The organism is Novosphingobium sp. PhB165 (assembly GCF_004341845.1).
Classification (GTDB): Bacteria; Pseudomonadota; Alphaproteobacteria; order Sphingomonadales; family Sphingomonadaceae; genus Novosphingobium.
This window is the reverse complement of record NZ_SLVB01000002.1, coordinates 173,014-403,699: the sequence shown is the minus strand read 5'-3', so window position 1 is coordinate 403,699 and position 230,686 is coordinate 173,014. Positions and strand designations below refer to the sequence as shown.

188 protein-coding genes, 1 pseudogene and 1 riboswitch (2 of these 190 running past the window's edge) are annotated in these 230,686 nt (G+C 64.6%); of the genes and pseudogenes, 67 read left to right on the top strand and 122 right to left on the bottom strand.

What is annotated here, in order from left to right; genetic code table 11:
* Positions 1-85, bottom strand: partial view of a hypothetical protein gene (locus EDF56_RS07350; RefSeq protein ID WP_132386086.1) — the beginning only. The gene continues 368 nt to the left of window position 1, outside the view; the window shows 85 of its 453 coding nt (coding positions 1-85); its start codon is at positions 83-85; its stop codon lies off the left edge, out of view.
* 433 nt (positions 86-518) lie between these two features.
* Between EDF56_RS07350 and poxB the strand changes: the two genes are divergently transcribed.
* From poxB to EDF56_RS07330, 5 genes are all read left to right on the top strand, one after another.
* A complete protein-coding gene (gene poxB, locus EDF56_RS07345) occupies positions 519-2,246 on the top strand; it encodes a ubiquinone-dependent pyruvate dehydrogenase (RefSeq protein ID WP_132386085.1) in 1,728 nt (575 codons plus the stop codon).
* Positions 2,247-2,695: 449 nt separating this feature from the next.
* On the top strand, positions 2,696-2,869 hold the full coding sequence (locus EDF56_RS25870) for a hypothetical protein (protein ID WP_165912089.1): 174 nt from the start codon (positions 2,696-2,698) through the stop codon (positions 2,867-2,869).
* Positions 2,870-3,295: 426 nt separating this feature from the next.
* Positions 3,296-4,342 carry a patatin-like phospholipase family protein gene (locus EDF56_RS07340; protein WP_243652446.1) on the top strand — a complete coding sequence of 349 codons (1,047 nt, stop codon included), beginning with the start codon at positions 3,296-3,298 and terminating at the stop codon, positions 4,340-4,342.
* Positions 4,335-5,789 carry a GntP family permease gene (locus EDF56_RS07335; protein ID WP_207904654.1) on the top strand — a complete coding sequence of 485 codons (1,455 nt, stop codon included), beginning with the start codon at positions 4,335-4,337 and terminating at the stop codon, positions 5,787-5,789. The genes EDF56_RS07340 and EDF56_RS07335 overlap by 8 nt, the downstream gene beginning before the upstream one ends.
* Positions 5,790-5,895: 106 nt before the next feature.
* Positions 5,896-6,576 carry a VIT1/CCC1 transporter family protein gene (locus tag EDF56_RS07330; protein WP_207904653.1) on the top strand — a complete coding sequence of 227 codons (681 nt, stop codon included), beginning with the start codon at positions 5,896-5,898 and terminating at the stop codon, positions 6,574-6,576.
* Here the strand turns inward: EDF56_RS07330 and EDF56_RS07325 are convergent.
* From EDF56_RS07325 to EDF56_RS07310, 4 genes are read right to left on the bottom strand one after another with little or no spacing between them, the layout of a single operon-like run.
* On the bottom strand, positions 6,549-9,605 hold the full coding sequence (locus EDF56_RS07325; RefSeq protein ID WP_132386083.1) for an efflux RND transporter permease subunit: 3,057 nt from the start codon (positions 9,603-9,605) through the stop codon (positions 6,549-6,551). The two genes, EDF56_RS07330 and EDF56_RS07325, sit on opposite strands and share 28 nt — an antisense overlap.
* Entirely contained in the window at positions 9,602-10,633 is a 1,032-nt protein-coding gene (locus EDF56_RS07320) for an efflux RND transporter periplasmic adaptor subunit (protein WP_165912124.1), read from the bottom strand. The genes EDF56_RS07325 and EDF56_RS07320 overlap by 4 nt, the downstream gene beginning before the upstream one ends.
* The gene (locus tag EDF56_RS07315) at positions 10,630-11,937 is read right to left on the bottom strand and encodes a TolC family protein (RefSeq protein WP_132386081.1); all 1,308 of its coding nucleotides are present in this window, start codon (positions 11,935-11,937) and stop codon (positions 10,630-10,632) included. Before EDF56_RS07315 ends, EDF56_RS07320 begins: the two co-directional genes overlap by 4 nt.
* Positions 11,938-11,980: 43 nt before the next feature.
* The gene (locus EDF56_RS07310; protein ID WP_132386080.1) at positions 11,981-12,973 is read right to left on the bottom strand and encodes a gluconolactonase; all 993 of its coding nucleotides are present in this window, start codon (positions 12,971-12,973) and stop codon (positions 11,981-11,983) included.
* Positions 12,974-13,123: 150 nt separating this feature from the next.
* Here EDF56_RS07310 and EDF56_RS07305 point away from each other — a divergent pair, with 150 nt between their 5' ends.
* Entirely contained in the window at positions 13,124-13,798 is a 675-nt protein-coding gene (locus EDF56_RS07305; protein ID WP_132386079.1) for a response regulator transcription factor, read from the top strand.
* Entirely contained in the window at positions 13,791-15,122 is a 1,332-nt protein-coding gene (locus EDF56_RS07300) for a HAMP domain-containing sensor histidine kinase (protein WP_132386078.1), read from the top strand. The genes EDF56_RS07305 and EDF56_RS07300 overlap by 8 nt, the downstream gene beginning before the upstream one ends.
* A gap of 62 nt (positions 15,123-15,184) precedes the next feature.
* On the opposite strand, the gene EDF56_RS07295 is transcribed toward EDF56_RS07300, so the two are convergent.
* Positions 15,185-17,458: a TonB-dependent receptor gene (locus tag EDF56_RS07295; RefSeq protein WP_132386077.1), complete on the bottom strand. Its 2,274-nt coding sequence runs from the start codon at positions 17,456-17,458 to the stop codon at positions 15,185-15,187.
* Between the two features lie 410 nt (positions 17,459-17,868).
* Here EDF56_RS07295 and EDF56_RS07290 point away from each other — a divergent pair, with 410 nt between their 5' ends.
* Entirely contained in the window at positions 17,869-19,392 is a 1,524-nt protein-coding gene (locus EDF56_RS07290; protein WP_132386076.1) for an FAD-dependent monooxygenase, read from the top strand.
* A gap of 80 nt (positions 19,393-19,472) precedes the next feature.
* Here EDF56_RS07290 and EDF56_RS07285 read toward each other — a convergent pair whose 3' ends face one another.
* From EDF56_RS07285 to EDF56_RS07230, 12 genes are all read right to left on the bottom strand, one after another.
* A complete protein-coding gene (locus EDF56_RS07285) occupies positions 19,473-20,300 on the bottom strand; it encodes an alpha/beta hydrolase (RefSeq protein ID WP_132386075.1) in 828 nt (275 codons plus the stop codon).
* Positions 20,301-20,591: 291 nt separating this feature from the next.
* Positions 20,592-21,611, bottom strand: a complete 1,020-nt coding sequence (gene egtD, locus EDF56_RS07280; RefSeq protein WP_132386074.1) for an L-histidine N(alpha)-methyltransferase — start codon at positions 21,609-21,611, stop codon at positions 20,592-20,594.
* A 1-nt stretch (position 21,612) separates the two neighbouring features.
* Complete coding sequence (gene egtB, locus EDF56_RS07275; protein ID WP_132386073.1) at positions 21,613-22,902, bottom strand: ergothioneine biosynthesis protein EgtB; 1,290 nt, start codon at positions 22,900-22,902, stop codon at positions 21,613-21,615.
* Between the two features lie 209 nt (positions 22,903-23,111).
* Complete coding sequence (locus EDF56_RS07270; protein ID WP_132386072.1) at positions 23,112-25,109, bottom strand: hybrid sensor histidine kinase/response regulator; 1,998 nt, start codon at positions 25,107-25,109, stop codon at positions 23,112-23,114.
* Positions 25,102-25,740, bottom strand: a complete 639-nt coding sequence (locus tag EDF56_RS07265) for a chemotaxis protein CheX (RefSeq protein WP_132386071.1) — start codon at positions 25,738-25,740, stop codon at positions 25,102-25,104. The genes EDF56_RS07270 and EDF56_RS07265 overlap by 8 nt, the downstream gene beginning before the upstream one ends.
* Positions 25,737-26,105 (bottom strand): response regulator, encoded by a 369-nt coding sequence (locus tag EDF56_RS07260; protein ID WP_347812974.1) that lies wholly within the window; start codon positions 26,103-26,105, stop codon positions 25,737-25,739. Before EDF56_RS07260 ends, EDF56_RS07265 begins: the two co-directional genes overlap by 4 nt.
* A gap of 71 nt (positions 26,106-26,176) precedes the next feature.
* Entirely contained in the window at positions 26,177-26,443 is a 267-nt protein-coding gene (locus EDF56_RS07255; RefSeq protein WP_132386069.1) for a hypothetical protein, read from the bottom strand.
* Positions 26,440-28,413, bottom strand: a complete 1,974-nt coding sequence (locus EDF56_RS07250; protein WP_132386346.1) for a chemotaxis protein CheA — start codon at positions 28,411-28,413, stop codon at positions 26,440-26,442. Before EDF56_RS07250 ends, EDF56_RS07255 begins: the two co-directional genes overlap by 4 nt.
* Positions 28,413-29,231, bottom strand: a complete 819-nt coding sequence (locus tag EDF56_RS07245; protein WP_132386068.1) for a protein-glutamate O-methyltransferase CheR — start codon at positions 29,229-29,231, stop codon at positions 28,413-28,415. Before EDF56_RS07245 ends, EDF56_RS07250 begins: the two co-directional genes overlap by 1 nt.
* A 29-nt stretch (positions 29,232-29,260) precedes the next feature.
* Positions 29,261-30,349, bottom strand: a complete 1,089-nt coding sequence (gene cheB / locus EDF56_RS07240) for a chemotaxis-specific protein-glutamate methyltransferase CheB (protein WP_279389701.1) — start codon at positions 30,347-30,349, stop codon at positions 29,261-29,263.
* Positions 30,346-31,800, bottom strand: coding sequence for a chemotaxis protein CheW (locus EDF56_RS07235; RefSeq protein ID WP_132386067.1), 1,455 nt, complete (start codon positions 31,798-31,800; stop codon positions 30,346-30,348). The genes cheB and EDF56_RS07235 overlap by 4 nt, the downstream gene beginning before the upstream one ends.
* A 4-nt stretch (positions 31,801-31,804) precedes the next feature.
* Positions 31,805-33,739, bottom strand: a complete 1,935-nt coding sequence (locus EDF56_RS07230; protein WP_132386066.1) for a methyl-accepting chemotaxis protein — start codon at positions 33,737-33,739, stop codon at positions 31,805-31,807.
* 205 nt (positions 33,740-33,944) lie between these two features.
* Here EDF56_RS07230 and EDF56_RS07225 point away from each other — a divergent pair, with 205 nt between their 5' ends.
* The 3 genes from EDF56_RS07225 to EDF56_RS07215 all read left to right on the top strand — a co-directional run bounded on the left by EDF56_RS07225 (position 33,945) and on the right by EDF56_RS07215 (position 39,198).
* Positions 33,945-37,589 carry a PAS domain S-box protein gene (locus EDF56_RS07225; protein WP_132386065.1) on the top strand — a complete coding sequence of 1,215 codons (3,645 nt, stop codon included), beginning with the start codon at positions 33,945-33,947 and terminating at the stop codon, positions 37,587-37,589.
* Between the two features lie 51 nt (positions 37,590-37,640).
* Positions 37,641-38,051: a response regulator gene (locus EDF56_RS07220; protein WP_165912123.1), complete on the top strand. Its 411-nt coding sequence runs from the start codon at positions 37,641-37,643 to the stop codon at positions 38,049-38,051.
* A gap of 172 nt (positions 38,052-38,223) precedes the next feature.
* Entirely contained in the window at positions 38,224-39,198 is a 975-nt protein-coding gene (locus EDF56_RS07215) for a DUF3011 domain-containing protein (protein ID WP_132386064.1), read from the top strand.
* 85 nt (positions 39,199-39,283) lie between these two features.
* Here EDF56_RS07215 and EDF56_RS25865 read toward each other — a convergent pair whose 3' ends face one another.
* Positions 39,284-39,436 carry a hypothetical protein gene (locus EDF56_RS25865; RefSeq protein ID WP_165912088.1) on the bottom strand — a complete coding sequence of 51 codons (153 nt, stop codon included), beginning with the start codon at positions 39,434-39,436 and terminating at the stop codon, positions 39,284-39,286.
* A 315-nt stretch (positions 39,437-39,751) separates the two neighbouring features.
* Here EDF56_RS25865 and EDF56_RS07210 point away from each other — a divergent pair, with 315 nt between their 5' ends.
* Together EDF56_RS07210 and EDF56_RS07205 are read left to right on the top strand one after the other, a co-directional pair.
* The gene (locus tag EDF56_RS07210) at positions 39,752-40,687 is read left to right on the top strand and encodes a glycosyltransferase family 2 protein (protein ID WP_132386063.1); all 936 of its coding nucleotides are present in this window, start codon (positions 39,752-39,754) and stop codon (positions 40,685-40,687) included.
* A gap of 111 nt (positions 40,688-40,798) precedes the next feature.
* On the top strand, positions 40,799-41,965 hold the full coding sequence (locus EDF56_RS07205; protein WP_165912122.1) for an acyltransferase family protein: 1,167 nt from the start codon (positions 40,799-40,801) through the stop codon (positions 41,963-41,965).
* Here the strand turns inward: EDF56_RS07205 and EDF56_RS07200 are convergent.
* On the bottom strand, positions 41,962-43,437 hold the full coding sequence (locus tag EDF56_RS07200; protein ID WP_132386061.1) for a lipopolysaccharide biosynthesis protein: 1,476 nt from the start codon (positions 43,435-43,437) through the stop codon (positions 41,962-41,964). The genes EDF56_RS07205 and EDF56_RS07200 overlap by 4 nt on opposite strands.
* A 514-nt stretch (positions 43,438-43,951) precedes the next feature.
* A complete protein-coding gene (locus EDF56_RS07195; protein ID WP_132386060.1) occupies positions 43,952-44,836 on the bottom strand; it encodes a BON domain-containing protein in 885 nt (294 codons plus the stop codon).
* 311 nt (positions 44,837-45,147) lie between these two features.
* On the opposite strand from EDF56_RS07195, the gene EDF56_RS07190 reads away from it, so the two are divergent.
* The 4 genes from EDF56_RS07190 to pnuC all read left to right on the top strand — a co-directional run bounded on the left by EDF56_RS07190 (position 45,148) and on the right by pnuC (position 49,646).
* A complete protein-coding gene (locus EDF56_RS07190) occupies positions 45,148-45,366 on the top strand; it encodes a hypothetical protein (RefSeq protein ID WP_132386059.1) in 219 nt (72 codons plus the stop codon).
* A gap of 147 nt (positions 45,367-45,513) precedes the next feature.
* Positions 45,514-45,623: riboswitch (TPP riboswitch) on the top strand.
* Between the two features lie 32 nt (positions 45,624-45,655).
* Positions 45,656-47,947: a TonB-dependent receptor gene (locus EDF56_RS07185; RefSeq protein ID WP_132386058.1), complete on the top strand. Its 2,292-nt coding sequence runs from the start codon at positions 45,656-45,658 to the stop codon at positions 47,945-47,947.
* 2 nt (positions 47,948-47,949) lie between these two features.
* The gene (locus tag EDF56_RS07180) at positions 47,950-49,080 is read left to right on the top strand and encodes a phosphotransferase (protein WP_132386057.1); all 1,131 of its coding nucleotides are present in this window, start codon (positions 47,950-47,952) and stop codon (positions 49,078-49,080) included.
* Positions 49,080-49,646 (top strand): nicotinamide riboside transporter PnuC, encoded by a 567-nt coding sequence (gene pnuC / locus EDF56_RS07175; RefSeq protein ID WP_132386056.1) that lies wholly within the window; start codon positions 49,080-49,082, stop codon positions 49,644-49,646. Before EDF56_RS07180 ends, pnuC begins: the two co-directional genes overlap by 1 nt.
* Here pnuC and EDF56_RS07170 read toward each other — a convergent pair.
* The 9 genes from EDF56_RS07170 to EDF56_RS07130 form a co-directional block, all read right to left on the bottom strand.
* Entirely contained in the window at positions 49,643-50,956 is a 1,314-nt protein-coding gene (locus EDF56_RS07170) for a hypothetical protein (protein ID WP_132386055.1), read from the bottom strand. The two genes, pnuC and EDF56_RS07170, sit on opposite strands and share 4 nt — an antisense overlap.
* A gap of 71 nt (positions 50,957-51,027) precedes the next feature.
* Positions 51,028-52,653: an MFS transporter gene (locus tag EDF56_RS07165; RefSeq protein WP_207904652.1), complete on the bottom strand. Its 1,626-nt coding sequence runs from the start codon at positions 52,651-52,653 to the stop codon at positions 51,028-51,030.
* 34 nt (positions 52,654-52,687) lie between these two features.
* Positions 52,688-53,677, bottom strand: a complete 990-nt coding sequence (glsA, locus tag EDF56_RS07160; protein WP_132386054.1) for a glutaminase A — start codon at positions 53,675-53,677, stop codon at positions 52,688-52,690.
* 177 nt (positions 53,678-53,854) lie between these two features.
* The gene (locus EDF56_RS07155) at positions 53,855-54,961 is read right to left on the bottom strand and encodes an NAD(P)/FAD-dependent oxidoreductase (protein WP_132386053.1); all 1,107 of its coding nucleotides are present in this window, start codon (positions 54,959-54,961) and stop codon (positions 53,855-53,857) included.
* A 68-nt stretch (positions 54,962-55,029) separates the two neighbouring features.
* On the bottom strand, positions 55,030-55,437 hold the full coding sequence (locus EDF56_RS07150) for a VOC family protein (RefSeq protein ID WP_132386052.1): 408 nt from the start codon (positions 55,435-55,437) through the stop codon (positions 55,030-55,032).
* Entirely contained in the window at positions 55,434-55,952 is a 519-nt protein-coding gene (locus EDF56_RS07145) for a helix-turn-helix transcriptional regulator (protein ID WP_132386051.1), read from the bottom strand. The genes EDF56_RS07150 and EDF56_RS07145 overlap by 4 nt, the downstream gene beginning before the upstream one ends.
* 67 nt (positions 55,953-56,019) lie before the next feature.
* Complete coding sequence (locus EDF56_RS07140; protein WP_132386050.1) at positions 56,020-56,436, bottom strand: thioesterase family protein; 417 nt, start codon at positions 56,434-56,436, stop codon at positions 56,020-56,022.
* Positions 56,437-56,540: 104 nt separating this feature from the next.
* Positions 56,541-56,948: a heme-binding protein gene (locus EDF56_RS07135; RefSeq protein ID WP_132386049.1), complete on the bottom strand. Its 408-nt coding sequence runs from the start codon at positions 56,946-56,948 to the stop codon at positions 56,541-56,543.
* 151 nt (positions 56,949-57,099) lie between these two features.
* Positions 57,100-57,750 carry a TetR/AcrR family transcriptional regulator gene (locus EDF56_RS07130; protein ID WP_132386048.1) on the bottom strand — a complete coding sequence of 217 codons (651 nt, stop codon included), beginning with the start codon at positions 57,748-57,750 and terminating at the stop codon, positions 57,100-57,102.
* A gap of 149 nt (positions 57,751-57,899) precedes the next feature.
* Between EDF56_RS07130 and car the strand changes: the two genes are divergently transcribed.
* The 7 genes from car (at position 57,900) to EDF56_RS07095 (ending at position 68,925) form a co-directional block, all read left to right on the top strand.
* Positions 57,900-61,448 carry a carboxylic acid reductase gene (gene car, locus EDF56_RS07125; RefSeq protein ID WP_132386047.1) on the top strand — a complete coding sequence of 1,183 codons (3,549 nt, stop codon included), beginning with the start codon at positions 57,900-57,902 and terminating at the stop codon, positions 61,446-61,448.
* The gene (locus EDF56_RS07120; RefSeq protein ID WP_207904651.1) at positions 61,445-62,176 is read left to right on the top strand and encodes an enoyl-CoA hydratase/isomerase family protein; all 732 of its coding nucleotides are present in this window, start codon (positions 61,445-61,447) and stop codon (positions 62,174-62,176) included. Before car ends, EDF56_RS07120 begins: the two co-directional genes overlap by 4 nt.
* 210 nt (positions 62,177-62,386) lie before the next feature.
* Complete coding sequence (locus tag EDF56_RS07115; RefSeq protein WP_243652445.1) at positions 62,387-63,433, top strand: alpha/beta hydrolase; 1,047 nt, start codon at positions 62,387-62,389, stop codon at positions 63,431-63,433.
* Positions 63,433-63,939, top strand: a complete 507-nt coding sequence (locus EDF56_RS07110; protein ID WP_132386046.1) for a cytochrome P460 family protein — start codon at positions 63,433-63,435, stop codon at positions 63,937-63,939. Before EDF56_RS07115 ends, EDF56_RS07110 begins: the two co-directional genes overlap by 1 nt.
* Before the next feature lie 414 nt (positions 63,940-64,353).
* Positions 64,354-65,205 carry a TauD/TfdA family dioxygenase gene (locus tag EDF56_RS07105; RefSeq protein ID WP_132386045.1) on the top strand — a complete coding sequence of 284 codons (852 nt, stop codon included), beginning with the start codon at positions 64,354-64,356 and terminating at the stop codon, positions 65,203-65,205.
* Between the two features lie 5 nt (positions 65,206-65,210).
* On the top strand, positions 65,211-66,197 hold the full coding sequence (gene epsC, locus EDF56_RS07100) for a serine O-acetyltransferase EpsC (protein WP_132386044.1): 987 nt from the start codon (positions 65,211-65,213) through the stop codon (positions 66,195-66,197).
* A 346-nt stretch (positions 66,198-66,543) separates the two neighbouring features.
* Positions 66,544-68,925 carry an arylsulfatase gene (locus EDF56_RS07095; RefSeq protein ID WP_132386043.1) on the top strand — a complete coding sequence of 794 codons (2,382 nt, stop codon included), beginning with the start codon at positions 66,544-66,546 and terminating at the stop codon, positions 68,923-68,925.
* 61 nt (positions 68,926-68,986) lie between these two features.
* On the opposite strand, the gene EDF56_RS07090 is transcribed toward EDF56_RS07095, so the two are convergent.
* From EDF56_RS07090 to EDF56_RS07075, 4 genes are all read right to left on the bottom strand, one after another.
* Positions 68,987-70,138, bottom strand: a complete 1,152-nt coding sequence (locus tag EDF56_RS07090; protein WP_132386042.1) for a sulfotransferase — start codon at positions 70,136-70,138, stop codon at positions 68,987-68,989.
* Positions 70,139-70,286: 148 nt separating this feature from the next.
* Positions 70,287-71,054 (bottom strand): glucose 1-dehydrogenase, encoded by a 768-nt coding sequence (locus EDF56_RS07085; protein ID WP_132386041.1) that lies wholly within the window; start codon positions 71,052-71,054, stop codon positions 70,287-70,289.
* Positions 71,055-71,057: 3 nt separating this feature from the next.
* On the bottom strand, positions 71,058-72,362 hold the full coding sequence (locus EDF56_RS07080; RefSeq protein ID WP_132386040.1) for an acyl-CoA dehydrogenase family protein: 1,305 nt from the start codon (positions 72,360-72,362) through the stop codon (positions 71,058-71,060).
* A 42-nt stretch (positions 72,363-72,404) separates the two neighbouring features.
* Positions 72,405-73,469 (bottom strand): phosphotransferase family protein, encoded by a 1,065-nt coding sequence (locus EDF56_RS07075; protein WP_207904650.1) that lies wholly within the window; start codon positions 73,467-73,469, stop codon positions 72,405-72,407.
* Between the two features lie 135 nt (positions 73,470-73,604).
* Here EDF56_RS07075 and EDF56_RS07070 point away from each other — a divergent pair, with 135 nt between their 5' ends.
* Positions 73,605-74,501: an AraC family transcriptional regulator gene (locus EDF56_RS07070; RefSeq protein ID WP_165912121.1), complete on the top strand. Its 897-nt coding sequence runs from the start codon at positions 73,605-73,607 to the stop codon at positions 74,499-74,501.
* Here the strand turns inward: EDF56_RS07070 and EDF56_RS07065 are convergent.
* The 8 genes from EDF56_RS07065 to EDF56_RS07030 all read right to left on the bottom strand — a co-directional run bounded on the left by EDF56_RS07065 (position 74,468) and on the right by EDF56_RS07030 (position 81,217).
* A complete protein-coding gene (locus tag EDF56_RS07065) occupies positions 74,468-75,292 on the bottom strand; it encodes an SDR family oxidoreductase (RefSeq protein WP_132386038.1) in 825 nt (274 codons plus the stop codon). The two genes, EDF56_RS07070 and EDF56_RS07065, sit on opposite strands and share 34 nt — an antisense overlap.
* Positions 75,289-75,639: a hypothetical protein gene (locus EDF56_RS07060; RefSeq protein ID WP_132386037.1), complete on the bottom strand. Its 351-nt coding sequence runs from the start codon at positions 75,637-75,639 to the stop codon at positions 75,289-75,291. The genes EDF56_RS07065 and EDF56_RS07060 overlap by 4 nt, the downstream gene beginning before the upstream one ends.
* The gene (locus EDF56_RS07055; protein ID WP_243652444.1) at positions 75,636-76,823 is read right to left on the bottom strand and encodes an aromatic ring-hydroxylating dioxygenase subunit alpha; all 1,188 of its coding nucleotides are present in this window, start codon (positions 76,821-76,823) and stop codon (positions 75,636-75,638) included. Before EDF56_RS07055 ends, EDF56_RS07060 begins: the two co-directional genes overlap by 4 nt.
* Positions 76,824-76,909: 86 nt before the next feature.
* Positions 76,910-77,503, bottom strand: coding sequence for a TetR/AcrR family transcriptional regulator (locus EDF56_RS07050; RefSeq protein ID WP_132386035.1), 594 nt, complete (start codon positions 77,501-77,503; stop codon positions 76,910-76,912).
* Between the two features lie 59 nt (positions 77,504-77,562).
* Positions 77,563-77,829: a metal-sensing transcriptional repressor gene (locus EDF56_RS07045; RefSeq protein WP_132386034.1), complete on the bottom strand. Its 267-nt coding sequence runs from the start codon at positions 77,827-77,829 to the stop codon at positions 77,563-77,565.
* A gap of 25 nt (positions 77,830-77,854) precedes the next feature.
* A complete protein-coding gene (locus tag EDF56_RS07040) occupies positions 77,855-78,703 on the bottom strand; it encodes a nickel/cobalt efflux transporter (protein ID WP_132386033.1) in 849 nt (282 codons plus the stop codon).
* Positions 78,704-78,770: 67 nt separating this feature from the next.
* On the bottom strand, positions 78,771-79,958 hold the full coding sequence (locus EDF56_RS07035) for an amidohydrolase family protein (RefSeq protein WP_132386032.1): 1,188 nt from the start codon (positions 79,956-79,958) through the stop codon (positions 78,771-78,773).
* A 44-nt stretch (positions 79,959-80,002) separates the two neighbouring features.
* Positions 80,003-81,217, bottom strand: coding sequence for a CoA transferase (locus tag EDF56_RS07030; protein WP_132386031.1), 1,215 nt, complete (start codon positions 81,215-81,217; stop codon positions 80,003-80,005).
* Positions 81,218-81,434: 217 nt separating this feature from the next.
* On the opposite strand from EDF56_RS07030, the gene EDF56_RS07025 reads away from it, so the two are divergent.
* A complete protein-coding gene (locus tag EDF56_RS07025) occupies positions 81,435-82,142 on the top strand; it encodes a TetR/AcrR family transcriptional regulator (RefSeq protein ID WP_165912120.1) in 708 nt (235 codons plus the stop codon).
* 54 nt (positions 82,143-82,196) lie between these two features.
* Here EDF56_RS07025 and EDF56_RS07020 read toward each other — a convergent pair whose 3' ends face one another.
* Positions 82,197-83,195, bottom strand: coding sequence for a sensor domain-containing diguanylate cyclase (locus EDF56_RS07020; protein ID WP_165912119.1), 999 nt, complete (start codon positions 83,193-83,195; stop codon positions 82,197-82,199).
* Positions 83,196-83,391: 196 nt separating this feature from the next.
* Between EDF56_RS07020 and EDF56_RS07015 the strand changes: the two genes are divergently transcribed.
* The 3 genes from EDF56_RS07015 (at position 83,392) to EDF56_RS07005 (ending at position 87,595) form a co-directional block, all read left to right on the top strand.
* Positions 83,392-84,075, top strand: a complete 684-nt coding sequence (locus tag EDF56_RS07015) for a response regulator transcription factor (protein ID WP_132386028.1) — start codon at positions 83,392-83,394, stop codon at positions 84,073-84,075.
* Between the two features lie 95 nt (positions 84,076-84,170).
* Complete coding sequence (locus EDF56_RS07010; protein WP_243652443.1) at positions 84,171-85,373, top strand: FecR domain-containing protein; 1,203 nt, start codon at positions 84,171-84,173, stop codon at positions 85,371-85,373.
* The gene (locus EDF56_RS07005) at positions 85,370-87,595 is read left to right on the top strand and encodes a CHASE2 domain-containing protein (protein ID WP_243652442.1); all 2,226 of its coding nucleotides are present in this window, start codon (positions 85,370-85,372) and stop codon (positions 87,593-87,595) included. Before EDF56_RS07010 ends, EDF56_RS07005 begins: the two co-directional genes overlap by 4 nt.
* A 25-nt stretch (positions 87,596-87,620) precedes the next feature.
* On the opposite strand, the gene EDF56_RS07000 is transcribed toward EDF56_RS07005, so the two are convergent.
* On the bottom strand, positions 87,621-87,992 hold the full coding sequence (locus EDF56_RS07000) for a hypothetical protein (RefSeq protein ID WP_132386026.1): 372 nt from the start codon (positions 87,990-87,992) through the stop codon (positions 87,621-87,623).
* Between the two features lie 708 nt (positions 87,993-88,700).
* On the opposite strand from EDF56_RS07000, the gene EDF56_RS06995 reads away from it, so the two are divergent.
* Entirely contained in the window at positions 88,701-89,720 is a 1,020-nt protein-coding gene (locus tag EDF56_RS06995; RefSeq protein ID WP_132386025.1) for a MucR family transcriptional regulator, read from the top strand.
* A gap of 149 nt (positions 89,721-89,869) precedes the next feature.
* Here the strand turns inward: EDF56_RS06995 and EDF56_RS06990 are convergent, their stop codons facing one another.
* Positions 89,870-91,153, bottom strand: a complete 1,284-nt coding sequence (locus EDF56_RS06990) for a cystathionine gamma-synthase family protein (RefSeq protein ID WP_132386024.1) — start codon at positions 91,151-91,153, stop codon at positions 89,870-89,872.
* A 221-nt stretch (positions 91,154-91,374) separates the two neighbouring features.
* Positions 91,375-91,830, bottom strand: coding sequence for a tRNA (cytidine(34)-2'-O)-methyltransferase (locus EDF56_RS06985; RefSeq protein WP_132386023.1), 456 nt, complete (start codon positions 91,828-91,830; stop codon positions 91,375-91,377).
* Between the two features lie 180 nt (positions 91,831-92,010).
* Between EDF56_RS06985 and EDF56_RS06980 the strand changes: the two genes are divergently transcribed.
* Together EDF56_RS06980 and EDF56_RS06975 are read left to right on the top strand one after the other, a co-directional pair.
* On the top strand, positions 92,011-92,901 hold the full coding sequence (locus EDF56_RS06980) for an alpha/beta fold hydrolase (RefSeq protein WP_243652441.1): 891 nt from the start codon (positions 92,011-92,013) through the stop codon (positions 92,899-92,901).
* Between the two features lie 191 nt (positions 92,902-93,092).
* On the top strand, positions 93,093-94,166 hold the full coding sequence (locus tag EDF56_RS06975; protein WP_132386022.1) for an acyltransferase: 1,074 nt from the start codon (positions 93,093-93,095) through the stop codon (positions 94,164-94,166).
* Positions 94,167-94,251: 85 nt separating this feature from the next.
* Here EDF56_RS06975 and EDF56_RS06970 read toward each other — a convergent pair whose 3' ends face one another.
* The 18 genes from EDF56_RS06970 to EDF56_RS06880 all read right to left on the bottom strand — a co-directional run bounded on the left by EDF56_RS06970 (position 94,252) and on the right by EDF56_RS06880 (position 116,726).
* Positions 94,252-94,509 carry a hypothetical protein gene (locus tag EDF56_RS06970; protein WP_132386021.1) on the bottom strand — a complete coding sequence of 86 codons (258 nt, stop codon included), beginning with the start codon at positions 94,507-94,509 and terminating at the stop codon, positions 94,252-94,254.
* A 101-nt stretch (positions 94,510-94,610) separates the two neighbouring features.
* Positions 94,611-95,816 carry a DUF2252 family protein gene (locus EDF56_RS06965; RefSeq protein WP_132386020.1) on the bottom strand — a complete coding sequence of 402 codons (1,206 nt, stop codon included), beginning with the start codon at positions 95,814-95,816 and terminating at the stop codon, positions 94,611-94,613.
* 119 nt (positions 95,817-95,935) lie between these two features.
* On the bottom strand, positions 95,936-97,312 hold the full coding sequence (locus tag EDF56_RS06960) for an efflux transporter outer membrane subunit (protein WP_243652439.1): 1,377 nt from the start codon (positions 97,310-97,312) through the stop codon (positions 95,936-95,938).
* A gap of 2 nt (positions 97,313-97,314) precedes the next feature.
* Positions 97,315-100,476, bottom strand: coding sequence for a multidrug efflux RND transporter permease subunit (locus EDF56_RS06955; RefSeq protein ID WP_132386019.1), 3,162 nt, complete (start codon positions 100,474-100,476; stop codon positions 97,315-97,317).
* Positions 100,473-101,600, bottom strand: a complete 1,128-nt coding sequence (locus EDF56_RS06950; RefSeq protein ID WP_165912117.1) for an efflux RND transporter periplasmic adaptor subunit — start codon at positions 101,598-101,600, stop codon at positions 100,473-100,475. The genes EDF56_RS06955 and EDF56_RS06950 overlap by 4 nt, the downstream gene beginning before the upstream one ends.
* 657 nt (positions 101,601-102,257) lie before the next feature.
* On the bottom strand, positions 102,258-102,590 hold the full coding sequence (locus EDF56_RS06945; RefSeq protein WP_132386017.1) for a UrcA family protein: 333 nt from the start codon (positions 102,588-102,590) through the stop codon (positions 102,258-102,260).
* Positions 102,591-103,371: 781 nt separating this feature from the next.
* Positions 103,372-104,310: a LysR family transcriptional regulator gene (locus tag EDF56_RS06935; RefSeq protein WP_132386015.1), complete on the bottom strand. Its 939-nt coding sequence runs from the start codon at positions 104,308-104,310 to the stop codon at positions 103,372-103,374.
* 200 nt (positions 104,311-104,510) lie between these two features.
* On the bottom strand, positions 104,511-105,455 hold the full coding sequence (locus EDF56_RS06930; protein WP_132386014.1) for a YncE family protein: 945 nt from the start codon (positions 105,453-105,455) through the stop codon (positions 104,511-104,513).
* A 29-nt stretch (positions 105,456-105,484) separates the two neighbouring features.
* On the bottom strand, positions 105,485-107,254 hold the full coding sequence (atzF, locus tag EDF56_RS06925; protein WP_132386013.1) for an allophanate hydrolase: 1,770 nt from the start codon (positions 107,252-107,254) through the stop codon (positions 105,485-105,487).
* Complete coding sequence (gene uca, locus EDF56_RS06920) at positions 107,251-110,847, bottom strand: urea carboxylase (RefSeq protein WP_132386012.1); 3,597 nt, start codon at positions 110,845-110,847, stop codon at positions 107,251-107,253. The genes atzF and uca overlap by 4 nt, the downstream gene beginning before the upstream one ends.
* Positions 110,844-111,479 (bottom strand): urea amidolyase associated protein UAAP2, encoded by a 636-nt coding sequence (locus tag EDF56_RS06915; protein ID WP_132386011.1) that lies wholly within the window; start codon positions 111,477-111,479, stop codon positions 110,844-110,846. Before EDF56_RS06915 ends, uca begins: the two co-directional genes overlap by 4 nt.
* Positions 111,480-111,493: 14 nt before the next feature.
* On the bottom strand, positions 111,494-112,318 hold the full coding sequence (locus tag EDF56_RS06910; RefSeq protein WP_132386010.1) for an urea amidolyase associated protein UAAP1: 825 nt from the start codon (positions 112,316-112,318) through the stop codon (positions 111,494-111,496).
* Positions 112,315-112,794: a CopG family ribbon-helix-helix protein gene (locus EDF56_RS06905; RefSeq protein ID WP_132386009.1), complete on the bottom strand. Its 480-nt coding sequence runs from the start codon at positions 112,792-112,794 to the stop codon at positions 112,315-112,317. Before EDF56_RS06905 ends, EDF56_RS06910 begins: the two co-directional genes overlap by 4 nt.
* A 27-nt stretch (positions 112,795-112,821) precedes the next feature.
* Positions 112,822-113,589, bottom strand: coding sequence for an ATP-binding cassette domain-containing protein (locus tag EDF56_RS06900; RefSeq protein ID WP_132386008.1), 768 nt, complete (start codon positions 113,587-113,589; stop codon positions 112,822-112,824).
* Complete coding sequence (locus EDF56_RS06895) at positions 113,586-114,401, bottom strand: ABC transporter permease (protein WP_132386007.1); 816 nt, start codon at positions 114,399-114,401, stop codon at positions 113,586-113,588. The genes EDF56_RS06900 and EDF56_RS06895 overlap by 4 nt, the downstream gene beginning before the upstream one ends.
* A gap of 48 nt (positions 114,402-114,449) precedes the next feature.
* Entirely contained in the window at positions 114,450-115,529 is a 1,080-nt protein-coding gene (locus EDF56_RS06890; RefSeq protein ID WP_132386006.1) for a putative urea ABC transporter substrate-binding protein, read from the bottom strand.
* 261 nt (positions 115,530-115,790) lie between these two features.
* Complete coding sequence (locus tag EDF56_RS06885; RefSeq protein WP_207904649.1) at positions 115,791-116,300, bottom strand: CopG family ribbon-helix-helix protein; 510 nt, start codon at positions 116,298-116,300, stop codon at positions 115,791-115,793.
* 159 nt (positions 116,301-116,459) lie between these two features.
* Positions 116,460-116,726, bottom strand: a complete 267-nt coding sequence (locus EDF56_RS06880; protein WP_165912116.1) for a hypothetical protein — start codon at positions 116,724-116,726, stop codon at positions 116,460-116,462.
* 37 nt (positions 116,727-116,763) lie between these two features.
* Here EDF56_RS06880 and EDF56_RS06875 point away from each other — a divergent pair, with 37 nt between their 5' ends.
* Together EDF56_RS06875 and EDF56_RS06870 are read left to right on the top strand one after the other, a co-directional pair.
* Positions 116,764-117,759, top strand: coding sequence for a sterol desaturase family protein (locus EDF56_RS06875; protein ID WP_132386004.1), 996 nt, complete (start codon positions 116,764-116,766; stop codon positions 117,757-117,759).
* Between the two features lie 203 nt (positions 117,760-117,962).
* Positions 117,963-120,368, top strand: a complete 2,406-nt coding sequence (locus EDF56_RS06870; protein ID WP_132386003.1) for a TonB-dependent receptor — start codon at positions 117,963-117,965, stop codon at positions 120,366-120,368.
* 107 nt (positions 120,369-120,475) lie between these two features.
* On the opposite strand, the gene EDF56_RS06865 is transcribed toward EDF56_RS06870, so the two are convergent.
* Both EDF56_RS06865 and EDF56_RS26675 read right to left on the bottom strand, forming a co-directional pair.
* On the bottom strand, positions 120,476-121,681 hold the full coding sequence (locus EDF56_RS06865; protein ID WP_347812973.1) for a sulfotransferase: 1,206 nt from the start codon (positions 121,679-121,681) through the stop codon (positions 120,476-120,478).
* 219 nt (positions 121,682-121,900) lie between these two features.
* Positions 121,901-122,038, bottom strand: a pseudogene (locus EDF56_RS26675) (hypothetical protein); the annotation flags it as partial.
* Positions 122,039-122,383: 345 nt separating this feature from the next.
* On the opposite strand from EDF56_RS26675, the gene EDF56_RS06860 reads away from it, so the two are divergent.
* A complete protein-coding gene (locus EDF56_RS06860; protein ID WP_132386001.1) occupies positions 122,384-123,364 on the top strand; it encodes a sterol desaturase family protein in 981 nt (326 codons plus the stop codon).
* A 124-nt stretch (positions 123,365-123,488) separates the two neighbouring features.
* Complete coding sequence (locus EDF56_RS06855; RefSeq protein WP_132386000.1) at positions 123,489-124,100, top strand: hypothetical protein; 612 nt, start codon at positions 123,489-123,491, stop codon at positions 124,098-124,100.
* A gap of 91 nt (positions 124,101-124,191) precedes the next feature.
* Here the strand turns inward: EDF56_RS06855 and EDF56_RS06850 are convergent, their stop codons facing one another.
* Both EDF56_RS06850 and EDF56_RS25860 read right to left on the bottom strand, forming a co-directional pair.
* Positions 124,192-127,296 carry a TonB-dependent receptor gene (locus EDF56_RS06850; protein ID WP_243652437.1) on the bottom strand — a complete coding sequence of 1,035 codons (3,105 nt, stop codon included), beginning with the start codon at positions 127,294-127,296 and terminating at the stop codon, positions 124,192-124,194.
* Between the two features lie 223 nt (positions 127,297-127,519).
* Positions 127,520-127,852 carry a hypothetical protein gene (locus EDF56_RS25860; RefSeq protein WP_165912115.1) on the bottom strand — a complete coding sequence of 111 codons (333 nt, stop codon included), beginning with the start codon at positions 127,850-127,852 and terminating at the stop codon, positions 127,520-127,522.
* On the opposite strand from EDF56_RS25860, the gene EDF56_RS06845 reads away from it, so the two are divergent.
* Positions 127,839-130,481: a glycosyl hydrolase 115 family protein gene (locus EDF56_RS06845; RefSeq protein ID WP_132385999.1), complete on the top strand. Its 2,643-nt coding sequence runs from the start codon at positions 127,839-127,841 to the stop codon at positions 130,479-130,481. The genes EDF56_RS25860 and EDF56_RS06845 overlap by 14 nt on opposite strands.
* 78 nt (positions 130,482-130,559) lie before the next feature.
* Positions 130,560-131,366 carry a hypothetical protein gene (locus EDF56_RS06840; RefSeq protein ID WP_207904648.1) on the top strand — a complete coding sequence of 269 codons (807 nt, stop codon included), beginning with the start codon at positions 130,560-130,562 and terminating at the stop codon, positions 131,364-131,366.
* Positions 131,367-131,390: 24 nt separating this feature from the next.
* Here EDF56_RS06840 and EDF56_RS06835 read toward each other — a convergent pair whose 3' ends face one another.
* Positions 131,391-132,776, bottom strand: a complete 1,386-nt coding sequence (locus EDF56_RS06835; protein WP_207904647.1) for a PLP-dependent aminotransferase family protein — start codon at positions 132,774-132,776, stop codon at positions 131,391-131,393.
* A 113-nt stretch (positions 132,777-132,889) separates the two neighbouring features.
* Here EDF56_RS06835 and EDF56_RS06830 point away from each other — a divergent pair, with 113 nt between their 5' ends.
* A complete protein-coding gene (locus tag EDF56_RS06830; protein WP_132385998.1) occupies positions 132,890-133,753 on the top strand; it encodes a DMT family transporter in 864 nt (287 codons plus the stop codon).
* Between the two features lie 19 nt (positions 133,754-133,772).
* Here the strand turns inward: EDF56_RS06830 and EDF56_RS06825 are convergent, their stop codons facing one another.
* Both EDF56_RS06825 and EDF56_RS06820 read right to left on the bottom strand, forming a co-directional pair.
* A complete protein-coding gene (locus EDF56_RS06825; RefSeq protein ID WP_132385997.1) occupies positions 133,773-134,675 on the bottom strand; it encodes a glycosidase in 903 nt (300 codons plus the stop codon).
* Positions 134,676-134,679: 4 nt separating this feature from the next.
* Complete coding sequence (locus tag EDF56_RS06820; RefSeq protein WP_132385996.1) at positions 134,680-135,471, bottom strand: SDR family oxidoreductase; 792 nt, start codon at positions 135,469-135,471, stop codon at positions 134,680-134,682.
* 91 nt (positions 135,472-135,562) lie between these two features.
* Here EDF56_RS06820 and EDF56_RS06815 point away from each other — a divergent pair, with 91 nt between their 5' ends.
* A complete protein-coding gene (locus EDF56_RS06815) occupies positions 135,563-135,964 on the top strand; it encodes a hypothetical protein (RefSeq protein WP_132386333.1) in 402 nt (133 codons plus the stop codon).
* 14 nt (positions 135,965-135,978) lie between these two features.
* Here the strand turns inward: EDF56_RS06815 and EDF56_RS06810 are convergent, their stop codons facing one another.
* Positions 135,979-137,835: an aspartyl protease family protein gene (locus EDF56_RS06810; RefSeq protein ID WP_165912114.1), complete on the bottom strand. Its 1,857-nt coding sequence runs from the start codon at positions 137,833-137,835 to the stop codon at positions 135,979-135,981.
* Here EDF56_RS06810 and EDF56_RS06805 point away from each other — a divergent pair.
* From EDF56_RS06805 to EDF56_RS06780, 6 genes are all read left to right on the top strand, one after another.
* Positions 137,789-138,616, top strand: coding sequence for an AraC family transcriptional regulator (locus EDF56_RS06805; RefSeq protein WP_165912113.1), 828 nt, complete (start codon positions 137,789-137,791; stop codon positions 138,614-138,616). The genes EDF56_RS06810 and EDF56_RS06805 overlap by 47 nt on opposite strands.
* 84 nt (positions 138,617-138,700) lie before the next feature.
* A complete protein-coding gene (locus tag EDF56_RS06800) occupies positions 138,701-138,970 on the top strand; it encodes a hypothetical protein (RefSeq protein ID WP_132385994.1) in 270 nt (89 codons plus the stop codon).
* On the top strand, positions 138,970-139,410 hold the full coding sequence (locus tag EDF56_RS06795; protein ID WP_132385993.1) for a periplasmic heavy metal sensor: 441 nt from the start codon (positions 138,970-138,972) through the stop codon (positions 139,408-139,410). Before EDF56_RS06800 ends, EDF56_RS06795 begins: the two co-directional genes overlap by 1 nt.
* Positions 139,410-139,988 (top strand): RNA polymerase sigma factor, encoded by a 579-nt coding sequence (locus tag EDF56_RS06790; protein WP_132385992.1) that lies wholly within the window; start codon positions 139,410-139,412, stop codon positions 139,986-139,988. Before EDF56_RS06795 ends, EDF56_RS06790 begins: the two co-directional genes overlap by 1 nt.
* Before the next feature lie 60 nt (positions 139,989-140,048).
* Complete coding sequence (locus tag EDF56_RS06785) at positions 140,049-141,731, top strand: copper resistance system multicopper oxidase (protein WP_132385991.1); 1,683 nt, start codon at positions 140,049-140,051, stop codon at positions 141,729-141,731.
* Positions 141,728-142,645 (top strand): copper resistance protein B, encoded by a 918-nt coding sequence (locus EDF56_RS06780; protein ID WP_243652436.1) that lies wholly within the window; start codon positions 141,728-141,730, stop codon positions 142,643-142,645. The genes EDF56_RS06785 and EDF56_RS06780 overlap by 4 nt, the downstream gene beginning before the upstream one ends.
* A gap of 42 nt (positions 142,646-142,687) precedes the next feature.
* On the opposite strand, the gene EDF56_RS06775 is transcribed toward EDF56_RS06780, so the two are convergent.
* The 4 genes from EDF56_RS06775 to EDF56_RS06760 all read right to left on the bottom strand — a co-directional run bounded on the left by EDF56_RS06775 (position 142,688) and on the right by EDF56_RS06760 (position 149,061).
* Positions 142,688-144,187 (bottom strand): tryptophan halogenase family protein, encoded by a 1,500-nt coding sequence (locus EDF56_RS06775; RefSeq protein WP_132385990.1) that lies wholly within the window; start codon positions 144,185-144,187, stop codon positions 142,688-142,690.
* Complete coding sequence (locus tag EDF56_RS06770; RefSeq protein WP_132386330.1) at positions 144,184-145,203, bottom strand: cupin-like domain-containing protein; 1,020 nt, start codon at positions 145,201-145,203, stop codon at positions 144,184-144,186. Before EDF56_RS06770 ends, EDF56_RS06775 begins: the two co-directional genes overlap by 4 nt.
* A 31-nt stretch (positions 145,204-145,234) precedes the next feature.
* Positions 145,235-145,960: a SapC family protein gene (locus EDF56_RS06765; RefSeq protein WP_132385989.1), complete on the bottom strand. Its 726-nt coding sequence runs from the start codon at positions 145,958-145,960 to the stop codon at positions 145,235-145,237.
* Between the two features lie 89 nt (positions 145,961-146,049).
* On the bottom strand, positions 146,050-149,061 hold the full coding sequence (locus EDF56_RS06760; RefSeq protein ID WP_243652435.1) for a TonB-dependent receptor: 3,012 nt from the start codon (positions 149,059-149,061) through the stop codon (positions 146,050-146,052).
* On the opposite strand from EDF56_RS06760, the gene EDF56_RS26325 reads away from it, so the two are divergent.
* Positions 149,012-149,356 carry a hypothetical protein gene (locus EDF56_RS26325; RefSeq protein ID WP_243652434.1) on the top strand — a complete coding sequence of 115 codons (345 nt, stop codon included), beginning with the start codon at positions 149,012-149,014 and terminating at the stop codon, positions 149,354-149,356. The two genes, EDF56_RS06760 and EDF56_RS26325, sit on opposite strands and share 50 nt — an antisense overlap.
* Here the strand turns inward: EDF56_RS26325 and EDF56_RS06755 are convergent.
* Positions 149,340-151,661, bottom strand: coding sequence for a beta-glucosidase (locus EDF56_RS06755; RefSeq protein WP_243652433.1), 2,322 nt, complete (start codon positions 151,659-151,661; stop codon positions 149,340-149,342). The two genes, EDF56_RS26325 and EDF56_RS06755, sit on opposite strands and share 17 nt — an antisense overlap.
* Before the next feature lie 255 nt (positions 151,662-151,916).
* Between EDF56_RS06755 and EDF56_RS06750 the strand changes: the two genes are divergently transcribed.
* Together EDF56_RS06750 and EDF56_RS06745 are read left to right on the top strand one after the other, a co-directional pair.
* Positions 151,917-153,215: an MFS transporter gene (locus EDF56_RS06750; protein ID WP_132385986.1), complete on the top strand. Its 1,299-nt coding sequence runs from the start codon at positions 151,917-151,919 to the stop codon at positions 153,213-153,215.
* The gene (locus EDF56_RS06745; RefSeq protein ID WP_132385985.1) at positions 153,212-154,240 is read left to right on the top strand and encodes a LacI family DNA-binding transcriptional regulator; all 1,029 of its coding nucleotides are present in this window, start codon (positions 153,212-153,214) and stop codon (positions 154,238-154,240) included. The genes EDF56_RS06750 and EDF56_RS06745 overlap by 4 nt, the downstream gene beginning before the upstream one ends.
* Positions 154,241-154,254: 14 nt before the next feature.
* On the opposite strand, the gene EDF56_RS06740 is transcribed toward EDF56_RS06745, so the two are convergent.
* Entirely contained in the window at positions 154,255-154,440 is a 186-nt protein-coding gene (locus EDF56_RS06740; RefSeq protein WP_132385984.1) for a YbdD/YjiX family protein, read from the bottom strand.
* On the bottom strand, positions 154,437-156,455 hold the full coding sequence (locus tag EDF56_RS06735) for a carbon starvation CstA family protein (RefSeq protein ID WP_279389700.1): 2,019 nt from the start codon (positions 156,453-156,455) through the stop codon (positions 154,437-154,439). The genes EDF56_RS06740 and EDF56_RS06735 overlap by 4 nt, the downstream gene beginning before the upstream one ends.
* A gap of 326 nt (positions 156,456-156,781) precedes the next feature.
* Between EDF56_RS06735 and EDF56_RS06730 the strand changes: the two genes are divergently transcribed.
* The 4 genes from EDF56_RS06730 to EDF56_RS06715 all read left to right on the top strand — a co-directional run bounded on the left by EDF56_RS06730 (position 156,782) and on the right by EDF56_RS06715 (position 161,564).
* Positions 156,782-157,909: a glycosyltransferase gene (locus EDF56_RS06730; RefSeq protein ID WP_165912112.1), complete on the top strand. Its 1,128-nt coding sequence runs from the start codon at positions 156,782-156,784 to the stop codon at positions 157,907-157,909.
* Complete coding sequence (locus tag EDF56_RS06725) at positions 157,906-159,039, top strand: glycosyltransferase family 4 protein (RefSeq protein WP_132385981.1); 1,134 nt, start codon at positions 157,906-157,908, stop codon at positions 159,037-159,039. The genes EDF56_RS06730 and EDF56_RS06725 overlap by 4 nt, the downstream gene beginning before the upstream one ends.
* A gap of 78 nt (positions 159,040-159,117) precedes the next feature.
* Complete coding sequence (locus tag EDF56_RS06720) at positions 159,118-160,461, top strand: O-antigen ligase family protein (protein ID WP_165912111.1); 1,344 nt, start codon at positions 159,118-159,120, stop codon at positions 160,459-160,461.
* A 68-nt stretch (positions 160,462-160,529) separates the two neighbouring features.
* A complete protein-coding gene (locus EDF56_RS06715) occupies positions 160,530-161,564 on the top strand; it encodes a hypothetical protein (RefSeq protein ID WP_132385979.1) in 1,035 nt (344 codons plus the stop codon).
* Positions 161,565-161,766: 202 nt separating this feature from the next.
* Here EDF56_RS06715 and EDF56_RS06710 read toward each other — a convergent pair whose 3' ends face one another.
* Positions 161,767-162,879, bottom strand: a complete 1,113-nt coding sequence (locus EDF56_RS06710) for a glycosyltransferase family 4 protein (protein WP_132385978.1) — start codon at positions 162,877-162,879, stop codon at positions 161,767-161,769.
* 110 nt (positions 162,880-162,989) lie between these two features.
* On the opposite strand from EDF56_RS06710, the gene EDF56_RS06705 reads away from it, so the two are divergent.
* Together EDF56_RS06705 and EDF56_RS06700 are read left to right on the top strand one after the other, a co-directional pair.
* Positions 162,990-164,036, top strand: a complete 1,047-nt coding sequence (locus EDF56_RS06705) for a hypothetical protein (protein WP_132385977.1) — start codon at positions 162,990-162,992, stop codon at positions 164,034-164,036.
* 34 nt (positions 164,037-164,070) lie between these two features.
* Positions 164,071-166,236 carry an AAA family ATPase gene (locus EDF56_RS06700; protein ID WP_132385976.1) on the top strand — a complete coding sequence of 722 codons (2,166 nt, stop codon included), beginning with the start codon at positions 164,071-164,073 and terminating at the stop codon, positions 166,234-166,236.
* Between the two features lie 6 nt (positions 166,237-166,242).
* On the opposite strand, the gene EDF56_RS06695 is transcribed toward EDF56_RS06700, so the two are convergent.
* From EDF56_RS06695 to EDF56_RS06670, 6 genes are all read right to left on the bottom strand, one after another.
* Entirely contained in the window at positions 166,243-167,067 is an 825-nt protein-coding gene (locus EDF56_RS06695; protein WP_132385975.1) for a hypothetical protein, read from the bottom strand.
* A 209-nt stretch (positions 167,068-167,276) separates the two neighbouring features.
* The gene (locus tag EDF56_RS06690) at positions 167,277-168,350 is read right to left on the bottom strand and encodes a trypsin-like peptidase domain-containing protein (protein ID WP_165912110.1); all 1,074 of its coding nucleotides are present in this window, start codon (positions 168,348-168,350) and stop codon (positions 167,277-167,279) included.
* Positions 168,351-168,583: 233 nt separating this feature from the next.
* On the bottom strand, positions 168,584-168,994 hold the full coding sequence (locus tag EDF56_RS06685) for a GFA family protein (RefSeq protein WP_207904645.1): 411 nt from the start codon (positions 168,992-168,994) through the stop codon (positions 168,584-168,586).
* Between the two features lie 115 nt (positions 168,995-169,109).
* Complete coding sequence (locus tag EDF56_RS06680; RefSeq protein WP_132385972.1) at positions 169,110-169,442, bottom strand: hypothetical protein; 333 nt, start codon at positions 169,440-169,442, stop codon at positions 169,110-169,112.
* Positions 169,443-169,664: 222 nt separating this feature from the next.
* Positions 169,665-170,096 carry a hypothetical protein gene (locus tag EDF56_RS06675; protein ID WP_132385971.1) on the bottom strand — a complete coding sequence of 144 codons (432 nt, stop codon included), beginning with the start codon at positions 170,094-170,096 and terminating at the stop codon, positions 169,665-169,667.
* An 88-nt stretch (positions 170,097-170,184) separates the two neighbouring features.
* Positions 170,185-171,381, bottom strand: a complete 1,197-nt coding sequence (locus tag EDF56_RS06670; protein WP_132385970.1) for a BamA/TamA family outer membrane protein — start codon at positions 171,379-171,381, stop codon at positions 170,185-170,187.
* 126 nt (positions 171,382-171,507) lie between these two features.
* Here EDF56_RS06670 and EDF56_RS06665 point away from each other — a divergent pair, with 126 nt between their 5' ends.
* From EDF56_RS06665 to EDF56_RS06655, 3 genes are all read left to right on the top strand, one after another.
* The gene (locus tag EDF56_RS06665) at positions 171,508-172,968 is read left to right on the top strand and encodes a replication-associated recombination protein A (protein WP_207904644.1); all 1,461 of its coding nucleotides are present in this window, start codon (positions 171,508-171,510) and stop codon (positions 172,966-172,968) included.
* A 140-nt stretch (positions 172,969-173,108) separates the two neighbouring features.
* Positions 173,109-174,176 (top strand): glycoside hydrolase family 43 protein, encoded by a 1,068-nt coding sequence (locus EDF56_RS06660; RefSeq protein ID WP_132386328.1) that lies wholly within the window; start codon positions 173,109-173,111, stop codon positions 174,174-174,176.
* Positions 174,177-174,197: 21 nt separating this feature from the next.
* A complete protein-coding gene (locus EDF56_RS06655; RefSeq protein WP_243652432.1) occupies positions 174,198-175,073 on the top strand; it encodes a polysaccharide deacetylase family protein in 876 nt (291 codons plus the stop codon).
* Between the two features lie 57 nt (positions 175,074-175,130).
* Here EDF56_RS06655 and EDF56_RS06650 read toward each other — a convergent pair whose 3' ends face one another.
* The 8 genes from EDF56_RS06650 to EDF56_RS06615 form a co-directional block, all read right to left on the bottom strand.
* Entirely contained in the window at positions 175,131-176,363 is a 1,233-nt protein-coding gene (locus EDF56_RS06650) for an SGNH/GDSL hydrolase family protein (RefSeq protein WP_132385969.1), read from the bottom strand.
* A 96-nt stretch (positions 176,364-176,459) separates the two neighbouring features.
* On the bottom strand, positions 176,460-179,381 hold the full coding sequence (locus tag EDF56_RS06645; protein ID WP_132385968.1) for a TonB-dependent receptor: 2,922 nt from the start codon (positions 179,379-179,381) through the stop codon (positions 176,460-176,462).
* 133 nt (positions 179,382-179,514) lie between these two features.
* A complete protein-coding gene (locus tag EDF56_RS06640; RefSeq protein WP_132385967.1) occupies positions 179,515-181,194 on the bottom strand; it encodes a DUF5597 domain-containing protein in 1,680 nt (559 codons plus the stop codon).
* A gap of 1 nt (position 181,195) precedes the next feature.
* Entirely contained in the window at positions 181,196-182,653 is a 1,458-nt protein-coding gene (locus tag EDF56_RS06635; protein ID WP_132385966.1) for a mannitol dehydrogenase family protein, read from the bottom strand.
* Positions 182,650-184,062 carry a glucuronate isomerase gene (uxaC, locus tag EDF56_RS06630; RefSeq protein WP_132385965.1) on the bottom strand — a complete coding sequence of 471 codons (1,413 nt, stop codon included), beginning with the start codon at positions 184,060-184,062 and terminating at the stop codon, positions 182,650-182,652. Before uxaC ends, EDF56_RS06635 begins: the two co-directional genes overlap by 4 nt.
* A complete protein-coding gene (locus EDF56_RS06625; RefSeq protein WP_243652485.1) occupies positions 184,059-185,372 on the bottom strand; it encodes an MFS transporter in 1,314 nt (437 codons plus the stop codon). Before EDF56_RS06625 ends, uxaC begins: the two co-directional genes overlap by 4 nt.
* A gap of 5 nt (positions 185,373-185,377) precedes the next feature.
* Positions 185,378-186,589, bottom strand: a complete 1,212-nt coding sequence (gene manD / locus EDF56_RS06620) for a D-mannonate dehydratase ManD (RefSeq protein ID WP_132385964.1) — start codon at positions 186,587-186,589, stop codon at positions 185,378-185,380.
* 11 nt (positions 186,590-186,600) lie between these two features.
* The gene (locus EDF56_RS06615) at positions 186,601-188,970 is read right to left on the bottom strand and encodes a glycoside hydrolase family 3 N-terminal domain-containing protein (protein WP_132385963.1); all 2,370 of its coding nucleotides are present in this window, start codon (positions 188,968-188,970) and stop codon (positions 186,601-186,603) included.
* A gap of 234 nt (positions 188,971-189,204) precedes the next feature.
* On the opposite strand from EDF56_RS06615, the gene EDF56_RS06610 reads away from it, so the two are divergent.
* Both EDF56_RS06610 and EDF56_RS06605 read left to right on the top strand, forming a co-directional pair.
* Positions 189,205-191,301, top strand: coding sequence for an alpha-glucuronidase family glycosyl hydrolase (locus tag EDF56_RS06610; protein ID WP_132385962.1), 2,097 nt, complete (start codon positions 189,205-189,207; stop codon positions 191,299-191,301).
* 96 nt (positions 191,302-191,397) lie between these two features.
* A complete protein-coding gene (locus EDF56_RS06605; RefSeq protein ID WP_132385961.1) occupies positions 191,398-192,456 on the top strand; it encodes a LacI family DNA-binding transcriptional regulator in 1,059 nt (352 codons plus the stop codon).
* 145 nt (positions 192,457-192,601) lie between these two features.
* On the opposite strand, the gene EDF56_RS06600 is transcribed toward EDF56_RS06605, so the two are convergent.
* From EDF56_RS06600 to EDF56_RS06580, 5 genes are all read right to left on the bottom strand, one after another.
* A complete protein-coding gene (locus tag EDF56_RS06600) occupies positions 192,602-193,462 on the bottom strand; it encodes an SMP-30/gluconolactonase/LRE family protein (RefSeq protein ID WP_132385960.1) in 861 nt (286 codons plus the stop codon).
* Between the two features lies 1 nt (position 193,463).
* Positions 193,464-194,216 (bottom strand): SDR family oxidoreductase, encoded by a 753-nt coding sequence (locus EDF56_RS06595; protein ID WP_132385959.1) that lies wholly within the window; start codon positions 194,214-194,216, stop codon positions 193,464-193,466.
* An 11-nt stretch (positions 194,217-194,227) separates the two neighbouring features.
* Complete coding sequence (locus EDF56_RS06590) at positions 194,228-195,337, bottom strand: fumarylacetoacetate hydrolase family protein (RefSeq protein WP_132385958.1); 1,110 nt, start codon at positions 195,335-195,337, stop codon at positions 194,228-194,230.
* Between the two features lie 317 nt (positions 195,338-195,654).
* A complete protein-coding gene (locus EDF56_RS06585) occupies positions 195,655-196,602 on the bottom strand; it encodes a glycosyltransferase (RefSeq protein WP_243652431.1) in 948 nt (315 codons plus the stop codon).
* Between the two features lie 45 nt (positions 196,603-196,647).
* Positions 196,648-197,613, bottom strand: coding sequence for a hypothetical protein (locus EDF56_RS06580; protein ID WP_243652430.1), 966 nt, complete (start codon positions 197,611-197,613; stop codon positions 196,648-196,650).
* Positions 197,614-197,876: 263 nt separating this feature from the next.
* Here EDF56_RS06580 and EDF56_RS06575 point away from each other — a divergent pair, with 263 nt between their 5' ends.
* Positions 197,877-198,908: an NAD-dependent epimerase/dehydratase family protein gene (locus EDF56_RS06575; protein WP_165912109.1), complete on the top strand. Its 1,032-nt coding sequence runs from the start codon at positions 197,877-197,879 to the stop codon at positions 198,906-198,908.
* Between the two features lie 16 nt (positions 198,909-198,924).
* Here EDF56_RS06575 and EDF56_RS06570 read toward each other — a convergent pair whose 3' ends face one another.
* Complete coding sequence (locus EDF56_RS06570) at positions 198,925-199,842, bottom strand: alpha/beta hydrolase (protein WP_132385956.1); 918 nt, start codon at positions 199,840-199,842, stop codon at positions 198,925-198,927.
* Between the two features lie 495 nt (positions 199,843-200,337).
* Between EDF56_RS06570 and EDF56_RS06565 the strand changes: the two genes are divergently transcribed.
* A complete protein-coding gene (locus EDF56_RS06565; RefSeq protein ID WP_132385955.1) occupies positions 200,338-201,171 on the top strand; it encodes an alpha/beta hydrolase in 834 nt (277 codons plus the stop codon).
* A gap of 41 nt (positions 201,172-201,212) precedes the next feature.
* On the opposite strand, the gene EDF56_RS06560 is transcribed toward EDF56_RS06565, so the two are convergent.
* Positions 201,213-201,797 carry an isochorismatase family protein gene (locus EDF56_RS06560; protein ID WP_132386323.1) on the bottom strand — a complete coding sequence of 195 codons (585 nt, stop codon included), beginning with the start codon at positions 201,795-201,797 and terminating at the stop codon, positions 201,213-201,215.
* Positions 201,798-201,880: 83 nt separating this feature from the next.
* Here EDF56_RS06560 and EDF56_RS06555 point away from each other — a divergent pair, with 83 nt between their 5' ends.
* Both EDF56_RS06555 and pncB read left to right on the top strand, forming a co-directional pair.
* Positions 201,881-202,615 carry an NUDIX domain-containing protein gene (locus tag EDF56_RS06555; protein WP_207904642.1) on the top strand — a complete coding sequence of 245 codons (735 nt, stop codon included), beginning with the start codon at positions 201,881-201,883 and terminating at the stop codon, positions 202,613-202,615.
* Between the two features lie 11 nt (positions 202,616-202,626).
* Positions 202,627-203,931, top strand: a complete 1,305-nt coding sequence (gene pncB / locus EDF56_RS06550) for a nicotinate phosphoribosyltransferase (protein ID WP_132385954.1) — start codon at positions 202,627-202,629, stop codon at positions 203,929-203,931.
* A gap of 15 nt (positions 203,932-203,946) precedes the next feature.
* Here pncB and EDF56_RS06545 read toward each other — a convergent pair whose 3' ends face one another.
* The 5 genes from EDF56_RS06545 to EDF56_RS06525 form a co-directional block, all read right to left on the bottom strand.
* Positions 203,947-204,816, bottom strand: a complete 870-nt coding sequence (locus EDF56_RS06545) for an aldo/keto reductase family oxidoreductase (protein ID WP_132385953.1) — start codon at positions 204,814-204,816, stop codon at positions 203,947-203,949.
* Between the two features lie 110 nt (positions 204,817-204,926).
* Positions 204,927-206,165: an MFS transporter gene (locus tag EDF56_RS06540; RefSeq protein ID WP_132385952.1), complete on the bottom strand. Its 1,239-nt coding sequence runs from the start codon at positions 206,163-206,165 to the stop codon at positions 204,927-204,929.
* 17 nt (positions 206,166-206,182) lie between these two features.
* The gene (locus EDF56_RS06535; protein WP_132385951.1) at positions 206,183-207,040 is read right to left on the bottom strand and encodes a TIGR03620 family F420-dependent LLM class oxidoreductase; all 858 of its coding nucleotides are present in this window, start codon (positions 207,038-207,040) and stop codon (positions 206,183-206,185) included.
* Between the two features lie 193 nt (positions 207,041-207,233).
* Positions 207,234-207,617: a DUF202 domain-containing protein gene (locus tag EDF56_RS06530; protein WP_132385950.1), complete on the bottom strand. Its 384-nt coding sequence runs from the start codon at positions 207,615-207,617 to the stop codon at positions 207,234-207,236.
* 130 nt (positions 207,618-207,747) lie between these two features.
* A complete protein-coding gene (locus tag EDF56_RS06525; RefSeq protein WP_165912087.1) occupies positions 207,748-209,778 on the bottom strand; it encodes a molybdopterin-dependent oxidoreductase in 2,031 nt (676 codons plus the stop codon).
* Positions 209,779-209,900: 122 nt separating this feature from the next.
* Between EDF56_RS06525 and EDF56_RS06520 the strand changes: the two genes are divergently transcribed.
* Positions 209,901-210,458: a TetR family transcriptional regulator gene (locus EDF56_RS06520; RefSeq protein ID WP_165912108.1), complete on the top strand. Its 558-nt coding sequence runs from the start codon at positions 209,901-209,903 to the stop codon at positions 210,456-210,458.
* Positions 210,459-210,597: 139 nt separating this feature from the next.
* Complete coding sequence (locus EDF56_RS06515) at positions 210,598-212,172, top strand: transporter substrate-binding domain-containing protein (protein ID WP_165912107.1); 1,575 nt, start codon at positions 210,598-210,600, stop codon at positions 212,170-212,172.
* Between the two features lie 48 nt (positions 212,173-212,220).
* On the opposite strand, the gene EDF56_RS06510 is transcribed toward EDF56_RS06515, so the two are convergent.
* Both EDF56_RS06510 and EDF56_RS06505 read right to left on the bottom strand, forming a co-directional pair.
* A complete protein-coding gene (locus tag EDF56_RS06510; protein WP_132385946.1) occupies positions 212,221-213,189 on the bottom strand; it encodes a quinone oxidoreductase in 969 nt (322 codons plus the stop codon).
* A gap of 56 nt (positions 213,190-213,245) precedes the next feature.
* Positions 213,246-213,812, bottom strand: coding sequence for a TetR/AcrR family transcriptional regulator (locus EDF56_RS06505; protein WP_132385945.1), 567 nt, complete (start codon positions 213,810-213,812; stop codon positions 213,246-213,248).
* 116 nt (positions 213,813-213,928) lie between these two features.
* Here EDF56_RS06505 and EDF56_RS06500 point away from each other — a divergent pair, with 116 nt between their 5' ends.
* Positions 213,929-215,527: an ABC-F family ATP-binding cassette domain-containing protein gene (locus EDF56_RS06500; protein ID WP_243652429.1), complete on the top strand. Its 1,599-nt coding sequence runs from the start codon at positions 213,929-213,931 to the stop codon at positions 215,525-215,527.
* Between the two features lie 179 nt (positions 215,528-215,706).
* Here the strand turns inward: EDF56_RS06500 and EDF56_RS06495 are convergent, their stop codons facing one another.
* From EDF56_RS06495 to EDF56_RS06430, 14 genes are all read right to left on the bottom strand, one after another.
* Positions 215,707-217,185 (bottom strand): aldehyde dehydrogenase, encoded by a 1,479-nt coding sequence (locus tag EDF56_RS06495; protein ID WP_132385944.1) that lies wholly within the window; start codon positions 217,183-217,185, stop codon positions 215,707-215,709.
* Positions 217,182-218,027 carry a MaoC family dehydratase N-terminal domain-containing protein gene (locus EDF56_RS06490; protein WP_207904641.1) on the bottom strand — a complete coding sequence of 282 codons (846 nt, stop codon included), beginning with the start codon at positions 218,025-218,027 and terminating at the stop codon, positions 217,182-217,184. Before EDF56_RS06490 ends, EDF56_RS06495 begins: the two co-directional genes overlap by 4 nt.
* Before the next feature lie 2 nt (positions 218,028-218,029).
* Positions 218,030-218,995: an SMP-30/gluconolactonase/LRE family protein gene (locus EDF56_RS06485; RefSeq protein WP_132385943.1), complete on the bottom strand. Its 966-nt coding sequence runs from the start codon at positions 218,993-218,995 to the stop codon at positions 218,030-218,032.
* Positions 218,996-218,998: 3 nt separating this feature from the next.
* Positions 218,999-219,904, bottom strand: a complete 906-nt coding sequence (locus tag EDF56_RS06480) for an NAD(P)-dependent oxidoreductase (RefSeq protein WP_132385942.1) — start codon at positions 219,902-219,904, stop codon at positions 218,999-219,001.
* 49 nt (positions 219,905-219,953) lie between these two features.
* A complete protein-coding gene (locus tag EDF56_RS06475) occupies positions 219,954-221,141 on the bottom strand; it encodes a CoA transferase (RefSeq protein ID WP_132385941.1) in 1,188 nt (395 codons plus the stop codon).
* Positions 221,138-222,298, bottom strand: coding sequence for a CoA transferase (locus tag EDF56_RS06470; protein WP_132385940.1), 1,161 nt, complete (start codon positions 222,296-222,298; stop codon positions 221,138-221,140). Before EDF56_RS06470 ends, EDF56_RS06475 begins: the two co-directional genes overlap by 4 nt.
* 142 nt (positions 222,299-222,440) lie before the next feature.
* The gene (locus EDF56_RS06465) at positions 222,441-223,649 is read right to left on the bottom strand and encodes a MaoC family dehydratase N-terminal domain-containing protein (protein WP_132385939.1); all 1,209 of its coding nucleotides are present in this window, start codon (positions 223,647-223,649) and stop codon (positions 222,441-222,443) included.
* Between the two features lie 252 nt (positions 223,650-223,901).
* Entirely contained in the window at positions 223,902-224,483 is a 582-nt protein-coding gene (locus EDF56_RS06460) for an isochorismatase family cysteine hydrolase (protein ID WP_132385938.1), read from the bottom strand.
* Between the two features lie 139 nt (positions 224,484-224,622).
* Positions 224,623-225,822: a thiolase family protein gene (locus EDF56_RS06455; RefSeq protein WP_132385937.1), complete on the bottom strand. Its 1,200-nt coding sequence runs from the start codon at positions 225,820-225,822 to the stop codon at positions 224,623-224,625.
* Between the two features lie 9 nt (positions 225,823-225,831).
* The gene (locus EDF56_RS06450; RefSeq protein ID WP_132385936.1) at positions 225,832-226,266 is read right to left on the bottom strand and encodes an OB-fold domain-containing protein; all 435 of its coding nucleotides are present in this window, start codon (positions 226,264-226,266) and stop codon (positions 225,832-225,834) included.
* Positions 226,263-226,694 carry an OB-fold domain-containing protein gene (locus EDF56_RS06445; protein WP_132385935.1) on the bottom strand — a complete coding sequence of 144 codons (432 nt, stop codon included), beginning with the start codon at positions 226,692-226,694 and terminating at the stop codon, positions 226,263-226,265. Before EDF56_RS06445 ends, EDF56_RS06450 begins: the two co-directional genes overlap by 4 nt.
* Positions 226,691-227,869 (bottom strand): thiolase, encoded by a 1,179-nt coding sequence (locus EDF56_RS06440; RefSeq protein ID WP_132385934.1) that lies wholly within the window; start codon positions 227,867-227,869, stop codon positions 226,691-226,693. Before EDF56_RS06440 ends, EDF56_RS06445 begins: the two co-directional genes overlap by 4 nt.
* Complete coding sequence (locus EDF56_RS06435) at positions 227,869-229,140, bottom strand: MFS transporter (RefSeq protein ID WP_165912106.1); 1,272 nt, start codon at positions 229,138-229,140, stop codon at positions 227,869-227,871. Before EDF56_RS06435 ends, EDF56_RS06440 begins: the two co-directional genes overlap by 1 nt.
* Before the next feature lie 61 nt (positions 229,141-229,201).
* Positions 229,202-230,686: the 3' portion of a TonB-dependent receptor gene (locus tag EDF56_RS06430; protein ID WP_165912105.1), read on the bottom strand. It continues 879 nt past the right edge of the window; only the last 1,485 of its 2,364 coding nucleotides appear in the window; its start codon lies off the right edge, out of view; the stop codon is at positions 229,202-229,204.

Genomic DNA, 230,686 nt, shown 5'->3' with positions numbered 1-230,686 from the left:
GCGTCGCTTCGATCAGAAAATCCAGTTTTCTAATAATTTCCTCCAAGCCGTCTTTCATGTTTTCCGGCTCTGTTTCCCGATACATGTTGGATTTCCTTTCCAATCATGGCGAGCAGGCGCCATGAAGGATTCGCCTGCACACGACAAACGCCTGAAACGCGATTTAGCCCAAGTTTGCAGAAAGTTAACAGTGGTTTGCCCCTAAGCTTCAGGCGACGCGGTTGGCCGGCAGGCGACCATTTTACGGATGACCGCCGTGCTCGATGGTTAACTTTGAATTACTTCACTCCAGCACATTTTCACGCAGTGTTCGACGCAAGGACGGAACCGATCCCGTCTGTCGCAATTGTCACGGTGTGGAACGGCGCCCCTGCATTCGGGCCAAAGCCGGTTGGCAGCGTCTTGATCGGACATCCTGTCGGGGTTTCATGCGCCGATTGCATGAAACCTGGAGGCGGCGGCGCCGTTGACACTCCTGCGCGCATTCCCTGTTTCGACGTTCCCGCAAGGAGAGCTTCATGCCCGACCGCACAATCGCCGATCTCATCGCCCGTACCCTTGCCAACGCCGGGGTCGAACGGATCTGGGGCGTCACCGGCGACAGTCTCAACGGGTTGAACGAAAGCCTGCGCAAATTGGGCAGAATTCGATGGATGATGACTCGGCACGAGGAAGTGGCAGCCTTTGCGGCGGGCGCAGATGCCGCGCTGACAGGCAAACTGGGCGTCTGCGCCGGGTCCTGCGGCCCCGGCAATCTCCACCTCATCAATGGCCTGTTCGATTGCCACCGCAATCGCACCCCGGTCCTTGCGATCGCCGCACACATTCCGTCGTCCGAGATCGGGCTCGGCTACTTCCAGGAAACGCACCCGCAGGAACTGTTCCGCGAGTGCAGCCACTTCGTCGAACTGGTCACCAATCCTCGCCAGATGCCGGAAGTGCTTCACCGCGCCATGCGCACGGCAATCGGGCAACAGGGGGTCGCCGTCATCGTCGTACCGGGCGATGTTGCGCTTGCGGATGCGCCTGCAGGAGCGAACTTTCACTTTCCCGCCCTCACCCCACCGCGCCTCATCCCCCGCGATGAAGAGATCGAAAAGTTGGTGGGCGAACTGGAGCGATCCAAAGCCGTCACTCTGCTTTGCGGCGCCGGTTGCGCCGATGCCCATGACGAGGTGATCGCGCTGGCCGACCGGCTCGGTGCCCCGATCGTCCACGCGCTGCGCGGCAAGGAATATGTCGAGTGGGACAATCCTTACGATGTCGGCATGACGGGCCTGATCGGCTTCTCGTCGGGCTATCATGCGATGGAGAACTGCGACACCTTGCTCATGCTGGGGACCGACTTCCCCTATCGCAACTTCTACCCCGCCGACGCCCAGATCATTCAGATCGACCGGGACCCCACCCAGCTTGGCAAGCGGACGCCGATTGCGCTGGGGGTCGTCGGCGATGTGCAGGAGACATTGACGGCGGTGCTGCCCCGTATTGCGCGCAAGAAAGACCGCCGTTTTCTCGATGCCGCCCGCGCGCACTATATCGACACGCGCAAGAGCCTCGACGAACTCGCCGTGCCCGACAAGCCGGGGCGGCCGGTCCATCCGCAATATCTCGCACACCTGATCAGCGAACTTGCCGATGACGACGCGATTTTCTCCGCCGATGTCGGCACGCCGACGGTATGGGCGGCGCGCTATCTGACGATGACCGGCAAGCGGCGGCTGTTGTTTTCCGCCAATCACGGCTCGATGGCCAACGCCTTGCCGCAGGCACTTGGCGCACAGGCGGCCTGCCCCGGGCGGCAGGTGATCTCGATGTCCGGCGATGGTGGTTTCGCCATGTCCATGGGAGATCTGCTGAGCGTCGGGCAACTGGACCTGCCGGTCAAGATCGTGATCTTCGACAATGGCTTGCTGGGCTTCGTTGCGATGGAGCAGAAGGCAGGCGGCTATCTCGACGTCAACGTTCAGCTCAAGAACCCCAATTTTGCCGCCATCGCCGAAGCGTCGGGAATACGGGGGTTTGATGTCCAAAGCTCCGAAACGCTGCGGGATGCGCTAAGCGAGGCTTTCGCCCATCCGGGCCCCGCGCTGGTCAATGTCAGAACGGCGCCGCAAGAACTGGTGATGCCGCCCACGATCAAGTCCGAACAGGCGAAGGGCTTCAGCCTCTATATGCTCAAGGCCGTACTCAACGGACGCGGGAGCGAGATCGTCGAATTGGCGAGGACGAATTTGCGCCGATAGCCACTTTTGTGACTGTTCGAAGTGGGTTGCACCGCCCGAGCGATGCTGCAACTGCACATGCATCTTTCTCCATTGCGCTGCGTCGCAGCACGCCGCATAACGATCAGGCCTTTCAGGCATCCTCTCCCAAACTTCACAAGCCGGCCCCTGTGGCCGGCTTTTCTTTTTCGCGGCATCGATGCAGCGACTGGGTGCGAGTGCTCCTCCGCAATATCCGCTGGTAGATCGTCAACCCGGCGATAATATCGAAAAATCCGAGATTTAACGCCGAAAACGGCGGCTATGTGTGAGATCGCTTCTCGGTGAGTTGTCTCCGTCCGGTGGACAATTCGTTAGACCGATCGACACAATTGCAAATTACGCAATAGCGGTGGATCAGCTTGCATTTGCGTCAACCGGGGGGGAGGGCCAAATGGTCATCGACGCTGCAACGCAGCATATTTGTCGAGGTGTCCATGTTTTCGCTGCTCTCGCTCTATTTCGCTTCACGTCGTGATGTCGTTGTTGCCGAACGCCACATGTCCGGCCTGACCAAGCAGTCCGCTCCTGCCGCAACTGCAACGCCCGCTGCGGTCGAAGTCGAAACCGCTGCCGTTTCGGAAAACCTGCCGCTGGCTGCCTAAGCAGCCTCCGGCCGGCAGCATTCCTGTTCCGATATTTTGAACCGTCGCCCGGCGACGTGTTCCGGGACTGCTGGCTAATGGGGGATCGCAGCCAACAGCGCGGCCCCGACAGATGGTTTGGTCTGCTGCGCCATACAAGGCGCGCCTTCCCAGACCTTGCGCTTTGATGTCATCGGCGCTTGTCGTCGGCCCCGCCGATATCGATTGACATCCGCCGCGCGAACAACTCTTATTGCATCGCAACAATTTCACACATCCACGCCTGTCTCTTCACGAAGATAAGGATGGAATGCCGATGCTGATTGTAGTGCAATTTCTGCCGCAAGTCCTGGCACCACTCACACCTCAACTGCGGCTTGAGGAATCACACCTATCCATCTCATTTTTCACGAAGGTATCGCCGCGCGATGCCGGACGTGATCCGGCGTGAGTATCCCTCCGCGCAGCAGAGAACCCAAACTCGTTGACCTCGCGCTTCAGGGCGGCGGAGCCCATGGCGCGTTTACATGGGGTGTACTGGACCGGTTGCTGGAAGAGCCATGGCTCCGGATCGACGGGATTTCCGGCACGTCGGCAGGCGCCATGAATGCCGCCGTACTCGCTCACGGATATATCACGAAAGGTGCCGAGGGTGCCCGTGAAGCGCTGGAGAAGTTCTGGCGTCAGGTTTCCGAGGCAGCCCGGCTCAGCCCGCTCAAGCGCAGTCTCCTGGATATGCTGCTGGGCCGATGGTCACTCGATTACTCGCCGATTTTCCAGTCGATGGACATCATGGCGCGCGTGGTTTCGCCCTACTACCTCAATCCGCAGGGCTACAATCCGCTGCGGGACATTCTCGCAGACAGCATTTGCTTCGACACTCTGAACGAGAGTCCGATCAAGCTGTTCATCACCGCAACCAATGTCCAGACCGGGCGGGGGCGCGTGTTCCGCAATAGCGAACTGACCCCCGAGGTTCTGCTCGCCTCGGCCTGCCTGCCGACGATGTTTCACGCGGTGGAAATCGATGGCGAACCCTATTGGGATGGCGGCTATTCCGGCAATCCCACACTGACCCCGCTCGTGCGGGACTGCGATTCCGAAGACACGATCATTGTTCAGGTAAATCCGGTGAAGCGGCCCGGAACCCCCTGCACGGCCAGCGAAATCGCGAACCGCCTCAACGAGGTTTCCTTCAACGCGGTCCTTCTCAAGGAATTGCGGATGATGGCCCTGCTGCATCAGGTCTCCGCCGCAAACGTGGAAGGGGCGACTGGCGAAGGCGCTAAATGGGCGCATATGCGCATCCACCGGATCGCCAGCGATGCCATGCTCGATCTGGGATATTCCTCCAAGCTCAATGCCGAATGGGCCTTTCTCCTGCATTTGCGAGACATTGGCCGGGCCGAGGCAAACACGTTCCTGGCCGAACACGGCAATGCCATCGGCAAGCGATCCTCGTTCGACATCAGCGAGTTGCTCGACAGTGTCTGAAGCGCTGAGTTTTGTCGGCATCGTCGTGGGCCTGGGCACCTTGATGCTGTTCGCCTTCCGCGGTTGGAGCGTCCTGTTCCTCGCGCCTGCCTGCGCCCTTCTGGCTGCGGCATTTTCCGGGTTCCCCCTGCTGGCAAGCTGGACGCAAGTCTTCATGGGCAGCGCCGCCGGCTTTCTGGGCCAGTTCCTGCCGCTCTTCCTGCTGGGCGCGACTTTCGCAAAGCTCATGAACGACAGTGGCTCGGTCAATGCGATTGCCGAATTCATGTCGGCCCGACTGGGGCCCGACCGGGCCATTCTGGCTGTGGTCCTTGCCGGCGCGCTGCTGACCTACGGGGGAGTCAGCCTGTTCGTCGCCTTCTTCGTGCTGGTGCCGATGGCGCAAGCCATGTTCAAGGCGGCGGATATTCCGCGCCGACTGGTTCCAGCAACGATCATCCTTGGCACCTCCACTTTCACGATGACGGCTCTTCCGGGAACACCCGCCATCCAGAACGCGATCCCCATGCCGTTTTTCGGCACGACGGCATTCGCCGCGCCTGGGCTTGGCATCATCGCCTCGGCATTGATGCTGGGAATAGGGCTGACATGGCTTCAGCGTGCCAAGTCCGTCGCGGTAGGCGGCGGCGAAGGCTACGGGCAGGCGCGCTTGTCCACGCCCGATACCGCACAGATGCGCGAACATACGATTACGGCCTCCAGCTTCGACCCTTCCGAGGCCCAACAACCCGCTGCCGCCGCCAGCCAACCGTCTTTCGCCATTGCCCTTATCCCTTTCGCGGTGATGGTCTGCACCAACCTCATCCTGTCGCTTGTCGTGTTCCGGGGCCGCGAAGCCACGTTTCTGGCTCGGCACGAGTGGGGACAGACGACGCTCGGCGCGGTGGCGGGCCTGTGGTCCGTACTGGCAGCGCTGATATTGGCGACGGTGACCGTGGTGGCGCTGAACCGGAAGCGGCTCACCAATCTGCGCGGCGCGATCGACAGCGGCATGAATGCCGCCGTGCTGCCCGCCATGAGCGTAGCCAGCCTTGTGGGTTTCGGCGCGGTGATTGCGACGCTCCCCGCCTTCATCGTTGTCCGCGAATGGGTGCTGGGCCTCAACGGCGGCCCTCTGGTGACGCTGGCAGTGGCGACCAACCTGCTCGCTGCCCTGACCGGATCGGCGTCCGGCGGACTGACGATCGCGCTCGAGGCCCTTGGCTCGACGTACATGGACATCGCCCGGCAGAGCGGCATCGATCCGGCCCTGATGCACCGCGTCGCCACGATCGGCGCGGGCACGCTTGACATTCTGCCCCATAACGGCGCCGTCATCACGCTGCTTTCCCTGTGCGGAACCAACCACCGCGAAAGCTACCGGCTCATCGCCGAAGTGGGCATCATCGGCTCGCTGATCGCACTGGTGGTGGTCATTGCTCTAGGCGGATTTTTCGGCTCCTTCTGAGCGATTAGCCCCCTGCGTTTACTCGACAATCGGCCCGCCACTGTGCGATGCTCCCGCAACGGAGAGTTTCACCGCACAGGAGCGGATCGTGAAGCGAAAGGTTCTGGTGTCCGAGCTGCGCCAGTATCTCCAGGATCGTAAATCCCGGCGCACGTGGAGCCTTGCCGCGCGGGACGGCATCATCGCAACCGCCGGTATCCTGCTCGGCTTCACCGGCGCGGGAGCGGGCGACAGGACCTTGATGTTGGCCGCCACTGCGGCAACTGTCGCCGGCGTGCTCGCCGCCGGAGGCGCGGAATGGTCAGAGGCCGCATCCGAACGGGAAGCGCAGCTCAATGCGCTGGAAGTGGAAATAGCCGAACTCCAGAAGCAGAAGAGCGTCCAGGAAGCCGAAATCGTCGAATATTACCGCAAAAAAGGCCTAAGCCAGGATCTCGCGGTCAGGGTTGCCAGCGAGCTGATCGTGCGCTCGCCCTTGAAAACGGCGATGGAAAGCGAGCACGGCATCCTCAAGCTGACCTCTCAGGCCGAAGTCGTGCTGACCGGGGTATCGGCTGCCATTGCCTACTTTCTGGGCGCCGCCATCCCGCTCGTCATGACGTTCTTCCTGCCGGTCGACATCGAAGCCGAAGTGATTTTCGTGGCGGCCCTCGTATCGCTCACGTTTATTTCATTCATCGGCGCGCGGGTGGGAGACATGGATGTTTCCCGCAACGTCATCCGTACGCTTGTGGTTGGCGTTGGGACTATCGCCATCAGCTACGCCGTGGGAGAAATCGCCTTCTGAAGCTTTCCGCCGAATAGCAGTAGCAGAGTGGGCAGCAGCGTCAGCACCAGCGGTGCTCCGATCCCAAGCCCTGCGATGATGGCCGTCGCCAGCGGACGTTGCAGGCCAGATCCGCGCCCCAGCCCCGAAGCCAGCGGCAGCAAGGTCAGTATCGCGATCAGCGCCGACATCACGATCGGCCGCAGCCGCGCCCGGCCCGCTTCCAGCAAGGCAGCGGCATCGACCGGCGCACCCGGAACCAGTTCGGCCAGGTAGAAGATCGCCAGCTCCGTAATCATGCCGATCACCATCGTCAGCCCCATCAGCGCCGAGATGTCGAGTTCTGTGCCCGTCAGCCACAGCCCCACGAACACGGCCGCGGTCGATAGCAGCACCGTTCCGATCACGGCGGCGGTGAAGGCCCAGCGCTCGAACAGCAAAGTCAGCAAGAGGGCCGAGAGCAGCAAAGCGGCAACGAAGACCGTGGTCAGATCCGAAAAGCTCTGCTGCTGCTGGGCGTAGAGCCCGCCGTAATCGACGCGCACGCCGGCGGGCAGGTGCAACGCGGCCACCGCTGTCTGCACTTCGCTCATGCCCGTGCCGAGATCCTTGCCCTCAAGCCGCGCGGTAACCGGAATGAACGGCGCCAGATCCTCGCGCGTGATCTGCCGCTGTCCGGCGGCGATGCTGATCGCGGCGATGGAGCGAAGCGGCACTGTACGGCCATCTGGCGCACGCAGCGTGAGTGCACCGAGGGCGTCCGCACGCTGGCGCAATTCCTGCGGCAGCCGAACGCGCACATCGATCACTTGTTCGCCCGCCAGTATTCGGGTGGCGATAGTGCCGCCCACTTGCGCTTCCACTTGCCCGGCCACCACTGCGGGATCGAGGCCCGCCATGGCCGCAGCCGCGCGGTCGACCTTGATGATGATCGCATCGCCCGCGACCCGCAGCCCGCTTGCCACCTCGACCACGCCGTCGATCTTGCCAAGCGCGGTGACCACTTTTCCGGCACTCGCCTCCAATTGTGCCGGGTCGTCGCCGAACAGCTTGACCTCGATGGGCTGCGGGACCGCTGTCAGGTCTCCGATCAGGTCTTCCATCAATTGCGCCGTCTCGATTTCGAGACCCGGAACGCGCGTTTCCACTTTCTCGCGGATATCGGCCATCACCGCTTCGATGTCGCGGCGCGATCCGCCCTTGAGGCGAATGAAGAAATCGCCCTCGTCCGCCTCGGTGAGGCCGCCGCCCAGTTGGACGCCAGTGCGGCGCGAATAGCTCGACACTTCCGGCGTCTCGCGGATGATCGTCTCAACCTGACGCAACAGCCGATCGGTATCGTGCAGCGCCGCGCCCGGTTTCGCCCGGTAGTCGAGGATGAAGCCGCCTTCGTCCATCACCGGCATGAAGCCGGATTCGAGGTGGCTCCAGGCCAGGAATCCCGCCGCCGCAAGGATCGCCGCGCCCACGCCGGCAACCAGCAAGGGCCGCTGGAAGGCTCGCCCGGCAAGCTGGTGATACCGCCGCCCGATCACTTCGGTGAAGCGATCCGCCTTGTCGGCAGCCTCGGCATCCTTGCGGGTCAGCCAGCGTTCGGCAACGAGCGGAAGCACGAAGCGTGCGTAGAGCAACGACACGACCAATGCAGAGGTCATCGTCACTGCCAGCGCCTTGAAAAAGCCCCCGGTCACGCCGGAAATGAAGGCGAGCGGCAGGAACACGACGATCGTTGCCATCGTCGATCCGAACAGCGGCCGTGCCATTTCACGCGCGGCGGCAAGCATCGAGGGACGCTCGTGCTCCTCGCCGGCTTCCTGCAACCGGCGCATCAGATGCTCAAGCATCACAACCGCGTCGTCGACCACCAGCCCGACCGCCGCCGCCATGCCGCCCAGAGTCATCATGTTGAAGCTCATGCCCAGCGCCAGCAACGCCAGGCAGGTCGCGGCCAGCACGGCGGGGAGCAGCGAGGCGGTTATCACCATCAGTCGCCAGCTGCGCAGGAACAGGAACAGCACCAGCCCGGCAAGGATCGCGCCGAGCAGGATCGCATCGCGCACCGCATTCGCGGCGCCGGTCACCAGTTCGGACTGGTCGTAGAAGAAGCTGATCTTCACGTCCGCAGGCAGCGCGGCGCCATTGAGGCGCGTCTCGACTTCGCGGACGAGCTTCACGGCATCGGCGGTCGGGGTCTGGCGGATGTTGACCAGCACGGCATCGGTGCCGTTCGAGGTGACCCGCGTCCAGGCGGGCGCGGGTGCGCGGCGGATCGTCGCGACCTGACCGAGCGTGGCAACGCCTGCACCGGCCGTATCGCCGGCCTTGATCGGGATCGCGGCCAGATCGCCCTCGCCCGTCAGCCGATTGTCGACGAGCGCGAGGTAGAGCCGGTGGCGGTCCTCGATCCGGCCCACGGCGGCGACGCTGTTGGCGCTGCCCAGCGCCGTCGCCACGTCCGAAACCGTCAGTCCCAGCGCCCGAAGCCGCGCGGGATCGACATCGACCGCGATCTCGGGCGAGGATCCGCCGACAACGTCCACGCCCGCGACGCCGGGCACCGTCGACAGCAGCGGCCGCAACTTGAGCTGCGCCAATTGCGCCAGCGCGACACCGTCGCGCTTGGTCGACGTCAGCGACAGGCCGAGGACGGGAAAGATCGTCGGGTCCGAACGGCGCACGCTGAAGCGCGTGCCCGCCGGCAAATCGGGCAGGATCGTCGCCAATGCGCCCTGCGCCGCGAGCGTGGCTGCCGCCATGTCATCGCCCCATCCAAAGCCGAGCGCGATCTCGGCCGAGCCGCGACTGGTCGTCGAACGGATCTGGGTGACGCCGGGAATCTCGCGCAGCGCGATTTCGGCGGGGCGCGTGATATCGGCTGCCATCTGCCCGGCATCGCGCTCGCCCGCGTCGATGGCAACGACGACGCGCGGATAGTCGATGTGCGGGAACAGCGTCACCGGCAGCCGCGTCGCCGCGACCAGTCCGGCAAGGGTCACCAGAAATACGCTCAGCCAGATCGATCGCCGGTGGCGGGAGAGAATGCCGCTCACTTGGGGCTGCCCTCGCGCACCTTCATGTCATCCTCAAGTGCGGTTCCGCCTTCGGTCACGACCCGTTCGCCCGCTTGCAGGCCCTTGAGGATGCGAATGCGGTCTCCGGCGGAGCTGCCGGGAAGAACGTCCCGTGCCTTGGCGATCCCACCCTGCACGACGAAGACATAGCTGCGGCCGCCATCGTCGAGCAAAGCGGCATAAGGAATGGTGATGCCAGTGGTCGCGGCTCCGGCCGACAGGGTCGCGCGCAGCGGCACGCCGGCGGCCGGCGCCAGTCCCTTGGGCAGGCGGACGAACAGCCCCGCAAGCCGCGTAGCGGGATCAACCTGCATATCGACACCGACGACGCTCGCAGCGACCGAAGCCCCGCCGCCAACGGGCTCTATGCGGATCTCCTGACCCGGCCGGATACGCTGGGCCAGCGCCGGATCGACGCCGAAACGCGCGCGCAGGTCGCCGGGCGCGGCAATAGTCGCAAGGACGGTGCCTGCGGCAAGTTGGTCCCCCGGTCTGGCCGTGAGCGCCTGCACAGTACCCGTAATCGGTGCGCGCAAGGCAAGGCCGTTACCGGCAAGGCCGAGATTGGCCCGGGTCGCGCTCGCGGTCTGGGCGGCGGCGCGGGCCGTCTCGACGTCGGCATCGCTGGCAAGGCCATCGGCGCGCAGGCGCACCGCGCGCTGGTAGGCGGCTTGCGCCGCTGCGACATCGCTGGCCGCCTTGGCGATCTCAAGCCGCGTGGCCGGGCTTGCCTTGAGCGTGGCGATTTCCTGACCGCTGGAAACGGCGGTTCCGGTCGGCGAAACGACCCGCGCCACGATTGCCTCTGCGGGCACGACCAGTGCCTGAATGCTGCCGGGGCTCGCCTCGGTCGCGCCAAAGATGGTGACCTCATCGCTCGACGTACCGCTCTCGGCGGGTGCCGTACGCACCAGCGCGACTGGCTCGGGCGTGGCTCCATCGGCTCCATTGTCGCTTCCGCAACCGGCGAGCAGCAGGCATGAAAGGAGCGGAATACATGCCTTCATCGGGTCCATCCTTCGCTGAGACCACCGGAAAGCAATTCAAGAGCGATGGTCTGCTCTGCGATCTGTTGATCGAGTTGGAGAAGCGCGAGGCGGCGGTCTCGCAGCGCCTGCCCAGTCGTTTCGGCCGTAGCGAGCGCAAGGTCACCGCGTTTCATGGCGCGCTCCGATGCTGCGGCATGGCGCTCGAAGGCGGGCATCTCGGCCACGAGCGCTTCGCGTTGACGGCGCAGCAATGCCAGCCCCTGAACCGCCGCATCGATTTCGGCACGCGTCTGGAACAGCCGCGCATCATATTCCGCGCGAAGCTGCTCGCGCGTCGCCTTGGCAATCGCGATATTGCCGCGATTGCGGTTCCACAGCGGCAACGTGAAGCCGATCGCGGGCCCGGCGGTGTAATTGTTGGCCGTGTCGCGCGCGCCGGCCAGCGTCAGCGACAGGTTGGGAAACTGTTCGAGCACGGCCTTGTGCAGATCGGCTTCGGCAACGCCGTAACCGGCCCGCAAGGCCTGAAGATCGAGCCGGCGGTCGAGCGCTTGCGCGACCAGAGTCTCCGAAGACGGCGGCACCGGCGTCGAAGCCGGCGGCGCGAGCTGGAGCACGGTTCCGGGCGGCAGGCCCAGCAACTGATTGAGATCGGACTGGGCCGAGGCAAGGTCGCGTTCGGCGGAACGGGCCTTGTCGGTAGCGTCGACAAGCGCCTGTCGGCGAGCGTCGAGATCGCCGCCCGAAACATCGCCGCGCCCGGCGGCCCGCTGGGTCGAGGCGAACAGGCGCTCGGCCGCCGCGGCACTTTCCTGCGCGATGGCGAGTTGCCGGGTCAGGGCCTGAACCCGCACCCCCAGCAGCCGCGCCTGCCCGGCCGTGTTCCATTCAGCCCAGGCCAGATCGAGGCGCACCTGCTGCTTGCTTTGCTCACCCGCTTCGCGCGTGACGCGGGCTGTGCGCAACTGGTTGAGATCGAGCCCCAGTTGCGCGCCGAAGCCGTTGAAGATGTCCGGCCCCGACAGGAGCTTGTCGAAATTAGCTTGAAAACTCGGATCGGGGAGCAGCCGGGCGGCAAAGGCCTGTGCATCCGTCACACCGGTTCCGGCGCGCTGGGCCTTGAGGTCGGGATTCTCAAGCACGGCGATCACTGCGAGCGCATTGGGCGTCAGCGGCGCGCCGAGATCGATGGCTTGCGGTGCCAGAAACGGCCGGTCGATCGTCTGCGCGTCCCGTGACAATACCGCCGTGTCCGGCGGCGCCAGCACCTGCCCGGCCGGTGATAACGGCGCAGGTTGGTAGCTGGCGCAACCGGCAAGCATTCCGATCGCAAGCAAGGGGAGCAGACGAGTCACGAGCGCGCGGTCAGGCCGGTCGAACGACGAGGATATGGAACGACCCCGGCACCGCCGCCGGACGGCCGCCAGCCTGCGTGGGCGCGGCAAACCGCGCGGTCGGCAGGTAGATATTGCCCGTTTCCGGATCGAGCGCACCGGTCCGCGCGCCGACTTCGGTCTTCACGCGGCCGACACGGGTGAAGCTCTGGAGCGAGACGATATCGAGCACCCCGTCCTTCCCGCAGGGTACGAAGGCAAGCCCGCGCGCCGCATCGAGGATCACCGCATCGGGACCCTGCCCGATATCGACCAGCGCCACCAGCTTGCGCGCCTTGGCGTCGACAATCGCCGCCTTGCCATTGGCACAGGCCGAAATCAGCCGCCCGTGCTTGCTATCGAGTGCAAGGCCGGTCGGCCCCTCGCAGCCCGGCAGCGCGATCGGCTTTCCGGCCACGCCGCGCGCGAGATCGACGGTCTCGACCTCGCCCAGATCCTCGTCGTTGATGAACAGTGTCGCCCCGTCGGTGGCTGCATATTCGAGCCCCGGCTTGACCGGGATCGTTCGCAACACGCGCATCGCTGCGGTGTCGAGGACCGAGACCGAGCCACTGTCGGAATTCATTACGAAGGCATGCGAGCCGTCCGCATCCAGAATGGCGGCATCGGGCTTCTTTCCGACAGGTACTTTGGCCAGTTCATGACCATCGGCGGCATTAAGAAAGCGAACCGTACCGTCCGTGCCGCTCGTGACCAGCAACCGACCGCCCGCCAGCGGCAGAACAGCATGTCCGCGCTGCACTTCGCCAATGGAACTTGCATTGCCGCCCGATGCCAGATCGGCAACCGTCACCGCCCCGCCGCGTGCCACATAGAGCCGGTGCGCGGTGGAATCGACCCGTGCGTAGTCCCACGGGCCGTCGGGTCCGGCAATCGCACCGTCCAGTCGATATTGGGGCGCGGGCGCAGCAGGCGCGGCGGCGGTGGTCAGCAAAGCGGCAAGTAAAGCGATAGTCAGGCGCATTGCACTTCTCCTCGTTGAGGTGCATCTGCTCTGTTCGTGCCGTCAGCGCCAGTCACCGAACCATACATTGGGAAAATACAATGCGGTATAGCGCGGATACAGCATTAACGATTTGCGCGGCAAGCCAATCTCAGGGAACCGACCGGCCGGATGCATATCCTCCTCGCAGAAGACGACGACGAAACCGCCGGTTTCATTGAACGCGGCCTTGATGAACTGGGCCATGCGACAACGCGCGTATCGACCGGCGATGGCGCTGTTCGCGCGGCCACGACCACGGCGTTCGACCTGGTCATTCTCGATCGCATGTTGCCCGGACTGGAAGGGCTCGAAGTCCTGCGACGGCTGCGCGCGGCATCGGTGCGCGTGCCGGTGCTGGTCCTGACCGCGCTGGGCGGCATCGCCGACCGCGTTGCCGGGCTGGACGCGGGTGCCGACGACTATCTCGTGAAACCCTTCGCACTTGCCGAACTGGCCGCACGGATCAACGCGCTGATGCGCCGCGTACCGGTGGACGTGGTGACGCGGTACGAGGTGGGCGACATGACGCTCGACATATTGCGCCGCGAAGTGACACGCAGCGGCCGGACGATCCACCTTCAGCCGCGCGAATTCGCCTTGCTCGAACAGTTGATGCGCCATGCCGGACGCATCGTCACGCGCACCATGTTCCTCGAACTGGTGTGGGGTTTTCACTTCGATCCGCAGACCAACATCGTTGAAAGCCATCTCAGCCGACTGCGCACCAAACTGCGCGAGGGTTTTGCCGACGATCCTATCGAAACCGTGCGCGGGGCAGGATACCGGATGCGCCCCGATGGCTGAGCAGCCCCGTCGCAGCGCCGCTTATCGCATCGCCTTCGTCTATTCGGCCGCGTTCGCACTGGCGATCCTGCTACTGGGCATCGCGGTCTATTTCGCCGCCGACGCCGAATTCCGCCGCGCGCGCGACCGCGCGATTTCCGATGAAGTGACCGCACTGCTCCACGAAGCCGCCGGCGGCAGCCTTATTGCCGAAGTCCGCGAACGCGAGACGGCGAAGGCCACCGATTCCTTCGGCTATGCGCTGTTCGACCCACAGGGGCGGCGTATCGCGGGCTCGCTCGACACCGTGCGGCCCGAGCCCGGCTTCGGCATGATCGTCTTCCGCGATCCGGAAGAGGGGCGCGACACCGCGCGCGCCAAGACGGTCGAACTGCCCGACGGCAATCGTCTGGTCGTCGCCATCGATTCCGAGACGGTCGAGGATATAAACGCGACGATCCTGATGCTGTTCGGCGCCGCTTTCCTTGTGGTTCTGGTCATCGGGGTCGCGGGCGCGCTGGTGCTCGGCAGCTATCTGCGCCGCCGGCTTGGCGCCATCAGCAGCACCGCGCGGGGAATCGTTGGCGGCAATCTTGACCAGCGCGTCCCAGTGGGCACGCACCGCGACGAGTTCGACGAGGTGGCCCTCGCACTCAACACGATGCTCGACCGCATCGCCGGGTTGATGGACAATCTGCGGCAAGTTTCGAGCGACGTTGCGCATGACTTGCGCACGCCCTTGCTGCGCTTGCGGAACCAGCTCGAACAGGTCGGCACCGTCGAAGGCGCGGCGGCGAAAGCGGTCGAACAGGGAGACGAACTGCTCAAACTGTTCTCCGCGATCCTCCGCATCACTGAAGTGGAGGGCGGCGGGCTGGCCCACGGCTTCGCCCCGGTCGACCTGTCCGCGCTTGCCGAGGATGTCGGTGAGAGCTTCCTGCCCGCCGTGATCGACAGCGGCCGCAGCCTGAGCACCCGCTCGGTACCGGGCGTCTCGGTTCTCGGCGATCGCGAACTGCTGGCGCAGGCACTCGCCAATCTGCTCGACAATGCGATCGTCCATACCCCGCCGGGCACACAGATCACGCTGACACTGGAGACGAGCGACGGGCAAGCCCGGCTCATCGTCGCGGACGACGGACCGGGCGTATCGCCCGCCGACCGAACCCGGCTTACCCAACGCTTCTTCCGCAGCGAGGCGAGCCGAACGACGCCGGGCAACGGCCTTGGGCTCAGTCTTGTCGCGGCGGTTGCGGCGGCGCATGGCGGAGACATCGCCATCGGCAGCGAACCCGGAGGCCTGCGGGTTACACTCACACTGCCTCGAGTAACCCGCAACTCCTGAGGAGCCGTGCATTCGGGAACGCCGCGCAAGCAAGCCCACGGCAGCGCCCCCGAACGCAATTGTCAGAACGTCAGCGTGACGTCGCCAGTGAAGGCCCGTCCGGTCTGGTAGTAATACTGGTCGAACAGTGCCGTCTTGCCCGGGCTGATGTTGGTGACAGGCCGCGCGTTGAACAGGTTGTTGACCTCCAGACCAATCCGGACCGGCCCGATATCGTAGCGAGCCGAGAGGATCGCGGTGTTATAGCCATTGCTCTTGTAGGCATCCGGCTCGCCCTCGGCGAACCACTGGCGTCCGATATACTTGTCGATCAGCGAGAAGCGGATCGGACCCTGTTTGTAGAGCACGCCTACCGCCGCCGTATATTCGGGCGCATTGGCAACTTGCGTGCGTGGTTCGTCAGGATTGTTGGTCTTGGCATAGTTGCGCGAAGCGTTGGCAAAGACCGCGATGCCATGGTCGAACGCGTAAGTGATCTGACCTTCCACGCCCTTGTACTGTACGGCGCCCTGGTTGAAGTAGACCACGCCTTCGCTGGCCGGCGCCGTCAGGTCCTGCGCGAACTTGTTGGTGAAATCGATCTTGTAGACGTCGGCGTCGATGCTGAGGCTATGGCCGTGATAGACCGCGCCGGCCTGATAGTTGGTCGAACGCTCGGGCTTGAGCGTCGAGAGGCTGGGATCCGCGACGTAGAGATAGCTCAGCGGCGGCGCAAGGAAACCGCGCGCATATTGGCCGTAGACCGAAAGCTGGGACGTCACCTCATAGTTGACCGTCGCGAACGGCAGATCAACCGTATAGGTGTTGCTGAGCTTCTGCGGATAGCGGGTCGTCTGGTTGTAATCCGCATCGATCCGGCGGTTGAAATTGACGTGCTTGAAGCCGGGCGTAATCTTCAGACCCGCGATCGGCCGCAGTTCGAGTTCGGTGAAGACCTCGGTGTGGTTGGTGTTCGAATTCTGGTCAAACTTGATGTTCGCAGGCGTTGCAATGCCGGTTACTGGGTCCTTGACTGCCTTCTCGACGAAGTTCGGGCCGCCGGTGATCAGGTCAACGTCGCGCTGCTGGCGATAGGTGTCCGACCATTCGAGCCAGGCGCCCGCCGTGATCGCACCGAAGCCGAAATCGACGCGGGTCTTCGCGATATTGCCGTACATCCGGTACTGGTTGGTCTTGGTATAGCCCGGAACGCCGAAGGTTTTCGCACCGCCCGGGGTCAGCGTGACCATGTTGGCCTTGGCGATATCGGCCGCGCTCGCCGTCGCATAGAGCGTCACGTCGTTGCCGCTCAGCGTTTCGTTGTCGTAGCTGTAGGTATAGGCGCGATCGTCGAAGGTCGCGAAGGACGAAAGGTTCGCCTCGAACTTCACGATCTCGAAATCGGTGGTCTTGTGGGTATGGTTGTACCCCCAATAAGTCTGCGAGTTCGGATCGTTGTTGAGGCTGAAATACTTGCCGAACTGCGCGATCTGGGACTGCGTCGCGCCGTCCTTGTCGGGCTGGTTGAAGTCGTTTTCGTTATAGGTGCCAAGGATGGTCAGCTTGGCGTCCGGCCCGATCGGGATCATGATCTTGCCAAACAGGTTGTTGGACTTGAACGGGCTGTAAGTACGCGCGCCATCCGAGCCGATATGCTGGGCGCTCAGTACGACTTCCGCGCCGCCCAACTGCTTGATCGCGCCGCTCTGGACGACGCCGCGCAGCAGCCATGTGTTGTAGCTGCCGTAGCTGCCCTTCATTTCGACGCTCGGGTCCTCTCGCGTGGCGCGTGAGAACATGTTGAGGTTGCCGCCGAACGTTGCCTGGCCAAGCTGGCTGGCATTGCCGGGACCGCGATCGACGACCAGCGTTTCGACGGTGTTCGACGGGAAGAACGTGTTCGAATGGTGCGTCGGATCGTTGGTGTCGCCGAACGGCACGCCGTCATAAGTGATGTTGTATTCGCCATCCTGGAAACCGCGGATCTGCGCCTTGGATTCCGAGAGGCCCACGCCGTTGGCGGCGCCGTAGTTGGAGACGCTGGGCGAGATCAGGGCGATCTGGTTGAAGTCGGCCGTGGCGGGAAGCGAATCCTCGATGAACGAGCGCGAGACGATCGATTGCGGCTGCGTTGTCTGCAAGGACGCCGTGACGGGCGCGATTTCGTTGGCGCGCGTGGAGGTCACGAGAATGTCGGAGCCCTCGGCAAGGTCGCTCTTCGCCGACGTCTGGTCTTCGTCGCTCACGGGAGGTTTGGCCGCCGTCTCCGCCTTGGCGACACCGGAAAGCATCGGAATCGAGAGGGCGAGCAGGCTCGCGCCGAAAAGGCGCAAATGCGCCCCGGTCTTGCTGGTCATCTTGTGTGTTTTCCCCACGCCGCCATGGCGTGCGACCGCCGCTATGGATGACGTGTGACAGTTTCGTTGCGGAGGCCCGCAGATTGGCGTCTTGTAATGTACATTGGGATAAACCCCGATGTTCATACGGAATTGAGGTTGGGCCCAATGCCGCGAAAAACCGCCATTCATACGCTGACATCGATGCGCCGTTGCCAATCGAGCGCGCCAAAGCTAGATGGATCGCGTCGGAAAAGGCAGACTTGGTCTGGTAAGCCCAAGTCCTTTCGGTAACGAAAGCTCTGGTCTTTGGCCTCGTGCTTGAGATCCCCGCGACGAACCTCGGATGCCATCTGGCCGTCCGGTCGTTCGTCCGCGCGGGTTTCGGATTCGGGAAACGCTCCGGTCGAACATCGACACAGGAGTATTTCATGCCCGTATCCCATTCGCAGCTTTACGATGTCATTATTGCCGGTGCCGGTCCCGTCGGCCTGTTTCTTGCCTGTGAACTGCGACTCTTCGGCTGCTCGGTACTGGTGCTGGAACAGGCGCATGACGCGGGCTCACCGCTCAAGCGCCTGCCGTTCGGGCTGCGTGGTCTGTCCGTGCCCAGTATCGAAAGCCTCGATCGCCGGGGGCTTCTCGCCGCGATCGAGGCGCGCATGGTCGATCGCGGTACACCGGCCGCTGCCCACTGGATGCAGCAACCCCGCGCGCCCGGCGGTCACTTCGCAGGGATCCAGTTCTTCAAGGATCGGGTCGACGCAAGCCAATGGCCGTATCGCCTGCCCGGCCCGCTCGGCACTATTGCGGTCGACATCGAGAGCATCGAGGCCGTACTGGCCGAGCGCGCCATCACGCTTGGGGCTGAAATCCGGCGCGGCTGCGGCGTCGAAAGCTTCGATCAGTCGGACGAGAACATTACCGTCCGCGCGGGCACCGAGAGTTTTCATAGCCGCTGGCTCGTCGGGTGCGATGGCGGGCGAAGCACGGTCCGCAAGATCGCGGGCATCGCGTTTACCGGCACGGAGCCGGAATTCACCGGCTATTCCGCACAAGTCGAACTGGCAGATCCCGAGAAGCTTCGTCCCGGCCGCCACTACACGGCGACGGGCATGTATACTTACGCGCCGCTCGGCACGATCGCGATGGTCGATTTCGACGGCGGGGCCTGCCATCGCGCCCAGCCTGTCACCCGGGAGCACGTCGAGGCGGTGCTGCGCCGGATCTCCGGCACGGATGTCATGGTGGCGGCGCTTGAACTCGTCACCACCTGGACGGACCGCGCCTGTCAGGCGACCGACTATCGCAAAGGCCGGGTGCTGCTGGCGGGCGATGCCGCCCATGTGCACTCACCTCTGGGCGGACAGGGCCTCAATCTGGGGCTGGGCGACGCGATGAACCTTGGCTGGAAGCTTGCCGCCACTGTCCGGGGCGAAGCGCCGCCGGACCTGTTGGACACTTATGCGCGCGAGCGGCAGCCGGAGGGCGAACGCATTCTCGACTGGTCGCGCGCGCAAGTCGCGCTCATGCGGCCGAGCCCGAGTTCGCGCGCACTAGAGGCGATCATCCGCGGGTTGATGGAGACCGGCGACGGCGCCACCTTTTTTGCCGAGCGTGTCTGGGGCACCGGGCTGCGCTACGATCTCGGCGGGAAGCATCCGCTCATGGGCCGCAGCGCGCCCGACTTCGATCTGGGTGATGGAACGCGGTTGAACGAACGGCTCCGCCATGGGCGGGGCTTGCTTCTGGATTTCGACGCATGCGCGTCACTTCACGCCATTGCGAGCCGGTGGAGCAAGCGGATCGACTATATCGCCGCCGATCCGCGAGATCGTCTTGGCCTGAGCGCTCTGCTGGTGCGGCCGGACGGGTTCGTCGCGTGGTCGAGCGATCTCTCTGTGGATGGAGAGCAAGTGGCACCCGCCCTTGCGCGCTGGTTTGGAAATCCTTGAATTCGAGCCATGACTGAAGGGGGCGAGCGCGGCATCCCGCTCTCGCCCCATGACACGCGTCGTTGCAATGACGGTTCTCATCAGCTTTGGATGAATTCCAGAAGATCCTGGTTGATCACATCGGCATGCGTGGTCGGCATGCCGTGCGGGAAACCGGGATAGGAAATCAGCTTGCCGTGCTTCAGCAGCTTGACCGAGCGAGCGCCGGTGGTCGTGAACGGGCAGATCTGGTCATCCTCGCCATGCATCACGAGCACCGGCACGTCGATTACCGCAAGATCGTCGTAGAACTCGGTCTCCGACAGGACGCGCACGCATTCCCACTGTGCGATCGCCGCGCCCATCATGCCCTGCCGCCACCAGTTGTCGCGGATACCCTGTGACACCGTCGCGCCTTCGCGGTTGAAGCCGTAGAACGGGATCGTGATGTCCTGATAGAATTGCGAACGATGGTACGCAGTGCCGTCGCGAATGCCGTCGACCACCTCCTTGGGAACGCCATCGGGATTGCGTTCGGACTGCATGAAAGTCGGCGGGATCGCGCTGATGAGAACGGCTTTCGCCACGCGGCCCTTCCCGTATTTCGCGACATAGCGGGTCACCTCACCGCCGCCGGTCGAATGGCCGATGTGGATCGCATTGGTCAGGCCCAGCTTTTCGACCACCGCGAAGGCGTCCGCAGCATACGTATCCATGTCATGGCCATCCGAGGTCTGGCTGGAGCGGCCATGGCCCCGGCGATCGTGGGCGATGACGCGATAGCCCTTCGAGAGGAAGAACATCATCTGGCTGTCCCAATCGTCCGCGCTGAGCGGCCAGCCATGGTGGAAGAACAGGGGCTGAGCATCCTTGCGGCCCCAGTCCTTGTAGAAGATCTCGGTGCCGTCCGCTGTCGTGATCGTCGCCATTTTCGCTTCCTTCCGCTTGACCAGGAGGACCCGCGTCCGTCCCGCAGTTGAATACCTACGTCGTATGGAACTGCATCGGCATCGGCGCTTCCGACATTATCGGAGCCAAAACCGACATTCGGGGAATCGGATCTAAAGTGGAGCCCCGCGTTAGCCTGTAAATTTATATGTTAATACAGGATCTTGCTCAGCCTGATGGCGCGGACGATAGCAACGTTTGATCACGCAGAAGATGGGGAGTTCTGCCCCCTGAGTACTCCGTAGTTGGATGCCGAATGCGGGCCTTACCGGTCAGGGGCCGCATTCATCGGGCACGGCCTCGGCAAGGATCAGCGCGTAGTCTCCGTTGCCGTCCGTCCAGTGCCGCGTTTCGCTCCAACCGCCGGCCTGAAGCAGAAGCCGCATCTGTTGCGGTGTGTACTTGTGGCAGTTCTCGGTGTGGATCGTCTCGCCTTCGTCAAGCCGGAAGGGCTCGCCCGCCACTTCGAAACTGACGGCATCCATCGCCTCAAGGTGCATCTCGATCCGGGTCCAGCCAGCGTTCCAGACGGCACGGTGGCGAAACGCGCCGACCGGTATGGTCCCCTGCAATTCCCGGTTAATGCGGTGCAGAAGGTTGAGATTGAAGCGGGCGGTAATGCCTTCATCGTCGTCATAGGCGCGGAGCAGGCGATCCGTCGATTTCACGGCGTCCATACCGATAAGCAGATTGCTGCCTGCGCCCAGACTGACGCGCATCGTTCGCAGCAGGTCGACGGCGGCAGAGGGCAGGAGATTGCCGATTGTCGAGCCCGGAAAGAACCCGAGCACCGGTCCGCCGTCCCGACTTGGCGGGAGCTGGACCGGATCCATGAAGTTCGCCTCCACGGGCACGATCGCGACTTCGGGATAGTCACGGGCCAATGTCGCGCAGGATTCCGCGAGAAACGCCCCGCAGATCTCGACCGGCACGTACGTTGCCTGCGGCATGGCATCCAGCAGCATCCGCGTCTTGATCGAACTGCCCGAGCCGAACTCCACAATCATCGCCGCCGTCCCAAGCCGGGCCGCCACCAGCGACGCGCACTGCCTGAGCAAGGCGGTCTCGACGCGCGTGGGATAGTAGTCGGCAAGGCCGGTGATCTGCTCGAACAGGCGAGAGCCCTCAAGGTCGTAGAACCAGCGCGCCGGGATCACCTTGCGCGACTGGGAAAGGCCGTCAAGAACGTCCTTCCTGAACGCGGGGTCGCAGTCATCGGCCTTCCTGTCCGGCTGCGGAAGCGGAACGGCGGCGCTGGCCGCAAGGGCGAATTCGAAATCACGGGCATGCATGTCACATGCTCCTTGCAAGGCGCAGGCCCGTGAATTGCCAGCGCTGGTGGGGATGGAAGAAGTTGCGATAGGACGCGCGCAAATGCCCACGCGGCGTTGCACAACTGCCCCCCTTGAGCACGAACTGCCCGGACATGAATTTGCCGTTGTATTCGCCGACAGCGCCCGGTGCCGTCTGGAAGCCGGGCCATGGGCGATAGGCCGATCCGGTCCATTCCCAGACATTGCCAAACAGCGAAGTGAACCGGTCCGCCCCATGCTCGGCGCGCGGCATCACCGGCGCGGCGTGGTCGAGTTGAACGCCTGCCCCGGGATCATGATCGCGGGCAGCCGCTTCCCATTCCTGCTCGGTGGGCAGGCGGCATCCCGCCCACGCCGCAAAAGCCTCCGCCTCGTAGAACGAGATGTGTGTGACGGGGCTTTCAGGATCGACCGGCAACCATCCGGCGAGCGTGAAATGCTCCCATTCCCGCCCCTCCCCGCGCCAATAGAGCGGCGACGCCACCCCCTCGCGCCGAGCCCAATCGAGACCGTCCGACAGCCAGAGCGTGGCCGTTTCGTACCCCTTGTCGAGCATGAATTCGATCCACTCACCGTTGGTTACCGGACGGCTCGCGAGGGCATGCGGGGCGAGCCATGTCGAATGCATCGGCTGTTCGTTGTCGAAGGCAAAGTCCGGTCCGTCGTACCCGGCGTCCACGCGGCCCTGAGCACCTTCGATCCAGTGCATGGGGGCTGCGGTTGCGGGGCCCTCACCCTCCCCCTTCACCCGATAGACTGGCCCTAGCGGATTGAGCGCAAACAGGTGCTTGATATCGGTCAGCAACAGTTCCTGATGCTGCTGCTCATGCTGGATGCCCAGTTCCAGCAGATCACCGTGCCGTTCGACAAGCTGCGGCAGAACCGCGACCATCGCCTCGTCCACGCGGCGGCGATAGTCGATGACTTCCGCAAGCGTCGGGCGGGTGAGCAGCCCCCTATCGGGCCGTGGCAGCCTTGCGCCTTCCGCCTCATAGTAGCTGTTGAAAAGGAAGGGCCAGCGCTCGTCGTAAAGCCGGTAACCCGGCACCTGATCCCGCAGCAGGAACGTTTCGAAAAACCACGTCGTATGCGCAAGATGCCATTTGGCGGGCGAGGCATCGGGCATCGATTGCGCGGCGGCATCGGCCTCGTTCAATGTCTCGACCAGTTCCAGCGTCAGCGCGCGGACTGCCAGGTAACGCTCGCGAAACGCGCTGTGAGGCAATGTACCGGATCGTCCCTGCCCGGTCCGGCTCGGCAAGCTTGTCATGCACGGCTCCAATTGTAGGTGGCCTGAAACATGCCCCTCCGGGGTCATCAAAGACAAACTAAGCGCGGCGCAGTGCGTTCCCAATCACGCGCAAGTCGCGGACACTCGAACAACACCAGGCAGCAGAATCTCTCAAATCGAACGGCGAACATATCGCACCGATAGATCGCGAATATTACGCCTTGTCGGCACCTATCCGCGCGTGTGCGTCAGCGGTCGAGCAGTTCGCGAACCTTCGAAGCAAGGTTCTTCATCGTGAATGGCTTTGGCAGAAGCTCCACTCCTTCGTCGAGACGCCCGCCGTGCATGATCGCGTCGCGGGTATATCCCGAAGTGAACAGCACCGCGAGCCCTGCCTGACGTTCGCGTGCCAGAAACGCCAGCTCACTGCCCGACATGCGCGGCATGACCACGTCGGTCATCAGCAGCCGGATCGGCTGTTCGTGCCGCGCCAGCATGCCAAGCGCCGAGGCGCCGTCATGCGCCTCGATCACGCCGTACCCAAGATCCCGCAACGCGCCCACGGTATAGGCCCGCACGTCGTCGTCGTCTTCCACCACCAGGATCGTTTCGGATGGACTTCCCATCTCGGCCGAGGCGATGAGCTGATCGCTGGACTGCTCCGCTTCGGCAATGCTGCGGGGCAGATAGAGCGAAACGCACGTCCCCGCGCCGGGCCGCGAGGCGATCTGGATGCCGCCGCCCGACTGCTTGGCAAAACCGTAGACCATGGACAGGCCAAGGCCAGTGCCCTTGCCGACTTCCTTGGTCGTGAAGAACGGATCGAACACCTGACCCAATGTCGTCTCGTCCATGCCGGTGCCGGTATCGACGACATCGATCGCCACATAATCACCGGCGGGAATTTCTCCGCCCGGATCCGTCGGCGACGCTGCGGCCGTATCCGACAGGGACCGGTTCCGCGCCGTGATCCGCAGGGCCCCACCCTCGGGCATGGCATCGCGGGCATTCACCGCCAGATTGAGGAGCGCGTTCTCAAGCTGGTGAGGATCGGCCTCGATCGTCCAGATCTCGTCGGATGCATCGACGGTGATTGCGATGGCTTCGGTGATCGTGCGCAGCAGCAAGTCCGACATGCCCGCCAGCAACTCGGGCACGTTGACCGCACGCGGATCGAGCGGCTGCCGGCGCGAAAAGGCTAGTAGCCGATGGGTGAGCGCGGCGGCGCGCTCCGCGCCCTTCATCGCGTTGTCCAGCGCACGCCGAATGCGCGGATCTGCGGAGGACTCGGTCCGCCGTATCGCCATGTCCACGCTGCCCATGATAATCGTGAGCAGGTTATTGAAATCGTGCGCGATACCGCCAGTCAACTGGCCCACCGCTTCCATTTTCTGGGCCTGGCGGAGCGCCTCTTCGGCCTGCCTGCGCTCGGCCACTTCCATGGCGACGCGGTGCTCCAAAGTGTCGTTGAGATCTCTCAGCGCCGCCTCCTGAAGCTTGGCATAGGTGACGTCGTAGATAACTCCGAGCAGACGGTAACCCGAACCATCGGCATCGCGCAGGACTTCGCCGCGCCGCGCGATCCAGCGGCGTTCGCGGTCTTCTCCCCGGCAGACCTGAAACTCACCGCCCAGACTGTCCGGCGGGGCGGCCTGACTGCCCTCTGGAATGAGCAGCGGCTCGCCCTCGCACAGCACTGCATTGATGGTTCGTACGGGCAGGCGGTCGGCCGGGTGCAGGCCCAGCAGCCTGCAAAACTCGCTGGAAACCGAAACCGTGGCGAATCCATCGCTATATTCGAACGTGCCGACCCCGCCCGCGCTCTGGGCGATGCGCAGCCGCTCCTCGGTGCGCTTGCGCTCGGTGACATCCACCAGCAGGCCGGTGAAGCGGACGGGCTGATCGTCCTCATCCAGATGGCTCTGCCCGCGCCCATGCATCCACAGCACCGCGCCCGATGGCGAGATGACACGGAATTCCTTGGAGAACAGCGCGGCCCCCGCCAGCATCCCGGCTACGGCAATGCGGATGCGTGGGCGGTCTTCGGGATGGATGGCGCGAAAGAAGGCCGAAGTCTCGAACCCGGCGGACAAGTCGTCGCCGGGCAACGCGTACAATTCGGCAAAACGATAGTCGACGTAGAGCCGCTCGCCGACGATATCCCAATCCCAGGAACCGCTGGCGCCCGCTGCCGCAAGCACCGCGCGCAGCTGATCCTGATTCAGGGATTCCCTGAGTTCAGGCATCGTCGCCAACGACGCCCGCGATGAATTCGTCAAGCAGTTCCTTCAATGTCGCCAACGAGGGAATGTCCATCAGCATCGCGATATAGCCCCGGATGTCCCGCATCCGCACCGCAAAGTCGATGTAGAGGAACAGCACCAGCCCGCCATTGCCGCCGCGTTCGTCGACCTCAAACAGCATGGCGCCATTGCCGCGCAGCACTTCCGGGATCGTCATCGTCAGCGAGCGGCGCAGCATGTTAGCCATCGTGGCAAGGCAGGAGTTCAGGATGACATTGCCGGTTTCCGCCAGCGCCTCGTGCTCCATCTCCAGCACTTCCTCGGCGCTGAGTTCACCGCCGGTGACGGCACGGACCAGTTCGAGACTGTTGGTTTCGGGGAAGATCAGCAGCGCCCGGCCTGAAAACGGCCCGGAAAAATCCTGCCGGACCGCGACGAGATCGACCACCTCCCGCTCGCTGATGAGCCGTGCCGCCCGGCTCTGGCTCACCACTTCGATCGAAGGGACCGAAAGCAGGACCTGATCCCCGATCATCTTGCGCAGGCTGGACGCCGCCCGGCTGACGCCGATGTTGACGATCTCCGTCAGGGCATCGCGTTCGAGTTCGGAGAGTTCGACCTGCTCGGGTGTCATGCCTTGGCCGTTCTCAGCTTCAGCGCTGCTCCGGACACGAAGCCGGACAACGCCTCACTGGTAACCGGCTTGGCGATAAAGGCAGCACCCACTTCGCGGGCCTGAGAGATGATCTCGTCCTGGATGTTGGCTGTGATGATCGCGATGGGCATGTCAGGCCTCATAGCGCGCAACTCGGCCGCGAGTTCCAGACCGTTCTTCTCGCTCATGTTGAAATCGACCAGAGCGACATCGACTTTTTCCGTTTCGAGCAGTTCCAGCGCCTGTGCCGCGCTGCCCGCCTCCACTTTCTGCCAATCGGGCTGAAGTTGCCCGAGCGCCTTGGCCGCCACGATCCGCGCCAATTTGCTGTCATCGACAATCATCACACTCACCGACACTTGCGACTCCTCCTTTTATGAATTCAGCTGACTATTTCGGTCTATATCCCGCCCGATCAGGGGTCGGCATTGATTTGTTCGGAAGCTGAAGCCCCGAGAATGGGCAGAACGAGGTTCTTCAGAAAAAGATCCTTCGGAAAGCCCTCCAGCGCGGGACAACATAGCAGCAGGATCTGCACTACCGCGAAATGGGCGCCTTCCAATTCACCCAGATGGACCACGCGCCCAGCATCTTCCTGCAAGGCCACCAGCAAGGGCTCCGCATCTTCGACGGGACAGTGCCCAACAAGCCGGATCGCGGGGCCATCGACTACCACGCTCATGCCAGCAGCTCCGGCAAATCGAGCACCAGCAGCACAGTGCCATCCGAGTGAACCGTGGTTCCGCCCACCGCCGGAAGCGCGGAAAGCAGGCCGCTGCGTTCGCGCACAGGCGCATCGAGCCGGTCCCCCAGCGCATCGACCCGAAGCGCCATCGGCTCCCCGCCGGCATCTGTCACCACCAGACGCGCCACCGGCGAAACTGTCTCGTCATGCCCGAGCAGGGCGGCCAGCGCCACGACCGGCACTGTGCGGTCGCGTATGATGCAGGCATTGCCCTGCCCCAGCGTCTGGATCTCGGTGGCATCGAGACGCAGCGTCTCGACGATCTGGTCCATTCGCAGACCATAGCGCTCGCCCGCCACCGACACGGTGAGCAGCCGCGTCACGATAGCGTTGAGTGGAAGTTGGATCGTCAGCCGGGTGCCCTGCCCCGGTTCGCTTTCGATATCGATGGTGCCTTGAAGCCGCTCTACCGCGCGTTGCACGGCATCCATGCCGACGCCCCGCCCCGACACGTCGGTCACCACTTCGCTGGTGGAAAATCCCGGCGCGAAGATCAGCCGAAGCACCTGCCGCTCACCTAGGTTTTCGGCCGTTTCCGCAGCGATTATGCCCTTGGCGACCGCAGCTTTTCGGATCGTGGCCGGATCGATACCCGCCCCGTCATCGACGAGCGTGGCCACCAGCCTATCCCCCCGCCGCGCAAGTTCCAGCGCCACTCTGCCTTGCGCGGGCTTGCCGCTGCGCAGACGTATTTGCGGGGCTTCGATACCATGGTCGATCGCGTTGCGGACAAGGTGTAGCAGGGGTTCGAACAGGCCCTCGGCGATCTGCTTGTCCACCTCGATCCCGTCGCCAGACAGCTCGAAAGCGACATTCTTGTCGAGCGCAGAGGCCAGTTCGCGCGCGAGCCGGGGCAAACGGCGGAGCACCGGCTGCAGCGGCACGAGGCGCACGTCGGCCACCATGGCCGCAAGCGTGCCGACCGCGCGCGCCAGGCCGCTCTGGATCCGCCGCAGTTCGTCGGCCAGCGCCCGGTCGACCCGCTGAGCCTGCCGGGTCACGCCTTCAAGGCCGTGCATGGCGACCGCCAGCTCCCTGACTTCCGCCGCCAGCGTGTCCAGCTTGTCCGCCGGAACCCGCAGCATGGTCGCCCGGTCCGCCGAAGTGCTTGCCAGCGTTTCGGCCAGAGCCTCCGTCAGCGCGGAGCCGGACGGCCGCGCGATCTGGGCGAAAGAGACCTGATCCGGGACCATCCGGAACGCGCCCTGAACGGCCTTGAGCGTGCCCTTGGAGACACCAAGAATGCCCAGAACGCACTTGAAGGGCTCGATGTCAGCGATTTCCGGCGTTTCGGCGCTGCGAACCACATCGATGGCCAGAAGATCGGGGACTCCCGCCACGAGTGCCAGCGGATCCTCTCCTCGAAAGAAACATTCGGAATCGGGAATATAGCGAAACGCGGTTGCGGCGCCGTCCAGATCCCGGAACCTGCTGTCCGCCAGCATCGCCCCGAGCCAATCGGGCGCATCGGCTGTTTCCGACGTCGCAGTTTTGGATTCGGTTTCAGACGGCCGCTCGCCGTCTTCCCCCTCATCGTCCTGCAAGCTCTCCGCCAGTGTGGCGGCGCGCGCTTCGGCGTCCGCAGGGAGGGCGCCGCCGTGCTCCATCTCGTCGATCCAGCGGTCGAGCTGGTCGATCACCGCGACCAGCGTCTCCAGATCGTCCCGGCCCATCGCCGTCCGCCCGCCGCGCTCGCGCTCGAGCCGGGTTTCGGCCGTGTGGAGCAGGTGTTCCGCCGGGCCCATGTCGAACAGGGCCACCGATCCCTTCAGGGTATGGACCGTGCGGAACAGGCTGGACAGCACCTCGGACCTGGCCGGGTCGCGCGCCAGCAAGGCGAGGTCGCCATGCGCCTGGGCGACAAGTTCGCGTCCCTCGATCAGAAATTGTTCGAGCAGCTCGTCCATCACGGCCGACGATATACGATCGCGTCGTCAAGGCGAACGAGATTGAAGCGCGTGTCGATCCGCGCCATCGATTCGCTGTGCCCAAGACACAGGAAACCGCGCGGCAGGAGCGCGTTGTAGAGGTGTCCCGCAGCGCTCGCCCGCGATATTTCGTCGAAATATATCAAAAGGTTGCGGCACAGGATGACATCAAACCGCCCTTGCGACGCCACGGCCGCCGCGTCCACCAGATTGACGTGGGTGAACTGCACGGATTCGCGCAAATCCTTGATGATGCGCCGCTGATAGTGCTTCTCCGGCTCGAAATAGGCCTCGCGCGCAGCTTCGGGCAGCCGCGCCAGCGCGCGCTTGCCGTAGTGCCCGTCCCGCGCCGAGGCGAGCGCGTGGGTATCGATGTCAGATCCCACGATCTCGACATGATAGGCATCGACCATCGCCCAGTTTTCCAGCAGCCAGATCGCGATCGAATAGGCTTCCTCGCCATGGGCGCAGGGCATCGACCAGATGCGGATACGCCCGCCCGGCGCTTTCGTGGCGGCCAGTTCGGGCAGGATCGCATTGGCGAGCGCGGCGAACTGGTTATCCTCGCGGTAGAAATAGGATTCGTTGATGGTCACCGCGTTGATGAGCGCCTGACGCTCCGCCTCGTCGCCCATCAGGCGGCCGAAATAGGTGCGCATGTCACCGCTGCCGGTGCGCCGGATGCGCTCGATCAGCCGCCGCTCGATATAGTAGGCCTTCTTCTCGCTGAAGACCATTCCGGTCCACATGTAGAGCAGCGTACTGACCTGCGCGATGTCCTCATCGGTGGGCGGCATATCCGGCCGGGGCTCCGTCGGCGCGCCGATCACGTCCGCGCCCAATCGCAGAGCTGCCCGGCGATGCTTTCCAGCGGCAGCACCAGATCGGCTCCGTCCATTGCCACCAGCGCGCCCGGCATGCCCCAGACCACCGCCGTTTCCGCATCCTGCGCGATGACATGGCCGCCCTGCTGCCGCATGCGCGCCATCGCCCGCGCGCCGTCGGTTCCCATGCCGGTCATCAACACGCCCACCAGCGCCTCGGCCCCGATGACCTCGCAGGCGCTGTCCACCAGCCGGTCGGCGCTCGGATGCCATGGCAGGTCGGCGCGGGCAGGCGCCGAAAGCGCCACCACATCCCCGAAGCGACGCGACATGATGAGATCGGCGTCGCCCCTCCCGATATAAGCCGTGCCCGGCTCCAGCGACGTGGCCGCCGATACTTCCCGGACCGACAAGGCACATTGACGGTCAAGCCGCCGCGCAAGTGCTCCGGTAAAGCTGGCGGGCATGTGCTGTGCGATCACGATGGGCCAGGGGAAATCCGCAGGCAGCGGCTGAAGCAGCGCATCGAGCGCGGGCGGCCCGCCGGTGGAGACGCCCACGAGCACGGCGGCCACACCCGTCAGCGGATCGCCCGCCAACCGCTGCTTTTTCCCTGCCGACCGCGCGCGGGGCTGGTCCGCCACCCGCGATATCCGCGCCCGCACGCGTTCCGTGAGGCGCCGCGATCGCGGTATCCGCGCGCCTGCCGCCATGCGTACCTTTTCGACAAGGGCCTCGGCGATCCGGTCGATCTCCAGCGAGATCGGGCCGCTGGGCTTGGCGATGAAATCCACCGCGCCGAGCGACAGCGCTTCCAGCGTCTCGTCAGCGCCTTCCGCGGTCAGGGCGGAAACCATGACCACCGGGCAGGGGTGCTCGACCATGATCCGGTCCAGGCAGGCCAGCCCGTCCATGTCCGGCATGTGGACGTCGAGCGTCACGACATCCGGGAGGAAAGTGCCCAGCATCGCCAGCGCCTCGGTCCCGCTGCGCGCCAGGGCCACTTCGAAGCCGTGACCCGAAAATATCTCGACCAGCAATTTGCGCATGAGCGCGGAATCGTCGACGACCAGCAGCCGCGTGTCCGTCACGCCGCACCCGCTTTCCGCGTCGCGGCCGCCAGCAGGTCCCGCGCGGCCGCGTCGATCAGCGCAAAGGGGGATACCAGCAGCGCCATCCCGGCAGTACTATCCTCTGGGCTATCCTCTGGGCTATCCTCTGGGCCATCCCCTGGCGCATCCTCAAGTGCGGCGAAGCCTTCGAACGTCTCATTGGCCCGCCCTCCGGTGGGGACTGCCGTGGCAGCCGCCTGTGCCGAGAGGCGAACCATCCCGTAGATTTCCTCGACCAGAAATGCCGCGCGGCTGCCCCCGTGCGAGGCCACGATCAGCCGCTGCCGGTCACCGGCCTCGGCCGCCCTGTCCAGTCGCTCCGCAAGGTCGATCACCGGCACCGCTTCGCCGCGCAAGTTGGCGACGCCGCGCAGCCATGACGGCGCCTCGGGGATCGCCGAGATCGCGCGCGGGGCTCTGGCAACGGCGTCCACCGCCACGGCGGGAACTGCAAGCCGGTGCGCCCCTGCGCGGAACGACAGGAACGTCTGCCCCTGCGCCTCCGCTTTGTCCGGTACCGTCGCATCCGCCCGTTCCGGTGCAGTCATGACGGCGCGAAGCCGCGCGGTCACGTCCTCCGGCAGCAAGTGTCCGGCATCGAGCACGGAAACCAGACGCCCCCCCTCTGGCGGGCGGCAGATCGCCTGCACCACGGCTTCCGCCTCGCCCCTTACCAGCGCCACAGGCACCGGATCGATCCGCGCCTTTGGCGTGCGCAGCACATGGCGCAGCCGGTCCACCACCAGACCTACCCGCGTGCCGCCGATCCGCGCCACGACCACGCGGGCATTTTCCGCGAGCGGCGCATCCATCGCCAGCAATCCGGCCAGCGAAAGCAACGGCAGCAGGCCGCCGCGATAGGCCATCGTGCCCAGCGCCGCTCCGATGGCTTGCGGAAGCGCGGCCACATCGTCGGCGGGCAGGCATACTTCCTCGATCTGGTCGAGCGGCAGCGCGAAATGCTGGCGGCCGACTTCCAGGACCAGCAGCAAGGCCTCATCGTCACGGAAGTCTGCGGCATTTGGCGCGGCAGCGGGCGTCCCGGCCGCTGCCTTGATTCCGGCGCTGCGTTCGCCGACCGGAAAGGCCTCCGCCAGCAGGGCTTCGAAATCGGGCGCACGGTCTTCGCCGCCCGTTACCAGCCCGATCACTTTGTCGATCGCAAGCGCACAAGGCCGCTCGCCGCCCAGCAGGAGGGCTTGCCGGGCCGGGGCATCGCGGCCGTCCACCAGTCTGGCCGCAGACACCACCGGAAGCACCTGACTGCGAAAGCGGGCGACGCCGACAAGGCAGGCGGCGGCTTGCGGAACCACGGTTATCGGCGGCAGCGCGGCAACTTCGCGCACGCGCGCCGCGTCGATAGCCATGCGGGCGCCGCCCGACGTGAAGACAAGCAGCGCTTGCCCTGTCGCGGCACCGGGGGCCGTCACCGCCTCAGCCCTTCCCTGCAGGCGAAACTGAGCCAGTCAATGAAACGGCGAGCGCGGCAATATCCTCGATGGCAGCCGCAAGATCTTCGGCGCCCTGCGCCTGCTGGCGTGCGGCAACCCCTGCCTCTCGCGCCGCGCCTGCGGACAATTCGGCGGCCTGCGCGATCTGCTCGCTCCCGCTGCGGATTTCGCGCACCGAGCGCAGGATCGCATCGGCGCCGTCGCGGATCGTGGTGTTGTTGCGCGCGGTTTCGGCAAGGCTGCCGGTCATCCCCGCGAACCGTTCTACCGTCGCCTGATTGCGCCCCGCCTCGGTTTCGCCGGAGCTGGCAATCAGATCGAGATCGCGGCGGACTGTCGCCAGTTGATCCTGAATGCTCCGCACCGCGTCCTTGACGTCCTCGGCATTGGTCGTGGCTTCGCGCGCCAGCTTGCGGATATCCGCCGTGACCGTGGCGAACCCGGCGCCCGCCTCACCGGCGCGGGTTGCCTCGACCGCGCCGCTCACAGCCAGCATATTGGTCTGGAGCGCAATCAGCGCCAGCGCGTCTCCGATTTTCTCGATGCGGCGGCCGGTATCGCCCACATCGCCAAGCGCGACCAGAACCGTGCGCATTTCCTCCACCACGCCGGACATCCCGGCCACGAGCGCGGCGATGCGGCGGCTGGCCTCCTCGGTGGTTTCGACAATCCCGGTGATCTTTTCGACTGCGAACTGCGCGCGTTCCTGCGCTGCCATTGCGGACGTCTCGATCTGGCCCATCGCCGCGCTGGCCTGCATCGTTGCCGCGCCCTGGATCTGCGCGCCGCGCGCGATCTGCTCGATGGCGACGAGGATCTGGCCAGAGGCGCCCGAAAGCTCCTGCACCGTTGCCGAGAGTTCCTCGGCCGCCACGCCGACTTGCTCCACGGCCATCCCGCCATTGGTGCTGTCGGTGAGCAGAACGGTGAGCCCCCCCAGCGCTTCCGCCGTCTGCTGGCTCTCCTCAAGCGAGGTGGCCTGCTGTTCGATGGCCTGCCGTGCCTCAGCCGCTGCTGCCGACTGTTCTTCCGCCGCGCTGGCGATCTGCTCGGCGCCCTGCTCCGCCTCGTTCGCGGCCAGATCGGCCTCACCGGCAGCGGCGGCGATGGCCTGCGCGCCTTCGGCAAGGGTGGTCAATTCCTCGCGCGCGGCGTCGAGCGAGGCGATCAGCGACTGGCTTCCTTCCGCTTCGCCGCTGGCATTGGCGGCAGCCGCGCGGACACGGTCGGCAACGGCGCGGATGGCTGCGGCGATATCGCCCGCCAGCGTCTGGATGTCAGACGCGCTGCTTTCGGAACGGTCGGCAAGCTCACGCACTTCGTCGGCGATGATGGCAAAGCCGCGCCCGCCATCACCCGCCCGCGCGGCCTCGATCGAGGCGTTGAGCGCCAGCATGCCGGTCTGCTCGGAAATGTCGCCCACCGCGCGGCCGATGGCAACGATGGTGCCCGCCGCCTGCTCCAGTTTCGCCATCACGCCCACCGAAACCAGTTGGCGGCGTGCATTGAGCGTGATGGCGGCGGCGGAGGTTTCGATCTGCGCCGATGCCTCTCCGAAACCGGCCTGCACGAATTCGGTCTGGCGCTGCGAGGCCGCCGCGCGGTCGCTCGCCTCGCGGAAGTCGGCGCGCAGGGCGGTAATGAGGCCCAGCGATTCCTGTGCGGCACCGGCGGCTTCTTCCGAAGCGCTCGAAATCTGATCGACCGCGCGCTGCAGCTCGGCGGCGGCGGCGGCGGCTTCGGCAAGGCCGCTGGCGAGTTCCTGCGTGGACTGGTCGATCCGCTCCGCCGCGTTCGCGGAACGGCCCCGCCCGCCGCGTACCGGACGTTTCGCGGGCGCCGTCAGCGGCTTTTCCTCGGCAGCGGCCTTGCGGACCGGAGACCGGGCGCCGAGCGCGGATTTCTTTACCAAAGCCATTGCGATTCCCACGTGGTCCTGGACGAGATCGCACGGACATATGCGACCATGCGGGCGAACGCCATCAAACAGTTGCGCCGTTGTCAGCCGATTTAGCTGATGCCCGCTCCCTTGCGGGAACCCGCCCTGTCATGGCGTGTTTTGCAAGGCATCCCCAAGGCATGCAGGCGGATAAATTCGGGGGCCCGCAAAGGAGTAAGGGTCGTTGGCGTTACGGGCAGAGACTGGCGAGGGGTTCCTGTCTCACGACGGCGAACTCGCGCGCCGGATCGCAGCGCATGACTGGGCCTCGACCGCGATCGGACCCATCACCGGGTGGCCGATCAGCCTGAAGCACACGGTCGGTTTCATGCTGCCCTCCCCGGTGCCGCTGGTGCTCCTTTGGGGCGAGCAGGGCGTGATGATCTACAACGACGCCTATTCCCGCTTCGCCGGTGGCCGCGACAGCCGGTTGCTGGGCTCCAATGTCCGCGACGGCTGGGAGGAAGTGGCCGATTTCAACGACAACGTGATGAAAGTCGGCCTTTCCGGCGGCACGCTCAGCTACCGCGACCACGAACTGGTCCTCCACCGCGACGGCGCGCCCGAGCATGTGTGGATGAACCTGGACTACTCCCCCGTGCCGGGTGACGACGGCAAGCCCGGCGGCGTGATCGCCGTGGTCGTGGAAATCACCGAGGCCTATCACGCGCGCCAGGCGCTGGAGGAAAGCGAAACGCGCCTGCGCTTCCTTGACGAACTGGGCCGCGCGGTGTCGGACTGCCGCAGCGCCGACCGCATTCTCGCCATCACCAGCCGCCTTACCGCCGAGCACCTTGGCGTATCCAGCTGCGCCTATGCCGATATGGACGCGGATGCGGACGGCTTCACGATCCGGGGAGACTGGCACGCACCGGGATCGCCCTCCATCGTCGGGCACTATAGCCTTGCCGATTTCGGCGCGCTGGCGGTGCGGGAACTGGGTGCCGGACGCCCGCTGATCGTCAAGGACAATGCCCGCGAACTCCCCTCCGCCGCGGCGCGGACATTCCAGGATATCGGCATTGCCGCCACCATCTGCATGCCGCTGGTCAAGGAAGGCCGGCTGGCCGCACTGATGGCCATTCACGACCGCAAGCCCCGCGACTGGACCGATTACGAGCTGAGCGTGATCCGCGAGGTCACGGACCGGTCCTGGGCCCATGTCCAGCGCGTCGGCGCCGAAGACCTTTTGCGTGAGCGCGAGGCCTACAACCGCCAGATCCTCGACAGCGCGAGCGACTACGGCATCATCGCCGCCGATCTCGACGGGAGGGTCACGCTCTGGAATGCGGGCGCCACGGCGATCCTCGGCTGGAGCGAGGCGGAAATGCTCGGCCAGCCGATGGAGCTGATCTTCACTGCCCATGACCGCGACGCCGGCCTGCCCGCCGCGATGCGCGCGCAGGCGCTGGAAACCGGCCGTGCCCATGAGGCGCGCTGGCATTTGCGCAAGTCCCACGAGCCCTTCTGGGGCCTCAGCGAACTGATGCCCCTGCGCAGCAAGACCGGGGGCGCCATCGGCTTCGTCAAACTGCTGCGCGACCGGACGCAGGAATACCGCGCGCAGGAAGCGCTAAGCCTCAGCGAGGAGCGGCTGGCGCGCGCACAGGCGGCGGGCGGCGTGGGCCTGTTCTCGATCGACATCCAGCGCGACACGATCGACGGAACCGCGGAATTCTGGCGGATCTTCGGCATCGCCCCGGAAATATCCCACTCGACCCGCGCCATCGAGGATCTGGTCATCGGCGAGGACAGCGAACTCGTTTCGAGCAGCAAGCGCCGCCAGAGTGGCGAGGCCGTTCTGGATGTCGAATACCGCATTCGCCGTCCCGACAATGGCGAGGAGCGCGTGATCGCCCGCAAGGCCAGTTTCGAATTCGACGCGGACGGCCGCCCTGCGCAAATGATCGGCGTGGTGCAGGACGTGACCGACCGCCGCCGCATCCAGCGCGCGCTCGAAAAGAGCGAGGCGCAGTTCAGCACGCTTGCCCAGAACATGCCCAATCAGGTCTGGACCGCGCGCGCGGACGGGCGGCTCGACTGGTTCAACGACCGGCTTTACAGCTATACCGGCCTTCCGCACGGCAGTCTGAAGGACAGCCGGTGGTCACGGATCGTCCACCCCGAAGACCGGCTGAGAGCGGCGCGCAAGTGGGCCGCCTCGCTCGCGACCGGGCGGATCTACGAAGCCGAATTGCGCCTGCGCGATTCCCGGGCCCTGTACCGCTGGCACCTCGCCCGCGCGCTGCCGCTGCACGATGCCCACGGCGAGATTACCGCATGGGTGGGCACGAATACCGAGATCGAGGCGCAGAAGCGCGCCGAAGCCGCTTATGCGCAAGACCGCGACCGTTTGTGGACGATCAGCCGCGACCTGATGATGGTGGCCGATTACGCCGGGATCATCAGGGCGGTAAATCCCTCGGCCGAGCGCGTGCTGGGCTGGCGGGAGCAGGAGATGCTGGGGCAGCCGATTTCCCGGTTCGTCCATCCCGACGACATCGAGCCGACCGCCCTGGAAATCGGCAAGCTGGCGGGCGGTTCCAACACGCTGGCCTTCGAGAACCGCTATTGCACCAAGGATGGCGAATACCGGCTGTTGGCCTGGACCGCCGTGCCGGACAATGGGCGCATCCACGCCATCGGCCGCGACATCACCGAGCAACGCGCCATGGAAGACGCCTTGCGCCAGAGCCAGAAAATGGAGGCTGTGGGCCAGCTTACCGGCGGCATCGCGCATGACTTCAACAACCTGCTTCAGGGCATTACCGGCAGTCTGGACGTCATGCACAACCGCCTTGCCAAGGGACGGACGGACGATCTCGACCGCTGGCTTCAGGGCGCGCGGACTTCGGCCGAGCGCGCCGCCGCGCTAACGCATCGCCTGCTGGCCTTCTCCCGCCGCCAGCCGCTCGATCCCCGTCCGGTACGCGCCAATCCGCTGATCGCCTCGATGGAGGACATGCTCCGCCGTTCGCTGGGCGAGCACATCGATCTGGAATTCGTGCTGGCGGGCGGGCTGTGGCAGACGCGGTGCGACCCCAACCAGCTGGAAAGCGCGATCCTGAACCTTGTCATCAATGCCCGCGATGCCATGCCCGATGGCGGTAAGCTGACGATCGAGACCAGCAATGCCGATCTGGACGGCCTGGACCGCGCCCGCCAGCGCGAACTGACGCCGGGGCAATATGTCTGCATCGCCGTCAGCGATACCGGCGTGGGCATGAGCGAGGACACGGCAGCGCGCGCCTTCGAGCCCTTCTTCACCACCAAGCCGATCGGTCAGGGCACCGGGCTTGGCCTATCGATGATCTACGGATTTGCCCGCCAGTCCGAAGGGCAGGCGCGGATCTATTCGCATGAAGGGCGTGGTTCGACGATCAAGCTCTACCTGCCGCGCCATCGCGGACAGGGCGATATCGATGCCGAAAAGGCCGATGGGGCGAACCTGCCCGTCGCCCGCAGCGGCGAGATCGTGCTGGTCGTGGAGGATGAGCCGGTCGTGCGCGGGCTGATCCTCGACGTGCTGGACGAACTGGGATACCGCTCGATAGAGGCCGCCGACGGCCCCGAAGGCCTTGCCATCCTGCAATCGGACGCACGAATCGACCTGCTTGTCACCGATATCGGCCTGCCGGGCCTGAACGGGCGGCAAGTGGCCGATGGCGGGCGCAGCTATCGCCCGGATCTCAAAGTGCTGTTCATGACCGGATACGCGGAAAACGCCGCGCTCGCCTCGGGTTTTCTCGAACCGGGCATGGCCATGATTACCAAGCCCTTCGCCATGGATGTTCTCGCCCGCCGTATTCGCGAGACCATCGAATGCTGACACTGCATCCTGCCCTTTCGAGGCCCCCTGCCCTTTCGAGGTTCCCCAACAATGTCTGAACACGCCGCATCCGCCCACCCTGCCGACTTTCACGGTCTGCGCGTGCTGGTCGCCGAGGATGAACTGCTGGTATCGATGCTGCTCGAAGACATGCTCGATGACCTCGGCTGCCACGTGATAGGGCCCTATGCCGCGCTGTCCCCCGCGCTGGAGGCGGCGCGGGCGGGTGCGTTCGATGTCGCGGTGATCGACATGAATCTTGCCGGCGAGCGATCCGATCCCCTGCTGGCAGAGCTTGCCGAACGCCGCATCCCGGTTGCCATCGCCAGCGGCGCCGGGCCGTCCGATCTTCCGGGGCAGCCTACCACCGTGTTGAGCAAGCCCTATAGCTTCGATCAGTTGGCCGATGCGGTGCGGACCTTGCACGATGCACGGTCTCTGGATCGCCCGGGTAACGCCTGACGCGATTCGAAAACGGGGCGGATATCCGACACTATAGGGACCGCGAAGCGGCTGTTCCCGGCAGGTAGCGTCCGACTATTCACCTAATCAATTCATGTTGTTGTTCTTCCAGTCCAAGAGTATAGTGCGGCATCGATCACGTCCAAATCCACCTCCTGTCTGAGAGATCCGTATGAGGGGCAAGGTTACGATGATCGCGGCGACTGCTGTGCTCGCCGCGCAACCTACGAACACGCTGACCGCGCAGACGAGGCCGGCCGAACCGATCCAGACGCTTCCGGCGCCCGTGGATACGTCGTCCCCGTCGGTTCCCGGAGTGCAGCGACCCGTGCCGCTGCCCGCACCCGTTCCGGGCCGGCCGCAAGTACGGCCACCCTCGGGCGGGGGACAGTCCGGAGGGGGACAGCGCCCCGTACCGCTTCCCGCGCCTGCCCCCGGACGGCCCAACGGTTTCGCGGGGCGCCTCACCTGCGAGTCGCGCAACAACCGGACCGAGCGCTGCAATGCGCGGACCGAGAACCGCGTCGAACTGCTCACGCGCTCATCGCAGTGCGTTCGCGGGCAGAGCTGGGGCTACGATCAGCGCCAGATCTGGGTTTCGCGCAATTGCCGGGGCACTTTCGCTTATGGCTATGGCAACAATCACTGGCAGGATCAGGGGAATAACAACAACAGCGGAGGCGGGTTGAGCACCGGCGCGATCATCGGCGGCGCCGCCGTGGCGGCCGGGCTGGTGGCCCTGCTCAACAATCGCAACAGCCCCAGACCTTCGGGCGCTTCACAGGGCAGCGTTCCCCCGCCGCCCACTGCAACGCCTACACCTGCGCCAACGCAGCCGGAAACCCCGCCGCCGCCCACGGGCCCGTTCCAGCCGGGACCGCCTGCGACCGTCGTGGCGGATCTGTCCTCGCTGCCGCCCGATGCGCGGCCGTCGATGAACACCTGCATGATGGAGGCTGCGCGGCAAGTCGGCATAACGGGCGGAACGCAAGTGCGGTTCGACAGGCTGGTCCATATCGAGCCCGGCAACGGCGGCTGGCGGTTCCGCGCGCAACTCACCGGCACATATCCCGATGGCGAGCGGATGTTGCCGCTGTTCTGCCGCGCAACGCCGACGCGGGTTGTGGAGCTTGATTTCAGGAACTGAGCCGCTGCCAAACAGACAAGCCCGGCCGCCCTGCCGATCCATGATCGACAGTGGCCAGCCGGGCTTTTCGATAAAGGAAGTCCGATCAGTGGTGGAACAGCAGCCAAAGAACCAGAATTACCGGAATCGGCACGCCGATCAGCCACAATAGAATACCCTTGCCCATGCGACTCTCCTTACTTGTTCTCCTCTGAACAACGAGTGCATGAGCCAACTGTTCCCGAATAATGCCGGGCATGATCGCACCTAATTTGCGTTAGTGTTCCCCGGATATTCGACGGAGCCGCTCGCATCTCGAAGCACAGACCGACCTCGGGGCCCGCGAACGAATTCGGCACCAGGCCCCCATCCTCCGTCGCCCCCGCGAAGGCGGGGGCCCCGCTTCCTTGCAGCCTTTCCACTCACATCACGTCCCACGCCTGGGCCTTTCTGCCTCAAGAGTATTCAGTGGTCATTTCCGGCGCGCCCGCGCCGGTTCTCAGCAGCGCGCAACGGCGTTACCCTTTCCCGTCGACCCGGCAGAGCGAATCGACATGACAAAGGGAGCCCGAGCATGCCTCAGGAACGGGTCACGGTTATCGTGCCTGCTTTTCATGCCTCCGGAACGATAGAACGGACGGTTCGCTCGATCTTCGGCCAGCCGCAAGTGCGGCCTCGGGTCATCGTCGTGGTCGATGACGACGAGGGCAAGACCGAGGCGGTGCTATCCGAACTGGCCGATCCCCGGGTCGAAGTCGTGACCAACCCCGGCAACCTTGGCGCGCAGAAGTCCCGCAACCGCGGGCTGGCGATGGTCGAGAGCGAATACGTCATGTTTCTCGACAGCGACGATTTCGTCATGGGCGATTTGCTGCACGGCCTGACCCTCGCGCTGGCGGATGGCGCGGACATCGCGTTCGGCCCCTGGCTGTTCTACGACGAGGGCCGCAATCAGGCGAGCCGCCGCAAGCCGGCCTATGACAATGCCGCCGAATTGCTCGACCGGTGGCTCGTTCGCAGGCAGTGGACCCCGCCCTGCGCGGTCATGTGGCGCACCGAATTCCTGCGGCGGATCGGCGGCTGGGACGAGAAAGTCCGCCGCAATCAGGACGGCGAAGTCGTCTGCCGCGCGGCGCTCGCGGGGGCGCGGCTGGCGCATTCTCCGCAGGGCTGCGGCGTCTATGTCCAGCACGATTCCCCGCTGCGGATCTCCGGCAACCGATCGACGTTCGGCGATCTTGTCGAACTGGCAGAGGCCCTTCTGAAGCAGCCGACCGAGGCGCTGCCCGAACCCGAGCGTCAAAAGATCCTGGGCGACTATTTCTACTGGCTAGCCGACAGCGCCTTTCGCCGGGGAGACCGTGAGCAAGGCCGAGAGGCAGTGAAGCGCGGCGCGGAACTGGGCGGCGAGCTGCGGCTCAATTCGAAGTTCCCCCGGCTCGGCGCGGCAGTCCTCGGGCTCGAAACCTATCGCGGCGTCACCTCCTGGATGCGCGGCGCGAACGACTGACGGCATGCAGCGGTCCTCTCACCGCCTATTCACCCTTTAAAGTTGCGCACGAACTCAGACATGCAAAGCTTGGGCAAGGTCGCCAATCGTTTCCCCCCTCAAGGGTCGCCCATGCCTGTGCCACCTGCCAGAGAACATCACTGGGACGCCGTCCGGGGCAGCCTGATGCTGCTGATCGTCCCCTACCACGTTGCACTTGCCTATCGGCCCGGCCGCGAATGGATGGTGCCGGTGAGGGAGAGCGATCCGCTGATGACGGTCATCGCCGAAGTCATCCATGTCTTCCAGATGCCGGCCTTCTTCCTGCTCGCCGGCTATTTCAGCGCGCTTCTGCTCGCACGCCGGGATGCGCGGAGCTGGCTGCACGGGCGACTGCTGCGGATCGGCGTTCCCCTTGTGGTTTCACTCGTGACCATCGTCCCGGTCCTGAACCTGCTCGCCGCCTCGGTGCGCGGGGGAGAGCACCTCACCGGACTTCAGGCGCTCTATCCCACCAACGGTACAGTGCTTCGCCATCTGTGGTTCATGGTGGTGCTGCTCTATCTGCAATCGCTGACGGCGCTGGCCTGCACGCTCCATCCGCCGCTGCGCACGCTGTCTGTCCCCCAGCGCTGGGATGAACAGGCGGCCAAGCGGTTCACGCTGCTTTTCATTGTCGCGGGGATCGGCATCGCCGCTTACTGCGGGCTCGTGCTCGGACTGGCGCGCACGACGATGAGCGAGACGGGCATTCTGCAAGGCCTGTTCCGGCTGGCCGACTTTGTCGCCGCCCTGCCCTTCTACGTCGTCGGCATGGCGCTCCACCGCGCACCGGCAGTGCGTGCCGCGTTCGACCGCCCGCGCATCGTGGTCATGGTGCTGACCCTGCTGGCGACCGGCGTGGCGGTCTATGCCGATCATTATCAAGTGTGGCCGATGGAGCGGGTATTCGGCGCCTTCGCGGCACTGGGCTGGGCGCAGTCGCTGGTGGGGCTCGCCCGGACGTTCTTCCACCGCGAAAGCGCGGCGATCCGGATCGTGGCCGATTCCTCGCTGGTGATCTATCTGTTCCACCTGCCGATCGCGATCGCTCTCACTATCCTCGGCTACCGCGTGCAGTGGGGGGTCTGGGTCGAATGGTCGCTTATCAGCGCCGCCACGTTTCTCGCTGCTTTCGCGATCTGGTTGGCTATCCGGCGGGTGCCCGTGCTGAATTTCCTGTTCTCGGGCGTGGTGCCCCCTCGCGGCGAGCCGAATGCCCCTCGCTTGGCGGTCGCACAGCCGGAAAAGGCTGCCTAACCGCTGCGCAGCGGGCGGAAACGCTCCGGCAGAATGTTTGCCGCCTGCCGCAGCATGGCGGCCATCGCCTGTCGGCCACCCGGCGTGCAAGCCTGCGCAGCGGCTGCACCGCAATAGCTCGCCACCAGCGCAATCGCGATCACCACAGCGGTCGGCAGGCCCTGCCCGACAAGCGAGACCACGCCCCAGGCGAACACGCCTCCGAGCAGGGAGGGCAACTGCACGAAATACATGAACCGCTGCGTGACCGGCGTGCCCAGCGTGGCATAGCGGTAGAGCAGCGGCGCGGTGGCAAGCTGTCCGATGAAATAGGCCTGCGCCACGCCCGCCGCGCCCCAGCGCACGCCGATGATGAAGCTGACGATGCTGACGGTGCTGGAAAAGATCCCCCAGTACATCATGCGCCGGGTATTCCCGCTACTGATGTAGAGCCATGCGGTGGTGTTCGGCACACATTGCACGATGGCGGTGAGGCTCAGCCAGAAGAAGATCGGACTCGCCGCCGCCCAGCGCGGGCCGAGCAGGAAGGGGATCAGCCGGTCCGAGCAGATTGCCGCCGCGAGTATGCCCGGCATCGATCCCAGAGCCAGCGCGCGCAGCGCCAGTTCGTAGACGCGGCGGTAGCGTTCGGGCTCGTCGCGGACACGGCTGAGCACCGGAAGCATGATGCGGGCAAGCGGCTGGTTGATGTTCTGGAGCGGGAACAGCATCAGTTTATAGCTGCGATCATAGAGACCCACCGCGTCGGCGCCGTGCACTTTGGCGATGATGACGTTGTCGAGGTTGCGCGCGAAGAAGTTGACAAGGTTGAAGCCGGTCAGGTTGGCCCCGAACACCACGAGGTGGCGCACTCCGGCAAACGACGCACCAAGGCGCGGGCGCCAGCGGCAGGCCCGCCACATCATCGCCGTGCTGACCACGGCATTGAGGAAAATGCCCAGCCAGATCGCCCAATAGTTCATCAGGATCAGCGCCGCGATGGTCGTCAGCACGAAGGTCAGTATCGAAACGACGATGTCGTTGATGCTGAGGGCGTGGAAACGCATCTCACGATTGAGCAGCGCCTGATGCTGGAGCTTGAGGCCGGTGACCAGAATGGTGAGGCCCGTCGCCGCCGTGACATATCCGGCGCGCGCATCGCTGTAGAATGCGCCTGCCAGCGGCGCCAGCGCCACCATCGCCAAGGCCGCCACGATCGAGACGAGGACGTTCAGCCAGAACAGCGCGTTGGAATGCTCGTTGTCGAGTTCGCGCGTCTGCACCACCGCCTGCGTGAAGCCGAGGTTCTGGAACGTGAGCACCAGCCCCGTCAGCGGCGCCACCATTGCGGCGACGCCATAGTCGGAAGGCGATAGAATCCGGGCGACGACGATGGTGGTCGCCATCGTCCCCACCACCTTGACGAATTGGGCGACGGCAGTCGATGCCAGCCCCCGGGCGGCGTGTCGGCCGATTTCGTGAGACTGTGCCATCCCCCGCCTATCCGCCTGTGGCCGTTCGCAATCGGTGCTTTGGCAATGGATTCAAGATGGCCACCTTTCGCTGCAACCCCGCAAGGCAGTTTAACGGCAGACAGCGTACCTAGTGCTGCACCGCAGCACCATCACTCCAAAGGCCCAAACCGCCTGCATATCACGGCGCATCCGGATAACGGAGGCTCCGGGTCGAGGCTCAAAGAGACCGGGCGGGTGCTTTTGGGTTATTTTCCAGGGTGCGCCCAGCGCTTGCGTCGGAGGCCAAACCCGTCTGGACGGCGAGATCCGTTTGGCCCCAAAGCTTCGTCGCCCCCGCGAAGGCGGGGGCCCCGCTGCCTTCGCGACCTCTCGTTTTTGCGCAAGGAAGCGGGATCCCCGCCTTCGCGGGGATGACGGGATATTTACCAGCGAATATTGCGGGCCAAGCAGGTGCGTTCCGCGCCTCCACCATGCTCAAAAAAGGGGAGCCATCACGGCTCCCCTTTCCGGCTGCACAAAAGCGCAGCGAAGTTCAGAGCGTCCCATCCGGATCCGAAAAGGCCGAACCCGACCCGATCGTGCCCGGCCCCACGCGCAAGTTGTTCTGCACATGGCGCACGCCCGATACGTCATCCGTGAGGTCCTCCGCCCGGCGCTTTTCGGCACGGCTGTCCACCGTGCCATCCAGCGTCACTTCGCCGTCTGCCACGGTAACCCGCACGCGGCTGGCATCGACGCGCCAGTCATTGGTGAGGCTGTCATGCACATCCTCGCGAATGCGCTCGTCCGAGCGGGTAAAGTCGCTCGGCCCGCGTCCGCGATGATCGACGTGGCGCCGGTGCGCGGCTTCCTCATTGCCGAACCAGCTGGCGATCTCGTCCCCGGCACGCTTCAGGAAGCCGCGCCGTTCGCCATATTCGCGCCAGTCGCCATAATCGTCGCGCGAAAAGCCGAAGGTCGGGCGGTAGCTATTGCTGGGGTGCATGCCGCCGCCAAACCCGCCGCCGACACCGCCATGGCGCACGTAGTTATCGTGTCCGCCATAGTCGCCGCTGGTGAAGCTGGAGAACGTATCGCCGGAAGCGCCGTCGAAATTGTGGATCGGATATTCCACATCCCTCGGCCGCTGATCGCCCCTGCCATAGGCCGCGCGCGGGTCCGACGGGTATGGGTAATCCGGCCCAAGCCGACTGGCAAAGCCGCCGTCATCGATATCGGTGCGCGGATCGGGAATATACCGCCCTTCCGGATCGGGCGGTGCGGGGCGATTGTTGTCGTCCTGATCCCGGAAACCGCCGGCTTGACGGGAAGGCCCGTCCTGCCACTGCCCTGCCTGTCGCGGCACGTCCCAGCGGCCTTCATCTCCTTGGTACCCGCCCGGTTGCTGACCGCGGGTACTCGAATCGCGTCGGTTCATCGGTGCTCTCCTTGATCGCTGCGCTCGGCGCGATGTTCGCGGCGGGAACTCTCGCTCCACGCCGCACACTGCGCTCCATCAAGGAAACGAAACAAACGGCATTCCTATCCACTGCCCGCCGCCCAAACTGACGATTCTGTCGCAGGTCTGTCGCAGGCATTCGGCTTCTCTCGGGGGTTCGATCGGGAGATCGTTCTTTCGAAACAGCCCGCCGCAAGTCGGCGCGGAGTGTCTCGGAAATGACGCGCCGAGGCGCTAAACGCATGCTCCGCGACAAGGAGCGAACGCCCCGCGCGGATGGAGGAGTCTGGATGAAGATCTATACCCTGAAGTTCCTGGACGACGGGAACGGAGGCGCGCGGCGCCTCGATTTTGGCGCCAGCGATCTGGCCGAAGCGCTGATCGTGGCGCACCGCAAAGCCGCCAAGTGCACCGCCGAACTCTGGCAGGGCGCCCGCAAGCTCTGCACCATCCGCCGTGAAGGCGCCGGTGGCCCCATGCAGTCCGCGCGGTTCCTCTCCGCCTACTGAAAACCCCATCCAAGCACTGTAAACTGCACGGCGAAAGGCCGGGCCGGAAGTCCGTCTCCAGCTCGGCCCTTCGTGCGCGCCGCGAAGGCGATGTGCACCGTCTCCCTTCAATAAGACTTCCCTCTTCGCATCCGACCGCCTAGAGGGCCCCTTTCCCCGGGGGGCCGCTGACGTGCGGCTGAGAGGTGGTCAACAGGCCGCGACCCGCTGAACCTGATCCGGTTGATACCGGCGTAGGGAGGGATGGCGGTGCGTCCGTTGTCTCTCCATGTGGAGTGGATACGAGACGATGGCCGGTGGTTTTACGTATTTCGGGGGAGCGGCGCTGGCGTTCCCGGCTTTGCTTCTCGCGACCCCGGCGGCGGCCGAGGCAGACGATGCCAATCCCCGCGACATCCAGGTCGTCGGCCACCCCGATCCCGAGGGCCTGCTGCCGGACCAGACCGCGCCCAAGGCCATCAGCGCGATCTCGGCCGACTTCATCGTCAAGCAGGCGCCGACGCTCAATGCGTTCCAGCTGGTCAATCTGCTGCCCGGCGCCAATGTCTCGTCGAGCGATCCCTATGGACTGTCGACCAGTTCCAGCCTGACCCTGCGCGGCCTGGGGCAGGACGAGATCGGCGTCTTGATGGAAGGCGCGCCGCAGAACGACATCGGCTATTACTACGCCTATCCCTCGCAGTTCGCCGATGCCGAGAACGTGCGACAGATTTCGCTCGCGCAAGGCGCGGTCGATATCGATGCCCCGCTGGTCGGCACGGCGGGCGGCCTGCTCTCGCTGTCGCTGGACGATCCCAAGGCGCAGCGCGGCGGCCTGATCAATCTCTCGCTCGGTTCCTACAACGAACGGCGCGTGTTTGCGCGATTTGATAGCGGCGAGATCGGCAACAGCGGGCTCAAGGCCTTCGTCTCCTATTCGAACAACCGCGCGGATAACTGGCGCGGTGCCGGTTATGACACGCGCCAACACGTCGATGCCAAGCTGCTGGGCGAATGGGGCGACGGCAACCGCGCCAGCATCGCCCTGTCCTTCAACGAGGCCAAGACATCGACCTATCCCAGCCCCACGCTGGCCGAATGGCAGGAATACGGGCGCGGCTTCAATTACGACAAGCGCTATACCGACGGCGATACCAATTACTGGCGCCTCTATCGCAGCCCGTTCCGCAACTTCTATGTCGCCGCGCCGCTGCATCTCAAGCTGAGCGATGCACTGACATTCGACAGCACCGGCTACCTCCAGTTCGGATACGGCAATTCGCCCTACGGCACGCAGCTGACCGAGACCGGCAATTTCCTCGGCACCGAGGAACTGACGCAGCCGATCGCGCTGCCCGGCGCCGTGGACGGCGTCGCCACCGTGCTCGGCAACTATACCGGCAACCAGTTTCGCGGCGGCAACGTCAGCAAGCTGACCCTTGAGACGGGCGCGCACCGGCTCACCGTCGGGCTCTGGTTCGATTACGGCACCGACCGCGTCAGCCAGTCCTACACCTCCATCGATGCGGACGGCCGTCCGACCGACCCGTGGGGCCGACAGGCCAACGCGATCCGGACCGCCGACGGCCGCCTGCTCGCTTACGAGAACATCCGCACCGAAACGGTGACCAAGGGCTTCTTCCTGGCCGACAGCATCACGATCACCCCGCGCCTTGGCGTGGAGATCGGCTTCAAGGGCGTGAACGTACTGCGCAACGGCGACAATTACCTGCCCGGCCCGGAGCAGAAAGTGCGCCTGAACAGCTCTGCCGCGCTGCCCCGCGCCGCCGTGCATTACCGGCTGGACGACCGCCAGCAGATCTTCGCAAACGTCACCACCAATTTCCGCTCGCCGAACGAATTCACGCTCTATGACACCTATTACGGCGATGAACTCGTCAGCCAGGGCACGAACGCGCTCAAGAACGAGTATTCGGTCTCCGAGGAACTGGGCTATCGCTACATCGGCCCCAGCCTGTCGTTCTCGCTGACGGCCTTCCACTATCACTTCCGCAACCGGCAGGTGGCGACCGTGATCGACAACGGCGGGGCACTGGTCAACTCGACGATCAATGCAGGCAGCCAGACATCCTACGGTCTGGACGGCGAGATCGACTATCGCCCGGCCAAGGGCGTCAGCGTCTATGTCTCGGGCGAATATCTCCACGCGCGGCTGGACGACGACCTTCCCGTCGGCGGCGACTATCTCCCGACCAAGGGCAAGCGCGCCGTATCGAGCCCCACGTTCCAGTTCGGCATGGGCAGCACGTACGACGACGGACGCCTGTTCGGCAGCACCGCGCTCAAGTATGTCGGCCGCCAGTATTCGACGTTCATGAACGACGAGAGCATCAAGGGCTATGCCACGCTCGATCTCTCGGTCGGCGTGCATCTGGCCGGCTTGATCGATGCCCAGCGCATGGATCTGCGCCTCAATGCGATCAACGTGACCAACCCGCATGTGCTCTCCGGCGTCCAGACCGTCAGCAGCAATGCGCAGGACACGTTTGGCCGCAACGGCACGCTCATCTCCGGCTTCGCGCCGGCCTATTATATCGGAAGCGGGCGCGCCTTCGTGGTGACGCTCTCGCGCGCCTTCTGACCATGAGCGGCGCGGCGCCCCATCTCGTGCATGGCATGGGCATGGATCTGGAGACACCGGACTGGCCCGCCATCACGGCGGCCGAGGCCGAGGCGATCCTCGCCCATTTCCCGGCCGCCGGGCGGCTTGCCGCGCTGCACTGGCACTCGCCGCGCCCGTTCTCTGCGGCGACACTGGTGCAGGCGAGCCAAGGGGAGTTCCTGCTCAAGCGCCACCATCGGCTGGTGCGGACGCCGCTCGCGCTGGCGGAAGAGCACGAGTTCATGGCCCACTTGCGGTCTGCAGGCGTGATGGTGCCGGAGGTCATGGCGGCGTCGGACGGCTCGGGCGCGGTCATTCAGGGTGACTGGAGCTACGAACTCCACCGCAAGGCGCCCGGCATCGATCTTTATCGCGACCGGCAATCGTGGACGCCGTTCCTCTCGCACGACCACGCCCATGAGGCGGGGGCGGCGCTGGGGCGGCTGCATCTGGCCGCACGCGATTTCGCGGCGCCTGCGCGCGGGCGCCATCCGCTGATCGCGAGCTTCACTATCGTGCCCTCGCGCGATCCTCTGGCCGCAGCCGAGGCCTATGTGGCCACCCGTCCGGCGATCGCCGGGTTCCTTGCGAACATGCCGTGGCGCGAGGAACTGGCCCTCCTGTTCGCGATGCTGGGCAGCGGACTGGCCGAACGGCTGGAGAGCCAGCCGCCGCTCTGGACGCATAACGACTGGCACCCCTCGAACTTGCTCTGGTCGCCCGAGGGCACCGTGACCACTGTGTTCGACTTCGGACTGGCAACGCGAACCTGTGCGCTCCACGATCTGGCCACCGCCATCGAGCGCACCGCAGTTCCGTGGCTGGAACTGGGCCAAAACGCCGCCGATGCAGGAGCCGCCCTCGCGCTTCTTGCGGGCTATCAGACGGTCCTGCCGCTGGCCCGCGCCGAAATCGAGACTCTCGTCCGCCTGCTGCCGCTTGCGCATGTGGAATTCGCGCTGTCGGAGATCGACTATTTCGCCGGTATTCTGGGCGATGGCGATCAGGCGATGCTGGCGTGGCAGGACTATCTTGTCGATCACGCGGAATGGTTCCGCTCCCCGCCGGGCCGGAACTTCCTGATGGCGTTGGAAAACGGAGCACTCGCCTGATGTCGGCACTGGAAATCATCGCCGTCGTCGTCAGCTTCCTCGGGATCTGGCTGACCGCCAAACGCTGGATGCTCTGCTGGCCCGTCAGCCTTCTGGCCTGTGCGCTCTACTTCAAGTTGTTCCTCGACGTGCGGCTCTATGCCGACATGGTGCTGCAAGCGCTGTTCGGGATTGCCCTGCTCTACGGCTGGGCGGTCTGGGCGCGGGGGAAGCACGATGCCGGAGAAGTCGTCGTGGAGCCGCTGCCTCCCTTGCAGGCCTGCGTAGGGTTGGCGGCAGGCGCCGTGGGCGCGGTCGCCATCGGCTGGTTCACCAGCCACTATACCGACGCGGCGCTGCCCTGGATGGATTCGACGCTGAGCAGCTTCAGCCTTGTCGCCCAGTACTGGACTGCGCGGCGGCATTCGGCCAGTTGGCTGCTGTGGATCGTGGCGGACGTGCTCTATGTCGGGATGTTCGTGTTCAAGGGCTTGTGGCTGACGGCGGGGCTCTATGCGGCGATGGTCGCGCTTGCCGTGCTGGGTTACCTGCGTTGGCAGCAGGCCCGGCGCCCCATGCCGGCCTAGGAACCCGCGTTTTCCGGGAGTTTCGGCAAGGCATCCGCGCCAAGACCGAAGCGTTGCCACACGGTCAGCACATTGCCCAGCATGTGAAGCTGATTGCGCGTGCTCTGATCTTGCGTGACCAGCGGGTCTCGATAGCTGTGGGCATTGTGCAAATCGGGCGTCCGCGCCCGGATGCGCGCCGGGCTGTCGAGGAAATAGGATAGCCCCATGAAGCTGATGTAGAGCCGCAGGTTGAGCAGCAGTTCGTCCGCGTCGATCCCGGCACCGCTCGCAGCCGCATAAGTGGCGGCAAAATGGCCGAGCAATTCGTCGAGATGATCGGTCCAGATATCTGAAGGCGCGCCGCTCAGGCAGCCCCAGAGCGCAAAGGCGAGGTTGATCTGACCGGCATTGCCCCAGTCCATCAACCCGCAGTGCAATTGCCCCTCCCGGTCGCGCCAGAACCAGCAATTGTCGATATTGGCGTTCCAGTGGCACAGCGCGATCAAGGGACCGGGCCGCGTCAGGTAGTGGGACAACTCCTCCTGCCGGCGCAGGAATTGCGGTGCCTCGCGAGCGACTTTGCCAATGGTTTCAAGCGCGAGTCCCGGTGGCAGTAAGTGCCCGCAATCGTCCACGAATGCGGCCAGTTCGGCCAGTTTTTCCCGGAGTTCAACCTCGCTTGCAGTGATCCGAAGCCCGGTCGAGGCTGCCAGAGCCTGCGCGTCATAGGCGAACACCGCCTCGATGGCGGATGCCTCCTCCGCCCGGCACTGGATCGCCGCGATCCGGGCCAGAGCCTCCACGATCACGCGATAGTACGCGAGCGGCTCGCCCAGCAGATGATCCATGCATTTCTGGTGCTGCGGCTCGATACCGGCATTGCCGAAGGGGATCGTCTCGGTAATCAGCATGCCCGTGTGGCTCGCCGCGTTATAGTCGGCGAAGTAGGTCCTGGGCGTGGGTACCGGCAGGGGATGCTGCGCGGCATAGCGGGCGAAACGGACTTCGCCGACCATCTCATGCTTGCCGCGATTGTCGCGCCCGGCATCCGAGAAATCGCGCGAGAACTTGACGAAAAGCTCACAGTGGAGCGCGGGATCGGGCCGCTCGTACGTGACTGACAGGAAGCACTTCTCGCCGGTGCTGCCGCCCGCGCAAGGCTCGATCCGGACGATCTCGCGCACGGCATTGTCTGGCCCCAGCGCACCGAAGGCGCGCATGGCCTTTGTCAGGAACTGAGGGCCCGCCGCCGTGAGCGCCGCCGTATGCGCGGGGATCGTCAGCCCGGTCGCGTCGCCTTCGACATGGTCGAGAGGAGGTATCGTCATGCCTTCATCTCACCATGTTCAGGCCCCTGCGCAATCCGGGCGCGCAGATATCGCGGCGGGGAAGCGCACGGTCAGGAATCCGGCGATGGATCGGGAACTTCACCCTCAAGGTAATCGGGCAGGCGGCCCGCCGGCACGATCCCCAGGAACGCGATCCCCGCCATCAGCAGCAGCCCGACCTTGAGCGCCCAGAGCCGCCCCTCGGTATTGATGAGCAGCGCCTTCGCACGTTGCTCGGGCGAGGCGGTGGTATCTGCCAGAACGGTTTCGAGATGGTCGTTGCTCACGAAGTTGATGTTGCCAAGGTCAAGCTCCGAGGCCACCTCCTCCGTCAGAATGGGGCTTCCGGCCAGGCGGGTCATGACAGTCGCACTGAGCAGCGCGACCAGCAACGCCCCGGCGACAGCCGTGCCCACGGCGCTGGCCAGATTGTTCGTCGTGCCGCGCAAGGCGCCCACATCGCCCGCCAGCGACGCGGGAGAAGCCGTGACCAGCACGTTGAACAGCAGCGTCACCAGCGCGCCCTGCCCTATTCCGAAAGCCACAAGCCCGATCAGCACCGGCCCCGAACTCCAGTCGTTACGTACCACGAAGGCCAGCCAAAGCAGCGCAGCGGTGCAGAAGCAAAAGCCCAATCGGCCGATCGTGCGCGGGGTAAGCCGCTTGTAGAAACGCACGACAAGGATCGCGGCGAAGAACACCGTCAGGTTGAACGGCAGCATCGCCACGGTTGTCGCCCAGGCCGAACGGCCCTGCACGATCTGGATGTAGAGCGGAATCGTGAAATTCAGCATCGCCTCCAGTGCGACCACCGCGAACATGGCGTAGACGGCAGCGCGCTCCAGCGGGGAATCGATGACGGCCAGCGCCAGCAAGGGCGTCTGCCCGGCCCGTTCCCGCCTGCGGGTCCAATGGAAGAACGTCTGGCCAAGCACCACACCCACAAGGATCAGGAACGGCGCCGGTGAGAGGCCCAGCACCGCAAACGGGGCATTGGGGGTCGCCATCACCGTGCCCCACCCGTTGAGATTGTTGAGGCCGAACGTGATCGATAGGATCGATGCAGCGGCAAGCACCACGCCGACGCCGTCGATCCGGATATCGGGATCGCCCTTGTCCTTGCGCAGGCGAAAACTCAGCAGGAAGATCACCACGGCAAGGATGACCATGAGCGCGAAAGCCGGGCGCCATCCGAAATTCGTGCCGAGAAAACCGCCGATCAGGAATGCGGAGACGCCCGCTCCCGCCCGTGCCGATCCCAACGTACCCAGCGCGGTTGCCTGTTGCACGCCCCGGTAATTCTCCGCGATCAGCGCCACCAGCGCGGGAACGAGTACCGCTGCCGCCGCCCCGCTGAGCGCCTGCGCGAAGATCATGAAACTGGCCGATGGGCTCAGCGTCATTACCAGTTGTGCCAGCCCGAACAGGATTACCATGGTGCGAAAAATGAGCACCGAGCCGAACCGCTGGTTGAGCTTCGCGCCCAGCATCACGAAACCGGCCACGATCGAGGAATACATGACGATCCCGGTCGCCACCGTGGTCGGTGGCACACCGAAGGATTCGACCATCCCGCCCATCGCGACGGGCAGCGACGCCACATTGTAGGACATCATCGCCTGCGCCAGCGCAATCGCGATCATGGGGACCCATGATCGCTTTTCGTCCCGATCGATCCTCGGCCGCGCGTCGGTCATATGCACTCCTTTGCTGCGAGAAACGAGACGAGCCCTAGTTTTCGGGCCCGGACGAAAGAAACAGGTCCATTCCAAGCTGCCCGGACAGATATTTCGCCGCGAGTTGGCCGCGCACGCTGTTTCCCGCCGGGTCCAGCAGCGGGGAGAATGTCCCGAGCCCGCCTTTGCCCGGCGAAACCGCCACGAGGCCGCCGCCGATGCCGCTCTTTCCCGGCAGGCCGATTTCGTAGAGCCAGTCTCCCGAGGTTTCGTAGAGCCCCGCCGTCGCCATCACGGCCAAAGTGTAATGGCACGTCATCTGGTCAACGACGCGCCTGCGGGTCACCGGATTGACACCCCCGTCGGCAAGCGTGGCGCCCATCACCGCGATGTCCCTCGCCGTAACATCGAGCGCGCACTGCATCGTGTAGATGTCCAGCGCCTCCATCGGATCGCAATAGACGCGCCCGTTGCTGTGCAGGAGCTGCGCGATGCCGCGATTGCGCAGATTGGTTTCGCGCGCGCAGGCCAGCACTTCGGCGTTCAGCGCAAGTTCCCGTCCGGCAAATGCCGAAAGGCCGTCCAGAACGAAGGCCCACTTCGCCTCCGCCGTGGCGCCGGGCACCAGACTGGTGGTGGCGATGGCGCCGGAATTGACCATCGGGTTGGTGCGTCCATCGACGTTCATGTCGAACGGCACTACCGAATTGAAGGGAAAGCCGGTCGCGTTCACGCCGATCCTGTCCCGCGCCGCCGCCGGTCCGATCTGCTGGCACACCAGGGCGAAGACGAACGGCTTGGAGACGCTCATGATCGTGAAGTCATGATCGGCATCGCCCACGGCGTGAACGGAGCCGTCGGTTCCCACCATGCAGAGACCAAACAATTCGCGGGGAACGCGTGCAAGCGCCGGATAAGTCTGCGAGCAGGCGCCATCGTCATTGTGCCGGAACAGGTCGTAAGACCGCTCGATCAGGCGCTGGACCTGCGACGAAGGAGGAAGGTGCCCGGTGGAAACAAACGGCGTGTCTGCCTCTTCCTCCATGGTATCGGATCCTGCCTGTGAACCGGGGACGGGTTCTGTCGGTATTCAGGGAATCGAGAACTTGGATCGTAGCGCCTGTCTGCCCGACGTGTACCTGCGATTTCTCGGCACATTGGCAGTATCTGGAACAGCTTATGCGAAATTGGCAGTCTTCGCACGGCCTAAAAGCAAGATCCGTCAGCCGTACCCGCGCGGCCCGACCATCGCCGCCACCCGCCCGGCAATCGCCAACGATGCGGTGAGCCCCGGCGATTCGATCCCGAACAGATTGATGAGGCCGGAAAGACCGTGAACCTCTTCGCCTTGCAGCACAAAATCCGCAGTTGCCATGCCGGGCCCGGCCAGCTTGGGGCGGATTCCGGCATAAGCGGGCTGCAAGCGTTCCTCCTCGACTTCCGGCCAGATCCGGCGAGCCGCCGCAAGGAATTCCGGTTTCAGCGCTGGGTCGACAGTATAGTCGATCGCATCGACCCAATGGATGTCCGGACCGAACCGCGCCTGTCCGCCAAGGTCCAGCGTGAAATGGGTGCCGAGGCTGGCTGGCCCCGGGACCGGATAAATCAGCCGCGTGAACGGAACCCGTCCGGAATAGGAGAAATAGCAGCCCTTGGCGAGAAACTGTGGCGGGACCAGCGCCGGATCGAGCGCTTCGATCGTCCGCGCCAGCGCCTGCGCGCCCAGCCCGGCGGCATTGACGAGGATCGGCGCCGATAGCCGCGTGTCGCCGATTTCGACGACCCAATGCGAGCCGACCCGGGCCACGTCGCTCACCGGCGCATCGCATACCAGCATCGCCCCGTGCGCTTCGGCCTCGCCCAGCAATGCCAGCATCAGTTCGTGCTGGTCGACGATGCCGCTCGACGGTGAGTGGATCGCCCCCGCGCAGTTCAGTTCCGGCTCGATCGCGCGGGCCTCTGCGGGGCTGAGCCGCACGAGATCGTCCACTCCCGCCGCCGCGCCGCGCGCCATCACGGCGTCGAGCGCGGGGAATTCCTCCTCGCTCGCGGCGATGATGAGCTTGCCGCAGCGCCGGTGCGCGACGCCGCGTTCCTCGCAAAAGTCGTAGAGAAGGCGGCGCCCCTCAACGCAGAGCGCCGCTTTCAAGGAACCATCGGGATAGTAGAGCCCGGCGTGGATCACGCCGCTGTTGCGCGAGGACGTAATCGTGCCGAACTGCCGCTCACGCTCAAGGATCATCACCTCGTGACCTGCAAGCGCAAGTGCCCGCGCGACCGCAAGACCGACCACCCCCGCCCCTACCACAATCGCGCCGACTTCATCCATCCGCCGACTTTAGGCCAAGTAGCGGAACATGAAACGCATTTTGCGAGCCATGCGGGAATTTCCGCCAATCAGGCGCCCGACTGGATGATCTTCCAGCCGTTTCCGGACGGATCACGGAAATTGGCATCGACATTGCCATAGCGCGCGATGGGTTCCTGCGTGAACTCGACGCCGCGCTCGCGCAGCCGCGCATAGGTCGCGCGGCAATCGTCGACCGCCATGACCAGAGGCGGCATCGCCCCCTTGGCCACCAGTTCGCACAGCGCCTGTGCCGTTGCCGGATCATGCATCGGCGCTTGCGGGCGGAAGAGGCCGAGTTGGAAGGACGGCTGCTCCGGATGCTGCACGGTCAGCCAGCGATAGTCGCCGTTGCGCTGATCTGTGTGGACCTGAAAACCCAGCTTGCCGACGTAGAATTCGTGGGCTTCGTCCTGATCGCGGACATATAGGCCGACTACTTGAATTGCATCGCTCATGGGACCTCCATTGCTTGAGACCCGGCTGACTTATCGCTGCATTCCTGCCTGCGCTTCTCCGAAACTGCTATGGTGAGATTCGGCCGGTGCGCCGCGCTGAGATAGCAGGCTGGAATGCGCCCGAAGCCCTCCAGCGCGGCCTGTTCGCGGATCCGGAAGGCGCCCGGGCTCTCCCCCACGACATCGCGGAAAGTGCGCCCGAAAGTGCCGAGACTGTTCCAGCCCGTCTCGAAGGCAATCGCGGTAACGGCCAGATCGGTGTCACGGAGCAAGGCCTTGGCCCGTTCGATCCGCCGGGTCAGCAGGTAGCGGTGCGGCGGCATGCCGAAGGCCTGCCGGAACGAGCGCGCGAAATGGGCCTCCGACACGCCGCTGACGCTGGCGAGCCTCTGGATTGGCCAATCCTCGTGCGACAGGGCATCCATGCCGTCCTTCGCACGCAGGAGTCGGCGCAGCAGCAAGGCGTGGTAGTTGGCGGAGGCAGGGCGCGCGCCTGTGGGGTGGTCGGATGCCATGCACCCAACCTAGCCGTCTAACGGGATCGGGCCAATACTGGCGGAAGCTGCACGCCGCTCAGGCTGATCAGGCCTGTTCGGCTTCCTCGACCGAGAAGAAGCGCTGGATCACGTCGCGGGCAAGGCGCGCGGGACGCTTGGTGTCTGCATCGATGCAGCACCAGCTCGACTTGACTTCGGCCAGCACTTCCTCGCCGCGACGGATCACGGTTTCGTAGAAAGCGCGCGCCCCCTGCACCTTTTCAAGGAGCACAGTGGCAATCACGTCATCTTCGAGGAAGGCGGGCCTGCGGTAGGTGATCTCGTGTTTGATCGCGACCCACAAGTGCTGGGCGATCGCCTCAGCCGGGGCGATGGCGCGCCAATGATCCAGCACCGCCGCCTGCACCCATTTCAGGTAGCTAGCATTGTTGACATGACCCATGAAGTCGATGTCGTCGGGATCGATGCCGATCGGGAAGCGGTAGGGAATCGCGTAGTTCACCTATACGTCAATAGCACCTCGGCGATGCGCGAGATAGCGGCATTTGGAGGTAATCCCTCCGCCCTTCAGGAAGCCGCGCCGACCCGTGCCGGCGCGGCCTGAAATCAGGCAATAATCGCCGCGATACCCGCGCGCGCGATCTGCGCGTCCTGGTGCGACTTGACGCCCGACACGCCCACGGCGCCGACGAAATCCCCGTCGACGACGATCGGCACCGCGCCTTCCAGCAGCGCCTCCAGCGAGGGAGCCGACAGCATCGCCACGCGGCCATCGGCGACCATCTGTTCGTAATTCCCCGAATCGCGGCGGCCCATGATCGAGGTAACGGCCTTGCTGGGCGCCATGTGCGCGGTGCTGGCGGAAGCGCCGTCCATCCGCAGCAGGCCTAGCGGGTGGCCTCCGTCGTCGACCACGGCGATGGTCACGGCCCAGCCATTGGCCTGGGCCTCAGCCTCGGCGGCGGCCAGGATCGCCTTGACGTCGGCGGCTTCAAGACTGTGTTTGGTTTTCATGCTATCCGTTTCCATTCCGGGCGCGGGCCCTGCGGCCCGGCGCATCTGTGATGAGGCAGCCGGCTCTTAGCACTGCGCGCGCGCCATTCCAGAACGATTGCGTTCGCTTCGCCGCGCGCCCGCGATGCAGCATCGCAATTGGCGCGCTCGATCACCGGCTGCCGCTGCGCGCGAAGCCCCCGGTGAGCACGCGGTTGAACTGCTCGGCGACGGGCGCCAGATCGCCCGGCTGTTCACCCAGCCATTGCTGCATGGCCACCGCGAACATCATGCCGAAGCCCGCCAGCCCGACGAATTCCGGGTCCACGCCCTCCTTCACCAGCGGTTCGAGCACGGCCCCGCGCTTGCGGATGAGCGGCTCGATGTGATCGCGGTAGAGCCGCCGCCCGCGCTCCAGATCGGAAAACAGCGCGGTCACGAGCAGCGGCAGCGTTTCCTGCATCGCCGCGAGATGCTGCATGGTGGCAGGCTGTGCCAGTTTGCCCATCTCCTCGGGCGTTTCTGCCGCCTGATAGACCTCGACCCGGCCCTGCACGACACGCAGTGCCTCGATCAACGGTTGCAGCACAGCTTCCTCGAACAGCTTCTCCTTGGTGGGGAAGTGTTTGAACAGGGTGGCCTGATTGACGCCCGCAGCCTCGGCAATGTCGCGCGTGCGGGCGCCGGCAAAGCTTGATCGGACGAAGGCCTCCCGCGCTGCGGCGATGATCTCCTGACGGCGCTCGGTGCCGGGCCGGTAGACCCTGCGTGGCGGCAATGGCGCAGCCTGGGTCTCGGTATCGCCGGGGAAGGAGGGCGGCATCAGGTATCCTGTCAGACAAGCAAATTGACTGGCGCGGCGATAGCAAACGACCTCTGCCAAAACAAGCAACCAGTCACTTGCTTTCGTTCGGATGACGCGTCACCAATCGTGCAAAGCCCCCAACGGGCGGCACGATGATGGAGTGATGCATGACGACGGCCACGATCGATACGCCCGTCAAGGGCGCGCTGTTCACCGGCGGCGCGACCACCGACTGGGGCAAGGCGCGCTTCGAATTGCTCGTGGTCGAGGATGCACAGTTCCGTGACGCTCTGCCTCGCGCTGCGGTCACCGACGCGAAGCGGCAACCGGGTCTGCGGCTCGCCCAGGTCGTGCAGACCGTCATGGAGGGCTATGCCGACCGCCCCGCCATCGGCCAGCGGGCGCGGGAATTCGTAACGGACGCTTCCAGCGGACGCACCTCCGCCCGAATTCTCGGCCATTTCGAAACCTGCACTTTCGGCGAACTATGGTCTCGGGTGAAAGCAACCGCGACGGACTGGCACCATCATGCCGGGCATCCGGTGAAACCGGGCGACTTCGTGGCCATCCTTGGCTTCGCCAGCGCGGACTATGCCACGCTCGCGCTGGCGAACATCCATCTCGGCGCCGTCAACGTGCCCTTGCAGGCGACCGCTCCAGCCAGCCAGCATGCCGACATCATTGCCGAGACGGAGCCGAGCGTGCTTGCCACAGGCATCGAATATATCGACTCCGCCGTTGAGGCGGTGTTGTCCGGCACTGTTCCCCCGCGCCTGATCGTGTTCGACTACGAGCCGCGAGACGACACCCAGCGCGAGCGCTTCGAAGCCGCTCGCGAGCGGCTGAAGGCCGCCGCTTGCCCGATCGCGGTCGATACGCTGCAAGACGTGATCGCACGCGGCCGCTCGCTGCCCGAAGTGCCGCTCCACGTCTCGGAGCAGGACGATCCGCTGACCTGGCTGTTCTATACGTCCGGCACCACCGGCACGCCCAAGGGCGCGATGATCGCCGAGCAGACGATCCGCAACACCTGGCTCTACGCGGCGGAAAAGCCCTCGATCACGCTCAGCTTCATGCCGATGAGCCACATGGTCGGCTATGGCTATCTCTTCCTCGCGCTCGCGAACGGCGGCACGAGCTTCTGTTCGCCCAAGAGCGATCTTTCGACCCTGTTCGAGGATCTCGCCATGGCGCGCCCGACGATGGCCTCGCTGGTCCCGCGCGTGTGCGAAATGCTCTACCAGCACTATCTCGGAGAAGTGGACCGCCGCATCGCCAAGGGCGCTGACGAGGCCGCCGCGCAGCAGGAGGTCAAGCTGGAGATGCGCGAAAAGCTGCTGGGCGGCCGCTTGCTCTCGGTCGGCTGCGGCTCGGCGGTACTGTCGCCCGAAGTGCACCAGTTCATGCTGTCGATGCTCGGCATCCATATGGCCATCGGCTATTCCTCCACCGAAATGGCGACGGCGACCGTGCTGGTGGACGGCAGGATCCAGCGCCCGCCCGTGATCGACTACAAGCTCGCCGATGTGCCGGAACTGGGATATTTCACGACCGACAAGCCCTATCCGCGCGGCGAATTCCTGGTGAAGATCGCCAAGTTCATGGACGGCTATTACAAGCGCCCCGATCTCACGGCGGAAAAGTTCACCGAGGACGGCTTCTACCGTTCGGGCGACGTGATGGCACTGACCGGACCGGACCAGCTGATCTATCTTGACCGCGTGAACAACGTGCAGAAGTTGTCGCAAGGCGAATTCGTGGCCATCGCGCGGCTGGAGGCGCTCTACACGCAGAGCCCGCCGATCCGGCAGATATACGTCTACGGCAGCAGCGACCGTGCTTTCCTGCTGGCGGTCGCAGTGCCGTCGGCGGAACTGATGACCCAATATGTCCAAGGCGGCGAGGCGGCCGATCGGGTCAAGGCCGCAATCCGCCGCGCCCTGCAGGAAGTTGCCGAGGAGCACGGTCTTGCCAGCTACGAAGTCCCGCGCGACTTCCTGATCGAGACTGAGCCGTTCAGCTCCGAAAACGGATTGCTCACCGGCATTGGCAAGTTCAGCCGCCCCAAGTTCAAGGATCGCTACGGCGCGCGCCTTGAAGCTGTCTATGCGCAGATCGCGCAGGATCAGGTCAGCGAGCTGCGGGCACTGCGCAACGGGAGCACGGATCGCCCGGTGATCGAAACGGTCGCCCGCGCCGTGAAGGCCACGCTGGGCGTCGCGGAAACGGATGTGACGCCGCAGTCCCGCTTCACCGACCTAGGCGGGGATTCGCTTTCCGCCCTCTCCTTCTCGATGCTGCTGGAGGAGATCTTCGGCGTCGAGGTGCCGGTGGGCGTCATCATCAATCCCGCCGGCGACTTGCGCCTGATCGCCGACTACGTGGAAGCGTTGCGATCGGGCAGCACGCGCCCGAGCTTCTCGACGGTCCACGCGGCGGACGGCACCACGATCCATGCCGCCGACTTCAAGCTGGAGAAGTTCATCCCGGCCGAGATGCTCGCCGCCGCCCCCCGCCTTCCGGCCCCGGCCGAGACTGTCCGGACCGTGCTGCTGACAGGCTCAACCGGCTTCCTCGGCCGCTTTCAGGCGATTTCCTGGCTGGAGCGCATGGCGAAGACCGGCGGCAGGCTGATCCTTGTCGCGCGCGGCGCCAATCACGCACAGGCCTTGCAGCGGGTAGAGGAAGCGCTGGACAGCGATCCCGCGCTGCTTCGCCATTTCCGGGCGCTGGCTAAGGACCATCTCGAAGTGCTGCCGGGCGATCTGGGACTGCCCGGCCTCGGTCTGGACGAGGCGACATGGAACCGCCTTGCCGAAACCGTGGACCTCATCGCCCACACCGCCGCGCATGTAAACCATGTGCTGCCCTACAACCAGCTGTTCACTGCCAATGTCGGCGGCACGGCGGAACTGATCCGTCTGGCCCTGACGCACCGCCTCAAGCATTTCGACTATGTCTCGACGCTCGGCGTGATGGCGTTGGCCGGGCGGCCGGTGGGCGAGGACGGCGATATTCGCGAGGCGATCCCCACGGCCGAACTCAGTGACGACTATGCCAATGGCTACAACATCAGCAAATGGGCCGGCGAAGTGCTGCTGCGCGAGGCGCATGACCTGTGTTCCTTGCCGGTCAGCGTTTTCCGCCCCGGCATGATCCTCGCGCACAGCCGCTATGTTGGCCAGCTCAATGTGCCCGACATGTTCACGCGCCTGCTCTACAGCCTCGCGATCACCGGCGTCGCGCCCGCGACGTTCTATGCCGAGAACCTCTCGGGCGGGCGTCCCGTCGCGCGGTACGAGGGCATCGCGGTGGACCTGCTGGCGGATGCGATCACGGCCATCGGCCTTGCCAACCGGAAAGGCTTCCACGCCTACAACCTCGCCAATCCGCATGACGACGGGGTGTCGCTCGATACTTTCGTGGACTGGATGATCGAGGCGGGCTGCGAAATCGAGCGGATCGACAGCTATGCCGACTGGCTCTCGCGCTTCGAAACGGCGATGAACGCCTTGCCGGAGGAAGCGCGGCACCAGTCCTTGCTCGCGATCATGGAGCCCTACCGGCGTCCGCAGGCGGCGGTGGCAAAGTCCTTCGTGCCGGTCGAACGCTTCCAGAGCGCGTCCGAAGCGGCGGGTCATGCAATCCCGGGCATTTCGGCCGGGCTCATCCACAAATATGTCGATGATCTCAAGCAGATCGGCTTCCTGAAGTGAGCGGCGCGTCCGTTCTCTGCGCGGTCGTGGACGGCGTTCACACCATCACGCTCAACCGGCCGGAGAAGCTGAACGCGCTGACAAGCGAGATGTTCGCCGCGCTCGACGAGCACCTCCGGCACGGCATCGAAGGCGCAGCATGCGTCCACCTCAAGGCCAATGGCCGCAGCTTTTGCGCGGGGCATGATCTCGACGATCTTGCGGCCACCGAAAGCTACGAGGTGGAGCGCTCTGCCAACGACGTGATCGAACGGCTCGCCGGCCTGCCGGTGCCCGTCGTCGCCTCGGTTCAGGGGCATTGCTTTACGGGCGGGCTGGAACTGGCGCTGGCGGCGGACATCATCATCGCTGCCGAAACGGCCGAGTTTGCAGACACGCACAGCAAGTGGGACCTCGTGCCGATCTGGGGCCTGACCCAGCGGCTCCCTCGCCGCGTCGGTTCACACAAGGCGATGGAACTGATGTTCACCGGACGGCGGTGTCGCGGCCCGGAAGCGGAGGCCATCGGGCTCGCCAACCGCTGCGTTCCCGATGGGGAGTTGGAGCAGCACGCCAGCGCACTGTGCCAATCGATCCTTGCCAACAGCGCGCGTTCGAACCGCGCTATCAAGAAGCTGGTGCTGGAGACCGACGGCATGTCCCTCTCGCAGGGGCTTGCGTGGGAACTGCACCGGACAGAGGGGCACGGCCCCGACTTTCAGGCGAATCTGGCCGCTAGAAGGGCCTGAGGCCGTCTGCGATCATCGCGCCCCACGACGGTAACTCCCACACTTTGCCCGCGTTCGCCCGGTCCTGTGCTTCCTGACACGGTTTCCCCCCGGCAAATCGAAGTGTGCTGACTGACACAATCTCATGACACATAACGGGCGCTCTGCGGCGGCTCGCCGTAATCAATGAGGGCGGGCCGCGCATCGGCGGTCACGGAAGGATGATCGGACATGAATTTCACCCCACCTCCCGGCAAGATTGAAACCGGGCGGCGCCACTTCCTTGGCCTTGCTTCCACGGCCATGGCCGCCGCCGCCTTCCCGGCCATATCTTCGGCCGCCGTCCCGGCAGCGGCGCCTGACGCCGCCAGCATCGGCGGATCGTTCGGCCCCGTCAGGCAGATCGATGCCGGGCCGTTGAATATCGGCTATGTCGAAATGGGCCCGGCCAAGGGTAGCCCGGTGCTGTTGTTCCACGGCTGGCCTTACGACATCCACGCCTTCGCGGACTCCGCGCATATTCTGGCGGCCAAGGGCTACCGCGTGATCGTGCCCCACTTGCGCGGCCATGGCACCACCCGGTTCCTTTCCGCCACGGCCTCGCGCAACGGCCAGCAGGCCGCCATCGCGGCGGACGGCATCGCGCTGATGGACGCGCTGGGCATCAAGCGGGCGCTGGTCGCCGGGTTCGACTGGGGCGCGCGCACCGTCAACATCATGGCCGCGCTCTGGCCAGAGCGCTGCAAGGCGATGGTCTCCGTCAGCGGCTACCTGATCGGCAGCCCCGCCGTGAACGCCAAGCCGCTGCCGCCCAAGGCAGAGCTGCAATGGTGGTACCAGTTCTACTTCGCGACCGAACGCGGCCGTGCCGGCTATGCAGCCAATACCGAAGACTTCGCGCGGCTGATCTGGCAGACGGCCTCGCCCCGCTGGAACTTCGACGACGAGACGTTCCACCGCACGACGGCCTCTTTCGCCAATCCCGACCACGTCGATGTCGTGATCCACAACTACCGCTGGCGCCTCGGGCTCGCGGATGGCGAGCGTCAGTACGACGCCGACGAGGCGAAACTGGCGGCAGGTCCGGTCATCACGATCCCGACGATCACCATGGAAGGCGACGCCAACGGCGCCCCCCACCCCGATCCCGCCGCCTATGCCGCCAAGTTCAAGGGGCCTTACGCCTTCCGCCTCATCAGTGGCGGCATCGGCCACAACCTGCCGCAGGAAGCGCCCGAGGCTTTCGCGCAGGCCGTGATCGACGTGGACAAGATGTAATGCCGCGCATCTCGCGAATGGTGCTTGTCGGCAGCAGCGCGCTGCTCGCTGCCGTTCTTGCGGTTCAGGCCGGTGCGGAAGGTTCCGCGCCGGTCTCCCCGATCTACGGTGTCGCGCTTCCCAAAGGATACCGGAGCTGGGAGCTGATCGCCCCCGCGCAGGAAGCCCCGCCGCTGGACGAACTGCGCACGACGCTTGGAAACCCCACGGCCATGAAAGCCTATCGCGCCGGGACACAGCCCTTCCCCGATGGCACGGTGCTGGTGAAACTGGCGTGGAAGCACGTCCAGTCGCCCGAGTTTGCCCCCGCCTCGATCCCGGGCGCGGCGACGACGGTGCAGGTCATGGTCAAGGATTCGAAGCGCTATGCTGCCACCGGCGGCTGGGGATTCGGCCGCTTCGTGAACGGTCAGCCGGTAGACGCCGCGCAGCATCAGACCTGCTGGTCCTGCCACCAGTCCCGTGCCGCCGGTCACGACTTCGTGTTCACCCGCTACGCGCCCTGATCGTGGAGCGAAAGCCCCGCGACGCGGGTCAAGACCGCCTTCGCCCGGCCATAGAATTGGTTTGCGGCAGGATGCCTCTTGCCAGCGGCGCGGGCGCTTGACGCCGCAATGTCAATTAAATAGGTTGAGAAACAGGACGAGGGGATACTGGCTCGTCTCAATCACGCTCCCATTTCGGCGAGCACATCGTCCAGTCCGCGGCTTTTGATCGGGAAGCAGCTTGCTCCGCGTTACCAACGGCTAAAGCGCGCGACGCCAAGGCGACATCGCCAGGCTTCGTGTTCCCCAGCACATAGGGGTGATGCGATGCGTATCGGCTTTTAGAAATGACGCGTGCCTGCGGGGCCAGATCCCGTTCAGGCCGCAGGCGCTCGATTACCCCCCGTATTCCGTCAGCCCGGAGCAGATCACGGCATGACCATTGAAATTCGCAAGCACGGCCGCGTCGGCGCAGAAGTTCTCGGCATCGACCTCGCTCGTCCCATTCCCGACGAAGACTTCGCGCTCGTCCGCAGCGCATTCGCCGAGCACGGCGTGGTGTTCTTCCGCGACCAGTCGATCACCGAGCCACAGCACATCGCCTTCGCCCGGCGCTGGGGCGCGATCAACATCAACCGCTTCTTTGCCGCGCATCCGGACTACCCGGAAATCGCGCTGGTGGTGAAGGAGCCCGACCAGCAGCACAATATCGGCGGCGGCTGGCATACCGATCATTCCTACGACCTTGAACCCGCGCTCGGATCGATCCTGGCGGCGCGGGAATTGCCGCCAGAGGGCGGCGCGACGGCGTTCGCCTCGATGTATGCCGCCTACGACGGCTTGCCGGAACCGCTCCGGGCCCGGATCGAAGGCCGCCGCGCGGTCCATTCCGCGCGCCATATCTTCGGCAGCAAGGCCGTAGCCTACGAAGCCTTGCAGGACACCCGCAGCGATGGCCGCATCGGCAATTCCTCGGCGGCGGACGTGCTGGACGATCCCGTGCATCCGGTTGTCATCACCCACCCGCTCAGCGGCAAGCGCGCGATCTACGTCAATCCGAGTTTCACGCTCCACATCCTCGGGCTTGCCGAGGAGGAATCGCGCGATCTGCTTCAGGAGATCTACGCGCACTGCCAGAAGCCGGAGTTTCAGGAAGACTTCCACTGGCGCGACGGTTCCATCGCCTTCTGGGACAACCGCGCCACCTGGCACTATGCCTACAACGACTACCACGGTCACCGCCGCGAAATGCACCGCATCACCATCGAAGGCGTAGCGTTGGGATAGCCATCATGAGCGCGCGAGAGGAACCACAAGGCATCATCGATACGGGCGCATCCGGCACGCATGCCGGTAGCGGATCGGAGGACGATTTCTGGCACGTGGGCGATATCGTCCGGGAGCTTGCCGATATCCGGCAGGACTGGCGCTCGGTGAACACCCAGCATGCCGAGCACGGCGTGGAGGGCTTCCCCTCCCGCGTGCGTGTCGCCAAACTGGCGGACGAGCTGTGCGGGGCACTGTTCCCCTTGCGGCTCGGCCCCGATTTCGTGCGGCGCCATAACGAGGAGACTTTCGTCACCCAATCCTTGCAGATCGCGCTGAGCCGTCTGCAGGCGCAGCTTCGGCTCGAACTGGCCTATTCCAGCACGCAGGACCGCCAGGCGGACGAGATCGTGCTGGCCTTTTCCCGCCAGCTTCCGGCGATCCGCCGGATGCTCGATCTCGATCTGGAGGCGGCCTATGCGGGCGATCCTTCGGCGCGCAGTCTGGACGAAGTGCTGATCTGCTATCCGGGCCTGCTGGCGATCATCCATTACCGGCTCGCCCATGCGCTCCACGGGCTGGGCGCGCCTCTGGTCGCGCGCATCCTGACCGAGATCGCGCATGGCACCACCGGGATCGATATCCATCCGGCCGCGCAGATCGGCCGGGGGTTCTTCATCGATCATGGTACCGGGGTGGTGATCGGAGAGACTGCCGTGGTGGGTGACAACGTGCGCATCTACCAAGGCGTGACATTGGGCGCCAAGGCCTACGCGCCGGACGGTTCGGTCGCCGCCGCCAAGGCCAGCCCGCGCCATCCGATCGTCGAGGACGATGTGGTGATCTATGCCGGGGCGACGATCCTTGGCCGCATCACCATCGGCAAGGGCTCGGAGATCGGCGGCAATGTCTGGCTGACGCACGGCGTGCCGCCGCACAGCATGGTCTATCAGGCCCGCGAGCACGTGGTCACCGGCAAGACCCCGGCGCTCAAGGGAGATCCGCTCAACTGATAGCTTGGCAATGCAATTCGCGGGGGAAGTCTGGCCGGCTGCTCCCGCTCTGGTTCGAAGTTACCGGCCCGCGGCATTTGATCGGGATGCAGCTTGCTCCGCGTCACCAACAGCTAAAGCGCACGATGCCCGGGCGACAGCGCCAGCGTCGTGAATTCCCTCCATGGATGAGGTGAACGATGCGCATGATGTCTATCCTTAGCTGACGAGCAGCGCCCGGCCGGAGCCATTCCGCCTGCCGCACTGCACTCCCGCGCCTCCCCTTCTCCATCACCGATTCCGAAACCGGAGCGCCTTTTCGTGCGCGCCGGACACAACCTCACGCGACAAACCCGAAGGATACTCCATGCGAATTTTCACCCGCGCGGCGCTGCTGCTCGCCGCCAGCGCCCTTTCTTCCGGCGGTCTGACTTCCGCCGCCGCGGCGCAGGACGGTGCCGCCCCCGCAGCCTCGATCGGCGGGCCCCAGACGTTCACCGGCCGGATCGGCCTGACCCGCGCCGATTCCGCGCCTGCCTTCCCCGCGCAGCCGCAGGCTCCGAAGGGCGCGCCCAATGTGCTGCTGGTGCTGCTCGACGATGCGGGCTTTGCCGCAACGTCCGCGTTCGGCGGCGTCCCGCGTACTCCGGCGCTGGAAAAGCTGGCGGCGCGGGGCGTTCGCTATAACAGCTTCAACACCACCGCGATCTGCTCGCCCACCCGCGCCGCCCTGCTGACCGGGCGCAACCACCACGAGGTCGGCTTCGGCAACCTTGCGGACATCGCTGCCGGGTTCCCGGCCTACAACTCGATCTGGAACCCCGATACCGCCTCGGTCGCCCGCATCCTGCAAGGCAACGGCTATTCGACCGCCGCTTTCGGCAAGTGGCACAACACGCCCAAGTGGGAGATTTCGGCGGCGGGTCCGTTCAACCACTGGCCCACCGGCCTCGGTTTCGATCACTTCTACGGCTTCATGGCCGGTGACGACAACCAGTGGGAGCCGCACCTCTTCAACGACACCACGCAAGTTCCCGCCGCCACCACGCCCGAGCAGGGCTATCATTTCACCACCGACCTGGTGAACAAGGCCGTCGGCTGGGTGGACGATCACGAGGCGGTCGCCCCGCAGAAGCCCTATTTCCTCTATTTCGCGACCGGCGCGGTACACACGCCGCACCACGTGCCGGAGGAATGGATAGACCGCAACAAGGGCCGCTTCGATCAGGGCTGGGACAAGTACCGCGAGGAAACCTTCGCGCGCCAGAAGAAGCTGGGCATCATTCCCGCCGACGCCAAGCTGACGCCGCGCCCCGAAGGCATTCCCGCGTGGTCTAGCCTGTCGGCAGATCAGAAGAAGGTCTATTCGCGCCAGATGGAGGTCTTTTCGGCCTTCATGGAGCAGACCGACTACGAAGTGGGCCGCCTGATCGACACGCTGCGCGCGCGTCCCGGTGGCGACAACCTGATGGTGATCTACGTCGTGGGCGACAATGGCGGCAGCGCCGAGGGCGGCCTCGACGGCAGCATCGGCAACGAGGCCACCGCCAATGGCGACATTCCCAAGGGCATCGACCCGCAACTGGCGCAGCTCCAGAAGCTGGGCGGGCCGGACTTGTCCAACCACTATTCCGCCGGCTGGGCCTGGGCGACGACCACGCCGTTCCAGTGGATGAAGCAAGTCGCCTCGCACTTCGGCGGCACGCGCAATCCGCTGGTGATCTCGTGGCCGGGCCATACCAGCGATCCGGCGCACATACGCGGCCAGTTCGGCCACGTAAACGACATCGCGCCGACCATCCTCGACGCTGCGCACATCTCGTTCCCCAGTGAAGTGGACGGGGTGAGGCAGATCCCGTTCGAAGGGCACAGTCTGGTCGCGACGTTCACCAACGCCAAGGCGCCGGAAACGCATACCGAGCAGTATTTCGAAATCTTCGGCAACCGGGCGATCTACAAGGATGGCTGGATCGCGGCCGCCAAGCGCAACTACCAGCCGTGGAACCTGCTCCACGACCTTCCCAAGGTGTTCAACGATGATACCGCGAACGACCGCTGGGAACTCTACGACGTTGCGCATGACTACAGCGAAGCCAACGACCTTGCCGCCAAGTACCCGGAAAAGCTGGCCGAACTGAAGGCTGAGTTCGTCAAGGAGGGCCAGCGCAACGGCGTGTTTCCGCTGGTCCCGCTGCCTGTCGGCGCCCCGGCGCTACTCGATCCGACGCGCAAGAGCTTCGTGTTCCAGCCGGACATTTCCGGCCTGCCGCTCAATGCCCTGCCCGACCTCGGCAACCGGGCGCATAGCCTGACGGTAAAGATCGAGGGCGATGCCGGAAGCGCGTCGGGCGTGCTGGTGGCCGAAGGCGGGCGGCTTGGCGGCTTCGTGCTCTATGTGAAGGACGGCCATCTCGCGTTCGAGAACAACGCCTATGGCCAGCGCCGCGATACCGTGGTTTCGACCGCTACTCTGCCACAAGGCCCGGTGACGGTGGGCTACGACTATGTGCCCGTGCCGAGATCGGGCGGCCCCGCGCTGTTCCCGGCGCCCGGTGCGGGCACGATCCGGCTGCTGATCGACGGCAAGCCGGTGGGCGAGGCGAAGATCACCGACTTCCCGACCTCGCCTGCCGCGTTCAGCGAGACGTTCGATATCGGGCAGGACCGCAACTCGCAGGTGAGCCGGGAGGCCGATGCCCGCAAGCCGTTCAGCGCGAAGCTCGGCGAAACGCGGCTGGAGCTGAAGTAAGGAAAACCCTCGCGCGGCTGTTTGTCAGCCGTGCGAGGGTATTTTCAGGCCCGGATCAGTCTCAGGCGGGGTTCATCGCCACGTCGTAATCGGCGCAATAGTCCGCAAAGCGCTCGCGGATGGCTCCGGCGGTCAGGCCGTAATCGGCAAGGTCGTACGTGTGCTTGCCGAAGCGGTCCTTGGGCTTGGCCTCCATGTAATGCTGCATGTTGGCGGCGGCCTCGGCGCTCAGTTCATCGCCGAAGTGCGCATAGAGCTTGCGCATCGTGCCCAGTGGATCGCGGATCTGCTCGGTGTAGAGAATATCATGGATCGCATCGCGGCCATGACGCTGGCGGAAGGCATTCTGCCGGGCGATCATCACTTCGAACGTTTCGACCATGTCGCGGCCCAGCGCTTCACGGTCCACGGTATCGCTGAACATGCGGCGCACGTTCCAGACCAGACTGCACGCGGAGCCCACCACTTCCACCGGATCGCGGTGGGTCATCACCAGACAGGCGTCGGGATAGACCTCATGCAGCGCATCGAGATAAAGCGGATGCCACGGGTTCTTCAGCGTCCAGCGGCCCGGCGCGTTCGACTGGAGCAGTTGCAGCAGGCGCTTCTGATAGCGGAAAGCAGGCAGATAGTCCGCCTTGTCCAGGAACCAGCGGTGATAGCTGGGGATGTTGTACTGCGAATCAAACACTTGCGAAACCAGGCTGGGCGCCATCGAGAACTGGCACTCGCACGGGCTGTCGCCATCCTCGTGATGGATTGCCGAGATGTGCGGCATGACTTTCAGCGAGTGATCGATCTGCGCCTGCGCGGCTTCATAACGCGGGCCTGCGTGGAATTCCTCGGGCTTCGGCGGCGGCACGGAGGCGAAAGCCTCCCAACGCAGGAAGCAGCGGCGCGCGGGGTCCTCGTTGAGCAGGTTGATCGTCAGCGTCGTGCCCGTGCGCGGCAGGCCGAACACGAACGTGGGCCTTGTCACGGGCTGGTCGAGAATCTCGGGATGACGCGCCAGCCAGTCTTCCACCTGCATCCGGTTGGCAAGGTATTCGGTGACGTTGCGCGTGAAGACGGCAAGGCCCATCGGCGTCAGGTCCGCCTCCGTCTCCACCGCTTCGGTCAGGATCCGCAGCGGCTCGCGGATTTCCGCGTCATCCCAGGTGGTGTTTTCGGAACGCTCGCGCGCGCCGGTGATGATCGTATCGGCAAGTGACATCAGGGGCTCCCCCACTTGTTCTGTGAATTTGACGCTCCATTACCACGACAGTCGCCTCCGGCATTCCGACAGGGGCAATTCATCGATAGGGCGATTGAACCGCCGCCGGAGCGAAGACCGCGCTATCCGGCAATCGCGCCCGCGGCATTCATCCGCGCGAAATCAGATGCCCACCGTCAACGGCGAGACAGGCCCCGGTGACGTAAGAGGCCAGATCGCTCACCAGATAGACCACGGCGCCGACGATCTCCGCAGGCTCCCCGCCCCGGCCGAGTGGCTGGTTCTTTCGGGCGTGGTCGGCAAAGCCTTCGGAGCGAGACCATGCCTTGGTGCCGTCGGTATGGAACGGCCCGGGCATCACCGTATTGACGCGCACCGTGGGGCCATATTCCTTGGCAAAGCTTTCGGTCAGCGTGTTGAGCCCGGCCTTGGCGGCGGCATAGGGCGCGAAATAGGGCTCCGGCTTGCGCGATCCACTGGAACTGACGTTGACGATCGCCCCGCCCCCGCGCGCCACCATCTGCGCGCCGAACAGCGCCGAAAGCCGGAACGCCGAGCGCAGGTTGACCGCAAGGATGTGATCGAACGCGGCCTGAGAGGTTTCCAGCGAGGACGGTTCCACCGGCGACTTTCCGGCATTGTTCACCAGAATATCCGCCCCGCCCCAGCGCTCGGTCACTTCGGCGAAGAGGCGGTCACAATCGTCCCACGAGGCCGCATCGAAAGCATGGGCCGAGGCGCGGCCGCCCAGAGCCTCTATTTCCGCGACCAGCGCCTCACAGCTCTCCCGCTTGCGGCTCGCCACCGCAACTGCCGCACCGGCCTCTACCAGCCCGAGCGCGATCGCCCTGCCCAACCCCCGGCTGCCGCCGGTAACGACGGCGACGCGGCCGGTGAGATCCATCGTAATCGCCATGGCTCAAGCCGCCAGTTCACGCTCGATTTCAGCCAGTTCGGCGGCATAGCGGGCCTCTGCGTCGGCCGTGCGGCTGGGGATGTGCTCACTGGGAAACAGGCCTTGCGCCGGGGCGGTCTGCTTCAACAGCGCATTGGCGATCTGCACTTGATGCACTTCGGTCGGCCCGTCCGCCACGGATAGCATCGGCACGCCCATCCACATGCGCGCCAGCGGCGTCTCATGCGTGGTACCAAGCGCGCCGTGAAGGTGGACGGCCCGCCGCACGATGTCGTGGTAGACGCGCGCCATCGCCACTTTGGCCATGGCGATATGCATGCGCGCGGCGCCGTGCGGCTGGGTATCGATGATCCATGCGGCCTTCAGCACCAGGAGGCGGTACATCTCCAGTTCCAGCGCGCTGTCCGCGATCATCGCCTTAACCAGCTGGTGATCGCCAAGCTGGCGGCCCTGCGTGCGGCGGGAGACCGCGCGTTCCTGCATCATCTCCAGCGCGCGCTGGCACTGGCCGACCACGCGCATGGCATGGTGGATGCGCCCGCCGCCCAGCCGGGCCTGCGCCAGCTTGAAGCCCTGCCCCGGCCCGCCCAGCATGGCATCGAGCGGCACGCGCACCTTGTCGAACCGCAGATAGGCGTGATGGCCGTGATCGACCGGATCGTTCATCCCCGCCACGTCCCGGATATCGACCAGCCCCGGCGTGTCCGAGGGGATCAGGAACATCGACATCCGCTCATGCGGCGCGTTTTCGGGATTGGTGACGACCATCGCGATCACGAAGGAGGACACCTTGAAGTTGGAGGCGTACCACTTCTCACCCTCGATCACCCATTCCTCGCCCTCTCGCCAGGCGCGGCAGGTGAATTCCTTGGGATCGGCGCCCGCCTGCGGCTCGGTCATCGCGTAAGTCGAGAAGATTTCGCCATCGAGCAGCGGCTGCAGATAGCGCGCCTTCTGCTCGGGCGTGCCGAACATGGCCAGGATTTCGGCATTGCCGGTATCGGGCGCCGCGCAGCCGAAGATCACCGGACCCCACGATGTGCGGCCAAGGATTTCGTTCATCAGCGCCAGCTTCACCTGCCCATAGCCCTTGCCGCCCAGTTCCGGCGTCAGGTGGCAGGCCCAGAGCCCTTGGGCCTTCACTTGCGCCTGAAGCTTCTTCGCCATGGCGCGGGCCTTGCGGTTGCGGATGTTGAACTGCTCGCTGCCCTGCGGGAACAGCAGGTCCATCGCCTCCACTTCCTCGCGCACGAAGCGGTTCATCCAGTCGAGCTTTTCCTGAAATTCAGGATCGGTCGAGAAGTCCATGTGATCCTCATCCTCAAATGTCGTGACTGTGCTTGGCGGGTCTCAACCCGCGATGATCTGGCGCGCCTTGGTCATCAGCCAGGTGGCATAGCCGTGGACCGATTCCCCCACATTGGCGGGCACCTTTCCAGCCTTGGAAGCGGCGTATGTACCTTCTAGCAGGCAGGCGAGCTTGTAGCAGGCAAGCGCGAAGAACCACGGCATCTCGCTCATGTTCCGCCCGCTGAGCGTGCCGTAAAGTTCCACCAGTTCCCGACGCGACAGGAAGCCGTCCCAGGGCCGCACCATCGGCGCCTTGCCCTCGGGATCGCCGGTTTCCGACCAGCTGGACAGGATCCAGCCCAGATCGAGCAGCGGATCACCGAGCGAAACCAGTTCCCAATCAAGCACGCCGGAAATCTTCGGTGCCTTCAGCGAGAACATGACATTGGGAAACTGCATGTCGCCGTGGACCAGACCGATCCGGCGATCGGTCGGCAGGTTGTCGCCCAGCCAGCGGCCCACCTCATCGACATGCGGCAACTCGCCCGGATCGTAGCCCGGCGTTGCTGCATAGCCTTCAAGCTGGGATCTCCAGCGCTCGACCTGCCGTTCATGCCACAGGTCCGGCTTGCCAAGATCGGCAAGGCCCGCCGCGACATGATCGACCGCGCCCAGCGCCGCCGCCGCCTTGACCAGCTCCTCGCCCATAGCCCGCCGCCAGCCGGCATCGGTGGCATATTGCCCAGGCAACTCGCCCGACTGCGCAAAGCCTTCCAGCGGCTCCATCAGGAAGAAGCAGGCCCCGATCACATCCGGATCGGCGCAGGTCGCCAGCACGCGCGGATGCGGCACCGTGCTGCCTTCCAGCGCGGTCAGCACGCGTGCCTCGCGCAGCATGGTCTCGTTGCTCTTGGGCTTCAGGTGCTTGCCAGGGCGGCGCAGGATCAGGTCTTCGCCGCCCCGCGTAATCAGGAAAACACTGTTCTGAAGGCCGCCCGTAAGCTTGCGAACAGCCGTTACGGGGCCACTTCCCGGCACGTCCTGCGCCGCGATCCATTCGTTCAGGCGCGCCCAATCGATCTGGCCGCCGAAGTCGTCGAGCGCTTCGGCCATTTGCTCTGGCATGGCATCCTCCAGTGTTCTGTCTTGTTCGCCAGTCTGCGGATCGCGATGCCCTTCCGCAATCGGGTCGTGCATCCCGATCTGGACGCAAGGCGGATATTTAGCCAAATTGCGACGCGGTATTGGGACACGAAGAGCATGTACGAAGCAAGCGGAAGACGCGGACGATCAAGGGCGGTCGCCGACCTCAGCTTTTCCTCGGCAGAGGTCACCATCGTCCATGGCAGCCTCTCGAACGACGGAGAGTCGATGCTGGCCAGCGATCATGCGCTGCTCGACTTGTGCGTCACCCCGCGCCCCGCCAACGCGCAGGGCGCATTCGCGCATCACCGGTTCGAGAGGTTGGGCGATATCCTCTTCGTGCCGCCGGGCCATCCGCTCCAGATGCGCTGGGACGGAGCGGAAGTGCAGCATTCTATCCGCTGCGAATTGCGCGGACGGCTGGCGCAGCACCGCTTTGGAGAGCGTATGGAATGGACGGCCCCTCGCCTTTCCGCCGCGCTCGATATCGGCAGCCAGACCGTGCGCCTGCTGCTGCGCCGCCTTGCCGAGGAAGCGCGCACGCCGCGCCGGGATTCCAAGCTGCTGGTCGGCTCCATCGCGGCGCAACTAACGATCGAACTATGCCGCTATTTCGAGGAGATCGCCGAGGAAACCGCGCACGGCGGCCTTGCACCCTGGCGCCTGCGCGTGATCGACGAGCGGCTGGAACGCGAGGCCTTGCCGCCCTCGCTGGAGGAACTGGCCGCACTGTGCAGCGTCTCGGTCCGCCAGCTTACGCGGGGCTTTCTCGGCAGCCGGGGCTGCACGGTGGGGCAATATGTCCATCACCACCGGCTGGAAACGGTAAAGCGCCTGCTCGCGACGCAGGAGAGCATCAAACAAGTGGCCGATGCGGTGGGCTTCGCGTCGACCTCCAGCCTTGCCCATGCCTTCCGCCGCGCCACTGGCCTGACACCCCGTCAGTACCAGCAGCGCATCTGGCGGTCGCAGGAAGCGGCTCAGCCTTTGGTGGCCGTAAGCCCCGTACGGTAATCGGGCTGCGCGGGCTCACCGAAAGCGGCAAGAATCCGCTCCTGCCGCGCGCGCACGCCTTCGCGATAGTCGGGATGGGTGACAATATAGGGTTCGTCGTTCTCCACCGCCCGCACCACGGCGCGGCCGAGCCAGATCGCTTCCATCATGTTCGCCTCGATCGCGGCCCTGCGCGCGGGATCGCCGGCGCTCACCTTGCCAAGATCGGCTTCCGACATGCGGCTGCGCGTCAGCCCCGGGAACAGCGTGGAGACGCCGACGCCCTGAGGCGCAAGTTCGTCCCGCAGAGCGTCGGAAAGCGCCAGAACCGCGAACTTGCTGGCCGAATAGGCCGCAAAGCTGGCGAAAGGGCTCAGCCCGTTCATCGACGAGGTGTTGACGATATGCCCTTCTCCCCGCGCCGCCATGGCCGGGCCGAATGTCTGGATGCCGTTGTAGACGCCGGTCACGTTGATCGCCATGACCCGCTCGAATTCCTCGGGCGATACGTCGAAAAGCGGCTTGAAGCCGGTGGAAATGCCCGCGTTGTTGCAGAGCACGTCAACGGCGCCGAAGCGAGCCTCCGCCTCCACGCGTGCCGCCTCCCAGCCTTCCAGCGACCGCACGTCGAGCGGCAGTGTGAAGACCTCGACATCACTGGGGAGTTTGGCAGCTTCCTCCTGCGCGAAGCCATGGTCGATATCGGCCAGCACGATGCGCGCGCCGCGTTCGGCGAAGGCCTGCGCCATGCCGCCACCGATCCCGCCACCACCGCCGGTGATAAAGACGGTCTTGCCCTGAAGGTTCTTCATGCCGCTGTTCTCCTGTCGGTCGCGGATCGGGTGATGTGCAGCCGATCACGCAAGGGTGCGCTCTTGATTTCGTCCGGCCCCTGGATTTCAACCGCCAATGCGACGTGGGCCAGCGAATACATCAGGTCCATCAACCGGCGCTCCTGCGGTGCGAGGTCCGCCATTGCGCGGCCGTCGAGCGCGGCCAGCGCAGAATCGAGCAGCGGCGCGGCCGCCGCGAAGAACGCCGCGCGCTGCTCGGGACTGGAGGCGGAGCGCATCGCCGCACGCTCGGCGGTGGTGGCAAGCGCCCATGTTGCCACGAAAGGTTCCAGCGCTTCGAAGCCGGAAGGAAGCTGCGCGCTCATATCGTCTCTCCCGTTTCGCGCGCATAGTCGCGGACGCGCTCGTTCACGCTGTTGAACAGGTGGCGGCACAGCGCCTCCATGTGCTGGAAATGGATATGGCTGATCGCGCCGCTTTCCAGCCCGCGCTGGCCGCGTTCGATCATGTCGATATCCTCGGCATGGATGTCGCGGATCTGGCAGAGCGAATATTCGCGCGCAAAGCTCTCGCTGGCATCGGCGTCCTCGCCCGACCAATAGACCCGCACCACCCCGCGCGAGCGGTTGGCCGCAATCGGATAGACCGTGTGCGAGAACGGCTGCGTCGGCGTGCCGATGATGAAGATGTTGGGGAAGAACGCGAGATAATCGCGCCCGTGCGGCAGATCGAGCAGCCCCCGGCGCATCAGCGCGGGAATGCCCTTCATCGAGGCTTGCCGCTGGAACGGCTTGAGATCCGGCGCGGGGTTCGACCAGATCCGCTGTGTGCGATGCGGCCCGCAGAAGCCGACACTCGCGGGATAGCCGAACTGGTTGTCCGCCCCGATCGCCGCACCGCCCGAGCGTGGGTGGATGAAGCGCAAATGATAATTTTCCTGGAAATTGTCGTACGTCAGCTTCCAGTTTGCGTCGATCTCGTACGTGTACTCGCTGAAAGTCGTGGCACGGGCGACGGGCATGGCCTCAAGCCGCTCCGCATAGTCGCCCAGCCATTCGTGCAAGGGCTGCGCCTGCGGATCGAAGTTCACGAACAGCATGCGGCCGCATTCCGCAAGGCTAACCTGCGGCAGCGCGCAGTCTTTCTTTTCGAGATGGAACGCCTCGAAATCGGGTGCGGACAGCAGTGCACCGTCGGTGCCGAACGTCCACATGTGGTAGGGGCAACTGAACTTCGCCTGCCGCCCTGCCGCTTCGGCCACAAGCTGGGTGCCGCGATGGGTGCAGACGTTGTGAAACGCCCGTATCACACCGTCGCGCCCACGCACGATCAGCAGCGAGGCTTTGGCAAATTCAAGTTCCCGGCGCACGAAACTGCCGGATTCCGGCAGCTCGCAAACGTGGCCGACGTGGATCCAGCTCTTGAGGAAAACCGCCTTGCGCTCAAGCTCGAACCACGCGGGGTCATAATAAGGGGCGGCCGGAACGGGATCCGTTCCAAGCCATGCCACGTCATCGGCCGGAATAGGCCGATAGGCTGGTGCTGCCACATTCACAGGTCGATTCCTCTCGGTTCTTGTTTGCCACGTTTCTAACGCGGAACCGATTCGATTCTCAACACTGTTGCTTAAACTTTTTACACGCGCAGCAATCCGTCCCGGCGCAGTGTGCGCTGGTGCTCGGTGCGGAAGCGCTCGATCACGGTCTCGTCATCAAGATCGGGGCGGACGCTGTTGCGGAACACGCGGGGACCGATGATCGCGGAGGTCAGCAGCATCGTGCAGTAGACTTCCACGTCGATTCCGCTGTCCGACAGGGTCGCCTTGTTTGCAGCGATGAACTCATCCCATTTCGGATAGTTTTCGCGGATATCTCCGGGAGCGATGAAGTTCTCGATCCAGAGCTTTACCAGATCCGGATTTTCGAGAACGAAGCGCGCGATAAGGTCGATCCGCTCGGGCTGCGGGCGCGAGGCGGTGAAGCCCTGCACGATCTGCTGGGAAGACCACGTGCTGACCGCCTCCAGCAAGGACTCGCGATCGGCGAAATGGTAATAGACGGTTGCCCGGTTCAACCCCAACGCCCTGGCCAGCGCGGTAATCGACAGCGCCTCGACGCCTTTTTCCGAAATCAACCGCACCGAAGCCTCGATCAGCGCCTGATGCGTGGATTCGTAGCTCTTGTTACGACGGGTCCGGCCGGGCGAAGGAGGCGAAGGGGATCGGGTCATGCCTTTTGCATGCCCCAACTTGCCCCAGCAGGAAAGAGTACTGGGGAAAGACCGCTGCGTCAAAGGTATCGTGCCAATTCCGAGAGTTCGACCAGCACATTGCGCGTTTCGGGGCTCAACTCGCCCACGGCCGCTTCAAGGTGATGTTCGATGTGATGGGACACCAGCGTGGTGCGCGCCTTGTTCAGCGCGGCGATCACGGCCTGCAACTGCTGGGCGATTTCCAGCGCGCTGCGGTTTTCCTCGATCATCGACGTGATCCGGGCAAGGTGGCCGTTCGCCCGCTTCAGCCGATTGACCAGTGCCTTGTCGGTAGCATGACTCATCGATCGCCCTTCTTCGCTCGCTATCTCACGGCAGGTGGTGCCAGGCCGAGAGGGTCACATAAAGCCCGATGCCAAGGATAACGAGACCGGAAATATAGGGCGCCCTGCGCACGGCCTCACCGAAGCCGGACCAGCGTTTCTCGACATGGCGCAGGCTCAGCGCAGCCAGTACGCCCGAGGCGACCATGGTGATGGCAAGGCCCACCGAGAAACTCAGCACCAGAGTAGCGCCCAGCGCCAGTCGCTTGAGCTGGAGGCAGAGCATCAGCACCGTGATCGCACCGGGGCAGGGAACCAACCCCCCGGTCAGGCCGAAGATCACGATCTGCCCGGTGGTCACGCGTGCATTGGCGAAACGCCGCCGGATATCCTCTGCGTGCGCGGCCTCATGCGCATCGACATAGCCGCCGGTCGCCAATTCGAGTTCGTGAACCTCTTCGTCGGACGGCTCGTGGTGATGATGGTCGTGGCCATGGTGGTGATGCCCGTGGCCGTGCGAGTGGTCGGCGTGGAAGTGTGCGGCCGCCATCTGCTCCCGCCGCGCGCGGTGCAGCATCCAGAGCGACATGCCCACGATAATCAGACCCGAGGCAAGCTGGAACCACGGCTCGGTGTCCTCTGCCCGCAATCCGCCGAACAGCCACATCCCGCCGAGCGCCACCGCCCAGACGACCATCGTATGCGACAGCGTGGCAGCCAGCCCAAGCAGCACCGCCTGACGCACGGTGCCCTTCACCGCGATAATGAAGGCCGCCATCATAGTTTTCGAATGACCCGGCTCAAGGCCGTGCAACGCTCCGAGCAGGATAGCGCTGGGGATGAACAGCCAGGCGTCGGAACCGACATGGGCGATGAGTTGGGGAAGATCGAGCATGCCGCCCAATATCCCCCCCGGGGGGATATGGAAAGCCCCTATTCCCGTGGAGACGCGGTGACGGCAGCTAGCCGATCCCGAAAAATTTCTCCGCGCAGCCAGCCACGATCCAGTCGCGCTCGGCCTTGGGTACGCCCCGGAAGTTCTCTTCGATCACCGCATGGCTGTGAGGGAAAGTGGTCTCCGAGTGCGGATAATCCGATGACCACATGATGTTCTTGCAGCCCGACTTGTGCCGCAGTTCGATTCCGATCCGATCGGATATGAACGACGCGTAGACATTCTGATCGAAGTAATGGCTGGGCGGATGCTTGATGGTGCACTCGGTCCAGTGGCGCTGCATCTCCCAGGTGCGGTCCATGTATTCGCAGGCCCACGGGATCCAGCCCACACCGCTCTCGATCAGGCCGATACGCAGCTTGGGAAAGCGATCGAAGACGCCGCCATAGAGCATGATGCTGACCACTTCGAGCATCGCGGTCTTGCCCATCGGGATGTCGGGCAGGAAATTGGTCTTGTCCTTGTACCGCGAAACCCGCGCGCCAAGGTGGAAGGTGATGGCTAGATCGAGTTCCTGAGCGGTCGCCCAGATCGGATCGAACTCGGCGTCGCGATACTGGCGATCGCCGCCGGAATCGCCGGTCATCGCCTGCCAGATCGAACTCATCTTGGTGAAGTTCCTGATCGACTGGGGAAAGGCCGGGATGTTCACCGCAACGTCGCCGCGCTTCCGGGCCTCGTGCATCATCCGTACCGTCGTGGACACATCCACGGTCGGCAGGAAGGCGGCGGAGAAAAGCCTCTTGCGATCATAAGCGCAGAAGTCGGACTGCCAGCGATTGAACGCGTCGAAGCTGTCGAAAAACAGGTCGAGATTGCCCGTTTGCAGCGGACCGCCGCCGAATAGAACGGCCTTGTCCATGCCGTCCCGGTCCATGTCCTCGATGCGTTTTTCGGCCTGCCAACCGCCCAGCCGCATGTCGGAGAACTTGCCGACGTTCTTGTATTCCTCGGTCTTCCGACCGGCCTGGCTCTGCATGAGGTGGACTTGCCTGCGCTGCCCCTCGAACACGACATAATCGACATCGCCCACGGTTTCGACGGTCGGTGCCTGATCGCGGAATTCGGGAGATAGATACTCCTTCCACATGGTTGGCGGCGGTGTGACATGCACGTCCGCATCGACGACGTAGTCTACTACGCGCGGGGCCGCTTCGATCTCGCGATTGGCATTCGCCTCTTCCAGGATAGTCATGGCATCGGCTCCTTATGTAGAAAGGTTGGTGCGAAGAATTCGGGTCAACCGACCACGGAGTTCTGAAGCAGTTCGGCGATCGCCTCGCGGGAATACCCTGCCCCCGCCAGAAGTTCTTCCGTATGCTCGCCAAGCAGCGGTGCCCGCACTGGCTCCTTCGGCGCATAACGACCATCAAACCCGACCGGACCGGCCGCAAGCTTGACGCTGGTTCCATCCCGCACCGCAATCGGGAACAGCAGCCCGTTGGCTTCGACTTGCGGATCCGTCGTGACATCGTGAATAGTGCGCACCAGTTCCCACGGCGCGTCCCAGACATCGAAGATCGGCTTCCAGTCTTCCCAGTTTCGCGAGCCGATCGTTGCCTGAATTTCCGCAATCAGTGCGGCACCATGGTCGGCACGGCCCGCATTCGAAATGAACCGTGCGTCCTGCAACAGATCGGAACGATCGATGTTGTTGCAAAGCGCCGGCCAATAGCGATCTGGGTCGAGGAACATCAGTTGGACAAAGCGACCGTCGGCGGTTCTGTAGGTATAGCGCAGGGGCGCCCGCATGGGATCGCCGACATGGGCGTGCTGCTCGGGCGTTCTGGTCTGGCTGACGACGACATCGGCCGAAAGCGACCACACTGCTGTAGACAGCAGGGACACGTCGACGACGGCGGCCTCGCCGGTCATCGCCCGCTTGAAGAGCGCGCCAGCTATCCCGTAAGCCACCGAAATGGCGCTGACGTGATCGCCCAGCGCCGGGCGCGGCTTGACCGGTTCGCTCATTTCCCTGGGCCGCAGCACGTGGGCGAAGCCGCCACGCGCCCAGAAGGCGGTTGAATCGTAACCGGCCTTGTCGATTTCGTTTCCCTTGAAACCCACGCCGTTGCCGCGAACATAGATGAGCTTCGGATTGCGAGCCTGGAGATCCTCCGGCGTCAGGCGCAGCGACTTGATCGCCTTGGGGCGCAAGCTGGTCAGGAACACGTCCGCCGTGTCGATCAGTCGCAACAGGGCTTCCCGGCCGCTCTCCGTTTTCAGGTCGATCGCGATCGATTTCTTGCCGCGATTGTTCTGCTCCAGCGAAAGATTGGCCGAGCCGGTCTCGCGCCCGTCGCCGATTTTCAGTGTGCGGTAAGGATCGCCACCATCGACCGTCTCGACGTGGATGACCTCGGCGCCATGATCGGCCAGCAGCGCCCCGGCGGCGGGAACGAACACGTATTGGGCCAATTCGATGATGCGAATTCCGGAAAATACCTCGGTCATCCCTCTCCGACTCCAGTTCCTGTTTTTGCGGATTTGCGAATCAATCTAACATTTGTTTGGTTTTTGATATAGTCTGTTTTTAGACCCTGCTTGATGCGGGAAATGCCGGGAATTTGCCCACGCGGCAGCCGGTCTGTAGGAGTGTCGCAATGATCAATCGCCCGGCTATCCCGCCCCGTCGCACCTGCGATTCGATGTCCCGCCGCAGGGCCCGATCGTGAGCACCAGAGCCGGAAAGAGACCGGTTCCGGGCGCATCCACCGAAAAGGGAACCGACCGCCGGGAGCGCATTCTTTTGGCGGCGCGGCATCGCTTTGCCGCGTCAGGCTTCGAATCCACGACGGTGCGCCAGCTTGCCGACGATGCCGGTTTGCTCGCAGGCAGCCTTTACTATCACTTCGCGAACAAGGAGCAGATGCTCCACGAAATCGTGCGCGATGTGGTCAACCGGCTGCGCGATGGTGCGCAGGAGATCCAGCAGCGCCAAACCAATCCGGAGACAAGCCTTGTCGCGCTCATCTATTTCGATGTGAAGGAGAGGACGACCGATCAGGAGGTGCATGCCATCCTCCATCAGGAGCGCGCCTATTACCGGAGCAACCCCGATTTCGATTACGTCGTGGCAGCCCGCCGGGATCACTATCTGGTCTGGCGGGCTATTCTTGAGCAGGGTATCGAACAGGGCTATTTCAGGGCCGATATCAATATCTTCCTGACGCTCACGACGATCATTCGCATGCTCAACACCGCTGCGGATTGGTACATCCACGATGACCGCGCGACGATCAGTGCCGCAGGCATCATTTCTCGCGATGAGCTGAGCGCCTTCTACGTCAACTTCGTGCTGCGCGCGGTGCGCACGTCGGAACGGATCGAAGCGCCCGTTCCATGGCCAGGCAATTACGCCGGTGCAGCCGGCGAATGATCGCGCCGGGACAGAGCTGCATCGCCGCAATGTTCCGGACGCGATAGCGGCAGACTACGGCAAGGCCTGAAATCTCACAGCGTTGCGGCCCTGTTCCTTGGCACGATAGAGCGCGGAATCCGCCGTGCCTATACAGTGGGATACGACGCTGGAGTCGATCTTCCCTCCGCCCTCACCGGACGCCACCGTGACGCCGATGCTGATCGTGACGCGGCCCACCGGACTGTCCGGATGCGCGATAGCGAGGGCCTCGATCGCCGCCCGGCAGCTTTCCGCGAATTCGACAGCCGCATCGCCGTCCGCATCCGGCAGCAGGACCACGAATTCCTCGCCGCCGTAACGGCCGACTGCCCCACCGGCCCGGGCGCCGTGACGGCCGATGATCTGCGCAACCGCCATGAGGCAGGTATCGCCCGTCACATGCCCGAAGCGGTCGTTGTAGGCCTTGAAGCAGTCGATATCGGCCACGAGCAAGCCAACCGGGCGCCGCTCCCTTGCTCCGCACCGCAGGCCCCGGCGGACTGCCGTCTCCAACCCTCTACGGTTCAGCAGGCCAGTGAGATGGTCGGTACGCAGCGAGGCCAGCAACCTGCGCCGGGATCGCCTCAACCCTTGCTCGATCCGGGCTTCGCGCGTGATGTCGATGGCCCCGATCATCATCTCGGCCAGTTCCCCGCCGCGATCGTATGTGGCGTTGAAAGTCAGCATATACTCGCGGCCGCGCCAGGAGATCCTGAGGTCCGGCAAAGGCTGGCGACTTCCGGCCAGCCGATAGCGCTTCTCAAGGATCGGCCGAAGCTCGGGGAGCAGAGCGGTGACGCAGTAGCCGTCCAGATCGACCACGCGATGGCCAGCGATCTGCGCCATTTGCTCGTTGACGAACAGGACATGCCGGGCGCGGTCGAGAATGCAGAGCGCGAAGGGAACCGCGTCAAAGTACCGGCCCACCGTCTGCCCCATACCCGGCGCGCTATCGAAACGGTCATCCGGGCGGCTGGCCAAGGGCGGCGCTCCGAACGGATAGGCACCTTCCTGCGCGCATGCGGCTTTCACCATCATTCCCCAATCTCGCCACGCTTGATCGTGCCGGATTCTTCCATGGTTCTGGAAAGCGCCGATGTCATGTAAAGGAGTGCAAAATCGTCCCGACTTGTAAAACGTTGTAAAAAGTGGCCCGTGGCCTGCTATCCATGAACGGTTCCGCTGGTATGGCACTTCTGGGTCCATGATTGCCTGCGGCGGAGCGTACATGCGGATTGCAATTCTGGAGGACGATCTGGCCCTTGCGGGCTATGTCGAAAAATCGCTGTCGGCGAGCGACCATAGCTGCGTGATGTTCACGGATGGCCAGAAGCTTCTGCACCATCTCTACCGTGAAACTTTCGACATGCTCATTCTGGACTGGAACGTGCCGGGCATGTCCGGGCTTCAGATCCTCGACTGGATGCGCGACAATCTCGATACCCGGCCGCCTTCGCTGATGCTCACGAGCCGGTCGGCTGAGGAAGATATCGTTGCCGGATTGTCCGCCGGAGCGGACGATTACGTCATCAAGCCGGTGTCTGCCGCCGTGCTGCTGGCCCGGGTCAATGCCGTGGCGCGGCGGGTCTATCCCTCGCCGTCCAGCAATATCGAGGTTTTCGGCCCCTACCAGTTCGACAGCCGGGCGGAGACCATCGAATTTCAGGGCGAGCCCATCGCGGTCACGGCTAAAGAGCATGCCCTTGCTACCCTGCTGTTCCGGAACCTGAACCGTGCACTTTCCCGCGCCTATCTGCTGGAAACGATCTGGGGCGTGAAGCCGGACCTGCCGACCCGAACGCTTGACGCGCACATTTCGAATGTCCGCACCAAGCTGAACTTGCGCCCGGCGAACGGCTTCAAGCTGACGCCAATCTATTCCTACGGTTATCGCCTGGAAGTTCTGACTTGACCCCTGCACATGTCTTTCGCGCCTCCCTTGGCGCAATGTTGCTTGCCTGCTGTGCCGGCGTCAGCGCCGAAGCTCCGTCTTACGTCACATATAGCGTGAACAGGAACGACACGCTTTACGATCTGGCACAACGCTATTTCGCAGATCGCGGCGGCTATGTAGTCGTCCAGAAACTTAACCGGGTCTCCAATCCGCGTCGGATGCCGGTGGGCAAAGTCCTGAAGATACCCCGCTCGTTGCTGAGGCGCGAACCTATCGAGGCCGTGGTGCAGAACTACAAAGGCTCCGTTCTGGTAGGCACGAGAAGTGCCGCGATCGGGCTGAAGGTTCATGAAGGCGATCTGGTCGAGACCGGGGACAGGTCATTCGTGTCGCTGCGCCTGCCGGACAACACCACGGTGTCCCTCCCCTCCGGAACACGCGTTCGTGTTCAGATGCTGCGGCGGACCCTGTTGGCGGAATCGGTCGAGCGCCAGTTCGTGATTCAGAAGGGGCAGGCGGCGGGCATAGTAACGCCGATGACCGACCCGCAGAGCACGTTCCAGTTCCTCACGCCCCGAGCCATGACATCCGTACGCGGCACGCAGTTCCGGGTGAGTTACGAACCCGGCGACGAAAGCTCGCATGTCGAAGTGACGGAAGGCAAAGTCGCCTTCCGCGAGGACCGCGAGACGGAGCAGTTCGTGGAAGCCGGTTTTGGCACCAGCGACCAACTCCCTGCACCAGTGCCTCTGCTCGCCGCGCCGGATCTGGTCACGCCGGACAAGGTTCAGGACGAAGAGCGGCTTGCTTTCGCCGTGAAGCCCCTGACCGGTGCTATCCGCTATCGTTTCCAGCTTGCCCGCGACGCGGGCTTTCTGGACGTGATCGACGAAGCCTTTGCCGATACCCCGCAAGCCGAATTGCCGAGCCTGCCGAACGGTACATACTTCGTGCGCATGGCGGGGATCGATGCGAACGGTCTTGAGGGCAAGCCTTCGGTCTATAGCTTCGAGCGGCGGCTCAATCGCCTGCGCACCAGCCTCGAACAGAGCCGCGCGGGCAGATATCGGCAGTTCCTGTTCCGCTGGCAGGCGCCGGACCTGACCGGGGCGCACTTCCGCTTCCAGCTTTCGCACAACGCCGACGGCTCGTCCCCGGTCGTGGACCAGACTGGCCTTGCGGGCTCCTCCTTCGTCATCACCGATCTTCCCGGCGGCACCTATTACTGGCGGGTGATGAGCATCGAGGCGGCCAGCGGCAGGATCTACACGAAATGGTCGCCGACCAGCGAACTGCGGGTCGGGAACACGAAGTGAATCTGGGACGGCACCTCAAGACCGAATGGTGGATCATTGCGATCCTCGTCAGTCTGCTGGCTGCGCTTCTCACGCTGGGCGAAGCATTGTCGCGGATGGACAATGCCGTGTACGATCACCTGCTGCAATTCGACCGCAGCGCACCGGACAGCAATATCGCCCTTGTCGAGATCGACGATGCCAGTCTGGCCGAAGTCGGGCGGTGGCCGTGGAGCCGCGCCGTTCACGCCGATCTGATCGCGCGGATCGGTCGCGCCGGCCCCCGCGCCATCGTCTACGACACGCTGTTTACCGAACCCAGTGCGGCGGCCGACGATATCAAACTGGGGGACGCGATCGCGGGCGCGGGAGACGTCTTCCTGCCCTATTTCGTGAACATGCGTACTTCGCCGCCCGGCATTGTCGCGCCCATAGCGCCCGTTCGCAGAGCGGCCGCCGGGATGGGGTTCACCGACTACCTCGTCGATCCGGACGGCGTCATGCGCTCGGCCCCCACCGGAATAGGATCGCCGCCCACGCAGATGCATCTGATGGACGTTGTCCACCAAGCCGTCGAAGGCCGTTCGGGGCCTCCCGTGCGGGCGCGATTGATCCCCTATACGAAGGACGGGCCTCCGCCTCATATCAGTGCCTCCTCGATCCTCAACGGCGAGGTCCCCGCGCAAGTGCTGGCCGGCAAACTCGTTCTGGTAGGGATAACCGCCGCCGGGATCGGCCCGCGCTATGCGGTGCCCGGCCTTGGCACGATGTCCGGGCTGGAGATCAATGCCCAGTTCCTGCGCGCCCTGCTCGACCGCAGGATGATATCGACGGCCGGGACAGGCCTTCGCATCGCCTTTGCCGTCGTGCCCGTCTGGCTCCTGATGCTGGCGATGGGGCCGTTTCCCCGGCTGACACCCTTGTTCAGCCTCGCGGCGGCGACGGTCCTGATCCTTACCGCCACGAGCGCGCTGCTGCTTTTCCAGCGCCTCTGGCTTCCTCCTGGAAGCGGCATTCTGGCCTTGTGCATCGCCTATCCGATCTGGGGCTGGCGGCAACTCGCCATCACGCAGCAGTTCATGCACGGCGAACTTCTGCGGCTTGAGGCCGATTCCACGATCTTCATGCCTTCTGCTGCAAAGGCGCCGCGACAGCCGCTTCTCTCGACGATTGCCCTGCTCACGGCGGCGATCACCAGCAACCGCGACATGAAACATTTCGTCGCGGACCGGCTCGACCAGTTGCCCGACGCTACGCTGGTGACGAACGGCAAAGGCGATATCCTGCTCGCCAATACATCGGCCGCGGCACTGTTCGGCGAAGAGCACGTTCGCCCCCATGGCTCGGGCAATGCCATCGCGCTGCTCACGCGTTTCCGGAAAATAGGCTCGCGAGAACCGCTGAGCTTTCCGACTTCGGCGGAACACGGCGCCCAGAGCTTCGATGCGATGACGAGCGACGGCCACTTCTTCACGATCCGCTTCGCCCCGCAGCGATCCGTTGGCGGCAATTTCGTCGGCTGGATCGTCCAGTTCATGGACGTGAGCGAAGCCCGGGCCGCACAGCGCCAACGCGACGATATTCTTGAGCTTCTGACCCACGACATGCGCTCGCCGCAAGCCTCGATCCTCGCGGTTCTCGATACCGCGCCGACGGAAAACATCGCCCCTGAGGAAGCGCGAAGAATTCGCCACTATGCCGAGCGCACGCTGGGTCTGGCCGATGGTTTCGTGCAACTCGCCCGCGCCGAAAGCCTTGAGTACGCGCTGGAAGAGGTCGCCCTTGGCGACATGGTGATCGATGCCACCGATGACCTCTGGCCTCAGCTGACGGCCAAATCCATCTCGATCGATACTTGCGACATGGCAGACCGGCTGATCGTGCGCGTGGAGCGATCGCTTATCACCCGCGCCCTCATCAACATTCTTGAGAACGCGATCAAGTATAGCCCTTCAGGAAGCCGGATCCGCTGCACCACCAGCCTGGAACATGGCGCGGACGGTGAGCCGAGGGCGATATGCACCATCTCAGACGAAGGCCCTGGTCTGGACGAAGAGCAGAAGCTCAGGATCTTCGAACGCTTCCATCGCGGGGCGCTTGGCGCCGGCCGGAGAGCCGACGGTGTCGGCCTCGGCCTCAGCTTCGTCCATACGGTTCTGGTTCGTCACGACGGCGAAATCCGCTGCACGAGCGACGCGGGCCAGGGAGCGACGTTTACGCTGATCCTGCCCCTCGCCGACTGACAGGCCGGGGGGCGGATCGAGTGCCTTACCCGCCCTCTCCGGCGGGCCGCGAAGATGCCGTGCCGTCCAGTTCTGTCAGGAAAGCGCGGGAGAGCCTGTCGGTGGCGTCGGGCTTTCCGATCCGCTGTGGCTGCTGTGCGACGATCCTGTAGACCTCGCGCCCGGTGGCGGCGTCCGACATCACCAGAGTAACCACCCGCGCCCCTATCGCGCGGGACCGACTGGGGGCGACAAGCCATTCCGCCTTTGCTTCGCCGCTATCATCCGGCGCGAGAAGTCCGGTCTTTCCGGGAAGGTCCGAGGCGGTCAACTGGACAAGGTAACGCCCGTGATCGGAACGGACGAAGCCATGCGAGGTAAGCCCGGCAAGAACCGCCGTCTGCCACGCGTCGTCCACGTTCCCGTTTCCGACAAGTTCTATCGTACCGCCTTGCGGCATCGTTCCGGCAGAATGCAGTGCCAGGGGCGGAACGCTTGCACATCCGGCCAACAATCCTGCCAGTCCCAACGATATCGTCTGAAGATGTGATTTCATTTTCAATTCCGATGGGGCCCACGATGCCGGTCCAAATGTAATTTCGGGCCATGGCCAGCTAACGGGAATCCTGGAGCAAATGGCAATCTTTGAAGTGCCGATTTTACACTGCTTTACATCGGTTCCGACGATTCTGGCCTATGGTATCCGGACCGCGACATCAGTGGCGGCCACTTCGATTGCAAAGGCGCACTACCCCCGCGCGCATTTACCCCATGTCTTGCCATCGAGGTGAGAGTCGACCCGGATCGAACCGGGCATCCCCTCCGGCCCCGCCCTGCCGCACTGCAGAGCGGGGCCTTCTTTTTTCAAATATTGGACGACTGCGACGGAGCAAAGCATCTGCCGGCTCCGTTTAATCGATACGGCAGCTGTAAATGCCGCCGGAGGGCCCCGCTTTCCTTAAACCGTTCGTGAAAGGATCGACGCTCCTCCCAGCCGGATCCGGCGCGAGTTGCCTGGGACGGTGAGCGCGGACAAACGAGAGCGAATGTTAGATATTGCTTTACTTCATGGCGTCTAAAGCGGATTGGACAATTCAGCCTCAGGCTCCATTCGGGAGAAGAACAGATGTCCGACAACGCCCAGCCAGAACTCGCCCGACTTACAGTAGAACTCCTCAGCGCCTACTTCACCAACAACAGTGTGCCCAGCAGCGATCTGCCGGGGCTGATCGAGGCGACAAGGACCGCGCTGTCGGGCTCTGCAACGCCCGAACCTGAAGCCGCTCCCGATTTCACTCCCGCCGTTTCGGTGGAAGAAAGCCTGGCCTCGCGAGACCACATCATCAGTCTTCTTGATGGCAAACCCTATAGAACCTTGAAGCGTCATCTTTCCAACAACGGACTGACGCCGGAGCAGTACAAGGACCGCTACAAGCTGCCCGCAGACTATCCAATGGTTGCTGCAACTTACTCCGAACAGCGCCGCAGCCTTGCCAAGAAGCTGGGCCTTGGAAGCCGTTCGCCGCAAGTTGCGCCGCCTTCAAGCGCAGCAAAGCCCAGCGCCAAGGCGCCGAAGGCCGCAGCGGCAACGCCTAAAATTGCCGCCGCGAAGGCCGTGACCGCCAAGGCGGCCGAAAAACCGGCTCCGAAGACGCCGAAGGCCCCTGCCAAGAAAGTAACCGCCAAGGTCGCCAGCGCCGGGAAGCCCAAGCTGACTGCCGCGAAGGCCGCCTCCACTCCCGCAGCGTCGGGCAGCCCGGCGAGCGAGCCAACCGTCCGGAAGACGGCCGATGCAGGCGCGAAGAAGGAGCGCCGCATGGCGCGCCCCAAGATTACGGCTGAAAGCGGCGCCCAAACCAGTTCACCCGCTTCGGACGCAAAGGCCAAGTCGCCCACGAAGCCCGCGGCAAAGGCAACCACGACCACGGCCGCCAAGCCGGTGAAAGCGCCTGCTGCCGCTACCAAGTCCGCCGCGAAGCCGAAAGCCGCAGACGCCAAGAAGGCAAAGTCGACGCCTGCCAAAGCATCCGCCCCAAAGGCGGCAAAGAAAACAGCGCCGAAAATCGCGGCCGAGATTGCCGTTCCGGCCGCTAATCCTGAACCGGCAGCCGCAAGCGATGACAAACCGGCGGTCGCCAACACCTGATCCGGCGGCGGGCGACGCTCGAAGTAGCGGTCGCCCGCCTCCCCAGTATAGGTAGGTCTGGCTCGTGGCGGCCAACATCCAGATGAGGGTCGCGTTGACGGCGAAGGCTATTGGGGCGGCCGTGCATTTTCAGGCACGGCCAAGCGAGTTCAACTGGCCTCCAGCGCCTGCGCGAGATCGGCCACGATGTCGTCCGGATGCTCTATGCCGATCGACAGGCGAATGGTGGATTGCAACACACCGATCCGGTCGCGAACTTCGGCCGGAACGCCGGAATGGGTTGTCGTCGCCGGATGGCTGGCGAGCGATTCCGTGCCGCCCAGGCTTACTGCCAGCTTGAATATCTGAAGCGCGTTCAGGAAGCGGAACGCGGCGGGCTGCCCACCCGCAATGTCGAAAGCGAAGGTCGATCCGGCCCCCGTGCACTGCGCGGCAAAGACCTCCGCCTGCCGCGAACCCTCCGGATAGAACGGCGGATAGGCCAACCCCTCGACTTTCGCATGAGCCCGCAGGAAATTCGCGGCCGCTGCCGCGTTCGAATTGGCGCGCTCCATCCTCAGGCCCAGCGTCTCAAGCGAGCGTCCGAGCATCCAGCAGCTGTGCGGATCCAACTGCGTCCCGATAGCACTGCGCAACAGCCGCACCTCGCGCATGAGTTTGGCCGATCCCAGCGCCGCACCGGCAACAAGATCGGAGTGGCCACCGACGTACTTGGTGAGGGAATAGAGCGAAATATCGGCACCCAGCCGCAGCGGATGCTGGAAGACCGGACCTAGCAGCGTATTGTCGCAGACCAGCAGCGGGCGGTGCCCCTGCATGCGCTCGATGTCTTCGCACAGCCGCTTCAGCATCGCGATATCGACAAGACTGTTGGTGGGATTGGCGGGTGTTTCGACCAGTACGAGCGACACCCGGCCCTGTGCGACAGCTTGTTTCGCCGCAATTGCCACCGCGTCTTCATCAAGCCCATCGCTGAAACCGACGGCCTTGATGCCGAAGTTCGCGAAAGTCTTCGCCAGCAGCGTTTCAGTTCCCCCGTACAGGGGCTGCGAATGCAGGATGACATCGCCGGGTCTCGCGAAAGTCAGCACCGTCGTCGTGATGGCGCCCATGCCCGACGAGAAGACCACTCCGGCCTCCGCACCTTCGTAGACCGCCATGCGATCCTCGACGATCTCGCTGTTGGGATGGTTGAAGCGGGAATAGACCAGCCCGCGCCCCTGCCCCGGCGGCGGCTCCTTGCGGCCGGCCACATAGTCGAAAAAGTCGCGCCCGTCTTCAGCGGTTGGAAAAACGAACGTCGAGGTGAGAAAGACCGGTGGCTTGACCGCCCCTTCCGACAGGAGCGGATCGTAACCGTAGTTCAGCATCAGGGTATCCGGGTGAAGCGTGTGCCCACCGATCGCCGTCTTGCTTTCGCGAGGTGCAGTCATTTCCCTCTCCTTGGCCGGACGTGCAATCTGCCACGGTCCCTGGTGGCTAAACAAGCGATACCGGCTCAAGTTGCGGTTTGCCGCGTTCTCCGCACACCGCTCATCCTGAGCGAAGCCCGCGCCCCGCCTCCGGGGGCTTCGACAAGCTCAGCCTGAGCGGATTAGAGAGGTTGCGCGCGGATTTTCATCGGCCCGATCAGAAAGCTGTACGTGCGGCCAACTCATACGCTCGGCAAAGTACCGGTTTGGCGCAAGGCTTCCCCCAGCGCCAAGGCCGCCGAGGTGGCAAGGTTCAACGAACGCACCTGAGGCCGCAGCGGAATGCGGATCCGTGCGTCGCATATGTCCGCAACGGCAGCCGGCACGCCCGCGCTTTCCTTTCCGAAAAGCAGCACATCGTCTGCCGTGAAATCGAACTCGTAGGCCGATTGCGTGCTCTTTGTCGTGAACAGCACGAGCCGCCGCGAACCGATGGCACTTCTGAAAGCATCGAAGTCGGCATGCCGGGTAATGGTGACGTGATCGATATAGTCCATGGCGGCCCGCCGTACCCGGCGGTCATCCCACTCGAAGCCCATCGGCTCGATAAGGTCCACATCCGCGCCCAGACAGGCACCAAGCCGGAGAATGGCGCCGACGTTTCCAGCAATTTCGGGTTCAAAAAGAGCAATGCGCATTGAGGCTGATTGGCGCCGACGGAGCAACCATGCAAGCCTGCGACGCTAACCTGGAGCCATTTACGCCCACTCTTCCCGGCCAATCGCGCGTGGGATGATCCATCCCGCGACGGATCGTCGTTCTGGACAGCGATCTGCGATCTGGCCAGTCTCGCCCGGGATGCGGGAGGGAGATGGACCGTGCAGCAGGAGCAAAGCCGCCTCGTGAATGGAAATATTGCTCTGCAGAATGCAGATCCCGCCAGCTATCTGACGCGGTTGGAGGCGAAGGCCGATCGGAGGGAGACGCCTTGCGGTGACGGGACAATGGTCTGGCGCATCTGGGGAGAGGGCAAGCCCCTCGTGCTTGCTCACGGTGCGCAGGGATCCTGGACTCACTGGGTGCGCAATATCGAGCATCTGGCGCAGCACCGCCGGCTGATCGTTCCGGACCTGCCCGGACACGGCGATTCCGCCATGCCCGCAGAGACCGAGCATGCTGCCTTGTCAGCGGCACTGGCACGGGGGCTTGAGACCATTCTCGCACCCGGCGAACTGCCGGCCGATCTTTGCGGCTTTTCCTTCGGGGGAGTGGTGCTGGCACATCTGGCTGCACTTCACCCGTCTGTTGCGCGGCGGCTGGTGATCGTTGGTTGCGGCGGGCTTGGCACGCCGTTGCGGCACCCTCGCCTCGGCCGGATCAGCGGGCTGACCGGAGAGGATCGACGGGCTGCCCTGAAGGCGAACCTGCTCGGGCTGATGCTCCACCATCCGGACAGCGCGGACGACCTGGCCATTCACATGCTGCTCCCCACCGCCAAGGCTGCGCGCCTGCACGTGCCGCCGCTGGTCCTGCCCGATCGGCTCTTGCGGATATTGCCGCAAGTGCGGGGACAGGTAGACGCCATCTGGGGCGAGTGCGACCTGCCTCACCCCGCGCCTGCCGTGCAGGAAGCGGCGCTGCGATCGGTGCATCCGAACGCCGACTTCCGGGTCATAGCAAACGCGGGTCATTGGGCGATGTATGAACAGCCCGAATCATTCGACGCCGCATTGCTCGACATCCTCGCCAAACCGCCGCGGCCGGGTTGACCGGCAAAATTGCCCCTGTCTCCCGACACGCACACATAGGTCTAGCAAGCCTTTCCGTGCGCGGCAGAAAGCCGCCCCTCGACGAAAGCCCCAGTCCAGACTTGCCCCTACAGGGTTCTGCCAATGCCATGACCGCCTTGCCCGGGTAAAATTAATCCGACCGAGTTACCTACAAAGGGCGACCCTATGTCATGAAGCACTTGAACGTGGTCCAGGGAGCGAGGGCCTTAGCCGCTGTGTTCGTGGTCATCTCACACGGAGCGGCATGGGCCGTCGGTTTCGGCTCGCTCGGGTTTCCGTTGTCAGACTTCGAATTGCTGGGTTCAATGGGCGTGCTGATGTTCTTCACCATCAGCGGCTTCATCATGGTCCACGTCGCGCGCGATGGGTTCGGCGAAACCGGCGCGCCCGGCAATTTCCTGCGCCGCCGCATCGCCCGCGTGGTGCCGCTCTACTGGCTGATGACGCTGGTCGCCGCCGCGATCGTGGTGAAGGACGCGCGGCCACTGGACATGGGCTATTTCGTGCAAACCCTGCTGTTCATCCCTCACGCCGCTGCCGGACGGTTGATGCTGCCAGTGCTGGGCGTGGGCTGGACGCTGAACTACGAGATGTTCTTCTACGTCCTCTTCACCGCCGCCCTGTTCATGCGACGGGGGCTGGCGATCCTGTGCATGGCACTGGCCGTGCTACTGGCCATCGGGCAAATGCTTCACCCCGTCTGGGACCACCGGGATGCGCGCAGCGTCCTTGAGTTCTGGACGGCGCCGCTGCTGCTGCCGTTCCTGCTGGGCATTGGCATCGCCGTAGTGCGTCGGGGCGCGCCTTGGCTGCGGGTCCATCGCCCCCTGCTGCTGATGCTCTGCGGCGTCGCCATCATCGTGGCCATGCAGCAACTCCTTATCGCCCCGGGGAGCGAACTGGTCTGGAAGCGCGTGGGCTTGCCGGTGGATGCGGCCATTATCGCCGCCTTCGCGATCCTGGCCCCGAGTACCATCCCGGTACCGGCCTGGCTGGTTCTGACGGGAGATGCCTCGTTCAGCCTCTACCTTGTCCACCCGCTGCTGTTCGGCGTGGCAAGCAGACTGGGGGGCAGAGCGCTGGGCCTGGAAAGCCCGCCGCTTGCCATTGTGTTCTATGTGACGCTGAGCATCGCCGCAGGCATGGCACTCTACTTCATGGTCGAGCGCCCGCTCACCCGGCGGTGCGCCCGCGTGCTGGCGTCGTGGGGCCCCAAACCGCAAGCGATACCGCTTCCGGGCTAACGGCCTTGTTTGGAAATTCGCTGAAAGCGAATTTTACGGCACCAGCCCTCTCCCCGCCCCGAAAACGTAAGCGGTTGCTCCTCAATCATTCGTCCTCGTAGTCGTCCGGATCGAAATCTTCGGACAATTCGTCCGCATCATACTCGCCCGACAGAAACTTCAGAGGGTCCAGATCGAGATGGGTCACGACCTCCTGACGCGTCGCCACGACAGTGATTTCGTCGCCGTCTTCCATCTCGATCACCGTAATCTGATCGTCGCGCCCTTCCGTCAGATCGACCACGTCGACCGAGTTCACCTGGACTTCATCACCATCCGGCGTTTCGAATGTGAATTTCGGCATGCGTTTGCTCCTGACTCTCAATCCGCCGAACACGGAAACGAAGATCGAGTTCCAAGGGAAATGATTTCCAGGGCCATCGAACCCATGGTTCCAGCACGCGGTCACTGCATCATGGCGTAGATGCGACAATGCTCAAGATAGCCCGCCTCATGCCTTGCCGCGAGCGCGACCACCGATCGCCACAGCCAGGACGGCGCATCAAGGCCGGACGAGTGCCCCTTCTCCATCGCCTCTACCCATGCCCGCCGCGTGGGTGCATCCATTTGCCGGGCATGCGCTTTTCCCACGACGCCGGAAAGATAGCGCGCCGCTTTCAGCGCTTCTCCGTGCGAGAATTGGTCGACTTCGATCTTGAGATCCTGCGGCATCAGTTCCCGTACGAACATCGAGTGGCCCAGAAGTTTCGTCGCCGCGATGCGTTCGCCCAGATAGGGCGAGAGGGCCAAGGCCGCTGTGAGTACCCGCTCGGCAGGGTCGGCGGGCATCGTCACTCCGGCAGCGGCCGGAGCGACAGGCTCGACCGCCTCCTTCATGTCTACGAGGGCATATTCCGTGCCCTCGTCCCCTTTCATGGCGACGATAATGGCGAACCGCATCAGCCCCAGCGAACTGCACCCTTTCATCCAATAGGCTGCATCCGCCATGATCGGTGTGCGATTTTCCCCCTTCCGATCCAGCGAAAGGATCATTCGGCTCACAGGTGGATGGGTTATGACCTCGCGCAGTGCGGCCCGCTCCGCGATATCCACCGGCCAGAAGCGCTTGCCGATCGGGATCGCGGGCTCGACATCTTCCAGTCGCTCTCTCGCAAGATGGCGCCACTTGCGGCCCAGCGCCCGGCGCCGCACCGTGCGCACGGCCTGAGGCTCCGCGCTGTTACCGTCCTCGCCGCCAGCCGGTTCGGCAACAGAAGCGAAGGCTTCTTCATAACCCTGAACCATCTCCTCGATCATCCGGGCGGTAACGACACCGGGCAAATCCGAGCCGCGCGCCGCAGTCGCGAGAGAGAGGCCAAGTCGAATAAGGTCATGGGCCGGATTTCCGATCACGGCCTGATCGAGATCGCGGATCTGGATGGCGACGTTACCGTTGCTATCCGCAATAGGGCCGAGGTTGCCGAGGTGGCAATCGCCGCAGATCCAGATCGGCGGGCCTTCCGGGATGATCCGGGCGACGGGGGAATCGGCCAGCCATTCGTAAAATCGCGCCGTATTGCCTCTGACAAAGGCGTGAGCGGATCGCGCCATCTTCAGATCCCGGCGCGCATGGAGGAACGAGACACGATCTGCCGGGGTCAGAGCTTTCATAAACTGGAAACGAACGGGAAAAGTCCTCGTTCCTGCCGCGCTGGTTTACGTCTTAAACGGATGGGCGCAATCCTGTCCCGCCGATAGAAATTGTGCGAGACCGTCAGGCGCGCACGACGTCAGATGCTGCCGCCGCCCAGCGCCGCGTAGAGTGCCACATCGTTTTGCAACGCCGCCGCACGAAGCAGGATCAATTGCTGCTCGGCCGTGAAGAGATTGCGCTCGGCGTCGAGCACCTCAAGGTAGACCGATACGCCGCTGCTGTAGCGAAGCTCGGCCGTTTCGGCCAAGATCCGCTGATCCTGAACCGCGCGCTGCTGGGCGGCGATCTGTTCCTGGAGGCGCTGGCGGCCCACCAGCCCGTCGGCCACCTCACGGAAGGCCTGCTGCACGGTGCGTTGATAGGTCGCAACGAGTTCGTCCCGGCGCGCCTTGCTTTGTTCGAGCTGGGCGCGGCGGCGTCCGAAGTCGAACAACGGAAGGGCCGCTCCGGCGCCGAAGGTCCAGGTGCCACTGTCTCCGTTGAACAGGTTGCCGAGTTGGGGAGACAGAAATCCGGCCATGCCGGTGAGGGAAATGGTCGGAAAAAATGCCGCGCGCGCCGCGCCGATATTGGCATTGGCGCCGCGTAGCTGTTCCTCCGCCGCCAGAATGTCCGGGCGAAGCGTCAGTAGCGTTGACGGCAGCCCGGCGTCCAGCGACGTCATCTGGTGCGCATCGTTGATGCCATATCCGGTGGGAAGCGGCTGCGCCATGGGCCCCCCGACCAGAAGCAGGAGGAGGTTCCGCTGCTGATCCGTCGTGCGCTGCAAGTCCGCCAGTTGCGTCTGCGCCTGCGTGATCAGGATCATCGCTTGCTGATAATCGACCTTCGACGTGACGCCCGCATCCAGACGCAGCTTGGCGATCTCTCCGGACTTCTGGCGGCTGGCAAGCGTGCGCTGGGCAACGTCGATCCCCGCCTCGCCCGCGCGAATGGCGTAGTATACGGTTGCGACATCGCGGATGAGCGTCAGGCGCAAGGCGCGTTGCACATCGACGGTCGCCAGATAATTCCGCCGCGCCGCTTCCGTGAGATTGGCCACCCGCCCCCACAGATCGAGTTCGAAACTGGAGACAACGAACTGCACCTGAAAGGCGCCGATCGTCTGCGGCCCGATGGCGGTTGGCGTTCGCGACCGTCCGGCACTCGCGCCGCTGTCGACATTGGGCAGCCGTGCAGAAGCCTGAACCCGATATTGCGCCTCGGCCTGCGCGATGCGCGCGGCCGCAGCGGCAAGATCGCGATTTCGATCGAGCGCCGAGCCAATATAAGCCTGAAGCTGGGGATCGCCGAAGAAGCTGTGCCACGAAATCGCACTGGCCTGCTCGCCCGCAACCGGCGTGGTTTCCGGATAGGCCGGCGGAACCGGCGGCTCCGGCTGGACATAGGCCGGCGCCATATTGCATCCAGCCAGAAGGCAAAGTGGCGGCAGGGTAAGGGCGAGCCGGCGCACGTCTAGCTTTCCTCGGCCTGATCGGGCTTGGCACCGGGCTTGGGCTCCTCACGCCGCCCGCCCAGCCATCTGCGCGCCGATACGAAGAACAGCGGCGTGAAGAAGATGCCAAGCACCGTCGCCGTGAGCATGCTTCCCATCACGCCGGTCCCCACGGCACGGCGGCTGGCCGCGCCGGCGCCCACGGCGATAGCCAGCGGCAACATGCCGATCACGAATGTCAGGCTGGTCATCAGGATCGGCCTCAGTCGTTGCCGCGCGGCGAGGCTGACCGCCTCGCTCGCCGTCTTTCCTTGCGACTCTTCGTCGAGCGCAAACTGCACGATCAGGATCGCGTTCTTCGCCGCCAACCCGATAATCGCCACGAGGCCGACGTTGAAATAGACATCCGCCATCATGCCGCGCGCAAGGGTGAAGAGCACCGCCCCCAGGACACCCAGCGGAACGACCATGAGCACCGCCAGCGGAATGGACCAGCTCTCGTACAGCGCCGACAGCAGCAGGAAGACGACGATCAGCGAAAGCCCAAGCAAGGCGCCGATCTGGCCGCTGGCCTGACGTTCCTCGAAGGCAGTGCCGGTCCATTCATAGCCATAGCCGGGCGGCAGCACCTCCCGGGCGATCCGCTCCATCTCGTTCAAAGCGGCACCGCTGGAATGCCCGGGGGCCGGCTGGCCGGAAATCGCCACCGCCGGGAACCCGTTGTAGCGTTCAAGCTGCGCCGGACCGGCAGTCCAGTGCATGGTGCTGAACGCGCTGAACGGCACCATTTCGCCCCGGTCGTTGCGGACCCGCAGGGCGGCGATGTCGCTGGGCTCCATCCGCTGCGAAGCCTCCCCCTGCACGATCACTCGCAGAACCGTGCCGTCATGCATGAAATCGTTCGCATAGGCGGAGCCGAACGTGACACTCAGGGCCTGATTGATCTGGCCGATCTGCAAACCCAGCGCCCGCGCCTTGACGCGATCCAGGTCAAGATAGAGCTGGGGCCGCGAAGGCTGGGTTTCGAACCGGACCCCGGCCAGTATCGGGCTCTTGGCCGCCTCGGCAATGATCGCATGCGCACGGCTAGCAAGATTGTCGCCAGTGCCGATGCGATCCTGAACCCGCATGGAAAAGCCGGTGGCATTACCCAGCGCCGAGATCGGCGGCGGTTCGAAAGCGAACATCGTTGCTTCGGGAATGGTGAAGAATGCCTGGTTCGCGCGCGCCGCAAGGGCGCCGGCGGAATTGTCCGCGCCGGGGCGCTCTTCCCACGGCTTCAGGTCCACGAAGGACATCGCCGCGCCCTCTCCCTGTCCGAACAGGCTGAAACCGTAGATCGAAACGACGTTGCGCACCTGGGGCTGCTTGAGAAGGAAGCCTTCGGCCTGCCGCACGGCACCTTCTGTGCGCGCCATCGTGGCGCCCGGCGCGGCGTTGTAGCCGATCATGATCGAGCCCTGGTCCTCCGTCGGCAGGAAGCCGCCCGGCAACCGCGCGAACAGCAGCCATGTCACAAGGCAGATCCCGAGGAACACGACAAACCAGCGCACCGGCGAGCGGAGCATGGTCTCCACCGCGCCGACATAACGCCCGGTGGTGTTTTCGAGACCGCGGTTGAAGCGATCGAAGAACCGTGCAGGCAGGCTCCGCGGCCTATCGTCCACTTCCGTCTTCTCCGGCGGTGGTCGCAGAATACTGCCGCACAGCGCTGGTGCGAGCGTCAGCGAAAGCACTGTCGAAACGATCATCGAGATGGTGAGGGTGACCGAAAACTGGCGATAGACACCGCCGCTCGCCCCCGGAAAGAACGCCATCGGGATGAACACCGCCACCAGCACCAGTGTAGTCGCGATGATTGCCCCGGTAATCTGCCCCATCGCCTTGGCCGTCGCCTCGCGCGGGTCGAGGCCCTCCTCGCGCATGATGCGTTCGACATTCTCGACGATGACGATGGCGTCGTCATTCAGGATGCCGATCGCCACCACCATCGCGAACAGCGAGAGCAAGTTGAGCGACATCCCGAACAGCAGCAGGCCGAGGCACGTGCCCACCAGCGCAATCGGCACGATCAGCGTGGGCACCACGATCGCACGCCAACGCTGGAGAAACAGGTAGACGAAGGCCGAGACCAGCAGCAGCGTCTCGATCATCGTGCGCATCACGTTGTTCACGGAGCGGACGATGAACGGCGTGGAATCGAACGGCGTCTCCCACACGATATCCGGAGGGAAGCTGCGCTCCAGCTCATCCAGGCGCGCCCGCACGCCGGACGCCGTCGACAGCGCGCTGGCGCCCGAGGCGAGCTGCACGCCGATCCCGACCATTTCCTGCCCGTTCAGCGTGGCATGCATGGCATAGCTGTCCTCGCCCAGTTCCACGCGGGCGACGTCGCCGAGGCGAACGGTCGAACCGTCGGGATTGGACGCGACGATGATTTCCCGGAACTGCTGAGGCGTGGAAAAGCGGCTCTGGGTGATGATCTGGACATTGAGATCCGCCGTCGATGCGGTTGGCCGCGCGCCCAAGGTGCCGGCGGCCGTCTGGCTGTTCTGCTCGCGCACCGCCTGCAGGACTTCCGCCGGGGTCAGCCCGTATCCGGCGAGCTTATCACGGTCGAGCCAGATGCGCATGGCATAGGCCGAACCGAACAACTGCACATCGCCGACGCCGGGAACGCGGCGCAGTTCCTCGACAATGTTGTTGCTTGCATAGTTCCCCAATTGGGCCCGCGACGTTACCCCGGACTTCGACCGCAGCGCGACCATCATCAGAAATCCGGACGAGGACGAAGTGACCCGCACACCAGCGCGGCGAACGTCCTCGGGAAGGCGTGAATCCACCCGCGCCAGACGGTCCTGAACCTGCGAAACTGCCACGTCGAGCGAGGTGCCCGGCTGGAAGGTCACGGTGACCTGCGCGGTGCCGTTGGAGCGGCTGGTCGAGGACATGTAGAGGAAATTGTCGACCGCATTCATCTCGCGCTCGATGACCGAGGTCACTGTCCGGTCAAGCGTGACCGCATCGGCGCCGGGCAAGGCGGTGGAGATGCTGACCGAAGGGGGCGCGATGTTCGGAAACATCTCGATCGGCAGATTGGCGATGGCAATCCCGCCGAACAGCAGGGCGAAAATGGCGATCACCCAGGCGAAGACCGGGTGATAGACGAAGAAGCGGTTCATCCCTCGCTGCTTGCCTGTTGCGCCGGCTGCTGGGCCGGTTTGAAGGGCTGTGGCGCAACCTTCTGGTCCGGCACGACGGTCTGCCACCCTTCCACCACGATCCGTTCGCCGGCCTTCAATCCCGAACGGACGATCCACATTCCGTCATGCGATTCACCGAGCGTGACGAGCCGGCGCTCAGCCACATTGTCTGCGCCGACAACGATCACGCTGGTGTCTCCGGCGCCGATCATGACCGCGCGTTCGGGCACGGAGAGCACATTCACGAACGTTCCCGCCTGCAGGACGCCGCGCACGAACTGGCCGGGCAGAAGGTCCCGGTGCGGGTTGGGAAATACCGCCCGCAACGCCTGGCTTCCGGTGCCCGGCTGTACGACCAGACCCGCGTAATCGAGGTGGCCGACGACGCCGTAGTCCTGCCCATTCTCCGTAGTCAGGCGGACTTCGATGTTGCGCAAGTCGGGGAGACGGACTTCGCCGGAACGCGTCATGCGCGCCAGATCGAGCAGATCGGAACTGGACTTCGTGAATACGACATAGACTTGGGAGAGTTGATCGACCTGCGTCATCAACGTACCCGCTCCGGCACTGACGAGGGCGCCCTCGCTCACTTCCGCGCGACCTACCCGGCCGGCGATCGGGGCGCGCACTGTCGCATAGCTGGCCGCGAGCTTCGAACGGTCAAGCGCTGCGCGCGCGTCTTGAACGCCCGCTTCGGCCTGCCTCAGATTGTTCCGCGCGCTTTCATATTCCAGTTCACTGATTGCCTGCCGTCCGATCAGAGAGGAAAATCGCTTTACGACTTGCGCCGCGTCCGATCGGGCAGCGAGCGCGCGCGTCAATCCCGCGTTGGCCTGTCTCAATTGAGCCTGCACATCGCCGGGATCGATCTGGAACAGCGCGGTGCCGGCCGCGACATCCGAGCCTTCCTGATAGAGCCGCCGCAGGACGATGCCATCGACGCGGGCGCGGACCTGCGCCGATCGAACGGCTTCCACCCGGCCCGGCAATTCGATGGCATTCGCAGCCGACGATCGACCGACCGTCAGAACCTTGACCGGTGTTGGCGGCGGGCTGGGAGCCGTTTCGTTGGAACACGCCTGAGTAAGAATAATACAGGCCATCGCTGCCAGACGGCCGGCATTTTTCAGATTAGAGAACGATGTATACTTCTGGCGCACGAGAGCTTTCCTTAACAAAGCCTCAACACGGTCTAGTATATCGTGCAATTAAATCTCAGGCGGCCCTCTCGCCGTCTCCTTGGACACCCATTCCCGGAATCGGATTGGCCGCCGTGGCAGCAAGCATGGTCAGCGCAATTCTCTGGGGAGATCACCTGCAGACGGAGACGACATAAAAACCTCCCCATGACGTTCGGACTGAGGCTTCGCCGGTATGACGAAGGTCCTTCATCCCTGCCCGAGGCTGTCGTTGAAAAAGCCGCTGCGAGCAGGAAAATTCCCGAAAATCGGATATGTTAGCCGAATCGAACGATAGTCCTTTGTCTCATAGCGCAGAGATCGAGGCAATACGTTGCCGATTTCAGCCCATGCCGGGGCATAAAATTGAAGTTGCTCGACAAACGAGTACAGATTGTTTCATCGCCATTAAAGACCCGGCCTGGCCCGCGTATCCGCGGTAATTAGACGGGCCTATCGGCCGACCGGCGATAGATCCGACCTCCGGTACTTTGTCAGAATTTGGAATCGGCACGCCAAGCACCGGGCAACCGTTTCCGGCTGCCCGCGGCGCTTGTGTCACCTACCCGTTAAAGGCTCTGGTTATCGTGCCGAGGCAAGTTGAACCGGAGCGGCGCCCGAAGCCTCTGCCGTGCGCGATTCGATCTTGGTGCGGATGTCCGCAATCACCGCCGTCCGGCACTCACGCGCCTTCTCCTCGGCAGCGAGATGGATGTTCGCCAGTCGATCACCGCAGACCGCGCGGGCGGCCTGATCCATGCGGATGGCCAGTCGCTGCTGGCCGTCGACCGTGGCAAGGTCGAGCCCCTTGAGCTGCAAGACAGCGCTATCCTGGGCGAAAGGATTTTGCGCGGGGGCCGCAGAAGCGGCCGTGGCGAAAGCGAAAGAGGCCAAGACCATTACACCGATCTTCATCATCTTCTCCTGAACACATATCGACGATCGCTCTCCGGCGACCTCGCTTTCATAGCGTTCAGCAGGGAAACTGACAATGAACCGTTGGATTATCTACTGACGGGCCTCAAATCGGGACTATGGGCTGCCGATAACCAGCGATGCAAGGTCCGTGGAATGACCCAGCAATCCAATCGGGAGATCGACGCGCGCGCTCGCAACTTCGGTTTCGCCGACCGTGACGTCGATCGCCCGGGCCATCGGCAGGGACCATTCCCGAACGGTCTCAACCGGCAGGCGAACTCTCCAGGCTTTTTGCCCTTGGACAGGGACCTCGTGCCCGTTGATGCGAACCGTGGATGCCGGGTCGGCCCGATGGCCGGAAATGAGCAGACAACTTGCTCCGCCGCACGAGACCAGTCGCGTTTCAGCCTGCGGCGCGGCCATAGCGCAAGGCGCGAAGCTCGCGGTCCAGACCGCTGCGCTCAGCGCTATCGCCCGCGTGCCGAGATAGTATCGGCTCTTCAATGTGTTGAAAGGCCATCGAGCTTGCCCGCACCCTGTTCGGCACTGGGCGAAACACGCCGGCTCGGTGCACCGCCAACGGCCTGAGCCCGCGCTTCAACGCTTTCGAGGATCGCCCTGAACAGCTTTACGCCAATGGCCGCCACGCCGGATTTGCGCGCTGGCTGGAAGTTTGTTTTCGGCCCCATTCAAAACCCTCACCTTGCCCGATCTGAAACTGGGCTTGGACAGGTGATGAAGGCAGAGGCAAATTTTCGATGAAAGGCATAGATTGGGACTATGACCTGTGCAGCGCACGGATGCGCCGGAACACCTCATCAATGAAAAGCTGCGTGGCCGTGTCGCGCGCGGGTTCGGACCGGGCCAAAAGGAAGATGTCGTAAGAGGGCTCGAATTCCGCGGGGAGCAGCGGCCACAGCAGGCCTCTCTCCACTTCGGCCTGGACCGCATGCACGGGCAGAAACCCGATGCCGACGCCGTTGACGACGAGACGGCGGGCTTCGCCGGTGTCCTCCACCAGTCCCGTCACTTTGCCGCCCAGCCTATAGCGGCGACGAAGCTGGGTGATGGCTTCGATCTCCTGCTCACCCGTAAGCACGAAGCCTTCGCCAATCAGTTCCTTCAACTGCGTTACGCGATAGCCGAAAAGCGGATGGCTGCGCGCGCAGTAGAGTTGCTGCCGCTCCACGAACAGCGGCTCGTAGACAAGGCTGCCGCGAACGCCGCCGTCGTAGCCGACCCCCACTTCCACTTCGCCGCGCTCCAACGCATCCAGCACCTGACGCCATGGCGAGACGCGGATCTCGATATGAATGTCGGGATTGCGGCGGTGAAAACTGGCGATGGCCTCGTCGAATTCACGGGAAACGACGCCCGGGACCATCTGGATGCGGACGATGCCTTCAACCCGCCGCGTCGCCTGCGCGATCTGGTGCGGCATCAGGCGGGCGGATTCCAGCATGTCCTCGCACAGCGCCATCATCGCCTTGCCGGCGCTCGTCATCTCGACGCCCGTCGCGGAGCGATGCAGCAGCGTTGCGCCGACCTGATCTTCCAGCCGCTTGAGCGCCGCGCTGATGCTCGGTTGCTGTTTGTTGAGCTGCCTTGCCGCCGCCCCGATGCCCCCGGCGCGGACGATATCGACGAATGTCCGGAGCAGGTTCCAATCGACACGCTTCGCGAACTTCTCGTCGATCAACGGCGTTCGTTCGCTCATCTGCTTGCGTGTCCCCATCAAGGCAAAACCCGAGCCCGCAGTAGCCCGACATCGCTCTAAAAGCATAGACGCGATTTATGCGCAAAGCGAAATTACTGGCATTCCCACTATGCCCTTCGCATCATCCCACGCCCGAACGTCCGATCCGTTTCCACGGATCGGACGTTTAAGCTTTTTATATCAGTATATTCCGTAAGCAATCAGCTCCCGGCGTCGCTTTTCCCCTTCAGCGCGGACTTCGGCCACCATGTCAGGGTGTGCTCGTCATGTGCGGTCGTCCAAAGGCCGTGGTGCGTATAGCGTAGCGCACCGCTTCCCGCCGCCTTGCCCATGCGCTTATCGACGCCCATCGTCTTGGGATCGATTACCACAAAGACCTGATCGTCTGTTGTGCGCAGCCAGACTTTGCCGCTGCCGGTGTCGATATCGCCCCATTTCAGGTTCTCGCCCACCTTGATCCGTCCGGAGAGTTCGCCGGTGTGGGGATCGATACGGGCCACGGTGCCGTCCCCCTGTTCCTGCACCCAGACGCCGCCCGACCCGGCGGCAAGGAAGCCCGGCTCCTTCCCCAAAGGCGTCTTGCCGACCACGCTGTTCGTTTTGGGATCGATGCGTTGCAGCGATTGCTGCTCGGCACTGACCGCCCACAACGATCCAAACCCGAACGCCAGATACCACGTGCCCGGATCGACAGTAACCGAAGCCGTCACGCTATTGCTGGCAGGATCGACCCGCGCGATCTTGCCGCCCGCGTCACTCGCCACCCAGATCGACCCGGCGCCCGCAACGACATTGAGTTCGCCTTTGGGATTGGCAATGCCGGTGGCGATGGTTGCCGTGAGTTTCGCGGTGCGGATGTCGATCCGGTTGAGCGTGCCCTCCTTGCAATCGGCAACCCACAGGGAACCATCCGCGATAGCCATGGCGCCGCAAGGGTGGGCCATCGCGACCTCCGCGAGCTTACTTTCGCGAGACCAGCGTTCGACCCGGCCCTTGTTCGTGGCCCAGACGGTCTTCCCGTCAACCGCCAGGAAATCCGCGAAGCCCGGTACCGTGATGACCTGCTCTTGCTGAGCCTGAGCGGCAGTTGAGATGGTAGCCATGGCCCCGGCCGCAGCCAGAACCGTCAGTCCGAACGTGCGCATGTTTCCCCCTTTGATCTTGCCGATGCGAGTCAGGCTGCGCGCGCGATGAAAGCGCGCCATCCGCCGAGGCTGGTGATGTCCTCCGCCCCGGTCATGGCGCGCGGTTCGGCGACGAAGCCCTTCACGCTGCTGCCGTCAGCCAGCGTAACGGTGCCGATCGCCAGCGGTGCAGGCACTTCGACCACGAAGCTACCGAACTCGGCGACGCCCAGTTCGTAAACCTCGACGGCGATGGACGCCCCATCCTCGCTATGCACAAGCGCGGGCTTGGCGGGCACGCTGTCGGCCATGGCATAGAGCCGATACGTCGGCGCGGTTTCGAAGGCGCCGACGAACTTCGCATCGCGCGAGGTGAGCTGCCAGTGAAGCGGCATGTCCTTGAGATGGGCGCCAACGACGGCGAGTTTCACGGTCTGCATCTTTCCCTCCAGATCGAGTGATGGCGGCAGCGGGAGATCCGCAACCGAAAGGTAGGCGTCGGCCACGTCCAGCAGGGCGCGGTCGGTATCGGCGGGGCCGATCAGGGTAATCCCGAAGCCCGTGGCATTGGCGCGTATTCCGGCAGGCACCGCGAGCGCGGCCATGTCGAGCAGGTTCACGAAATTGGTGTAGAGGCCCAGATTGCTGTTGAGCGCCACGGGCGCCGCCAGCAGTTCGGAGACGCGGTAGGTGGTGCCGGTGGTCGGAAAGGCCAGCATGTCGATATCGGACCACAGCAGGTCGGCATGGCGCTTGATCTCGGCAAGGCGGTACATGCCGTTGAACAGTTCCACCGCGCTGACCTCAGCGCCGGGTTCGACGATGGTCCGGACGGTCGGGTCGATGGCGTCCGGGTTGTCCGCGAGCATATCTGCCACCGCCGCAGTGCGCTCCGCGACCCAGGGACCGCCGTAAAGCAGCTGTGCGGCCTCCAGCAGCGGCGCCAGATCGACTTCCACCAGTTCCCCCAACCGCGCCAGATTTTCGAGCGCGCGGTCATAGAGAAATTCGGACTCAGTATCGCCGAACCAGACCCGCTGGTCGCGGCGCGGCACGCCGATGCGCGCGGGCCGGAGCGGCTTGTCTGCCAACTGCTTGGAGTACGGATCGGCCGGATCGAAGCTTGCTACAACCTGATCGACCAGCCGCGCGTCGGCCGTGTCGTCGGTGAAGACGGTGATGCAGTCGAGCGTGCGGCACGCCGGGACGAGGCCATGCGTGCTCCATCGCCCTTTCGTGGGCTTGAACCCGATCAGGTGGTTGAAGGCGGCGGGAACGCGACCCGAGCCGGCAGTATCAGTGCCCAGCGCAAAAGCGACCAACCCGGCCGCCACCGCAACGGAGGAACCCGAGCTGGAACCGCCACTGACATAGGCGAGATTGGAGGCATTGCGGGGGATGCCGTAAGGGCTACGGGTACCGACCAGACCGGTGGCGAACTGGTCGAGATTGGTCTTGCCGATGCAAAGCGCGCCCGCCGCCGTCAGGCGCTCGATTACCGTGGCAGAGCTTTCCGGGCGGTAGGCGAAAGCCGGGCAGGCTGCCGTGGTATCGAAGCCTTCCACATCGATATTGTCCTTCACTGCGAAGGGAACACCTGCGAGCGGCAGCACTTCCCCGGCAGCGATGCGGGCATCGACAGCGCGGGCCTGCTCCAGAAGCTGCTCGCGGCTGGCGCGGCTGATCCATATCTGCGGCTGTACGGCATCATAGGCGGCGGCGCGCGCCAAGGTCTCTTCGGCCACCGCGACGGCGCTAATGCGCCCCGCATTGACGGCATCGGCGATGGCAGCCGCGCTGCGACGATCGGGCGCGGTCATGCGTGCTGCCTCAGGGCCAGCATCGGCGCGCCGGGCTGCAACGACTGCCCCTCGCGCATGTAGAGAGCCTCGATCGTGCCCCGGCCGGGGCTTTCAACAGGACATTCCATCTTCATAGCCTCAATCACCGCGATCTTGTCGCCCGCTTCCACCACGTCCCCTGCCGCCACGAGCAGCATCGAGACCACGCCGCCGTAAGGCGCTTCGACCAGGTTGGAGCCCACCGGGAGGTCGATCACCGCGCCCTCCGGCTCCTCGACCTCGCCGGAATCCGCAGCATGGTCGAACTCGCCAAGCCGCTGCCAATCCGCGCGTTCCTCGTCGAAAGCGGCCTTGCGCTTTTCCTCGAATTCCGAGATCGACTGCGCATTCTCGGCAAGGAAGGCCCGGTAATCCGCCAGCCTGAACTCGGACGGCTCGATCCGGAGCGAGCGGCGCCCGGCGGGGAATTCCCGGCGCCATTCGGTCAGTTCGTCCGCGCTCACCGGATAGAAACGGATCTGGTCGAAGAAGCGCAGCAGCCATGGCTTGCCTTCGGTGAAGGCGTCGGTCTGGCGATAGGTGTTCCAGACCTGAACCGTCCGGCCGAAGAGCTGGTAACCGCCCGGCCCTTCCATGCCGTAGATGCACATGTAGGCGCCGCCGATGCCCACGACATTGGGCGGCGTCCAGGTGCGCGCGGGGTTATACTTGGTCGTCACCAAACGGTGCCTGGGATCGACCGGAGTGGCCACGGGAGCGCCCAGATAGACGTCGCCCAGCCCCATCACGAGGTAGTTCGCCTCGAAGATCAGGTTCTCGACCGCATCACTGTCGGCAAGGCCGTTGATGCGGCGGATGAACTCGATGTTGTCCGGGCACCATGGCGCATCGGCGCGGACCGTGGCCATGTACTTCTCGATCGTCTCGATCGTTGCCGGATCGCGCCAGCTCAAGGGCAAGTGGACGATGCGCGAAGGGATCGTGAAGTCCTCGAGGTCGCCCAGCCGCTCCTCCGCCGCGATGAGCATGGCCAGCGCGGCCTGCTGGTCCAGCGCCTGCCCATCGAAGTGCAGCTGGAGTGAGCGGATGCCGGGAACGATATCGATGACGCCGGGCAGAGCCAGCCGCTCCAGCTCCGTCATCAGCGCATGCACCCGAATGCGCAGTTCGATGTCGAGGACGATCTGGCCGTATTCGACAAGGATGTTCCGGTCGCCCTGCTGGCGATAGACGGTGCGCGGACGCCCGGGGCCTTCTGCCACTTCGGCGAGGATGGGGGACAGCGTCTCCACCGGGCGGACCGGCGACGAGGCAGGCACCACGCCTGTCGCCACGAACGTGCGCTGCGAGGTATCCGCCTCCGTCGCATCGTCGATATTTACCGGCACGAAGCGCAGGCGGTCGCCTGGGGTGAGCTGTCCGATCTTCCAGCGATCGGCCGCGATCACCACGAAAGGACAGACGAAACCGCCCAGCGAGGGGCCATCGGGGCCAAGGATGATCGGCATGTCGCCGGTGAAGTCGACCGCGCCGATGGCATAGGGATTGTCGTGAATGTTGGAGGGGTGCAGACCCGCCTCGCCGCCGTCCGTACGAGCCCAGCGGGGCTTCGGACCGATCAGGCGAACGCCGGTGCGGTTGCTGTTGTGGTGCACCTTCCATTCCGCGCCGAGGAACGACTGGACGTCATCATCGGTGAAGAAATCGGGCGCACCATGCGGGCCGTAGAGCACGCGCAAGGTCCAGTCGGTCGAAATCTCCGGCAGGGCCACCATCGGCAGCGCCGCGTCGGTGCTTTCCCCGGCCAGATGCAAGGTATCGCCCGCCAGCAGCCTGCGCGCAGCATGGCCGCCGAACTGCCCGAGTTCGAACGTGCTGCGGCTGCCCAGATAGGGCGCCATGTCGAGCCCGCCGGCGAAGAGCACGTAACCGCGCATGCCGCCGGTCGAGGCCCGTCCAAGCGCCAGCGTCTGGCCTGCCTTCACATCCGTCGGAACGCCGCGCGGAACCGGCTCGCCGTCAAGCGTCGCGCCGAAGTCCGCACCGGTGATGCAGATCCGCGCCGGGGCTACGAAAGCAAGCGTGGGGCCGGTGACAGTGGCTTCCAGACCCGCCGTCCCTTCGGGATTGCCGAGCAACCGGTTGCCGAGGCGGAAAGACTGGTCGTCCATCGGCCCCGATGGCGGCACGCCGACAGCCCAGAGCTTCTGGCGTCCCGGCCAGTCCTGCACGGTCGTCGCGGTGCCGCCGCTGACCACGCGGATCGAGCGCGGCTCGTAGACGATGCCGTCAAGCACGCGGGTCGAGACTTCGCCGCTGACGAAAGCGGGCGAGCGCACGACATCGCGCAGCCAGCGCAAGTTGGTTTCGATGCCGTCCGCCCGGCTCCGGTCGAGCGCCGCCTGCGCGGCCTCGACTGCCTCGGCACGGGTCGGCGCGTGGACGATCAGCTTCGCCAGCATCGGATCGTACCATGCGCTGACCGTGCTACCCGCCGAACACCATGTCTCGACGCGAATGTCGGAGGGGAATTCCAGAGCGGTCAGCGTGCCCGAAGTGGGGCGGTAGTCGAGCGACGGGTCTTCCGCATAGAGGCGCATCTGCACCGAATGGCCTTGCGGGGTCGGCGGCTCACGGTCGAGGAATGTGTAGTCCCCCGCCCCCCCGCGCACCATCCATTCGACCAGATCGATACCCATCACCATTTCGGTGACGCCGTGCTCGACCTGAAGGCGCGTGTTCATCTCCAGGAAGAAGAACTCCTCCCGGTCAGCGTCGTAGAGATATTCGACCGTCCCGGCCGAACGATACCGCGCGGCCTCGCCCAGTCGCACGGCCGAGGCAATCAGCTCCGCCCGCACCCGTTCGGGCAGCAGCGGCGCGGGGGCTTCCTCGACCACTTTCTGGTTGCGGCGCTGGAGTGAACAATCGCGCTCGCCAAGAGCCATGACGCGGCCCTGGCCATCGCCGAACAACTGGACCTCGACATGGCGCGCGCGCCGGACGTAGCGTTCGAGGAAGACGCTGGCATCGCCGAAATTGCTCAGGCCCTGCCGCGCCACCGATGCGAAAGCATCGCGCAGTTCCGCCTCGTCTTCACAGACGCGCATGCCGATGCCGCCGCCGCCCGCCGTTGCTTTGAGGATCACCGGGAAACCGATTTCGCGTGCAGCGAGTACGGCATCCTTTTCGTCGGCAAGCAGCCCGGTACCGGGCGCCAGCGGCACGTCATGCGCCGCCGCAAGCGCGCGGGCGCTGTGCTTCAAGCCGAACGTGCGGATGTTCTGGACGGTGGGGCCGATGAAGACGATGCCCGCCTCCGCGCAGGCCTCCGCGAACTCGACGTTTTCGGCCAGGAAACCGTAGCCGGGATGGATGGCCCCTGCCCCGGTCTTGCGCGCGGCATCGAGGATCGCGGCGATGTTGAGATAGCTGTCGGAAGCTTTGGCCCCGCCGATGCAGACCGCCTCGTCGGCTTCGGATACGTGGTTGGAGCCTTCGTCTGCCTCGGAATAGACGGCGACGGACTTCAGGCCCATGCGTCGCAGCGTGCGGATGATGCGGGTGGCGATCGCGCCTCGGTTGGCGATCAGGACCGTGTCAAAGTTCATGCGGTGACAATCATCCGAACGGGGGTGGGGTTGAAGCCGTTGCAGGGGTTGTTGACCTGCGGGCAGTTCGAGACGACGACGACGACGTCCATTTCCGCTCGCAGGTCAACGGTCAGGCCCGGCGCGGATATTCCGTCGACGATGCCCAGCGACCCGTCCGGCTCGACCGGTACGTTCATGAAGAAGTTGATGTTGGACACGATGTCCCGCTTGCCCCGGCCCTCGGTGAGATTGGCTTCGAGGAAGTTCTCCACGCAGGCATGCTCGGCCTTGGTGTGATGGCCGTAGCGCAAGGTGTTGGATTCGCAGGAGCAGGCGCCGCCGATGGTATCGTGATATTCGACCGAGGTGGCGGCGATGGTCATCATCGTCCGGCCCTCGTTGGACAGCAGCCGGGTGCCTTCACGCAGGAACAGGTTGCCCTGTGCGGCAACGGTATCCTGCGCGCTGTAGCGTTCGGCATCGTCCTCAGCCGAATAGAGCAGGAAATCCACGGCCTGATTGCCTTCAAGGTCGACGATGCGAAGCGTCTGCCCGGCCGCAACGTGGTGCAGCCAAGGCGCCCGGGCGGGCACGATCACGTCGTGGATCACGGCGCCGGTGAGGCCGGACATGTGGGGATCGGCGTTCATTGTGGCCTGTCCTTTCAGCGACGGAAGTAGTCTTCGACGTTCTGGAAGGCGCGAAGGCCTTCCGGCGTGGCAGTGCGGATCGGGTCAGCCTCAGGCGTGACCGGGCCGCGCCATGCCGAGACGCGCAGCGGCGTCACCGTCCAGTCGTCACGAGGGTCGAGCACGTGCGGGCAATTGGCGATCACCACGATCACGTCCATTTCCGCGCGCAGCACCACGCTGCGACCGGCCTCGAACGGACCGACCTGCGGGGTGATCGTGCCGTCCGTCTCGATCCGCGTGCCCTTGAACAGGGTCACGCAGGGATGCACATCGCGGCGGCCAAGGCCGTGCTTGCCCGCGCCCAAGAGAAAGCGGTCGCGCCCGTTTGGATAGGCGCCGCTATTGCTGCCGTCGCCGTATTTGGCCGCATTGGTGGCGGCGTTGGAGGTGCCGCAGAATGTGTCATGCGTGCCGGCATCGTCTTCCAGAATGCTCATGAGCACGCGGCCCATGTCCGACAGCAGCAGCTTGCCCGCATCGAGGTAGGCGTTCCACTGGACTTTCACGGTGTCCGCGACGTTGAGCCGCTCGGTCGGCATTTCCGCATTGAAGACAAGCAGCGACGCGCAGGCATCGCCCTTGATGTCGATCAGCCGCAGGCGCGTGCCGCGTGCCAGCCGCCGGGTGGCATAGCCGCCCGCCGCAATGGTCTCCTCCCACGTGAGGTCCTGCGCCGCCACGCCTGCGGGCAGATCGCTCGCGACTGGCGGCAGCACCGGCATGCTCTCGATCACGGTGCCTTCCATGCCGCGTGCATGGTCGCGGGCGGCAAGCGGGTTCGCCAGAATCTGGGTCATGAATTCGCTCCGATCGACTGGGAGTTGCCACCATCAGGTTCGTAAAGCGGCGGCAGAAGGGCGGTGGTGGTCACGAGTTCCAGCTGCTGCATCCCGCGCACGCGCCGGATGGCATCGCACAGTTCCTTCAGCCGCACGGCGGGGCCTTGCACGAGCAGGACTTCGAGAGATTGATCCTCCTCCAGCACGACATGCTGAGAGGAAATGATTTCCTTCAGATAGCTGGTCTGGGTCTGGGAAAGCTGGTGCCGAACGCGGCCCTGCTCGCTGCGGTAAACAAGGGTAATCGTGCCGGCGAGCATCTCGTCCGGGTGGTTAAGCGAGCCATGCTCGGCAAGAGCGTGGCGGATCAGTTCGGCGATCAGTTGCGAACGGGAAGGAAGGCCCCGTTCCGCCACCATCGTGTCGAGCTGTCTGAAGAGGTCTGCCGGAAGGCTCATGCTGAGCCGCGCCAGGCTTGCGGATTCGGAGCTCATATGCACCTCCTTCCAATTATTACCTATTCAGTCAATAGTAATACTTACGCGCTCGTCGGAAATCTGTTCGACCCGCTCCTTGAGCGGCAGATCGTAGACCGCAACCGCGCCGAAACGGTGGGGCGCGTGCGGATCGTGACGGCGCTTGTCGAGCGCGATCACGCGCGTTCCAAGACTGAAAGCCTCGCGAATATCGTGGGTGACCATGACGATCGTCAGCGCATAGTCGCTCCACAATTTCCGGATCAGCACGTGCATGTCCGCACGTATTCCGGGATCGAGCGCGCCGAACGGCTCATCCAGCAGGAGGATGCGTGGCCGCTTCACAAGCGCCTGGGCAATCGCCAGTCGCTGTTGCATGCCGCCGGACATCTGCGCGGGATAGAGGTGGAGACTGTCGCCAAGGCCGACGGCCGTCAGCATCTCCACCGCTTCCTCTTTCGCCGCGCGCCGGGCAGCGCCGAACAGGCGGGCCGAAAGCGGCGCCCTTGCACATTCCATCCCGAGGATCGTGTTGCCCAACGCCGAGAGGTGCGGAAACACCGAGTAGCGCTGGAACACGATGCCGCGATCCGGTCCGCACTCTGGCGCGAGCGGTATGCCGTCGAGGAGGATGGAGCCGTGGGTCGGCCCCTCCTGCCCCAGGATCAGGCGCAGAAAACTGCTCTTGCCCGCCCCCGAAGGACCAATGATCGAGACGAAGGAGTGGGCTTCGATATCGAGAGACAGTTTCTCGATGACGATCCTGTCTCCATATTCGACCCAGACGTCGCGAAAGCTGAGAAGTGTGCTCAATGGTTATCTCCGTGTGCCCACGGGAACAGCCGCCTGCTCAGGAAAGTCAGCGTCACGTCCATCGCGATCGCCAGAAGCGCGATCCAGGCGACGTAGGGAATGATGACGTCCATCGAGAGATAGCGGCGAACCAGGAAGATGCGGTATCCAAGGCCGACATCGGATGCGATCGCCTCGGCCGAGATCAGGAAGACCCATGCCGGTCCGAGCGACAGCCGCATCGCCTGCAAGAGCCGGGGCATGGCCTGCGGCAGCGCCACGCGGATCATCACTTGCCAACTGCTGGCGCCCAGCGTCTGCGCCTTAATAATCTGTTCTCTGGGCAAGGCGGCGACATGGGCCGCGATATCGCGGATCATGACCGGCGCTATGCCCACCACGATGAGCGCGACTTTGGCCGTCTCGCCCAATCCCAGCGCGATGAACAGGATCGGCAGCAGGGCAATCGGCGGGATCACCGCGATGCCCGTCACCAGCGGCCCGAACGTGGCACGCACCGGCGGCAGAGCCCCCAGCGCGAGCCCGACGCAGATCGCCATCAATGTCGAGATGCCCAGCCCGATCCCCAGCCGCTGGAGGCTTGCGAGCGTATCCGCCCAGAACACCAGCTGACCCGTCAGCTGGTCGGGCTGGAACATCAGGACGGACATGCTCTGCACCATACTGGAAGGCAGGGGCAGGATCTTGTCCGCCGGATTGGCCGCGTGGCGGCTGGCGGCTACCAGCAGATAGGCCACCGCCAGCAGCAGGATTGGCAGCGCGCCAAGGAGCAGGCGGTCGCTTCGCCGGAGTTGACGATTCACCCAACGCATTGCGTCATGTCACCTTGATGTAGCGGGATTGAAGGGCGCTGAGTGCGCTCAGAGCTTGCCGTCGGCTGCCATCTTCATGAAGCTTTCGTCGAAACGCAGCGTCACGTGCTGGGCATCGCCAAGCGTCTTGCCACCGGGGAAGGCCATTCCCACCGCATCTGCGGAAGTCGCGCCCTTGAACAGGCCCTTGGAGAAGCTGAAGTCCCGAACGCGTGTCATGGTGGTGACCAGCGCCGGAGACGATGCCGCCGCGACCGCCGCCTTCGGATCGGAATAGAGGAACGTGGTGGTGAGCTGGCTGTCGAACGCTTCCGGCGTTGAGCCCGCCAGCTTGGCCATCGCCGCGCGCGCAGCCTTGCCCTCGGCATCCTGACGCTTCATCAGCGCCACCGTTTCGTACCAGATGCCGGCAAGCGCCCTGCCGAGGTTCGGATTGGCCTTCAGCGTGGCGGTATCGACCGCCAGAAGATCGAGAATTTCGCCCGGAATGTCGGCCGAGCTGAACACTTCCTTCGCGCCGGGCTGTTCCTTCATGACCGAAAGCTGCGGGTTCCACGCGACCGCCGCCGTAACGTCCGGGCTGGCGAACGCACCCACGATGTCGGCGTCCGAGGTGTTCACAGTCTTCACGTCGTTCAGCGCCAGCCCGGCCGAGTTCAGGGCGCGTGCGAGCAGGTAGTGCGAAACGGAAAGCTCGACGAGGTTGATCTGCTTGCCCTTGATGGCCTTCAGATCGCTGGCGCCCTTCAGCAGGATGCCGTCGTTGCCGTTGGAATAGTCGCCCACGATGATGGCGCTGGTATCCTTGCCGCCCGCGGCCGGAATCGTAAGGGCATCCATATTGGCGACAGTAACGCCGTCCAGCTTTCCGGCGGTATACTGATTAACCGATTCGACGTAGTCGTTCACCTGAACGATGTTGATCTTGATGTGGTACTTGTCCGCCCACTTCTTCACGATGCCGGCCTGCTGCGCGTAAGGCCAGGGCATCCAGCCCGCATAGATCGACCATCCGATGTTGAATTCCTGGCGCTTCGGCGCGTCGCTCGATGTCTGTGAGCAAGCCGCGGTAAGAAGCACGCCAGCCATCAGTGCGGCCTTGGATATTCTACGGATCGATACGATCATGAGTCGGTCCCCTTTCGCAGTGCAGCATTGCCGCGAATGAAAGGGTTGTCCATCGAAAATTATTACGGTGAACCGATTCTGTAATACTCACCCCTTGAGGGGGAATCGGCACGCGGACCGAGAGGCGCAATTTCCGCCACTGCCCGGGCTATTCCGCCAAGTCCAGACACGGATTGGCTGCGGCGATCGGATCGGAAACCGTCGCTGCGATCTTCAAGGCACGTAGCGCGGCGGGATCGTAATCCTCGCCACAAGCGGCCGTTACACCGCCTCTTCGCTCTTGGCCCGCGGCTTGCGGGTTGGGGCCGCGTCGTCGCTCCTGGCCTTCTCCTGCTCGTGAAGCGGCGGAAGCAAGGCAGTGGTGGTAACAAGCTGGAGCTGGCGAACACCCCGAATCCCGCGCAGCGCGTCGCACAATTCCTTCAATCGCGCGGCAGGCCCCTGCACCAGAAGGACCTCAAGCGACTGATCGTCCTCCAGAAACACGTGCTGCGAGGAGATGACTTCCTTCAGATACTCTGCCTGGCTCTGCGCAAGCTGCTGGCGCACTTTGCCCCTGTCGCCCCGGTAAACAAGGGTGATCGTGCCGGCGAGCATCTCTTCGGGACGCGTCAATGCCTCATGCTCCGCAAGAGCATGGCGGATGAGTTCGGAGATCAGTTGCGATCGCGAAGGCAGGCCGCGTTCTTCCACCATGGCGTCGAGCTGGCGAAACAGCTCGGCGGGGAGGCTCATGCTGAGCCGGGCAAGACTGGCGGGATCGGTGCTCAAACTGCGCCCCTTTCTGCGATCATCACTATCTTCACATGCAAAACCTTACGGCCGTCTCCTATCGCATGCGCCGGCAATAAGACAGTCCGCGATTGCGGTCTCGGCAGGTTCTGCAGGAAGTACAAACAATCGTGCGCATCGAGTGCCCGGCGGGACAGGTCATGTGCCTGCCACGCGCGAATCAGCAACGATGTTTTCCCCTTGGGCGGCGCCCGCCTGAGCAGCGTTCATCACGCTCACCAAACGCACGTGCGGCAAAGCTTCATAAACGCCTCCTCCAAGAATGGCGGTATTCCGCCATTTTTTCCGATTTTCCGGTAAATGCTGCACTTGCAGCATTAATACGCTTGACGAAAAAGGTAATATCCATACCGTGTGCTTAATGTCGCCGAACAGAGCGACGGAGCGGGAGGAAAGAATCTGCAATAGCAAGCCGGGTCGCCGGCTTGGATGGGGGTTTTCGATGGGACAACTGCCGGCCAGCATCACGGTTCTATCAGGCGATGAGCATTCATTCGCCGGTGGCAGCTATCCCGACGTAAATCCGGATTCTTCCGACGCACGGAATGACACTACACTGAAGAACAAGGTCTTCGATCTGCTGCCACCGGCGTTCGTCGCGCTCACCGTTCTGTTCTGGGCTTATGGCCCGAAATCATGGATCGACAATTCCTGGTCCCTCGTCGTCGCCACTTCGCTGACGACACTGGCGGTGTTGGCCCTGGAGTGGATCCACGAACGGCATTCGCGCTGGCGAATGAACACGCGCGAATTCGTCACCGATCTGTTCTACGTGATCCTCGGAGCCACGGTGATAACGTGGGTCTCGACCAAACTGGCCGAAGATCCGCTGACCTCGGTGAAACACTCGCTCGGCATTACCACCCAGTGGGCCATGCACTTGCCGTTCGTCGTGCAGGTTGCGCTGGTGATCTTCGTCATCGAATTCGGCCAGTACTGGATGCACCGGCTGATGCATAACTGGACGCCGTTCTGGCTGACCCACGCCCCGCATCACCACATCACCCAGTTGAACGCAATGAAAGGCGCGGTGGGTAATCCCATCGAACTGTTCCTCATCAGCCTCAGCATCGTGGCCCTGTTCGATATCCCGCAGGCCGCCCAATTCTGCGCTTTCAATGTTCTGGCGGTCGTTTCCACTTTCGCACACGCCAATGTGCGCTCGGATCCACCCCGTTTCTACTCGCTCTTCTTCACGACGATCCGGCATCATAGCCTCCACCATTCGGTCGATTATGAAGCCACCCGCTGCAATTACGCCAATTCGCTGATCCTCATCGACCGCATCTTCGGAACCTATCGCGAAGGCGAATCCGCGATCGTCGGGCAAGATGAACGCAAGCGACTTTCCATCCGGGAGCAGTTCCTGTTCCCCTTCCAGCCGCTGATCGCGCGGATCATCGCGAAACGTAGCGAGGCGGCCTCCGCAACCCGCTGATCCACGGCGCAATACCAAGGATCGCATCGGTAAATACCTCGGCGCGCAGTGAGAGCGCCGAGTGCAGGAAACGCGCCGGCAAGACACCCCTCAAGCGGTGGCAGGGCGCGTCCAAGAGGGACTTCCAAGCAACACCCACAGGGTTCTGGCAGGGGCAAGCCAGGGCACGGGCAACGTAAACCAAAACACAGACAGGGAAGCACATGACATATCGCGCAAAAATGAAAGCGGGGCTGCTGTCCGCAACCGTGTTCACAAGCACCGCACTGGCCGTGCCGGCCATGGCGCAGGACGCCACCGTATCGGATGACGGCAATGCCATCGTCGTGACCGGCACCCGCCGCGCCACGACGATCATGGACACGCCGATCAACATTTCGGCGATCGGCTCCGAGGACCTCGCCCGCCAGCACATCGACGACGTGCGCGATCTTGCCGCTTTCACGCCCGGCCTGACGATTTCCGACACCGGCCCCGGCGGCACCGGGACGATCGTCCTGCGCGGCCTCAATGCTTCCGATGTCGATTCCGGTGGCGCCAACTATGACGATGCGCTCGGCGTCTATCTGGGCGAAGTGCCGCTCTACTACGACTTCAAGCTGCTCGACATTGCGCGCGTGGAAACACTGCTTGGCCCGCAGGGTACACTCTACGGCCTCGGCACACTGGCGGGCGCGATCCGCTACATCCCGAACCGCCCCGATCTCGACAGCTTCGAGGGCGAGGCCCATGGCCGCCTCTACGGCAAGAGCCACGGCAGTCACGCGGGCTATCAGTTCGACGGCATGATCAACATTCCGATCGTCAAGGACCACATCGCGTTCCGCACCGCCACCGGCTACTATTACGACCCCGGCTTTATCGATTATCCGCTACTGCTTCAGGAACCCGGCGTCTCCCTTCCGCAGCCGGGCGGTCCGGACGGTGTAACGCCCGAAGAAGCCTCGGCAAACCTGAAGAAGCGGAAGGATCTGAACTTCGAAAGAACCTTCACAACGCGCAACCAGTTGCTGTTCCAGACCACCGAAGACCTGAAGGTCATTTTCACTTACGCATTCCAGCGCACCAAGACCGACGGCTCCCAGTCCAACAGTGCAGGCGTGATGGGCACCGGCAAGTACGAGAACGCCGCCCGCTACGAAGAGCCGGTAAACCGCCGCGCGCATCTGGCCAGCATGGAGATCAACGCAAACATTGCCGACATCGCCGATCTCGTGTCGACAACGGCCTATACCAATGTTCGCGTGAAGTCGAAGTCCGACAATACTGACTTGCTGCTCGATCTCGACTACGACTACGAGCTGTTCCCGGCGTTTTCGAGCTGGAACGAATCCGACAATACCCGCAAGCAGTTCAACCAGGAAATCCGCCTCGTCTCGCGGCACGGCGGACCGCTCAACTGGGTGCTCGGCGCCTTCTACAACGATCAGAAATACCACAACGATTATGCCGAACACACGCCCGGCCTGTCGGACTTCTACGGCGTTCCCAACAATCCCGACGATCTCGAATATGTAAGCTACATCAAGTCCAAGGTAACCGAGAAGGCGATCTTCGGCGAAGGCACGTTCAAAATCACGCCAAAGTGGCAAGTCACAGGCGGCGCGCGTTACTTCAAGTATACGTCGGAGATCCAGGGCGCACTCGTCCTTCCCCTGCTGGGTGATCCGCTCAGCCCCTATGACCTGACTCCGTCGGGCGGCAAGGCCAAGCAGGATGGCTGGGTGTGGAAGTTCAACACCTCGTACAACTTCACCCCGGACCTGATGGTCTATGCCACGTACAGCAAGGGCTACCGCATCGGCGGACCGAACCGCGTGGCGCCCTGCCCCGATCCCGTTCCGGCAAACCAGCAGAACGCCTGCGCACTGCCGAACGAGATCCAGTACGGTCCGGACAAGACGAAGAACGCCGAAATCGGCATTCGTACGCAGCTGTTCGACCGGAAACTGTCGTTCAACTTCGATGTCTTCCATATCGTCTGGGACGGCATTCAGGTCGACTCGACCACCCTTTACGGCGCAACCGGGATCACCGTTAACGGCGGTTCGGCCAAGTCGCAGGGCTTCGAAGCCTCGTTCCAGCTCAGGCCGATCCCCGAACTGGCGATCCAGGGCATGTATTCGTACACCGATGCGAAGCTCACCGACGACGTACCCGGCATCATCACGATCCGCACGACCCCCGGCGATTATGACGCGCGGCCGAAGTTCACGCAGCTCGACGCGCTGGACGGCGACCGTCTGCCGGGTTCGGCCAAGAATTCGGGCAGCCTGGGCGCCACTTACACCATGCCGTTCATGGACGGCAGCCTCATCGGCAACTGGACCGCAACCTATCGCGGAAACGTGGTGTCCCGACTGGGCTGGGACCGCGCCTATGGCGACAAGATCCCGGGCTACGTCCTCCACCGGGCCTCGATCTCTTACGAAACCGACAAGTACAGCATCGGCCTCTTTGCCAACAACATCTTCGACAAATACGCCGTCGTCTCGGTTGGCAACGATCGCTCGCGCATCGGTGTAAACGATGGCGTTGCCGTGCGCTTCTACCGCCAGACCGTGCTGAACCCGCGCACAGTCGGGATCGAGGCACGCATAAAGTACTGATCTTCATGCGAGGATCGAGGGTTCCCGGAACGACGGAGCACCTCGATCCCGCCCCCTGCGTTACCCACTCCGCCATCGCTTGCCAGACGGCAGGCGATGGCGCTTTGTCAGAGCTTCACGCCCTGCGCCTCAAGCCATGCGCGCGCCGGTTCCAACGCGGCTTCGTGGGCCCGCCATTTCTCCACGGAATCGGCGTTGATCGGCCGACGCACTTGCGCCGCGCTGGGCGTAGCAACGGCGGTACCGTTCTCATGAAACGACAGACACTTCTCGTCCCAATCGAGATCGCAATGTTGCAGCAACCGCCGCGTTTGCCCCTCCTGATCCGCGACCAGCGCCTCATACGACAATTGCAGAGCCCGCCCCGGCCAAATGCTTTCCCAAAGCGCCATCAGCCGGTCAAAGCGCGCATAATAGCGCGCCGTGTCCATGAGGTCGTAAGAGTAGGCGTAATAGGCCGATTGGCTGGCGAAGAGATTCTTGTAGTTGCTCCAGATCGTATCCATCGGATTCCGGCGCAGGCAGACGATCCGGGCGTTGGGCAAGGCATGCGCAATATGCCCGATGTAGAGGAAATTAGCCGGCAACTTGTCGGTAAAGCGTGCTTTCACGCCTGGACGGTGATGATCGGCACGCTTCAGATAAGCGTCGCCAATCGCCGCCGGATCGATGCCCGCGCTGGCAGCAATGGTCTCCGGATCGATCACGCGCCGCGATGACGTGCCCGCAAGTTGCTTGACCGCCAACGGCATCGCCTGAAGCTCACCGGCCGCCTCGACATCGCGGTGCGACGACAGGATGCGGTCGACCAGCGTGGTGCCCGTGCGCGGCATGCCCACGACGAAAATGGGTGCCGGACCGGCCTTGCCCCCGCTTGCTTCGAAACTGTTCGGCGGGCCGCCGAATAGCGCCTCGATCGCGTCGAATATCGCGGCATCCTGCTGGAAATCGTAACCGAGCGCCTGTTTCTGCGCATCGTTGGCAGCGGACAGATGCCGAAACGCTTCGGCGGCATTGCCGATGTCTTCCAGTTCCTTTACCAAGGCATAGCGTATCCGGAGGGCTTTGTCGGGCACATCCGCCCGTGCCAGCGCCGCTTCCAGCCGGGGCACATGGTTGGTCAGCGCGGTCTGACGAGAGAGAATGGCGAGCGCATAATGCGCACGCGCATCACCGGGATCTGCGGCCAAAATCCTTTCGTATTGCGCGCGTGCTTCTTCGACGCGGCCCGTAAAACCGCTCGCCGCCGCCAGATTGTAGCGATAGTCCAGATTGTCCGGCGCGGCCGCCACTGCCTCTGCGAATGGAGCCATCGATGCCTCATGGTCGCCAAGCCGGGCCAATACACATCCGATAGTATCGAACGTCAGGGCGTCTTCGGGCGTCAACGCCATGGCCTCACGCGCGGCATTCGCAGCTTCACCGTCCCGCCGCAGCAAAATGAGCAATCGTGCAAGCTGCGCCAGATGTTCGGCTTTCGGACCTCGCTCCACCGCAGCTTCGATCAGGGGAACGGCATTGGCCAATTGACCCGCCTCTGCCGCTGCGACGCCGAGCAGAAAGAACCCTTCCGGCTGTTGCGGGCTGCCCTCCGCAAGCGCCTTGGCAGCGGCAACAGCGGCCCGCAGGTCGCCGCGTTTCAGCGCCTCTCTCGCCTGCGTTTCCAGCATCAAGCCGCAACCGTCACGGAATTCGAATTATGCCCCGACGTTTGCTGGAAATGCGCCTTGAACAGAGGGCATGGCCAAGACCGCAAGGAAGCGGGATTCCACCTGATTTCCATCATTGCTCCACGTACCCCTTCCGACCGAAGCCTAACCGTCAACAACGATTTTGCCAACCGATCCTGGGCCGTCCAAATCGGCTCCACGCGCTATATCGGCATCGCTCGATTTTTTCCCGGAAGAGAGCCGGAAACGTCCACTTTGTGTCTAGACACGATGGGCCCATTGGTATTACGTTATAACATGTTAGTATTACTGAAATGGGTAGCGAAATAATACGAGGGCAGGCGTATGGACGGAGTTCGCGTAGGTAAAAGATTGATAGGTACACAGGCGCCGGTAACCATAGGCTGGGAGAACATACCCAGGGTGGAGGGCGGCCCGGTCAAGCAGTTCATCTTTACCTGGTTCCAGCCCACGGTGCTCTTCGCACTGCTCGCGTTCTGGTATTATGCCCCCAATTCCATCGCCAAGGCATCCACCGCAGTGGGCATCGGCATCGGCTTCAAGGTGCTGTTGCTGGGGCTTGAATGGGTAAACCCGCGCCACGAGAGCTGGCGGCTCACCTGGAAGGAACTGGTCACAGACCTGTTCTATGTCGGGCTTGGCTATACGGCGCTCCGAATAGTCGACGATTACATCGGCGACAAAGTCATGGTCGAAGCCGTACAGCACTATTTCCACTGGGACAAATTTACCTGGTTCATGGGTCTGCCGCTGCTGGTGCAGGCTTTCCTGATCTCGTTCGTCTTCGATTTCGGGCAATATTGGATGCACCGTGGGATGCATAACTGGTACCCTTTGTGGTTACCCCATTCGGTACATCACTATATCACCCAGTTGAACATCAACAAAGGTGCCGTGGGCAATCCGGTAGAACTGTTCCTGATCGGGCTCGGCATCGGCGGCTTCTTCGACTTTCTGCCGCGCGCCTTCTTGCTCGCAGGCGCCTTCGGCATGGCGATCGGCACTTACCAGCACATCAATGTCCGCTTCAATTCGCCAAGATGGTGGCGCTTCCTGTTCAACACGACCGAACATCATAGCCTGCATCACTCGCAAGACTTTGAGGCCACCCGCAGTAACTATTCGGGCTCTTACATCTTCATCGACCGCATTTTCGGAACTTGCATTGACGGTGAGGCCGAACTGTTGGGCATGGAAGGCGGCCGCCGCATGTCGATCCGCGAACAGATGACCTTCCCTTTCACCGAAGGCTGGAAGTCGCTCAAGGAACGCTTTGGTCAACCGATAGCCACACCTGCCGAGTAATGCCTGCTCCATCCGCATAATCCGCCTGCTCCCATTTGCCATGCCCGGTCTGGGCCGCCTTGAGCGGCCCGGGCTTGAGGCTTGCCGCCAAACGGCATCGAACAGCTCTCCCAAAGGAGGTCACGTGAACTCGCGTTTCATCGACTGGATCTGGCACGTTAGGGGGAGCGTGACACTCGCCCCCGAACAATCGAGCGACGATGTATTTGACAGGCTCGACCCGCTGTTCCGCCAATACGGCACCAGCCACGAGCGGACGAACGACACCCTGATTTTCCGCAAGAAGGATCAGGCTGCTCAGGACAAGATGTCCGTGTTCGATGGCGGTGTCTTGCAGATCGAACAAGGCGTGTCCGGGTCCGTGCTACGCTATCATCTGACCAGCCGGGCATTGCTGTTCTGTTTTCTGGCACCGTTGCTGTTTCTAGGCATGGCTCAGTTGACCATAGCCCTGAGCAAGCACGAAAAACCGTCAGCCGAAGCCGCAGACACGTCTGGGAAAGGCCGTGATGCCAAAAAGAATGCAGACGTCCCGATGAACGCGATAGATAAGGCCCTGGGCGCACCGGCACCCGAAAAGAAAGACGCGGGCAAGGCTGAAGGCCGCAACAAGAAACCCTCGGCCACGTCCGCCTATGTTTTTGCGGCGATCTTCGCCGCGCTCTATCTCGTAGGGCGAATTCTCGAAGACAGGCTGGTCAAGGCATTGTTTAGAAAGAGCTTGCTGGGCGCATAGCCCCGAAGTTTCTTCGGATTTCGCCTACCCGTATAGCAAAAAAATAGAGGGCGTGACCGGCAATACCGGCCACGCCCTCGAGTGGGTAATCTTAGAACGAGCCGCGCACGCCGATCATGAACTGGCGACCAGGCTTGTAGGCCGTGTACGTGGCGTTGGTGAACTGGAAGTACGTGCGCTGCGTTGCATTGCCGAAGTTGGCCACGTCGAACGTGATTTCCGGTGCGTGTTCAATCCCGAACATCTTGTAAAGGTCGAAGCTGGACGAGAAGTCCCAACGCTGCAGGTCATCCGAGAACAGCGCGGCATTGGTGATGCCGTTCTGGTTGGGCCCCGAGATCTGCGAACCCTTCTGGAAGGTCGTCGAAACGCGCAGGCTGACACCGTGGTTCTCGTAATAGCCGGTGATGTTGTAGGTGTACTTGGCCACACCGTATGCCACCGGCGCCGGGGTACCTTCGCCGTGCTGATCGACAATCGTGGCGTTGGCATTGAAGCCAAGACCCCGGATGCCAAACTGTTCGGTCACGAAGTCGAGCGGCTGGACCCACTGGAACTCAAGTCCGTTGACGATCATCTTGCCCGACGCATTGACCTGCTGTTGGACAACGACCGTGGCGTTGTCCGGCCCGCCGCGCGCATTGATCGCGCCTTGCTGCGTCGGGTTCAGGTTGTCGTAGGTGATGCCATAGGGTGCGAGCGACGAGAAATTGACCGTCGCCGTACCAAGCGTGGTGAACCCGCTCATTTCCTTGCGGAACGCAGCCATGCTGACCAACCCGCCCGGCCCGGTGTAATACTCGATGCCAAGATCGATGTTCTTCGAGACATAAGGCTTGAGCGCCGGATTACCGATCGTCGCGACGTCTGCAGAGGGGCTGGAGAAATTGACGCCCGGCAGCTGAGCATTCGGATCCGGCCGTGTCATCGTCTTCGACAGCGAAAGACGTGCGACAGCATGTTCACCCACATCATAGGCGAGGTTCATGGCCGGCAGCCAGTTGTCATAGCTGTTGTGGGTAGTCGCCTGGCTCACGATGTTCGGATACAGCCCGCCATCAAGCGGCGCCGGGGTGCCGGCGGGCGGCGTGTTGCGCGGATCCGGCAGCGAGACGCGACCGCTGATGGTCTGATCCGTATGAACGAAGCGTACGCCGATGTTGTAGCGCAGATCGCTACCGGCAACTTCGGCCTTACCGTTCGCCTCAATGAACCCGGCTGCCGACTTCTCACGAATATAGCCGCCGCTGGCGCCCGTGTTCGCCGAACCCGTATCAGGCGCGTTGTCATGGAAGTAGGCGTAATTGCTGTCCTTGGCGAACCGCTTCCAGTCAAGCGTAACGAAACCGCCCGGACCAGGGACCAGGTAGCTGGCCAGTGCAGACTGCGGAATCAGCGAGCCACCGTAAGTCACCGCGCCACCCGTGTAGCCCGGCCAGGTCGGATAACCTGCCGGCGCCGAGCCGGGTGCGTCGAGACCCTGGCACGCCGGCTGACTGTTCGGCGAGGGGACGAAAACGCTGGGGTCATTGCCGCAGGTAGCGTTCTGCCATGCTTGGCTGTTGTCGTAGGCGGTGATCCGACGCGAGATGTCGTCGTAATTGCCGCCAGCCTTGATGTTGAAGGACTCGTCGCCCCACGTCAGGTCGCCGCGCAGGCCCTTGTTGATATTGGTGCGGCGTTCGTCCTGAACGTTGACGCGCCCGCCGTTCCAGATGAAGTTCGCCGGATCGTTAAGATCGACGTTCGTCGTGATCGAAGGGATCGACCCGTTGTTCACGTAATCGACCGTTACGCCTGAGCTTGCCGCAGTGTTGACAAGGACAGTCGGCGATTCACGATGGAAAGTGCTGTGAAGGTAGTTGACCTGGAAGTTGAACTTCAGGTTATCCATCACCTGCCACGAAAGACCCGGATTGAAGCCGTAGTATTCGGTCGTTTCGATGAAGGGACGATATTCGAGGAAGAACTGCGAATTCGCAAAGGTGCCGCTGGTCACCGTGCAGCCGTTGCTGCAATCGTCCTTGTCCACCGTCATGTTGAGCGGGATGGCCGAACCGTTGCGACCGACCCAGTTCATGTCGATGCGCCGGAGATCGTTCTTCTTACGGCCATACATGCCATCGATGTAGACGTCGATCTTGTCGCTGGGCTTCCACTCGGCGCTCAGGATCGCGTTGATCCGGTCACGCGTGCCGGAAGAAATCGACGGACGGCCAAGACGCGGGATAATCCCGTTGTCGATCTGCTGGATAGTCAGACCCGGGTTGTGTGCCAGCAGGAATGCCTGGTCGATCGTGGTGCCGGTGACCAGACCGTTGCCGGCATTGGCAGGGACGGTCCCAGGAATGGTCCAGTTGCCGCCACCGGTGCTGTTGCAACCCGAGGTCGCGCCGCACTGCGCGGCGGAAAGGTTGGGGTTGGTCCAGCCGATGGTTTCAAAGCCCTTGACCAGTGACTGGTCACGCTGCGCCGATACGCCTGCGAGAATGCCGAAATCGCCGAAAGTCGCGCTGGCCAGCGCCGATCCGCGGCCACCCCACTTGTTTGCCGGGCTATTCTTGATGCCCTGCAAGCTATAGGAGAAGTGGGTCCCTTCGCGGTCGAACGGACGGGCGCTGCGAAGGTTGACGTTACCCGCTGCGCCGCCTTCGATAAGGCTGGCCGAATAGCTCTTGTTGACCGTCAACTGCGTGAACAGTTCCGTCGGGAAGAAGCTGAGGTCGACCGAGCGGTCGGTGCCCTGCGCGTCCGTCGTGCCCGAAGACGCGACTGCGATCGGCGCGCCGTTCAGAGTTACGCTGGTGAAGTTGCTGCCCAGACCGCGGATCGCGACGTTGGTGCCGGAACCATCAATATCGCGGCTGATGGTGACGCCGGGAATGCGGTTAAGCGATTCGGCGATGTTGGTGTCCGGGAACTTGCCGATATCTTCGGCAAAGATCGAATCGCTGAACGATGTCGTGTCGCGCTTGGACGCAATCGCCTCGGCAAGGCTGCGGCGGTAGCCGGTGACGATGATTGCCTGCGCATCGTCGCTGGCATTCTGATCAGGCGCGGCGGTCGTTGCAGCGGGAGCGGCGCTCTGCGCATCCTGCGCCTGCGCGATGATCGGGAACGCCCCGGCAAGGATGGTTGCCCCAAGCAGTGCCCGGCGAATCATCATGGCGCGCGAATCTGTGGTGTATGTGCCCATATTCCCCTCCTAAATATGCGCTCTCTTGAGAAGCGCTTTGAAACTACCCCATGGTAGCGCTCACATTTTTGGATTGATAGGACGATCTTGAGACTTGTCAACGGACTTTACGAAGGTGGCCCTCTTTTTGAAGATTCTATTCGGCGCAACCCGATGTCTATCCGGGAAATTTAGCCAAAAATGGAGATAGATGACCGCTAAGCCAGATCGCTATTCACAATAGTCAATCTATAAGACGATCATCATATTTACTCCGTCTAATATGCATGACGGGCAAAGCCTCCTCCAGTGGGCCGCGCAGGAATGCAGACGTCGCTGGCAAACGATCCGATTGACCGTCCGGTTCGCGTCGACGATATGTGATAGCGATAACATGGTCGTGAGTGGGTGTGTTGAAACAGTTTCCCTGTGAACTGCCGAGCGGTGCGGCCTTGGCCATGCCGTCGCCCCCTTCCGGTACAGTGTCGCCGACCAGGTGCTGACCATCGGATCGAACAACCGAGCCTAACGGCGAGATAAAATCAGAACATAGGAAAATCAGGATGTCCGAAGCCAACACATGCGCCCTGTCGCGTCGCAAGCTGCTGGGTAGCGCTGCGTGGAGCGCGGCGCTTGCTGTCGTGCCCTCGCCCGCCTTTGCCGCGCTTGCCAAGGCCGATGCTGTTGACCGGCGCACAGCGTTCCCGCTGATCGTCAATGGCCAACCGGCGACAGTGCTGGTCGATGCGGGCGCCGATTCCGCCGTTCAGCATGTGGGCGCCAGCTTTGCAGCCGATCTGGAGCGCGTCAGCGGCAAGAAGCCCCAATTCCTTCAGGGCGCTACCGAAACGCTGCGCGGCCCCGTGGTGATGATCGGCGTCCTCGGCCAGAGCTCCATGATTGACCGCCTCGTCGCCGCGGGCAAACTGGACGCGAGCGACATTCGCGGCGAGTGGGAGACCTTTCGCCAGATCGTGGTCGACAACCCCATGCCCGGCGTGCCCCGCGCATTGGTGATCGTCGGTTCGGATCGGCGCGGCGCGGTGTTCGGCACTTACGACATTTCCGAGCGGATGGGCGTGTCGCCGTGGTACTGGTTCGCCGACGTCCCCGTCTCGCGCCGACGCGAAGTGCTGATCCCGGCGGGCTCGCGCCGTGACCAGCCGAAAGTGCGCTATCGCGGCTTCTTCATCAACGACGAGGACCCCTGCCTCAGCGGCTGGGCCCGGAAGAAGTTCGGCGGCGTCAACGCGGCCATGTACGCGCCCGTCTTCGAGCTGCTTCTTCGGATGAAGGGCAATTATCTGTGGCCCGCCATGTGGGGCAAGGCCTTTGCCGACGACGATCCGCAGAGCATGGTGCTCGCGGATGCGATGGGCGTCGTGATGGGCAATTCGCACCATGAGCCCATGCTGCGCGCACAGGCCGAATGGCATCGCCACACCGACAAGGGCGTGACCGGTGGTGCCTGGGATTACACCGACAACCGCGACAATTTGCGCACCTTCTGGCGTGGCGGGATCGAGCGCATGATGTCGCGTGGAGGCGGCCGGGGCTACGAGTCGGTCGTCACCGTGGGCATGCGCGGCGATGGTGATCAGGCCATGGCGGAAGGCACGGCGACCGACCTTCTGGAACGGATCGTCACCGATCAGCGCGCAATCATCGCTGACGTCACCGGCAAGCCGGCCAGCGAGACGCCGCAAGTCTGGGCGCTCTACAAGGAAGTGCAGGACTATTACGACCACGGCATGAAAGTGCCGGACGACGTCACCCTGCTCTTTTCTGACGACAACTGGGGCCAGATCCGGCGCTTGCCCGATCCTGCGGCGGCGCCTCGTCGGGGCGGCTACGGCATCTATTACCACTTCGACTATGTCGGCGGGCCGCGCAATTACAAGTGGATCAACACCAACCAGATCGAGAAGACCTGGCAGCAGATGGACCTCGCCTACCAGCGCGGCGCGCGGGCGATGTGGATCGTGAACGTCGGCGATATCAAGCCAATGGAATATCCGCTCGGCTTCTTCATGGCGCAGGCCTGGAATCCGGAAGCGATGACGCCTGCGGCTCTCGCGGCCTATCCGCGAAATTGGGCGACCGCCACTTTCGGCCCCGAACAGGCCGGGCCGATCGGTGACCTGATCACGGCTTACAGCCAGTATGCGGCGCGCCGGAAACCCGAACTGATCAACGAAGCCAGCTTCGCACTGGGCGGCATTACGCCCGATGGTCTCGATGGCGGTGAATTCGGCGCGATAATGGCCGAATGGGACATGCTGGAGGCGCGCATGCTTGCGGCGCGCGCCAGACTCTCTCCCGACAAGCTCGACGCCTATTATCAGCTCATCGAATTCCCGATCGCGGCCTTGGCGAACTTGTACCGGCTCTATTACGGCACGGCGTGGAACCGCCTGCTCGCGTCCAAAAACGATGCGCGCGCCAACTATTTCGCCGATCAGGTCGAGACCGCCTTTCGCCGCGATTCCGAGCTGGCGCAGCGCTATCACACGATCAACGGCGGCAAGTGGGACGGCATGATGACGCAGGTTCACATGAATTACGTCATCTGGAACGACCCCACGCAGCAGACGATGCCCAGCATCATGCGGGTCGGCGCCGACACGCCCAGCGACCGGCAGCGGCCGCAGCCCAAATTCGTGAACCGCGCGCTGATGCCTGCAGGCGTGATCGCAGTGGAAGCACAGGCATTCAGCCGAGCCCGCAACGGCAGCGGTCTGCGCTGGACGACCATCCCGCATCTCGGCCGCACCGCAGGCGCGGTACTTGCGCTGCCACAAGGGCGGCCCGCCACCCGTCCGGACGACGGCCTATGCCTTGAGTACGACATCACTTTGCCGCAAGCCGGGCCGGCAACGGTAACGCTCTATCTGACCCCGACGCTCGACACGCTCGGCCATGAGGGCACACGGATCGGCGTTTCGCTCGACAATGGGCCGGTCCAGATACTGCAATCGCAGCTCGATGCTTCGGGCGGCGCACCGGATACCGCAGGCAAGCAGCGCTGGGCGGACGCAGTATGCGATAACGTCGTGCGGCTTTCGGCCGAGATGGGGAGCGCCAGCGCCGGGCGGCACACCGTCAAAGTCTGGCGGATCGACGACAACATGGCTCTGCAAAAGCTGGTGATCGGCAGGGTCCCCGTGCCCACAACCTATCTTGGGCCGCAAGCAGTAACCGGCTAACAGCCGGGTCGCTCGCATGCAAAGATTGGGGGGGAAGCGCGGTGCCCCAAATCACCACCGCCGGGGAGAATGGTGACGATGCGTTTCCCATCGGGCAAAGCTTTCGTGCTCACTCTGAGCGCGATGGTGGCGGCGGGGGTGGCGGCGGCGAGTGCCTCCGCTGCCACGCCCAGTCCGCTCATGGCGCCTCTCGACCTCAAGGCGCCGTTTGCCGCACGCTCGGCCTGGCGGCTTACCGCCACGCAGGGCCCACAGGTAGAAGATCCCGCCGATGGCGAGATGGTGCCCGGGGCGATCTCGCTGTGTCTGACGCGGGACAATGGCCGCAACTGCGATCCCGCGCCGAACCGCGCATTGCGCCTGTCCAGCGGCGATGACCTGTTCGTCCAGCCGCACTTCCTGCGCCGTGCTCAGGTGGTCCGGCCTTCCAGCGAACGGCCGTTGCTGCTGATCGAACTCGCCAGCTTCCACTCCGGCAATGGCGATCAGCGGGTATCCTTGCAACTCTACGCCTATGACCGGGCGAATGACGCCTTCCGGCTCGCGTACGAGCGTCGCACCAACCGCAACAACAATCAGGAAATTCGCTACGTCGAAAGCGGCCCGCTTGCCGGAGCGGTGATCGCCGCCGATCCCACCGACGATGCACCGTTCGGATACTGGATCTCGGTCTCGCGCCCGGACACTGCAGGCACATACCGGCAAGTGCTGCGGTTTCGCAGCGCGACGGCCTATGGCGACGGCAACCCGCTCGCGGTCATCGATTCCGAGATGCCGAACATCCAGCGAAGGCTGGGAATCTGGCGGCCCGGCATGGCACTTCCCCTGCCCGCAAAACCGTGCCCGCGACCTCACATGGTGAACGAGGCGCTTTGGTGCGACTGATCGCCCGCGCCGGATCACGAGAGTTCAAGCCGCCATTTCGCCCTGCAAGGCCGAGCCGACCACGCCCAAGGCATAGTCGCTCGTCTGGGCGACATTGAACCGCACATAGCGCGCCGCGCTCTGGCTTGGGCTGAACACGTTGCCCGGAGCCAAGACCACATCCTGAGCGAGGCATGTGCGCGCAAGGATCGCGCTGTCCACGTCTTCGGGCAAACGACACCACAATGTGAAGCCGCCAACGGGCTCGCCCTGCGGTATGATACCCATCGATGCGAGACGCATCCCCACGATCTTGCGCACCTTGGTCAACCTGCTGCGCAGAGCCTCCATGTGACGACGATAGCCACCCCCTGCGAGAATGCGGCTTATGGCGTTCGTGGCGATAGGGTTGGGGCCGCCGAAGCCGGTTGCCAATTGCAGGTCGGTGAGAGCGTCGATCCATTCGGGGCGCGCCGCGATGTAGCCGCAGCGCAGCGCCGCGGACAGGGTTTTCGAGAAGCTGCCCACGCGGATCACCCCCAAAAGACCATCGAGCGCGGCCATCGTCGGCACCCCGGGGGCGAAGTCTGCGAAGATGTCGTCCTCCACGATCACCATGCCATAAGCTGCGGCGATGCCGGGCAGGCGGTGTGCGGTAACCAGACTGAGGCTGGAACCGGTGGGATTGTGGAGGTTCGAATTGGTGATGTAGAGGCGCGGCCGCTCGGCCGAAACGATGGCTTCGAACTCGCCCGCATCGGGCCCGGTCGACGTGTAGGGCACGCTGACGGCGCGCACGTTGTGCGCGGCGATCAGCGCCTGATAGTTGAAGTAGCAGGGGTCATCGAGCAGGACCGTATCGCCCGGCTTCAGCAAGAGCCGGCAAATCAGGTCGATGGCCTGCGATCCCGAATTGGTCAGCAGGATCTGGTCGGGATCGCATTCCAGCCCCTCCGCCGCGAAACGCAGGGCGATCTGCCTGCGCAGCACTGGATCGCCCGCCGTGGTGCCGTAATGGGTCAGCAGATCGACATCACGGCTGAGGTCGCGCAGCGCCTTCTGCAAGGCGCGTTGCGGCATCCAATCGGGCGGCAGCCAGCCGCAGCCCGGCTTGTCATTGGCCAAGGGGGCATCGAGCGACTGGCGCGACACCCAGAAAGGATCGATTTCGTGATCCCGCTGCGGAGCGCGTGCAGAGGGACTTTGCGGCGCACTGGCGAGATGGCTGACGTAAAAGCCCGAACGCGGGATGGCCTCGATCAGGCCTTCGGCAACCAGCCGGTCATAGGCTTCGACCACGGTTGCCGGTGAAACACCGAAGCTGGCCGCACTGCGCCGCACCGACGGCAAGCGATCGCCCGCACAGAGGAGACGCCCCGAAATGCGGCTGCGGATGCCCTCCATCACGCGCCCGGTCTGCGTTTCCTCCATCGTCTGTATCACTCTCTATACCAGCACAGAATAATCAAACTGTACCGCTGTGTAACTGGCCGCGCCAGTCCCCTTCGCTAGATCTGCGCCTGTTGGATTTCGAGGGACCGTTCATGCAAGATACCTATCGGGGCTGGGGCAGCGGCTTGCTGGCAGTGGCTATTTTCAGCGGCTCCATGCCCGCCACGCGCATGGCCGTGCTGGGATTTTCGCCCTTGCTGTTGACGAGTATGCGGGCGCTGATCGCAGGCGGCCTGGCCTTCCTGCTACTGGCCGGACTGCGCCAACCCCGCCCCACGCACCGGCAGTGGCAGCAGGTGGCAGTTGTCGCGGGCTGCTGCGTTATCGGCTTCCCCTTGCTCTCTGCACTGGCATTGCAGCACATGTCTTCCGCGCGTTCCCTTGTCTTCATGGGACTATTGCCGCTCAGCACGGCCATTTTCGGCGTCGTGCGCGGCGGCGAGCGCCCTTCGTCCGCCTTCTGGGCGTTTGCCCTGCTCGGCGCGCTGGCAGTCGCGGGCTTCGCACTGACGAAACAGGCCCATTCGTCCGCGCTGGGCGATAGCCTGATGATCCTGGCGATCATCGTATGCGGCCTTGGCTATGCCGAGGGAGCAGTCCTGACTCGCGAACTCGGCGGATGGCAGGTCATCAGTTGGGCCTTGCTGCTCTGCGTGCCGCTGGCCATCGCGGGTACTATCGCGTTCTGGCCCCGGGACGGCATCGCAAACGTCGGCATGTCGAGTTGGCTGGGCCTTGCCTATGTTTCCGTCTTCTCGATGCTGATCGGGTTCATCTTCTGGTACCGTGGGCTCAGCCTCGGCGGAATTGCCAAGATCGGCCAGTTGCAGTTGCTCCAGCCTTTTCTGGGCCTTGGCCTTGCGGCCTTCCTTCTTCGGGAACACGTCGCCCCCGGCATGCTGGCCGCAACAATGCTGGTTGTCGCCAGCGTGGCCGGGGCGAAGCGCTTCGCATAACCGATCCTGGCGCGCGGGATCAGCCGTAGCGATGAATGCGGGCGCGCCGCAGGATCCTGTCTTCCAGCGAATAGTACAGCCAGATGTCTTCCCCGATCACCAGACAGGACGCGGCGAAGCCTATGTCGGTGGCGGCCCTGTCCTTCGCGGGCGGCGGCATCAGGATCGGCTCCACGCCGCGCCCGGTCACTCGGCTGAAGTCCGGCGCAAAGCTGATCCACCCGATCCGCCATCGCGCATCGGCGGTGGCCCCGTTGTAGAACATCACCGGGTCCTGCCCGTCTATCTGGACGATGGGCCCGGTGGAAAGGTGCCAGTTGTCCCAGCCATCTTCACGCACCGTGAAGGGGTCCTCGGCGACCTTCCAGGGGCCTTCCTCGGTGGGCCCGACAGCCATGCCGATGCGCGAGGCATCGTTCTTCGCGTATTCATAGAACAGCCGGAACCGCCCGTCGGTACCCCGCGCGAGTGTGGCCTCCTTGATGTTCCCCTCTCCGGGCGGCGCCTTTAGCATGACGCGGTTCTCCCGCAAGTCGGTAAGCTTGGCCCCCTTGGCGACCAGCAGCGAACCTTGCGAGCGGGCCGCGTCCACGCCCGTGTAGAAGATCAGATAGCCACCGTCCTTTCCCTGAACGACAGTCGGATCCTCACAGCCTCCGGCATCGTCTGGGTTGGGCCCCGGCACGATCGCGGGCGCATCGGCGATGTGAAAGCAGACGCCGTCCGTGGAACTGCCGGGCCAGATCACGCCGGTTGGATCGTTCGGCCCAAGCGGATTGGGCAAGACCCTGACGAGCAGATGATAGACGCCCTCTTCCGTCCAGACGAAGGGGCTCATGAGGTCGTGGCCCGCCAAGCGGCCATCGGGAGCCGCCGCGTCGAGCGTGACGTCCTGCAAATCCTCCACCACATAGGCCGGCACGCGATCAGGCTCCTTGCGCAACCGTCAGCGACAGGGCGCCGTCGATCGTCACGGTGGTTCCGGTGATATAGTCCGCCGCAGGTGAAAGCAGGAACAGCGCAAGTTCCGCCACTTCCTCCGGCCGCCCGGCACGGCCCCACGGGATGGCCGCCTCCTTGGCGCGCAGCTCCGTCGGATTGTCCAGCGCGCTCTGGTTCATCGGCGTAAGGATCATGCCCGGAGCGATGCCGTTCACCGCGATCCTGGCCGGCGCAAGTTCAAGAGCGAGCGTGGCCGTCAACTGCGCGAGCCCTCCCTTGGCCGCGTCGTAATCGGCGCCGCCCGCGCGCGGGGCCCGCTCGTGTATGGAAGAGATATTGACGATGCGCCCGCCCCGCCCGGCGGCCTCCAGCGCGCGCACCATCCGCCGGCAGGTCAGGAAGGGGCCATAGAGATCCGCGCGGATAACGCCGTCGAACTGCGCCAGCCCCATGTCGCGCAGCATCACTCCCGACATATTGCGCCCGGCAGAATTGACCAGAAAATCGACAGTGCCGAACGTTCTTTCCGCCAGATCGAACAGGGCCTCAACTTGCCGTTCGTCCGCGACGTCGGTTTGTGCCGCCGCGGCGCGGCCACCCCCTGCCTGCACTTCGGCCAGAACCGCGTCAGCGGCGGCCTTGTCGTTGTGATATGTGATGACGACCGGCACACCGGCCTGCGCAAGCCTGACCGCGACCGCCCTGCCGATCCCGGATTCGCCCCCCGTCACGATGGCTACGGAATGTTCGGGCAGCGATATGTTGAGAGTGGTCATACCCGCTAAACTCTCCAACGAGACAGCGGTGCCAGACGATCCTCCACCAAACCGCCTTGCTTTCCTGATCTTCCGGGTGCCAAGTGGGGGCATGTTAGCTCACACTCGCGCGATGGTTGCTGCGGCAGCCTATGCCTTCATCACCGGCAAGAAGGTTGCAGGTATCTACGATCATTCGGCAGGGCGAGATCTGCGCATCGCCGCCGAATGCCGGGGAGATCAGTTGCAAGGCTTCGACGGCGGCCGCATGGCAAAGTTCGGCGGCACGCTGCCCGAACTCTACGATGCCGGCGACAAGACTTTCGTGTCGTTCGAGATCAACGGCACCATGGCGCAAGGCTACGATCGGAGCACATCAAGTGCCTTTACGGCGCATGTGACCGACCGCGTCGTGCAGCTGTACGACCACGGCCAGGGCACGTGGTTCCCGTTCGACATCCAGGACGTTGAGGCCGGCTACGATTTTGATCGCGACGCTCAGGCAAGCCGCTAACGGCGCCCCCGGCGTCAGGATTTAGGGCCGGAAAGAGCGAGCTGCCGATCATCGCAGGTCGCGAGGGGAAGCAGTTCCGCCGGGACAATCGCCACCTTGCGCAGATCGCCGCCCCGCGACACGAGAAGCGCGACGGGCCGACCCGACGGCACCAGCTTGAAGTAACTGCGCCAGTCGGACAGCGAGCGGTCCACGACGCGCACGTTCGCGATGCGCTCTATGACATCGCCGTTCCGGAGCCCGGCCGAGGCGGCAGGTCCGCCCGTCATGATATCCATGACCTGAACGCCTTCTTTGGCGCCATTGATCCACATTCCAGCCCGGTCGGCCAGCGCCGTATCAGGATCGGGATTGCGCAGCGATGCGAGGTACATCGTTCGGTTTCCATAATCGAACGTGACCTTGTAGCGCTTGAGCAAGCCGCTTCCGACATTCCCCTCGTAGTTCGCATCGCTGAAGGCCCCGCGCCGTGCCGAACTCAGGCCTGCGACCGGGCCGCAGACATTTACCGTACCCAGCGTCAGCATCGTGGCGCGCGTTACCGTCGATCGCGAAGGCCCGCCCACGCCCCACCCATCGGTAACGGAGACCGCACCCGGATAGGCTGAGAGAAGCGCCGCTTTCTCGACGAAAGGCGCGGTCAGCGTAACGTCCGAGCGAGAGCCGGTATCGATGTTGAACCGCGCCGCCCTTCCATCGATGCTGCCCAGCACTTGCGGCATGTGCTCGTAAAACGTGAAGGGCACCGGAGCCCCAGCCCCGCGCCGCTCTTGTTCCGCGAAACGGGTCCGGTCGATGATCGTCATGGTCTTGGCACCGTAATCCAGAGTGACCACGAAGCGCTCGAAGAACCCGACCCCCAGCATGCCGCCCAGCCGGATCCCCTCCACATCCAGCGGACTGAAATCGAGCACGACGGCCAAGGGATCGTGCATTACCGCTCCGCCGGCGTCGAGCGTGGCGATGCGCGTGTAACCAGTCGTCACGGTCTTCTCACCGGCACCCGACGATTTGCTCTGACCAACAGCCGTCAGCCCCAATTCCTGCGCGAGCCACGGCGTGATGATCTCATGCCCGCCGGTGTCGATGAGGAATGGAAACGGCCCGCGACCGTTCACCTTGATCTCGGCAATCACATGATTGTTCAACATCCGGAAGGGGACGACCACCCGTCCGGAACCGGGCAAGGACCAGTCGGACGACTGCTTGACGGGCATCGCATAATAGGCAGAGCCCAGCGCGGCGGCGGGCTTCGCCTCCAACAGATCCATAGTCGCGGACGAAGCCTCGTCGCCATCGGTGATCGTCTCGATCCGCTGCGGCACCATCAGGCCGTTCGAGGGGGCATAGGCCGAATAGCGGACCTCTGCCGAATGTCCGAAAGTCGTTTGCTCAAGGACCGAGCGTAGTAGATGCGTCTGCGGATCGAAGCTGGCCTCGAACGGAGTGCCGCCCTTCGGCGTGATGCGCAGCCGGTCGCAGCCCAGCGATTCCACAGTCGCGCCCGCGCGGTCATCGCGCCACCAGAGTCCGGCATTGCGATAGGCCTCGCTCACCGCGAGTGGCCGCTTGTTCCCACCGTCCTGCGGCAAGGCAAACCCGGTAAGATCGCGCGCCCATGCGCCAGTCCCGTCGAACCCCTCGGTTCCGCCGACCGGACCGGACCGGCTTTCCTCGATATACATGCCGGAGGCCCGGTCCACAGTAACGGTCGCCTCGCCGTCCAGCCCGGCATCCCTGGTGCGGTACCGGGAAACCACGGTTTCAGGAGCCGCCGTGCTCAGCAGCGTGGCTTGCCGGTTGGCATCCAGCAGTGCTGCGGGATTGGAAACGCAAGCGATTGCGGAAGCGGCAGCGAGAAGAAATTCCAATATTCGTCTCCAAACGGGCTGCCCAACTGGTAAGGTGGGGACGATGTCCGGTCTTGAACGAAATTCACCTGCACCGTTCACCTGCCTGCGCAACGCGCCGGCAGGACGAATGCGCCACCCCGCGCACCAATCGCTGGCCCGCCACCGGCACGATGCGCCTTTTGCCGCCGTCGTGATAAGCGGCAGATACGTCGAGGCGGGCGATACCGGGCGGCACGAAGTCGGGCCCGGAGAGGTCATCGTCCACCGGGCCTACGAAAATCATCTGGACCGATTTGCCGAGTGCGGCGCGGAAGTGCTGGTCCTTCCCTTGCCACACGGCTGGAATGCACCAGTATTGGGGGCTATCGACGATATCGACGAGATCGTCCGCCTTGCCGAACGCAGCCCCGCCATGGCGGCGGAAAAACTGAAGGCGGAATTCGTCGCCAAGCCCGCAGTCAATCAGGACTGGCCGGCCTTGCTCGCCGCCGCTCTTCGAACCGGCCCGGACCTTTGCCTGCGCGATTGGGCCGAGGGGCACGGCCTGCATCACGGCAGCCTCAGTCGCGGCTTCCGGCAGGAGTTCTCCGTGTCTCCCGCCCGGTTCCGGCTCATCTCGCGCATGCACAGAGCCTTGCAACTCATCGATCGCAGCACCGACAGCCTGGCGAATATTGCATGCGACGCAGGGTTTTCCGATCAGGCCCACCTCACCCGGACGGTCAGAAGTGAGACCGGCATGACGCCGATGCAATTGATGGCACGGTCTGGAGAAACCACAGGCCTCCTCGCGGGGTAGAGCGACTTGCCCAGCCGCCGAAAAATTTCGAGGGATCCGCCAAGCTGCCGCGTAAGCGGATCGCAACTTCGGGAATCGATTGCCATGGACGACATCGACACCATCCTATCCCGCCTCGGCACGCTGCCGCTCGATCCCCGGCTGGGCGACATCGACGACGCCGTGCTGACCGGCCTGGCGGCACGCGCGGCTTCGCGGGTGTCGGCACGAACGATGGCGACGGTGATCGTGCTCTCGCTGGGTGTCGGGATCGTCGGCTCCGTGGTGCCCGCGCCGCCGATCCGCGCCGCCGCCACGTTCCCGCTCGGCGCGCCGGCGGCACTGGCCCCGTCGACACTCCTTGGGGGCGATTGATGAACGAGCGGCTTCGTCTTGTCCTGATGGTTCTGCTGGCCTTCGGTGCGGCGCTGGGCGGCGTACTTGTCGGCCGCGCATGGATCGCGCCGCCCACGCCGGTCGAATCCGAACTGCATACCCTGCTCCATGCGCAGCTCGACCTCGACCCCGAACAGACCCGCAAGATCGACGCGATCGAGCACGAATTCGCCTTGCGCCGTCAGGCACTCGAACTGGAACTCCGTGCAGACAATGCCCGGCTGGCCAGCGCTATCGAGGCCGAACGCGGCTACGGCCCGCGAGTCGCCGCCGCCGTCGATGCCTCGCACAGGGCGATGGGCGAGTTGCAGAAGGCCACGCTGGAGCACATCTTCGCCATGCGCAGCGTGCTGCGCCCGGATCAGGCGGCGCGTTTCGACGCGGCGGTCGTCAAGGCACTCACCGCGAAGCAGCGCTAATGATCGATCTCGCCGCCTGCACGGACGGTGAGCTGGCCGCGCTCGCGCTGGGCGGACGGCAGGCCGCCTATCGCGCGCTGATGGATCGCCATCGCGGCGCGGCGTTCCGCCTTGCCCGGCACCACTGCGGCGACGACGACGCCGCGCTCGACGTGACCCAGCAGAGCTTCATCGCCGCGTTCGCCGCATTGCGGCGCTACGACGGCGCACGGCCGTTCGCGCACTGGCTCGCCCGGATCGTGATCAACAAGAGCCATGACTGGGCGCGGCGGCGCAAAGTGCGGCAATTCTTCACGTTCGCGGTGCCGCTGGATAGCGCGCATGGCGTAGCCGAACCCACGCCCGATGCCGAGCGGCAGACCGCCGACCGGCAGGAACTGGAACGCACGATGCACGCCATTGCCGCGCTACCGGCCAAACTGAAGGAGGCGCTCATCCTGCGCGCCATCGAGGGGCTGAGCCAGACCGAGGCGGCCGCCGTGCTGGGCGTGAGCGAGAAAGCGGTCGAAACACGCCTCTATCGCGCCCGTGCGCGGCTATCCGAAAATTTGAGCGAAAAATCTGCCAGAAAAATCTGAGGGGATAGGCGCCCGGCCGCGTATTGGGTGACGAACCGACTCTCAGGGGCATCTCTCGGCATGGAATTTCCACAAGTGACCCGCCGCAACCTCATCCAGGCGGGCGCGATCGGCAGCGGCGCGCTGGCGCTTCAGCCTTGGCTGCCGGCCTGGGCGCAGCCGGTCTCGGCCGGGCTGACGACGCTCAGCGGCGAGGACATCACCTTGCGGATCGCCCGCGACACGCTCGATATCGACGGCAAAGCGGCGCGCGCGATCAGCATCAACGGAACCGTCCCCGGCCCTCTCCTGCGGCTGAGGCAAGGGCAGAATCTGCGTCTGACGGTCCAGAATACGCTGGACGAGGACACTTCGCTGCACTGGCACGGGCTCATGCTGCCGTTCCAGATGGACGGCGTTCCGGGCGTTTCGTTCCCCGGCATCAAGCCGCGCTCGAACTTCACTTACGAGTTCCCCATCGAGCAGGCGGGCACGTACTGGTACCACAGCCACTCCGGCTTGCAGGAACTGAAAGGGCTATATGGCCCTATCGTGATCGATCCGGCGGGCGCCGAGGCCGCGCCGTTCGACCGCGAGCATGTGATCCTGCTTTCGGACCACAGCTTCGTCGATCCAGCGCGGATCCTGCGGAATCTCAAGGCCGAGCCGGGGTACTACAACTATCAGCGCCAGACGCTGGCCGGGCTGCTGGCCGGCAAGGACCAGACACTCTCCGACCGGCTGGCCTGGGGCCGCATGCGGATGGACCCCACCGACATTTCCGACGTGACCGGCGCTGTCCTGCACTATCTCGTCAATGGGCATGGGCCCAAATCCAACTGGACCGCGCTGTTCAAACCCGGCGAACGCGTGCGCCTGCGCTTCATCAATGCTTCGGGCATGACCGTGTTCAACGTGCGCATTCCCGGCCTTGCGATGTCGGTGGTGAGCGCGGACGGACAAGACGTTCGCCCGATCACGGTTGACGAATTCCAGTTCTCCCCGGGCGAAACGTACGACGTGATCGTATCCCCGACCGAAGACCGGGCCTTCACCATCGTCGGCGAAAGCGTCGATCGTTCGGGCATAGCCCTCGCCACACTGGCCCCGCGACCGGGCATGACGGCACCCGTTCCGCCACTGCGCGAACGCCCCGTGCTGACCATGAAGGATATGGGCATGGAAATGGAAGGCATGGACATGTCCGGCATGTCCATGCGCGACGGTACCCATGCCCCCCAAGTCAAGCTTGGGCCCGGCGTCGAGATGATCAATCCGATGCCGATGGACCGCACCGGCGATCCGGGGCTGGGGCTCGACAATGTGGGCCACAAGGTTCTCGTTTACCGGGACCTTGTAGCGCTCGAACCCAACCCGGATCCGCGCGCCGCCGAACGCGAGATCGAAGTCCATCTTACCGGCGCCATGGACCGCTACATGTGGTCGATGGACGGCAAGACCATGAGCGATGCCCATGAACCTTTGCCGATGCGCACCGGCGAACGGGTGCGCGTGACGCTGATAAACGACACGATGATGGCGCACCCGATCCATCTGCACGGGCACTTCTTCGAATTGGCCACCGGCCACGGCGACCATTCGCCGCGCAAGCACACGGTCAACGTCCTTCCCGGCGGCAAGGTCAGTTGGGATGTCACCGCGGTCACCGGCGACTGGGCATTTCACTGCCACCTCGCCCTGCACATGGCGATGGGAATGATGCGCATCGTCTCCGTCCGGTCCATGGAAGGACATTCGGCATGAGGCGGTTTCTGCCGATCCTGCTGCTGAGCCTGCCCGGCACCGCGCTGGCGCAAATGGCAGACCCTCACGCGGGCCACCACATGGAAGGCGGAAGCATGCCGGGCATGTCCATGCCGGAGATGCCCATGCCCAAGATGTCGATGGCGCAGGATGGTGAATCTGCCGGCACCGACCAGTCTCCCGGCAGTGCGGCGCCGCCTGCAATGGCACATGATCGCCTTGCCGACCGCTATTGGGACCCCGCCGAGATGGCCGCTGCCGAGCGCTCCGCAATGGGGGCACCGGTCACGACTTACGCCAAAGTCCTTTTCGATCTGGCCGAGTACCAGATCCGCGACGGCAAGGACGGCTACCGCTGGGAGGGGGAGGCCTGGCTCGGCGATGTCGATCGCTTCGTTATCAAGAGCAAAGGCGAAGGCACTTTTGGCAGCGGCATCGACCATGCCGAGTTGCAGGCACTCTACGCCAAAGCGCTCGATCCCTGGTGGAACCTCCAGTTCGGCGCGCGGCAGGATCTCGGGCCCGGAGCCCAGCGGTCATGGGCAACAATCGGACTGGAAGGCCGCGCGCGCTATCAGTTCGAGACCCAGGCCGCCGCCTTTCTTTCGGACAAAGGCCAACTGACCGCACGGATCGAAACGGCCTACGATCAGCGGATCACCCAGCGTCTGGTCCTGCAACCACGCGCCGAAGTAAACCTCTCGGCACAGGACATGCGTGCCGAGCGCATCGGCGCAGGGCTGACCATCGCGGAACTGGGCCTCAGGCTCCGTTATGAAGTGAGGCGCGAATTCGCCCCCTATCTGGGCATGAACTGGACATGGCTTTCGGGCCGCACCGCCGATTATGCCCGCGCTGATGGCAGAGACGCGAACGAAGCCAGCGTAGTTGCGGGCATTCGAGCGTGGTTCTGAGCCCGATCCGCGCGGTGCTCCGCACCGCCGGATCGGAAGGCGTCAGAGCACTTCCCGCTCGCGTGTCTCATCGGCAATCTGCGCCAAACGCGCCGCGTGCGAGGGCATGCGCTCCACCGCGCCAACGATGTTGCGCCGCAGATCATTCAGGGCAGCTTGCAATTGCGGCTTCGGCAACATGGCGGGCAACTGGTGATGCCTTTCGGGCCAAACGCCCTGCCCGATCAGGACGGCGACCCAGGAATCCACCCGAAACAGATCGTCCTGGCTTTGATAGGCAATGGCTGCCTCACGGAACAACTGAATGCGCGCGGCAAGGCTGTCCGGGATGGCCGCCGCCGCGCGTTCGCGCCAGAATGCCGTGTCGTCCCGATGCGTCATCGCATAGTGAAGCACGATGAAATCGCGCACATGCTCCCACTCATGGCGTGAGCGGGCATTGAACCAATCGGCCACCGCCGTATTATCCGGCCCGAACGGGAAGTTCTGGATCAACCAGGTGACCGCCACCATGACCAGATGGATGCTCGTCGATTCCAGCGGCTCCACAAAACCGCTGGCAAGGCCGAGCGACAGGCAATTGCGATTCCACACACGCTTGCGCATCCCGGCGGTGAAACGCAGCAGGCGCGGTTCGAACAGCGGCGGCCCGTCCAGCGACTGTAGCAAGCGATCGCGCGCTTCGCCGTCGGACAGGAAATTGCTGTCGTAGACGATCCCGTTGCCGACGCGGTGTTGCAGCGGGATCCGCCAGCGCCAACCCTCGCCGTGCGCAATGGCGCGAGTATAGGGAACCGGATCGCCTGTCGCCTCGCTCTGAACGGCAAAGGCGCTGTCGGTAGGGAGCCAATGGCTCCAGTCCTCGAAACCGGTTTTCAGCGTCTGCTCGATCAGCAGGCCCCGAAAACCGGTGCAATCGATGAACAGATCGCCCTCGATGCGCTCGCCCGACGCCAGCACGAGAGCGGTGATATCGCCGCTTTCGCCATCCTGTTCGACACTGGCGATGCGCCCTTCCACGCGCCGCGCTCCGGCCCCTTCGGCCACGCCGCGAAGAAACCGGGCATAGGCGCTGGCATCCAGATGATAGGCATAGCCGAGCGAATTGTCTCCGGACGCGCCGAACCGGCCAGCCATCGCCGCCTGCTGTTCCAGCGAATAGTCACCGTAATCTCCGCCGAAACCGGCCTTTCTTCCTTCAAGCCAGAAGTGCTGGAAATCGGCCACGAACGTGGAGCGGCCGACCGAACCGAACGGGTGGAAATAGTGGTCGCCAAGCCGGTCCCAGTTCTCGAATCCAATGCCCAGCTTGAACGTGGCATGGGTGGCGCGAACGAAGTCGTTCTCCTGAACGCCGATGAACTCGTGGAACGTGCGTATCGTGGGAATGGTCGACTCGCCGACACCTACAGTGCCGATCTCCTCGGATTCGACCAGCGTAACATCGATCAACCCACTCAACTGGCGCACGAGTGCGGTGGCGGCGAGCCATCCAGCGGTCCCGCCACCGGCGACGACGACACGTTTGCGCGGTGTATTCATCGGTTGATCCTGTTGGCAATCAACGCCCGGAGTCGGCGGGCGATCAAGGGGTCCAGCGGTGCGAGCGGACCGCGCGCCGCTTGGGGCAAATGGGCTGAGGCAGCCTCGGACGGTCCGAACACGTAGTGATCGAACATGCTGCGCCACGCAGCCTTCTCATGTGGGGGGCGCTCGCGCAGGCTGAGCAATCCGTGCAGCAAAGTCGTCATCGGATCGTCGACAAATGCCGGCACAGCGTTCCACCAGTAATTGATCAGCACATTGAAATCGCTCAGGCTTTCAACCTGATGCCACCACAATGCCGGATAGATGAGCACGTCTCCGGGCTCCAGCTCGGCCACTTCGCCGGCTGCGAGTGCATCCGCAAAACGCGGGTAGCGGGCAAAATCCGGAGATGCCGGGTCAACCATGCTGACGATCTGCCCGGCGGGGGTCGGTTCGATCGGTCCCGGATAGAGATTGCTCACTTGATCGGGCGGAAACAGCGTGAACCGCCGCCGGCCGGCAACACACACCGCCATGTTGTTGGACATATCCCAATGCGCGGCAGCGACGGTCCGGTTGCCGATCCAGATGCTGGCAATGGGAGAATGACGCGTGAACGTATCGTCGCCCAGCACGGCATCGTGCGACGCGCGCAGGCCGGGAAGATACGTGTCGAGATCGGTCGAGCCGATGTAGAGCGACGGTGCATTCCCCGCGCCCCGCATGGCCAGAAGTCTGTCGAGAAAAGCCGATACCGTGCCGCGCTCGGTGGTGAAATTCAGCCCCGTCAGGTCGGAATTGTAATGGTATCGTCCGCGAATTGCCGGATCCCCGACATAAGCGACGACGGGATGACCAGCATCATGCTGCTTGAGCAATTCCGCCGCGGCATCGGCGGACGCCAAGCCTGCGCGCACCAGCGGCCAATGCAATGCGGCCCCCCGGACGATCACGGGCCGCCCGGCCTCGATCAACGCAGTCACGCCCAGCGCATCCAGCGGCAGGTCGTCGATCACCTGCGTACGCCGCATCGACGCAGCGCCTGTCACGCGCTGATCGGCGTCAGCTACCACGGGCCAGCTTGCGATCAAGCAGCGCCGAAAGATTGTCCAGCGAAGACATCAACCATACGGCGCAGCGCAGGAAATCGCCCGCGTTGAGCCGTGCCAGTGCCGCGCCGTCCAATGCAGCAAAGCGCTCCTGCGACAGAGTCCAGACATCGGGAACCACGAAGCATCGGCCATCGGGTGCCTCCATCCGCAAAGTCACCGGTTCAAGCAGCCCGGCCTCGTCGAACGCCTCGATCATCGCCGGACCTATCTGCGTTCCGGCGTAAATCGAACGCAGCATGCCTGCGGCATAGTCGAGATAGGGCGTATTGCCCCCATGGTCGAGGAAGATGCGCTGGCCCCGTTCGCGCGAGATGCGGGGGTGATCCGGCGTGATATGGATCATCGCTTCACCCGGTCCGCCGGCGCTGGGCAGGCCGATCGAAAAGGGACCGCGAGTCATCAGGGCCGGGATAGCGCGTGCCTCCCATTTTTGCCCGTCGAGATAGAGATTTTCGTCTGCCTCAAAGCCCAGCAGTGCGACAGCTCGAAAGGCTCCGGCCGCATCGCGCCGAAACACGATCGGGTATTCGCGAGACAGCGCCTCGAATTCGGGGGCGAAGACCGTGGTCTGGTTGACCGCGTCGCCCCATTCCGCGCCAAAATCCGTGATGACCCGCAGATCGTGATGATCGACATTGTTGAGAAGCACGGGGCCGGAAAGCACGGAATCGGACATTTTCAATCGCCAGTATCAGGTTCGGTATGGGCATCCTACACGAAGAAGACCGTGGCAAAACGGCCTTCTTCGCGCGGATGTTCAGGTTTTTAGAACTTGTAGCTGGCGCCCAGCAGGTAGCGGGCCGAACCTTCGGCTTCGTACCAGGTGTCCATCTTGTCGCGACCGTAGGTTCTCACGCCTTCCTCGAAGATATTGATGCCTTCGAAGCTGACACTGATCTTCGGCGTGATGTCGTAGCTGACGCTGAAGTCAACCTGACTGTAGGGTGCCGTGAAGACCGGGTTGTGATAGCTGTCCCGGTTGAGCTGGCTGAGGTACTTGGCACGCCAGTTCCAGGCTGCACGGGCGGAAATCCCGTACTTTTCGAAAATCAGCGTCACGTTGGCCGTATCCGAAAGTCCCACCAGTGCGAACTGGTTCACGCTCGGATCGGCAGCCACGTCGATACCCACGTTGCCGCGTACCAGCGTATAGCTGGCGGCAATGCCAAGGCCGGTCTCGCCAAGGAAGTACTGACCGGCAAGCTCTACGCCGTAGATCTCGGCGTCCTTATTGTTGATCGGCGTGTTGACCGAGAAGTTGAACAGCGGGTCGTTGCCATCGGCCGTGATATCGACCGCGGCGAGCGTGCTGTCCACGAAGCCTTGATCCAGAGCGCGGGTCTGGGTGTTGTAGTGCGCCTGGAACTGGGCATCGGCGGCCGCAACGTTACCATTCGCCTGCTGGAGCAGCGCGGTATAGGTAAACAGGTTCACGTCGGTGATATCTGCACCGAAGCCCTGCAATTGCGTCTTCGCAGTCCCCGAACGCGTTCCCGGCTGACCCGAAGTCGGATCGGCCAGCCCGAACAGCGTACGGTTGACAAGAGTGTTGCCGATGAAATTGTGGACGCGCTTGTCGAAGAAACCGATCGAAAGATAGACATCCTTGCGCGGATACCATTCGAGCGACAGGTCGAAGTTGTCCGAGCTCAAAGGATCGAGATCGGTATCATTGGCATTACCTGTCGCAACGCCACCAATCGCCGTGGGTCGGGGCGGCGAAGAGACAGTGGTCGACGCGAACAGGTTGTTATAAGGCGCACGCGCGATCGACTTGCCGTAAGAGAAACGCCCCTTCAGCTTCGGGGTGATGTCGATCGAGAAGTCAAACGACGGCAGCAGGTTGTTATAGGCGCCCCGATTGCGCAATTCTTGCCGATCAGGCGAAAACTGAACGTTGAAGTCGTTGTCGGCCTGCCAGACGATTGCGGTCGGAACCGACTGCAGCGAAACAGCCTTTACCTTCGTGCTTTCGAAGCGGGCACCCGCGACGAGTTGGGCGGTATGATCGCCGATCTGGCCATTCCAGGTCACCTGGCCATAGACTGACCAGATGTCTTCCTTGACGCGGTTGTCGTTATTGGCGTCGATGTTGTTCTGGTGGCCAACCTTATCATCGGTGATGCCGCTGTAGTAGTCGTAGAGCGTGTTATAGAGCTTGGCCGCGTTCTCGGTCCGCCACGCCACTTGGGTATTGGCGTCCGCGTTCGGATTGTTGTGGTGGAACTGGCAAGCCGTGCAGAACTGGAAGACCTGGCCCGGTGCCACGGCGGCGATTTCAGGCGGAAGCGAGTTGCCCCAGTCGCCCAGAACCTGACGCGTGTTGTACTGCGTCTGGCGGGTGTCCGTGGTGCGGTAGTTGGCACCGAAATCGAAGTGGCTGTTGCCGCCCAGATCGTAAGCACCGTCAAGACGGAGTTCCTTGACCCGCTGGCTCTGCTCGGAGTCGAACTGGCGCTGGACGGCGCCGGACAGGTCGCCCTCGTCCAGCTTACCGTCGCAGTTACCCTTGGTGTAGGGGGTGCCGTTCGGCGTGACGCTGTGCGCGCAATCGTTGAACGTGAATGCCTGCTGCGGGAAGCCGCCCGTCGTCCAGTTGAGCGACTGCGACGTCACGACCGGCATGTTGAACGCCACCGTCGTCGAGGTCTGGCCGTTGGGGTTATCCCCTTGGCTATCGCCCTTGCCGAAGTGACCGTCGAGCGTGAACGCCAGCTTATCGGTGGCCTGCCAGGCCACATTGGCGCCGATGTCGTAGAGGCGGTTCTTCTGGGCGCGATAGGCCTGCTCGAACGCCGTGTCCTTCACACCGTTGATCGTCTCATGCAGGAACTGCGTGGTGGCGATCCCGTTCGATGCGTCGTCGAAGCCCACTTCGTCGAACGGACGGTTGAACCAGTTCGACTGGGTGGAACGACGCTCGGATTCGCGCAGCTGTGCGTAGAGGCCGTCCACCGTCACCGTCAGCGTGTCGGTCGGCTTGTACTGGAGTACAGCCTGACCGTTGATCCGCTCACGGCTGTCTTCGGAGAAGTGGTAACGGCTGTCGTTCGGAACGGCGACCAGCACGTTCGGATCGGTCGGCATGTTGGTATATTTGGTGGCCGCGTTGACGAAGCCGTTGGCCGGATTGAGGAAATCCGACAAAGTGCGGATGTTCCAGTCGTCGTTGGCCTGGCTGGGCACCGTGAAGTTGCGCTTCTGGTAGCTGCCGAACACAGTCACGCCGAACCGCTGGTCCTGATCCGTCCAGCTAGCGATGCCCGAAACTTCGGGGGTTACGTGCGAGCCGCAGCTGATGCAGTCGTCCGCGCTAGTGTCATAGCTTGCCTTGGCGCCGATGGACCCCTGAAAACCGCTGTCAGCGTTGTCGAACGGACGGCGGCTCTGGATGTCGATCGTCGCGCCGATGCCGCCCGAAGGTACCGCGGCGCGCGCCGTCTTGTAGACCAGCAGGGTCTTGACGCCTTCCGATGCCAGGTTCGAAAAGTCGAACGAACGACCAGTGCCCGATGCACCGTCGCCGCCCTGGTCACCGCCCACCGCGACGATATCCGAAGTCGCCAGCTGGCGGCCGTTCAAAGTGACGAGGTTGTACTGCGCGCCGAAGCCGCGAACCGTCACGGTCGAACCTTCGCCGTTCACGCGGTCGATCGAGACGCCCGGAATGCGCTGCAGCGATTCGGCCAGGTTGGTATTCGGGAACTTGCCGATGTCTTCGGCCGAAATGGCATCGACCACACCGTTCGAATTGCGCTTGATCTCTGCTGATCGCATCAGTGAGGCGCGCACACCGGTGACGACGATTTCATTGGCATCGACAGCACTATCCGGCGCAACCGCCGGTGAGGAAGCCGCCGCTTCCTGTGCAACGGCAACGCATGGCGCGACCAATCCCGTCAACAACGCGATTGCTGACGTCGATCGCGCAAGCGTCGACACAAGGCCTGAACCCTTCATGATACTCTCCCCTGTTCTACTGCGTTTTATTCAGCAGCCGTCACGCAGCTTTGCACCGTCTGACGGGCGCATTGCTACAACTACCGACATCGATGTCAATTACTCTTGGTGATAGTCGCGGTTACAATTGATCCACTTTGGCGCCCGGATGGCCAATGGCCGCCGTCGAGATGCACGAGTTTTTCGGCAATCACATGTTCGGCATCGGTCGCGAGCGTCAGCTTGTAATCCCCGGGCGGCATCTGCCAGCCCTGCGCCGTCCAGCGGGCCAGCAGGCGCGGATCGGCATCGATCGTGAGCGATGCGGTCTCACCGGGTTTCAAAACGCGGCGTGACCAGCCGACAAGTCGGGGCGTCGCGGTGCCGGGAACCGTCGCGTAAAGCTGCGGAACGACCGTCGCCGGGCGCTTGCCGTCATTGCGGACATCCACACTCGCGCGGGCAGCGGCGCCGCCGGAGAACCCGGCATTGGCGAAGGCAGGCCGGCCGTAGCTCAGCCCGTATCCGAACGGAAACAGCGGCTTCTGCTTGCTGGCCGCATACCAGCGATAGCCCACATCCGCGCCCTCCTGATACGTCACCGGATAAGTCGGAAGCTTCGCAGCGTCACCCATGGCGGCGTTGGCGCCTGCACCGTTATCGGCAGGGCCGGTAGCGGCAAGCACAGGTTTCGAGCGCGGCAATTGCGCGGCTGCGACCGGGAAACTGATCGGCAGGCGGCCCGACGCGTCGACTTCACCAAACAGCACGCGGGCAATAGCCTGTCCGCCGCGCTGCCCCGGGTACCATGCCTCGACCACGGCCGGGACACGCTGGATCCACGGCATCAGAACCGGGCCGCCGGTCTCCAGAACGACGACGGTCCGCTTATTGGCGGCGGCAACCGCATTGATGAGGGCGTCCTGCCCGTCCGGAAGCGACAGTGACGGCGCGTCCTGCGCCTCTGTCTGCCACTGGGTGGCGAAGACGATCGCGATATCCGCCTCTTTTGCCGCCTGCGCCGCTGCGGCCGGATCGCTGCCGTCAACGAAGCGGACTTGTGCGCCCGGCGCCAATTCCTTGATGGCCTGCAACGGTGACGAGTTGTGATAGGTCACCCGTGCGAACGACGCCGCCGCGCCGCTTGTCAGCGGAATTTCAATCGGCACCCCGCCCACAGAGCGGACCTGCGAGGACCCGCCGCCCGAAAGCACGCCGACATCGGCGTGGCCGCCGATCACCACGATCGACTTCGCTTCACGCGCGAGCGGAAGGATATCGCCTTCATTCCTGAGCAGGACGATGCCTGCCTCCGCCACCTTCTGCGCAACTTGCGCATGCGCGTCGTAATCGATCGGCTGCGCGCTCACCGGCGTGGGGTGGTCGTAAAGGCCCGAGGCGATCACGCCCGTCAGAATGCGGCGAACCATCTCGTCCAGCCGTTCGGCCGGAACCCGGCCTGCGGCAACCGCATCGGCTAGCGGCTTTCCGAAGAAGATGCTGGAATCCAGTTCCTGTCCCGATTCTTGATCGAGTCCGGCGTTGGCGGCCTTCTCGGTCGAATGGACCGCGCCCCAGTCCGACATCACGAAACCGGTGTAGTTCCACTCCCCGCGCAGGACATCGGTCAGCAGGAACTTGTTCTCACAGGCGTAATCGCCATTGATCCGGTTGTATGCGCACATCACCGAGGCCGGCTTGCCGTCGGCGATCGCGATCTCGAACGCGAGCAGATCGCTTTCCCGCAGCGCCACCGGATCGATCCGCGCATCGAGGACCATGCGGCCGGTTTCCTGACTGTTGAGCGCAAAGTGCTTCACGGTCGCGACGATATTGTTCGACTGGACACCGCGAACCGACGCCGCAGCCATCTTTCCGGATAGCAGCGGATCTTCGCCGTAATATTCGAAATTACGCCCGTTCCATGCGTCGCGCGTCAGGTTCATGCCTCCTGCCAGGAGGACATTGAAGGTCTTGGCACGGGCTTCCGCGCCGATCATGGCGCCCCCGGCATAGGCCAGATCAGGATCGAACCCGGCAGCGGTGGACAGGGCGGAAGGCAATGCCGTTGCGACATCGCCCTTTCGCTGTTCCACCTGATTGGCGACCCCCAGCGAGGCATCGCTTTCGCGCAGGATCGGAATGCCGAGGCGCGGCACGCCCGGCACATATCCGGCCGACGGGATCATGTCCGCCGGCGGGTTCTTGGTGTTTGGCGGGAACAGCCCGTGGACCAGCGAGAGTTTTTCTTCGAGCGACATCGCCTTGACCAGCGCGTCGGCGCGCTCGGCCGGCGTACGTGCGGTGTCTCGCCAGATCGGCATGGCAACGGTCCCCTGTGCTGGCGACGACGTAGCAGCGGCCTGGGGAACAATGGTCTTGGCCAATACGGACACCGGCGCAGCCGTGGCGAGCAGCGAGAGCGTGAGCCCTGCCAACTGCTTCGACGTTGCAATAGTGCGCAGACGGCTACGCCGCCCCGGAGCTTTCGCTTGAGCTTTCATGATCCTCCCCGCCGCATCTTGGTCGGCTTGAGGGTCTGATCGCAAAGTCTGACATCGATGTCAACACGTCGTCCGTCACCCGTCGGCCACGGATCCGGTGAAAATGTAGTCATCCGGGAAATGGCGCGCGCGCGTTGCCGCGAACTTGCTTATGATTGACGCTCAAAAATAAAAATGAGGGTGCCCTTCATGACCATACAGTCCGGCGTGGCGGCGCTGGCTACGCACGCCCCGCAAGCGGCCGCGCAATCGTCTGTTAAGGCCGCAGAACAATTGCGCGCTGCGCGGGTGTTCAACCTGTCTATCGGCAACTGCTTTATGGGAGGCTTCGTCGTATCGCTGGTGAGTCTGCTGGTTCCCCGGCTTAAACTGCTGATGGGGCTCGATTATACGCGCGCTTCGCTGGTGCAGTTGGCGTTCCATTCCAGTTATTTGCTGTTTGCCTTGCCGGTCACGGCATGGCTGGTGCGAATCGGCTACATGCGGGTGATGGCGCTGGGCTGTGCGATCATGGCGGCCGGATGCCTCGGGTTCATCGCCGCAGCGGCCCTGCACAACTATCCGCTCGTGCTGCTGGCATTGCTGGCGCTGGCAGGCGGCATTACGTTTTTGCAGATCGCCGGTAACGTCATGGTCACGCTTGTCGAACCCGCCGACCGGGCGGTGCCCCGCATCACGCTGCTGCAAGGCTTCAACTCCATTGGCACCGTTCTGGCCCCACTGCTGGGCGCGTCGTTCCTCCTCAGCGACCGCAGCGTGGGGCACGATGCCGAAGCCTGGCTGATGGTGGCCCTTCCCTTCATCGGCTGCGTCGTCATCCTGCTCGGGATTGCATGGGCCTATGCGCACAATCGCAATCTTCTGGAAGGAACCGAGCCGCCGCAGCGGGTGCCACTGAACGCCTTGCGATGCGTGGTGGCCACGCCCCGTCTTCTTGCAGGTTCCATCGCGATGTTCGGCTATGTCGGCGCGGAAGTGACGATTGGCACGCTCTTGACCAACTATCTCGTGCTGCCGGAAATCATCGGCGCCGAGCCGGTGACGGCAGGCCGTCTGGTCAGCCTTTACTGGGGCGGCGCCATGGTCGGCCGCTTTTTGGGTGCGGCGGCGCTGAGCCACTGGCCTCCTGCCCGCGTGCTCACCGCCACGGCGCTTACGGCAACGGGCCTGGTGGCCGTCGCCGCTCTCGGGAACGGCATGCTGGGGGCGGCGACCCTGATTGCGGTCGGCCTGTGCAACTCGATCATGTACCCCACGCTTTTCGCGCTCTCCCTGCCCGATGAGCAAGGCGCCGCGCCCTATGCCTCGATGGCGCTGTGCATGGCGGTTGTGGGCGGAGCCATCGTCCCGATGATTACCGCAGCGCTTGCGGACAGCATCGGCCTCTTGCCGTCGCTGGTGGTTCCCGGCATCTGCTATGTCGTCATCGCGATGTTCGCGCTCGTCCGGGGCGGCTATCCCGCTGCGCTGGCAAGGAGAATGGCTTGAAGGTTGTTACGATCAAGGACGTTGCGGCGCGTGCGGGCGTGTCGCCCAAGACGGTGTCGCGCGTGATCAATGGCGAGCAGCATGTCCGCGCCGAGATTCGCGAACATGTGATGCGCGTGGTCGATGAACTGGCCTACAAACCCAATGCCTTCGCGCGCGGATTGTCGAGTTCGCGGTCCTTCCTGATCGGCCTTTTCGTCGACGATCCATTCTCTGGCTATGCGGCCGATTTGCAACGCGGCGCCATCGACCAGTGCCGGATGTACAGCCACCACCTTGTCATCGAGGCGGTTGAGCGCGAACGGCCGGACTGGCTTGCGCAGATCGATGCGACGCTGCGCGAACTACGCCTCTCCGGCGCGATCCTGGCCGCGCCGGTCTGCGACTGGAGCGAGGTACTGGAACTGTTCGAGAGCCATGACATCCCGGTCGTAAGGCTTTCTCCCGCCACCGATCCCGGCAGGGCGCAGCAAGTGCAGATCGACGACCGGGCGGCGGCGCGCGAAATGACCGAGCGACTGATCGCGCTGGGCCATCGCGACATCGCCTTCGTCAGGGGCCATACCGCACACGGTGCCGCAGCACTGCGCTGGCAGGGCTTCGCGGACGCCTGCGCGGATGCCGGGATTACCATTCCCGCACGGCGCGTGCTGCAAGGCGATTTCAGCTTCAAGTCGGGTCTGGCCGCAGGCGAGGCCATACTTGCCGACGACGATCGGCCGACCGCCATCTTCGCCTCCAACGACAAGATGGCGTTCGGCGTGCTCATGGTCGCGATGCGGCATGGTATTGCCGTGCCCGGCGCGCTTTCCATCGCGGGCTTCGATGACGACGAAATCTCGCGCATGGCGTGGCCGCAACTGACCACCATCAATCAGCCCAATGCCGAAATGGCGAAAGTGGCGGTGGACCTGCTGATCGGCAACAATCCGCAGGTCAAAAAGGAACCGGGCGAGAGCGTCGAACTCAGCTATTCGCTGGTCGAGCGCGAAAGCTCCGGGCCAGTCATGAACGGCATGGCCTAGACGCCCTCACGTGTTCAGCAGCAGCGGCCACCGTTTCGGCCGCCGTAACGTGCCTCCTGCCGGTCGCGGAAGAATGCCGTGCGGTTCATGACCGGCCGGTCGGGGTGATGGTCGCGCATATGGGCGAGGTAGTCCTCGTAAGCGGGCATCCCCACCATCAGGTGGCAGATCCGGCGCAGGGTCGAAAGCAGCCCGCTCATGCCGCCACCGCCGGGCCGACCACTTCCCGTACAGTGGGTACAGCACTACGACGCGAAACGAAGCATGTGCGCAGCGCGAATACCAGCAGCGCCAGAACCACCGCCAGAAACGCCCCGACAAGCGCCGCATCGATACGGTCGTTGAAGATCACCTGCCGCATTTCCGCGATGGACTTCGCGGGAGCCAATAGCTGCCCCTCATCCGCCGCCGCCGCGAACTTGGCCGCGTGGGCAAGGAACCCCACTTTCGGATCGGCGGAGAACAGTTTCAGCCAGCCGGCCGTACCCGTGCAGATCAGCAACCAGGCCGCCGGCAGCGCCGTCACCCAGACATAGCGGTCCTGCTTCATGCGGAACAGCACCACCGTTCCCAGCATCAGCGCGATGGCGGCGAGCATCTGGTTGGCAATGCCGAACACCGGCCACAGCGTGTTCACCCCGCCCAGCGGATCGGAGACGCCCTGATGCAGGAAGAACCCCCATGCAGCAACGCATAGCCCGGTCGCGACAAGGCCCGGAACCGGCCCCTCGTTACGGCCGAAACGCGGCGCAGCGATGGCGATGAGGTCCTGGAGCATGAACCGCCCGGCGCGGGTCCCGGCATCGACCGCCGTCAGGATGAACAGCGCCTCGAACAGGATGGCGAAGTGGTACCAGAACGCCTTCATCGCCGGTCCGCCGACAACGTGCGAGAAGATCTCCGCCATGGCGACCGCCAGCGTCGGCGCACCGCCCGCGCGCGAGATGATGGTATGCTCGCCAAGGTCTCGCGCGGTCTGCACCAACACCTCGGCGGAGAGAGGATAGCCCATCGCGGTTACGGTGTGCGCCACCTGCTGCGGGTCGGTTCCGATCACGGCGGCGGGGCTGTTCATCGCGAAATAGATGCCCGGATCGAGGATCGAGGCGCCGATCAGCGCCATGATCGCAACGAACGCCTCCATCAGCATTGCGCCATAGCCGATCATCGGCGCGTCGGCCTCGGTCGCTATCAGCTTCGGCGTCGTGCCGCTGGCGATCAGGGCATGGAAACCGGACACCGCACCGCAGGCAATCGTGATGAACAGGAACGGGAACAGTCCGCCCGCCCAGACCGGCCCGCCGCTGGCCGCGAAGGGCGTGAGCGCGGGCATCCTGAGCGGCGGCGCCATAATGACGATGCCCACCGCCAATGCGCAAATCGCGCCGATCTTCAGGAATGTCGAAAGATAGTCGCGCGGAGCGAGCAGCAGCCAGACCGGCAGTACCGAGGCGACCGCGCCGTAGCCGATCAGGACCCAGCACAATTGAATGGGCGTGAGCGTGAACAGCGGCCCCCAGAACGGCGACTGCGCAATCGCCTGTCCGTAGATCAGCGCCAGAACCAGCCCGACCAGCCCCAGCAAGGAGACTTCCCCGATCCGTCCGGGCCGGATCCAGCGCGTATAGGCGCCCATCGCCAGCGCCAGCGGGACCGTGGCCGCCACGGTGAACAGGCCCCATGGGCTTGCCGCCAGCGCCTTGACAACGATCAGCGCCAAGACCGCGAGAATGATGATCATGATGAGAAACGCGCCCAGCAGCGCGATCACGCCTGCCGCCTGCCCCATTTCCATGCGGACCAGTTCACCCAGCGAGCGCCCGTCGCGCCGCATCGAGATGAACAGGATCATGAAGTCCTGCACGGCGCCTGCCAGCACCACGCCAACGATGATCCAAAGCGTCCCCGGCAGATAGCCCATCTGCGCGGCCAGCACCGGGCCGACCAGCGGGCCCGCCCCCGCGATCGCCGCAAAATGGTGGCCGAACAGCACCCTGCGGTCGGTCGCCACATAGTCCAGCCCGTCCGCGCGGTAGACCGCCGGTGTCGGGCGGGCGGGATCGAGGCGCATGACCTTGCGCGCGATGAAGCGCGCATAGAAGCGATAGGCGACAAGGAACGAACAGACCGCCGCCACGAGAATCCAGAGTGCGTTCACCGGCTCACCGCGCGAAAGCGCCACGACCGCCAGCGCCACCGTGGCCGCGAGTGCCATGGCTATCCAGCCAATTCGATGCATGGCCTGCTCTTCTCCCTCAAATCCTCGATTGCGGTTTGCGCAGGATTGTAGCGCGCCTGCAAGACCTCGTGTGCCCGGCCCGGGGGTTTCGAATCGGGGCGAATGCAGATGCATCCGCCCCTCTCCACTCAGCGGGCGGCGTCGGGTGAGCCGGAAAAATGAGACAGAGCACCCCTTTTGCCCCTTCGGCCACTCCCTATGATGGGGTCGTGCCGGGCTGGCCGGACGGTTAACTTCTTTGCGGGTAGGTAATATCGAGGTCCGCAACAGCAACGATGAGGTCGCAAGGGCAACTCCGTGCCTTGTTTGTCATCAACTCCCTCGCCGGGGGCGGAGCGGAGCGTGTCTTCACCACGCTGGTCAAGGAGCTGAGCGCGCGCGAATGCGGCCTTGCGATCACCGTGGCGCTGCTCGACGACGAATCCGAGGAAGCCTATAGCCTGCCGGAGGATATCCCGGTCGAGCGGCTGGGCACGCGGGGCGGCATGCTCCGCAGCATCACGCAGTTGCGGCGGGTGGTCGCCCGGCTGCGTCCCGATGTGACCGTATCGTTTCTGTCCCGCGCCAATGTCGCGGCGGTGGTCGCCATGCGCCGGATCGGAAGACCCGCGATCATCAGCGAGCGCGTCAATACGACTGCCCATCTGCGGTCCGGCCGTTTCGGCTTCCTGAGCCGCCTGCTGATCCGCAGCACTTACCCGTCCGCGCGGCAGATCATCGCCGTTTCCGAAGGCGTTGCCCGGACGCTGGAGGAAGACTTCGCGATCGAGCGCGAGCGGATCTGCGTGATCTACAATCCAGTGGATCTCGACAGAATCCAGCGCCTTGCGGCTGCGGAACCCGAGATCCCAGTATCCGCGCACGATTTCGTGACCATGGGCCGCCTTGTCGCCAACAAGAACACGGCCATGGCGATCCGGGCCTTGGCAGCCTCGCAAACCGATGGCCGGCTGATCCTGCTGGGCGACGGGCCCCTGCACGGTGAACTGGAGGCATTGGCCCATTCGCTGGGCATCGCGGACCGGGTCCACCTCGCGGGCTTCCTTGCCAACCCTTACGCCGTGCTCGCCCGCGCCGGGTGCTATCTGCTGACGTCCGACGCGGAAGGGTTTCCCAATGCCATGCTGGAGGCCATGGCCTGCGGGTTGCCGGTGGTCGCGACCGACTGCCCCTCGGGCCCGGCGGAAATCCTGCAAGTCGCGCTTGGCGGCAGCGAGCCCGCTTTCGGCGCGGGCGGCGCGCTGGTCGCCATGAACGACCACCGGGCCATGGCCTACTGCATGGACCGCCTTGTCACACCGCCCGCGCGCGAACGGGCCGCGCAGGAGGGCAAGGCCAGAATCGATGCCTTTTCCGTGGAGCGGGCCGTGGACGCCTTCCGCGAGACTATCCTCAAGGCGGCCGCCGGCGCCGGAGTGCCCCCTGAATGAAAGTTTGCGTAACAGGCCTTCGCGGTATTCCCGGCGTTATCGGCGGCGTCGAGACCCACTGCGAGGAACTGCTTCCGCGCATCGCCCAGATCAATCCCGATATCGAGATCGAGGTATGCTGCCGCGCGCGCTACGTCGATCCGGAGCTTGTCAGCTTCCGCCGGCTCAAGCTCATGGCGCTCTACGCCCCGCGTACGAACGCAAGCGAGGCGCTGGTTTCCACGCTGATGGGCGTGATCCATGCCTGGCGTGAGGGCGCGGACGCCGTCCATATCCACGCTGTTGGCCCCGCGTTGCTTGCGCCCATTGCGCGCCTGCTGGGCATGAGCGTGCTACTGACCCATCACGGCGCGGACTACAATCGCGGCAAATGGGGGCTTTTCGCGCGGTCCATGCTCAGACTTGGCGAGTGGGTGGGCATGCACTTCGCGGACCGGGTCATCTGCGTCTCTCCTTCGCTCGCGGCGACCATGCGCGATCGCTATCCCGGAGCGGCCGGGAAGGTCGTGTTCATCCCCAACGGTGTCAATCCGCCCGAACCCTCCTCCGCCCCCGCCGAGGAAGTGCTGGGCAGTCTTGGCTGCGCGCCGGGCAATTTTGTGCTCTGCGTCGCGCGTCTGGTTCCGGAAAAGGGGCTCGATTACCTGATCGACGCATTCCGGATGAGCGGCGACAACCGCATCCTCGTCATCGCCGGAGCAGGCCGGAAGGGCGACCGGCATGCAGAACAGCTCATGGCGCGCGCCGACGACAAGGTGCGCATGCTGGGAATGCAGCCGCGCAGCGTTCTGGGCGTGCTCTACCGCCATGCCTCGCTCTTCGTGCTGCCCTCGTTCCATGAAGGCCTGCCGATTGCCGCGCTGGAGGCACTGGCCTGCGAGTGCCCGGTGCTGCTCAGCGATATCCAGCCCAATCTCGACATCGGCCTGCCGGAAGACTGCTACTTCCCGGTGGGCGACGTGGATGCCCTGTCCGCGCGGCTGGCTGCGGGCGGCGAAGTGCCCGATGAAGCCGCCCCTTTCCATCTTTCGCTGATCGACTGGGACGAAGTGGCGATCCGCACGACCCCCTATTACCGCGAACTGGTGAAGCGGGCGAAGCTTGCCCCCGAACTGCACAATGCCGGATAAAAGTCCGTTCGAAAAATGCGCGGGAGCGCATTTCTGGCGCGGCGCCGGCCCGGTCCCCCATCCCGTGGAGGTGTCCCTTTGCTTGCATTGACCGCAGGAAGCCCGCCCCTCCCCGCCTACATCGTGCTTCCGGCGCTGATGGTTTACCTCGTGCTGATCCTGCTCCTGGCCATGCGGGCCAGTGCTTCCACCAGCTTTCTGGTGGCCACGTTCGGCATCCGGCTGGCAATGTCGGCCCAGCCCCATTTCTCCTATTCCTCCTCGCCCGCCGGATTGAGCTGGAATGCGCTGGCATCGGTACTGATCGTGGTGACCGGCAGCCTGCTGCTACACCGTACGCGGGCCGTGCCGCTCATACTCATTCCGATCATCCCGTTGACGCTGGTGGTCATCGCCAGCCTGCTGCTCAACAAGGACGTGTCGGGCGGCATCGAAAGCCTCGTCAAATATGCGTTTTTCGCCACGATCGCGCTGACCGCCTATGACGCCTTCGTCGCCGACGGACCGGGCAAGGTTCTGTCCCGGCTGGTCTTCACGTTCACGCTGCCGCTTGTCCTGCAATGCGCCAGCCTCGTGCTCCATATCGCCAAGGCCACCGAAAGTGATGGGTCGGCCTCCTATATCGGCGGCTACAACCATGAGGCCAGCTTCTCCATCATCCTGCTCACCGGCTTGCTGATCGCGCTGCTCCATCCGGCGCTGCGGTCGAGCTACAAGCTGGGCATCGCCGCCGTCTGCGTCGGCGGCATTCTCGCTGCCAATTATCGCACCGCGATCATCGCCGCCGCCCCCTTGCTGCTGGGCCTGATAATGGCGGCGATCCTGTCTGCCGTTCCGCCGCGCCAGCGCCCGGTGGCGGGCATTCTCGGCGTCCTGCTGGTGCTTTCGGTCGTGCCCGTGATTCCCAAGCTGGCGGGGGATCGCTTCGATGCCGTAACCGTCGTCGCCGATGACCCCGACGTCCTGACCAAGGCACCGGACGAATTCCGCAAGACCGACCGCGCGCTCATGTCCGGCCGGCTCTTCCTCTGGAGCGAGTACATCGATGACTGGCGCCACGGGACCAAGCGCCAGCACGTGCTCGGCTTCGGCGCCAATTCGTGGGAAGGCCGCTATCGCTACTACGCGCACAACACGCTGATCTCCACGCTTTACGAACTCGGCACGCTCGGGGTGGCATCCATGCTGCTGCTCTGGTCGTGGATGTTCGTGATCGCGCTGTCGACGGCAGGGTCCGTACGCATGACGCTTGTCATCGCGCACCTCAGCTTCTTCATCCTCAACATGGCAACGATGCCATTCTGGATGATCGAGGGGATCCTGTTCTACGGCCTGCTATGCGGTTTCACGGTCTATTCGCGGCTGAATCCACCGCCCAGGCCTCAACCCGTCGCAAATGGGCTTCGTCCCCGCCCGGTGTGAGCGGCGCGCCGGCCTCCAACGACATTTCCCCCGCGTGAGTACCAATCGATACGATATCGAGGAACCAGATGATCAAGACGTTCGGTCTCGTGCTCCCGCTCCTGTTTGTCGGCCCCGCCGTCGGCCCTCAATACCTTGCGGATTCGCCCGCTTCGATGGCGATGGCGCCTCTGGCCCTGACGCAATCGGCATCGTCCCTTGCCTCGTTCCGGATGCCGACGATTCTCAAGCCTGCAGTCAAATCCGCGGATTGCCCCACGATACCCACCATCCGGCTCGGGCCAGGCACCCCGCCGCTACGGAAAGTCTGCGCCTCGAACGGCAGGATTTTGGTGAATGGCGGCAATGCCCAGGGGTTTGAAATCTCGGACGTCATCGCCAAAAACTACGGACCGGTGCTGCGCGGCGTGAATGTCCCCGGCCTTCAAGTCCTGCGCGTGTCCGCGACCGGCGCCCGCGACGACCCGAAGCTTGGCCTTGGCCTCGTCAACGTCAGCAACGGGATCGGTCATGCGGTGTTCCGCAACCTCGTCTGGATTGGCGACCCTGCCTCGCCCGCCATCAATGGCGACGACGCATGGGCCGCCATCGCGCTCAAGGGCAAGGACGCGAACGACCTCGGCACGTTCGAGATCCGGAACTTCGACTTCCAGAACCTGATCATGGCCGAGGGCACGCATTACCGGAACGTGGACGGCATTTCGACCGAGAAAGGATATACCGGCACGATCGCCGACGGCCGCGTGATGAACGCGAGCGACGCCTGCCTCGACCTCAAGGGCGACGTGCATGTGGACAACGTCTACCTCGCCGGGTGCCGTCAGGGCCTCAAGATCTGGCATAGCCAGAACCACGGCCTGATCGAGCTTGGCACCAATCGCTTTGCCGGCATTCTCGGCAAGGGTACGCCGTCGGAAACCCGGACGATCAATATCGATACGCTGATCGTATCCGGCGATCCCTCGATACCGCTGTTCCGCGCTGAAGAAGGCCGGGTGGACCTCCATATCGGCCGCCTGATCGCCAAGCCCAATCAGGTCCTGCGCGGCAGCGGCAGTTATGCGGGGTCGCAGGTTGTGGTGGATCGGCGGATCAACAATTAGCGCCCGCAAGGCAGATCTATTTCGTGATCGGAACACGGAGTCTGCTCAACCAGACCCGTCATCCCCGCGAAGGCGGGGATCCCGCTTCTGCTGTGCAGGGCCGAACGTCGCCAAGAAGCGGGGCCCCCGCCTTCGCGGGGGCGACGAAGTTTGGAACCAGGAACCTACCATCCGCACATTTCTGATCCAATTTTCCGACAGCTTAGGCCGTCAGTTCGTCGTAAAGCGCCAGCATGCGCTGCGTATGGTGCCGCGCGCTCAGGGCGTCGCGGGCTTGCCGACGCGCTTCATCCCATTGCCCGGAATCGGGCGCGGACAGACCTTGCAACACGGCCTGCGCGAAAACCTCGGGGCCGGCCTCGCGCGGGACAAGGAGGCCGCCGCCGAACCGCCGCCCGGTCTCGCCAAGCCCCGCATCGTCGGTGGCGACATAGGGTACGCCCAGCATGAGCGCCTCCAGCGGCGTGCGACCGAGCGGCTCCTCGATCGCGGTGATCGCCAGCAGGTCCAGCACGAGAATGTTCTCCTCCACCGGCATCCGGAATCCCGCGAAGATCACACGCGCGGCAATGCCCAGTTCGGCGGCATGGCGTTCGAGCGCCTCCTGCGTGTCATCCACCTCGCGCCCGAACACCACGAAAGTCGCGTCGGGCCGCAGTTCCAGCACCACTTTTGCCATGTCGAGAAAGAAGCGCGGCCGCTTGCGATGGGCGAAATTGCCGATGAACCCGATCAGCGGTCCGCCACCGGCGGCTTTCGGATGACGCGCCTCGAACGCACGCCGCAGCGCCGCCCGGTCCTGCCCGGTCTCCAGTTCGAAAGGATTGTCGATCCGCACCGAGCGGCGCGCCAGCCGAGGCGGCAGGCGCTGCTCGACCGCCTCCGAAATGCAGACGATCCGGTGCGCGAGGCTCATCACCATGACATTGGGCAGCGCGGTCCGGTTGAATGCGCGATTGTGATAGACCACCGGCAATCCGCGCAGCCGCGCCGCCGGACCCCAGCTCTGGAGCGCCGACAGGTCGTTGTTGTGCACCACGGTTCCCGGCGGCTGCTCCGCCAGCAGGCGCAAGTGCCCCGGCAGCAGCCGCGCCTCCGCAACAAGGCCGTGGCGAAACGCCGGCGCCTCGGGCAGCGGCCAGACCGTGAAATCCCGCTCCCGCGCCACCTGTTCGATCAGGCTGCCGCGCGGCGCGGCGACGACCACCTCGACGCCGTACTCGCTCTGAAGGCATGCGCCGAGCGTGAAGGAGGAGACATGGCTCCCCCCGATCTGCGCGTTGGTAAAGGGAAAGATGACCCGGCGGGCCGGCATCACTGGCAACTCCACCGGCCTGGACAGCGCTATTGTGCAGTGCAACCCAAGCACCTATCCAGTGCAATTAGGTATAGGCGCCAAGTGGCACAGGACGGGGCGAAACGCCGATGGCCGTAATCTGGTCCTTCCCGGGCGAAGAGAACCGCAGGAGCAATCCCTACACGGCCACCCTCGTCGCGGAATTGCGCCAGCTTGGCCATTCGACAACGGTTCCGGGCTGGAGCGGCCGCCTCTTCAGGCGGTGCGACATCATCCATCTCCACTGGCCGCAAAAAGTCATTCAGCAGAGCCTGCCCGCCAGCCTGCGTTCGATCACGGCGTGGCTGGTCTTTCTTGCAGTGCAAAAGGCGAAAGGTGCGCGGATCGTCTGGACCGTGCACAACGTCGCCTCGCACGAGGGCCTGCGCCCGCGCCTCGAACGCTGGTGGATGAAACGGCTGATGCGCCTGCTCGACGGCGTGCACGCGCTCTCAGATTCCAGTCTGCGCGAGGCCGGTGCCGCCTACCCGGCGATCCTGCAAAAGCATCCCCTGGTGGCGCCGCACTGGACCTATGACGGCGCCTATCCCGCCCCCAAGCCCGCCACCGGGCCACGATCAATCGCATTTCTGGGCGACCTCAAGGACTACAAGGGGCTGGACCTCCTCCTGGCCGCACTCGAAGCGGCCGAGCCCGATGGCCGCCGCTATGTCGTTCACGGATTGCCGGTGGACGGGCTCGACGCCGATGTCCTCCGTGACCGATTGCAGGCCCTGCGCGAGCGCGGATGGCATCTCGAATTCGTTCTGGAACGCCTGAGCGAGCAGGAACTGGCGGACCGGCTGGCGGAAGCCGGGCTTCTGGTGCTGCCATACAGGAAAGGCCAGAACAGCGGCCTTGCCATTCTTGCCGCCGAGCGGGGGACGCCGGTGCTGGTATCGCGGCTGCCTGCATTCCAGCCACTGCTGGATGAACTGGGCCCGCCGCGCGCCGTGGCGATCGATTCTCCCCTCTCCCAAGCCCAGATTGCACACTCTTTCGACGCCGCAACGGCCGTCGCCGGATCGATAGACAGCGATTTCGTCGCCCGGCGGGCGCCCGCACGGATCGTGTTGGAGATTTCGAATTACTACCTGTTTCTCATGGAACGGGGGGGTGGTTCTACTTCAAGATGACCCCTGCGACCCTGCGTTTCAGGAGCATGTGGACTTGAACATAGGATCCCAGCCCATCGATCTCCAGCTAGCGCATGACGGCAAGCCCCCGGCCGCCGAAGGGCGGCAAGGCAGTGACAAATTCATCGACCTTGCCTGGATCGCCACGCTGGCGTGGCGCTACAAATGGTTCATGCTGGGGGTGATCGCCGCGGTTCTGGCTGCGGCCATGATCGCCTATCTGCTGGCCCCGAAAGTCTACCAGGCCAATGTCGTGCTGGCGCTGGACCGGAACGACCAGCAACTGGTCCGCACCGCCCAGACCGACCCGACCGATGTGGTCGATTCGCCCGCTGTCGATACCGAAGTGCAGGTTCTGCTCTCACCCGAAATTGCCCATGCGGCGGTGGAACGGTCCAAGCTGAATACGAACGCCGCATTCCTGCAGGCCAAGGCGCCGAAGGCGACGGCCCCTCTCACTGTCGAGCAGGCGGCCAATCTGGTCAGCTCGGGCCTCGTGGTCGAGCGCAAGGGCCTTTCCTTCGCCATCAACCTGGCTTTCAGCTCGAACGATCCGCAGGTTTCCGCGCTGGTCGCCAATGCCGTGGCCGATGCCTATGTCGGCGGCCAGGTCCAGGCCGCGCAGAACGCGCGCGGCGAAGACATCCAGCAGCTGCGCACGCGCCTCGACCAGCTGCGCGGCGATGTGCTCAAGGCCGAAGCGGCCGTGGCCGACTATCGCGCCAAGGCAGACCTCGTGGCCGTCAGCAATGACAGCACGATCCCCCAGCAGGAAATGGCGACGCTGAATACCGAACTGGCCTCGGCCAAGGCGGAACTGGCCGCCGCGCAAGGCCGCGCCAGCGCGAATGCCGGGACCAACGGCTCGCTCGTCAATTCCAGCCCGGTGATCGCCGAGCTTCGCCGTCAGGAAGCCGAGCAGGAGCAGAAGCTGGCCCAGCAGTCCGCCTCGCTCGGGCCCAACCATCCCGACCGGGTCCGCACGCAGGCTGAACTCGCCTCGACGCAGGCCTCGCTCAGCCGCGAAGTGGCGCGCGCCAGCACCGGCGTCGGTCAGGACGTGCGGGTCGCCAGCGACCGCGTCGGCGCGATCGAGGGGGCCATCGGCGGTGCCAAAGGACGGCTGCTCGCCGGCAACAACGCCTCGGTCCGCCTTGGCGAACTGGAACGCGTGGCCGAAAGCTCACGCCAGCTCTACCAGACTTTCCTCGACCGCTACCGCGTGGAACTGGCAACCCGCGGGACCGAGAAGAGCAAGGCCGACATCATTTCGCGCGCGCAAGTGCCGATCCTGCCCACCTCGCCCGACCTGCTGGTCTACCTGCTCGCCGGGCTGATCGGCGGCGTGGTTGCCGCCGTCCTGCTGGCGCTCGCGCTGGAATGGCGGGAACGCGGCATCCGCACCCGCGCCGAGGCCGAGGAATTCACCGGCCTCAAGGTCATCAGCAGCCTGCCCGACATCGCGACGATGGACGAACCGGGCTTCCACAAGGGCGAAGTCCTCGGCGTGCCGGACTTCCTCATCGACCACCGGGATTCGCCCTTCGCGGAATCGGTGCGCGCGATATGGACGGCACTGCGCATCGGCCAGAAGGGCCAGATGGCGCGCACGATCGGGCTGACATCCTCGATCCCGGACGAGGGCAAAACCAGCACCGCCATCGCGCTCGCCCGGTCCGCCGCGATGGCCGGCCGGCGTACGCTGCTGATAGACTGCGATTTTCGGAGGCTGGGCACGACTCTCGCACTTGGCCTCAGCGGCAAACCGGGGCTGGTCGAAGTGCTTTCGGGCGAAGCCCAGCTTGAGGACGTCATTCTGCTCGACAAGGCCTCAGGCGCGCATGTCCTGCCGCTCAACACGGCCGCCGGCAACAATTTCGACGTTGTGCAATCCGATGCCACGGTCGTCCTGCTGGACCGCTGCAAGCATCTCTACGACTTCATCGTGCTCGACATCGCCCCCGCCATTCCGGTCGCCGAAGCGCGCGCGGTGGCGGCCATGGCCGATGCCGTGCTGATGGTCGTGCGCTGGCGGACCACGCCGCGCAGCGTGCTCAAGACCGCGCTGCGCGAACTCGAACGCGCCGATGCCAAGATCTTCGGTGTCGTGCTGACCCAGGTCGACACCCGATCCGCCGCCGTACTGGGCGAGGAAATGGCGTATTATCAATACTATTATACGCGCACAGCGACGACTTGATCGGAGTTACAGTTCGTCGTTGAGATCGTAACCGAAGAATTCCAGCACTTCGCCGGCGCCGGAAAGTTCCTCCGCCACCATTCCGCGCTCATGCTCGGAAAGCAATTGGGCGTGCTCGGCATTGAGGTTGACGATGCCCTCCAGCGCCGCTTCGCCGGAATGGATCGTGGGTTCGAGGCCGAAAGCTTCCAGAATCGCATCGGGCCTTGCGCAGAAACGCTCATACGTCACGCAAGGGTAGCCGGACTGGCGCGCTGCCGCCATGAGCCGCTCGCTCCGCCATTGCCAGATCCGGGCGAGATGCCGGATGACCAGCGCCCGGCGCGCGCCGTGGTATTCCTTGATGAGATAGCGCCGCAGTTGCGAGGCCACATTGGCCATCGGCGCGCGGTTGTTCACGACCGCGCGGTGCTGCGGAAAATAGCCGAAAAGCTGCTTATGGCGAACGAGGTTGGGCGGGCTCTTCTCCAGCCAGTAGCTATAGCGCCCTTCCGCATCGAGTTCCGCGATCCGCCCGTTCCACGCGCCGAGGACAGCCTCGAAATCGATGAACTTCTCGGGCCACCAGCGGTCAGTGTCCATCAGCCCCTTGATCAGCCGCTGTCCTTCGAAATTGTGATAGAGCCCGCCAATATCGCCGCGGCGCACCATGTGCTGGGCGATCTCTGTGGAGCCCGAATTGGGCGGCGTCAGCAGGAACAGGAACATGTGATCGACACGTTCCGCCCGTCCGCGCGGCCAGTAGGGGCGCTCATCCAGTGCGTTGGCGCCGGCCCCCAGCGGCTTGAACAGCTTGTTGATCCATAATTTGCGTTGAGGCGTTTCGCGCATACAGCAAGCCGGTTTAACCTTTTGAATTCAGTTAGGGCGGCCCATGCACCACAACTCCGATCAAGGGCCCAATTCCTCCAGGAACCGGGCGGCGGAGTATCACAGCATATCTGGCCAAGGATCGCTGAGCGATCATCATGTCAGCCGCGCTCACTGCCGCAATGGCTAAAAAGGGCTAGGCGATCCCGGCACGGTGCCCAGCAGGCCCGTTATCGACGGTTCCGGTTGGTCTGCGCTGCTTCAGGCGCGCCCACCTGTACGGAAATGTCATGGCTATTGTTGCCGCGCCTGACTTTCAGGTTGAGCGCCGTCCCGATTGCAGTTCGGCCAATCACGTCGCGCAGGGATGCGGCCGTGGGCGTGGCGTGCCCCGAAACTTCGACGACGACATCGCCTTCCCGCACGCCCGCACGAGCCGCAGGGCCGCCCGGCGTGACCCCGGCGATCAGCGCACCCGGCAGCGGCGCTTCGCCGCCCGGCCCGGGCACGGTATCCGTGATGGCAATGCCAATGCCTCCGCGCCGCACAGTGCCGTGGGCAAGGATTTGCTCCATCACAAATCGCGCCGTGGCGGAGGGCACGGCAAAACCGATGCCGACATTCGCGCCGGGCCCGTAGATTGCGCTGTTGATGCCGATGATCGTGCCATCCATCGCGATCAGCGCGCCCCCCGAATTACCCGGATTTATGGCCGCGTCGGTCTGGATATAGCTCTCGTAGCCATCCTGGCTTTGCCCTCTGCCAAGCGCACTGACGATGCCGGATGTGACCGTCTGGCCCAGCCCAAAGGGATTGCCGATGGCCAGCACCTGATCACCCACGTTTACCGCATCGGAATTGCCAAGCGCGAGTTGGGGCAGATTGGTCGCACGAAGCCGCAGTACCGCAAGATCGGTTGGCGGATCGGTCCCCACCAGATCGGCTGCGAAAGTCCGCCGGTCGGTCAGCACGACCTGAATAGCCCGGGCATTCTCTATCACGTGATTGTTGGTGAGCACGAGCGCGCGGCGCCCATCGATGATCACGCCGGAACCGGCCGCGAGACGGGTTTGCTCTCGCGGAGGGCCGAAATAGCGGCGGAAGAAGGGATCGCGCAGCAGCGGATTGTCGGTTGCCGGTGACGCCTGCAAGACGGCAATATTGACCACGGCCGGCGCAGCGGCCCTGACCAACGGCGCGAAGCTGGCCGTCCCCGCCCTGCTCGATGGGAGCGCGGGCGCTGGGGCAGGAACACCAACCTGCTGTTGCTCCTTCTGAGGATCCTTGTCACGGCACCCGCTCATCATAACAAGGAGCGCAAATCCGACGGTTGCAATGGGAAATACTCTACGCAAGGTAGGCTTCCTTCCAACTGACATCGCCTTGCGCAAACCGGACAACGGCATGCGCGCCGGAACGGCATTTTCAATCGATCCGGAAGCAAGCTAACAAGAAATAGCCACTGTTCCTATTGGAATAATCCCGATTTCGGCAAATCACTTCGCCGAGCATCTTTGCCCCGTGAATTGGCCTCCTCCTACCAATCGACCACGTCATCGCTGCCACCGAACGCTGCGGGCAACCGCCTGTAGTGCGGGAGATCGTCGACGACCGGCAGGACCGCATCCTCGCAATGAAGATGGAATTGCGGCGCGAACTGCTCTTTCGGAAGAAGGTAGGCATTGAGGCTGCGCAGGCCCGCCACCGCGACTTCGGTGAACAAGTGCGTTCCGCAAGCGCCGCACCGCATCCGAGGCGTCGTGCGCACCTGACCTGATGCGGGAGCGCCTCTGATTACCTGCACCGCGTCGGCTGCGTAAACCGCGTTGAGCGCATAAGCTGCGCCGTGGGCAAGCTGGCAATCGCTGCAATGGCAGTAGACCTGAAAGACAGGACTTCCCTCGATTTCCAGCCCTACCGCGCCGCACCGGCATTCCGCTTCGATCACGTCTATCCCTCTCATGGCCCTGCCCCGTTCGGAGGAACTGTAGCAGAGCCGGTGCGCGCCGATATGACCGACCCGCGCAGGGAGCACTATTCGCCGGTGCGAACCGTTCGCGCGCTCAGCCCGGGCTGACAGCCTCCACGCGGAACAGGAATTCGGAGATCGCACGGGTCTGGAAGTGCAACACCGCCGCGTCAGCGCGGTCCAGAGCATCGACAAGCCCGGCCGTCCGATCCGGCCCCAGCGTCAGGTCGATCTCGATCCGGTCTTCATAAATGCGCCCGCCGCCAAGAATGCCGTTGTCGAACGCGGTATCCGGCGGGTCCAGAAAGATCGTCACGTCCGCACCTGCGCGCATCCACGGATTGGACGCATCGTCATCCGGGATATGGCCCTGGATCGCGGACGGGGAAACCTGCGTGACACTGACCTTGAGATCGGGACGGTTCATTTGCCCTGTTATTTCCATCTTCGCAGGTCACGCTCAAATCTCGGGCGCTTGGCCGCTGGCGACGCAGCCGCCTAGCAATCCCCACAGGATCGAGGAAGGCCCCATTTTAAACAAATCTGGTAAATGAATCCCTGCGGCGCCGCCGAAAGATCGCGCGGGCACGGCCGGGAATTCCGGCTCGGTTGCCTGCGGAATACCGCATCCCGTCCGTTCAGCGGGAGATCAACGCCGGCGGCGCGCCTCGATGGCAGCCAGTTCGGCCTTGTCCACGAAGCCGTCGTGGTTCGTATCGGCCCGGTTGAAGGCGCGAGGCGGCGAGGCATCGAGTTCGGCACGGGTCACCATGCCGTCGTGATTGGTGTCGCTCTCGGCGATGAAGGCGTTGAGCTTGCTCTCCATCGCCGGATTGTGGCTGGCGCGCGGGAAGTCCGCCTTCGATACGCCGCCGTCGCCATTGCGGTCCATGTTTGTGAAGCGCTGGCTGCGTGCCTTGATATATTCGTTACGACTGATGCGGCCGTCCTTGTTCAGATCCGCATTCGCGAAAGCGGCATCGGCGCGGCCGCCGCCCTGCGCCAGAACCGGCACGGGGCTGCACAACAGCAGGATGCACACACCCCAAGCCGGGGCCGACAGGTTTTTCACAGGGGTCATGACCGTTCCTTTCTCTCGATTGTGTGAGCGCCTCTCCGCGCGTCAGAAAGCCTCGCCTCTCTCGATTGTGTGAGCGCCTCTCCGCGCGTCAGAAAGCCTCGCCAATGCCGAAGTAGAAGGCCGGGCCGTCCTTGCCCCAGGCAACATCGGCGCGCAGATTCACATTGGCGTCCTTCGACGCCAGATAGCGCAGCCCCACCCCGCCCGAGGTGAGCACGGTGCTGTGCTTCCAGATCGACCCGACATCTTCGGCAATGCCGCCCACGCCGGCGAAGGCCACGCCCCCGATCCGCCAGAACAAGTGCTGGCGCAGTTCCGCCTGAAGCGCCCAGCTTGCGCCGTCGCGATAGCGGCCGGTCTCGTAGCCGCGCAGGTCACCCTGCTGCCCGAACAGGCACAAGTCGTAATAGGGCGCATCCTTGGAAGCGCCGCAAAGCTGCTGGCGAAGCGCCAGAACGGTCTGCTTGCCCAGCGGGAGATAGGTGTTCGCGCCCAGCTGGAACTTGTGGTGCGTGAAATCGCTGCCCAGCCAATCGGCACCGTAGAGCAGCGTGCCGGTTGCGTAGACGCCCTTGCGCGGATTGGTGGAACTGTTGCGGCTGTCATACGTGAACGACGGGCCGATCATCGAAATCGTGCTCTCCCGCTCGAACTTGGGCGGCGTGATTTCGGGATGGTTCGGCAGCGGCACAGTGACCGAGGCATTGAGATCGAGGTAGAGAAACCGCCCCCCAACGTAGAAATGGCGAAGCAGGCCCTCGCGGAAAATCTGCCCCTGCACGTCAAGCACACCCGCAAGCGCCTTGTCGTGCATCTTGATCGACAGTCCGGCGGATCCGGCATCGGGCCCGATGCCGTAGAAATCGAGATTGGCCACGCCATAGCCCGCGAAGCCCAGAAAACGCACCCGGTCATGCGCCAGCGACATGCTGTGAAACAGCCCGGCGCCCCAGGTATGGGTGCTGGTATAGCCGCCGCCCAAGCCGCTGACCCACGGCTGCGCGGACTTGTTCGGATTGTAGAACAGCACCGCCGCCCCCGCGACTCCGGTGCCGATCGCCGGGTTCGAGATCGGGATCGGCGCCACCACCAGATCCGGCTTGCCGCTCGGCTTCGACGCATTCTCATCCGAAGCGGACAAGGGTTGGGGCAAGCCGAGGTAATCGGGCGTGATTTGCATGGCCTGATCGGTCATGTCCTTGACCGGCAGGTTCTGCGCGTGCGCTGGCATGGCCCATGCCAGCGCGGGCCCGATCAGCACGGTAAGGGCTAAACGCCCGCTCATAGCCATCTTCGGCGCCAGCCTCCCGGTCCAGTGGAACCGCAGCGATCTTCCTCCTTGTCGGACGCGGATGGGATAGGGGAAACGCTGGCCTTGCGCGGGAGGAAACCCTTGCCTTGCCGATCCGCCGTGGCTGTGGGCATGCGGTCATGGCGGCGTTGCACCCGAAAGCCGGACCGCTATGAGACCGTCATGGGGGCAGGCGGCCTGCATCGGCCGATCGCTTCCGCCCATGGGCCATGGGCGCTATTCGAGGATCTGATGAGCGACCTGTTCGATACCGCGACACCCCTGGGCAAGGCGCCGCTGGCGGCGCTGCTGCGCCCTGCGACGCTGGACGACGTGATCGGTCAGGCGGCTCTGGTCGGCCCGGGTTCGATCCTGCGGCGGCGCATTGCGGCGCGGGCGTTGGGCAGCGTGATCCTCTACGGCCCGCCGGGCATCGGCAAGACCTCCATCGCACGCGCGGTCGGCGCCATGCTCGGCAAGGAGTTCCGCCCGCTCAATGCGACGCGCGCGGGCGTCTCGGACTTGCGCCGGATCGCCGACGAGGCGCGGATCCGGCCGGTCCTGATCTTCGTGGACGAAGTGCAGCGCTTTTCGGCCACGCAGGCGGACGATCTGCTGGCGCTCTGCGAGGACGGCGTGGCCGATTTCATCGGCGCGACCACCGGCAATCCCTATCACGTGCTGCCTCCGGCGCTGGTCTCCCGTTCGACGATCCTCAAGCTCGAACCGCTGACCATCGAGGAAATGGAGCAGGTGATCCAGCGCGGGATCGCGCATTTCGCGGCGCAAGGCGTGCATGTGGAACTGACGGCCGCGCAGTTGCGCATGATTGCCGGTCGCTCCGGCGGTGATGCCCGCCGCGCGTTGACGACGCTCGAAAGCCTCGCCGTGGGTCACGAGACCGATGGCAAAGTGACGATCACTGACGAGATGCTGGCGGAAGCCTATGCCTCCGCCCCGGTCAATCACGACCGCTCGGGAGACGCGCATTACGATGTGGTTTCGGCCTTCATCAAGTCGATGCGCGGGTCGGACCCGGATGCCACGCTCTATTGGCTGGCGCGCCTGATCCATGGCGGCGAGGATCCGCGCTACATTGCCCGGCGGATCATGATCCACGCCTCGGAAGATATCGGCCTGGCTGACAATACCGCATTGCAGACGGCAGTCGCCGCCGCGCAGGCGGTCGAGAAAATCGGCTATCCGGAAGCGCAGATCGTGCTTGCCCACGCCGCGCTGCACATCGCCCGCGCGCCCAAGTCCGGTTCTGCGTGCAGCGGCATCTCCCAGGCGTTGCACTTCGTTGCCTCGCATCCGCCTGCCAGCGTGCCGCTCCACTTGCGCGATGCCCACTACAAGGGCGCTGCGGCACTTGGCCATGTCGGATACCGTTTCCCGCACGACGATCCGCGCGGCTGGGTCGAACAAGAATATGTGCCGGGCTTGAAGAAAGGCGCGTTCTACCAGAGCGACGCCCGCAGCGCCCCAACCTTCGAACGCCGGGCCGACGAGTATTGGGAACGCACGACCGGCCAGCCCCAGCCGCGCCGGATGCCCAAGCCGGACGGCGCGGCCGATTGACCCTGCAGGCAACCATCGTTTCCCGGTTGCCCCCGTCGATTGTTAGCGCTATCTTTCTTCCCATAAGCTCACACGACCGGGAGATAGATGTGTCGAGGCGAATTTACGCTGCCCTTGCAGCAACGGCTTTCTGCGGCCTGATGGCCGCTGGCAACAGCAACGTGGCTTCCGCCGAAGCCACTGCCCAGTCTTCGACGCAGGCCCCTGCCCCTAACGCCGCTGCGGCCAAGAAGTACCTTTCGCAGCCGCTGGTCACCGAAATGTACACCGCCGACCCCTCGGCCCACGTGTGGAACGGCAAGTTCTACATCTATCCCAGCCACGACATCGACGGCCCGACGCCCGAGGACGACCTTGGCAGCCACTTCGAGATGCGCGACTACCACGTGCTTTCGATGGACAATGTCGGCGGCAAGGTCACTGTTGGTCCCGTCGCGCTCGACGTGAAGCAAGTGCCCTGGGCCGACAAGCAGATGTGGGCACCGGATGCGGCCTACAAGAACGGCACCTACTACCTCTACTTCCCCGCCAAGGACAAGCAGGGCGCATTCCGCATTGGCGTTGCCACCTCGAAGGACCCGATGGGCCCGTTCAAGCCGCAGGCCGCGCCGATCAAGGGCAGCTACTCGATCGACCCGGCCGTCTTCACCGATGACGACGGGCAGAGCTATATGTACTTCGGCGGCATCTGGGGCGGCCAGCTCCAGCGCAACACCACCGGCAAGTACGATCCCAACGGCTCGAAGACCGACCTTCAGGCCGACGACAAGCCCGCCCTGCTCCCGCGCGTCGCGCGCATGAGCGGCAACATGCTCGAATTCGCCGAGGCCCCGCGCGAGATCAAGATCGTCGACGAAAAGGGCAACCTGTTGCTCGGCGGCGACCATGACCGCCGCTTCTTCGAAGCCTCGTGGATGCACAAGTACAAGGGCAAGTACTACTTCAGCTACTCGACCGGCGACACGCATTACCTGGTCTATGCCATCGGCGATTCTCCCTACGGTCCGTTCACTTACAAGGGCCGTATCCTTCAGCCGGTGGATGGCTGGACCACGCATCAGTCGATCGTCGAGAAGGACGGCCGCTGGTGGCTGTTCTATGCCGACACGCAGCTCTCCGGCCAGACGCGCCTGCGCAACGTGAAGGTTACCGAACTCCACTACAACGAAGACGGCACGATCCAGACGATCGATCCGTTCGTTCGCTAAGCGCAAATCGGGGACCGGGGGATGGCAAGACGATCCGCACGCCTGCTGATGGCGGCACTGCTCGCCGCCATCCCCCTTCCCGCGCTGGCGGACGCAGCGCCGCAGATCGCGCTGACATTCGACGATATTCCGGCGCACAGCCTCCTGCCTCCGGGCGAGACCCGGGTTGCGGTGATCGACAGGATCATTGCCGAGTTGAAAGCTGCCAGGGCGCCTGCGTTCGGCTTTGCCAACGCGGGCAAGGGCGAGCCGGGCGAACTCGATGCCGTGCTCGCCCGCTGGAGCGAGGCGGGGCTGCCTTTCGGCAATCACGGCTATAACCACCTCAATCTCGATGCTGTAGGCGAGCCGACGTTCGTCGCCGAGATCGACCGCAACGACGCCGAACTCGCGCCGCGCGGCATGAAGCGCTGGTTCCGCTATCCGTTCCTTGCCGAGGGCAAGAACCCAGCGGTCCGCGACGCCGTGCGCAAGGCACTGGCCGATCGGCACTACCATATCGCCGGCGTGAGCCTCTCCTTCGACGACTGGGCGTGGAACGAGCCCTATTCCCGCTGCGCTACGCAGGGGAACCAGAGCGCCATCGCCGATCTCGAAACCCGCTACCTCGATGCCGCGCGCGCCGACGCCGAAGCCGCGCGCGCCGCCTCGAAAGCGCGGTTCGGACGTGATGTGCCCTATGTGCTGCTGCTCCACATCGGTGCGTTCGATGCGCGGATGCTGCCGCGATTGCTCGATCTCTATCGCGGCATGGGGTTCCAGTTCATCACGCTGGAACAGGCGCAGCGCGACAAGTTCTACGCCGCCACCGATCCGCGTGAGCCGGGCCCGACCCCGGCTCTGCTGCGGACCACACCGCTGCCGCCGAAACCGGGCGCCGAGGTCTGTTCACGCTGAACGTGGTCCCGGGTCGGTTCCGGCCGGAATCGACCCGGGCGAACGCACACCCGCCCCCTATCGCAGCAATTCCAGCGGCACCGCCTCACCCATGGCCTTGTATCCGGCCGGATTGGGATGGATCGCATCGCCGCTGTCGTAGGCCGGGTTGAGGTGATCCGGGCGCGCCGGGTCGCGCATGACTTTGTCGAAGTCGATCACCGCATCAAAATGGCCGGGCGTGCGGATCCAGGAATTCACCGCCTGTCGGTCCGCCTCGTTCGCGGCAATGGGGTGGTAGAACTCCATGCCCATGAACGGCAGCAGCGTCCCGCCGTAGACCTTGATGCCATGCGCATGCGCACGCGCGACGATCTGGGCGTAAGCGCCGGTGATCTGCTCGACCATGGCGGCGTGCTGCTCGGCCGTAGCCGGGTGCTCGCGCGTCAGATTGCCAAGGTCGTTGATCCCTTCCAGCACGATCAGGTGGGATACGCCGGGCAGCGCCAGAACATCGCGGTCAAGCCGGGCCATGGCGTTCGGGCCAAGGCCGTCCAGCAGCACGCGGTTGCCGCCGATGCCCTGATTGATGACCGAGCGCTTGCCGCCAAGGCGGCGGGCGAGCACGTCTGTCCAGCGGTCGTTACCGTTGGTGGTGGTGCCGCGACCATCCGTGATGGAATCGCCCAGCGCCACAACGGCGCCGGTGCCGCAAGCGTGGGCCTCGATGCCGGAGAGCAGGAACCAGTGCTCCATGGTCTTGGCCGTGGGCAGATCGGCCTCACGCACATGGTCACCGGGGATCCAGTAAGAGGTAGTGCGCGCGCCGGGGTGCGAGGTCTGGCGCTGCGGCACCGCCTCCACGTGGAGCGAGATGGCCAGATCCTCGAACGCCTTTACCGGCAGGTCCACCGGGTCGGAGAGCCAGTCGCTGCCCGGCGGGATCACCACGCGGGTCTTGCCGGAAAAGCGCAGCGGCGTGAGCGAGGCGGTGTCGATCCCGGGCTTGCCCACATGCGGCGCCCGCGCCAGCGTGGCCGCCTCGATCACCAGCGGCGTATCGCCGAAAGCATTGGAAAGCCGCACGCGCAGCCCGCTGCCGCCGATGGAGGTGCGCACGATCTGGCGCAGCGTCACGTCGCTGCGGGCCTCGGCGGGCAGAGCATTGTCTCCGTCCGGCTGCATTTGGGACGATCCCCACGCCGGGATCCAGGGGCAGGAAGCCGCCAGTGCGGGCGCGGAAATTCCGGCGCCCAGCAGGGCGACGGGCAGAGCGGCGGTCAGGGCAAGATAACGGACTTTCGGCAGCATCGCGTGAACCCTTGAAAAGAAAAAAGCCGGCGCCCTAGGTACGGGGCGCCGGCTCGAAGTTTACAGGGAGGAGGAGGGGTTCCCTGGAAAGAACGATCAGAAGTTGGCGCGCAGACCCAGCAGGACCTGACGGCCCGGATAATAGACCGAGTACGCCGCGTTGTCGTACTGGAAGGTCGTGCGGATCGGCGCGTTGTTGATGTTCAGCACGTCCAGCGTCAGACGCAGACGGTTGTCGAGGAACGGCAGCTGGTAACCGGCCGAAAGGTCAAGCTGGCCGCGGGCATCCGAACGCAGCGCGGCGCCCTGGATGTTGTTCTGCGGTCCGTTCAGCGCGATCGACGCGTCGTTCCAGACGTAGTTCAGGCTGACCGAGACGCCGTGCCCTTCGTAGAAGCCCTGAAGGTTGTACGAGTAGGGCGAGACGCCGGTGGCGACGAGGCCCGAGGACGACGACTGCTTCAGGTACGTGCCGTTGGCCGAGAAGCCAAGGCCCTGAACCAGGAAGTCGAGCGGCTGGACCCAGGTGACTTCGATGCCCTTGATGCGCAGGTCGGACAGGTTGATCGGACGGTTCACCGTGATCGGCAGATCGTTGATCGCCACGCCGGATGCGGCAGCGCGGTTGCGCAACGCGTCCTGCTGGGTAGCGATCAGGCTGTCGAACGGAATGTTCAGCGAACCGAAGCTGGCGCTGGTCACCTGCGTGCTGGTGAAGCCCTGGATGTTCTTCAGGAACGCCGAGACGCCGACATAACCGATGCCGCCGGTGTAGAATTCACCGCCGATGTCATAGTTGTCCGAGGTGTAGGGCGTCAGATCCGGGTTACCCGCAGTCGCCACCAGCGCCGACGGGTCGGAGAAGGTGATGCCCGGCAGGATCAGGCCCGCATCCGGACGGGTCATAGTGCGCGAAGCCGAAGCGCGCAGCTTGACGTTGTCCATCACGTCGTAGGTCAGGTTGATCGACGGCAGGAAGTTGTCGTAGTTCGCCCGCGAGGTGATATCGATGATGCTCGTGCCCACCTGGCTCGGGCCGGTGACGACCTGATTGGTGTGGGCATAGCGCATGCCGGAATTCATGTGCAGGTCGCGGCCGAAGATCTGGGTCACGCCGTTCAGTTCGAAGTAGGCACCCCAGACGGTCTCGTCCATGTCGCCGGTGGCGCCGCCGGTCACCGCACCGCTCGCCTGCGGCGCGCTGTCACGGTAGCTGGCGTAGTCGGTGGCCTGCCTCAGTGCATCGAAGTCCGGAACGACGAAGGCGTTGTAGCCGACGCTGCCGCTGGCGAGATGGCCGAAGTTGTTGACCGGGAACTGCTTCAGGTACTGCGAGATCGCCGAGGTCGGCACCGAACCGGTGGCGCCGGTGCAGCCGACGCCGCAGACCGAAAGCTGGTATGCCGGGCTATTGTCGTAAGCGCGGATCGAGCGCTCGGCGCGGTCATAGGCGCCGCCGAACTTCACGTTGAAGTCGCTGTCGCCGATGGTGGTGTCGAGGTGCGCGCCCTTGGTGTCGGTGCTGCGACGAACCAGAGCCACGTTCTGGCGGTACCACTGCCAGCCGAGGTTCGGATCGTTCAGGTTGGCGTTCGACGTGATGATCGGCTGGTTGGAACCGCCGGTGTTGTCGTAATAGACGTCCACGCCCGAATTCGGAGCGGTCTGGAAGGCCCAGGTCGGCTGTTCGCGGAAGAACGAGCTCTTTGACCAGTTGGCATTCGCCTCAACCTTGATGTTGGAGGCCGGCTGCCAGGTCACGCTGGGGTTGATGTTCCAGAACTTGGTCGTCTGCTTGAACTGGCTCGCCTCCAGGAAGAACGACGAGTTCGCGAACGTACCGCTGGTGACGACGTTGTTGTCATCCACGGTAAGGTCGATCGGAACCATGCCGCCGGTGGCCTGCGCGCCGGTGCCCGGGCCCGAGTTACGGACCTGCCAGTTCATGTTGACCTTGTCGTAATTACGCTCGGACTTGGCCCACATGGCGTCGAGAGCGAAGTGCAGCTCGTCGCTGGGGCGCCATTCCATCGACGCCAGTGCCGAAATGCGCGAGCGCGTGCCGGTGGTCAGGCTGTTGCGGCCGAGGCGCGGCAGCAGCGCGGTGCTGAGCTGGTCGCGGGTAAGGCCCGAGGTGGCGACGGGGTCCACCGGCTGCCCGGCGACAAGGCCGTGACCGGCATTGGCCGGAACGGTCGAAGCCCAGTTCCAGTTGTTGTTGCCAGCATCGGTGCAGCCCGTACCGCAAGGCAGGTTGCCGTCGCCCCAGCCCACGGATTCGAAGGCGTCGACGCGGGTCTTGGTCTTCACGCCGGCCACGCCGACGAGAATGCCGAAGGTGTCGCTGGTGTGGCTGGCGACGATGGCGCCACGCGGGCCGAACTTGTCGTTGCTGTCGGTATACTGGCCCTGCGCCACAACGGTAACGTGGTCGCCCGGCTTGTCGAACGGACGGGCGTTGTGAAGGTTGACGGTACCGGCAATGCCGCCTTCGAGCGTCGAGGGCGTCGGGCTCTTGGCCAGATCGAGGCGCGTGAAGAGTTCCGAGGGGAAGAAGTCGAGATCGACTTCGCGGTTGGCGCTGCCGCCGTTGGTGCCGCCGTCCGAAGCGACCTGAAGCTGCGAACCGTTGAGCAGAACGCGGGTGAAGCTGGGGCCGAGGCCGCGAATGGCAACCTGCGTGCCTTCGCCGTTGATGTCGCGGTTGAGGCGCACGCCGGGCATGCGGTTCAGCGTTTCGGCAAGGTTGGTGGCGGGCAGCTTGCCGATGTCTTCGGCGAAGATGGAGTCACCGAAGGCCACGGCATCGCGCTTGGCATTGGTCGCGCTCTGGAGCGAGGCGCGAATACCGGTGACGACGATATCTCCGCCCGACGGTTCAGCATTGGCATCCTGCGGGGCCTGGGCGGCATCGGCAGCCGGTGCGGCGTCCTGTGCATGGACGGCAGGCGCGACAAAACCCTGGAGCGCCGCGGCACTCAGAAGAACGGCACGAACGGAAATACGGCTGGAACGCATTAAAAATACTCTCCCATGTAGGACATGTCCGCTTCCAAGCGGATCACGGGTCGCGCCACCGCTGGTAGCGCTATCATTAACCCCTACATATGGAGAGCACCGACCCGCGTCAATACCAATGTTAGCGGTATCTCTATTTGTAGGAGTAGAGCTTTACCCGCTGAATCTGCCACTTTCCGGCGTCCAGCCGGATATGACGGCCCTGATGGGTCTGGTCGCCATTGAGCAGTCGGCCGGGTATCCACGTGCCGGTCGAATCGAATTCGCCCTCGAATGCCGAATCGATTCCCGCCAGCGCGGCGGCGTCCGATTTGGGCTTGAAGGTCACCGTGATGCCCTGCCCGGCGATCAGATATTCCTCGGGGCCGATCTGGATGATCATTCCGCCCGCCGCAGCGATCGCGGCAGTCGTGCCCGGCACCGAGGCGTCGGCGCCGGGGTTCGCCACCGGCTTCTGGATATCCGCGTAGGCAATCGTGAAGCGGTAGGGGCCAACGTCGCGGGTTTCCGGCTCGTAGACCAGCGTCTCGTCATAGAGCTGGCGGGGCTTGAAGCCGACCATGCGATCGGTGCCCTGCGCATCGAGGATATAGGGCTTCAACTGCTGAAGCACGCCATAGGCATCCTTGAGCGCGCCCGGATTCTCGTCGACCGAGTCGATGGAGAAGGGACCGAAGCCGATCGCGTCGAGCTGGCCGATGGCATAGAACGCGTTCGCCGGCGTCACCGGGTTGTTGGAATTGTGTGCCTCGGGAATGAACAGCACGTTGTCCGGCCGCTTGTAGCCGTTCACGATCTCCACGAAGTTCGGGAAGTAGATGTCCGGCGACAGGAAATCGAGATGGGCGCCGCCCGCCTTCCACACGTCGAGCAGGTGCGGCAGAGGGCCGCCGCTCGGGTATTCGCCGGGGATGCGGCCGGGGCGATTGAGCGCCACGTTGACGTACATCGGGATCGGATAGGCCGCCTTGCCCGCCGCCGCGAGCTGGTCGGCGAAGCGGGCATAGTGCCACGCGGTGAACACTTCGGCCGAGGCATCGCCGCCGCCGAACAGGTCTTCCCACGATCCGCTGGTGCGGGCGCCGTGCTCCAGCCACATCCGGCGCATGCCGGGGACGAGGCTGTCCTTGTGAGCGACAAGGTAGTTCACCAGTTCGGCCGGAACCGGCTCGCGGTAGGCGGCATTGGCGGCGGCGCTGTAGTCGCGCGCGACCGGCAGCATGCCGATCTCGTTCTCCACCTGCACCATGACCACGGTGTTCTGCGTGGAATCGACCGCCTTCAGGTGCGCCATCAGTGCGGCATAGGCGCGCTCATCGGCCTTGAGCGTCTCTCCGCCGAACGTGGAGAGAATTTCCACGCTCTGCCCGTTGGGCAGCGCCGCACGCGGGAAGCGCTGCTGGTCGCGCTTCACCCAGGCCGGAACGTACGTGGACATGGAATTCTTCCACGCGCCGAACCACAGGATCACCAGCTTGAGATCGTTCGCCCGCGCCGCCTTGATCTGCGAATCCACCGAAGACCAATCGAACGTGCCCTCGGTCGGCTCGATCAGTTCCCACGACACCGGCGTCAGCACGGTGTTGAGGTTCATGGCCTTCAGCCGCTTCCAGTGCGGCGCCATGTAAGTCGCGCTGGAAGCGGCCGAATTGCTGAGTTCGCCCGCGATCATCAGCATCGGCTTGCCGTTCACGATCAGCTGCTTGGTATCGCCCTTGGCTTCAAGGCGAGGCGCATCGGCGCGCGCGGGAACGGCCAGGCTCACGCTTGCGCAGAGAGCCGTGACCGCCATGAAGGCAGCGCGGAAGGTCATTTTACTTCTCTCCGAGGAACTGGATAATGGCGGCGCGGGCGCCGGATTGTTCGAGACTGTCCAGATGCGCGGCCACGGCAGCCAGCGCTTCCTCGTCCGGTACGAAGCCGAGCACGCCCAGCGCGGCCACGACGCGTTCGCGCGGGGTTTCGGCAGAGGCCAGCGCGGCGCCCAGAGCGGCGGCTGCGGGATCGTCGATAGCGAAGCTCTCACCCGCGTCGGTCGTGCCCGCCTGCCAGCGCACCCATGCCGCAATGCCGAGCGCGATGGCAGCGAAGGAACCGCCCTGCCCGCGCACGGCGGTCAGTGGCGCAAGCAGACGCTGCGGCAGCTTCTGCGATCCATCCATGGCGATCTGCCGGGTACGGTGCTGAAGCGCGCTGTTGGCGAAGCGCGCCATCAACTGCTTGCGATAGGCCGCCACATCGAGCCCGGCAGGCGGATCGAGCGTGGGCACGACTTCGTCCCACAGCCGCTCGACGAACAGCAGCCCCTGCGCGGTGCTGACGAAATCATGCACGAACGCATCGCCCGCAAGACCGCCGAGATAGGCGATGGCCGAGTGCGCGCCGTTGAGCAGGCGCAGCTTGGCTTCCTCCCACGGGGCGACGGCGTCGGTCAGCTGGACGCCGAATGCCGCGAAGTCCGGGCGCTCGCCAGCGAAGGCGTCCTCGATCACCCATTGCAGGAAGGGTTCGGCCTTGACCATCGCGCGATCCTCGGCGCCGATTAGAGCGGCGAGACCGGCAATGTCCTCGTCCGTCGTCGCAGGAACGATGCGGTCAACCATGGTGGCCGGGAACGAGCAGGTCTCCGCGATCCACGCAGCCAGCGCCGGGTCGTGCGCTTCGGCCATGGCGAGCACGGCGCCCTTCAGCAGCGCGCCGTTGTGGGGCAGGTTGTCGCAGGAAAGGATCGAGAGCGGCGCCAGCCCCTGCGCACGCCGACGCGCCAGCGCGGCGACGAGGAAGCCCGCTGCCGTACGCGGGCGCTCCAGTCCGGCGAGATCGGCCGCCACGTCCGCATCCTCGGCCATGAGCTTGCCGGTCTTGCGGTCGAGGCAATAGCCTTTCTCGGTGATCGTCAGCGTGACGAGGTGCGTATCCGGCGAGGCCAGTGCGGCGATCACCGCCTCCGGATCCTCAGGCGCGACCAGCACGCGCTGCACCACGCCCATGATCTGCGGCGTCTGCACCTCGCCTTCGCGCACGAGCAGCGTGTAGAGCCCGTCCTGCGGCGCCATCTGCTCCCGCACCGAGGCCGAGCGCAGCGAAACGCCGATCACGCCCCAGCGCAAATCGCCCGAGGCCAGCGCGGCCTCGAACACGGCGGCCTGATGCGCGCGGTGGAAGGCGCCGATGCCGAGGTGGACGACGCCCGCCTTGACCGCCGCGCGGTCATAGGCAGGGCGGGCGACCGAGGCCGGAACCGCGGCGAGAGTCTCGTTCGAAAGCCTCACAGTTTGTACGCCGCCTTGACCAGATCATAGGCGAGCGCGCGCGCCACTTCGTGCGCCTCGTTCTCGGGCAGGCGATGTTCGGCCACGAGCTGCGCCAGCCATGCGCAGTCCATGCGCCGTGCCACATCGTGCCGGGCCGGGATCGAGAGGAAGGCGCGGGTGTCGTCGTTGAAGCCGACAGTGTTGTAGAACCCGCCCGTTTCGGTCGCGCGCTCGCGGAAGCGGCGCATGCCCTCGGGAGAATCGTGGAACCACCACGGCGGCCCGAGGCGCAGTGAGGGATAGTGTCCGGCCAGCGGTGCCAGTTCGCGCGAATAGACGTCCTCGTCCAGCGTGAAGAGGATCAGCGTCAGGCGCGGGTCGTTGCCGTAGCGGTCGAGCAGCGGCTTCAGGGCCTCCACGAATTCGCCCGGCATGGGAATGTCGCCGCCCTTGTCGCGCCCGAAGCGGTCGAGCACGGCCTTGTTGTGGCTGCGGTGGACCGCAGGGTGGAGCTGCATGACCATGCCGTCTTCCACGCTCATCCCGGCCATTTCGGTCAGGAGCTGGGCGCGGAAAAGTTCGGCGTCTTCCTTGCTCGCACCCGCCAGCACGCGCTGGTAGAGCGCCTCGCAGTCCTCCGGCGAAAGGTCGGCGGTCAGCGCGCTGGGATGACCGTGGTCGGTCGAGGTCGCGCCCGCATCGCGGAAGCGCGCGCGGTGAAAGCGGTGCGCGCCAAGGTAGCCCGCGTAAGTCGAGACATCCTCGCCTGCCATTTCGCCGAACTTCGCGACCTTTTCGGCAAAGCCCGGCGTTTCGGGATCGACGACCGGATCGGGGCGATAGGCGGTGACGACACGGCCGTTCCAGCCGCTTTCGCGGATCGCGCGATGATGGGCCAGCGGATCGAGCGGCCCCTCGGTGGTGGCGATCAGTTCGATATTGAACCGCTCGAACAGCGCGCGCGGGCGGAACGCCTCGGTCTTCAGCGCCGCGTCGATCACCTCGTAGTAGTGGTCGGCGGTCGTCTCATCGAGCAGCACGTCGAGGCCGAAGACTTCGGCGAAGACCCAGTCCAGCCACATGCGCGAGGGGGTGCCCCGGAACAGGTGGTAGTTCTTCGCGAAAATGTTCCAGATCTTGCGCGGGTCCTGCTCCACCGGGCTGCCATCGACGCTCGGCACGCCGAGCGATTCCAGCGCCACGCCCTGCGAATAGAGCATGCGGAACACGTAGTGATCCGGCACGATCAGCAGCGAGGCGGGATCGCTGAAAGCCTCGTCATAAGCGAACCACGCCGGATCCGTATGGCCGTGCGGGCTGACGATCGGCAGGTCCTTCACGCCCTCGTAGAGCGCGCGCGCGATGGCCCGGGTGCCGGGATCGGCAGGGAACAGGCGGTCGGGATGGAGAACGAGGGGACTGGTCATGCGGAAACTCTCTCACCGTCGGGATCGGCGACTTGATAGCGGGGAAGGATCAGGTGAATGACGCCAAGGGCCACGAGATAGGCGCAAGAGGCGACCACGAAGATCGGCTCGTAGCTGCCCACCCGCTCCAGGATGGTTCCGGCGAACTTGGCCATCAGCATGCCGCCCAGCGCGCCGGCAAGCCCGCCGAGGCCGACGACCGAACCGGTCATCCAACGCGGCATCGTATCGCCCGGAAGCGCGTAGAGATTGGCAGAGAAGCCCTGATGCCCGGCGCAGGCAAGGCCGATCAGCGCCACGGCGGTCCACAGGCTCTGCGCACCCGGCGCCAGCGCAATCGGCACGGCGCAGAGCGCGGCCAGGAACATCGCTGTCTTGCGCGAACGGTTGACGCTCCAGCCCCGGCCGATGAAGCGCGAGGATGTCCAGCCGCCCAGCACCGAGCCGATATCGGCCAGCAGGTAGACGGCGATCAGCGGCGGTCCGAAGTCCAGCATCTTCACGCCGAACTGCTTGTTGAAGAAGTCCGGCAACCAGAACAGGAAGGTCCACCAGACCGGGTCGATCAGGAAGCGGCCCAGCATATAGGCCCAGGTCTGGCGATAGCCGAACAGCGCGCGCCACTTGACCGGGCGGACGGGCTCGACCGGATCGGCCTCGATCCACGCCAGTTCCTCGGCGCTCAGCGACTTCTTGTCGCGCGGACGGCGGTAGAAGCCGAGCCATGCGACCAGCCACACCACGGTTAGCAGGCCGGTGAGGATGAAGGCCCAGCGCCAGCCGAGCGTCATCGCGATGATCGGCACCACCAGCGGCGTCAGGATCGCGCCGACGTTGGAGCCCGCGTTGAAGATGCCGATGGCCAGCGCGCGCTCGCGCTTGGGGAACCATTCGTTGGTGGCGGCGATGGCGGCGGGGAAGGTCCCCGCCTCGCCAATGGCCAGCGGGATGCGGGCGATCAGCATGCCGCTGGTGGAGGTGAACAGCGCATGCGCCATGTGCCCCACCGTCCACAGCGTCACCGCAAGCGCATAGCCCGCGCGTGCGCCGATCCGGTCGATCAGGCGGCCGAACACGACATAGGCAATGCCGTAGCCCGCCTGGAACCAGATCGCGAGGTCGGCATAGCCGCTCTCGCTCCAGCCGTAGCGGGCTTGCAGTTCGGGCTTGAGCGTCGGCAGGACCAGCCTGTCGACATAGCTCAGGACGACCGCCGCGAAGAGCAGCGCGCAGACGATCCAGCGGATCCGGCCCGCAGGTTTGCGCGGGCCGGTTTCGGTTTCGACTACTTTCAGCGTGGCGCCGTGCACAGTGCTCACCAGTTGTACATCGTGCCGTCTTCGAGGCGGTTCACCGGCAGGAAGGCGCGGGTATATTCATAGCCTGCGGCCAGTTCCTCGTCGATGTCCACGCCCAGACCCGGCGCTTCGCCCGGGTGCATCATGCCGTCCTCGAAAGTGTAGGCATGGGGGAAGACCGCATCGGTCTCGGGCGTGTGGCGCATGTATTCCTGCACGCCGAAGTTCGGCACCGAAAGGTCGAAGTGCAGCGCGGCGGCCATGCAGACCGGCGAAAGGTCGGTGGCGCCGTGGCAGCCGGTGCGGATCTGGTAGAGATCGGCCAGCGCGGCGATCCGGCGCAGATGGGTGATGCCACCCGCGTGGACGACCGTGGCGCGGATATAGTCGATCAGCTGGTTCTGGATCAGGTCCTTGCAGTCCCAGATCGAGTTGAAGATCTCGCCCACGGCCAGAGGCGCGGTGGTGTGCTGGCGGATCAGGCGGAAGGCCTCCTGATTTTCGGCAGGGGTCGCGTCTTCCAGCCAGAACGGGCGGTAAGGCTCCAGGTCCTTGCCGAGGCGGCCGGCCTCGATGGGGGTCAGGCGGTGGTGGATGTCATGCAGCAGGTGCACGTCCCAGCCCAGCGCCTCGCGCGCGGCCTTGAACAGTTCGGGCACCACGCGCAGATACTTCGCGGTGTTCCAGACGTTCTCGGTCGGCAGATCGGCATCGGCCGGCTCGTAGAAGTACTTGTCCTTCGAGACGCCGTAGGTCGAGGCCATGCCCGGCACGCCGCACTGGAGGCGGATCGCCTTGTAGCCCTGCTTCTGGTATTCGAGCGCGACCTCGATCGTGTCTTCGATGCTGGTGCCGTTGGCGTGGCCGTAGACCATCACGCCCTCGCGGCTGGCGCCGCCGAGCAGCTGGTAGACCGGCAGGCCCGCAATCTTGCCCTTGATATCCCACAGCGCCATGTCGACGGCGGCAATGGCGGTCATCGTCACCGGGCCGCGGCGCCAGTAGGCACCCTTGTAGAGATACTGCCACACGTCCTCGATGCGGTGCGCGTCGCGGCCGATCAGGCAGGGGATCACGTGGTCGGTCAGGTAGCTGGCAACCGAAAGCTCGCGGCCGTTGAGAGTCGCGTCACCGACGCCGGTGGTGCCGTCGTCACAGGTGATCTTGAGCGTGACGAAGTTCCGCCCCGGGCAGGTGATGATGACTTTGGCGTCGACGATCTTGGGCATTAGGGGAATCCTCAGGCGATTTCGAGGGTTGTGGTCTTATGATCGACGCTGCTGGCGCCGACCATGATATCGAACAGGCCGGGTTCGACGACTTCTACCATATCCTCGTTCCAGAGGCTGAAATCGTCGGGGCCGAGAGTGAACTCGATCTTGCGCGTCTCGCCGGGCTTCAGGGTGACGCGCTTGAAGCCGCGCAGTTCCATGACCGGACGCGTGACGCTGGCGGCCTGATCGTGGACGTAGAGCTGCACCACCTCGTCGCCCTCGCGCTGGCCGCTGTTGGTCACGTCCACCGAGACGGTGACATTGCCGGAAACGCCGATGCGCGGGGCCGAAAGGCTGGGCGCGCCCACGGTGAACGTGGTGTAGCTGAGCCCGAAGCCGAAGGGATAGAGCGGCGCCGTCTCGGTGAAGAGATAGCCGCGCTTGGCCGAAGGCTTGTGGTTGTAGAAGAAGGGCACCTGCCCGACGTCCTTGACCACGGTGACCGGCAGCTTGGCGCCCGGATTGACGTCTCCGAACAGCGCCTCTGCCATGGCGGTGCCGCCTTCCTGACCGAGATACCAGCATTCGAGAATCGCGTCGGCCTGCGCGGCAACTGTGGGCCACGAGGGCGGACGGCCGTTGAGCGCAACCACGATCACCGGCTTGCCAGTAGCCTTGAGGGCGAGGAACAGTTCGTTTTGCTCGCCCAGCAGGTCAAGGTCGGTGCGGTCGCCAAGATGGGTGCGGGCATAGCCTTCGCGGCTGGTCTGCTCGGTATCGCCGATGGCAAGCACCACCACGTCGCAGCCCTTGGCCATGTCCACGGCCTCGGCAATCAGCGCGCGGTTCTTGGCGGGATCGGCCAGCAGCACTTCGTTGGCGGAGCGGTCCTCGCTGCGGGTGATGAACACGCCTTGCGCGAAGACGACTTCGGCCTTGCCCGCTACGCGCGCGGTGATGCCTTGCACCAGATTGACCGTGGTGCGCGGCTCCGACGAATAGCCGCCGAGGCGGGTGACATTGGCGTTCGGGCCGATCACCGCGATGCGCTTCTGAGCCCCTGCCGTCAGCGGCAGGACGCCGCTATTCTTGAGCAGGCAGATCGACTTGCGCGCCGCCTCCAGCGCCAGCGCGCGGGCTTCGGCATTGGCGGTGAGCTTGGCCGAGACCTTCGGATCGATCGGCGCTTCCTCGAACATGCCGCCTCGGAACTTGAGCGTCAGCATGTGGCGGCAGGCGGAATCGACGGCGGCCAGCGGCACCAGACCCTTGCGGACCTGATCGGCCAGCGTGCGATAGGCATCGCCGTCCGGCAGATCGCAATCGACGCCCGCGTGCAGCGCGAGGCGGGCGGCGCCTTCCAGATCGCTGGCGAGGTGGTGGAACGTCGCCAGTTCCGGGATCGCGGCATAGTCGCTGACAATGGCGCCATCGAAATGCCATTCGCCGCGCAGCACGTCCTGAAGCAGCCAGTGGTTGGCGTGGCTGGGGATGCCGTCGATCTCGTTGTAGGAGGGCATGACCGCGCCGATGCCGGTGCGGCGCACCACTTCGCGGAACGGCGGGAAGAAGGAATCGCGCAGTTCGCGCTTGCCGAGCGGGGCCGGAGCGACGTTGTTGCCCGCTTCCGGCTGGCCGTGGCCGGTCATGTGCTTGAGCGTGGCGAAGACTTTGCCCGGAGCCAGTTCCTTGCCCGGCCCCTGAAGACCCAACACGGCGGCAACGCCCATTTCGCCGCAGAGATAGGGGTCTTCGCCGAAGGTCTCCTCGATGCGGCCCCAGCGCGGATCGCGGGCGATATCGACCACCGGCGAGAGCGCCAGCGTAGAGCCGTGCGCACGCACCTCGCGGCCGATCACCGACTGCACGCGCTCGACAAGGTCGGTGTCGAAGCTGCCGGCCATGGCGATGGCCTGCGGGAAACTGGTCGCCTCCGGTGCCATGTAGCCGTGCAGCGATTCCTCGTGGAAGAGGATCGGAATGCCGAGGCGGGTCTGCTCGCGCGCCCACTTCTGCGCGGCGTTGACGAAAGCGATGGTATCGGCGGGCTTGCGCCAGCGGCCGGTGACTTCGGTGCCGGTGTTATTGGCGGTCGCCGCGCCGCCCCGGTCGGACGGGCGAGCGATCTGGCCGATGCCGTCGGGATGGTTCTTGCTGGCGCGGACGGGATCGAAAGCGCGCGAATCGTCCATCACCTCGCGCTTGCGGGTAGACAGCGTAATGAGCTGGGCGACTTTCTCGTCCAGCGTCATGCGGGCCATCAGGTCCTTCACGCGCAAGTCGATGGGAACCTTGGGGTCCTTGTAGAGCGGCGTCGCGGCGCGCGCGGCCACCGGCATGAACGCCAGCAGCGAGGCCCCCGCGCTCCAGCGCAGCAGTTCGCGGCGGGCGATCATGCGGGCGTAACCATGGCGACACGGCACGAGGCCGCAAGCATCAGACAAACCGGAAAAATCATCGTCCTACCTGCATCCCCCAGCCGCTTGCGGCCATTTCCCAATTAGGCGGCAAACTATGTTGCCTGCCCCGACTTTTATGTGGTAGCGCTATCATGCGCGACAACGAACAAGCTTGTCAATGGCGACGCCGCGTGAATTGAAATTCGATAATCTGGGACATTGGGCAGGATGATGAAGAAGCGGCTTCTGACGATTGGCGTGTGCATGATCGCACTCGGGGCCGCAAGTGCGCCGGCACTGGCAAATGACGGCTACGATCTCTGGCTTACTCCCGCTGTCGCTGGCACCGCTGCGCCGGATATCCGCGTGATCGGCCAATCCGAGACACTGACTCTTGCCGCCGGTGAACTGCGCCGCGACCTTGCCGCATCGCCGCTGCCCGTGGTCCTCGCCCGCGCCGACGACCCGGCGCTGGCCGCCCTGCGCCTGTCTACCGCCACGCTGGGCGAGGAAGGCTACATCGTGCGCACCGCCACGATCGACGGCCGCCCTTCGCTGCTCGTCACCGGCAAGACCGACCGCGCGGTGCTCTACGGCGCCTTCGCGCTGATCCGCGCCCAGAAGACCGGCGTGGACCTTGCCGCGATCAACCTCACTTCCGCGCCGAAGATCGGCCTGCGCGTGCTCAACCATTGGGACAATCTCGATGGCTCGGTGGAACGCGGCTACGCGGGCCAGTCGCTGTGGGACTGGTGGACGCTGCCTGACTTCAAGGACCCGCGCTATACCGACTATGCCCGCGCCAACGCCGCGCTGGGCATCAACGGCATTGTCATCAACAACGTCAACGCCAAGCCCGAGAGCCTGACCGCGCCCTATATCGCCAAGGCCGCCGCGCTGGCCGACGTGTTCCGGCCGTGGGGCATCAAAGTCTATCTCTCGGCCCGCTTCTCCGCGCCGATCGAGCTGGGGCACCTCAAGACCGCCGATCCGCTCGATCCCGAAGTGCAGGCATGGTGGAAGGCCAAGGCCGACGAGATCTACCGCGCGATCCCCGATTTCGGCGGCTTCCTGGTCAAGGCCAACAGCGAAGGCCAGCCCGGCCCGCGCGACTATCACCGCAGCCACGCGGACGGCGCGAATATGCTGGCCGCTGCCGTCGCCCCGCATGGCGGCATCGTGATGTGGCGCGCCTTCGTCTATGCCGAAACCGACCCGGATGACCGCGCCAAGCAGGCCTATACCGAGTTCCACCCGCTCGACGGCAAGTTCGCGGACAATGTGCTGGTGCAAGTGAAGAACGGCGCCATCGACTTCCAGCCGCGCGAACCGTTCCACCCGCTGTTCGGCGCCATGCCGAAGACGCCGATGATGCTGGAACTCCAGATCACCAAGGAATACCTCGGCTTCGCCACCCACCTCGCCTACCTCGGCCCGCTGTTCGAGGAAGTGCTGAAGGCGGACACCCGCGCCAAGGGCACGGGATCGACCGTGGCCAAAGTGGTGGACGGCTCGCTCTACGGCCACAAGCTCAGCGGGATTGCCGGCGTTGCCAATGTCGGGCGTGATCGCGACTGGTCGGGCTCCACGTTCAACCAGGCCAACTGGTACGCCTTCGGCCGCCTCGCCTGGGATCCGACGCTCTCTTCCGAGGCGGTGGCCCGCGAATGGGCGCAGCAGACTTTCGGCAACGATCCGCGCGTGATCGATACCGTCGTGCGCATGATGATGCAGTCACGCGAGGCGGTGGTCGATTACACCGGCCCGCTGGGCCTTGCGCATCTGATGGGTACCGGTCACCACTACGGCCCCGGCCCGTGGATCAGCGACCTTGCCCGGCCCGAATGGAACCCGGTCTATTACCACAAGGCCGACAAGGCCGGCGTCGGCTTCGATCGCACGAAGACCGGCAGCAATGCCGTTGCCCAGTACGAACCGCCGGTCGCCAAGCTGCTGGCCGATCCGCGCACGACGCCGGAAAGCGAACTTTTGTGGTTCCACCACCTGCCGTGGGACTGGAAGATGAAGTCCGGCCGCACGCTGTGGGAAGAGATGGTCGCGCACTATGATCGCGGCGTCGCCACGGTGGCGCAGATGCAGGCCGAATGGCAGGGCGTGAAGGGCAGCGTAGACCCCGAACGCTGGCAGAAAACCGCCACTTACCTCGAAATCCAGCACCGCGAGGCCAAGTGGTGGCGCGATGCCAGCCTTGCCTACTGGATGTCGGTCAACGGCCTTCCGCTGCCCGCCGGGGCCGCCGCGCCGGAGCACGATCTGGCCTGGTACAAGGCGCAGGACTTTCCCATGGCCCCCGGACACCCTCACTGATCGCAGTTCGATGGTTGCGCTAACGTCCCAAATTGTGGAGTTAGCGGACTGGCCCCGGCGTTCCACCCGGAACCCGGGGCACCGCCAGGGAACCAGATGACCACAAATACCAGAGGCCCGCGCAAGCAGCGCTCCAGCGCCAAGATCGACGATGTCGCACGCCTTGCCGGCGTTTCCCCGATGACGGTCAGCCGGGTCATCAACAAGGGCGCCAATGTCCGCGAGGAAACTCGCCTCAAGGTGGAAGCCGCCATCGCGGAGCTTAACTACGCCCCCAGCACCGCCGCGCGCGTGCTGGCGGGGGGCGAGGATCTGCGGATCGGCCTGCTCCACTCGAACCCGAGCTTTGCGTACCTGAGCGAATTCCTGGTCGGCGCGCTGGACGAAACCAGCGCCGCCAATGCGCAGTTGCTGGTGGAGCCCTGCAACGAGGAAGGGCGTGAGGCCAAGGCCGTCGAGCAATTGCTCCGCACCCGAATCGACGGCGTGATCCTGCCCCCACCGCTAAGCGATTCGCCTGCCGTGCTGGAAGCGCTGAAGAACGCGGACGTGCCGGTAGTGGCGGTCGCCACCGGCCGCGCGCCGGAATGGGCGCTCTCGGTCAGCATCGACGACCGCGAGGCGGCGTTCACGATGACGCATCACCTCGCCACGCTGGGCCATCGCCGGATCGGCTTCATCACCGGACACCCCAACCAGACCGCCAGCGCGGAGCGCCTTGACGGCTATCGCGAGGCGCTGGCCGCGCTCTACATGCCGTTCGATCCGGCACTGGTGGCGCAGGGCTACTTCACTTATCGCTCCGGGCTGGAAGCGGCGGCGCAGTTGCTGGACCTTCCCGAGGCACCGACCGCGATCTTCGCCTCCAACGACGACATGGCCGCGGCCACGATCACCATGGCGCTCCGCCGCGGGATCGAAGTGCCGCGCCAACTGACCGTCTGCGGCTTCGACGATACGGCACTGGCCGTCTCGGTCTGGCCCGAGCTGACGACGATCCGTCAGCCCACCACCGAAATGGCGCGTAAGGCCGTGCAATTGCTGATCTCGGAAATCCGCGCGCGCAACGCCGGGAAATCGCAAATCGGCCATCCGCATACGGTGGCCGAATTCAAGCTGATCCGCCGGGATTCGGACGCCAGCCCGGTAGCCTGAACGCACGAAAACGCCCCCTAGCGACGGATAGTCGCAAGGGGGCGTTTTCCATCTTCACTTCGTCATTGCGGGGAAGGTTACGCAGGCGGAACGTCGCCCAACCGGAAGCCGCCGATGGTGACGCCCTCCACGGTGAACCCGCCGATCAGCTGTTTGCGAGGTGAACCGGCAAGCCCGCAACGCCCGGATCGAATGCAAAGACGTTGCCCGCCAGCGGCTGGGCTTCCAGCTCCGCCGCCGACAGACCCTTGCGCGCCGTGGTGGCATAGGCCGTGCGCAGATCGGGGCCGCCGAACGCGATCTTGGTCACGTTGGCGACCGGGAAGCGCACCGTGGCTATCAGCTTGCCCGACGGATCGTAACGCCTGACGCCCCAGCCGCCGAACAGGCCGGTCCAGAAGCAGCCCTCGGCATCGATCACCGAGCCGTCGGGCCAGCCCGCGCCGTCTTCGATCGTGACGAAGTGCTCGGGCGTGCCGAGCGTGCCGTCCTCGCGCACCGGCACGCGCCAGATCGTCTTGCCCAGCGTATCGGTGTGCCACAGCGTCCGGCCATCGGCGCTGATCGCGGGGCCGTTGGTGATGACCACCTTGGGCAGGCCGGAATCGGTGCAGTGCCCCTTGTCCAGCCGGTAGAGCGCGCCCGAAGCCTCGGTTTCCGCGTCATCCATCGAACCCAGCCAGATGCGTCCGGCGGGATCGGTGGCGGCATCGTTGAGCCGGTTGTGCGGGCGCGTGGGTTCGGGATTGTGGAGCAGCGCGAACTGGCCCGTTTCCGGATTGAAACGGTGCAGCCCGGTCTTGATCCCGGTAATCATGTCCCCGCGCGCGGCGGGCAGCACCCAACCGATCTGGTCAGGCGCTTGCCACGTATCGAGCGCGCCGGTGGCCGGGTCATGCCGGTAGAGCCGGTGCGCCTTGATGTCGACAAACCACAGGCGGTCGCCGGCCCAGACCGGCCCCTCGCCCAGCGTGGCGCCGACCGAAAGGACGGATTCGGGCGTCATCTCAGCGCCACCCGGCGTCGATGAAGTAATCGTGGCCGGTGCACATGGCGCCGTCGTCCGAGGCCAGGAACATCGCCAGCGCCGCAACGTCGGCGGGCTGGATGCGGGCCTTGAGGCACTGCGCGGCCATGATCTCGGCCTCGCCCTCGGGCGTGTACCACTGCTTCTGGCGCGGGGTTTCGACATTGCCCGGAACGATCGTGTTGACGCGGATGTTGTCCGCACCCAGATCGCGCGCCATCGCGCGGGTCATGCCTTCCACGGCCGCCTTGGCGGTCTGGTAGAGCACGAGGTCGGGCAGGCCCAGGTGCCAGCTGATCGAACCGAAGTTCAGGATCACGCCGTGGCCCTGCGCCTTCATCGCGGGAACCACCGCCTGCGCGGCGAAGAACTGGTGGCGCAAGTTGGTGGCCATGCGCTCGTCCCAATAGGCGGGCGTCACGTCCTCGATGGTGTGACGGTCATCGCGCGCGGCATTGTTGACCAGCACATCGACGCCGCCGATCGCCTCGGCCAGTTCGGCAAGCACGGCAGCGGTGGCGTCAAGGTCGCGCAAATCGCAGGCGCGGAAATGCGCGCCCGGCAGCGATGCGGCCAGCGTCTCACCGGCAGGCGCGTCGATGTCGAGGAAACCGACATGGGCGCCCTGCCCGGCAAAGGCCTCGACCAGGCCCGCGCCGATACCGGTGGCGCCACCGGTAATCAGGACGCGCTTGCCCTTGAGGCTGGGATAGATGGCGGAATGGTTCGTCATGGATGTGATCTTCATGATGCCTTGAGCAGACCGCGCGACAGCAGGTTGGCGTAGAGCGCGGAGATTCCGGAGCGCCAGGGCGCGGCATCGCGCGACGTGACGACACGGTTGCGCAGCTGGCCGAGCTTGTCGCTCTCGATGGTGACGGTATCGCCCACCTTGTGGGTGAAGCCGCGGCCTTCCTCGTCGCGGTCCTGAACGGGCGCGAAGAGAGTGCCGAGGAACAGCACGAAGCCGTCGGGATACTGGTGCTCGCTGAGCGTCTGGCGCACGAGATCGAGCGGATCGCGGCTGATTTCGGCCATGTTGCTGGTGCCGTTCAGCACGAAGCCGTCTTCTTCGCCGGTGATCGAAAGGCGCACTTCGGCGGCGCGCACATCGTCGATGGTGAAGCTCTCGTCGAAGATGCGGACGAGCGGGCCGAGCGAGCAGGAGGCGTTGTTGTCCTTGGCCTTGCCCAGCAGCAGGGCCGAGCGGCCTTCGAAGTCACGCAAGTTGACGTCGTTGCCGAGCGTGGCGCCCACGGCCTTGCCGTCGCTGCCGACCAGCAGGGCGATTTCGGGCTCGGGATTGTTCCAGCTCGAATCCGAGCGCACGCCGATCTCGGCGCCCGCGCCCATGGTGGAAAGCACGGGCGACTTGGTGAAGACTTCCGCGTCGGGGCCGATGGCGACTTCGAGGTACTGCGACCACAGGCCGTCCTCGATCAGCGCGGCCTTGAGCTGCGCGGCGCTTTCCGAGCCGGGCACGACCGAGCGGATCTGGCCGCCGATGCGCGCTTCCAGACGCTCGCGAATGGCGGCGGCGGCGCTCCAGTCACCCCGGGCGCGCTCTTCGATCACGCGCTCGATGGCGGAGGTCGCGAAAGTAACGCCGCAGGCCTTGACGCACTGAAGGTCCACCGGGCTGAGGAGATTGACCTGTTCGGCGTCGAAAGCGCCCAGTCGCGCACCGCCCTGGCCGGAGAAATCGCCCGCTTCCACCAGTGCCGAAACAGTGGGCACCACAGCGGACATGTCGATCAACTCGCCGCGAACGACAAGAATCGGGCTTGGCCCTTCGCCGAAATCGGCGCGACCCAGGAAAGTGCCGGAAATCCAGTCAGCAGGCATCAACGACATGCAGTATCGGGATTCGTCACGAATTCCCCCTCCCACGTTTCTTCAGTGATAGCGCTACCAATTGGCAGATCAGAGGCCGTTGTCAAGGCCGATTGCGCGCAGGCGCCATGGTTCCAATATCGGCCCGGCATACCGAATGGCTTATGCGCCGGATACCGCGCGGTTCCGGACCGGAAATCTCCAGCCCCGCAGCTTCGCACGAAAACACGGGAGGACCTGAAAACAGGGAGGATTTCGGCAAGCGCGTGCGCATGCGGAGAAGCGCAATCGGTCCGGACAAGGCCCGCCGTAACGGCAGCGGCGATGCTCGAAAGCGGTTATTTATACTCGATCAACTGCGTCTTGCGCGCGCGCAGCGTGGTCCAGCAGAAGCCGAGTTGTCCGAAACAATGGGGCACTTTTCCCAGCACGATGTGGGTGGCATAGCTCGCGCCCGAACGGCGATAGACCCGCCACCACAGCACCGGCCACAGCAACCAGAACGGCGGAAGCGCCCACAGCAAGTTGCTCAGCAGGTAGCGGATCATCCGCGGGTCTTCCGAACCGCGCCGGTACCATGCCTCTGCGCCCGCATGGCCGCTGCGCCGGTTTCGCTGCCACCATTGCCACCACGTGGTCATCGCCGCATCGTGCAGCGTCATCTCGTCGGGCAAGCGGACGATGTTCCAACCGCGACGGCGGATCCGGTGGCAGAGATCATTGTCCTCGGCCGCAATCAGCCCCGGGTCGTAGCCGCCGACCGCCGAGACAGCCTCCACCCTCATAAGCGCATCGCCCCCGCAGCTATCGGTGGGGCCCGGCTTCCCGTCCCACTCGATGTCGCAGACGCGGTTGAAAAAGGTCTGGTCGGGATAGCGTTCACGGCGACGGCCGAAGACCACTGCGGTACGCGCGTCGTTTGCGAGCCCGGCCAATCCCGCCGCGATCCAGTGGGAATCGAGTTCGCAATCGCCATCGATGAACTGGACGAACTCGGTATCCGGCCAAAGCTCGCGCACACGCGCAAAGCCGGTATTGCGGCCGCGCGCGGCGGTGAATGGCGACGAAGTGTCCAGTTCGATCACCTCGATACCGTAAGTGCGCGCCAGCGCCGCGCTGCCGTCTTTCGAACCCGAATCCACGTAGACAACGCGGTCGCTCGCCAATCTTGCCGATTGCAGGCAGGGCGGCAGCCGCTCGCCTTCGTTGCGCCCGATCACCACCACGCCAACGGCTGCATTCCGTACCGCACCGCCGTTGCCGCCCACATCTTGCATAATCGACATCGCCTGGTCTTCCATGACTTCAAGCCCGGGGTCCGACAGATCGGTTCAGATCGGGGCCGGGGGGATCAGTTTCAGCCACGCGGGCAGCCCCTCTTGCCAGAGCGCGCTGGCGCGCTGGCGGGGCGACATGCCCTGCACCAGCTCCGCAATTTCGCGCCGTTTCAGGCCCGACCGCTCGCAGAAATAGGGATGCCGCGTGCTGTTCGCGAAATAGCCGTAGAACAGCGCGGCGCGGTCCTTGTCGTGCGCCGGTGCACCGCGATGAAAGAAGCGCGCGGTGTCGGCGAAAACCACCGTTCCGACCGGACCGGTGCAACTGACGACATCGCGCGAATAGTCGGCACCCAATCGTTCGTTGAGCACTTCGGGAGTGCCGAACTCGTAGACGTAGCGGTCGTCGACACCTTGCGAGGGGTCTACCCGGCTGATGAGTTCGAACGGGCCGCCCCGGTCGGTCACGTCGCTGCAATAGACCGCCAGCTTGATCATCTTGCGGTCCTCGCGGTCGCGGTGCCATTGGCGCGGGCCCAGTTCGGTGCCGTCCGCAACGGTATAGATCAGCGCCATGCCGTCATAGGCGGCGGGCAGGCCGATATAGGCCTCGGCAATGTCGAGCAGACGGTCGTTGAGGCCCCAGTGGAATATCTCCGGATTCTCGACCGTGGCGGAGGCCGGCGCACACGTGAACTCGCGCCCGGCACCCGCTTCGCGCCGTGCGTCCTCGGCGCATTCGCTCGCCGCCTTTTGCGCCGCGCGCAGCATTTCCGCCGAACCCGAAAGGCCCAGCGCGTCGAGCGAGGTGATGAACACGCCGTCGCGCTCCAGCCCTTCCACGATCAGCCGGTCGATCCCCTCAAGCCGGGGCAGCAACGGGCGATGGGATGCCAGCGCTTCATTGTAGCGCCGCCCAAGCTGCCGCCGCATCAGCGACGTGTTCGAGAGGTTGAAAGCCAGTTGTGCCGGTTTGTCGCCAAGGCGGTTCAGTATTTTCTGGGAAATCGTCTTCGACATGCCGGCTCCATCGATAGGCAGACCCTTGATGATGCCGCGGCGTAGACTCGGATTTGGGCAGGCCCGTATTTTCGACGTGCCTCCTCTTCAACGAGCAAGATGCCACCCCGACATCAAGAGAAGTCTCGAACCCTCAATTCATGATCTGCTATGTCCGGGTTCGGCAAACAATCCGGAGTTTCCGGTCCCCATTTCCCAAACTTCCGCGAGCGCGCGAGTGCACTATTCTCATCGGATCGTTTCGCCGGGAGTGTGCCCTCACCATGTCATCGCCACAATTTCCGGAGAGCGCGGAGGCGCGGCGCGTTCTGGTGGTGGGCGGTACCGGCTTCGTCGGCCAGCACCTTGTCGCGCGGCTTGCCGAAAGCGGCCGCGCGGCGCGCGTGCTCACCCGCAATGCGCTGGCCGCGCCCCCAGCCCTGCGCGGTGAACGGGTTGAACTGGTCGAGGGCAACTATCGCGATCCGGCCGCACTCCATGCCGCGCTGGAAGGCGTCGATGCGGTCTGCCATCTCGCCAAGGGCGAGGGGCGCAACTGGCAGGAATACCTGGATAACGACGTGGAGCCGACGCGGCAGGTGGCCGAAGCGGCGCTGCGCCAGGGCGTGCGCCGGTTCATCTATGTCGGATCGATCGATTCCTATGCCTCGGCCTGCCCCGACGACCGCATCGACGGATCGACCACGCTCGACCCGCGCATAGAGCGGCGCAACCACTACGCCCGGTCAAAGGCCGCTTGCGAGGACATGCTCCGCACGATGGCGCGCGAGCAGGGCCTGCCGCTGGTCATCCTGCGCCTTGGCATCGTGATCGGCGCTGGCAGTTCCCCCGTCCACTACGGCGTCGGCCGATTTACCGAGTGGAACCGGCTGACCTATTGGGGAGACGGCAGGCACAAGCTGCCCTTCGTGCTGGTAGAGGATGCCGCCGATGCGCTCGTCCGGGCGCTGGACGTACCCGCCATCGAGGAGCGCAGCTTCCTGATCGCCGATGCCCCCCTGCTGTCCGCACGCGATTATGTCGCGGCGATGCAGGCGCGTTCGGGCGGCAGGGTCCATGCCGCGCCGCGCGCCATCTGGCGCTATTGGCTGACCGATCTGGCGCGCGGGCTGGTCAAGACGGCGATCCGCCATCCCAACCGCCACCTTTCCAGCCTGCACGACTGGCGCTGCCGTTCCCACCGCGCCACATACGACGCCGCCCAGAGCATTGCCGCTCTGGGCTGGCGCCCCGCGGGCACCCGCGAGGCGCTGATCGAGCGCGGCATCTACCCGGCGGTAGAGGCCATGCTCTGACGGCAAGCTCCGCGCGTTATTTGGCGTCCAGGAACGCGACGATTGCGGCGGTCGTCGCCGCTGGCTGCTCTTCCATCAGCCAATGCCCCGAACCGTCGATCACCGACTGCTGGACATTGGAAAAGGCGCCCTGGGCAACGGCCGCCATCGTCGGCCCGAAGGACTTGGCGCCGCCGATGGCCAGCACCGGATTGGACAGCTTGCCCTTCGCCATGAATGCACGGTTGTCGATCACGTCCTGATCGAACGCGGCAAATTGGGCAAAGCCCGCGTGCATCGCGCCGGGCCGGGCGTAGAGCGCGGCATAGTGCTGGCGCGAAGCCTCATCGAAATGGGCGGGATCGGCCGAGAATTCGTTCCAGAAACGGTCGAGATAGATGCGCTCGCGCCCGGCCACCAATCGCTCCATGTCCGGCCCGCCAAAGCGGAAATGCCAGAGCATCGGGCTCTTGAGGATCTCGTCCCACGGACCGACGCCGGGGATCGGTGCGTCCATGAGCACTACCTTGCCGACGCGCTGCGGGTTTTCGGAAATGAAGGCGAAGGCGACCATGTTGCCGATGTCATGGGCGACGACATCCACTTTGCCGACCTTCAGGCTGTCCAGCAGCCCGGACATGTCCACGCCCTGCGTCTTCTTGTCGAAGCCGCTTTCCGCCCGCGCCGAAAGCCCCATGCCGCGAAGATCCGGGATGATGACCTGATGGTTGCGCGCCAGCGCGGTTGCCAGCGGGCCCCACATGTCGCCGCTTTCGCCGTAGCCGTGGATGAGCAGCACCGCCGGGCCCTTGCCACCCACGCGAACATGCAGGGTAGTGCCGTTGGTGGCGATGTCCTTGACCGCGAAACTGGCGGGAAGCGGCACGATATCGGCCAGCGCCGGAGTCGCCGTGGCAAGCAATGTGGCAGCGGCAGCGACAAGAAATTTCAACATCCTGTTCTCCTGTGACATCGCCCGGCGCAATCGGCCCGGCATACATTCGATCTGGGAAAGGGTCTGGACGTCTGGCACCGTTCGCGGCGCAGTAATGCGGACTATCTACTTCGCTTGAGACACACCTCAGCGGGCCGTGAAAGATCCTGTTGGTCGCTACGGCCAGAACTGGCCGCATCTTGTTCTTGAAGGATAGCCGCCAAATGGCCCCGACCGGCGGCGTAGTCGGCGCGACTGTAAACCAGATCCGCACCGCGAGAAAGCATTCTTGCCTATCTGGCAGTGACATACGGAAGATTTCTCAGGGTGCCCTGACATCACCCCGCCAGGCAAGGACCAGACGCGCGCAAACGCGTGATCTTTTCCATTTCATAGAACGTATGCAGAGGTTTTATCGGGATTTTTCCAAGCCGGGTTTCCTCATAGTGTCCATTTACCGCAGCAAACGCAGCGACTTACACCTTTCAACCGGCCCTCCCAGCAAGGATCAGCATCATGGCATATGTCACCACCACCGACGGCACCCGCATCTTCTACCGCGATTTCGGACAGGGCCGTCCGATCGTCTTCTCGCACGGTTGGCCGCTCAGCTCGGATGCCTGGGACGGCACGATGCAGTTCCTTGCCAACAACGGCTTCCGCGTCATCGCGCATGACCGCCGCGGCCACGGCCGCTCGGACGCCAGCGCCACCGGCAACACCATGGATACTTATGCCGACGATCTGGCAGCGGTCATCAAGCACCTCGATCTGACCGATGCGATCCTTGTCGGCCACTCGACCGGCGGCGGCGAGATCACCCGCTACATCACCCGCCACGCCGGTTCGAACGGCACCGGCCGCATCTCCAAGATGGTGCTGCTCGGCGCGGTCACGCCGCTGATGGGCGCAGTGAACGGCAACGACGACGGCGTGCCGATCGAAGTGGTCGACGGTGTCCGCAAGGCGCTGATCGACAACCGCTCGCAGTTCTTCCTCGACTTCCCCGACGTGTTCTTCGGCATGCACAAGGAAGGCGCGCCCAAGAGCGAAGGCTGGCGCATGGACTTCTGGAGGCAGGGCATGGCGGCCGACGTCAATGCGCTCTACGCCTGCGTCGAACAGTTCTGGGCCTCCGACTTCCGCGAGGAAATGAAGCACATCGAGATCCCCGCGCTCGTCATCCATGGCACCGGCGACGAAGTGGTTCCCTTCGAGATCACCGGCAAGCGCGCCGCCGAAATCCTGCCCAATGCCGCGCTGATCGCTTACGAGGACGCCCCGCACGGCTTCCCCAAGACGCATCAGGACCGCCTCAACGCCGACCTGCTGGCCTTCGCCCGCGACTGAGGATCATCTTGGCGAGCAGGCCTGCCTGCTCGCCAAGCCATTCAGACCAGCGTCACTTCGCCGCGCGCCTGCAAATCCTCGGCCACCGCATCGATGCCCTGCCCGATACCGCGCGTGAGTGCGGCGGGAAGCGCCACGGCAAACCCGCGCGCGATCAGGCCGTCCGCCGCCCAGCGCACGCAGTAGTCCGCCGCCACGCCGACCACCGTCACGTCGCGCACGCCCGAAGCGGCCAGCCGCGCGAAGAACGCATCGCGGTCCACGCCTTCTCCGCCGCCGAGCGGACGGACCGCGATCCCCGGCTCCGCCCACATGTCGAACACGCCTTTTTCCAGTACATGCACCGGAATCGCCGGATCGATGAGCGCGGGATCGAGCACGGTTTCCCATCCCGCCGTGCCGCGCACGCAGTGGATCGGAAACGCCTCCGCCTCCGGCGAACCCACGTAGACATCAGGCACATGGGTATCGAACGTCATCAGCACGCCCGCCGTATCCTGCGGATCGAGCGCCGCCAGCCATTGCTGCATGGGCGCCACGATCGCCTCGGCATCCGGCACGGGCAGCGCGCCCGATGCCTTCACGAAGTCGCGCTGCATGTCCACCACGATCACGAAACCGGCCATCGTCACGACTCCCTATGCTGAGCCCATTGACTTATATTCAAATCGCGAATAAGTAAAGTGCAACCTGAACATAAGGGTGCATCATGGCTTTGAGCGAAGCCGAATTCCTGACGGGATACGATCCCGGCGCCTATGATCGGCCCTCGGTGGCGGTCGACCTCGTGCTGATGTCGGTGATCGGCGGAGCCCCCGCCGCGCTGCTGGTCCGACGCGAGGAACCGCCTTTCGCCGGCCGCTGGGCGCTTCCCGGCGGCTTCGTGCGGATGGACGAGGGGCTGGACGAGGCCGCGCGCCGCGTGCTGGGAGACAAGGCGCACATGGCAGGCGCCTATGTCGAACAGCTCTACACATTCGGCGCCGTGGACCGCGATCCGCGCACACGGGTCATCTCGGTGGCCTATTTCGCACTGCTTCCCGCCGACTGTTTCGCCGCCGCGCTCAAAGCCGACGGCAGCCTCTCCCTCGCGCGTATCGCCGTGCCGCGCACAACCGGAGACGTGGCGGGCGAAGCATGGAGCGAGGACAGCGCGCTCCCCCTCGCATTCGACCACGCGCAAGTCCTTGGCCTTGCTGTGCAGCGACTGCGCGGCAAGATCGACTGGTCGCCGGTCGGCTTCGCGCTCCTGCCCGAGCGGTTTACCCTGCGCGCCTTGCAGGACGTGCACGAGGCGATCCTGGGCGTGCCGCTCAACAAACCGGCCTTCCGCCGCCGCATGCTCGACCGGGGCTGGCTGGAGCCGACCGGAGAGCGCGAAACCGGCTCCTCCTTCCGCCCCGCCGAACTCTTCCGGTTTCGCAGTCTTCCCATTTCCGGCTGAACAGGTTTCCCATGGTCTATACCGACATCGCCACGCGCACGTACAACCACAACTGGCGGCTCGATCCGGTCGTGCGCAGCCTGCTCGATACCGATTTCTACAAGCTGCTGATGTTGCAGATGGTCCGCCAGCTTCATCCGGACGTGCACGCGACGTTCGAGCTGATCAATCGCACGAAAAAGGTCCGCCTTGCCGAGGTGATCGACGAGCAGGAGCTGCGCGCCCAGCTCGATCATGCGCGCTCGCTGCGGTTCGGCAAGAAGGAGCTGATCTGGCTGGCGGGCAACAGCTTCTACGGCAAGCGGCAGATGTTCAGCCCGGATTTCATCGCCTGGCTCGCCACGTTCCAGCTTCCCGAATACGATCTCCGCAAGGTCGACGGGCAGTACGAATTGCGCTTCCACGGCCCGTGGACGCACACGATGATGTGGGAAATCCCGGCGCTGGCGATCATCAACGAACTGCGCTCGCGCGCGGCGATGAAGGGACGCGGCCGTTTCGAACTCGACGTGCTCTATGCGCGCGGCAAGGCGAAATTGTGGGAGAAGGTGGAGCGGCTCAGCAAGCTGCCCGACCTTGTCATCTCCGACTTCGGCACGCGCCGCCGCCATGGCTTCCTGTGGCAGCGCTGGTGCGTCGAAGCGCTGAAGGAGGGCCTTGGCGAGCGTTTCATCGGCTCCTCCAACGTGCTGCTGGCCATGGATGCGGATCTGGAAGCAATCGGCACCAATGCCCACGAACTGCCGATGGTGCTCGCCGCGCTGGCGCCCGACGACGCGGCGCTGGCCGAAGCGCCCTACCGCGTGCTGCGTGACTGGCAGGACCACTATGCCGGCAACCTGCTGGTCGTCCTGCCCGATGCGTTCGGCACCGCCGCTTTCCTGCGCAACGCGCCTGCATGGGTGGCTGACTGGACCGGCTTCCGCCCGGACAGCGCGCCGCCGATCGAGGGCGGCGAACAGATCATCCGCTGGTGGCAGGAACAGGGCCGCGACCCGCGCGAAAAGCTGCTGATCTTCTCGGACGGGATGGACGTGGACAGCATCGAGGCGACCTACCGCCACTTCCACGGCCGCGTGCGCATGAGCTTCGGCTGGGGGACCAACCTCACCAACGACTTCCGGGGCTGCGCGCCGTTCCAGACCGACGGGCTCGACCCGATCTCGCTGGTATGCAAGGTGACCGAGGCCGAGGGGCGGCCCGCCGTCAAGCTGTCCGACAACCCCGCCAAGGCCACCGGCGACCCGGCCGAGATCGAACGCTATTTGCGGGTCTTCGGCGAGGCCGGGCGTCAAGCCGCCGAAGTGACGGTCTGACGCCCGGCCTACCGGTCAATCTGCGGCGATCTGCTCCAGGTGCGCCATCACCTCGGGCGTGAGTTCGAGTTCGGCTGCCGCAAGGTTCTGCGCAAGATGCGCCGGGCTGGAGGTTCCGGGAATCGCCAGCATGTTGGGCGAGCGGGCCAGCAGCCACGCCAGCGCCAGTTGCAGGGGTGTCGCCTCCAGTTCCGCCGCAAGGTCCGAGAGGGCCTGCGACTGGATCGGCGTGAAACCGCCCAGCGGGAAGAACGGCACATAGGCAATGCCCTGCGCCGCCAGGTTATCGACCAGCGCCTCGTCCGTGCGGGTGACGAGGTTGTAGAGGTTCTGCACGCAGACGACCGGGGCGATGGCCTGCGCCTCCTCGATCTGCGCGGCGGTCGCGTTGCTCATGCCCAGATGGCGGATGAGGCCCTGCTGGTGCAGTTCGGCAAGCGCGGAGAACTGTGCCTCGATCGATCCCTCGCTGGGCGCATGGACATCGCCCATGACGCGCAGGTTCACCACGTCGAGCACGTCGAGCCCGAGATTGCGCAAGTTGTCATGAACCGCCTGCGTCAGCTCCGCCGGGCTCTGCGCGGGCATCCATGAGGCGTCCTCGCCGCGAACCGCGCCCACTTTGGTGACGATCACGAGATCGTCCGCATAAGGATGAAGTGCCTCGCGGATGATCTGGTTGGTGACGTGTGGGCCGTAGAAGTCGCTGGTGTCGATGTGGTTGACGCCGGCCTCCAGCGCGTCGCGCAGCACGCGCACGGCGGCGTCATGGTCGCGCGGCGGGCCGAAAACGCCGGGGCCCGCGAGTTGCATGGCGCCGTAGCCCATGCGTCGCACGCTGCGATCGCCCAGAACGTAGCTGCCGGCCTTGCTGATATCGGTCATGTACGGATGTCCTTGGATGCACGCACGGGCAGCAGGCGTTCAAGAACCGCCTGCGCCGCACAATAGTGCCTCCGTCCCACCCATCAAATAGGGCGAAGAGAAGCCCCCGGTCAAGACGCCCGCGGCGCCAATCCCTCGGCAACCGGAACCCGCGCCGGCGCAGCGCGGCCGAGCAGCAGGATCATCGCTGCCCCGGCCAGCACCGCACAGCCGACGATCACCAGGAACGTCTCGTAACCGCCCGTGCGGGCCAGCGTGTAGCTCAGCAGCGCGGCGCCCGCCGCGGTCGAGAACGACATCGCCGCCGTCAGCAGGCCAAGCGTCGAACTGTAGATCTCGACGCCGAAGTGGCGGGCAACGAGGAAGGCGACAATGTCACCCTCGGCACCGAATGCGAAGCCAAGGCAGAACACGGCGGCGGTCAGGACCGCCGGCGCGTCAAAGCTCGAGGCGATGATGAACAGGCCGAGGCTCGGCAACGCGAGGCTGACGAAGGACACGAAATAGGGCGGGAACCGATCAAGCGCGACGCCGGTGACGAAGCGTCCGGCCAGCATGCCCACCGATACCGTGCTGAGCATGATCCCGGCGCCTTCGCCCGTAACGCCGTTGGCCAGCAGCAGCAGCTTGAGCTGAACGAGGATGATGGTCTGCGGCAGATTGCAGAGCAGCATCGCCCCCAGCAGGATCCAGAAAGCGGGCATGCGGAAGATCGCCGGATAGTCCTCACGCGCGCGGCGCTTGGGCGCCGCCGTGCCGGACTTTGCGGGCGCGCTGCTGGCCGGGATCAGCAGGAACGTCGCCAGACCGGCAATCGCGGTGAAGATCGCCACCGCCTGATAGGCCGCGCGCCAGCCGTGAAGTTCGACATAGTCGTTGAGCAACGGCGCGATGACGATGCCCGCCAGCGCCGGGCCGGACGCGACGATCGCCAGCGCCAGGCCACGCGCGTTCTTCACATATTGCACCGGCAGGCGCGTGTAGACGGTGGACGTGGTCGTCACGCAGATCACGCTCTGAACCGCGAAGATGACCATATAGACGCCCAGCCGGCCGTCCATCAGGCTATAGGCCAGATAGACCAGCGGCAGCACGACCTGCCCGATCAGCGCCGTGCGGCGAACGCCGAACAGATCGGTCAGCCGCCCGATGAACGGAAAGACGAACGACATGATCAGCGCAAGGCTGCCCACCATCGCGAAATCGGCCTTCGACCAGCCCACGTCCGCCACCAGCGACGGCGCGATGGTGCTGGTGATAACGCCCACCAGCGACATGCCGCTACCCATGCCGATCGTTGCGGCCAACAGCGGTCGCCAGTTACGGCGCAGCTCACCCAGATATGTCATTGCATCCTCTCGCGGCCTCAGTGCAGTGCTGGTGCCAATTCCCGTAATACGTCAAGCGCCGGCGCCACATCGAGGCCGGCTCCGGTGATCGCCTGAATGCAGACATGGTCCGCTCCGGCGGTGAAGTGCTCGTTCACGCGCGCGGCGATGGCCTCCGCGTCGCCCCAGGCGAACAGCGTATCGATCAGGCGGTCGCTGGCCGACGCGATTTCCGCGTCGGTAAAGCCCAGCCGCCGCCAATTGTTCTGATAGTTCGGATAAGACTGGTAATTCGCGAGCGCAGCCCTGCCGATGGCCCGGGCGCGTTCGGGATCGGTTTCAAGGATGACGCCCTGCTCGGGCGCGACCAGCCTGTCCGGCCCCACGGCTTCGCGGGCAATGGCGGTGTGGGCGGGCGTCACCAGATAGGGATGGACGCCGCGCGTGCGCGCACCTGCAAGTTCCAGCATCTTCGGGCCCAGCGCGGCAAGGCAGCGCGCCTCGGGCGGCAGGCCGGCGTGGTCCAGCCGGTCGAGATAGTCCCGCATCACCGCAAGCGGCTTGGCGTAAGCCTCACCCACGATATGCGCATGGCTCACGCCAAGGCCGAGCAGCACGCGCGCACGCCTGTCTTCAGGCAGGGCCTTCCACCAGTCGGCAATCTCGACGGGATCGTGCTTCCAGATATTGAGGATGCCGGTCGCAATCGTCGCGCGGGAGGTGGCATCGAGGAGATGGTCGATATCGCCGGTAATGTCGCCGCCGATCCCGCCGGGCACCCACAGTGCCGAATAGCCCAGCGCCTCAAGTTCCGCAGCGGCGGCACTGGCCGTGCCGCGATCTCCGAAGCGCAGTTCGAGCGACCACACGCCAATCCGGCCGATTCCAGCCGTCATCGTGCCAGATCCTTGACCGTCACGGTGCTCCGAAGCCCGGCATGCTCACGAGCCTCAGCGTCTTCGATCGCGGGAAATTCCATGCGTACGACCTTGTCCGGTTTTTCGCCTTTCGGCGCCAATGCGTGAGCCTAGCCCACCATCGGCCCGATCCCGAAACGCCGGGGCGTTATCGCGCGGGAAGGCGGGACCGCTAGACCGCCCGCTTGGCGATGCCGATGAAAAGCAGGATGCCCAGAACCGACATGATCGCCGCCATGACCAGCACCGGGCGGCCGAGCCGGAATTCGCCCACTTTCTGAAGATCCCGCATGGTCAGCCAATAGCCGAACGAGCCCAGCACGATCGCGGTGACGCCCAGCCCCGCCAGCACCAACCCTGCCGTTTGCGCGCTTCTCGAAGAGGCAATACTGCCCGCCTCCGCCATCGACTGCAGGACCTTGTAGATCGTGAAGCCGAAGCTGAACATCGACAGCGCCGTGCGTATCCACGCCATCAGCGTCCGGTCGGCCGCCATGATCGTGCGCACTTCTCCCAGATCCTGCGGCAGCGCGGCCCTGTGGCCCGAGTCCGTCATCGCGGTTCTCCATGCGTTGGAACGGCGGGCCAGACAGGTCCCGCCACCTTGCGATACGAAGGCTAGCGATCAGGCAGCGCGCTCCCATCGGTATAAACCCTCGGTCGCGCGGGACGCGAGCACCGAGGGCCTAGCCCAAGGCAGGCGCGATCTCTATCGGAATGCCGGTGTAGCGCACCATCCCGGTCGTCCGGTCGACCTCGCTGGTACTGGTCAGGAGATTGACATTGGCCGTCTCGTGCCCGTGCGGGATCGAGGCGACGCCGGGGCGGATCGTATCGCTCACATTGGCGGTCAGCACGATCTCGCCGCGCTTGGTCGACACCCGCACCGGATCGCCATGCACGATCCCATAGGCTTCGGCATCGCGCGGATGGAGGATGATGTCGGCCGGGCTGCCGAGGAAACTGAGCGCCGCATTGAGCTTGCGCCGCTGGCGCCGGGAAATGAAGCACAGCGGGTGCGCGCGCCCGATCCGGGCCTCGTCGTCCTCCAGCAACGCATGCCATGTGTCCACGAGAACGCCGGGCGCCAGTCGCCAGCCGCCCATCCGCTCGACATGGTCGTCCACCCACTTGCCGGGGAATTCCAGCGGTTTCGTGATCGCACCCTCGCGCGCGAGTTCGTCGAAACCGGCGCGGGCATAGGGCATCAGCGATGCCAGCATCGCATCGTCCGCCCCCGCGTCGAGATCGCTGGCGGGCACATGCGGAGCGACCCGCATGCCCGCGCGCTTCATGAGCTGTGCGATCACCCACCACGCCGAGCGCCGCTCCCCCTGCGGCGCCACGACCGGCGGCGTGTAGAGTAGCGAAACGCTACCCGCGAGCGTATCCCAGAACGAGATATCCGCCCTCTCGACCTGATCCTTGGTCGGCAGGACATGCGTGGAAAGCGCTGTCGTCTCGTTGCCGATGATCTCGAACGTGACGTTGAGGTCCAGCGTTTCGAGATTGCGCCGCAGCAGATTGGTATCGGGAAACGAGCGCAGCAGACTGCCGCCGAAGTTCATCATCGCCCGGATATTCCCGGCGGCGATCTCGCCCGGCAGCGCGGCGCAGGGCCAGTCGCCGATGAGCCCGTTCACTTCCGGCATCGTCGGCGCGCCGGGCGTGAAGGGATGCTCCATCACCGGGAGTTCGAAACTGTCGTAGCAGGTGATGAAGCCGGGATGGAACCAGGCCCCGCCCTTGCGGTTCATCCGGCCCGTCAGGATCATCAGCACCCAGGCCAGCCACTGCGTGACATTGGCGGAATCCGCCATCGTCACCCCGGTACCCGTCTCCACCACGACATGGCCCTTGCGGCGGATCGCCGCGAGCAGGTCAGCCAGATCCTCCTCCGGCACGCCGGCGATGGCGGCGGCCTTCGCCCGGTCGAACCCGGCAAGCGCGGCGCGCAGTTCCTCCAGCCCCTGAACCGGCTGCGCAAGGTCCATCGGCCCGCCATCCAGAATCTCCCGCACCAGCCACGCCAGGATCGCATAGTCCTTGCCCGGATAGGGCGCGATGTGGCGGGTGGAGAACTTCGCGGTCTCGGTGAAGAGCGGATCGATGGTCCAGACCTCGCCCCGCTTCGCCGCCGCGCGGATCGGCCCTGCCGGATTGAACATGCCGGTGTTGTGGCCGTGGCTGACCATGGGATTGACGCCGACGTAGAGCAGCATCTCCACATCGTCGTTGTCGGTCTTGGGAGAAAGGCCGGGGAAGCCGCCGACCAGGGTCGCCACCAGCACTTTGGCGGTGCCGTCGATAGTCAGCGGCGAGAACTTCGGCGCCGTGCCCAGCGCCTTATGGAAGGCATCGACCATGTGATAGCCGGAAGCATCCATGCCCAGCCCGCTGCCGAAATAGACGCCCACCGCGCCGGGACCATGCGTGTCGATCACCGCGCGCAGCCGCTGGGCGATGTCGTCCAGGCATTCGTCCCAGTCCACTTCCACCAGCACGCCCTGCTTGCGCATCATCGGCCGGGTGATCGCATCGGGATGATGGTGAATGCCGCCAAGTGCACGCCCCTTGGGGCAGCTGTAACCCTTGCTGAGCGGGTGGTCCCGGTCCGCCCTGACCTTGACGATCCGGTCATCTTCCAGTTCCACCACCATGCCGCACTGGTTGGTGCAGACGCGGCAATAAGTGCGCTTGCTGCTGGTGTCCTGCACGTAACCTCTCCCGGCTTTGGCAGCATGCGAAGCCGCATCGACGAACGCGATTCCGCATAAGTGGTCAGTCGGCCACTTAGTGCATCTTGTCAACGCCCGGGATGATGGATAGGCCGTCCGCAATGGACAAACCGGTCGTTCCGAAGCGCCGCAACCTGGCCGCGACACAGGAGCGCATTGTTGCCGTCGCCGCCGCGACGTTTGCGCGGCTCGGCTATGCGCAGGCCAGCCTGCGCGACATTGCGGAACGCGCCGACGTGGCGCCATCGCTCATCAGCAAATATTTCGGCACCAAGGCCCGCCTGTTCGAGCATGCGCTGATGCATGTGGTGCGGGCCAACACCGTATTCAGCCAGGAAAAGGCCGGTTTCGGCGAGGCGATGGCCCGGCTGATCCCCGATCGCAGCAATGCCGATATCACCGTGATGCTGGTGCTCGCGCTGGCCCATCCCGAATCCCGCGAAGTGGCCATGCGCGTCTCGCGCCGGGAGATGATCGAGCCGCTGATGGAATGGCTGGGCCCGCCCCATGCGGCCGAGCGCGCAATGGACATGTTCGCGCTGCTCAGCGGCTTCGCGATCCAGATGCAGGGCCTGCACGAAGGGCCGATTCCGGAGCATTCGCTCCGCTGGCTGGCGCAGTCCCTCCAGGCGATCGTGGACGTGGGCCGCGATCGGTGACGTGCGCGCGATCCTGAATCGCGCCGCTGGAATTCCGCTCTACATCAACGACCCGCGCCGCTTCATGGTAAATCCCGATGCACAGGCGCGCCGGATAAGGATAGGATGCGAAAGACATCGGGGCCGTCAGGAAAACGCCATGCGAATGAGCCCGTCTGCCGACCATGTTCACCGTAACCGCCGCCCCTCTGGCCGCCTTGGAATGGCGGCGCTGATCCTGCTCACTCTGGCCAGTTCCTGTCACCAGAAGAATCCGGGATCCCAGTCCGAACAGGGGCGCGCGCAAGGTCAGGGCGGACAGGCCGCCCCAGACGCCGTTCCGCGCGGCGAACTGGCGCTACCCGCCGAACTGCTCCCGCTGGTCGACAAGGCCTTTACCGGCGATCTCGACGAAATGATCAAGCGCCATATCGTCCGCGTCGGCGTCACGTACAATCGCACGTTCTACTTCATCGACAATGGCCAGCAGCGTGGATTGTCCTACGAATACATCACCTTGCTGGAAGACAAGCTGAACAAGCAATTCGGCACGCCTGGCGGCTCCAAAATCCACGTCATCCCGATTCCGATGCAGCGGGACATGCTGCTCCCCGCCCTGCACGACGGGAAAGTGGACCTCGTGATCGGCCAGCTCACCACCACGCCGGAGCGCCAGAAGCTGGTGGACTTCACTGACCCGACCCGCCGGAACGTCAACGAACTCCTGATAACGGCGCCCGGCACGCCGCCGGTCCATTCGCTGGAAGACCTGTCGGGCCGGCAAGTCTTCGTGCGCAAGAGTTCAAGCTATTTCAACAGCCTGGAGGCGCTTAACGCCCGCCTCGTGGCGCAGGGAAAGAAGCCTGTCGATATCAAGGCGGCCCCGGAATCGCTCGAAGACGACGACATTCTGGAAATGGTCAACGCCGGGCTCGTGCCCGCGACCGTCGTGGACGACTATCTCGCGCATTTCTGGCATCAGGTCCTGCCCAAGCTGGAAATCCATGAGGATATCGCCTTGCGGACCGGCGGAAATCTGGCCGTCGCCGTCCGCAAGGGCAATCCGCAGCTGCGCACGGCGCTCAACGGCTTCATCGCCAAGGACGGCCTCGATTCCGTCATCGGCCGGGTGCTCAGCAAGCGCTATCTTCAGAACACCCAGTTCGTCACCGACGCCACGTCGACGGACCAGCGCCAGAAATTCCTGAACATGGTCGACCTGTTTCGGAAATACGGCAGCGAGTACAAGTTCGATTTCCTGCTGATGGCCGCGCAAGGCTATCAGGAATCGCATCTCGATAATAATGCCAAGAGCCACGTCGGCGCGATCGGCGTCATGCAGCTCATGCCGGCCACCGGCGCGCAGCAGAACGTCGGCAATATCCATGAACTGGACCCCAATATTCACGCCGGGGTGAAATACATGCGCTTCATGCGCGACCGTTACTTCCAGAACGAGCCGATGGACGATCTCAACAAGGGGCTGTTCACGTTCGCCTCCTATAACGCCGGGGCGGGCCGCATCCGCGACTTGCGCCGCATCGCGGCGGAACGGGGCCTGAATCCGAACGTCTGGTTCGGCAACGTGGAGCGCGTCGCCATGGAGAAGATCGGCGTCGAGACGCCGACCTATGTCAGCAATATCTACAAGTATTACATCGCCTACAGCCTCGTTCTGGACGAACACAATCGCCGCGAGGCCGCCAAGAAACAACTCGAGAAGACGCTGCACTGAACCGGACTGCCCCGGCGACGCCGCCACCGCCGGGGTTCGGTTCACGGGTCAGGGGATGAGCAACAACTTGCCCGTCGTGCGGCGCCCCTCCATGTCCGTGTGAGCCCGCGCCGCATCGCGCAGCGGATAGGTCGCGCCGATGTGGATCTTCAACTTGCCTTGCGCGATCCAGTCGAACAGCTGCGCCGACTTCTCGCGCAGCAGCGCCGGGGTCGCGATGTGGTCGGAGAAGACCGCATAACCCAGCTTGATGCTCCTCGGCAGGCTCATCACGTCGATGGGCCCCGGCCCGCCCAGCACCGGGCCGTACCAGCAGAACGTCCCCGAACGGCGCAGCACTGCCAGCGACCCGGCAAATGTGGCGGGGCCTGACCCGTCGAACACCACGTTCACCCCCTCCCCGCCGGTCAGCGCCAGTACCGCTTCGGCGAAATTCCCGTCCGCATCGACGACAACGTGATCGGCCCCGGCCGCGCGCGCGGCGGCGACCTTGTCCGCGCGGGAGACGCGGCCGATAACCGTACCGCCGCGCAGCTTGACGATCTGCGTCAGCAAGAGACCCAGCCCGCCCGCCGCGGCATGGACCAGCGCCACATCACCGGGCTGCACCGGATAGAAGTCCGTCGCGAAGTGGCTTGCGGTGAGGCCCTGCATCATCACGGCAGCAGCGGTACGGTCGTCTATCCCATCCGGCACGCGGACCAGCGCATCGACCGGCGCGACCACGCGCTGCGCATAGCTGCCGGGAAGGTAGACCCACGCCACACGGTCACCCACCGCGAAATCGCCGACGCCCTCGCCCAGCGCGATCACCCGGCCCGCGCCCTCGACGCCGAGCACCTTGGGATCGGGGATCTCGTTCCAGGCCATGCCCTGCCGCACGCCGATGTCCATGAAGTTGACACCTGCGGCCGCCACTTCGACCAGCACTTCGCCGGGGCCGGGCACCGGCTCCTGCCGTTCCACGAATTCCAGCCGGTCGGCGCCGCCGATGCCGTTCATCACCACTACCTGCATCTTGATTCCTTTCTTGAATGATCGTTCCATAACAAACCAAAAAAAGGGCGGCCTGATCAGCGCAACGCGCGCATGACCATGCCGCCGAGCGCATCCAGTTGCGCACCCTCCGCGCCGCCCCGCGCGGCGAGGCGGATGCCGGCAAAGCTGGCGATCAGGTAAGTCGCCGCCGCATCGGGATCGAGCGTTGCGGCCAGATCGCCCTCGGCCTGCGCGGCCTCGATCCGTTCGATCAACCCGGCGCGCAAGGCGCGGTCGGCAGCGGCATTGATCGTGTTGAGTTCGCGATGCGAGCAGCCGAATTCCGCAATCGAGCCCACACCCAGACAGGGCACCGCCGCCTCGCGCACCACGCGGGCCACCATCGCCTCGATCCCGTCGACCGCGCGCGGCCCGGTGCGCAGCGCGGCGCGGTGGGCCTGGCCCTCCGCCAGGACGTAACGCCGCAGGACCTGCTGGTAGAGCTGCCACTTGTCCCCGAACGTATCGTAAAGGCTCTGCCGCCCGATCCCCATCGCCGCGACCAGCATCTGCGCCGAAGTGCCTTCGAAGCCATGCTCCTGAAATACCGCGATGGCCGCATCGAGGGCGGCGTCGACATCGAAAGTGCGGGGTCTTGCCATGCGCCGCATATAAGGTTATTGGAACGACCATTCAATAACGAACTGACGAGAGATTCGCCGCATGTGATCCGCCCCTGACCGCAACGCCCCAACCGCCTTGCCTTCAGGGAATCCCCATGCCTGCGCCTTCCAGAATCGTATCTTCGCTTTCGCTTGCCGACGTCTCGTGGTCCACGCCCGACGGTCAGCCCGTGCTCACGCACCTTTCCATCGACTTCAGCCGCGAGCGCGCGGGGATCGTCGGCCGCAATGGCGTGGGCAAGAGCACGCTGCTGCGCCTGCTGACCGGCACGCTCGAACCCGAGCGCGGGCAGGTGATCCGTTCCGGAACCATCGGCACGATGCGGCAGATCGTCCAGGTCTCGCCCGAAGAGACTATTGCCGATCTCATGGACATCGCCCCGGCCCTTGCCGTGCTGCGGCGCGCGGAGGCAGGCACCGCCACGCTCGACGAACTGGCCGAGGCCGACTGGACGCTGGAGGCGCGCCTTGCCGAGGCGCTGGCGCAAGTGGGTCTCGACATGGCGCCCGAAACCCGGCTTGCTGCGCTTTCCGGCGGGCAGCGTACGCGCGTGGCGCTGGCGGGTGCGGTCTTTGCGCGGCCCGATTTCCTGCTGCTGGACGAACCGACCAACGACCTCGACCGCGAGGGACGCCGCGCGGTGCGCGAATTGCTGGAAGGCTGGCGCGCGGGCGCCGTGGTGGTCAGCCATGACCGGGAACTGCTGGAAGCGATGGACGCCATTGTCGAGATGACCACGCTCGGCGCCGCGCGCTACGGCGGCAACTGGAGCGCCTATCGAGAGCGCAAGGCCGTGGAACTCGCCGCCGCCGAGCAGGATCTTGCCGCCGCCGAGCGCCGCATTTCCGAGGTCAAGCGCAAGGCGCAAGTCGCCGTCGAGCGCAAGCAGCGGCGCGATGCGGCGGGCAGCCGCAAGGCCGCGCGGGGGGACATGCCGCGCATCCTTGCCGGCGCCCGGCGCGACCGGGCGGAGAAGAGCGGCGGCGACAATGCCCGCCTCGCCGACCGCATCGAACAGGCCGCCTCGCAAGGGCTAGATGAGGCGAAAAGCCGCGTCGAGCGGCTGGAGACGCTTTCCGTCTCACTGGCGCCGACCGGGCTTGCCGCTGGGCAGCGCGTGCTGGATGTGCGCGGCGCGACGTTCGGACATGAACCGGGGGTGCCGCTGCTCAAGGGCGTGAACCTTACCCTCACCGGGCCCGAGCGGGTTGCCGTCACCGGGCCGAACGGGGCGGGCAAATCCACCCTGCTCGCGCTCGTTGCCGGTCGCAGTGCGCCGTGGTCAGGCAGCGCCGGGGCTCTGGTGCCGTTCGCCTTCCTCGACCAGCGGCTCTCGCTGCTCGATCCCGCCGCCTCGATCGTCGAGAACTTCGCGCGGCTCAATCCGGGGATGGACGACAACGGCCGCCGCGCCGCGCTGGCCCGCTTCCAGTTCCGCGCCTCGGCGGCGGACCGCGTGGTCGGCACGCTCTCCGGCGGCCAAACGCTGCGCGCGGCGCTGGCCTGCGTGCTCGGCGGGGTTCAACCGCCGCCGTTGCTGATGCTGGACGAGCCGACCAACCACCTCGACCTCGATTCCATCGCGGCTGTGGAGGCGGGCCTGCGGGCTTACGACGGCGCGCTGCTGGTGGTGAGCCATGACGAGGCGTTTCTGGACGCCATCGGCGTTTCCCGGCGGTTCGGGTTGGGGTGAACTAAAGTCCTCCCCTGCAAGGGGAGGGGGACCGCCCCCGCTCATCCTGAGCTTGTCGAAGGAAGGGTGGTGGAGGGGTGTCCAGCTCTCAGCAGAGTGCCACGCCGAGAGCGTTACACCCCTCCGTCAGCGCTTCGCGCTGCCACCTCCCCTTGCAGGGGAGGAGCTTGGTTGACCGCTCAGAACTTCATCGAAAACGGATCACGCCGGTCGCCGGAAAAGTCGATGAACACGTTCTTCGTCTGGGTGAACTCCAGAATCCCCGCCTCGCCGCGCACGCGGCCGAAACCGGAATCCTTCATCCCCCCGAACGGCGCCTGCGGAGCGGCGACGCGGTAGGTATTGACCCAAACCACGCCCGACTGGATCGCCCGCGTCATCCGCATGCAGCGGCTGATGTTCTCGGACCAGACGCCGCTCGCCAGCCCATAAGGCGTGTCATTGGCGATGGAGACGGCCTCGTCCTCATCCTCGAAGGGAATGATCGACAGCACCGGGCCGAATATCTCCTCGGCCGCGACTTTCATGTCGTTGCGCACGTCCGCAAAAATGGTCGGCTCGATGAAGAAGCCCTTCTCCAGCCCCGGACCCTCGGCCCGGCCCCCGCCCGCAACAAGGCGCGCACCGTCGCCCTTGGCGGCTTCGATGAAGGAGAGGATCTTCTCGAACTGCGGCTGATTGGCGGCCGTGCCCATCTCGGTCTCGGGCAGGCGCGGGTCGCCCATGCGGATCTGCGCCGCGCGTTTGGCTAGGCCGTCCACCATGCGCTCATAGATGCCGCGCTGGACCAGCAGGCGCGATCCGGCAATGCAGGTCTGCCCGGTGGCGCCGAAAATGCCCGCCAGTGCGCCGATCAGCGCGCGGTCGAAGTCGGCATCGTCGAACACGATGTTGGGTGACTTGCCGCCCAGTTCCATCGTCACCGGCTTCAGGTTCGCGCCCGCCGCCTGCGCAATCAGGCGGCCGACGCCGGGGCTGCCGGTGAAGCTGATCTTGTCGACCCGCTTGCTCTCGCTAAGCGCGCGGCCGACTTCTCCCGCGCCGGTCACGACTTGCACGACACCGGCCGGGAAGCCCGCCTTCTCGCACATTTTCGCCACTTCCAGCGTGGTGGTGGAGGCATGTTCGCTGGGCTTCAGGATCACGCAGTTGCCCGCCGCGAGCGCCGCCGGCAACGTGTTCGTCAGGATGGCGACGGGCGAGTTCCACGCGGTGATCGCGGCCACCACGCCGAACGGCACGCGGATCGCGAAATCGAGCGTGTCCTTCTGGTCCAACGGCACGACGTCGCCGTGCATCTTGTCCGCCCAGCCCGCGTAATAGCGGAAGATACGCGCGGCATAGCCCATCTGGTTGTGCGTCTCGCGGATGACCTTGCCGTTGTCGGTGGTCTCCAGCAGCGCCATGCGGTCTGCATCGGCATCGAGCAGGTCGGCCACCTTGTTGAGCAGTTTCGCCCGCTCGCCGGGCGTGGTCTTGCTCCACACGGTATCGAAGGCGCGGCGCGCGGCGGAGATCGCATCCTCGACATCGCCGGACGTGGCGACGGCGATATGGGCATGGACCGACTGGTCGTAGGGATTGATCGCCGGAAGCGTGCCGCCGTCGGAAGCGGGGCGCCACTTGCCATCTATGAAGAGGCCGTAAGTCTCGGTCATGCTGCGCTCCCGGCCAGAACCGACGTACGCACGGTGGCGACCATGTTCTTTGCCTCGCCCTGCTGGGTCCAGACTTCGGCGCCGCTTTCCGTCGCCTGTCCGCAGACGTGGAGCGGCACGCCGTCGAACGCGGGCTGCTGCCCCCGGAAATCGAAGCCCGTGACCGGCACGTCGAGGCTGCGCGCGGCGAGCGCCACCAGCAGCGTTGCCTGTAGCGGCCCGTGGACGACAAGGCCGGGATAGGCCTCCTCCTCCATCGCGTACTTGCGGTCGTAGTGGATGCGGTGGCCGTTCATGGTGAGCGCGGAGTAACGGAACAGCAGCACGGAATCCGGGTTCACCTCCTCGCGCCAGGCCACATCCGGCGCAGGCGCGGCGACCGGCGCGGGCAACATGGCGGAGGCCGGTTCGCGGTAGACAAGATCCTGTTCCTCGCTGACGGCAATGCCCTCGCCCACGTCGAGATCGTGGCGGACCGTGACGAAGACCAGCTTGCCGGTGCTGCCGGTCTTCTCCTTGATCGCCGTGATCGTCGAGGTCTTGGTGACGGTCTGGCCCAGCAGCAGCGGCTTCACGAACGAGACACGCCCGCCCGCCCACATGCGGCGCGGCAGCGGCACCGGGGGCAGGAAACCGCCCTTGGCCGGATGCCCGTCCGCACCGAGGCCCTGCGGCGGCTTCACGTCCCAGAAATAGAGCCAGTGGTGGAGCAGCGGCAGCGGATCGCCCGCCTTACCGGCGCCCTCCCCGCCCAATGCCACGTCGAGGGCATTGCTGCGCGCGCATTCCAGCACGTCGGTCACGGAAACGCTGCGCCCGATCCAGTCTTCGAATTCGCTCAAGTTCAGTTCCTTTGATGGAGCAGCGGCAGGCCCGCGCGCGGCCAGTCGACGGCGACCAGCAGTCCGTGGCCGGATATGGTGATCCACGCCGTCTTCATGTCCGGCCCGCCGAAACAGATGTTGGTGCAAAAGGGCTCGGGCCCCTGCCAGTATTCGAGCTTCTCCCCCTCGGGAGAGAACACGGTGATCCCGCCCGTTACCAGCGTGGCGACGCAGATATTGCCGTTCGCCTCCAGCGCCATGGAATCGAAGCGCTGGTAGCCGGTCGCCTGCCCCAGCATCGTGCCGCCATTGGGCGAGGGCCACGCCTTCTTGCCAAGCTCGCGCTTCCCCTGTTCGTTGGCTGCCAGGATCGGCCATTGCCAGAGCCGCCCGGTCTCGGTCTCCGAGACATAGAAGGTTTTCTCGTCAGGCGAGAGGGCGCAGCCGTTGGGCGTCATCAGCGGGAACGCCGCCTGCCGGATCCACGAACCGTCCGCCGCCGCATGATAGAGCACACCGCAGTCCATCACCCGATTGTAGGTCTTGCCGTGGTCGGTGAACCACATGTCGCCCTGCGCATCGAAGATGATGTCGTTCGGGCCGTTGATCGGCACGCCGTCGCAATGGGTGTAGAGCGCGGTCACTTCCCCGGTTTCGAGGTCCACGCGCTGGATGCCGCCGCCGGTATAGTCCGCCGCGCGGCCGTGCGGGCGGTTGTAGCCCTTCACGCCCTGATTATCCTCGGTAATCCAGTGGAAGCCGCCGTTATTGGCGACGTAGCAGGCCCCGTCCGGCCCGATCGCGGCGCCGTTGGGCCCGCCGCCGAGGTGCGCGATGACCTCCTTGCTCCCGTCCGGCTGCACGCGGATCAGGCGCGTCCCCTTGATTTCCACCACCAGCACCGAGCCGTCGGCCATGGCGATGGGGCCTTCGGGAAAGATCAGCCCATCGGTGACGACGCGGTATTCCAGCTTGCGCAATTCCATCGCTCAAGCCCCCTTGCCAGCATCGGGGCGAGCGCGCGGATCGACCACTTCGATGATCCCGGGGAAGTAGCTCTGGCCGATCCCGGCATCGATGGCGGCCTGATAATACTCGGCGGCAAGACGCGGCAGGCGCGGTTCGACGCCCATCTGCTCGGCCAGCTCGATCGTGTAGCCCAGGTCCTTGACCGCATAGGGCATCGGGAACGCCTTTTCCGGGAACTGGCGCGGGACCATGGCTTTCAGCCCGTGGTTGCGCAGCGCAAAGCTGTCCCCCGACCCCAGCGAAACCGCCTCCACCAGCTTGGCGGGGGCGACGCCCGCACGCTCCGCCACGACGAACATTTCCGCTAGCGCGGCCACTTGCTCGAACAGCAGGGTGTTGTTGATGAGCTTCACCACTTGCCCGCAGCCCACATCGCCGCAGAGCGTCACGTCCGATCCCATGTAGCGCAGCAGCGGCTCGATCCGCGCGAACAGCGCCTCATCCGCGCCGACCATGATCGAGAGCGTGCCGTCGATAGCCGCCTGCCGCGTGCGCGCCACCGGCGCATCGGCGAAAGCGATGCCCTTGGCCGCCAGCAAGCCCGCCACCGCGCGCGCCTCGGCCACGCTGGTAGTGGAAAGATCGACGACGATGGTGCCGGGCGCGGCATGGGCAGCGATCTCCTCGCACACCGCATGGACCTGCTTGCCTCCGGGCAGCGAGAGGAAGATGACGCGCGCCGCCCGCGCTACATCGGCAACAGATCCAGCCGCCGCCGCCCCGTTCGCGACTTGCGCGGCCAAAGCCTCGGCATTCATGTCGAAAGCGTGGAGCGGCCCGGCATGCTTGCGCACCGCATTCGCGCACATGCCGCTGCCCATCACGCCCAGCCCGATGAAACCCAGTGCGGGTATCGTTTCAGTCATCTTCCCAAGGTCCTTGCTTCTTGCGTTTCAGGTACCTGCGATCAGGTCTTCAATAGATCACTTCAGCCTCTTCCAATGCATTGCGCTCCGCCCGACCCATGCCGAGCAGTTCGCCGTAGACATAATCCTCGTGCTCGCCGAGCGCGGGGGTACCCCGGACTATGCCGATATCTTCGCCCTTGGACAGCCGCATCGGCACGCCCACCGCTGCACGGCGCTTGCCGTCCGGTTCGGTGACTTCGACCACCGCCCCGCGCGCGCGAAGGTGGGGGTCTGCGGCAATCTCGGGCGTGGTCCACGAGGCGTGGGCAGCAACACCCGCCGCCTGCAGCCACCGCGCCGCATCCTCGGCCGGGAGCGTCGCGGTCCAGGCCGAAACCAGTCCATCCAGTTCGCGCCGATGGGCATGACGATCCGCCTCGCTGGCAAAGCGCGCGTCCGGCGCGATCCCGGTCACAGCGCAAAGCGCCTGCCACTGCGCGTCATCTTCCACGGCAATCGAGATCCAGCGATCCTCGCCCAATGCGGGATAGACGCCGTGCGGCGCCATGCGCGGATGGTCGTTGCCGGCACGCCGGGGCTCTCCTCCCGCAGCGGCCAGCAACAGCGCCTCGCCCACCAGAGAGGCGGCAACTTCGCGCGCGGCCACATCGACATGCCCGCCCTCGCCCGTCACCCGGCGGCGATGGAGCGCAGCCATAACGGCAACGGCGGCGTTCATGCCGACGGTGTGGTCCATCACGTGGCGCATCTCGACCGGCGGCCCGTCCTCGTAGCCGGTCAGCTCGCCTAGCCCGCCCCATGCACCGAACAGCGGCGCATAACCGGCAAAGTGGCTGTCCGGCCCGGTCTGGCCGGAGGAGGACACCGACAGCATCACCAGATCGCGGCGCACCGCCTGCAAGGCCGCGAAACTCAGCCCCAGCCGGTCCATCACGCCGGGCCGGAAGCTTTCCGCCGCCACGTCCGAGACGGCGACGAGCCGCTTGGCCAAAGCCGCGCCCTCGGCCTTCTTCAGATTGATGCGCACCGAAAGCTTGTTGGAGGCGACCTGATCGAACGTCGCCGGGCCCATGCGGCCGTAGACCGGGTGCGGTTTGCGGAAGGCGTCGAGCCGCATCGCGCTCTCCACTTTCACCACTTCGGCGCCAAGCTGCGAGAGCAGTTGCGTACAGAACGGCCCCGCGTTGTGCACCGTGAAATCGGCGATGCGGATACCCTTCAGGGGAAGCGTCATGACAGCACCTCGGCCGGGATGTGGTTCATTTCGCCCAGTTCCGGCGGACCGCCACGCAGCGAAAGCGGCGTGCCATCGACATGGACGGGAGAGACCAGCATGTTCACCAGCCCGGTTCCCGAAACGGGCACCGGCTGGAACAGGCGGCGATGATGTTCCTGACTGCCCCGCAGGATTTCGGCGGGCGTCTTGTAGCGGGCGATGGGGACCGAGAGCTTCTGCCCCTCGGCCACGATATCGTCGACCTTGCGCACGATGGCCCATTCGCGGATGTGGCGGTTGATCTCGGGCCCCCGGCGGCTGCGTTCAAGGCTATCCGCCAGCGCCGGATCGAGCGCCCATTGCGGGCTGCCGAGCAGCTTGACCAGCCCATCCCACTGGCGCTGCTCCAGCGTCAGCAATTCCACGAAACCGTCCGCGCAGGGGACCACGCCGCCGTAACGGAACGAGCGTTCGACGCGGTGCTCGATGGACCCGTCTCCCAGCCGCTGGATCGCGAAAGCGCCCACGGCCAGGGCGGCGTCCTGACTGGCGATGTCCACGAACTGGCCGCCCACGTCGTCCCGCACCCAGAGCGCGGACAGCGCGCCAAGGGCAGCGGCGATGCCGCCCTGCATCTCGGCAAAATGCCCGGCGATCTTCACCGGCGCGCGGTCCGGGAAAAGCTCCACCGAGAGGCCGTTGGGCAGCAGGTTCCCCTCACCCGAGGCGTGCTGGAGATTGATCTCGCTCGCCTTCCAGTGCGCCTTGGGACCATGGGAACCGAACGGCAGGACCGAAACGTGGACGAGTTGGGGATGGCGCGCAGTGACGGTCGGTTCATCCAGCCCACCAGCCTGCCGCAGCGCCAACGGGGTATCGTCTATGAAGATGTCGCAGGCGCTCAGCAGACCGCCCAGCGCGGCCCGCCCTTCCTCCGCCGTGAGATCGCAGACAATGCTGCGGGCCCCGGCGGCGAGATAGGCGAACAGGGCCGAAGTGGGCTTCGCTCCCTCCCCTGACGGGACGAATGGAGGTTCATCGCGCAGGACCGAACCGCAAGGCGGTTCGACGAAGATCACTTCGGCCCCCTGCACGCCCAAAAGGCGCGCCGCATAGGCCGCCGCCACGCCCGAAGCGTGGACGACGACCCTGAGCCCATCGAGAGGCGCGCTCACTTTGTCCTCCCCGTCCCGGGGAGGTGGCAGCCCGCAGGGCTGACGGAGGGGAGTCGCGTCCTCAAGCAAGATCGCGTCAGGACGCAAGTCCCCCCCACCACCCGCTGCGCGGGCGGTCCCCCTCCCCGTTTCGGGGAAGACATCAGCGTACCACCGGCAGTTCGAGGTCGAGGCCCGAGCCGTCCACGAACACCTTGATCTGCGGATCGAGCGAGGGCAGCACCACCGTCGCCAGACCCGGCGTGGTCAGTTCGCCGCGCTGGTTCTCGCCCTTGATCTCGATATCGACGAGGGCGTGGCCGTCCTTGATGTACTTGCGCGTCACGGTGCCGCGCGCCCAGGTGCAATCGCCCATGGTGTTGAAGCGGCTCATGCGGGTCTTGATGCGCTTCAGGAAGCCGGCATCGCCCATCCAGTTGGTGATGAGGCTGGCCATCCATGCCGAACGCTGCGGGCCGTAATCGTAGACGCCGGGAACGCCCACTTCCTTGGCCGTGGATTCGCGGTGGTGGCCGATGCCGGTATACTCGATGCCGCCGCCCGCTTCGGGGTTGCGGAAGAAGTGGCCCGGGTGCTTCACCGCGTTCTTGAAGATCACTCCGTGGGTATGGCCGCGACCGCAGCCGACCAGGAAGCCCATGGTGTCCATCAGGCTGAGCGGACCGCGCACGATTTCGGGAAGCTGTTCGCCTTCCTGCACTTCTTCCCAATAGCGCACGTTGCCGCCGCGAATGTTCTTCTCTTCGTCAAGAATAGCCTGATCGATGTGCTCGAATTCTTCGGGCGTATATTCGTGGGTCTTGATGTCGGCATACTTGCCGGCCTCGCGCGCGGCCTTGCGCTCGTGGCGAGTGCAGGTGCCGAGCGCGCGGGCGACGAGTTCGCCGCGCTGGTTGTAATAGCTCGCCTCGACATACTGAAGGACGAGGGTGCCGGAGAACTGGCTTTCCTTCACCTCGACGCCAACGACGCGCTCGATGGCGGTCAGGCGGTCACCCGGGCGGATGTGGCGGAACATTTCCCAGTCGTTCCCCGCGTAGAAACCGTGGACGCCGGGCAGGCCCCAGCGCGTGCGGCCAACCCAGCCGAACGCCATCGGGAAGTTCGGATGCGCCAGCATCGAGCCATGACGCGTCAGGCGGCCGACTTCGAGATCGCGATAGAGCGGATTGAGATCGCCGATGCCGTTGCAGAAGTTGCGGATCGTGTCCTCGGTCGCGTCCTGAAGATAGGGGCCTTCGGGGCGAAGCTGCATGCCGATCATGTTCTCGGCCGCCTTGATCGCCTCGGGCGTGATCTTCCCTTCGGCGGGCGCGGCGCCGACTTCCTTCTCGCTGGTAACGGTAGCCATGATTTCGAGATCCCTTTTCCCATCGGGCAAGGGGCCTCCCCTCACCGCATCTGCATCAATGATGGATAATGCATTATTTTCGGGTGGGGTCGAGGTCCAGCGGCGGCGAAGGACGGATCGCGATTGATCGCGGAGGCGGTAACTGCCCGCTTACGGCAGGCGCGCGTCAAGGCTGCGCAAAGGGCGCGCAGGTATCTCCCATGTCACGTTAGGTGTCGTTCAGGTCACGCCCCGAAAACGGGCGTTTTCAGGTCATTCCGACCAGTCGAACGCGCCGCTTTCGACGATCCGCGCAAAGCGGCCAAGGCAGGCGAGAGCATGCATATGCTCGTCCGCGGAGACGCCGGCGCAGCAATCCTCAAGGATGACCACTTCGTAGTCGCGGTCATGCGCCTCGCGCGCACCGGAATGCACAACGCCATTGGTGGAGACGCCACACATCACGATCCGCTCGACACGGTGCGCGCGCAGAATCGCTTCGAGCGCGGTGGCGTAGAACGGGCTGACGCGGTGCTTGACGATGTCGAAATCGCCCGACTGCGGCGCGATTGCGGGGTGAACCTCGGTGCCCGGCGTGCCGAGCTGAAAAATCCCGTTCTTGCGCGCACCGGAGAAGATAGGCGAGCTTTCGGGCGCCTCACGGTAATCGGGCGAAAACCCGACGCGCACATAACCGACCAGAGCCCCTGCCGCGCGGGCCGCAGCGATGGCGGCGCGGGTATGCTCCAGCACACCGCGCCTGCGCACTTCGGCGGCATAGGTCTGCATGCTGAAGCCGTCTTCGGCGACAAGGTCGTTCATCATGTCCATAACCAGGAACAGAGTCGTCTTCATCGCGAGGCCAGCCTTCCCTTTAAGCACCTGTTTTCATGACGCTATTTTGCCGCAGCCAAACATGGCGACAACAAATGGCGTGAAAGTCAGGTAGATCGCCGCCCCAAGCCGGGTCAATCGCGGATATGCCATCCAGCGCTCAGGCGCGCAGGATTACCGCCGCCGGATCGTGGAAGAAGCTGCCGATGCCGATCAGCGCCGATTGCGCGCCGGGGACCTGCCGATTGCCCAGATTTCCGCGCAGTTGCCGCGCGGCCTCGGCATAGAGATTGGCCCCTCCCGCGCGGCCGTGTGCAAGCCCGCCGCCATCGGTCAGAACGGGCACGCGGCCGTCGAGCATCAGGATATTGCGGGAACTGTCCCACGATGTGCGGAAATAGTCGGTCGCCTCGCCGATGCCGCAGTAACCGGCCGCTTCGGTGATGGCGATGGCGTCCATCGTGTAGCCGTCATAGGGATAGAACAGGTCGATATCCGGCAGCCGCAGTTCGCTGCGGTCCCACAGGCCGGACATCGAAACCTGGAACGAATTGTCCCGCCAGCCCGCGAAATTCTCGTAATATTCGCCGATGCGCGTGCCGCCCAGGGCCATGGCATGCACGAAAACCGGCTTCACATTAAGGTCGCGCGCACGCTCGGCCGTGGTGATGACAAGCGCCTCGGCGCAGTCGCACGGCACGTCCATGTCGGCCACCTGCATCGGGTCCCAGACCATGCGCGAGGCGTGATAATCCTCCAGCGAGAGCGGCGACTGAAACACCGCCTCGGGATTGAGCGCACCATAGCTGCGGGTGTTCACCGCGAGCATGGCGAAAGCGTCCTTGTTGACGCCGAAATCGTGGCAATAGCGCCGCATGATCGCGGCATAGGGTTCGCCCGAGTGGATCCAGCGCTTGGCGAAATCCCCCAGCCCCACATCGCCGCCGATGCCCGCAAACTGCGCCGCGCGGGCGCGGAACGGGTCGCGGGCCGCCGCGCGGGACATGCCGGGCGAACGCACATTGGCCTGCACCAAAAGGGCCATGTCGCACAGGCCCGAGAACACCGCCTCCACTGTGTAGACCAGTGCCGAGCCGAGCCAGCCGTTCTTGCCCCATGTGCAGCGCTCAATTCCCAACGCGCCCTGAAGGCTCAGGAATCCGGCATTTCCCATCGCCAGCGAGGTCATGCCGGAACCGCAGATGCCGTCGATCTCCTGGCGGTCTATGCCCGCGTCGGCGATGGCATTGACCGCCGCTTCAAGCCCCAGCGAAAGCTCCGAACGCTGTAAGTCGCGCCCGTAAGGGCTGGAGCCGATGCCGACTATCGCGACCCGATCGCGAAGAGGATTGCGTGCCATGGTATCCCCTCAACCAGCCGGTTCGAACGCGGGCCAGTTTCGGCCGGCTTCCTCGATCCATGTCAGGCGCAGCGGCATGTCGTGGCGCAGCGCTTCCGGCGGGCATCCCACCACACGCGACAGATAGCGGAGCCCCGGCTGCTCGGCCAGTTCCACCGCCGCCGTCAGGATCGGCTCGTAGAGCGGTGTGTCGGGATCACGCGACTGGTAGATCAGCGTCCACATATAGAGGCTGCCCCGGCCGCTGACTTCGGTCGGCACCACGTTCCACGAAAGACAAGCCGGGCATAGGGGGCGGTGCGGATAGATCCAGTGGCCACAGTCCGAGCACCGGTTGATGAGCAGCCGTCCGCCCATCAGCCCCCGGTAATGGGCGATATTGTCCCGATCGATGTGGACATCGGGATAATGGGCAAAGACCTCGGCATCGTCCGGTTCGCTCATTCTGCGTCCTCCCGGCGGAATAGCGGCACACTGGCACTGGCGGCCGGCTGCCAGACCACCTCGACGCGGTCTCCGATCGCCACGTGCGCCGGATCGGCATCGACCAGCACCGACACCAGACGAACGCCCGGCGCCGCGTCGAATTCCACCAGCGCGGGAATGCGCCATGCCGGCGGCGCGTCGGGCTCGGCGCCGCGAACCGGCAGGATCGTGAACGAATAGAGCCTTGCCTGCCCAGCCGCGACCCACTCGACCGGCTGGGTGTGACACTCGGGACAGAACGGCCCCGCCGGCCAGCGGAACGTGCCGCAGGCAAGACATCGCGGCATATGCGTCTCGCCGCGCGCACCAGCCTGCCAGAACGGCTCGCTCCATGTGTCCATGGGCACTTCGAAAGTGGAGAAATCCGGGGTGATGCTGCGGGTCATAGGGCGTTCGTCAGGATGGCGGCGGTCATCGGAGTGGGCGCGGGACCGCCGGTTACCAGCGCCGTTCGGGCCCCGGAGACCTGATTGACGGCAACCCCGCGCAATTGCTCCACTGCCTCGCGAATGTGAGTCATCCCCACGACATAGGCCTCGGACAAATGCCCGCCATGCGGATTGACCGGGATCCTGCCGCCAAGCCGGATGGCCCCGCTCTCCACGAACGGGCCGCCTTCGCCGCGCGCGCAAAAACCGAAGTCTTCCAGTTGCATGACGACCAGGGGCGAGAAGTGATCGTAAAGGCACGCGACATCGATATCGTCCGCGCCCATGCCGGTACGTTCGTAAAGCCGCCGCGAGACATCCATGCCGCCCGCCGAGACGAACGCCTCGGCGGTCTGGCCAAGCCAGAAGAACGCGCGGCCCCAGTCACGGCTGCCGTGCTGCGCGGCGCCGGCAATGTAGACGGGCTTGTGCGGCAGGTCCCGCGCGCGTTCGGCGCTTGTCACCACGAAGGCCAGCGCGCCGTCGGTTTCGAGGCAGAAATCGAACTTGCACATCGGATCGGCCAGCATCGGCGCGGCCATGTATTCATCGAGCGTGACCGGTTTGCGGCGAAACGCGGTCTCGCGCGTGGCGGCGGCGGCGCGCGATGCCATGACCACTTCGGCAAAGGCCTCGCGCCGGGTGCCGAATTCGTGGCAATGACGCCGTGCCTGTAGCGCCAGCGCCTGACCCGGCCCCTGAAGCCCGGCAAGCCGATGGAACACATTGTCCGGGCTGGCCGCGAAGTTGCCCAGTGCCTGCCCGACGCGGCGCCCGATCTGCTGGGTCGCGCCGATGCACACCACCGTCCGGGCGCGACCGGTCTCGACCGCCATCTCGGCCAGATCGAGCATGCCCGCCATACCGCCGCCGAACGCCGAGACGCAGTGCGCGAACGTGACGTTCCTGAGCCCGAGCTGCTCGATAATCATGCCGGTGTCGAAGCCGAAGGCGAAGAAGGCTAGGCCGTCCACGTCCTCGATCCCGAGCCCGGCATCGGCCAGCGCGGCAAGGACGGCCTTGTCGATCAGTTCGATCAGGGTCTGCGGCGCGCTTTCTCCGCGAAAGTAATAGGGCGTCGCGCCGCTGCCGACGATTGCCGCCGTGGGGCCCGCTGTGGGTTTGCGCGCCATCACCCGGCCTCCGCGGCGAGTTTGGCGGGCAATCCGTCCGGCAAGTCGCCCTCATCGCCAATGCGCAAGGCCGGGCCCTTGTTCGGCAGCAGGAGGAACAGCAGGCTGCCCGCGAAGACCGCCACCGCCATCAGCCCCAGGAACGGCGCGAAGGTATTGCTCAGCCGCAGCGAAATGCTGAGCGCCAGCGCGCCCAGCGCCGAGGCGGCGAAAACGCCGACATAGACGCAGCTGAGCGTCGAGCTGAAGATGCGCAGGCCGAAATGGCGCGCCACCAGAAACGACTGCAGATCTCCCTCTGCGCCGACGGCGATGCCGATCATGGCCATGGACATCCCGATCACCACGGTCTGGTCAAGCGGGCTGGCCAGCAGCGCGTAACCGATCGACGGCACGATCATCGAGACGGCCGCCACGTAAGGCGCCGGAAACCGGTCCAGCGCCAGCCCGCAGGCGATCCGTCCGACCACGGTGCCCAGCCCGTAGACCGAGATCATCGCCGCGACCGACCCACTGCCAAGGTGATTGTCATGCAACATCATCCCCATCTGCGAGGAATGAAGCGGGGTCTGCAATGTGCAGAGGAACATGGCCGCGAAGATCACCCAGAACGTGCTGCTCGACAGGATCAGCCGATAATCGCCACGCGGCGCCGGCGTCTGGACATGGACGGAAGTCGGGGTCATTCCCGCCCCCTGCTCCGCCGGGATCAGCGCGATGGCGAGAAGGCTGCACGCGAATACGCCGGCCGCCAGCAGACGATACCCCACGCGCCAGCCCCATGCGTCGATCGCCGTCGTCAGCAGGGGCGCGGCGGCGGCGCCCAGGATAGCCGGGGCAATCGTCACGATCGTCAGGGCAAGCCCCCGCGCCCGCGTGAAATTGGCCGCGATCAGCCGCGTATAGACCACCGGACTGGTGAAGCTGCCCAGCATCAGGATCGAGCAGGAAATCGCGAAATAGACCAGAAACACGCCGTTCATCAGGCTATAGGCGACAAGGCAGGCCGGAATGCCGAACGCGCCCACCAATGCCACGCGCCGAACGCCGAAACGGTCCGCGAAGCGCCCCACGAACGGCAGGGCGATCAGCGTGGTCAGCATCGACAGGCCAATCAGCGCGAATTGCGCGCGCGACCAGGCGAATTCCTTGACGAGATAGGGCCCGAAAATCGTGGTCGTATAGCTCATCAGCATCAACCCGGCCCCGGTGCCGAGGCTTGCCGCGAACAGGGTGCGGGCATTGCTCCTGAGTTCACCGAGGTAGGTCATCGCGTGCATCCTTCGGCCGATATCCCCTGTCGGCCGCCGCAGCCGACAGGGTGACAAGAACTCAACGACTTCCGATCGCAAAGCGAGCAGTAATGCCCACTTCGCGCTCTGCGGTCATGCTGATGTTCCGATAGGCGCTTGCCGGCGCCACTCCGCCCACCACCGAAGCGCCGCTGACGGGCGCCGTCGCCGTGCGCGACAGGACGCGGTCGGTATCGAGCATGTTCTTGGCATAGATCCCGATGTCCCAGCTATCGTCCGCCGCACGGATGCCGGCGAAGAGGTTGATGAGCCCATAGGCGGAGATGTCGTCGATCGGGTTGGTGGGATCGTTCTTCGACTTGCCGTAGAAGGTGACCAGACCGCGCAGATATCCGTCGATGGAGCTGCTCAGCCCGGTTTCGTAACTCGACTGAAGCGTGGCGACGAACGGCGAGTTCGTGCCCGAGCGCAACTTGTCGACTTGGCAGACGGCCACTTGCTGGCCGCCCGTGGCAGCCAGAATATCGGCCGCCGTGGGAATACCGGCGTAAGGGTTGCACGGGATCGTGGCGTTGGTGATCCGGCCGTTGGCATAGCTCAGGTTCGCGCCGATATCCCAGCCCCGCACCGGCGTTCCGCCCACTTCCAGCTCGACGCCGTCCACCTTGGCGGGAACGCCTACCGTCAGAGTGGTGATCGACCGCACGCCGGTCGTGCCGCCGACGTCTGAGATGTAGAAGATGTTCGGTGCCGCATAGGCGAAGTTGTCGAACGTCTGGTGATAGCCGGTCAGGTTCACCCGCAGCTTGCCGTCGAGCCAGAGGGACTTGATGCCCAGTTCGTAGGACTTCGATTTCTCGGGGTCCGGGTAATAGAGGCTCGCAAGCAGGCCATAGGGCTGGGACTGGTTGCGCAGTTGCACCGGATTGGTGGCCGAACCCGGCCGCCATGAGGTGCCGAAGCTGGCATAGGCCATCAGGTTTCGCGTGAAGTTGTGCTTGAGCGAGGCGGAATAGATGGTCGCGTGGAGCACCCGGTCCTCGTCGGCGGCGGGGATATCGACGCCATTGGTGCTGAGGCCACCAGTGGAATGATAGCGGATCCGGCGGATGCCGCCGGAAAGTTCGGTAGAGGCGCCGATATGCGCGGTAAGGTTGCCGAAGAACGACCGCTCGAACGATCCCCCCGTGCGGAGCACCGACGTGTGATTGAGCAGCAGCGGCCTGGCGGCGCTCCCCGCGAACACCGGCGTCTGGATGTCCAGCAGCGTGGGATTGTCGTTCTTGTTCCACAATGCGCCGACCACGTAATCGAAGATCCCGGCGATGCGGGTGTCGGACGAGAGCCGCAATTCGTGGTTGGTCTGCGTCGCGGTGATATCGGCCACTTGCGCCGCATCAAGAAACGATTGCGGCACCGTTGCCGGCAGCGCCGCGCCAAGGTCGTTGGTCTGGCTGGAGTGGATCTCCTGCCGGTTGTGCGAACCGACGTAGTTCACCGACTGTCCCCACACCTGCAAGTGCGCGGACCAGTTGTAGACCGTGAAGGCCTGCCGGTAGGTATA

Coding starts and splice junctions, on each gene's coding strand:
- poxB (WP_132386085.1), top strand. CDS start 519: ATGCCCGACCGCACAATCGCCGATCTCATCGCCCGTACCCTTGCCAAC.
- EDF56_RS07320 (WP_165912124.1), bottom strand. CDS start 10,633: ATGAAGGCATGTATTCCGCTCCTTTCATGCCTGCTGCTCGCCGGTTGC.
- EDF56_RS07315 (WP_132386081.1), bottom strand. CDS start 11,937: ATGCTTGCCGGTTGCGCCAGCTACCAACCTGCGCCGTTATCACCGGCC.
- EDF56_RS07310 (WP_132386080.1), bottom strand. CDS start 12,973: ATGCGCCTGACTATCGCTTTACTTGCCGCTTTGCTGACCACCGCCGCC.
- EDF56_RS07305 (WP_132386079.1), top strand. CDS start 13,124: ATGCATATCCTCCTCGCAGAAGACGACGACGAAACCGCCGGTTTCATT.
- EDF56_RS07300 (WP_132386078.1), top strand. CDS start 13,791: ATGGCTGAGCAGCCCCGTCGCAGCGCCGCTTATCGCATCGCCTTCGTC.
- EDF56_RS07295 (WP_132386077.1), bottom strand. CDS start 17,458: ATGACCAGCAAGACCGGGGCGCATTTGCGCCTTTTCGGCGCGAGCCTG.
- EDF56_RS07290 (WP_132386076.1), top strand. CDS start 17,869: ATGCCCGTATCCCATTCGCAGCTTTACGATGTCATTATTGCCGGTGCC.
- EDF56_RS07285 (WP_132386075.1), bottom strand. CDS start 20,300: ATGGCGACGATCACGACAGCGGACGGCACCGAGATCTTCTACAAGGAC.
- egtD (WP_132386074.1), bottom strand. CDS start 21,611: ATGCATGCCCGTGATTTCGAATTCGCCCTTGCGGCCAGCGCCGCCGTT.
- egtB (WP_132386073.1), bottom strand. CDS start 22,902: ATGACAAGCTTGCCGAGCCGGACCGGGCAGGGACGATCCGGTACATTG.
- EDF56_RS07270 (WP_132386072.1), bottom strand. CDS start 25,109: ATGCCTGAACTCAGGGAATCCCTGAATCAGGATCAGCTGCGCGCGGTG.
- EDF56_RS07265 (WP_132386071.1), bottom strand. CDS start 25,740: ATGACACCCGAGCAGGTCGAACTCTCCGAACTCGAACGCGATGCCCTG.
- EDF56_RS07260 (WP_347812974.1), bottom strand. CDS start 26,105: ATGATTGTCGATGACAGCAAATTGGCGCGGATCGTGGCGGCCAAGGCG.
- EDF56_RS07255 (WP_132386069.1), bottom strand. CDS start 26,443: ATGAGCGTGGTAGTCGATGGCCCCGCGATCCGGCTTGTTGGGCACTGT.
- EDF56_RS07250 (WP_132386346.1), bottom strand. CDS start 28,413: ATGGACGAGCTGCTCGAACAATTTCTGATCGAGGGACGCGAACTTGTC.
- EDF56_RS07245 (WP_132386068.1), bottom strand. CDS start 29,231: ATGCCGCCCACCGATGAGGACATCGCGCAGGTCAGTACGCTGCTCTAC.
- EDF56_RS07230 (WP_132386066.1), bottom strand. CDS start 33,739: ATGGCTTTGGTAAAGAAATCCGCGCTCGGCGCCCGGTCTCCGGTCCGC.
- EDF56_RS07220 (WP_165912123.1), top strand. CDS start 37,641: ATGTCTGAACACGCCGCATCCGCCCACCCTGCCGACTTTCACGGTCTG.
- EDF56_RS07215 (WP_132386064.1), top strand. CDS start 38,224: ATGAGGGGCAAGGTTACGATGATCGCGGCGACTGCTGTGCTCGCCGCG.
- EDF56_RS25865 (WP_165912088.1), bottom strand. CDS start 39,436: ATGCCCGGCATTATTCGGGAACAGTTGGCTCATGCACTCGTTGTTCAG.
- EDF56_RS07210 (WP_132386063.1), top strand. CDS start 39,752: ATGCCTCAGGAACGGGTCACGGTTATCGTGCCTGCTTTTCATGCCTCC.
- EDF56_RS07205 (WP_165912122.1), top strand. CDS start 40,799: ATGCCTGTGCCACCTGCCAGAGAACATCACTGGGACGCCGTCCGGGGC.
- EDF56_RS07200 (WP_132386061.1), bottom strand. CDS start 43,437: ATGGCACAGTCTCACGAAATCGGCCGACACGCCGCCCGGGGGCTGGCA.
- EDF56_RS07195 (WP_132386060.1), bottom strand. CDS start 44,836: ATGAACCGACGCGATTCGAGTACCCGCGGTCAGCAACCGGGCGGGTAC.
- EDF56_RS07190 (WP_132386059.1), top strand. CDS start 45,148: ATGAAGATCTATACCCTGAAGTTCCTGGACGACGGGAACGGAGGCGCG.
- EDF56_RS07185 (WP_132386058.1), top strand. CDS start 45,656: ATGGCCGGTGGTTTTACGTATTTCGGGGGAGCGGCGCTGGCGTTCCCG.
- EDF56_RS07180 (WP_132386057.1), top strand. CDS start 47,950: ATGAGCGGCGCGGCGCCCCATCTCGTGCATGGCATGGGCATGGATCTG.
- pnuC (WP_132386056.1), top strand. CDS start 49,080: ATGTCGGCACTGGAAATCATCGCCGTCGTCGTCAGCTTCCTCGGGATC.
- EDF56_RS07170 (WP_132386055.1), bottom strand. CDS start 50,956: ATGACGATACCTCCTCTCGACCATGTCGAAGGCGACGCGACCGGGCTG.
- EDF56_RS07165 (WP_207904652.1), bottom strand. CDS start 52,653: ATGACCGACGCGCGGCCGAGGATCGATCGGGACGAAAAGCGATCATGG.
- glsA (WP_132386054.1), bottom strand. CDS start 53,677: ATGGAGGAAGAGGCAGACACGCCGTTTGTTTCCACCGGGCACCTTCCT.
- EDF56_RS07155 (WP_132386053.1), bottom strand. CDS start 54,961: ATGGATGAAGTCGGCGCGATTGTGGTAGGGGCGGGGGTGGTCGGTCTT.
- EDF56_RS07150 (WP_132386052.1), bottom strand. CDS start 55,437: ATGAGCGATGCAATTCAAGTAGTCGGCCTATATGTCCGCGATCAGGAC.
- EDF56_RS07145 (WP_132386051.1), bottom strand. CDS start 55,952: ATGGCATCCGACCACCCCACAGGCGCGCGCCCTGCCTCCGCCAACTAC.
- EDF56_RS07135 (WP_132386049.1), bottom strand. CDS start 56,948: ATGAAAACCAAACACAGTCTTGAAGCCGCCGACGTCAAGGCGATCCTG.
- EDF56_RS07130 (WP_132386048.1), bottom strand. CDS start 57,750: ATGCCGCCCTCCTTCCCCGGCGATACCGAGACCCAGGCTGCGCCATTG.
- car (WP_132386047.1), top strand. CDS start 57,900: ATGACGACGGCCACGATCGATACGCCCGTCAAGGGCGCGCTGTTCACC.
- EDF56_RS07115 (WP_243652445.1), top strand. CDS start 62,387: ATGAATTTCACCCCACCTCCCGGCAAGATTGAAACCGGGCGGCGCCAC.
- EDF56_RS07110 (WP_132386046.1), top strand. CDS start 63,433: ATGCCGCGCATCTCGCGAATGGTGCTTGTCGGCAGCAGCGCGCTGCTC.
- EDF56_RS07105 (WP_132386045.1), top strand. CDS start 64,354: ATGACCATTGAAATTCGCAAGCACGGCCGCGTCGGCGCAGAAGTTCTC.
- epsC (WP_132386044.1), top strand. CDS start 65,211: ATGAGCGCGCGAGAGGAACCACAAGGCATCATCGATACGGGCGCATCC.
- EDF56_RS07095 (WP_132386043.1), top strand. CDS start 66,544: ATGCGAATTTTCACCCGCGCGGCGCTGCTGCTCGCCGCCAGCGCCCTT.
- EDF56_RS07090 (WP_132386042.1), bottom strand. CDS start 70,138: ATGTCACTTGCCGATACGATCATCACCGGCGCGCGCGAGCGTTCCGAA.
- EDF56_RS07085 (WP_132386041.1), bottom strand. CDS start 71,054: ATGGCGATTACGATGGATCTCACCGGCCGCGTCGCCGTCGTTACCGGC.
- EDF56_RS07080 (WP_132386040.1), bottom strand. CDS start 72,362: ATGGACTTCTCGACCGATCCTGAATTTCAGGAAAAGCTCGACTGGATG.
- EDF56_RS07075 (WP_207904650.1), bottom strand. CDS start 73,469: ATGCCAGAGCAAATGGCCGAAGCGCTCGACGACTTCGGCGGCCAGATC.
- EDF56_RS07070 (WP_165912121.1), top strand. CDS start 73,605: ATGTACGAAGCAAGCGGAAGACGCGGACGATCAAGGGCGGTCGCCGAC.
- EDF56_RS07065 (WP_132386038.1), bottom strand. CDS start 75,292: ATGAAGAACCTTCAGGGCAAGACCGTCTTTATCACCGGCGGTGGTGGC.
- EDF56_RS07060 (WP_132386037.1), bottom strand. CDS start 75,639: ATGAGCGCGCAGCTTCCTTCCGGCTTCGAAGCGCTGGAACCTTTCGTG.
- EDF56_RS07050 (WP_132386035.1), bottom strand. CDS start 77,503: ATGACCCGATCCCCTTCGCCTCCTTCGCCCGGCCGGACCCGTCGTAAC.
- EDF56_RS07045 (WP_132386034.1), bottom strand. CDS start 77,829: ATGAGTCATGCTACCGACAAGGCACTGGTCAATCGGCTGAAGCGGGCG.
- EDF56_RS07040 (WP_132386033.1), bottom strand. CDS start 78,703: ATGCTCGATCTTCCCCAACTCATCGCCCATGTCGGTTCCGACGCCTGG.
- EDF56_RS07035 (WP_132386032.1), bottom strand. CDS start 79,958: ATGACTATCCTGGAAGAGGCGAATGCCAATCGCGAGATCGAAGCGGCC.
- EDF56_RS07030 (WP_132386031.1), bottom strand. CDS start 81,217: ATGACCGAGGTATTTTCCGGAATTCGCATCATCGAATTGGCCCAATAC.
- EDF56_RS07015 (WP_132386028.1), top strand. CDS start 83,392: ATGCGGATTGCAATTCTGGAGGACGATCTGGCCCTTGCGGGCTATGTC.
- EDF56_RS06995 (WP_132386025.1), top strand. CDS start 88,701: ATGTCCGACAACGCCCAGCCAGAACTCGCCCGACTTACAGTAGAACTC.
- EDF56_RS06990 (WP_132386024.1), bottom strand. CDS start 91,153: ATGACTGCACCTCGCGAAAGCAAGACGGCGATCGGTGGGCACACGCTT.
- EDF56_RS06985 (WP_132386023.1), bottom strand. CDS start 91,830: ATGCGCATTGCTCTTTTTGAACCCGAAATTGCTGGAAACGTCGGCGCC.
- EDF56_RS06975 (WP_132386022.1), top strand. CDS start 93,093: ATGAAGCACTTGAACGTGGTCCAGGGAGCGAGGGCCTTAGCCGCTGTG.
- EDF56_RS06970 (WP_132386021.1), bottom strand. CDS start 94,509: ATGCCGAAATTCACATTCGAAACGCCGGATGGTGATGAAGTCCAGGTG.
- EDF56_RS06965 (WP_132386020.1), bottom strand. CDS start 95,816: ATGAAAGCTCTGACCCCGGCAGATCGTGTCTCGTTCCTCCATGCGCGC.
- EDF56_RS06955 (WP_132386019.1), bottom strand. CDS start 100,476: ATGAACCGCTTCTTCGTCTATCACCCGGTCTTCGCCTGGGTGATCGCC.
- EDF56_RS06950 (WP_165912117.1), bottom strand. CDS start 101,600: ATGGCCTGTATTATTCTTACTCAGGCGTGTTCCAACGAAACGGCTCCC.
- EDF56_RS06945 (WP_132386017.1), bottom strand. CDS start 102,590: ATGAAGATCGGTGTAATGGTCTTGGCCTCTTTCGCTTTCGCCACGGCC.
- EDF56_RS06935 (WP_132386015.1), bottom strand. CDS start 104,310: ATGAGCGAACGAACGCCGTTGATCGACGAGAAGTTCGCGAAGCGTGTC.
- EDF56_RS06930 (WP_132386014.1), bottom strand. CDS start 105,455: ATGCGCACGTTCGGACTGACGGTTCTGGCTGCGGCCGGGGCCATGGCT.
- atzF (WP_132386013.1), bottom strand. CDS start 107,254: ATGACCGCGCCCGATCGTCGCAGCGCGGCTGCCATCGCCGATGCCGTC.
- uca (WP_132386012.1), bottom strand. CDS start 110,847: ATGAACTTTGACACGGTCCTGATCGCCAACCGAGGCGCGATCGCCACC.
- EDF56_RS06915 (WP_132386011.1), bottom strand. CDS start 111,479: ATGAACGCCGATCCCCACATGTCCGGCCTCACCGGCGCCGTGATCCAC.
- EDF56_RS06910 (WP_132386010.1), bottom strand. CDS start 112,318: ATGACCCAGATTCTGGCGAACCCGCTTGCCGCCCGCGACCATGCACGC.
- EDF56_RS06905 (WP_132386009.1), bottom strand. CDS start 112,794: ATGAGCTCCGAATCCGCAAGCCTGGCGCGGCTCAGCATGAGCCTTCCG.
- EDF56_RS06895 (WP_132386007.1), bottom strand. CDS start 114,401: ATGCGTTGGGTGAATCGTCAACTCCGGCGAAGCGACCGCCTGCTCCTT.
- EDF56_RS06890 (WP_132386006.1), bottom strand. CDS start 115,529: ATGATCGTATCGATCCGTAGAATATCCAAGGCCGCACTGATGGCTGGC.
- EDF56_RS06875 (WP_132386004.1), top strand. CDS start 116,764: ATGGGACAACTGCCGGCCAGCATCACGGTTCTATCAGGCGATGAGCAT.
- EDF56_RS06870 (WP_132386003.1), top strand. CDS start 117,963: ATGACATATCGCGCAAAAATGAAAGCGGGGCTGCTGTCCGCAACCGTG.
- EDF56_RS06865 (WP_347812973.1), bottom strand. CDS start 121,681: ATGGCTCCATTCGCAGAGGCAGTGGCGGCCGCGCCGGACAATCTGGAC.
- EDF56_RS06860 (WP_132386001.1), top strand. CDS start 122,384: ATGGACGGAGTTCGCGTAGGTAAAAGATTGATAGGTACACAGGCGCCG.
- EDF56_RS06850 (WP_243652437.1), bottom strand. CDS start 127,296: ATGGGCACATACACCACAGATTCGCGCGCCATGATGATTCGCCGGGCA.
- EDF56_RS06845 (WP_132385999.1), top strand. CDS start 127,839: ATGTCCGAAGCCAACACATGCGCCCTGTCGCGTCGCAAGCTGCTGGGT.
- EDF56_RS06840 (WP_207904648.1), top strand. CDS start 130,560: ATGCGTTTCCCATCGGGCAAAGCTTTCGTGCTCACTCTGAGCGCGATG.
- EDF56_RS06835 (WP_207904647.1), bottom strand. CDS start 132,776: ATGGAGGAAACGCAGACCGGGCGCGTGATGGAGGGCATCCGCAGCCGC.
- EDF56_RS06830 (WP_132385998.1), top strand. CDS start 132,890: ATGCAAGATACCTATCGGGGCTGGGGCAGCGGCTTGCTGGCAGTGGCT.
- EDF56_RS06820 (WP_132385996.1), bottom strand. CDS start 135,471: ATGACCACTCTCAACATATCGCTGCCCGAACATTCCGTAGCCATCGTG.
- EDF56_RS06815 (WP_132386333.1), top strand. CDS start 135,563: ATGTTAGCTCACACTCGCGCGATGGTTGCTGCGGCAGCCTATGCCTTC.
- EDF56_RS06800 (WP_132385994.1), top strand. CDS start 138,701: ATGGACGACATCGACACCATCCTATCCCGCCTCGGCACGCTGCCGCTC.
- EDF56_RS06795 (WP_132385993.1), top strand. CDS start 138,970: ATGAACGAGCGGCTTCGTCTTGTCCTGATGGTTCTGCTGGCCTTCGGT.
- EDF56_RS06790 (WP_132385992.1), top strand. CDS start 139,410: ATGATCGATCTCGCCGCCTGCACGGACGGTGAGCTGGCCGCGCTCGCG.
- EDF56_RS06785 (WP_132385991.1), top strand. CDS start 140,049: ATGGAATTTCCACAAGTGACCCGCCGCAACCTCATCCAGGCGGGCGCG.
- EDF56_RS06780 (WP_243652436.1), top strand. CDS start 141,728: ATGAGGCGGTTTCTGCCGATCCTGCTGCTGAGCCTGCCCGGCACCGCG.
- EDF56_RS06775 (WP_132385990.1), bottom strand. CDS start 144,187: ATGAATACACCGCGCAAACGTGTCGTCGTCGCCGGTGGCGGGACCGCT.
- EDF56_RS06770 (WP_132386330.1), bottom strand. CDS start 145,203: ATGCGGCGTACGCAGGTGATCGACGACCTGCCGCTGGATGCGCTGGGC.
- EDF56_RS06765 (WP_132385989.1), bottom strand. CDS start 145,960: ATGTCCGATTCCGTGCTTTCCGGCCCCGTGCTTCTCAACAATGTCGAT.
- EDF56_RS26325 (WP_243652434.1), top strand. CDS start 149,012: ATGGCATCGACCACACCGTTCGAATTGCGCTTGATCTCTGCTGATCGC.
- EDF56_RS06760 (WP_243652435.1), bottom strand. CDS start 149,061: ATGCGATCAGCAGAGATCAAGCGCAATTCGAACGGTGTGGTCGATGCC.
- EDF56_RS06750 (WP_132385986.1), top strand. CDS start 151,917: ATGACCATACAGTCCGGCGTGGCGGCGCTGGCTACGCACGCCCCGCAA.
- EDF56_RS06740 (WP_132385984.1), bottom strand. CDS start 154,440: ATGAGCGGGCTGCTTTCGACCCTGCGCCGGATCTGCCACCTGATGGTG.
- EDF56_RS06735 (WP_279389700.1), bottom strand. CDS start 156,455: ATGGCACTCGCGGCCACGGTGGCGCTGGCGGTCGTGGCGCTTTCGCGC.
- EDF56_RS06725 (WP_132385981.1), top strand. CDS start 157,906: ATGAAAGTTTGCGTAACAGGCCTTCGCGGTATTCCCGGCGTTATCGGC.
- EDF56_RS06715 (WP_132385979.1), top strand. CDS start 160,530: ATGATCAAGACGTTCGGTCTCGTGCTCCCGCTCCTGTTTGTCGGCCCC.
- EDF56_RS06710 (WP_132385978.1), bottom strand. CDS start 162,879: ATGCCGGCCCGCCGGGTCATCTTTCCCTTTACCAACGCGCAGATCGGG.
- EDF56_RS06705 (WP_132385977.1), top strand. CDS start 162,990: ATGGCCGTAATCTGGTCCTTCCCGGGCGAAGAGAACCGCAGGAGCAAT.
- EDF56_RS06695 (WP_132385975.1), bottom strand. CDS start 167,067: ATGCGCGAAACGCCTCAACGCAAATTATGGATCAACAAGCTGTTCAAG.
- EDF56_RS06690 (WP_165912110.1), bottom strand. CDS start 168,350: ATGAGCGGGTGCCGTGACAAGGATCCTCAGAAGGAGCAACAGCAGGTT.
- EDF56_RS06680 (WP_132385972.1), bottom strand. CDS start 169,442: ATGAACCGTCCCGATCTCAAGGTCAGTGTCACGCAGGTTTCCCCGTCC.
- EDF56_RS06675 (WP_132385971.1), bottom strand. CDS start 170,096: ATGACCCCTGTGAAAAACCTGTCGGCCCCGGCTTGGGGTGTGTGCATC.
- EDF56_RS06670 (WP_132385970.1), bottom strand. CDS start 171,381: ATGAGCGGGCGTTTAGCCCTTACCGTGCTGATCGGGCCCGCGCTGGCA.
- EDF56_RS06660 (WP_132386328.1), top strand. CDS start 173,109: ATGGCCGCTGGCAACAGCAACGTGGCTTCCGCCGAAGCCACTGCCCAG.
- EDF56_RS06655 (WP_243652432.1), top strand. CDS start 174,198: ATGGCAAGACGATCCGCACGCCTGCTGATGGCGGCACTGCTCGCCGCC.
- EDF56_RS06650 (WP_132385969.1), bottom strand. CDS start 176,363: ATGCTGCCGAAAGTCCGTTATCTTGCCCTGACCGCCGCTCTGCCCGTC.
- EDF56_RS06645 (WP_132385968.1), bottom strand. CDS start 179,381: ATGCGTTCCAGCCGTATTTCCGTTCGTGCCGTTCTTCTGAGTGCCGCG.
- EDF56_RS06640 (WP_132385967.1), bottom strand. CDS start 181,194: ATGACCTTCCGCGCTGCCTTCATGGCGGTCACGGCTCTCTGCGCAAGC.
- uxaC (WP_132385965.1), bottom strand. CDS start 184,062: ATGACCAGTCCCCTCGTTCTCCATCCCGACCGCCTGTTCCCTGCCGAT.
- manD (WP_132385964.1), bottom strand. CDS start 186,589: ATGCCCAAGATCGTCGACGCCAAAGTCATCATCACCTGCCCGGGGCGG.
- EDF56_RS06615 (WP_132385963.1), bottom strand. CDS start 188,970: ATGATCGCCCGCCGCGAACTGCTGCGCTGGAGCGCGGGGGCCTCGCTG.
- EDF56_RS06610 (WP_132385962.1), top strand. CDS start 189,205: ATGAAGAAGCGGCTTCTGACGATTGGCGTGTGCATGATCGCACTCGGG.
- EDF56_RS06605 (WP_132385961.1), top strand. CDS start 191,398: ATGACCACAAATACCAGAGGCCCGCGCAAGCAGCGCTCCAGCGCCAAG.
- EDF56_RS06600 (WP_132385960.1), bottom strand. CDS start 193,462: ATGACGCCCGAATCCGTCCTTTCGGTCGGCGCCACGCTGGGCGAGGGG.
- EDF56_RS06595 (WP_132385959.1), bottom strand. CDS start 194,216: ATGACGAACCATTCCGCCATCTATCCCAGCCTCAAGGGCAAGCGCGTC.
- EDF56_RS06590 (WP_132385958.1), bottom strand. CDS start 195,337: ATGTCGTTGATGCCTGCTGACTGGATTTCCGGCACTTTCCTGGGTCGC.
- EDF56_RS06585 (WP_243652431.1), bottom strand. CDS start 196,602: ATGTCGATTATGCAAGATGTGGGCGGCAACGGCGGTGCGGTACGGAAT.
- EDF56_RS06580 (WP_243652430.1), bottom strand. CDS start 197,613: ATGTCGAAGACGATTTCCCAGAAAATACTGAACCGCCTTGGCGACAAA.
- EDF56_RS06575 (WP_165912109.1), top strand. CDS start 197,877: ATGTCATCGCCACAATTTCCGGAGAGCGCGGAGGCGCGGCGCGTTCTG.
- EDF56_RS06570 (WP_132385956.1), bottom strand. CDS start 199,842: ATGTTGAAATTTCTTGTCGCTGCCGCTGCCACATTGCTTGCCACGGCG.
- EDF56_RS06565 (WP_132385955.1), top strand. CDS start 200,338: ATGGCATATGTCACCACCACCGACGGCACCCGCATCTTCTACCGCGAT.
- EDF56_RS06560 (WP_132386323.1), bottom strand. CDS start 201,797: ATGGCCGGTTTCGTGATCGTGGTGGACATGCAGCGCGACTTCGTGAAG.
- EDF56_RS06555 (WP_207904642.1), top strand. CDS start 201,881: ATGGCTTTGAGCGAAGCCGAATTCCTGACGGGATACGATCCCGGCGCC.
- pncB (WP_132385954.1), top strand. CDS start 202,627: ATGGTCTATACCGACATCGCCACGCGCACGTACAACCACAACTGGCGG.
- EDF56_RS06545 (WP_132385953.1), bottom strand. CDS start 204,816: ATGACCGATATCAGCAAGGCCGGCAGCTACGTTCTGGGCGATCGCAGC.
- EDF56_RS06540 (WP_132385952.1), bottom strand. CDS start 206,165: ATGACATATCTGGGTGAGCTGCGCCGTAACTGGCGACCGCTGTTGGCC.
- EDF56_RS06535 (WP_132385951.1), bottom strand. CDS start 207,040: ATGACGGCTGGAATCGGCCGGATTGGCGTGTGGTCGCTCGAACTGCGC.
- EDF56_RS06530 (WP_132385950.1), bottom strand. CDS start 207,617: ATGACGGACTCGGGCCACAGGGCCGCGCTGCCGCAGGATCTGGGAGAA.
- EDF56_RS06520 (WP_165912108.1), top strand. CDS start 209,901: ATGGACAAACCGGTCGTTCCGAAGCGCCGCAACCTGGCCGCGACACAG.
- EDF56_RS06515 (WP_165912107.1), top strand. CDS start 210,598: ATGCGAATGAGCCCGTCTGCCGACCATGTTCACCGTAACCGCCGCCCC.
- EDF56_RS06510 (WP_132385946.1), bottom strand. CDS start 213,189: ATGCAGGTAGTGGTGATGAACGGCATCGGCGGCGCCGACCGGCTGGAA.
- EDF56_RS06505 (WP_132385945.1), bottom strand. CDS start 213,812: ATGGCAAGACCCCGCACTTTCGATGTCGACGCCGCCCTCGATGCGGCC.
- EDF56_RS06500 (WP_243652429.1), top strand. CDS start 213,929: ATGCCTGCGCCTTCCAGAATCGTATCTTCGCTTTCGCTTGCCGACGTC.
- EDF56_RS06495 (WP_132385944.1), bottom strand. CDS start 217,185: ATGACCGAGACTTACGGCCTCTTCATAGATGGCAAGTGGCGCCCCGCT.
- EDF56_RS06485 (WP_132385943.1), bottom strand. CDS start 218,995: ATGGAATTGCGCAAGCTGGAATACCGCGTCGTCACCGATGGGCTGATC.
- EDF56_RS06480 (WP_132385942.1), bottom strand. CDS start 219,904: ATGACTGAAACGATACCCGCACTGGGTTTCATCGGGCTGGGCGTGATG.
- EDF56_RS06475 (WP_132385941.1), bottom strand. CDS start 221,141: ATGACGCTTCCCCTGAAGGGTATCCGCATCGCCGATTTCACGGTGCAC.
- EDF56_RS06465 (WP_132385939.1), bottom strand. CDS start 223,649: ATGGCTACCGTTACCAGCGAGAAGGAAGTCGGCGCCGCGCCCGCCGAA.
- EDF56_RS06460 (WP_132385938.1), bottom strand. CDS start 224,483: ATGAAGACGACTCTGTTCCTGGTTATGGACATGATGAACGACCTTGTC.
- EDF56_RS06455 (WP_132385937.1), bottom strand. CDS start 225,822: ATGGCACGCAATCCTCTTCGCGATCGGGTCGCGATAGTCGGCATCGGC.
- EDF56_RS06450 (WP_132385936.1), bottom strand. CDS start 226,266: ATGAGCGAACCGGACGATGCCGAGGTCTTTGCCCATTATCCCGATGTC.
- EDF56_RS06445 (WP_132385935.1), bottom strand. CDS start 226,694: ATGACCCGCAGCATCACCCCGGATTTCTCCACTTTCGAAGTGCCCATG.
- EDF56_RS06440 (WP_132385934.1), bottom strand. CDS start 227,869: ATGGCGCGCAAACCCACAGCGGGCCCCACGGCGGCAATCGTCGGCAGC.
- EDF56_RS06435 (WP_165912106.1), bottom strand. CDS start 229,140: ATGACCTACCTCGGTGAACTCAGGAGCAATGCCCGCACCCTGTTCGCG.